This is a genomic window from Dokdonella sp. (assembly GCF_017744955.1).
Lineage (GTDB): Bacteria > Pseudomonadota > Gammaproteobacteria > Xanthomonadales > Rhodanobacteraceae > Dokdonella_A.
Genome location: NZ_JAGIAG010000003.1, coordinates 230687 through 461372, shown reverse-complemented (window position 1 = coordinate 461372; position 230686 = coordinate 230687). Strand labels below are relative to the sequence as shown.

Here is a 230686-nt window from a genome sequence, read left to right as displayed (position 1 = left end):
GTGCGTGGCCGCATTCTCGTCGAGCGCATCGCGAAACAGGCCAAGGAGCATGCCGAGGCGCTGTTCGCCGATTTCGGCAAGGGCCAGAGTCTTGCCCAGATCGCCGAGGCGCAGAAGCTCAAGACCGAGGAGCAGAAGGGTGTCGGTCGCGACGCCGCGGTTCCCGACAGCGCGCTGGTCAAGGCGGTGTTCGCGATGCCGCGTCCGGCCGACGGCAAGCCGAGCCGCAAGCTGGTCGAACTCGGTGGCGACACGTATGCGCTGGTGCAGCTCGATGCCGTCGTCGACGGCGATCCGTCCAAGCTCGACGCGAAGACGCGCGAGGCGACGCGCACCACGCTGACCGAGGGACTCGGCTACGCGAGCATGCGCGAGTTCGTCTCGGCCCTGCGCAAGAACACCAAGGTCACGCTGTCGGAGAGCCGGCTCGACGAGTAAGCGGCCGGGAGTTCGAGATTCGTACAAAAGCAAAGGCCGATCGAAAGATCGGCCTTCTTTTTTTCATGGGTTCACGGCCGCGTCGTCGACGTCTCTCTCGCGGCCGTCCGTGGCCGCGCTTGTCCATCCGGAACTCAGATGCCGGTCATGCCCAAGGTGTTGTAGCCGGCGTCGACGAAGGTCACTTCGCCGGTGATGCCCGAGGCGAGATCCGAGCACAGGAACGCGGCCGCGTTGCCGACTTCGTCGATCGTGATGCTGCGCCGCAGGGGCGCGTTCTGCTCGACGTGATCGAGCATCTTGCGGAAATTGGCGATGCCGGAGGCGGCCAGCGTCTTGATCGGGCCGGCCGAGATCGCGTTGACGCGCGTACCTTCCGGGCCGAGGTTGTAGGCGAGATAGCGCACGTTCGCCTCGAGACTGGCCTTGGCCAGGCCCATCACGTTGTAGTTCGCCAGCGCCCGATCGGCGCCGAGATAGGTCAGCGTCAGGATTGCGCCGCCGCGGTCCTTCATCAGCGGTCGCGCGGCCTTCGCCATCGCGGCGAGGCTGTAGCTGGAGATGTCGTGTGCGACGGCGAAGTTCTCGCGCGTCAGGCCGTCGAGGAATTCGCCCTGCAGCGCCTCGCGCGGCGCGAAGCCGATCGAGTGCACGAGGATGTCGAAGCCGTCCCAGTGCTTGCCGAGGCTCTCGAACAAGGCGGCGATGTCGGCGTCGCGGGTGACGTCGCAAGGCAGCACGATGTTCGAGCCGAACGCGGCGGCGGCCTCGTCGACGCGATCCTTGAGCTTCTCGTCGACGTAGGTGAAGGCGAGCTGCGCGCCTTCGCGGTGCATCGCGTTGGCGATGCCCCAGGCGATCGAACGCTGACTCAGAATGCCGGTGATCAAGGCGCGCTTGCCGTGCAGGAAACCCATCTGTCCTCCGAAACTGCGTAGGCGGGAAAACGGCGCAGTGTAACCGAGTCAGTCGGTGGTCGGTCCCAGGCGCAGCCGGTCGCCGAGGTGCAAGGTTCCCTGCGCGCGCGGATTCCAGCGGCGCAGATCCTTCAGCGCGACGTCGTAGCGGCGCGCGATGCCGGACAAGGTGTCGCCCGAAGCGACCACGTGCGTGCGCGGGCGGCGCGCGGGCTCCTTGCGCGAGTCGGCCAGCGGCTCCGGCTCGCGGCCGGGCAGAAGCAGGCGCGTGCTGCGTCCCACCGTCGCGTTCTCGTCGATCGCATTGGCCAGGGCGAGCACGGCCACCGGCACGCCGACCTGGGCCGCCCAGCTGCCGATGCCGCCGCTGCGCGCGGCGGGTTGTTCGAGCCAGTCGCCCCAGTAGGCCAGCGGCACTTCGGCCGATGCCGTCTGGAAGCGGTCGACGCGCGCCGCCGGCAGCAGCAGCCGGTGCTTCACGTCGGCGCTCATGCGATTGCGTCGATAGCCCGCGTTCCAGCGCCGCAGATCGCCGGCGTCGACGCCGGCCAGGCGCGCGGCGAGACGCAGGTCCATGGCGGCCTGCAGGTCGACGCTCTGCAGGCGGTCGCTCGCGTCGGGCTCGGGCAGCTCGATGCCGAAGCGCTGCGGTTCCTCGACGATGCAGGAGAGCGCGAGCAGGCGATCGAGGTGGTCGTGGGTGACCGGGTTGAATGCGATCTTGCCGAGTTCGTCGGCCGACAACGTGCGCGGGTCGCGCTCGCCGAGCAGTTTCTTGACGCGGAACTCGCCGCTGTTGAACGCCATGTTGGCCAGGCGCCAGTCGTCGAATTCGCGTTCGTAGCGTTCCAGGAGGTCGAGTGCGGCGCGTGTGGAGGCGAGCGCGTCGAGGCGACCGTCGTATTCCTTGCCGACGACCAGGCCGGCGCCGCGCGCCGTGTCCGGCGTCAGCTGCCACATGCCGGCCGGCCGGTCGCCGTTGCTGGCGATCGGCTGGTAGGAGCTTTCCACGTAGGGGAGCATGGCGAATTCGCCGGGCAGGTCGCGCCGTTCGATCTCGTCGACGACCAGCAGCAGGAACGGCATCGCCTGTTCCCAGCTCGCCTTGAAGGCGCGCGCGCCGCGCGCGTAGCTGCGCGCCCAGCGCTGCACGCCGGGGCGGTAGTCGCAGCCGTGCATCGCAAATCGCGTGCGCAGCCGGGCCCAGGGAGACTGTGTGGCATCCGGCGTCGACACTGCTCTCGGTCGGGCCGGAAGATCGCCGACGCGCGGAACCGGCGCCGGGGTCGGCGGCGGCAGCGGAGCGGGCATCGGCGGCTTCAGTGTCGGCGCACTGCACGCCGCCAGCACGGCGACGCCCGCGCCGAGCACGCCGCAACGCCAGCGCCCGAACGACCGGCGCATCACGCGAGCGGCGCCCGGAACACGTCTTTGCGCCGGCGCAGGTCGGCGAAGCGAGCGACGCGATCGGCGCCGTCGAGCGCCGCGACCAGGGCGGCGGAGTCGACGCGCAGAAACGGATTGCAGGCGCGCTCGTCGGCCAGCGTGGCCGGCAGCGTCGGCTCGCCTCGATCGCGCAGCGTCGCCGCTGCCGCGTCGCGCGCCTGCAAGGCCGCGTTGCGCGGATCGAGCGTGCGCGCGAACGCGCAGTTGGCCACCGTGTACTCGTGGCCGCAGCAAACGCGCGTGTCGCCCGGCAGCGCGGCGAGGCGGTCGAGCGAGGACAGCATCTGTTCCGGTGTGCCTTCGAACATGCGTCCGCAGCCGACGCTGAAGAGAGTGTCGCCGCAGAACAGCAGGCCGTGGCCGTAGTAGGCGACGTGGCTGCGCGTGTGGCCGGGAATCGCGATGACCTCGAACGTCAGCGCCGGCTCGTCCAGTCGCACGCGATCGCCGTCGCCGACCCGCAGGTTCGCCGCGGCGATGCGTTCGTCGGCCGGCGCGTAGATCGCCGCGCCGCTCTCGTCGGCGAGCTCGAACGCGCCACCGATGTGGTCGGGATGATGATGCGTCAGCAGGATCGCGCGCAGGCGCAATGAGTCGCGCGCCAGCGCCGCGCGCACCGGCGCCGCGTCGCCGGGGTCGACGACGACGGCCGCGCCCGCCGCGTCGGCGAGCAGCCAGATGTAGTTGTCGGCGAGCGCGGGCAGGGCAGTCAGACGCATGGGCGGCGCGAATATAGCCAGCGGGATACCCGCCGGGGTTAAGTGGGCATTAGGACGGCCACCGGGTTCACGTTCGGTACCGGCCGCAGCGGCGCGCCTGAACGGGTTACACTTCCGCCCATTCGCTCGTCGTCTGAATCCGTGATCACCGGCCCCGACAGTCTGTTCGCCTTTCCCGATTTCGTCGCGCTGCAGCGCAGCGAGATCGAGCGCGTGAGCGAGCACGCCGCGCGCCAGCCGAACGGCCGCGCTCTGCTGCTGCAGGCGTGCGCGCCGACGCGCGAACTCACCGTCGACACGCGCCATCTGAGCGCCGTGCGCCTGCACGTGGAACGCGACCGGCTCGCCGGCGACGTGGTCTGCGCGCCCGGCGCGCTGCCGTGGGAAGACGAAGCGTTCCGCTTGATCGTGGTGCAGCACGTCAGCGACGCGCTGCCGGCGGAGGGCTTCGTCGACGAACTCGCGCGCCTGCTCGCGCCCGGCGGCGTACTGCTGTGGTTCGGGCTGAATCCGTGGAGTCCGTGGCTGGCCTGGCTGCACTGGCAGGCGCGACGCGGCCTGCCGCTGCCGCATCCGACGCATGCGGAACTCGCGCGGCGGCGCCTGCTGCGCCGGCAGCTCGCGCCGGTCAGCGTCGACTACCTCGGCGCCTGCTGGCCGACGCGCGGCGCGGCGTCGGTGCTGCACGGCCTGCGTCTGCTGACGCCGCTGCGCGGCGCGTACCTGTTGACCGCGTCGAAGCAGCGCGCGGTGCTGACACCGCTGCGTCCGCGTCTGGTGCGCCAGCGCGTCGCGCTCGGCCCGCGCCTGGCCTCGCCGAGCCATCGCGCCTGCGCATGACCAAGCCCGCATCGGACGCCGAGTGCGTCGAACTGTTCACCGACGGCGCCTGCCTCGGCAATCCCGGTCCCGGCGGCTGGGGCGCGCTGCTGCGCTTCGGTTCGAAGGAGAAGGAACTCTCCGGCGGCGAGCCACTGACCACCAACAACCGCATGGAGCTGATGGCGGCCATCGCAGGGCTGGAAGCGCTGAAGCGGCCCTGCGTGGTCGCGCTGACCACCGATTCGCAGTACGTCAAACGCGGCGTCGAGGAATGGATGGCGCGCTGGCGCGCGAACGGCTGGCGCACCAGCGACCGCCAGCCGGTGAAGAACCAGGACCTGTGGGAGCGCCTGTCCGCCGCGCTGGCGGCGCATCGGGTGACCTGGCACTGGGTCAAGGGCCACGCCGGCCACGCCGAGAACGAGCGCGTCGACACGCTCGCGCGCGATGCGGCGCTGGCGTTCAAGGGGCTGCGGAGCACGGCATGAGACAGATCATCCTCGACACCGAAACGACCGGCCTGGAAGTGCACCGCGGCCATCGCCTGATCGAAATCGGCTGCATCGAGCTGGTGCAGCGGCGGCCGACCGGACGCACGTTCCACACCTACCTGAACCCGGATCGCGCGATCGACGAAGGCGCGCGGGCGGTCACCGGCATCGAGGACGACTTCCTGCTCGACAAGCCGCGTTTCGCCGACGTCGCCGCCGAGTTCCTCGAATTCATCGACGGCGCCGAGATCATCGCGCACAACGCGTCCTTCGACGTCGGCTTCATCAACGCCGAACTCGCCCGCGTCGGCGCCGGCGTGCTGGCCGACCGCGTGCAGATACTCGACACGCTCGTCCTCGCGCGCGAGAAATTTCCCGGACAGCGCAACAGCCTCGACGCGCTGTGCAAGCGGCTCGGCGTCGACAACAGCCATCGCGAGCTGCACGGCGCGCTGCTCGACGCGAACCTGCTCGCCGACGTCTATCTGGCGCTGACCGCGGGCCAGGGGCAACTCGGTTTCGCCAGCGAGACCGCCGCGGCGGAGACGCAGGTGACGGTGACGGCACTGCAGATCCGCGTGCGGCCGCGCGTGATGCGCGCCGGTGCCGGCGAACTCGAAGCGCACGAAGCACGGCTGGTCGTGCTCGACAAGAAGGCCGGCGGGCAATGCCTGTGGCGGCAGTTGTTCGAGTAGCGACGCCCCTTCTCCCTATGTGGGAGAAGGTGGCCCGGAGGGCCGGATGAGGGAGGCTCGGAGTGAAATGCTTCACTCCGAAAGCCCTCACCCGCGCCTGCGACGCGACCTCTCCCGCAAGCGGGAGAGGTGAACACCCAAATGCTTTCCCTTCTCCCTGCGTGGAGAAGATGGCCAGGAGGGCCGGATGAGGGAAGTTCGGAGTGAAACGCTTCACTGCGAAAGCCCTCACCCGCGCCTGCGGCGCGACCTCTCCCGCGAGCGGGAGAGGCGAGCACAGGTGTTCGACGGGTGCGAGACGGCGGAAGGCCCTAGCGCGCGCGCACGAGGATCACGGTGACGTTGTCCGAGCCGCCGCCGTCGAGCGCAGCGATGACGAGATGGTCGACGCATTCCTGCGTGCTCAGATCCTGGCGGCCGACGATCGCGGCGATCGCCGCGTCCTTGACCTCTTCGGTCAGGCCGTCGCTGCACAGCAGCAGCTGCATACCCGGCCGCAACACGCCGCGCACGCTCTCCACGCGCAGCGCCTGCGGATCGGTGACGCCGAGCGCCTGCGTGACGACGTTGCGATGCGGATGGCTGCGCGCCTGCTCGCTGGTGATCGCGCCCTGGTCGACCAGTTCCTGCACGTAGGAATGGTCTTGCGAGAGCTGTTTCAGCCCCTCGTCGTTCCACACGTAGACGCGGCTGTCGCCGACCCAGGCGACCTCGAACTCGCCGCCGCCGTTGGGAATGCGCAAGGCGGCGATGGTGGTGCCCATCGGCAGCGACTCGGAGCGGCGCGTGGAGTGGCGGATGATCTCCTCGTCGGCGAGCTGGATCGCGCGCACAAGCTCCGCGCCCTTGCCGACCTCGCGCACCAGCGTGTCGCGCGCGAGCGCGCTGGCGACCTCGCCGTGCTCGTGACCGCCCATGCCGTCCGCGACCAGCCACAGGCCCAGGTCGCCGTCGGCGTAGTAGGTGTCTTCGTTGTGCTCGCGCCGCAAGCCGACGTGGGTGCTGTGTCCGTATTCGATCATGCGCAAGGCGCCTTGGTGAGGGCGTTACGGACGGTCTGGTCGCCAAAGCGGATAGCATGCCGCCTGCGTCGCGTTCGGCGCAAGCCGGACGCCCTGCGTGGCGGGCGTTCGAGCGCCGATCGACGGAATGGGATGCCTGCGATATTCCGACCCGCGGACTACCGCGGGTAGGACTTGAGTGGTGGAGCGGAGGAGGATCGAACTCCCGACCTTCGCATTGCGAACGCGACGCTCTCCCAGCTGAGCTACCGCCCCACGTTGTGCTTCGCCGGCCACGGGCCGCGCGAGGGCGCGCATGATAGCGTCTGCCGGGCGCAACGCCAAGTCCGTGCCTCGTGACGGAGCACGGGTCGCTTCAGATGGCCATCAGCCGCTCGCGCAGGGCCGCGTAGTCGGCCGCGAGCGGTTCGCTGCGGCTGGGCCGGCGGAGCAGGGCGGCGAGCGCCGGCGGCACCTCGACTTCGGCGCCGATCAGCGGCTCGATGACTTCGTCGAACTTGGCCGGATGCGCGGTCGCCGCGACGGCCCAATCGCGCGAGTCGCCACGCGCACGCAGCCGTTCGAGCAGGCGCAGGGCGGTCGCGGTGTGCGGGCAGACCAGGGTTCCGTAACGCTCGCGGCTGCGGCGGATCACCTCGCGGATCTCCTCGTCGTCGACCGCTTCGCTGCGGAACGCGCCGCGCAACGCGGCCTCGTCCGGATACAGCCAGCGCAGGCGTTCGAAATTGCTCGGCGCGCCGACGTCCATCGCGTTCGCCAGCGTCGACACGCTCGCGCGTGGCGCGTACTCGCCGCCTGCGAAGAAATCCGGCAGGACGCGGTTCGCATTGGTCGCGAGCGCGATCTCGCCGATCGGCAGTCCGATCGCACGGGCGAGGATGCAGGCCAGCGCGTTGCCGAGATTGCCGGTCGGGATGGCGATGTCGAGCTTCGTCCCCTGCGCGCGCCGGTGCGCGAGCGCGGCCAGCGCGTAGTAGCTCATCTGCGGCAGCAGGCGGCCGAGGCTGATGCTGTTGGCCGAGGTCAGCGGCAGTGCGGCCTTCAGGTCGGCATCGGCAAGCGCGCGCTTCACCAGCGCCTGGCAGTCGTCGAACGAACCGGCGACGCGCAGCGCGTGCACGTTGTCGCCGAAGCAGCCGAGCTGGTGCGCCTGGCGCGGCGAGACGCGCCCGTCCGGATACAGGATCACGACGCGGAAGCCGCGGCGCCGATGGAAGGCCGCGGCGACCGCGGCGCCGGTGTCGCCCGAGGTCGCCACCAGCACGGTCAGCGGCGCGGCGTCCGCTCCGCGCCGGCGGGCGAGGGAGGCGGCGAGAAAGCGCGCGCCGAAATCCTTGAACGCCGCCGTCGGGCCGTGGAAGAGTTCGAGCAGCCAGGTGTGCGCGGCGATCGCGCGCAGCGGAGCCGGCGGATCGAGCGCCTCGGCGCAGATCGCATCGAGTTCGGCGGCGAGCGCATCGCCGGCGAAGAACGGCCGCAGCAATCGTGCGGCGACCGTCGCCAGCGTTGCGCAGCCGTCGAAATCCTCCTCGCGCAGGCGCGGTACCCGCTCGGGCACGTATAAGCCGCCGTCGGTGGCGAGTCCGGCTTCGAGCGCGGCGCCGAGTCCGAGCGGCGGCGCTGCGCCGCGCGTGCTGAGGTAGTTCATGCGACCAGCTCCGTGGCCGGACCGTTCACGTTCGAGATCCAGGCCTCGCTGTCGAGCCCGGCGTCGGCGAACGCGGCGCGCATGCGCTCGGCCGCGCCGCGCGCGGCTCGTTCGTTCTCGCACCAGGCGAATACGCTCGGGCCGGCGCCGGAAATGCTCGCACCGAGCGCGCCGCTCTCCAGCGCGGCCTGCTTGACGGCGGCGAAGCCGCGGATCAGCGGTGCGCGGCGCGGTTCGATCAGGCGGTCGCGCAAGCCGGCGCGGACCAGCTCGAGGTCGTTCGCGTGGCATCCGGCCAGCAGCAGCGCGAGATTCGCGCTCTGCGCGACGAACTCCGCCAGCGCGTAGTGGCCGCCCAGCGCGGCGCGCGCTTCGCGCGTTTCGAGCACGGCGTGCGGATGCACGAGCGCGCAGTGCAGGTCCGGCGGTGTCGGGATCTTCACCAGCCGTTCCGCGGTGGCCAGCACCAGCCCGCCGAGCAGGAGCGGTCCGACGTTGTCGCCGTGGCGGCTGCCGCTGGCGGCGTATTCGCTTTCCAGTGCGAACGGGTAGAGCAGGTCGCGTGGCAGCGGCGTGTCCAGCGTCGCGTTCGCCGCGACCAGGGCGGCGACCGCCGAAGCGGCCGAGCCGCCCATGCCGGAGCCGAACGGAATGCCCTTGTCGATTTCGATCTCGAAGCCGAACTGCAGGGCGAGCATCTTGCGCATCGCGAGCAGCGCCGTGCCGGCGGTGTTCTGTTCGGGCTCGAACGGCAGCGGCTGCGCGTTGCCGCGGATCGCGACGATGCGCACGCCGGGTTCGGCGACGCGACGCACCGTCACCCGGTCGCCGGGACCGGCGACGGTGTGGCCGAGGATGTCGAAGCCGACGCCGACGTTGGCGACGCTGGCGGGAGCGAAGGCGGTGGCTTGGGCGATCACGGGGTCACTCCGGTGGAGTCTGGGAAAGTGGGAACGCGAAGAGCGCGGAGAACGAGGAAGAAGCGTTTCTCGCGGAGTCGCAGAGAGCGCGGAGAAGAGCATGAGCCGGCTTTCCTTCGCGTCTCTGCGTCTGCGCGAGAAATGCTCTTGTCAGCACTGTCGCAAAGCCGTGCTCGCGAGTGGTTCGAGCCCGCTCTTCGTCTTCTCCGTTTCCCGGGTGTCGTCGTCACAGCTTCGCCCCCAGCGCCGCCGCTACGCGCAGCAGGTCGGCGAACACGCCGGCGGCGGTGACCTCCGGGCCGGCGCCGGGGCCCTGCACGACCAGCGGATTGTCGTGGTAGCGGCGCGTGCTGAACTGCACGACGTTGTCGGTCAGGCGCAAATGCGCGAAGGCGTGGTCACCGGGCAACGCGACCAGACCGACGCTGGCCTTGCCGTCGCGATCGAGGCGCGCGACGTAGCGCAGTACCTGTCCCGCCTCGCGTGCGTGCTGATGGCGTACGGCGACGGCCTGGTCGAGTTCTTCGAGCCGCTGCATGAACGCATCGGCGCCGAGGTCGCGCAGACCGGCGGGAACCAGGCTCTCGACCGAGACGTCGGCGAGGTCGAGCGCGACGCCGGCCTCGCGCGCGAGGATCACCAGCTTGCGCGCGACGTCGGTGCCGGAAAGGTCGTCGCGCGGATCGGGTTCGGTGTAGCCGAGCGCGTGTGCCTCGCGCACCAGTTGCGAGAACGGCCGCGTGCCGTCGTAGCGGTTGAACAGCCAGGCCAGGGTGCCGGAGAAGATGCCTTCGGCGGCGAGCAGTTCGTCGCCGGTGTCGAGCAGGTCGCGCAGGGTCGAGATCACCGGCAGCCCGGCGCCGACGGTCGCCTCGTAGCGGAAGCGCGCGCCGCTCGCCGCGGCGGCGGCGCGGATCGCGCGCCAGCGCGCGGACGGACCGGCGCCGGCCTGCTTGTTCGGCGTGACCACGTGGATGCCGGCGGCGAGCCACTCGGCGTACTTCCCGGCCACCGCACCGCTGGCGCTGCAATCGAGGACGACCGCGTGCGGCAGATGCTCGGCCTGCACGTGCCGCGCGAACGCGTCCAGATCGCAGCCGGCGGCGACGTCCTCCTGCCATCGCGCCGCGGCGGCGGCCTCGCCGAGCCACATGCCGCGGCTGCTCGCCACCGCGCGCAGACGCAGGTCGAGCTGGTGTTCGCGCAGCAGGCGCGGCCGCGCCGCCTCGATCTGCCTGAGCAGCGCCGCGCCGACCTTGCCCGGTCCGATCAGGCCGATCGACAGCGTCTGCGGCGACAGCCAGAACGCCGCGTGCACGGCGCGCAGCGCGCGCGCGGTGTCGGCGCTGGCGACGGCGACGGAGATGTTGCGCTCCGATGCACCCTGCGCGATCGCGCGGATGTTCACGCCGGTGCGCGCGAGCGCGCCGAACGTGCGCGCGGCGACGCCGGGCGTGCCGGCCATGCCGTCGCCGACCACGGCGAGCACGCCGATGTCGCCGGCGACGCTGACGCGATGGATCTCGCCGCGCGCGAGTTCGCCGGCGAAGGCGCGCCGCAGGGCTGCTTCCGCGGTCGGCGCGTCGGCGCTGCGCACGACGCAGCAGATCGAGTGCTCGGACGAACCCTGCGAGATCATCACCACCGATACGCCTGCGTCGTGCAGCGCGCCGAAGGTGCGCTCGGCGGTGCCCGGCACCCCGATCATGCCGGCGCCTTCGAGGGTCAGCACGGCCAGGTCGCGTACCGCGCTGATGCCTTTCACCGGCGGCAGCTGCGTCGGCGCCGCCGGCGCGCCGCCGATCGCGGTGCCGGCGTGCTCGGGGTTGAAGGTGTTGCGGATGCGCACCGGCAGGCCGCGCGCGATCGCCGGCGTCAGCGTCTGCGGATGGATCACCTTGGCGCCGAAGTAGGCCAGTTCGCAGGCTTCGTCGTAGCTCAGCGACGGCAGCGGCGTCGCCTCGGGGACCAGGCGCGGATCGGCCGAGAGCACGCCGTCGGTGTCGCCCCACAAGGTCAGCTCCGCGGCGCCGCCGAGCGCGGCGAAGATCGCCGCGGAATAGTCGCTGCCGTTGCGGCCGAGCACGGTCGCGCGACCGGCGTGCGTGCGCGCGACGAAACCGGTCACGACCACCCAGCGCTGCGCGTGCCGCGCGCGCCAGTCGGCGTAGCGGCGCGCGCTTTCTTCCCAGTCGACGATCGCGCCGAGTTCGCCGTGGCCGACGACCAGCACCTCGCGCGCGTCGAGGAAGGCGCAGTCGGCGCCTTGCTGTGCGAGGAAGCGCGACAGCAGATGCGCCGACCAGACCTCGCCGAGGCCCTGGATCGCCTCCAGCGCCTCGCGGTTCGGCGTGCCGAGCACGGCCAGCGCGCCGAGCAGGTTCGACAGCTGCGCGAAACCGCCGTCGAGCCACTCCGCGGCTTCCGCGGCGTTCGCGCCGAGCAGGTCGTGCGCGGTGTCCAGATGGCGTTCGCGCAGGCGTTGCCAGTCGGTTCGCCAATCCGGCTCGCCGCGCACGGCCGCCTCGGCGAGTGCGATCAGCGCATCGGTGGTGCCGCGCATCGCCGACACGACCACCAGTTGATGCGGACCGGCTTGCGCTTGCAGGATCGCGCCGACGCGGCGGAAGCAGCTCGCGTCGGCGAGGCTGGACCCGCCGAACTTGTGCGCGCTGAACGGGGCATCGGGCGCCGCGAGCGGTAGCTCGGCGGCGATGGCGGCTTCGGACATGGAACGGCCTCCTTTCGTCGGAGGCCCCGGCTCGCGGGATTCGGGCTTCAGCGTCGCGGCCCGCTTCCCTTGGGAGGGCGGGGCCGTGGCTGCTTTGGATCAGTCGCGCACGAGCACCCGCACCACGGTCGTGGTGGTGGTCGTAATCGTCGTGGTGGCGATACGGTGCGGGTTCACGCCGGCGAGTGTGCACTGCCGTCCCCGGGGGCTGTCAACGGGGACCAGCGCACCGGGGTGGGGTGGAACCCGTTCGCGCGGGACGCGCTTCGCCGCGATCGGGCGGTGGCGTCAGTAGCCCGCGGCCGGCGTCGGTCGCCGCTCGAAGGCGGATACCGTGACGCCGGCGGCCTCGCTGCCGTCAGCCTTCCACACCCGCGTCTCGACCGGGAAGTCCTGCCGACGCGTCATCGCGTCGACGCGCGTCGCCAGCACGGCGACCGCGCCGGTCGCTTCCGGATTCCAGGCGAACACGCTGTCGCGGCCGTACCAGACCACCGGGGTGGCGGCGTCGAGGCGGCGATCGGGGCACAGCGTCACGTCGCGTTCGGCCAGTACGCGCAGCGCGCCGACCTGGATCGCCTTGATGCCCGGGCCGGCGCGTTCGGTGGAATAGCCGGGGCAGATCCGCGCGGCGCGTGCGTGCGCGTTCTCGTAGACCTGCGCGTCGCTTTCGGCATGCGCGCCGGCGGCGACGAGGGCGAAGGCAAGGGCACAGCAACGGTTCGGAAGGCGGTGGCGACGCATGCTCGATTCCTGGCGATTCAATCGGATGCGCGGCAGTGTGGCCGATGCCGCCGGCGCGCGTGTGAGCAAATTGCAAAGCGGTCCGCGTCGCGGCACACGGACGCTTCACCGTCAGCAGGCATAATCGGACCAGAGCCCCTGACGACGAGTGCGCATGACGACCGCAGCCGACCGAGCCCTTTCCGACCACGACCTGCGCGGCGCGACCGCGTTTCAACTGCTCCATTGGCTCGCCTGCGGCCGCATCGACAGCGCCGCCCTGACCGCCACCTACCGCGCCGCGATCGAGCGCGAGAATCCGCGTCTGAACGCGTATCTGGCCGTGTCCGAGAGCGCGGCGGCCGACGCCGCCGCCAGCGACGCGCGGCGCCGCGAAGGCCGCACGATCGGCCGTCTGGACGGCTTGCCGGTGGCGATCAAGGACAACCTCGACGCGGCCGGCCTGCCGACCACGCTCGGCCTGCCGGGGCGGCGCGCCTTCGTCGCCGGCCAGGATTCGGCCGCGGTCGCGCGCCTGCGCGCCGCCGGCGCGGTGATCCTCGGCAAGACCAATCTCGACGAGGGCGCGCTGGGCACCGCGACGATCAACCCGCACTACGGCGCCACGCAGAACCCGCTGCGCGAGGGCTACACCGCCGGCGGCTCGTCCGGCGGTTCGGCCGCGGCGGTCGCCGCCGGCCTCGCCGCCTTCGCGCTCGGCAGCGACACGCTCGGTTCGGTGCGCATCCCGGCCAGCCATTGCGGCCTGTACGGACTCAAGCCGACCTTCGGCGAGATCTCCACGCGCGGCCTCGCGCGCGGCGCGCGCCGGCTCGACTGCGTCGGCATCCTGGCCCGCTCGGTCCCCGACCTCGCCGTCGTGCTGCAGGTGCTCGACGCGTTCGATCCGGCCGATCCGCGTTCGCGCAAGCGCCGCGTGCCGCTGGCGACGCCGGACTGGGAGCCGGGGCGCCTGCGCAGCGGCGTGCTGGTGGACTTGTCGGAGGTCGGCGTGGAGGGCGAAGTCGCGGCGGTGTTCCAGCGCGCGGTGCAGACGCTCGACGGCTGCCTCGGCGAGACGCGCCGGGTCGATTTCTCCGACTACGATTTCGCGCGCATGCGCCGCTCCGCGCTGCTGGTGATGGAAGCCGAACTCGGCGTCGAGCTGATCGGCGATCTCGCCGACACGCGCGCGCCGCTGTCACCGCGCCTGCGCGCGATGCTCGACTACGCGCGCGCCAAGTCGGCGGTCGACTACGCCGCTGCCGATCGCGTGCTCGACGAGGCCGTGCTGAAGGCGCGCCGCCTGTTCGCCGAGGTCGACGTGCTGGTGCTGCCGACCGTGGCGCACGGGCCGTATCCGATCGACGCCGGCGAGCGGGCCAACGACGCCGACCTGACCAGCTTCGCCAGCCTTGCCGGCTGCCCGGCGGTCAGCCTGCCGATGGGCACGTTGCCGGACGGCTTTCCGGTCGGCCTGCAACTGGTCGGCGCGCCGGGCTCGGACCTGCGCCTGCTCGAACTCGCCGAGATCTGCGCGGCGACGCTGGACGCGGCGCCGGCGTATCCGATCGGCGGCGCCGGCGCATGAACGACGCGAGCGGCTAGCGACGACGTCGGGCCCGCGCGAGCGGGCCTCCCTCGCATGCAGAACGTCGAACTCGCGGGCGCCGATCTTCGCTACGACGCGCAGGCCTACCCGCCGGCGCAGGCCGACGCGTTGTTCGCGGCCCTGCATGCGGAAATCTCCTGGCAGCGACACCGCCTGCGCCTGTTCGGCCGCGACGTCGACGCGCCGCGGCTGTCGTGCTGGATCGGCGATCGTGACGCCGTCTACACCTATTCCGGCACGCGCTTCGACCCGCGGCCGTGGACGCCGGCGGTCGCGCGCCTGCGCGAGGACCTCGCCGCGCGCCTCGGCGTCCGCTTCAACAGCGTGCTGGCCAATCTCTATCGCGACGGCCGCGATTCGATGGGCTGGCACAGCGACGACGAGGCCGAACTCGGCGCCGAGCCGCTGATCGCCTCGCTGAGTTTCGGCGCGGTGCGCGCGTTCCGGCTGCGTTCGCGCGCGACGCGCGCGCAGGCGCTGGCGCTCGATCTCGCGCACGGCAGCCTGCTGGTGATGGCGGGCGCGACGCAGCGGCTCTATCAGCACGCGCTGCCCAGACGCGCCAGAGTGCTCGCCCCACGGATCAACCTGACCTTCCGCCGGATCGTGACGGCGTGAGCCGGCCGGCGAAGCGGGCGACGCAACGACCGCGCGGCGCCTATTGCTGCAGCAGTTCCCGCTGCAACTGCTTCAGTTCGCCCCAGCGATTCTGTACCGCGAGCGCTGCCTGCTGCGCCCAGCTGGAGGGGTTGGCGTAGCGAAAATTCGGGCCGCCGCGATCGAGCAGGTCGAGCAGCTCCTGCTCGTTCAGCTGCGCCAGCTGCATCAGGCCGGCGACGCCGTTCGCGCGCAGCAGGTCTTCGATCTTCGGGCCGATGCCTTCGATGATGGTCAGGTCCTCGGCGTGCTTCATGTTGAAGCCGGCCGCGCGCGCGGCGCTGACGTCGATCAGGCGCGCGACGCCGGGCGCGTGCGGGTAGTCGTCCACCCAGTGTTCCTCGACCGGCGCGGCCGGTGCGGGCTGCGGCGGCGCATGCAGTTCGGGTCGCGACGGCTGCGGCGCGCGTCTGCGTCGCAGCGCAGCGACCAGCCCGATCGAACCCCAGCCGGCCAAGAGGCCCAGAACGAACCAGAGCACGCGCTCGCCGATCGGATCCATCGTTCCTCCTCGCGTCTGCAGCCCCCTGGCCGCAGCCTACCACCGCCGGCACCGCGCGATGGTCAAGATTTCGCAAGCGCGCGCGGCCCGCGCACGGCCGTCGCGGTGCCCGCGTCGCGCCCGATTTCGTCCGCGTGCGGACGCCGGCGTCGGCTGCAATCTCCGCCTCCCGACGACGGAGAATCGCCATGACCACCAGAGTGCTGCACAGCGTGACTTTCAAGGTGCTCGGCATCGCCTTTCTGGCCCTGCTGATGCTGATCCCGCTGGCGCAGGTGAACGACCTGATCGGCGAGCGCGAAGGCCGCGCGCGCGAGGCCACCGCGCAGATCGCCGCGCGCTGGGGCGGCCAGCAACTGCTCGGCGGGCCGGTGCTGGTGGTGCCGGTGCGGACGCGCCAGGGCGACGCCGTGACCACGGTCGAGACACTCGAATACCTGCTGCCGGATCGGCTCGCGATTCGTGCGAACCTGCTGCCCGAGGTGCGCCGCTACGGCCTTTACGACAGCGTCGTCTACGTCGCCGAGTCGAAGATCGAGGGGCGCTTTGCCGCCGCCGACATCGTGGCGCTCGAAGGCGCGGGGCGCGAAGTGCAGTGGGCGCGCGCCGAGCTGCGCGTGCCGATCGCCGACGTGCGCGGCATCCGTCGCGTCTCGACGCTGCGGCTGGGCGAGCGCGAACTCGCTTTCGGTCCGGACGCCGCCGGCGTCGCCGGGCTCGCCGCGATCGCGGCGCCGCTCGCGCTGGATGCGGCGACGCTGCCGCCGCAGCTGCCGTTCGCGTTCGAACTCGCCCTGGCCGGCAGCGAGCGCTTCGCCGCGTTGCCGCTGGCCCGGCAGACCGAGCTGCAGGTCGGCGGCGCCTGGGTCGATCCCGGCTTCGACGGCGCCTTCCTGCCGGCCGCGCATCGCATCGACGCGAACGGCTTCGAGGCGAGCTGGCAGGTGCTCGACCTGAATCGCCGCATCGCGCAGCGCTGGAGCGAGCGGGAGACCTCCGGCGTCGCGCTGGCCGACAGCGACTTCGGCGTCAGCCTGGTGCGCCCGGCCGGCCCGTACCAGCAGAACGTGCGCGCCGGCAAGTACGGCGTGCTGTTCATCGCGCTGACCTTCGTCGCGTTCTTCCTGTTCGAGGTGCTGCGCGGCCTGCGCGTGCATGCGGTGCAATACCTGCTGGTCGGGGTCGCGCTGTGCACGTTCTACGTCGTGCTGCTGGCGCTGTCGGAACAGATCGGCTTCGCCTTCGCCTACCTCGCCGCGGCGACGGCGACGGTGGCGCTGATCGGCGGCTACGCCGCGGCCGTGCTCGCGCAGCGGCGCGCCGGATTCGTGCTCGGCGGCCTGCTCGCGCTGGTCTATGCGCTGCTGTACGGCCTGGTCGCGAGCGAGGACTACGCCTTGCTGATGGGCGCTCTGGCCCTGCTCGCGGCGGTGACGGCGCTGATGTATCTGACCCGTCGCGTCGACTGGTATGCGATGGGCCCGACCGCACGCGGCGCGTGACGCGCCGCGCCGCAGGCACCTCGAACGTGCTCGAGGTGCCCTACACTGCGCCGATGAATCTGCTCGCGATCGAAACCGCCACCGAGTCCTGTTCCGCCGCGCTGCTGGTCGGCGACCGTCTGCTCGAACGCAGCGAACTGGCGCCGCGCCGCCACGCCGAACTGCTGCTGCCGATGTGCGAGGCGCTGCTGGCCGAGGCGGGACTGGCGCGCAGCGCGCTCGACGCGCTGGCGGTCGGCTGCGGTCCGGGCGCGTTCACCGGCGTGCGCCTGGCGATCTCGGCGGCGCAGGGCATCGCGCTCGCGCTCGATCTGCCGGTGGTGCCGGTGTCCTCGCTGGCGGCGCTGGCGATGCAGGCGCCGCGCAACGGCGCCGACGTGCTCGCCGTGATCGATGCGCGCATGGGCGAGGTCTACTCCGGCGCGTTCCGGCGCGGCGCCGACGACCTGGTCGTCGCGCTCGGCGAGGAATCCGTCGGCGCGGCCGCGGCGCTGTCGCTGCCCGCCGCGCCGGCGTGGAACGTGATCGGCAGCGGCTGGGCGACCTATGCCGACGCGCTCGCGGCGCGATTGCCGGCTGCGCCGGCGTGGGCCGACGGCGCGCGCTATCCGCAGGCGGCCGACGTGGCCCGGCTGGCCGCGCCGACGGCACGCGCCGGCCGCGGCGTGGCGGCGGAATTCGCGTTGCCGGTGTACCTGCGCGACAAGGTGGCGCTGACCCTGGCCGAGCAGCGCGAGCGGCGCTGACGCCGGTTCCTAGCGGGAAGGCGACGGTGGAGGAGTCGCTCCGCCGCGATCGGCAACGACGCAGACGTCGTAGCCGTCGAGCTTCTCGCACGACAGCGACGGCGCTTGTTCGAGGAAGGCTTTCCAGCGCTCGGCCGGCCCGATCACGTAGATGTCCTGCGCCGACCAGGCGCCTGCTCCGGCGCGCTCGGCGAGGTCCGTGCAGTACTGCTGGGTGGCTTTGAGATTCCAGCGCGCGACATAGCCGGTGTTGAGCGTCAGCTCGTGCTCGGCGGCGAACAGCTGGAACGGCAGATAGGAGCCGGCCGACTTGCCGCAGGCGACCGGAGGCAGCATCGTCAGGTGCCGGCGCCCGCGCGCGAGGTCCGCCCAGCGCGGGTCGGTCAGGCGCGTGCCGGGAACCTCCGCGTTCGCCTTCAGGCGCGTCGTCGCGTAGTGCAGATGGACCGCGGAAAGATCGGCCAGCTGGACGATCAGCGTCAGGCCGAGCAAGCCGCCGGCGACGGCGGGCCGGTAGCGCCGCGCGGCGGTGCAGACGATCAGCAGCATCAGCGTGTAGTAGGCGACCCAGACGAAGCGGCCGGAGGCGCGGAACGCACCCAGCAGAGGAACGTCGAGCGGCAGGTCGACCAGCACCCAGGAACCGATCGCGACCACGCTGCTCGCCGCGAACACGCACAACGCGAGCGCGACGAGCGCGAGCGGACGCCACGACGGCTCCAGGCGCGGCAGGCGGCGCAGGCGCAACACACCGTCGACGAGCAGCCAGGCGGCGAGGGCGAGTACGCCGATGCCCAGGTAGGCGAAACCCTCGTATTGATCTTTCAGATACGGCAGGTTCGGCAGGAACCGCGAATGCCCGATCGGATTGAAGAAGCCGAGCAGGTTGAACGAGTAGTAGCCGTACGCGACGCCGCCGGAGCTGTCGGCGGAGCGCAGGATCATCGCGCCGCTGAGCCAGAACAGCGCCACCACGATCGCCAGCGCGACACCGGCGGCGACGGCGACCTCGCGCAGCGAGCGCTGCCGGTCGACGCGCCAGCGCTTGAGCCAGTAGGCGGCCTGAATCGCGAGCGTCATTGCGGCGAGGTACGGATGCACGAGGATCGCGATGCCGGCGATCGACCACCACGGACAGGCTTCCGCCGCGAGCTTCGCCGGCGGCGTCGGGCGGAAATAGAGCCACAGCGAGGCGAGCAGCAGCCATTGCGTGGTCAGGGTGTCGTGACCGAGGCGGCTGATCAGCAGCGGTGCATAGACGAACAACGCCGTGCCCGCCAGGATCGTCGCCGGAACGCGCGTGACGCGCGTCAGCAGCAAGGCCGCCGTCGCGCCTTGCAGCACGCAGTTGAGCATCAGCCACAGGCCGATGTACTGGAACGGTTCGGGCAGCCATGGCGACAGCGGCTTCAGCAGCAGGGCGAGCAGCGGCAGCGAGTCGGTGTAGGCGATCGACGTGCCGACCGGATACCAGACTTCCGGCAGCAGACCAGGCGGCCAATGCCACGGCGCGTGCCGGAACACGGCCCAGCCGCTGTAGTGCTGGGCCAGGTCTCCGCCGAGCAGCCAGCCGGTCGCGGTAGGATCGACCAGCGCCGAGCCGAGCGTGCGGGCGAAGAACAGGAGGCCGCAGGTGGCGCCCATCGCGAACGCGAGCGCCGTGCCGACGTCGCGCCGCTGCAGCGATTTCGTGCCGAAGCCGAGCAGCGCCAGCGCTGCGATCAGGACGATGCCGCGGTCGAGCCCGATGCCGGGAACCACGCGCTCCTGCGCGGCGAGCTGGTCGAGCAGATGCAGGGCATCGAACAGCAAGGCACCGCACAGCAGGACGTAGATCGCGGCTTCGAGTCGCCATCGCGGGAGTGCGGCCGGCGTGTGTGGGACGGGTTGCGGGTGCAGGGAGTCGGTGGGGGCGTGATCCGTCACGTCGATGCTTGCCTAATTCGAATCGGGTATGCGCAAAGGGACGGCGGCGAGCGCAGAACCGTCGCCTGGTCGGAGCGCCAGCACGCGCAAGGACTCGCCGGGCCGCGCATCGAGCGCATAGCCGGCGAAGCCGCGCTTGCGCTGCAGGCCGAGGCGCAGCGCCGGCTTGCCGGGCGGGAAGAAGCTGGCTTTCGCCAGTCCGCGAAACGCACCGCCGTCGTCGACGACGACGAGCAGCGGATCGCGCGGCAGGTGCACGCCGCGCGGCAGCAGGCCTTCGAATTCGGCGACGCGGCGATGATGGTTCGCTTCGTCGAAGGCGTGGATCACGTGCGCCTCGGCATCCGGTAGAGACGGCGGGACCGCCGCCGGCATGTGCCAGCCGCCTTCGACCAGTGCGAAGCCGGGTTCGGCGAACATCGACAGCCGGTTATCGCGCCACAGGTCCAGCGTGCCCATCGTGTCTTCGCGGCTCGCGGAGGCGACGTCGAAGTTGTATTTCGGATCCCAGATGCCGAGCTGGGCAGCGACGGCGGACTGCTGCATCTTGCGATACACGATCGAGCTCCAGATCGCCTGCGTGCGATGCGTCGGCAGCAGAACCAGCGCCGTCGCCACCGCGACCGCGGCGGCCAGTGCGGCGCCTGCCAGACGTCTGCTGCCGGCGATCGCATACAGGGCGAGGCCGAGCCAGAACAGGCAGGGCCACGGCGAGTAGCGGTCGGCGAAGATCTGCTCCGGATACAGCACGAAGTACTTCGCGCGCGCGATGGCGACGATGCCGGCGCTGGCGACGATGAAGCTCGCCAGGCCCAGGCCGAGAAAGTGCAGCCGCGTGCTCGATGCGCGATGGCGGCAGGCGTGCACGAGCGCGGCGAGATAGGCGAGCAAACCGATCGCGCCGACGAGCACGCCTTGCCGGGCGGCTCCGTCGTCACCGAACGGGGTGGCGAGCCACGTCGCCGCCGTGGTCAGGAGATGGGCGTAGCGAGAGGTGGTCATCCCGCTGTACAGGGCGGCATCGAACTGAGGAAACCCCGCGCCGAGCCAGCCGCGGATCCAGGGAGAGGACAGCCACTGCGCCATGGTGGCGGCGATGCCGACCGGATCGAACGCGAGCGATTCGCGCACATAGCCGTTTCCGGGCAGCGCGAAGGCGTAGACCAGCATCGCCGCAGCGAACAGAGCGCCGAAGGTGAGCAGATAGCGCGCGCGCAGGCCGAAGACCAGCGAAACCAGCAGCACCGCGGCGAAGCTGGCCAGTCCGGCGCCGTAGCTGAAGGTCGCCGCCAGACAGGCGCCGCCGGCGAGCAGGGGCCACAGGTAGGAATCATCGGTGCGAGCCCGCTGCACCGCGAGCAGGGCCAGCACGCAGGCGAGCACGGTCAGGTAGACGTGCGCCTGCTCGAAGCCGTGCATCAGGGTGCGCGCGTTGCCGAGCCAGAACAGCGTGAGCACCGCGAACAGGCAGGCCGCGGCTCGCGCGAGCGGCGGAACTTGCCGTTCGCGCGTGACGACGCGGACGATCAGTGCCAGCGACAGCAGGGCGGCGCCGATGCTGACGACGATCTGCAGCTGCTGGCTCGCGGCGAATCCGTACAGGTCCGCCAGCCGCAGCAGGTTCGGCACGATCGGACGATGGCCGTTCTCGGATTGGGAGATGTTCTGCGGGAACGGCAGCAGCAGGTAGTTCGGATACAGCCGGTACTGGTCGAATGCCGGATAGCGGAAGACGAAATTGATGATCGCCGCCAGCGTGCTCCACAGCCACAGCACGGCGGCGCCGGAAACGATTGCGGTCAGGAGCCAGCACGCCACGGCGGCCGGCGTGGACCGGCGATGTGGCGGGTCGAGCAAGGGAGTGCGCGAGGCAGCCATGTTTCGTCCGGTGCTCATGAAGTGGGCGCTGCGGCGGAGAAGAGCGCGCTCGGCAGCCAGGGGCGTGAAGTCGATGCATGGCCGAGCGGGTGCACCAGCGGCTTGGCCGCGCCCGCGCGGCGCGCGGATCCGGAGCGCAAACGCGCGTGATGCCCATTCAGGCGCGCATTCACGGGCGCAGGCAGAAGCGGGGCGTCAGGTGGGCGAAGGTTTGCGTCTCGCCCGCGTACGGCCTCTTTCGCAGGACGGCCATCATGTGCGTGGGCTTGATGCGGCCGGCGAGAATCTCCGCTTCGTCGCGCGCGTGCACGCGGTCGATGAAGGCGAGATCGGCTGCCTCGTTCACGTCGAAGTGGGGGCCGAAGCTGCGGTCGATGAAGATGTCGATGAGATTGGCGTAGGCGACGAACAGCTCGAAATCGAAGCGTTCGATCAGCAGACGCAGGACGTCCTGCGCGCGAATGCCTTCGAAGCCTTCGCTGGAGCAGTCCCAGTTTCCGAACCGCTCCTCGTGTCGTTTCAGCTGCACGTTGTAGCGGGATTGCGGCGGCAGTTCGGCCCAGAACTCCTGCACGATCTCGAGCGCTTCAGGCCAGCGCATGTGCCCGTTGCGGCCGATCATGTCCGAGGTGACGAGGCGGCCGTTCGCGTCGAGCGCTTGTTCGATCGCTGCGAACAATCCCTCGAGCTTCAGCACGTGATGCAAGCTCTGATTGGCCATGATCGCCGCGTAACGGGTTTCCGGACGCCAATCGTTGAAGTCGCCGACGACGGGGCGGATGTGTTCGCTCACGCCGGCGGCGGCCGCCAGCGCTTGGCCGCGATCGAGCATCGCGCGATTGATGTCGACGCAGTCGATGATGAAATCGCGCAGGCCTCGCCCGGCGAGCAGGCCGGCGACGCGCACTTCGGTATCGCAATTGCCGCAACCGAGGCTGGCGAAGCGCACCGGGCGAGAGTCCGCTCCGGCGTGCGCGAGTTCGAGGTAGCGCGCGAAGAACCCGTCCGGATTGGAAAATCCGAACGCTTCCAGTTTGGGCAGCAGGTAGCGGTTCGACCAGTAGTGGGCGATCGCAGGCAGATCATGCACGTCGGTCTGTGCGGTGAAGGCTTCGGTCTCCACGGCGAGCCGCTGGCCGTATTCGGAGCCGGGGCTGGACGGCTTGGGCTCGGCAGGGCCGAGAATCCAGCGTCGCAGCGGTGCTTTGATCGGAACGGGCAGCCGACGATAGAGCGGGCGGAAGAATTCCGCCGAGCGGCGCAAAAAGGGCGACATCGCGTGCAATCCGTTGAGACGAGTGTCTGGTATCCAGTGTTTCGTATAATGCCAGCACATAACCAGGATTGCTCCATGGGACTCATCGACTCCCGCGTGCTTTCGCAGGCGAGCGACTACGCGCGCGAGTTCGCGCAGGCGCGGCCGTTCCGTCACCTGAGCATCCCCGATTTTTTCGATCCCGCCCTGAGCGAACGCCTGCTCGCCGACTTTCCGAGCTTCGAAGCGCGCCATGCGCTGAATGAGATGGGCGAGGTCGGCGGCAAGGCCGTGCGCATGGACGTGCGCGACATCTCCGACGCGTATCGCGAACTCGATCGCTACCTGCAGACGCCGGAATTCCTGGGCTTCGTTTCGCAGGTGACCGGCATTCCGGATCTGCTCTACGACCCCGATTACGTCGGTGGCGGCACGCACGAGAACCGCGACGGCCAGGGGCTCGATGCGCACGTCGACTTCAACTACCACCCGCGAACGCGCTGGCACCGGCGGCTGAACCTGATCGTCTATCTCAATCCGCGCTGGGAAAGCGGCTGGGGCGGCGAACTGGAGCTGCATTCCGATCCGTGGCGCGAGGCGGCGAACGAGGCCGTGCACGTGCCGCCGCTGTTCAACCGGTGCGCGATCTTCGAGACGACCGAAAATTCCTGGCACGGCTTCTCGGCGATCACGCTGCCGGACGATGCGAGGCATCTGTCGCGCAAGTCGTTCGCGATCTATCTCTACACCCGCGAGCGCCCGCCCGAGCAGAGCGCGCCGCCGCACGCGACGATCTACGTGCCGCAGGGGATGCCGCCCGACTGGCGCGAAGGCCGCACGCTGGACGCGGCGGACCTGCGCGTCTTGAACCAGAGATTCAGCCGGCTGCGTACGCAGTTGCGCTACCTGTACGATCGCGAGAAGCATCACGGCGCGCAGATGGCGACGCTGGAGCGGGCGCTCGACGAAGCGCGCGCCGCGTTGCGCCTGGATCTGCAGGGCTACGCGACGCAGCCCGGCGGCGCGAGCGGGCTCTGGCCGGACGGCTGGGTCGGCGAGGAGTTCTCGGCGCGCTTCGTGCCGACGCGCGCGACGAAATCGCTGCGTCTTGAGCTGTGGTCGCCGCCGCAGCTCGGAACCGAACAGCAACTGCAGATCGCGCTCGGCGGAAAAGGCTATGCCCAGTCGCTGCGTCCGGGTATGCGTACTCCGGTCGAGCTGCCGTTGCGCGCACGTGCCGGCGAGGAAATCGAATTGACGATCCGTGCGGCGCGCTGCTGGAGTCCGGCCGCCGGCGGCGCCGACGGGGACCAGCGCTCCTTGGCCTACAAGATCCTGACCGCGGCGCTGGAGCATTAGCTTCGTCGATGCGTCGTCCGTCCATGCGCTCGCGATGACGATAGGGGCAGGCTCGCTCCCCGGACGCATCCTTGAGGTCTCGGGAAGCTTTGAGTACTGTTGAGTTCGTTCGGCGGCGGAACGTTCTCGGCGAGAAGCGGATCCGCTCGATCCATCGTCACAGAGGTTCCGCTGTCCATCGGGTGCGCGTCGAACTTCTGCCTTCAGGGGAAGCGCATGGTGACTGCGAAGCGGATCTCTCGGCACGGGTGCTCCAAAGAGAGTTCGTGCGGCGCTCTGTATCTCGGCGGCTCGGGATCCGCCGTTCGTTCGCGTAACGATTCCGCATTGGTCCGCTTCGCCGAAGACGCCAGCCGTGGTGGTGTCCGTCGCCTCGTTCACCGTCGCAGGTCATGACGGGGGCCTCGCTCAAAGCCCGGCACGCAGCAGCGTCGGCGATCACTGGAGAAATCTCGTCCGGGACGGCATGTTCGCCAGTGCGGCGTTTCGACACCCGCGTTGCAATCGCGATCGTCCTGGCCGTTCTCGCATTCGTCGTTGCCTTCGGCGTCGATTGGCGGCTCCCGGGGCTGTACATGGACGCGGTCAACCCGGAATACCTCATTCCGGGCATTCTCGACCCCTCCGCCCCGGGGAATCGGCCCTGGATCCTGCCCGGAAACATGGTGGCGGATCGCTATCCGATCTTTACCGGCAGCATCTATCACGGCAGTGCTCAGCTGTACTTTGCGCTCCCTTGGATGATGCTCTTCGATGCCGGCGTGGGATCGCTGCGACTGGTGCAGGGACTCGTCGGTGTGGGAATTCTCGCGCTGCTCGCTCTGTTCGTCGCGCGATCGACGCTCGGATACACCCGCTGGGTGGCAGCATCCGCTGCGCTGCTGCTGGCACTCGACCCCTCGTTCGTGATGAGTCTGCGCACGCAAGCCTACAGTTGTTTGTTCCCGCTGCCGTTGCTGCTCGGTTCCTTGCTGCTCACCGATGGCCGCGAGTCGCGGCCGTCGACATGGCGCTTGCTCGCGGGTGGAACGCTGTACGGATTGTCCGTCTTCAGCTACTTCATCTATGCGTTTTTCGCGCCCGTCGTGTTGTGGTGGATCTTCCGCGGAACATCTCGCGGGGAACCATGGCTGCGCAGGGCAATCGTCTGGCTTGTCGGCGCCGCCATCGGATACGCGCCGTTCTTTGCCGGTCTACTGCTGCTGCGGGACAATCTCGGGAGTTGGGACGCGCTCGTCGGTTGGCTGCTCAATCACGGCGAACGGATGAAGGTCATGGGCGAGAGCTCGGGCGCAATCGAGCATCTGCGCGCCGTGCTGACGGACTTCGGGTCGGTCATCACCGGAGACTGGCCGCATCGAATGATCCTTCAGTTTCATGACGGGCGCGCAGTTGGAGTGATCAAGGCGGTCACGCTCGCCGGAGTGCCGATCCTGGCGCTGGCCCTCGCTTTGCGCCGAACCGCCGACGCAAGGCGTTCCATCGGTCCGCCTCTGCTGCTGACGATAGTTTTCCTTGCGGTCGCCTCGCTATTCGGCGAACGCCTCGACGGACATCACTACACCGCCTTGCAGCCATTGCTCTATGCGGCATTCGGCATTGCGGTCGCGACGCTGATCGGCAGCGCGTCCGGCACGCCTGCTTCGGCGCCGAAGGCCGGCCGCTGGTCGCTGCGTGCGGCGATCGCCTTCGCGTCCGTCTCAATCGTCGCCTGCGCGAACGCCTTCGACCTCACGCGGTTCCACGTCGATCTTCGTGCGAGCGGCGGTGCGCAGTTGTATTCCGATGCCATTGACCGCTTCGCCGCGGACATGCAGCAGAACGATCCGGATGCAACGGTGTACTTGCCCGATTGGGGCTTCGTCATGCCGATCATGTTCATGACGCGCGCGCGGCTCGCGCAATTCGAGTGGGTCGACCCGATGCGCATGCGCCGCGAACTCTGCGAGGGGAAGCCGCAAGTCGTCGTCTTCTCCCGAACTGGGAATGGCGAAAAATTTCACTTCATAGCTGATCTTGCCGGTCGAGAGCCGGGTCCGATCACGACGTGGACGCAGCGCGACGGGACGCCCGTCTTCGAATCGATGCGCCTGTCGCCGCGAGAATGTTCCACTTTGCATGAAGACGAGCAGTTCGGAACGGCGGCGGCAGAGGCCAGCTCGGCTTCGATCGAAGTCTCGCCGAGCTCTGTCTATACATGCAGCTTCCTGTCGCCTTCGATCGCGACGGTTCGCTGGGACGCCGGTGGCGAAAGCGGCGAGGAATTCGACGTCTGGATCGGTGTCGAGAGTCGCCCGCTCAAGCCGTGGACACAGGGGGCCGCGCACGACGAAAGGACTACCGGACAGTGGGCGCAGGCGGGAATGCGTTTCGTGCTGGTCGATCCGCGCACGAAGAAGGAGATCGTCGGGGCGCGAATCCAATCGCTCGGATGCCCGGTTCCTGAGTCGAATACGCCGTCGTAGTGCCGCAATTGTGATGAAGATCGATGGAAATCGATCGTATGGTTCGTGAGTTGGACGAGAAGGGGGTTCACCGAAAGCGGAGATTGAACATGAAGCGGATCATCCTTTTGCTGCTCCTGATGTTGCCTGTGTCGTCGATGGCGAAGACCGTCAACTACGGCGGATTCAATTATTTCGTCTACGACATGGGGGCGATCATCGAGAATCCGAACGGCCCGACATATCCGAACATTCCCTGTGGGCAGCAGCCCCCGAACATCAGTTGGAAGTGTCCTCCGTTGCAGTTCAAGAACCTGATAGGTCTGTTGAACAGCAACCCGCAGTTCGTCTACTCCCGATTGCAGGCGATGCGCCAAAGCGGCCAGAATGCTCTCGTGCTTCCCATATACAATATGGCGCTTTCGGGTTCTGTGGATGGTGTGGATGGTGTGGATGATGGGGTGTACGGAGAGATTCTGGACAATCATCTCGGCCATTTGTGGCCTCAGCATTCGGCGAACTTGAGTCAAATATTGACGTGGGCTCAGCAGCTCGGCTACAAGAGCTTGGTCGTTCGCTTCTTCTACAATAACAAGCCTCGGGAATGGACGGCCTGGAACGAATCCAGCTATCAGAGCTTCTGGTCGTATGTCAAAAGTATTCACGACCTCGTTTCGCCCGCCGTCGGGCAGAGCCTGACCGTATCCTATGATCTTGGGGCGGAGTGGGGCGGAATAACAGGCGGACAGTTGCCGGCGTTCAAGACCAAGCTGTGGTCCGACTACACGGCGCGCTACGGAAAGAACGATACGGTTGGATTTTCCGTGGCGATGGATCCGCAGAACGCGCCGTCGAGATTCTCCGACGCTATCGCCGAATACGGCGCCAACAAGCCGAACGTCTGGGCCCTGGACATCTATTCGAGCCCTGGATACAGCTTCCTTCAGCGGCTGCAGCTGGCGTACAACAATTTGTCCGTTTACGGGCTTCAGAATCAACCGATCGTGGTTCTGGAGACGTTCTTCAACAACCAGGCCGTTTCCCAGCAGCTCAGCAGCGCATTGGGCAGTCTTCCCGCGTTGAACATTACCGGAATATACGAATGGCCGCTGATTGAAGGGCAGTACGGAGTGCAGTCAGCCTTGAATCAACTTCCTAGTTCGAATCAGTTTTCGAACTACCGGGGATTCATCGGCCAGCGGACTGTGAGCATTACCAGCACCAACGCCAATATCAGCTATCTCAGCGATACGAACTGCGGCTCCAGCAGCACGCCTTCGTGCACGGTGCATCAGGTCTATTCCGCGCCTCCGGCGGGAAAAGTCGTTCATGTGACGGTGGACGTCGGGAATGGGCCCTCTTCCGTCTCTTGCTGGAATCGCGCCGGCTACAATGATCCGAGTTGGATCGTGATGAACAAGACGTATCAATTCAAGATTTATTACAAGAATGATTGCGTCGCCGACTATGCGGGATTGCAGCCGGTAGCCGTAAGCACGGTGATCGTCAAATAATCTTCACCGGGACGAGCTTCGAAGTCGACCGGCACAAGGATGTGCCGGCCGGCTGCAGGTCAATTGCGCAGCCGCGCGAGCGCGCGCGCGAGGAAGTAGCGCAGCCGCCCGAGCCGCCCGCTGCTCAACGCGGCCTGCGACTGCTCGAGCTGCTGCGTCAGTTCGCCGATGTCGCGGTAGAGCCGCTGGTTGTGCTGGTCGCGGCGCGCCAGCAGCACGCGCAAGGTCTCGACGTCGGCCTCGGTCAGCGTCGTGCCGGCGCGCAGATGCGGCGGCAGCGGGCGGTCGACGTAGATCGTCGAGTGCGTGCCGGCGAGTTCTTCGGCCGGCCGTTCACGCGTGTAGAAGTACAGCGCGATCGACTTGCGCGTCAGCTGCTTGCGCGATTCCGGCAGCGTGATGCGGCTGAAGCCGTGCCAGCTCCATTCGGTCGTCTCGAAGATCACGCAGCGGTTGTACAGCGGCGTGACCAGGCTGATGCGGTCGTCCGCCGCGCGCGGATCGGAGTGCAGTTCCAGCGAGCCGCCCCAATCGTCCTGCCATTCGCGGTTGAGGTAGACGATCAGGTTCAGCCGGCGGTGCCAGCGCTCGACCGGATGACGGTTGAAGTCGACGTGCGGATCGAGATCCTGGCCCTCGCGGTTCTCGTGCGTGCCGCCGCCGAAATAGAACGGATCGTAGAGCAGGTCGGGAATGCCGGTGAGGCGGCCGACCAGGTCGAGGAACGCGCGCGACTGGATCAGATCGTCGAGCGCCGCGTACGGCGCGCCGAGTTCGCGCACGCGTTCGACGGTCGACTTGCCGCCGAGTTCGCCGGCCTCGTTGCGCGCGTTGCCGCGTTCGAACGGCGGGAACTGGGCCAGCAGGTCGGCGGCGTAGTCGGCGGCGAGGAAGTCGTCGACGACGAGGTGGCGGAACGGCTCGGCCTGCGCGAATGCGGCGGCGTGGCGATCCGGCTCGGCGAGCACGCGCGGGTCGATGAAGCGGGAGAGGTCGGAGGCGTTCATGGGCGCGCATGATGCCATGCGCACCGCGCCGCAGCGCGTCAGCCGACGGCCTTCTTGAGGTTTTCCACGACGCGCTCGATGCGCGCGCGCGTCGGCGCGCGCAGCAGTGCGGTCGCCTGCGCGCGCAGCGGCTCGCGATGGAGCGCGTTGACCGTCTCGCGCACTTCCAGCAACAGACCCGGGTGCATGCTGAAGTCGGTCAGGCCGAGCGCGAGCAGCAGGGCGGTGTAGCGGCGGTCGCCGGCCATCTCGCCGCACAGCGTGACGCGCCGCTTCGCGCGCTGCGCGGTGGCGATCGTCTGCGCGAGCAGCTTCAGCACGGCCGGGTGCAGCGGGTCGTACAGATTGGCCAGGTGGTCGTTGTTGCGATCGACCGCCAGCGTGTACTGGATCAGGTCGTTGGTGCCGATCGCGACGAAGTCGAGCGACTTGATCATGCCGCCGAGCGCGATCGCGGCCGCCGGCACCTCGATCATCGCGCCGAGTTCGATGTGCTCGGCGATCTCGTGGCCGGCCGAGCGAAGATCTCGCGCGCATTCCTTGAGCAGGCGGCGCACGCTGGTCATTTCCTCGACGGTCGAGACCATCGGCACCAGGATGCGCACCGGTCCGTAGCCGGAGGCGCGCAGGATCGCGCGCAGCTGCACGGCGAGGATCTGCGGATGGCGCAGGGTCAGCCGCACGCCGCGCACGCCGAGCGCCGGGTTTTCCTCGTCGTCCATCACCAGCCCGCTGGCGTCGGCCTTGTCGGCGCCGAGATCGAGCGTGCGGATCGTCACCGGCAGGCCGCCCATGCCGAGCACGAGGTCGCGATAGGCCAGGAACTGCTCGTCCTCGCTCGGGATTTCCTTGCGCTGCAGGAACAGGAATTCGGTGCGGTACAGGCCGACGCCGGCGGCGCCGAGCGTGCGCGCCTGCGCCACGTCGGCCGGCGATTCCGCGTTCGCGTACAGCGAGATCGGCGTGCCGTCGAGCGTGCGCGTGTCGGCGTCGCGCAGCAGGGCCAGGCGCTTGCCCTTCTGCGCCAGCTCGCGCTGCCAGGCGCGGAAGCGCGCCAGGTCCTGCGCCGCCGGATGCACGACGATCTCGCCACGCTCGCCGTCGATCAGCACGAGGTCGTCGTCCTGGATGTGCGACAGCGCCTGGTGCGCGGCGACGATCATCGGCAGGTGCAGCGAGCGCGCCAGGATCGCGCTGTGCGAGACCTGGCTTCCCGAGGACAGCACCACGCCGAGCACGCCGTGCTCGGCCAGCGGCACCAGCTCCGACGGCGCCACCGTGTCGCTGACCAGGATCTCGCCGACGCGCGCGGCGAGCTTGCGTTCCTCCACGCTCGACTCGCGCGCGAGGCCGGCCTGCACGCGGCCGATGACGTGGTCGATGTCCTCCTTGCGGCTGCGCAGGTAGGGATCGTCCATCGCTTCGAACACCGCGACGAGGCGATCGCGCTGCATCTTCAGCGCGGCGCTGGCGCGGTAGCGGCCGACGCGGATCAGCTCGAACAGGCCGCTGGTGAGTTCGCGGTCGGCCAGCATCAGGCTGTGCGCGTCGATGAACTCGGCGACTTCGCGCGCGAGCGCGCCGTGCAGTTTCTCGCGCAGGGCCTGCAGTTCGTCGCGCGCGATCGCGATCGCGCGGTACAGGCGTTCGGCTTCGGCGTCGACTTCGGATTCTTCGAGCGGTCGTTCGTCGACCAGGTAGCGGCTGGGGTGTTCGAGGCGCGCGCGGCCGAGCGCCATGCCGCGCGATGCGCCGGTTCCGGTCAGGACGAGCCTCATTGACCCTCGTCGAACTTGCGCTCGAACAGGTCCACCATCGCCGCCATCGCGGCTTCCTCGTCGGCCCCGTCGGTGCGCAGGGTGATCGGCGTGCCGAGCCCGGCGGCGAGCATCATCACGCCCATGATGCTCTTGGCGTTGACCTCCTTGCCGCGGCAGGCGATGAAGGCCGCGGCCTGGAAGCCGTGCAGCACCTGCACGAGCTTGGCCGAGGCGCGCGCATGCAGGCCGAGCTTGTTGCTGATCGTGATTTCCCTTTCGAGCATGGCGTTCCTTTCGTGGCTGTTGAGGGGTTGTGAGCGCGACGTTCCGCTCGCGCGATGGACGCTTGCAGGAAATCCGCGAGGCCGCCGCACGGGCGGTCTTCGGATTTCCCTATGGATTGTCGACGACGATGCCTCCGCGGCCGCCGCTCGCCGCCGTCTGCGCGAGCTCGTCCAGCGACTGCTCCGGATAGTTCAGGACCCGCAGCAGCATCGGCAGGTTCAACCCCGACACGCAGTGCATGCGTACGCCGAGGTCCGGCAGGCGTCGCGCGATGTTGCACGGCGTGGCGCCGTACAGGTCCGACAGCACCAGTACCCCGTCGCCGCGGTCGAGCTCGCGCGCGTTCGCCGCTGCGGCGCGCAGCATCGTGTCCGGATCGTCGTTCGGCGCGACCTCCTGCACCTCGACCGGCAGCGGCAGGCGGCCGAGCACGTGCCGCGCCGCGCCGACCAGGGCCGCGCCCATCGACTCGTGCGTCATCAGGAGCACGCCGACGGTCACGGACGTGCTCCGCACGCGGTGGTGGGTGATGGATGGGTGATCGGCGAAAAGCGCGAACGGATACCGCGCTCCGGCAGGCGCGCGCGCCCGCTCTTGCGAATCACCAATCCCGAATCACGAATCACGGCACCCATCACTCCAACTCCCGATGATAAGTCAGCACCTGCGCGTAGCGCTGGCGGAAATGCTCGGCCAGGCGCTCGGACAGGTAGACCGAGCGGTGGCGGCCGCCGGTGCAGCCGAGGCAGATCGTCACGTAGCTGCGGCCGTCGTGTTCGAAGCTCGGCAGCCAGCGGTCGAGGAAACGCATCAGGTCGTCGCGGAATTCGCCGACCTCGGCCTTGCCTTCGAGCCACTCGCGCACCGGCGCGTCCTTGCCCGACAGCGGGCGCAGCTTGGCGTCCCAGTGCGGATTGGGCAGGCAGCGCGCGTCGAACACGAAATCGGCGTCGGTCGGCACGCCGCGACGGTAGGCGAACGACTCGAACAGCAGGGTCATCGCACCGGCGGTCAGTCCCATCTCGGTGATGACCAGGCGGCGCAGCTGATGCACGTTGAGGTCGCTGGTGTCGATCGTGCGATCGGCGATCGCCAGCATCGGGCGCAGCAGGCGGCGCTCCTCGGCGATCGCGTCGGCGAGGCCGAGGCCGTCGCTGGACAGCGGATGGCGGCGCCGCGTTTCCGAATAGCGCTTGATCAGCACGTCGTCGCGCGTGTCGAGGAAGACCAGGCGGTAGCCGATGTCGGCCTGCGCCAGTTCGGCCAGGATCTGCGGCAGGCGGTTGAGGTTCTCGGCGCGGTTGCGCACGTCCACGCCGACCGCGAGCCGGTGGCGCAGGCCGACCGCGTTCTGCGACAGCGCCTGCACGAACGCGGGCATCAGCGCCGCCGGCAGGTTGTCGACGCAGTAGTAGCCGAGATCCTCCAGCGTGCGCAGCGCGACGGTCTTGCCCGAGCCGGACAGGCCGCTGACGATGATCAGCTGGTCGGTAGGGTTCGCGGCGTCGGCGGGGGTGTCTACCATGGCGGCAAGCGGCGCATCTGGTGCGCCTGGCGGTCGATGAACGTCTGTGCAGGGTCGAAGCCCTTGCTCTTCAGCATATGGCTGCGCACGGCCGCTTCCGCAAGCACGGCGATGTTGCGGCCGGGCGCGACCGGAATCACGATCTGCGGCACCTGCACGCCGAGGATTTCGCGATAGCCGACATCGCCGGTCAGGCGCGTCATCGCGTCGCCCGGCGCGTCGAGCTTCTGCGGCTTCAGGTGCACGATCAGGCGCAGATATTTCGAGGGTTTGACCGCGGTCTGACCGAACATCTCGCGCACGTTCAGCACGCCCAGGCCGCGCACCTCGAGCAGGTCGCGCAGCATCTCCGGGCAGTTGCCGTCGATCACGTCCGGCGCGATCAGGGTGAATTCGGGCGCGTCGTCGGCGACCAGGCGGTGGCCGCGCGTGATCAGTTCCAGCGCCAGCTCGCTCTTGCCGGTGCCGCTCTCGCCGGTGATCAGGACGCCGATCGAATAGACCTCCATCAGCACGCCGTGCAGGGTGATCTGCTGCGCCAGCGTGCGCGCGAGCTGGTATTGCAGGTAGGTCAGCAGCTCGTGGCCGCGCTTGGGGCTGTGCCAGAGCGGCGTGTTGGTTTCCTCGGCGGCCTTGCGCAGATCGGCAGGAATGGCCTGGTCCTTGGTGACCAGCAGGGCGGTCGGCTGGTAGGCGACGATCTTCTCGACCGTCTCCCAGCGCTGGCGCGAGTCGAGGCCGTCGAGGTAGTTGAGCTCCTCGGTGCCGATGATCTGCACCTTGTTCGGATAGATGATGTTGAGATAGCCGACCAGCGACGGTCGCCGCGGCTGGTTGCCGCCGGTCTCGATCGCGCGGTTCTCGCCGCGCAGGCCGGCGATCCAGCGCAGCGCCATGCGCTCGCCGACGGAGTCGAACAATTGGCGCGCGGTCAGGCGGTCCATGCCGTGGAGAAGTCGGGAATCGGGAATCGGGAATCGGGAATCGGGAGAAGCACGGCAACCGCTCGACTGGCCGGAATCTGAGGGAGGAGTGTACGGGGACTGGCGCCGCCCGTCACAACGACGCGGCGGCCGGTCAGGCGTCGCTGCGCAGTCCCTTGCGTAGGGCCTCGTGCAGCGTGTCGGCGTCGGCGGCGGCGCGCAGGGCGTCGGTGACCGCCGGGTTGGAGAAAAGCTCGGCGAGCTCGGCGAGCAGCTTCAGGTGCTGGTCGGTGAAGTGCGCCGGGACGATCAGGGCGGCGACGAGGTCGACCGGCTGCTGGTCGACGGCGCCGAAATCGATCGGCTCGGCCAGATGGACGAAGGCGGCCCGGGCTTCGCCGACCGCGGCGCTGCGGCCGTGCGGAATGGCGACGCCGTGGCCGAGTCCGGTGCTGCCGAGGCGCTCGCGGGCGACCAGGGCCTCGCGCACGACGGCGACGTCGTCGCCGCCGGCGAGCAGAGTGGACAGTTCGGCGATCAAGCCGGCCTTGTCGCGTGCGACAAGGCCGGTGCGCACCCGCTCGGGTGACAGCAAATCAAGAAAGGGCATGGGCGGGTGCGGGTCCTGCGGGCAACCCGTATAGCTTAGCCGTAACGCGCCGAGCGCACCGCGTCGGCGTGATGGTCGGTGAGTTTTTCCTTGTGCTTGCGCACCTGCACGTCGACCTTGTCGACCAGCGCGTCGAGCGCTGCGTACATGTCCGCGGCGGTCGCGTCCGCGTGCAGGGTCTTGCCGGAAAGCTGGATCGTCGCCTCGGCCTTGTGCAGCAGCTTCTCCACGCCGAGGACGATGGTGAACTCATGCAGGTGGTCGAAGTGGCGCGTGATGCGCTCGAACTTGGCGTTGGCGTAGTCGCGCAGCGCCGGGGTGACTTCGACCTGATGACCTTTGACATTGATCTGCATGATGAACTCCTCATGTTGGGATCGGCCCGTGCCGACCCGGATGTGAGGCCGCCGGCATCGCCGGGAATCCGACGCGACCGCGACCTGCAAGGACTCCGACCGTCGATGGCCGGTGACGTTCCCTCCTGCGGGTTGGAAAAATGGGGCGGATGCGGACATGACGTTCAGCCGAGCCGGCTGCGATCGTTCGAGGATGGGATGTTCATTGCCTCCCGATACTTGGCCACGGTACGCCGGGCGACGTTAATTCCGCGTCGATTGAGTTCGGTCGCCAGCGTCTGATCCGAGAGCGGCCGCACCGGCTGCTCCTCGTCGATCAGCTTCTTGATCATGGCCTGAATCGCAGTGGCCGAGGCGGCGCCGCCGTCGACGGTGGTGACGCCGCTGGAGAAGAAATACTTGAACTCGAAGGTGCCGCGCGGCGTGTGCAGGAACTTGCGCGTGGTCACGCGGCTGATCGTCGACTCGTGCATGCCCACCTCCTCGGCGACGTCCTTCAGCACCAGCGGGCGCATCGCCTCGGCGCCGAATTCGAGGAATGCTTCCTGCGCGCGCACGATCGAGGTGGCGACCTTCAGCATCGTCTCCGCGCGCGTCTTCAGCGACTTGATCAGCCAGCGCGCCTCCTGCAGCTGGCCCTTGAGGTAGTTCGCGTCCTCGCGCCGCGCCTTCGCGATCAGGCTGGCGTAGTGCTCGTTGATGCCCAGGCGCGGCTGGCAGCCCGGCGCCAGCGTGACCTGCCAGCGGCCGCCGACCTTGCGCGCGTACGCGTCCGGCGCGACGTACTCGGCGTTCGCGCCGGCGAAGTTGCCGCCCGGCTTCGGCGCCAGGCCGCGGATCAGTGCCAGCGCGATGTCGAAGGCTTCCTCCTCGACGTGCAGGCGCTGGCACAGGCGCGCGCGATCCTGCCGCGCCAGCGCCTCCAGGTGTTCGGCGACCAGGATGCGCGCCAGCGCGAGGCCGGGCGTGGCACGGTCGAGCACGTCGAGCTGTACCGCGAGGCAGTCCTTCAACGAGCGGCTGGCGACACCGACCGGATCGAACAGCTGCACGCGATGGCGCACCGCCTCGATTTCCTCCGCGCTCACCGTGTACAGCGAAGCCAGCGCGGTGCGGATCGACTCGTCGTTCTCGCCGAGATAGCCGTCGTCGTCGATCGCCTCGATGATCGTCGCGGCGATCGCGCGATCGCGCGCCGACATCGGGGTCAGGTTCAACTGCCAGAGCAGGTGGTCGCGCAGGTCCAGCGCTTCGGCGTCCTGCGGCTCCATGCCGTCCTCGTCCGGGGCGGCGCTGCGGTATTCGTCGCGCTCGACTTCGATGTCGAGCGGCGGCTCCTCGTTGTCCGCATTGTCCGAGCTTTCGGTCGAGGCGTCGGTGGACGCTTCCAGGGATTCCTCGCCGCTGCCGGCTTCCTCGGCTTCGACCGCCTCGCCGGTCTCCATGTCGAGCAGAGGATTGGATTCCAGCGCGGTGTTGAGTTCCAGCTCCAGCTCCAACCGCGACAGCTGCAGCAGACGGATCGCCTGTTGCAGTTGCGGCGTCAGCGCCAGCGATTGGCTGAGACGGAATTGAAGCGCTGGTTTCATTCCCGGGGCATGGTGGACGTCACGAGTCCATCCTAGCGCCAAAGCGAGGCGCCGGGCAGGTTGACTACCGGCGGAATTGGAGAATCGTGATTGGGGGCTCGAAGACGCGGGCGGGCGCCCCTGCGTTCGACGTCGGATGCGGCTTGCCGGACGTGTCGCCCGAATCCTCGGGCGGGTCGCTGCAGGATCGATCGCCTGGGTCGCGGAAGTGTCCGCGCGGCAATCCCCTTGCCGTCATTCCTGCGGGAGCGGAAACGACGGCAATCCAGGCTTGCTTCGATTCCCGATTCCCGGCCTCACTACATCCGGAACTCGCGCCCCAGATACACCTCGCGCACCTGCTCGTTGGCGAGGATGTCGGCCGGCGCGCCCTGCGCGAGCACGGCACCTTCGCTCATGATGTAGGCGCGCTCGCAGATGCCGAGCGTCTCGCGCACGTTGTGATCGGTGATCAGGATGCCGATGTCGCGCGCGCGCAATTGCCGGATGATGCGCTGGATGTCGAGAACGGATATCGGATCGATGCCGGCGAACGGCTCGTCGAGCAGCATGAAGCGCGGCTTGGCCGCCAGCGCGCGCGCGATCTCGACGCGGCGCCGTTCGCCGCCGGACAGGCTGACGCCTTTCTGGTTGGCGATGTGGCCGATCTGCAGGTCGTCGAGCAGGCTTTCCAGTTCGTTCTGCCGCCCGTTCGCGTCGAGGTCTTCGCGCAGCTCGAGGATCGCCAGGATGTTGTCGACCACGCTGAGGCGGCGGAACACCGACGCCTCCTGCGGCAGGTAGCCGACACCCAGTCGCGCGCGCGCGTGCATCGGCAGCGTGGTGACGTCCTGCTCGTCGATGCGGATCGTGCCGGCGTCGGCGGCGATCAGGCCGACCACCATGTAGAAGCAGGTCGTCTTGCCGGCGCCGTTCGGGCCGAGCAGGCCGACGATCTCGCCCTGATCGAGGTTGAACTCGAAATCGCGCACGACGGCGCGACCGCGAAAGCTCTTGCGCAGACCCGAAGCGCTCAGCATCAGGGCTGGCCGTCCGTGTCGACTTTCTTCGGCTGGGCGTCGGCCGGCTTGTCCGGCGCCGGCTTGTCGGCGGCCGGTTTGGCCTTCGGCTGGATCACCATGTGCACGCGATTGCCGGGCGAGCTGTCGCCGCTCTCCATCTCGCCGGTATTGGTGTTGTAGGTCATCTTCTCGCCGTGGAAGGTGCCGCGGCCTTGCTGCACGACGGTCACGTTGCCGGTCAGCACGGCGACGCTGGTGTCGTTGTTGTAGTCGATCTTGTCGGCGTCCGCGGTCATCACGCCGGTGCCGTTGTCCTGCTGCTGCTCGAGATGCGCCTGCTTGCCGACCAGCACGACGCGCTGGATCTCGCCGGAGATGTCGTTGCCTTTGGCGTCCTTGGCGGTGCTCGGATGCTGGTAGATCGTCGCTTCGGCGCCGTGCGCCTTCATCGAGCCCTGCACCACCTGCACGTCGCCGCGCAGGAAGGTCGTGCCGGGCGTCTTCTCGTTGCCCTGCACGATCTTGGAGTAGTTCGCCTTGATGTCCATCGGCTGCTGGCGGTCGGTGCTGAGCGCCACGGCCGCGAGCGGCGCGAGCGCGCACAGGGCCGCGCCGAGCAGCTTACTTGCGCCGATTCTTCGGTTCGATCGTCGAGTGGACATCGGACAGTAGCTCCAGGGTCTTGTCGTTGAGGTCGCCGCGCATGCCGACGCCGCGGAGTATAGAACCCGCCTGCGAAATGGTGGCCGGCGCCGCGGTTTCCATCTTCTTGTCCTTCGGCCAGGTGGTCAGGTCGGTGGTGACCAGATCCATCGCCTGGGTCTTGCCGATCGCCTGGCGATGCATCTCGACGTGGCCGAGCAGTTTCATCACCGTGCCGTCCTTGTTGACCCAGGCCGAGTCGGACTTGCCCTGCCAGGGATTGCCGCTGCCGTCGACGAGCACGTAGTCGGGCGTGGTCACGTAGATCGAGCCGTCCTCGCCGCGCCGCGCGAGGAACGGACCGCTGACCTGGAAGGTGCGCTTGCCCTCGGCGTTCAATGCGTTGAGCGTGAAGTCGCCGAGCGTGTAGTCCGAGCGCGGCGGACCGGCGAAGGTCTGCTCGTTGGTGCGGTCGCGGTTGAGCCAGACCAGGTACTCGGTGCCGAGCACGAGCGCGACGAGCACGGCGACGGTCAGCCAATAGTTGCGGCTCATGGGCGGGTCGGGACTAGCGCAGGAACGACGCGAGTTCGCTCTCGGCCTTGCCCTGGGCGGCGAGGATCAGATCGCAGACCTCGCGCGCCGCGCCGTGGCCGCCGGCCAGGCGCGTGCGCCAGTGCGCCCGCTCGCGCACCCACGCGTGCGCGTTGGCGACCGCGATCGACAGGCCGGCGATCTGCATCGCGGCGAGATCGGGCAGGTCGTCGCCGGTATAGGCGACCTGGGCCGCCTCCAGCCGCAGCGCATGCAGCAGCCGATTCAGGCAGGCGCGCTTGTCCTTCTGGTCCTGGTAGACGTGGGCGACGCCGAGCTCGGCCATGCGTTCGGTGACGACGTGGCTGAGCCGCGCGGTGATCACCGCCACTTCGACGCCGTTGGCGAGCAGGCGCTTCAGGCCGAGTCCGTCGAGCACGTGGAAGGCTTTGATCTCGTGCCCGTCGGCGGTGTACCAGAGGCTGCCGTCGGTGAGTACGCCGTCGACGTCGAACACGGCCAGTTTGACGCGCGCGGCGCGTTCGCGGATGTCGGCGGGGAGGTCGTTTGGCAGCACGGGATGAATCCGGAATTGGAGATGGGGGGATCGGGGATTCGACAAGGCGCGTTTCGTTCGCGTGAGAATTCTCGGGGATTCGTCGCGCGTTTCGAACGAATCCCGGATCTCCAATCCCGAATCTCGGCTCTCAAACCACCCGCGCGCGCAGCAGATCGTGGATGTTCAATGCGCCGACCACGCGATTGTCCGGATCTACCACCAACAAGGCATGAATCTTGTGCGCTTCCATCAGCTGGGCGGCTTCGACGGCGAGCTTGTCGGCGCCGATGGTCTTCGGGTTCGCCGTCATCAGGCGCGTGACCGGCGTCGTGCGCAGGTCGATGTCGTCGTCGTCGACCGCGCGGCGCAGGTCGCCGTCGGTGAACACGCCGAGCAGGGACTGGTCGGCGGGATCGACGATCGCGGTCATGCCGAGGCCTTTTCGCGTCATCTCGACCAGGGCTTCGGTCAGGCTCACCTCGGGGCCGACCGTCGGCACCTGCACGCCGGTGTGCATGACGTCGGCGATCTTCAGCAGCAGCTGGCGGCCGAGGCTGCCGGCCGGGTGCGAGCGTGCGAAATCCTCGTCGGTGAAGCCGCGCGCCTCGAGCAGCGCGATCGCCAGCGCGTCGCCCATGACCAGCGCGGCGGTCGTCGAGGAGGTCGGCGCGAGGCCGAGCGGGCAGGCTTCGGCCGGCACGCTGGTGTCCAGGTGCACGTCGGCCAGGCGCGCCAGCGAGGAGCCGGTATTGCCGCTCATCGCGATCAGCGGAATGCCCTGGCGCTTGATCAGCGGCAGGATCGCGAGCAGCTCGTCGGTTTCGCCGGAATTGCTCAGCGCCAGCACGACGTCCTTCTGCGTGATCATGCCGAGGTCGCCGTGGCTGGCCTCGGCCGGGTGGACGAAGAACGACGGCGTGCCGGTCGAGGCCAGCGTCGCCGCGATCTTGCGCGCGATGTGGCCGGACTTGCCCATGCCGGAAACGACGACACGGCCCGGGCACTCGAACATCAGCTGGCAGGCGCGCAGGAAGTTCGCGTCGATGCGGTCCTTCAGCGCGGTGATCGCCTCGGCCTCGATCGTGACGACGGCTTGCGCGCTGCGCACCAGGGCGGTGGCATCGAGCAGAGGATTGTTCAGCGGGCGCACGGCGGCGAGGATCTGGGCATTCATCGTGGTGAGGCGCGCAATCGTCCTGGCGAAAGTCCTGGAGGCGTCCGAAAGGTCGGGATTTCTGCGCTGGGGTTGGATTTTGAGTACCATGCGCCGCCTCATTGTAGCCGCTTCGCCGGCCCGGTTGGTCCTGGCTTCCCAGACTCCAGACGGACGTCGCGGCCCCATCGTCGCGGCCAGGACCGCCGCCCGGCTGTCCGCGCGCGAGGGGGCCTCCCATCCACGTCGGATTCGCGAGCAATCCGCATTTGCCTGGAGAAACGCACAAAATGGACAGCTCCACCGTGCAGGATCTGATTCAACGCGGCATGCCGGAGGCGAAGGTCGAGGTGAACGGCCCCGACGGCGTGCATTTCGAGGCGCTGGTGGTCAGTCCCGCCTTCGCCGGCAAGCTGCCGCTGGCCCGCCATCGCATGGTCTACGCCACGCTCGGCGAGCTGATGGGCGGCGAAATCCATGCGCTGTCGCTGCGCACGCTGACGCCCGACGAAGCGCAGCGGCAATAGATCCAGGCAGTAGAGATCAAGCGGTGCCGCGCCGTCGCGCGAATCCCGAATCCCGAATCTTCAATCCCGAATTCCGGCTCTCGAACATGGCAAAAATTGTAATCAACGGCGGCCAGCCCCTCAGCGGCGACGTATGGGTTTCCGGCGCCAAGAACGCGGTGCTGCCGATCCTCGCCGCGACTCTGCTCGCCGACGGGCCGGTCACGATCGGCAACGTGCCGCATCTGCACGACGTCACCACCACGATGGAGCTGCTCGGCCAGATGGGCGTCGAGCTGGTCATCGACGAGCGCATGAAGATCCACGTCGATCCGCGCCCGGCCAAGCACTATTTCGCGCCGTACGACCTGGTCAAGACGATGCGCGCCTCGATCCTCGTGCTGGGGCCGTTGGTCGCGCGCTTCGGCGAGGCGGTCGTGTCGCTGCCCGGCGGCTGCGCGATCGGTTCGCGCCCGGTCGATCTGCACTTGAAGGGACTGCAGGCGCTCGGCGCCGACGTCACCGTCGAGAACGGCTACATCAAGGCGCGGGCGAAGCGCCTGAAGGGCGCGCGCATCAACCTCGACCTGGTCACCGTGACCGGCACCGAGAACCTGATGATGGCCGCGGCGCTCGCCTCGGGCACCACCGTGATCGAGAACGCCGCGCAGGAGCCCGAAGTCGTCGACCTGGCCAACTGCCTCAACGCGATGGGCGCGAAGATCGAAGGCGCCGGCACCGCGACGCTGGTCATCGAAGGCGTCGAACGCCTCTCGGGCACCAGCTACGAAGTGCTGCCGGACCGCATCGAGACCGGCACCTTCCTGGTCGCCGGGGCGATCACCGGCGGCAAGGTCACCGCCAAGCGCGCGCGGCCGAAAACCCTCGACGCCGTGCTGAGCAAGCTCGAGGACGCCGGCGCGCACATCTCCACCGGCGAGGACTGGATCGAGCTCGACATGCAGGGCCGACGGCCGAAGGCGGTCAACGTCACCACCGCGCCGTACCCGGCCTTCCCGACCGACATGCAGGCGCAGTTCACCGCGCTGAACTGCATCGCCGAGGGCGTCGGCATCATCACCGAGACGGTGTTCGAGAACCGCTTCATGCACGCGCTGGAGCTGCAGCGCCTCGGCGCCGACATCCAGATCGAAGGCAACAGCGCGATCATCAAGGGCGTGGAGCAGATGTCCGGCGCGCCGATGATGGCGACCGACCTGCGCGCGTCCGCCTCGCTGGTGCTGGCCGGCCTGGTCGCGCACGGCGACACGGTGGTCGACCGCGTCTATCACATCGACCGCGGCTACGAGAACATCGAGGAGAAGCTCGGTGGCCTCGGCGCGCACATCCGGCGTCTGCCGGCGTAGGCGCACTGGCGGGGCCGGGCGCACCTTGGCGGTCCGGCAATAGAGGTCGAACGAAGCGGCGCCATCCCAGCGTCCGTCCGCCGATAAGGTGGACATGAGGTCTGTCGCGCTGTTTCGCCGCTTCGCGCTGATCCAGTACCGCGAGCGCAGGCTGCAAGGCTTTCGACGCGGTACTCGGCACTAAGGCGCCGACCGGCTTCGTGTCGTTTCGCTCTCGCAACTCCGACGCTCCGGTACGCGGCCGCCATCAATCGCCGCGCCGGCCCTCGCGCGGCATCAGCGGGGCGAGGGCACTCGCCGCGTCGCGGCGGCCAGTCACGCCGAGCTTCCGGTACACGTTTTCCAAGTGGCGCTTGACCGTTCCGGCGCGGATGCCGAGCAGCGTCGCGATTTCCGCATTGGACCGTCCGCCCGCGACCCAGCCGAGCACTTCGCGCTCGCGCGCGCTCAACGCCTCGAGCGACGACGGCTCGCTGCGCGCGAGCGCATCGCCCCAGCGCTGCTCTGCGCGCAGGCGACGCCAGTGCGCCTGCACGTGAGGGCCGAGCAGGCCGAGTGACGTGCGTTCGGCCGCGGAATAGCCGCGCGCGCTGCGCGTGACGTTGAGGGTCAGCATGCCGCCGTGGCCGAGGGCGAGATCGAGCGCGAGGCCGTCCTCCTGCCCGGCCTTGGCGTAGGCCTCGCCATACAGCGCGGTGCGTCGCCATTGGCGCTTCGTCAGCAGGTCGGAAATGCTCGTCGCGCGCACGTTGCGCCGGCCGTACAGCGGATTGTCGCGCAGGTGGCGATGCACGGCGGCGTTGACCTCGGTCGGGATCGCGTGTCCGGGATCGTAGGCCGTATGGCCGCGGATCTCGGCGATGCCGGAGAAGTCGGCGACGCGGATGTCGCCCGGCACGATCAGGCGCAAGGCGTGCAGCAGGTGCGCGGCGAACGCGTTCACCTCCGGTGCGCCGCACACCGCGAGGATCGCGTGGTTGAGCCGCGTCACGGCGGACGTCGACATGCCCATGTTCCAAGCCCCCTTCGGCGCCGCCGGCGCCGGCGTCGATTGTGCGCGCAAACCCCTGATGCGCACAAAGCTTCCACGCGCCCGATGTGCCGCCGGCACATTGCCGCGCCGGCACGCCTGCGCTGGGATTCGCGCGGTGCGGGAATCCCGCGCCACGACCATCGATCAGGGGGATTGACGTGCTCCAACTCGCTTCCGCGCGCCTGCGCGCGTACGGCGTCGCATTCGTGCTCGGCTTCGCGGCCTGCACGGCGCAAGCAGCCGGCAACACGTTCGTCGTCGACGACGCCAACGATCCTGCCTCCGGCGACGCTGCCGACTGCGCAGCCGGCAACGTCGGCATCTGCAGTCTGCGCGATGCGATCGCCGCCGCCGGCGGCGGCGACACGATCCGCTTCGCCGCATCGATCGCGCAGATCACGCTGCACGGCGAACTGGTGATCGGCGACACCCAGACCCACACGCTGGTGATCGACGGCGAACACCGTGTCGCGATCGACGGCAACCACGCCACGCGGCTGTTCCGTACCGTACCTGGCGCGATCGTGCAGATCGCCAACATCACCCTGCGCAACGGCAGCAGCGATGCGGGCAGCGCGATTCAGAACGGCATATCCGCTCTCGTCACGCTGCGCGACAGCCGCCTCGAGGACAACCAGGCGAGCAATACCGGTGGCGGCCTCTACAACCTCGGCAACCTGATCGTCGAGCGGACCACCGTGTCGGGCAACGGCGCGCCGAGCGGCGGCGGCCTCTACAACGCGGGGATCGCGGCGATCACAGCGAGCACCTTCTCCAACAACAGCGCCGGTGCCGGCACCGGCATCGGCGGCGGCATCTACCAGGCCGCCGGTACGCTCGATCTGACCAATGCCACCCTGGCCGGCAATACCGCCGGCATCGGCAGTGCCCTCTACGACCAGGGTGGGCTGGTCGCGCTCAATTCGACCCTGTGGGGCAGTCCGACCCCGGGCGGCGCGTATGCCTCCGGCTTCGTCGCCAACAGCATCCTCATCAATACCGTGATCCAGAACTGCTTCGGCACGTTCCCGCCGGGGGATGGCGGCGGCAACCGCGCCGCCGACGCTTCCTGCAGCTTCGGCGATCCCAGTTCCGTCGGCCCGGCGAGCATCGGATTCGGCGCCCTGGCCGACAACGGCGGTCCCACGCAGACGCTGCTGCCGGGGGCGGGCCAGATCATCGACCAGATCGACTGCGCCACCGCGCCGTCCGCGGACCAGCGCGGTGCGAGGCGCCCCGGTCTTGCGCCGTCCACCAATCCGAACCGGAGCTGCGATGTCGGCGCAGTCGAGTGGAACGGGCGCTTCCCGCTCGAGATTCGCGTGGTCGGCAGCGGCGCCGTCAATCTGTTCTACGGCAGCGCATACATCGACGACTGCCGTGACGGCAGCGGCATCTGCGTCGCCAGCCTGCCGACGTTCCTCGCCGGGGCTGCGACGCCGACCCCGTACCCGCTGATCGCCACGGCCGACGCCGGTCACGAATTCATCGGGTGGAGCGGCGACTGCAGCGGCAGCGATCCGGCCACCAGCGTGACGATGGAGGACGCGCGCACGTGCGTCGCGACGTTCGGGCCGGGCTTCTCGCTGGTCGTCAATTCGGCGGCGGATCCCGCCATCGCGGACCCGGAACGCTGCCGCCTCGGCAACGCCGACATCTGCACGTTGCGTGACGCGGTGGCGGCGGCGAAGCTCGACGGCGGCGGCACGATCACCTTCGCCGCGCCGATCCAGGCCGTCACGCTGGACGACGAAATTCTGTTCGACGCTCCGGGCGCCACGGTCGCCGTCGACGGCGGCGGCGCCGTCTCCCTGATCGGCACGACGACGCGCGTGCTGCGCATCGCCAGCGGCGCGAGCGTGGAGATCCGCGGCGTCGCGATCGCCGACGGCGACGCCGGATCGGACGACGGCGGCGGCATCGAGAACGAAGGCAGCCTCGTGCTGAAACGCAGCACGCTGCACGGCAACTCCGCCGCGAGAGGCGGAGCGCTGCACAATGCCGCCGGCGCGCAGGCCACGCTGATCAACAGCTCCTTCGCCGACAACTCGGCGCTCGACGCCGGCACCGATGTCTACGTGCGGGGCTCGTCGGTCAAGGCCTACAACGTCACCTTCGGCGGAGGCGTCTCCGGCGTCAGCGCGATCGTCGCCGACGACGGCGCGATCAGCGTGAGCAACAGCCTGCTTCGCGACTGCGCCTTCGTCGGTACCGGCACCATGTACTACAACCCCGTCGGCGACCCCGACTTCAATCTGCGCAATTACGACATCGGGACGAGCTGCGGCATTCCGGCGTCGATGCCGGGCAATGACGCGCCGCTGCACCTGGGCGCGCTCGCCGTCCCGCCCGGCGGCGCCCTGCCGGTGATGATGCCCGGCCCTGGCAGCGCGGCGATCGACGGCGGATCCAGCGCGATCTGCAACGTCGAGGCCGGCCACGTCGACGAGCGCGGCGTCGCGCGCCCGCAGGGCAGCGAGTGCGACAGCGGTGCCGTCGAAGTGCGGCTGTATGGTTTCTCCGGCACCGCCAGCGGTCAGATCGGCGACGTCGTGCTGCAACTGGCCGGCGCGGACGGCGGCGGCGCGCAAAGCGTGACCGTCGCGCAGGCGGACTCGAGCTTCGCCTTCGCCAACCTGCTGCCCGAGAACGCGAACTGGGCAGTGACGGTGCTCTCCGCGCCGAACGGCCAGGAATGCACCGTCGCGCCGGCGAGCGGCAGCGGGCTCGCCGCGGACGTGACCGATCTGGTCCTGACCTGCATCACGACGATGCTGCTGGTCGACGTCACCCACACGGACACCACGTGCTACGGCGGCGGCAACGGCACCGCCACGGCCAACGCGATCGGCGGCGCGCTGCCGTACCGCTATCTGTGGAGCCCCTCCGGCGGAACCTCGGCCGGAGCATCGGGCCTGTCGGCGGGAGACTACACGGTCACCGTCACCGACAGCCTCGACGCCACGGTGAGCGTGCAGGTGACGATCGGCTCGCCGCCGCCGATCGTGTTCGACCTCGTCGACCTCGATCCGGGTCAATACGGTGCCGACTACACCGGCAGCGTGTCCGCGTCCGGCGGCAACGGGGTCGTCGGGGTCGCGTTGGACTCGGGCGCGCTGCCGCCGGGCCTCGACTTCGGCACCAGTCCCGGCAGCAGCCAGGGCTCGATTCTCGGTACGCCCACCGCGGCGGGGTCCTACGATTTCCGGCTCATCGCGAGCGACGCCAGCACCTGCGAGTACAGCCAGTCGATCACCATGGTCGTCGCGCCGGCGCCGTTGACGGTCCGCGTCGACGACGCGACGCGCGTCTACGGCACCGCGAATCCCACTTTCGGCGCGAGCTATGCGGGCTTCGTCAACGGCGATGCGGTCGACGACCTCGTCGCCACGCCGGCGTTCGCCACCGCGGCCGACGCGAATGCGCCGGCCGGCACCTATGCGATCACGGCGAGCGGTGCGCTCAGCCCGAACTACGCGCCGGTCTTCGTCGACGGTACGCTGACGATCACCCAGGCGACGCAGGGCATCTCGAATTTCATTGCCAGTCCGGCCGCGCCGACCTATGCGCAAGGCGGCACGTTCTCCGTCTCGGCGACGCCGGGCGCATCGACCAGCCCGCTCGTGTTCTCGTCGAATTCGCCTGCGGTGTGCACGGTCGCCGCGACCGGAGGCGACACCGCCACTGTCGCCATGCGTCGGGCAGGTTCCTGCGCCCTCACGGCTGATCAGGCCGGCGACGTCAATTACACCGCCGCCGCCCAGCTGGCGCTCGACGTCACCATCGACGTCGGCGCGCAGACGATCGCGTTCGCGCCACCGGGAGATCAGCCGCTCGGGCTGGGCTCGATCATGGTCGCACCGACCGCGTCGAGCGGCCTGGCAGTGAGCCTGGTTTCCGACACCGCGTCGATCTGCAGCATCAGCGGCAACGGGCCGTTCGCGATCGCCTTGCTCGGCGCAGGCACCTGCTCGCTCACCGCGAGCCAGGAAGGCGACGCCGACCATGCGGCGGCGGCGCCGGTCACGGTGAAATTCGTCGTGCTCGCTCCCGTGGAGAGCGCGGTCGCGTTGACCAGTTCGCTCAATCCGAGCAGGTCCGGTCAGAACGTGATCTTCACCGTGACGGTGACGCCGGCGGTCGCGGCAGGCCCGGCGCGCACGCTCGCGAACGCATCGGCAAGCGGCGCAGCCGTTCCCACCGGCACTCTCGTACTGACCGACAACGGCGCGATGTTGGCGAGCCTGACCTTGGACGCGACCGGTACGGCCAGCTACACGACCCGATCGCTCGACGTCGGCACCCATGCGATCACGGCGGACTACGGCGGCGATCTGCTCACCGAGCCCTCGAGCACGACCCTGACGCAGGTGGTCGACGCCGCTGCCGAGCCTGCCGTCGTTCCGGTGCCGACCTTGGCACCCAGCCTGCTCGCGCTGCTCGGCGGCTTACTCGGCGTGATGGCCTGGCTGCGATTGGCGGCGGGCAACGGGCCCCGATCCGGGGTTCGGCGCCGCTGATCGACGGATATGTACGTGCGCAGCGCAGCCGGGAAGGCTGCGCTGCAGTCACTGCGGGAAGCGGCATGCGCGTGGGGGCCAGGCCTGCCCCCCTACCATGTCAAGGTAGTGCTCCACCACGAACGGTTCGCAGCGGCCCGCTCGTGGATCGCGCCGGCGGCCGTTGCTCAGCCGCTCTTCAACGCTTCAGCGAGACCAGCTGCAACGTGATCGTGTCGCCTTTGCGGTCCGCCTGCTCGATCTGCGCCGGCAGCCAGCCCAGCGATTCGGCGAACCAGACGCGCCCGACGCGGCGGCGATCGTCGTCGTCGTTGCCTTCGCGCAGCATGACGGTCGTCGCGTAGCTGCCGGCTGGCACCTTCAGCGTCTCGTTCGCGCCGCGCGTGTAGCGCATGTCCTCGACGTGGTCCTTGACGGCGACCTTGTAGTCGAAGCGTTGCGCGCCGTGCATCAGGTCGGCGGCCAGCGCCAGCGTGACGCTCTGGCGGTCGATCAGGCCCGGCACGGTCGCGTAGCGGAATTCGCCGCCCTCGCGCACGCGCACTTCGTTCGCCTTCCAGTCGAATTTGGCCTGGCGCGTGCGCTGCTTGAACGCGCCGTCCTGCTTGTAATCGTAGGCCAGCGCGAGCGGCCGGCCGTCCTGCCAGCGGAAGCGCGAGGTCTCGACGATGTGGATGCCGGCGATCTTGGCCAGGCCCTCGGTGCCGCGCGTCTCGCTGCGCAGCGTCCAGCTGCCGTCGTGGTTGTCGGACAGCTCCAGCGTCGTACGGCCGAGTTCGCTGCCGTTCTGCAAGGTCGCGTATTCGGCCTTGAAGGATTTGATCGACGTCGGTGCGGCCGGCGCGGCGAAGGCGGGCGCGAATACGAGCAGATGGCACAACAGCACGGCGAGCGCAGCTTTCATCGAGGGATCCGGCGAGACGATGGATCGAGTGTCGCGAGGCGAGGCTGAACGGGCGCTCACGCCAGCGAGCCGTCGGCCCGCAGGCGCAGCGGTGCGCCGAGCGGCACGCCGTCGCGCCGCACGCGCGAATCGACCAGCGCGACGCGTCCGGCGGCGATCTCGGCGACGCAGGCGACGAGCAGGCGGTGTTCCTGGACGAGCAGCCGCTCGGCCAGCAGGTCCGGCGTATCGCCGGCGAGGACCGGGATTTCCGCCTGTGCGAGCAGCGGTCCGCCGTCGAGTTCGGCGTCGACGAAATGCACGCTCGTGCCGTGCGTCGCGTCGCCCGCTTCGAGCGCGCGCCGATGCGTGTGCAGGCCGCGATACTTCGGCAGCAGGGAAGGGTGGATGTTGACGATGCGTCCGACCCACGGCGCCAAGGCGGTCGGATCCAGGATGCGCATGAAGCCGGCCAGCACGATCAGCGCCGGCTCGTGCCCGGCGACGCGCGCGAACAGGTCGGCGTCGAACGCGGCGCGGCTGGCGTAGCTCTTCGGGTCAAGCGCGAGCGTGGCGATGCCGGCGTCTTCCGCACGGCGCAGCGCCGGCGCCTGCGCCTTGTCGCTGGCGACCAGCACGATCTCGACCGGCAGCGTTCCGGCGCGTTGCGCGTCGATCAGCGCCTGCAGGTTGGAGCCGCGGCCGGAAGCGAGAACGGCGACGCGGAGGATGGGCGACGAACGACGGGCGATCGGCAAAGCATCGAAATCGACGGGCTCGCCACCCGCGAGCACCGTCCGATCTCCAGGTTTGCCCTTAGCAATCACCAATCACCAATCACGGCTTTCAACCGATCCGCACGCGCTCGTCGCCGCTCGCGGCGACGACTTCGCCGATCGCCCGCGCCTCGAGGCCGAGCGACTTCAGCGTCGCGATCGTGGTCTCGCGTTCGGCGTCGGCGACGATCAGCACGTAGCCGATGCCGCAGTTGAACGTGCGCCACATCTCCTCGCGCGCGACGCGGCCTTCGCGCTGCAGCCAGTCGAACACCGGCGGCAGCGTCCAGCTGCCGCTGTCGAGCGCGATGCCGAGGTGTTCGGGCACGACGCGGATGATGTTCTCCTTCAGGCCGCCGCCGGTGATGTGCGCCATGCCGTGCACGGACTGGCGCTTGAGCACGTCCAGGATCGGCTTGACGTAGATCGTGGTCGGCGCCATCAGCGCGTCGGCGAGCGCGACGCCGCCGAGATCGAGGTCGAACGGATTGCCGGCGCGCGCGAGGATCTTGCGGATCAGCGAATAGCCGTTGGAATGCGGACCGCTGGAATCGATGCCGACGATCGTGTCGCCCGCCTGGATGCGCGCGCCGTCGATCAGCGCGGACTTCTCCACCGCGCCGACGGTGAAGCCGGCGAGGTCGTATTCGCCCGGCGGGTACATGTCCGGCATCTCCGCCGTCTCGCCGCCGATCAGCGCGCAGCCGGCCAGTTCGCAGCCCTTGGCGATGCCGCCGACGACGCTGACGGTGGTGTCGACGTCGAGCTTGCCGGTGGCGAAGTAGTCGAGGAAGAACAGCGGCTCGGCGCCTTGCACGAGCACGTCGTTGACGCACATGCCGACCAGGTCGACGCCGATGGTGTCGTGGCGGCCGAGCATTTGCGCGAGCTTGAGCTTGGTGCCGACGCCGTCGGTGCCGGACACCAGCACCGGCTCCTGGTAGCGCCCGGCCAGCTCGAACAGCGCGCCGAAGCCGCCGAGTCCGGCCATGACCTCGGGCCGGAACGTGCGCTTGACCAGCGGCTTGATGCGCTCGACGACTTCGTTGCCCGCGTCGATGTCGACGCCGGCGGCGCGGTAACTCAAGCTTTCCTGGTCGCTGGACATGGCGGTGGGGCATCTTGCGGGGGCGCGCATGATACACCGGCAGTGCGCCGGGCCGAGCCCGCGCTGGGCGCTGGAATGGACGTGTTGGCGACCTTTCGGCAGACTTGCGCCAACTTCCGAAGGCAGCCGGCCCTTAAGATGCGAGCATTCTCTCCGTTGCGCGCGATCGTTTTTCTGCTGGCGCTGCTCGCGTCCTGGCCGGTCCTGGCCGCGCCCGGCTCGTACACCGGCGAGGCGCCGGTCAATTCGCAATCCGACGAGGAGCGCAGCGGCGCGCTGAAGGTCGCGCTGGCGAACGTGATCCTCGAACAGAGCGGCGGCGAGGGAGCCGCGCCGTCGTCGGCGGACGTCGCCAAGGCGGTCGAGCAGGCCGAGCGCTACGTGCTGCAATACCAGTATCGCCGCGGCAGCGAGGGCGGCGCGAAGTACATGCTGGTGGCGCAGTTCGACGGCGCGGCGGTGGGCCGCATCCTGCGCCGGCTCGGCGTCGGCGGGGCCGCTGCGGAGATGGAGGCGGCCGAGGAGCCGAGCGAGGCGACGGTCTGGATCGGCGGCATCAACAACGCCGGCGACTACGCGCGCGTGATCGCCTATCTCGGTCGCAACAACTTCGTGCGCAACGCGCAGCCGATGCAGGCGCGCGGCGACGGTATGCTGGTGCGGCTGTCGCTGACGGCCAGCCCGGCGCGCTTCCTCGAGGTCATCGGCATGGAGCGCACGCTCGGCGTGGTCAGTTCGGGAGCGAAGGTCGACGGCGTCGATGCGACACTCGCGCTGACTCCGTAGCGTTCGGCGCGGATGTTGCGCCATCTGCCCAACCTGATCACCGGCCTGCGCATCCTGCTGGCGCTGCCGCTGTGCTGGCTGATCCTGCACGGCCGCTACGACGGCGCCCTGCTGGTCGCCGCGATCGCCGGCGCCAGCGACGCGCTCGACGGTTTCCTGGCCAAGCACTACGGCTGGCAGAGCTGGATCGGCGGCATGCTCGATCCGATCGCCGACAAGCTGCTGCTGACCACCGCCTTCGTCTCGCTGCTGGCGGTCGGCGAACTGCCCGTGTGGCTGGTCGGGCTGATCGTCGCGCGCGATCTGATCATCGTCGCCGGCGCCAGCGCCTACCATTGGCTGATCGGCCGCTTCGACGCCGCGCCCAGCCGCTTGTCGAAGCTGACCACGACGCTGCAGATCGTCTTCGTGCTGGTCGAGCTGCTGCACCTGTCGCGCTGGCTGTCGGTGCCGGACGGGCTGCGCGCTGTGCTGGCGGTGGCGACCGCGCTGGTCACGCTGGCCAGCGGCCTGCACTATGTCGTCGTCTGGGGCGCGCGTGCGCGCCGCGCGAAGCACGGAGGGTAAGGGACATGGCTGAAAACGGAGGCGCATGGCTCGACTTGCGCTGGCAGGCGTTGATCCTGCTGCTGGCGATCGGCGGCGTGATCTACCTGCTGTCGCCGGTGCTGATGCCGTTCGTGGTCGCGGCGCTGTTCGCCTACCTGCTCGATCCGGTGGTCGATCGGCTCGAACCACGCATCGGGCGGAACCTCGCGGTCAGCCTGGTGTTCCTGGTGGCGACGGTCCTGGTCGTCGCGGTGATGCTGGTGCTGGTGCCGTTCATCGAGCGGCAGATCAGCAATTTCCTCGCCCAGCTGCCGGTCTGGCTGAACTGGTTCCAGACCCGCGCGACGCCGTGGCTGGAGGCGCGCTTCGGCATCTCGCCGGACATCCTCGACACGCAGAAGATCTTCGAGACCTTGCAGGCGCACTGGAAGGAAGCCGGCGGCATCGCCGCGACGGTGGTGGCGAAGGTGTCCAAGTCCGGCATGGCCCTGGTCGGCTGGGTGCTGAATCTGGTCATGATTCCGGTGGTCGCGTTCTATCTGCTGCGCGACTGGGACGTGCTGGTCGCGCGCATCCACTCGCTGATCCCGCGCTCGATCGAGCCGGTCGTTTCGCGCCTCTCGCGCGAGTCCGACGATGTGCTCGGCGCGTTCCTGCGCGGCCAACTCAGCGTGATGGTCGCGCTCGGCGTGTTCTACGGCGTCGGCCTGTGGCTGGTCGGCATCAACGTCGGCCCGCTGATCGGCATGATCGCCGGCCTGATCAGCTTCGTGCCGTACCTCGGCGCGATCACCGGCGTGCTGATGGGCGTGATCGCGGCCCTGGTGCAGTACCAGGACTGGTTCCACGTCGCGCTGGTGCTCGGCGTGTTCGTGATCGGGCAGACGCTGGAGGGCTACGTGCTGGTGCCGAAGTTGGTCGGCGACAAGATCGGCCTGCACCCGGTCGCGGTGATCTTCGCCGTGCTCGCCGGCGGCGAGCTGTTCGGCTTCCTCGGCGTGCTGCTCGCGCTGCCGGTCGCTTCGGTGGTGATGGTCCTCCTGCGCTACCTGTACGAGCGCTACACGCAGAGCGAGCTGTACACGACGCGCGCGCATCCGGAGATCATCGTGCCCGGCGCCGAGAGCGTGGTCGTCGTCGCCGCCGACAGCGTCGTCGTCGAAGGCGCGCCGCCGAGGCCGTCGGAGCCGCCCGGCAACGCATGACCGATCAGCTTCCGCTCGCGCTGCGCTGGCCGGCGCACCAGCGTTTCGACAGTTTCGTCGCGGGCGCCAACGCGGCCGCGGTCGAACTGCTCCGCGCGATCGCGCAGGGCGGCGAGGAATCCTGGGCCTATCTGGCCGGCGCGAGCGGCAGCGGCCGCACGCATCTGCTGGTCGCCGCCTGTGCTTGCGCGAACGCCGCCGGCCGCAGCGCGCAGTACTTGTCGCTGGCTGCGCTGCGCACGCGGCGCGCCGAGGCGATTCGCGGCTTCGGTGGCAGCGACCTGCTCGCGATCGACGATCTCGACGCGATCGCCGGCGAGCGCGAAGCCGAGCACGCGCTGTTCGACCTCTACAACCGCTGCCGCGCCGAGCGCGCGAGCCTGCTGTTCGCCGCGACCGCGCCGGCCGCGCAGCTGGGCATCGGGCTGCCGGACCTCGTCTCGCGCCTGTCCGCCTGCACCCAGCTGGCGTTGAAGCCGCTCGACGAGTCGGCACGCCGCGACCTGCTGCGCGACCGCGCGCTGGCCCGCGGCATCGAACTCGACGACGCGGCGCTGGACTGGCTGTTCGCCCGCGGCCGGCGCGATCTCGCCTCGCTGCTGGCCGCGCTCGACCGCATCGACCGCGCCTCGCTGGCCTCGCAGCGGCGCGTGACCGTTCCGTTTCTGCGGTCGTTGCTCGGGAAGGCATTGGACGCGGATGAGAAGGGCGTTTGACGCGGATCAGAGCGCATGGACGCGGATCAGAAAAGCGAATCCGATCGGCGTTCATTTGGTTTGATCCGCGTCCAAAGCTCTTGGCCGGAGCGCGACACTACGGCGTCGAGCCGTGGCGGACGCTCGGGAAAACAAAAACCCTCGACGAGAATCGATGCCTGACCCGGGTCGGATCTTCGAATCAGACGTTTTCTTGATCCGCGTCCATGCGCTCTGATCCGCGTCCAACGCTCCCGCCCTTACCCCCATCGCCCAACTCGCGCAGCTGCTCCACCGTGCCGATGTTGCGCCAGAAGCCGTCGTAGCGTTCGCCGGTCAGGCGCGCATCGCGCATCGCGCGCTGGTACATCGGCAGCAGCTTGAAGCGGCCGTCGGCCTCGCCGGAAACCAGTTCGGGCCGGTAGACGCCGATGTTGCCGAAGGTCAGCCGCTCGCCGGCGCCGTCCTCGTTGAGGCGCGTGCCGTCGAGCCAGAAGTCGCCGCGCGGATGGAAGTCGGGGTTCGGCACCATGATCAGGTGCGCGAGGCCGTCCGGATCGGCCGGCAGCCGGGCGTAGTCGTAGTCGCTGACGATGTCCGCGCTGACCGCGATGAACGGCGTCTCGCCGAGCAGGGGCAGCGCGCGGCGCATGCCGCCGCCGGTTTCCAGCGGCGAGGGGCCTTCGTAGCTGTAGTGGATCGACAGCCGCCAGCGCGAACCGTCGCCGAGCGCGGCCGGAAACTGCTCGGCCAGATGCGAGGTGTTGATCACCACGCGCTCGACGCCGATCGCGGCGAGCTTGTCGAGGTGACGCTCGATCAGCCGCTTGCCGCCGACGTCGAGCAGGGGCTTGGGCGTGGCGTCGGTCAGCGGACGCAGGCGCTCGCCGCGACCGGCGGCGAAGATCAGCGCGCTGCGCAGCTTCATGCGCCTAGCTCGCGCGGCTGCGCGATGTCGCGCTGGCCGAGCGCGCGTTCGAGCAGGTCGGCCAGCGGCGCCAATTCGTGATGCGCGCGCGCGACCGAGATCACGTAGCGCCAGACCAGCGGCAGGTCGCCGAGATATTGCGTCTTACCGTCGCGATAGCAGAGCCGGCAGAACAGGCCGAGCACCTTGAGATGGCGCTGCAGGCCGGTCAGGTCGAACCAACGCCGGAACCTGGCCGCGTCGACGTGCGTGTCGAGCAGGTGCGCGTGCACGAGGCGCTGGCGGTGGCTTTCGAGCCAGCCCTCGACGCGCTCGGCGTCCCAGGCGATGTAGCAATCGCGCAGCAGCGAGGCGAGGTCGTAGGTGACCGGACCGACTACGGCCCCCTGGAAGTCGATGATGCCCGGATTGGGCAGGAGGCCCTCGGTCTTTCGCTGCTGCGAATCCCCGATCGCCGACCCCCAATCCCGGCTCTCCACGACCATCAGATTGCGGCTGTGGTAGTCGCGATGCATGAATCCCTGCGGCTGCTCGCGCACGGCAGCGACCAGCACGTCGTAGGCGGCGTCGATCGTCGCGCGCTGCTGCGTCGAGACTGGCGCGCCGAGATGCCGGCCGAGGAACCACTCCGGCATCAGTTCGAGTTCCATCCGCGCGAAGGCCTCGTCGAACACCGGCAGGCCGGCCGGATCGACGCGCGTCTGCATGTGCAGCAGCGCATCGAGCGCGTCGGCGTAGAGGACGTCCGCGGTCTCGGCGGTCAATTCCGGCAGATACGCGCGTGCGCCGAGGTCTTCCATCAGGATGAAGCCCTGCGCGCGGTCGACCGCGAACACGTCGGGCACGTGCAGGCCCGCCTGGTGCAGTCGGGCACCGATGCCGAGCCAGGGTTCGACGTTCTCCTTGTCCGGCGGCGCGTCCATGACGATGCGCGTGCCGCCGTCCGCGAGCGTCACGCGCCAGTAGCTGCGGAAGCTGGCATCGGCCGAGGCGGGCGCGATCGAGGTGGCCCGGTCAGCGAGCGCTTCGGCCACGAAGTGCGACAGGGCCGCGTGGCGGCCGGAGGAATCGGTCACGCGCATCTCTTCACGAGTCGGACGAGGGCGGCATTGTCCGCGTAGACGCGGCTCCAGTGCCAGCGCATCCGATGGGCGGTCGAAGTGGCGGCGGCCCGCTCCGGCAATTGGCTCCGGGCGCGCGGCGCGCGGTGATACTGTCGCCGTCGCGCGGCGCTGCCTAGGGTAACGGCTCGGCCATCGGGGAATTCGCGTCGTGACGCTCGTCGAGACGACCTTCCGCACAGCTGCATTCGGGTTCTGCCTGCTCGCGGCCGCTGCGGCGTCCGCCGCCGAACCGGCCGGGCGCCAGTCGATCGACGACGCCTGGTTCACCGGGCCGATGCTGGCGCCCTCGGCGGGCACGCTGCCGCGCGGCCACGTGCTCGTCGAGCCGTATCTCTACGACGTGATATCGCCGCGTGCCGACGGCTTCGGCTCGTTGACCTACCTCAACTACGGCCTGACCGATCGCCTCACCGTCGGCCTGATCCCGACCTTCGGCTACAACCGCATCGGCGGCGGCGCCGGCAGCTCGCATCTCGGCGTGGGCGACGTCAGCGTGCAGGCGCAATGGCGCCTGACCCGGTTCGACGCGGACAGCGGCGTGCCGACGATGTCGATCAACGTGCAGCAGTCGCTACCGACCGGCCGGTTCGACCGCCTCGGCGAACGCCCTGGCGACGGGCTCGGCAGCGGCGCGCGCACCACCACGCTCGGCTGGTACATGCAGACGTATTTCTGGATGCCGAACGGGCGCATCCTGCGCACGCGCTTCAATCTTTCGCATGCGTGGTCGCGCAGCGCCGGCGTCGGGGACGTCAGCGTCTACGGCACCGCGCAGGGTTTCCACGGCCGCGCGAAGCCGGGCAGCGTGCAGACCGCCAACCTCGCCTTCGAATACAGCCTCACGCAGAACTGGGCGCTCGCGCTCGACCTGATCTATCGGCACACCGGCGACACAAGCGTCTCCGGCCGTTCTTCACCGTACGTCACGGCGGACGACGTGCGCGTGGAAGGCGGCGCCGGAGCGTCCTTCGCGCTGGCGCCGGCCGTCGAATACAACTGGAGCGCGAATCTCGGCCTGCTGCTCGGCGTGCGCGTGATTCCGCACACGCGCGCCGCCCCGGCGAGCGTGACGCCGGCCGTCGCGCTCAACATGGTGTTCTGAATCTCCGTATTGGGGTGGCGTTCACGGCCTTCCGGTTGCCCAGGTTCGTTGACCCGGGGCCGTCAAATCAGTACCATTTCGGTACGCTTTTAGATCCCCCGGTTCCCATGCTTCGCGTCAGCAAACTGACCGACTACGCCACCGTCGTCATGACCTGCCTCGCGGCGGCCGGCGACGGCGTGCTCAGCGCGCAGGCGCTGGCCGAGCGCGCGCACCTGGAGGCGCCGACGGTCAGCAAGCTGCTCAAGCAGCTCGCACAGGCCGGCTTGGTGGTCTCCACCCGCGGCATCAACGGCGGCTATCGGCTTTCGCGTGCGCCGCGGGAGATCTCGATCGCCGACATCGTCACCGCGATGGAAGGCCCGATCGGCATGACCGAATGCAGCGTGCACGCCGGCGCCTGCGGACACGAGCCGCACTGCGGCGTTCGCGTGAACTGGCAGCGCATCAACCACGCGATCGCGACGGCGCTGGCGGAGGTCAGCCTTGCCGAGATGGTCAAGCCGCCGCCGCGACGCGGCGCGGCGATCCCGCTGCGCGTAGCGGTTTCCTGAGTGCGGGCACGGACACCCGCTTTTGACGTCGCGTTCCGGGACGAACGCAAGGGAAGCAACCCGTAGGCAGCTCCCATGGCCACCGAACGAATCCAGATGGAAAACGAACTGCGCAACCGCGGCGACGCGCCGGCCGGCAACGAGGCCGTCGTCGAGGCCCTGAATCGTCGCTACAGCGCCGGTTTCGTCACCGACATCGAAAGCGAAAGCCTGCCGCCGGGCCTGAACGAGGACGTCGTGCGCGCGATCTCGGCGCGCAAGCAGGAGCCGGAATGGCTGACCGAGTGGCGCCTGAAGGCCTATCGCCACTGGCTGACGATGACGCCGCCGCACTGGGCCAAGCTCGACATCGAGCCGATCGACTTCCAGGCGATCAGCTACTACTCGCAACCGAAGAACCGGCCGAAATCGCTCGACGAGGTCGATCCCAAGCTGCTGGAAACCTACGACAAGCTCGGCGTGCCGCTGCACGAGCGCGCGCGCCTGGCCGGCGTGGCGGTCGACGCGGTGTTCGACTCGGTGTCGGTCGGCACCACGTTCCGCAAGGAGCTGGCCGAGGCCGGCGTGATCTTCTGCTCGATCAGCGAAGCGGTGCGCGAGCATCCCGAGCTCGTGCAGAAATATCTCGGCAGCGTGGTGCCGCCGGGCGACAACTACTTCGCCGCGCTGAACTCGGCCGTGTTCTCCGACGGCTCGTTCGTGTTCGTGCCGAAGGGCGTGCGCTGCCCGATGGAGCTGTCGACGTACTTCCGCATCAACGCGCGCGACACCGGCCAGTTCGAGCGCACGCTGCTGATCGCGGAAGAAGGCGCCAGCGTGTCGTACCTGGAAGGCTGCACCGCGCCGATGCGCGACGAGAACCAGCTGCACGCGGCGGTCGTCGAGCTGGTCGCGCTCGACGACGCCAACATCAAGTATTCGACCGTGCAGAACTGGTATCCGGGCGACGAGAACGGCGTCGGCGGCATCTACAACTTCGTCACCAAGCGCGGCGACTGCCGCGGCGCGCGCTCGAAGATTTCCTGGACCCAGGTCGAGACCGGTTCGGCGATCACCTGGAAATATCCGAGCTGCGTGCTGCGCGGCGACGATTCGGTCGGCGAGTTCAACTCGGTCGCGCTGACGCATCATCGCCAGCAGGCCGACACCGGCACGAAGATGATCCACATCGGCCGCAACACCAAGTCGAAGATCGTCTCCAAAGGCATCAGCGCCGGGCGCGGGCAGAACACCTACCGCGGCCTGGTCAAGGTGGAGAAGGGCGCCGAAGGCGCGCGCAACTACACACAGTGCGATTCGCTGCTGATCGGCAAGAAGTGCGGCGCGCACACCTTCCCGTACATCGAGGTGAAGAATCCCGGCGCGATCGTCGAGCACGAGGCGACCACCTCGAAGATTTCCGACGACCAGCTGTTCTACTGCCGCTCGCGCGGCATCGGCGAGGAAGACGCGGTGTCGATGATCGTCGACGGCTTCTGCAAGCAGGTGTTCAAGGAGCTGCCGATGGAATTCGCCGTCGAGGCGAAGAAGCTGCTCGAGGTGTCGCTCGAAGGCGCGGTGGGCTGAGCATGGACGGGGTCCAAGCCAGCCTCGCGATCCGCGCGGCGCGGCCCGACGACGCGGCGACGATACACGCGCTGGTGTGCGAACTGGCCGAATACGAGAAGCTGCGCCACGAAGTCGACGCGACGGCGGCCGATACCGCCGAGGCGCTGTTCGGCACGCAGCCGCGCGTGTTCGCCGAGATCGCGCGATGGCAGGGCGAGGTCGCCGGCTTCTCGCTGTGGTTCTACAACTACTCGACCTTCCGCGGCCGCCACGGGCTCTACCTCGAGGACCTGTACGTGCGCCCGGCGTTCCGCGGCCGCGGCATCGGCAAGGCGCTGATCGTCAATCTGGCCAGGCGCTGCGTGGCCGAAGGGCTCGCGCGGTTCCAGTGGTCGGTGCTGGACTGGAACACGCCGTCGATCGAGTTCTACCGGTCGCTCGGCGCGAAGCTGACGCCGGAATGGCTCGGCTGCCGCGTCGAAGGCGAGGCGCTGGCCGAATTGGCGGCGAACTGACGGCTTCGTCGTCGCGCCGAAAACCCCGATGAAAAAAGACTTGAGTGAACAGAGCATGCTGAAGATCGAAAACCTCCACGTCCGCGTCGCCGGCAAGGAAATCCTCAAGGGCCTCTCGCTCGACGTGAAGGCGGGGGAGGTGCACGCGATCATGGGGCCGAACGGCGCCGGCAAATCCACGCTCGGCAACGTGCTGGCCGGGCGCGAGGGCTACGAGGTCACGCAGGGCTCGGTCGTCTTCGAAGGCAGGAACCTGCTCGATCTGGAGCCCGAGCAGCGCGCGGCGGAAGGCGTCTTCCTCGCGTTCCAGTACCCGGTCGAGATTCCGGGCGTGAACAACACCTACTTCCTGCGCGCCGCGCTGAACGCGCAGCGCAAGCATCGCGGCGAAGCCGAGCTCGATTCGATGCAGTTCCTCAAGCGGGTGCGCGAGAAGCTCGCCGTCCTGCACCTGAAGGACGAGCTGCTGCACCGCGCGGTCAACGAGGGCTTCTCCGGCGGCGAGAAGAAGCGCAACGAGATCTTCCAGATGGCGCTGCTCGAGCCCAGGCTCGCGATCCTCGACGAGACCGACTCCGGTCTCGACATCGACGCGCTCAAGATGGTCGCCGACGGCGTCAACGCGATGCGCTCGCCCGAGCGCGCGTTCCTGGTCGTCACGCACTATCAGCGCCTGCTCGACTACATCGTGCCGGACTTCGTGCACGTGCTCGCCGACGGCGTCATCGTCGAGTCCGGCGACGCCGGCCTTGCGCACAAGCTCGAGGAACACGGCTACGCCTGGATCGCCGAACGCCACCTGCCCGCCGGCGCCGGTGCCGGAGCGGCGTGATGGCGTCCGTTCCGCACGAGCGCGATCTGCTCGACGAGCTGGGCCGCGGCGACGCCGGCGCGCGCGCGGAGTCCTGGCGCTACAGCAAGACGGCGCTGCGCGCGCTGTCGCAGCAGGATTTCGTCGCGGCCGACGCGCAGGCCGAGCTGCCCGCGGCACTGCTGGCGCAGTTCGACTGGCCGCAGACGCGCGGTCGCCGCGTGGTGCTGGTCAACGGCACGCTCTCGGAGCGGTACTCGGACATGGCCGGCATCGGCGCGTCGATCACCGCCGGCGTGTCGGCCGACAACGTCTATCCGATCCGCATCGACGGCGACGTCGGCGCACCCGTGCACGTGGTGCACGCGAGCGTACCGTCCGCGCAGGCCAGCCGCTGGCGGGCGAGCGCGGAAGTGACGATCGCCAGCGGGCGCGCCTGCATCATCGAGCAGCACCTCGCCGCGGAAGGCGCCGCCGTGTTCGGTTCGCTGCAGCGTCGCTACGAATTGGCCGCCGGCACGCAGCTCGACCTGATCAGCCTGTGCGAGCTGCCGGAATCGGCCGCGCTGTATCGCCTGATCGAGGCGCGCGTCGGCGCGAAGGCGACGCTGCGCGCGACGCACGTGCTGCTCGGCGGCCGCCTGCAGCGCATGGACCTGCAAGTCGATCTCGCCGGCCCCGAGGCGCGCCTGGAATCGCGCGGCGTGTTCGCGCTGCGCGGCCGCGACCACGCCGACACGCAGCTCGACGTGCGCCATCTCGCGCGCGACACCGCCTGCGACATCGTCTGGCGCGGCGTGGCGGACCAGCGCGCGCGCGGAATCTTCCACGGCGCGATCACCGTCGCCGCCGGCGCGGACGGCTCGGACGCCGTGCTGTCGAACAAGAACCTGCTGCTGTCGCCGAACGCCGAGATCGACACGCAGCCGGTGCTGGAAATCTACGCCGACGAGGTGAAGGCGGCGCACGGCGCGACCGTCGGCCAGCTCGACGAGCGCGCCTTGTTCTACCTGCGTTCGCGTGGCATTCCGCTGGCCGAGGCGCGGCGCATGATGGTGACGGCGTTCTGCAGCGAAGTGCTCGCCGGCGTCGCCGACGCGGACCTGCGCGAGCGGCTGGCGCAGCGCGCGCAGGCGGCGCTGCCGACCAGCGCCTGATCGACGGTAACCCCTGTCCGTCGCTCCCGCTCGGCGGGAACGACGGCGACGAAGGTGAAGCAGCCCCGATGACGTTCGACTCCAATCCCTACCGCAAAGACTTCCCGATCCTCGCGCGCGAGGTGCACGGCAAGCCGCTGGTCTACCTCGACAACGCGAACACCTCGCAGAAGCCGCAGGTGGTCATCGACGCGGTGGATCGTTTCTATCGCGAGACCAACGCCAACGTCGCGCGCGCGGTGCATTCGCTCGGCGAGGCGGCGACCTCGGCCTACGAGGGAGCGCGCGACAAGCTGGCGCGCTTCATCAACGCGCCGACGCGCGACGAGGTGATCTTCACCAGCGGCACCACGCAGGCGATCAACACGGTCGCCTACAGCTACGCGCTGCCGCGCCTGCAGCCCGGCGACGAGATCCTCGTCACCACGATGGAGCACCACGCGAACATCGTGCCCTGGCAGCTGGTCGCCGCGCGCACCGGCGCGAAGGTGATCGCCGCGCCGATCACACCGGACGGCGAATTGATCGTCGAGGAGTTCGTCGCGCGCCTGACTCCGCGCGTGAAGCTGGCCGGCGTGACGCACGTCTCCAACGTGCTCGGCACCGTCAATCCGGTGCGCGAGCTGGCCAAGGCCTGCCGCACGCGCGGAATCCCGCTGCTCGTCGACGGCTCGCAGGCCGCGCCTCATCTGCCGATCGACGTGCAGGCGCTCGGCTGCGACTTCTACGCGCTGACCGGGCACAAGCTGTTCGGCCCGACCGGCACCGGCATCCTGTGGGCGCGCAAGGACCTGCTGGCCGAGATGCCGCCGTTCTTCGGCGGCGGCGAGATGATCCGCACGGTCAGTTTCGACGGCACCACCTTCGCCGACGCGCCGCACAAGTTCGAGGCCGGCACGCCAAACATCGCCGGCTTCGTCGGCCTCGGCGCCGCCGTCGACTACGTCAACGGCGTCGGCTTCGAGGCGATCGGCGCACGCGAGCGCGACCTGCTCGCCTATGCGACGGCGGCGCTGGAATCGGTGCCGGGCCTGCGCCTGTTCGGCCGCGCGAAGGAGAAGGCGGCGGTGCTGTCGTTCCTGATCGACGGCGTGCACGCGCACGACCTGGCGACCCTGCTCGACCACGAGGGCGTCGCGGTGCGCTCAGGCCACCATTGCGCGCATCCGCTGATGCAGTTCTACGGCGTGCCGGCGACCGCGCGCGCGTCGCTGGCGTTCTACAACGTGCGCGAGGAGGTCGACGCGCTCGTCGCGGCGATCGCCAAGGTGCGCAAGCTGCTCGGATGATTCCGCTCGTCTTCGCGGAACGCGGACTTCGAGCGGCGGCCGTGCGCGGCGGCGCTCGCCGATGAATCCCCTCTACGCGCCGCTCGTGCTCGAGCACTACCGCCAACCGCGCGGCCGCGGCGCGCTGCCGCGATGCACGCACGCCGCCGACGGCGTCAACCCGCTGTGCGGCGATGCGCTGCGCATCGAGTTGCGTTGCGAGGACGGGCGCGTGGCCGAGTTCGCCTTCTCCGGCGAGTCCTGCGCGATCACCACGGCGACCGCGTCGATGCTCGGCGAACTGGTGCGCGGGGCGACGCCGGCCGAACTCGACGCGCTGGCGCAGCGGTTCGCGCAGCTGATCGAGGGCGCCGACGAAGATGCGGCGTTCGGTCCGTTGAACGCGATGCGCGCCCTGCAGCATCATGCGGCACGGCGCAAATGCGCGCTGCTGCCCTGGGCCACGCTGCGCGCCGCGCTCGCCGGCCTTCCGACCATCAGCACCGAAACGGAGCACGCATGAACACCGCCACCGCTACCGCACCGATCGCGTTCCGCGCCGCGACCGCGGCCGATGTGGCGGCGATCGTCGCCCTGGTCGAATCGGCCTATCGCGGCGACGCGAGCAGGCAGGGCTGGACCACCGAGGCCGACATGCTCGAAGGCCAGCGCACCGATCCGCAGGGCGTCGCCGAGCTGATCGGCCGATCCGGTCTCGGCTGCCGCGTGCTGCTCGGCGAGTCCGAGGCGGGGCTGCTGGCCTGCGCGCACGTCGAAGCCGTGCCGGGCGAGGGCGGCGCCAAGGCCGGCTACTTCGGCATGTTCTCGGTGCGGCCGCAGCTGCAGGGCGGCGGCGTCGGCCGCGCGATGCTCGGCGAGGCCGAGCGCATCGCGCGCGAGGAATGGGGCTGCGCGGAAATGCAGATGACGGTGATCTCAATTCGCGACGAGCTGATCGCCTGGTACGAGCGGCGCGGCTACCGCCGCACCGGCAAGTACAAGCCGTTCCCGTACGGCGACGAGCGGTTCGGCATTCCGAAGCGCGACGATCTGCGCTTCGAGCTGCTGGTGAAGCCGCTGTGAGCGGCTGGGTGCGCGTGTGCACGCGCGCGGAACTGCTGCCGGGCGAGTACCGCAATGTCTACGACGGCGACACGCCGATCGCGGTGTTCAATCTCGACGGCGAGCTGTACGCGATCGAAGACGTCTGCACGCACGACGGCGGCGACCTGACCGGCGGCCTCGTCGAGGGACGCGAGATCGAATGCCCGCGCCACGGCGCGCGCTTCGACATCACCACCGGCGCGGTGCTGTGTCCGCCGGCTTACGAGCCGATCGCCAAGTTCCCGGTGAAGCTCGAGGACGACGTCGTCTACACGCGCGACGACCGCTGGGACTGAGCCGGACGATCCAGGGGATCGGCAGCCGGACTCACGCGGCCGCGAGCGGCACGAAGTGCAGCGTCACGCGCAGCCCGCGGCCGTCGCGGCCGCGGTCGAAGGCGACCTCGGCGCGATGGCGTTCGGCGATGCGGCGCACGATGGCGAGGCCGAGGCCGGAGCCCTCGCGGCGGCTGTCCGGCGGGCGGAAGAAGCGCTCGCCGAGGCGCGGCCACCATTCCGGCGCGACGCCGGGGCCGGAATCCTCCACCGCCAGCGCGATCGCGTTCGCCTCCCGCGCGAGCGAGATCGTCACCGTGCCGTCGCGGCCGGCGTAGCTGAGCGCGTTGTCGACCAGGTTGACCAGCGCCTCGCGCAGCATGACCGCGTCGCCGGTGACGACCAGGCCGTCGGACGGTCCTTCGTAGCCGAGGTCGATGCGCGCGGCGAGCGCGTCCGGAACGCGCTCGCTGGCGTAGCTGCGCGCCAGGCGCGCCAGATCGACCGCGCAGGTGGCGGCGTCGTCCTCGCCGACGGCTTGCGCGCGCGCCAGCGCGAGCAGCTGGCCGGCGGCGCGGCCGGCGCCGGCCGACAGGCGCTCGACGTGCGCGAGCGCGTCGCGCACGCTGTCGGGCCGTGGATCGGCCAGCGCGCGCTCGGCTTGCAGGCGCAGGCCGGCCAGCGGCGTGCGCAGCTGATGCGCGGCGTCGGCGATGAAGCGTTCCTGCAGTTCGAGCAGTTCGCGCAGCCGCGCGAACAGCGCGTCGATGGTGCGCGTGAGTGGGCGGATCTCGACCGGCACCTGGCTCTGATCCAGTGCCGAGAGGTCGCGCGCGCGGCGCTGTGCGATCTGCTGGGTCAGCGGATCGAGCAGATCCAGGCCGCGGCTGACGCCGAACCAGACCAGCACCAGCACGACGACGATCAGCAGCAGCACGATCGGCGAGGTGCCGATCAGGATCTCGCGCGCCAGTTCGCGCCGCTGGTCCAGCGCCTCGGCCATCGAGATGACGACGGTGTCGGCGGTGTCGTCCTGCGCCAGCGCCAGCGTGGCCATGCGCAGCTCGCGTTTGCCGAGGCGGATCGAATCCAGCCGCGGTGCGGCGCCGATGGCCGGCAGGACCGGCGGCAGCGGCAGGTCCAGGTTCGAGGCGAGCATGCCGTGGTGCAGACTGCGCACGGCGTAGTAGGTGGGGTTGTCGGTGTCGTATTCGATCAGGATCCGCACCTGCGGACTGAGCTCCTGATGGCCGGCCTCGCTGCGCGTCATGCGTTCGAGCATCAGCGCGCCCTCGACCAGCGAGCGGTCGTAGTTGACGTTGGCGTAGTGCAGCGCGAGCACGTAGATCAGAGCGCCGCTGCCGAGCCAGGCCAGCACCATCGGCACGACCAGGATCGTCAGCAGGCGCCGCCGCAGGCTGGGCGGACGGTCAGCGCGCATCGGTTCGCGGCTGCGGTGCGTGCATGGGCCTACTCGCCGTCGCCGGCTTCGAGCAGGTAGCCGAGGCCACGCACGGTGCGGATGCGCACGCCGCTGCCTTCCAGCTTGCGCCGCAGCCGATAGACGGCGATGTCGAGGCCGTTGTCGGTCAGCGTGGTGTCCCAGGTGCACAGGGCGTCGATCAGCTGCTCGCGGCTCATCACGCGGTCGAGCCGCGCGGCCAGCGCCTCGAGCAGGCCGAATTCGCGCGGCGTCAGTTCCAGCGGCTCGTCGCCGACGTGCGCGCGCCGGCGCGGCAGGTCGATGCGCAGGTGGCCGATGCTGAGTTCCGGCACGCCCTGCGTGGTGCGCCGGCGCAGCAGGGCGCGCACGCGCGCCTCGAACTCGCGCAACGCGAAAGGTTTCACGAGGTAGTCGTCGGCGCCGAGGTCGAGCGCGTGCACGCGCTCCTCCAGCGCCTCGCGCGCGGTCGCCACCAGCACCGGTACCGAATCCGCTCGCAGGCGCAGGCGACGCAGCAGCTCGATGCCGTCGACGTCGGGCAGGCCGAGGTCGAGCACGATCAGATCGTAGGGATGGTCGCGCAGCGCCGCGTCCGCCAGCCGCCCGCTGGCGAGGCGGTCGACGGCGTGGCCGGCGTTCGTCAGGGCCGCGCCGATCGCATCGGCGATCGCGGCTTCGTCTTCGATGACCAGTACGCGCACGACGGCATTCTAACTCCGCGCGCCGCTTTCATCGTCGGCGAAGTTTTCCTGCGCACGCCGCAAGCCTGCGCCGACTTCCGCCGCCGCGAGCGCGGGTCGCGCGCTCAAGGCTCCGCTTCCAGGCGTTGCAGCAGCGCGGCCCGGTAGGTCGACTCGAAGTGCCAGCCGTCGTCGCTCCGCACCAGCTGGCCGTTGCCGGCGCGGGCCTTGAACCAGTCCTCGACGAAGCCCGCGGCCCAGCCGCCGGTGCCGAAGTTCGCGCTGCCGACCATGGCGATGACGCCGGGGTAGGACTGCAGGAACCCTTCCATCGACTTGACCGGCCGGTTGTGGCTGAGCAGCAGGAACTGCACGTCGTACAGGGACTGCGAGCGCTCGTCCGCGTGCAGGGCGAAATGACCCTTCTCCTCGACGATGGTTTCAGCGAGGCGGCGGATGATCGCCGGCATGCGCGGGTCCGGCCAGGTCGCGCACAACGTCTGCAGGCGCTTGTTGAACGGCGCGTTGCGTACGTGTTCGAGCGCGTCGCGCTTCACCTCCTCCGGATCGTCCTCATAGACCGACTCGTGCACGAGTCCGCGCACGAAGGTCTCGAAATCCGCCGCGAGCCAGGTGATGCGGTAGTCGTGTCCCTGATCGACGTGCACGACCTGCGGTTCGCCCCGCGGGCCGCACGCGCGGTAGTCGAGCGCGATCATGTCGTGTCCGGCCGACGGGCAGTCGCCGAAGTACACGCCGATGTCCGGGTAGTCCCAGTGCTCGATCTTGAAGCGGCTGCCGAGGCCGCCGCACAGGCTCCAGGTCTTCTCGCCGCCGATGCCCTTGAACGCGCTGATCGCGACGTGGTCCGGCGCCCACGAGACCGGCTCATCGGTCGGGAAGCAGCGGTTCCGCGGGATACCGCCGTTCTGCGACTGCATCAGCGCTACGTAGCTGGCCGGCAGCCGGTAGCCGAGCTCGGCCTCGACGGCGGCGATCGTCGCCGGCGTCGGCGGTGGCTCGACGTACTCCTTGCGCGCGTAGTCGCTGTCCTTCCAGAAGCAGCCGAGGTCGAAGTCGGCGAAGCAGGGGGATGGGGGAGGCGCACTCATGCCGGCGGGTTGATTCGCGAATGGGGCATCGCTCGCCCGGTGCGGCAATGTAGCCGATCGCCCCGACGGCGGGCACCGGATCGCGCCGCGCACGGGCCCATGGCGCCGTCGTCGGCGTCGCGCCGCGGTCTGTCGTATCGTGCGGGCGTCGACGATGCGCTCGATACGAGAGGACGAGGACATGACCGAAGAGGCGGCGGACGGAGAATACCTGGTGATCTCGCGCGGCCAGTGGGATGCGGACAAGTCGCCGGAGGAAATCCAGCAGGCGATCGACGCGTTCTACGCATGGCACGAACGCCTGGTCGCGGACGGCAAGGCGCGTCCGGGACAGCGTCTGGCGCGTGCCGGGCGGCGCGCATCGCGCGACGGCATCCTCGACGGCCCGTTCGCCGAGGCGAAGGAGGTCATCGGCGGCTACTGGTTCTTCTACGCCGCCAGTCTCGACGAAGCGGCCGAGCTCGCCGCGCGCAATCCCTGCGTGGCCTGCGGTCTCAGCTTCGACGTGCGCCCGATCGAGCCCGAACGCGCCAGCGCGTACCGGCCGGGCAACGAGACTCCGCGCGCCGGCGGTGCCTGAGCGCTGTCGCCCGCCATTCTTTATTGAGAGTGATTCTCATTTGTGATGTAATCCGGCGCGATGTTGCGCGACGCCGGTGCTGCCGGCCGTCGCGCACGGGATCGTGAAGGCGCATTCGGCGCCGTCCATCGAGGAAGGCATGACGGAAGCGGCGCGCATCGAGCGGAAGCCCGATCCGAAACGGCGCGCGTACTGGCTGAAGACGCTGCACCAGTGGCATTGGATCAGCTCGGCCGTGTGCCTGGTCGCGCTGGTGCTGTTCAGCGTGACCGGATTCACGCTGAATCACGCGCGGCAGATCGAAGGCAAGCCGGCGGTGAGCACGCGCGAAGGGCAGCTGCCGGCCGAGTGGCTGGCGCGCCTGTCGGGCCACGCGGACAAGGACACGGCGCCGCTGCCGGCCGCGGTGCGCGACTGGCTCGCGCGCGAGCTGGACGTCGAGGTCGGCGAGCGCGCGGCGGAGTGGTCGGACGGCGAGGCGTACGTGTCGATGCCGCGGCCGGGCGGCGACGCCTGGCTCAGCATCGATCTCGACAGCGGCAAGGTGCAGTACGAGAAGACCGATCGCGGCTGGATCTCGTACTTCAACGACCTGCACAAGGGACGCAACGCCGGCACGTTGTGGAGCTGGTTCATCGACCTGTTCGCGCTGGCGAGCCTGGTGTTCGCGCTGACCGGCCTGTTCCTGCTCTGGCTGCACGGCAGGCAGCGGCCGCTGACCTGGCCGATCGTCGCGTTCGGGTTGCTGCTGCCGTTGCTGATCGCTCTGCTTTTCATTCACTGACGAGGTCGTTCATGCGTGCACCCATCCTCATCGCCTGCCTCGCGCTCGCCGCTCCCTCCGCGTTCGCCGCGACGGCGCAGGTCAGCGTCGAGATTCCGCGGCTCGACGTGGCCGAGTACCACCGCCCCTACGTCGCGGTGTGGATCGAGCGCGAGGACCGCAGCGTCGCGGCGAACCTGGCCGTCTGGTACCAGAACAAGGACGGCAAGGACGCCAAGTCCGGCAAGTCCGAGCCCGGCACGAAGTGGCTGGCGGACCTGCGCCAGTGGTGGCGCCGCAGCGGCCGCGAGCAGACCTTCCCGATCGACGGCGTCAGCGGCGCGACGCGCCCGGCCGGCCAGCACCAGTTGAGCTTCTCCAGCGACAAGGCGCCGCTGGCCGGGCTCGCGGTCGGCAAGTACAAGCTGGTCGTCGAGGCCTCGCGCGAAGTCGGCGGGCACGAACTGTTGAGCATCCCGTTCGACTGGCCGCCGCAGGCGCCGCAGCATCTTTCCGCGCAGGGCGAGCACGAGCTCGGCGCGTTGCGTTTCGATCTGAATCCTTGATCAGGAGCTGTCCGATGAATCCGATGACGAAGTGGAGCGCGCTCGCGCTCGCCGCCTGCCTACCGATGGCCGCCTCGGCGCACAAGGCGTTCCTGGTGCCGTCGACGACGGTGCTGTCCGACGGCGACGACGCTTGGGTCACGGTCGACGCGGCCGCGTCGAACGACCTGTTCAATTTCAACCACCGGCCGCTGCCGCTCGACAATCTCCTCGTCACCGGGCCTGACGGCGCCAAGGTCGAGGCCGAGCACGTCGCCAAGGGCGAAGTGCGCAGCTCGTTCGACGTGCATCTGACCAAGCCCGGCACCTACCGCGTCGCGCTGGCCAACAGCGGCGTGTCGGCGAGCTACGTCGACGCCAAGGGCGAGAAGAAGCGCTGGCGCGGCACTGTCGAGAAGCTCGGCGAGATTCCGGCCGACGCGAAGGACGTCGAGATCGCGCAGTACGATTCCGCCGTCGCCACGTTCGTCACGCTGGGCAAGCCGAGCGACGGCGTGCTCAAGCCGAGCGGTCACGGCCTGGAGCTGGTGCCGGTGACGCATCCGAACGATCTCTACGTCGGCGAGGCGGCCAAGTTCCGCTTCCTGCTCGACGGCAAGCCGGCGAAGGACCTGAAGGTCAGCGTGCTCGCCGGCGGCACGCGCTATCGCAACAAGCAGGACGAAATGACCCTCACCACCGACGCCAACGGCGAGTTCTCGGTGACCTGGCCGACGCCGGGCCTGTACTGGCTGAACGCGGCGCTGGAAGGCCAGAAGCCGACCGTCGCCAAGGCCAAGGACCGTCGCCTGGGCTACACGGCGACGCTGGAAGTGCTGCCGCAGTAAACGCCGCTTGATGATCCTTCCGTCCCGACGTTCGGGGACACCAGGAAAGCCATTGCTCGCAGAGGCGCAGAGACGCAGAGGGAAAAGCTTCTGCTCCTATCTGCGCCTCTGCGCCTCTGCGAGAAACGCTTTCTTGTTCACCGTCGCCATTCGCTGGCTGCTGTGCGCGTCGATCCTTCTCGGGCTCGCCGCCTGCGCCTCGCCGCAGCCGACGACGCTGCACGGCCGCACGATGGGCACGACCTGGACGGTCAAGCTGGTGGTGCCGAAGGGCGCGGACGTCGCCGATCTCGAACGCGGCATCCAGGCCGAGGTCGACCGCGTCGTCGCGCAGATGAGCACGTACGAGAAGGATTCCGACCTCAGCCGCTACAACCGCGCGCCGGCCGGTACCTGGCAGGCACTGCCGCCGGAATTCTTCGCCGTGCTCGACTATGCGCTCGCATTGGCGCACGACACCGGCGGCGCCTACGACCCGACCGTCGGCCCGCTGGTGAATCTGTGGGGCTTCGGTCCCGGCACGCACGAACACAAGGTGCCTGCACAGGCGGACATCGACGCGGCGCGCGCTCGCATCGGCTGGCAGCGCATCCGGCTCGATCGCGAGCAGCGCCGCGCCCTGCAACCGGGCGACGTCTACGTCGACCTGTCCTCGATCGCGAAGGGCTTCGGCACCGACCAGATTGCGCGCTTCCTCGATCGCCGCGGCGTCGAGAACTACCTGGTCGACATCAGCGGGGAGCTGCGCGCGCACGGCGCGCGGCCGGACGGTTCGCCCTGGCAAGTGGCGATCGAGAAACCCGGCGCCGCGGCCGGCGAAGTCGAACGCGCGGATCAGGTGCAGCGCGTGCTGGCGCTGCAGAACCGCTCGATCGCGACGTCCGGCGATTACCGCCACGTATTCGAGGACGCCGGTCGCAGCTATTCGCACCACATCGATCCGCGCACCGGCTGGCCGGTCGAGCATCGCATCGCCTCGGTGACGACGGTCGCCGCCGACTGCATGCAGGCCGACGCGATGGGCACGACGATCATGGTGCTCGGCCCGGAAGCCGGTCTCGCCTTCGCCGAGCGTCGCGGCATGGCCGTGCTGATCCTGCTGCACGAGGGCGGCGGCTTTGTCGAGCGCATGACGCCGGCGTTCGCCGCGCTGCTGGCCGCAGCGGCGCCGGGCGAATGACGCGCGATTCCTCCACGGCGCGCGATTCCTCCGCGAGCGAATGGCGCGGCGCGATCGTGCCGCTGGCGGTGATCGGCGTAATCGCGTTCGCGCTCTTGCAGCTGCACGGCGGCTGGCCGGCATGGAGTCGTCCGGGCGGCATGCGCGTCGCGACGGCCGTGCTTATGCTGCTCGCCTACGCCGGCTTCTGCGCGACGATCTGGCGTCTGCGCCGCGCGGGCGATGCCGCGACGCAGGCGCCGGGCGAGGAGGCCGACGCCGCGCTGCTGGTCGCCTACGCCAGCCAGACCGGCTACGCCGAGCAGCTGGCTCGGCAGACCGTCGATTCGCTGCGCGCGGCCGGTGTCGCCGTGCGCCTGTCTTCGCTGGGCCAGCTCGACGCGGCCGCGCTCGCGCGCGCCTCGAGCGCGCTGTTCGTCGTCAGTACGACCGGCGAAGGCAATGCGCCCGACGGCGTCGCCACGTTCGTGCGCGACGTGCTCGACCAGCCGCTCGAACTGCCCGCGCTTCGCTACGGCGTGCTCGCGCTCGGCGATCGCGAATACCGCAATTTCTGCGCGTTCGGCCGCCGCCTCGACGCCTGGCTGCGCGGCTGCGGCGCGCAGCCGCTGTTCGACCGCGTGGAGGTCGACGACGGCGACGACGGCGCCTTGCGCCACTGGCAGCACGAGATCGGCGTCGTCACCGGACGCACCGATCTGCCGGACTGGCAGGCGCCTCGCTACGAGCAGTGGCATCTGGTCGACCGGCGCCTGCTCAACCCCGGCAGCGTCGGCGGCGGCTGCTTCCATCTGGTGTTGCAGCCGCCGCGCGGAGCGACGGCGATGTGGCGCGCCGGCGACATCGCCGAGATCGGCCCGCGCCAGGCGCCGGACGACGTCGCCGCCTGGTTGCGCGCCGCCGGCGTCGATGGTGCGGCGTCGGTCGAGGGCGAACGAGGGCGCGAGACGCTGGGCGACCGGCTCGCACGCAGCGGCTTGCCGGACGTCGCGGCCTGCCTCGGGCAGGAGGCCGCGTCGATTGCCGCGCAACTGGTGCCGCTGCCGCATCGCGAATACTCGATCGCCTCGCTGCCGGCCGACGGCGCGATCCATCTGCTGGTGCGCCAGTTCCGCCGCCCGGACGGCCGCCTCGGCCTCGGCGCCGGTTGGCTGACCGAACACGCGCGCGTCGGCGAGGCGATCGCGCTGCGCATCCGCGCCAACGCGAACTTCCACGCGCCGGACCCGGCACGGCCGCTGATCCTGATCGGCAACGGCACCGGCATCGCCGGCCTGCGCGCGCTGCTGAAGGAACGCGTCGCCGCCGGCGCGCGGCGCAACTGGCTGTTGTTCGGCGAGCGGCAGGCCGCGCACGATTTCCACTACCGCGAGGACATCGACGCCTGGATGTCGCAGGGCTGGATCGAACGACTCGATCTCGCGTTCTCGCGCGACATCGAACAGGTTCCGCACGACAGCGCCGGTGCTACGCGGCCCGCTCATCAAAAGATCTACGTGCAGCACCGGCTCGCAGCGGCCGGCGAGCGCGTGCGCGAATGGGTCGGCGAGGGCGCCGCCATCTACGTCTGCGGCAGCCTCGACGGCATGGCGCCCGCCGTCGACGCGGTGCTTCGCGAAACGCTCGGCCGCGAGGCCGTGCAGGAGCTGCTCGCGCAAGGCCGGTATCGGCGCGACGTCTATTGAGCGGCGTTCCGGCGAGCGCTGCGAGCAGCTTGCGCGGGTGCGGTACAGCGGTCGACCGGTCGGGAAGAGTCCGAGCGACGCAATCGTCGTCCTGCCGCGAACGCGGTTGTCCGGTGATGCCGCAGTAAGACCATCCGCATCCCGCAGGTCATCCGCTCCGGCATCGGCCGGCGCAGTTCGGCATCGCCGAAGTGACGCGTTGTCGAAGAGATCGCCGCGGCCGCCGCGCGCAGCCGGTTGAATCGCAAGGAAGGCGAGACGAACCGGCCCGACGGCACGGCTCCGATCGTCATCTTTTGTTGCGAATCATTCTCATTTTCAGTAAATTTCTCGTTCTTCGCCCGACGCGAATGCCGGGCACCGCGTATTTCATCGTCTCAAGGGAACCCTCGATGTCCAGCAGTCCGTACATCACGGCGCGCGCACTGCGCCCGAAGCACGTCGTCCTCACCGCGCTCGGCATGGCATTCGCCTCCGGCGCGGCGCCCGTACTGGCCGAGGAAGCGGCGCCGGCCGACGCGGGCAGTCCCGATCCGGTGGATCGCAAGGCGGAGGAGCTGGAAACGGTCAAGGTGCAGGGGCAGGGCGTCAAGAACGCCTCCTCGCCGAAGTTCACCGCGCCGCTGCTCGACACGCCGCGCTCGGTCACGGTGGTGCCGCAGGCGCTGATCAACGACATGGGCGCGACCGATCTGATCGACGCGCTGCGCGTGGTGCCGGGCATCACCTTCGGCGCCGGCGAAGGCGGCAATCCGCAGGGCGATCGTCCGTACCTGCGCGGCTACGACTCGCAGAACTCGATGTTCGTCGACGGCGTGCGCGACGTCGGCGCGCAGACGCGCGAGACGTTCAACATCCAGCAGATCGAAGTCGTCAAAGGTCCCGATTCGGTCTACAGCGGCCGCTCCAACGGCGGCGGCAGCATCAACCTGGTCAGCAAGAACGCGGTGGCCGGCAACTTCACCAACCTGACCGCCGAACTCGGCAGCGCCGACCACAAGCGCGCGACGATCGACAGCAACTGGATGCTCGGCGACAACGCCGCCTTGCGCGTGAACCTGATGGGGCAGGATTCCGACGTCGCCGGCCGCGACGAGCTGTTCAAGCGCCGCTTCGGCTTCGCGCCGTCGGTCACGTTCGGACTCAACTCGCCGACCTCGGCGACGATCAGCTTCTATCACCTCAACACGACCGAGCTGCCGGACGCCGGCACGCCGTACCACTTCGGCTTCAGCAACGTGCCGGCCGGCGTGCGCACCGTGGGTCCCGACGACGGCGGCAACCGCGACAACTTCTACGGCCTGGTCGACCGCGACTTCCGCAAGACCGACACCAACATCGGCACGCTGCAGCTGCGCCACGAGTTCTCCGACTCGTGGGTATTGCGCAACACGACGCGCTACGGCCGCTCGCAGCAGGACTACATCCTGAGCCAGCCGGACGACAGCCAGGGCAACGTCGCCAAGGGCATGGTCTGGCGCCGCGCCAACACGCGCGCCGGCAACACGGTCACGGCGGTCAACCAGACCGACCTCTCCGGCGTGTTCGACCTCGGCGGTATGCGCAACGACTTCAACGTCGGCCTCGAGTTCGCCAACGAGAAGTCCACGCGCGACAGCTACGTCGTACCGGCGATCAACGCCGCCAACGCCTGCCGCCTCGGCGTCGGCGCGGCGTCCTACTACTACTGCACCAGCCTGTACCGCCCCAATCCGCGCGATCCGTGGGTGCCGGGCACGCTCGGCCCGAACGACAGCTTCGTGCCCGGCGCGATCACCCGCGCGAACGCGCCGATCCGCACCACCTCCAACACGCAGGCGCTGTACGCCTTCGACACGATCCGCTTCAGCGACCAGTGGCTGCTCAATCTCGGCGTGCGCTACGACCGCTTCTCGACCAAGGCGCCGCTGACCTTCTGCCCGGGCCAGGTCAACCAGGCCTGCCCGAACGGCTACACCGGCGAGCGCATCACCGCGCAGCACCGCAGCGAGGCCAACGAGTGGACCTGGCAGACCGGTCTGGTGTGGAAGCCGGTCGAGCAGGGCAGCGTGTACTTCTCCTACTCGACCGCGGTCACGCCGCCGGGCAGCTTCCTCGGCGAGGGCAGCGACGGCAATCCGATCAGCGTGCTCGACCTGAAGCCCGAGAAAAGCCGCAACCTCGAGCTCGGCGTGAAATGGGAGCTGCTCGACCGCCGCTTCACCGTCAACGCCGACGTGTTCGAAACGCGCAAGACCGACGCGCGCCAGCTCGGCCCCGACGGCTGGTACGCCAACATCGGCGAGACGCGCGTGCGCGGCGCCGAGATCTCGGTGTCCGGCAACATCGCCGATGGCTGGAGCGTGTTCGGCGGCTACGCCTACATGAAGAGCGAGCTGGTCGACGGCGGCTTCGTCGCCGGCAAGCCGAACCCGGTCAACGGCACCCAGCTGGCGAACACGCCGAAGAACAGCTTCAGCCTGTGGACGACCTGGCAGATCGTGCCGTCCTTCAGCGTCGGCGGCGGTGCGTTCTACGTCGACGACGTGGTCGGCTCGTATCGCGTCAACGCCGCGGACAACCGCCTGACCGAGTACGGCGTGCCGTCGTACTGGCGCTTCGACGCGATGGCGAACTGGACCTACAGCGAGAGCCTGAGCTTCCGCCTGAACCTGCAGAACCTCGGCGACAAGACCTACTACACCAAGGCCTATCCCGCGCACTTCGCGGTGATGGCGCCGGGGCGTTCGGCAGTCCTGTCGGCCTCGCTGAAGTTCTGATCGACCGGCGGGCCGCTTCGACGAAGCGGCCCGCCCGGTTTCCCTCGTCGCCGCCGCCATCGAGGAACGCCGTGCTGCTGCACATCGAAAACGTACTCAGCGCCGAACAGGTCGCGCATTGCCGGCAACGCCTGGAGCGCGCCGCCTGGGCCGACGGCCGCATCACCGCCGGCCATCAATCCGCCCGCGCCAAGCACAACGAGCAACTGCCGGAATCCGATCCGCTCGCGCAGAAGCTCGGCGCGCTGGTGCTCGAGGCGCTCGGCCGTCATCCGACCTTCTTCGCCGGCGCCCTGCCGCGGCGCATCTATCCGCCGCTGTTCAACCGCTACGCCGGCGGACAGTCGTTCGGCTTCCACGTCGACAACGCGATCCGCTACGACCGCACGCGCGGCGAAGCGCAGCCGGTGCGCACCGACCTGTCCGCCACGCTGTTCCTCAGCGCGCCGGAGGAGTACGACGGCGGCGAACTGGTGATCGAGGACAGCTACGGCGAGCACGGCGTCAAGCTGCCGGCCGGCGATCTCGTGCTGTATCCGGGCACCAGCCTGCATCGCGTCGAGCCGGTCACGCGCGGCGCGCGCGTCGCGTCGTTCTTCTGGATCCAGAGTTTCGTGCGCTCGGAAACGCAGCGGCGCACCTTGTTCGAACTCGACCTGGCGATCCAGCAACTCACGCGGAAACTTCCGGACGCAGCCGAGCTGGTCGCGCTGACCGGCGTGTACCACAACCTCCTGCGCGAGTGGTCGGATGTCTGAGGCGGCGGACGGCGCCGCGCTGGATCGCGACGCGTTCCTCGCCGCGCTGCGGGAGGACCCCGTGCCCGCGCTGGCGCGCGTGCGCGACGCGGCGCGCGCGGGCGACGTGCAGGCGCAGATGCTCTACGCGCAGATGCTGTGCGAAGGCCGCGGCGTGCCGCGCGACGCGGTCGAGGGCCTGCACTGGCACACGCTGGCGGCGAACTCCGGTCATGCGCTGGCGATGAACATGGTCGGGCGCTGCCACGAACTCGGCCAGGGCACGCCGGCGAACGCCGAACTCGCCGCGGCGTGGTATCGCAAGGCAGCCGCCAGCGGCTCGCTCTGGGGCATGTACAACTTCGCCAATCTGCTCGCGACCGGCCGCGGCGTCGCGCGCGACCAGGCGCAGGCGTTCGCGCTGTACCGGCGCGCCGCCGAGCAGGGGCACGCGAAGTCGATGAACCTGGTCGGCCGCTACTACGAGGAAGGCTGGGAAGTCGAACGCGACGCGGCGTCGGCACTGGACTGGTATCGCAGGTCGGCCGAGGCGGGCGACTTCCGCGGCCAGGCCAGCTACGCGGCGATCCTGACCCAGCGCGGCGAGATGGACGAAGCGGCCGCATGGCTGCGCCGCGCCGAGGCGACCGGCACGCTAGCCTTCCTCGAAAAGCTCGGCGCCGAGCTGGCCGAATCGCCGCACGCGCCGCTGCGCGAGATCGGCGCGCGGATGCGCGAACGCGCGCGCGCCGCGCAAGCGGCCTGAACGCGCCCGGCTATCGGGCGAGATCGACCAGCACGCGGCCCCAGAGCACCGCGAGCACCAGGTTGCTGGCGGCGAACACGGCCAGCCGGTGGATCACGTGGTTGTACGACAGGTGGATCAGGCTGTGCAGCACGCGCAGCGCGACGTACGACCACGCCAGCGCGACCGCCGTCGCGTCGACGTGCTGCGTCACGTAGGCGACGAGACCGACGACGTAGAACAGCACCGGCACTTCCAGCAGGTTCATGAAGTTCCGGTTTGGAATGCGGACCGCGGGCGGCACGTTGGCCGACTCGCCGTACTTGAAGTCGTCCGCGGTCACCTGCCTGGCGAGGGCCGCCTTGATGCGCCGGTACGGCATCACCAGCAGGACGCACAGCGTCCAGCCGACCAGGGTCATGCAGGGCAGGAGGATGTCGGTGGGATTGGTCACGGGCTCTCCGTCCAGCTGCGTCCGGGTTCGACTCGATCTCTCCGCGACGCGGCATCGACGGAATCGCCGCGTGTCCTGCGAATCGCGCGTCGCGCGCCTCAGCCCGCCGCGACGAATTTCACCAGCACCAGCTCCCCCGCGCCGTCGAGCGCGACGCGGCCCGCGTCGGGCGCTTCGCGCAGGTCCAGGTGCAGCGACGCACCGGACTCGGCCAGCAGCGTGGCGTCGCCGCGGCGCGCTTCGAGATGACCGGCGAGCACGTGGATCAGCCATTCCTCGCCGGGCTCGGCGAACACCAGCATCGAGCCGGCCAAGGGGCGCGCGACCACTTCGGCGCGCACCGCGTCGCGGCGTGCCATCACGTTGAAGTCGCGCGTCGGGCCGGCGATCAGGCGGCAGTCGACGCGCGCTTCGCCGGCGAAGTGCACGCGCTCGAAGCGCTGCGTCAGGCGGCGCGTCCCGGCGTCGCCGAGGTCGAGTTCGATGCCCTCGCCGTCGAGCAGGATCAGGTCGCGCTCGACGCCGGGGAAGGCGGAGAACGGCCCGTCGCTCTCGATCTCGGCGATGCTGACGCGCCAGCGGAAATCCTCGCCGCCGAGCGGATCGCGGGCGAGTTCAGTGGTCCAGCCGCCGTCGTTCTTCCAGCGCACGCGGCGGCTTTCGCTGGCGTCGATCAGGCGCATCAGGATTCGATTTCGGGCGGGTGGTAGAGGTAGACCAGGGTGGCGCTGCCGAGGAAGTCGATGGTCGTCGCCTGGCGCGCGCCGAGGCGCCGCGCGACGCGCTCGGAAGCGCTGTTCTCGATGCGGATCAGGCTGACCACGCGCAAGGCGCGCACTTCGGCGAAGGCGAAGTCCAGCGCCGCGCGCGCCGCCTCGGTGGCGTAGCCGCGATGCTGATGCTCCGGCATCAGCATCCAGCCCAGCTCGAGGTCGGGCCAGCCCTCCGGATGATGCAGGCCGACGCGGCCGACGAATTCGCCGCTGTCCTTCAGCTCGACCGCCCACATGCCGTAGCCGCGCAAGGCCCAATGGCCGAGCAGCATCGCCATCGAGCGCCAGGCGTTCATGCGGTCGAGCGGATGGCCGTCGCCGACGAAGCGCGTGCTGGCGGGGTCGCCGAGCATCGAGGCGTAGGCCTCGAAATGGCGGTTGCCGAACGCGGTCAGGCGCAGGCGTTCGGTTTCGAGCGTGGGAATTTCGATCATGGCTGAAGCAGGTTCGTGCTCAGGCGAGCAGCGCGGCGAGCGCCCGGGTCGAGGCGCGCAGGCTCTCGCTCCAGGTGTAGCCGACGATGCGTTCGCCGCTGACGGCGTCACGGAAGTCCTCTTCCTGGCCGGGCGCGAGCAGATGACGGTAGTCGACGGTGATTTCGGTGCCGGGCGCGAGATCCGCGGCGGCGAACACGAAGCCGAGATGCCACAGCGCGGTCGGCGCGAAGGCGTGGTTGATGTAGCACTCGTCCGGCCATTCCGGCGTGATCGTGTAGCGGTCCTCGAACCAGCGCACGGTGGCCGGCAGCAGGTCGGCGGCATCGGGGCGGGCGAGGATTTCCTCGAAGGACTGCACGCCCGGAATCGCGTCCGGCGCGGTGATCACGCGGCCACGCGCGACCGGCTCGTCGAGAAACAAGCCTTTCCCTGCGCCCGTGATCGAAGACGGGCCGATGTGGTAGCGGGGAAGAATCATGCGCGAACCGCCGCTCGGCGGGCCGCGAGTCTAGCACGCACGATCGGGACGACCGACTCTGCGGCGGGTTGTCGCAGGCGCCGCCGCTATGGCGACGCGGCGGGGCGGGTGCCGGGGGCGCCGGCGGGCAAGTCGTCGTCGGGGTCGATCACCACCACCGTGTCGCGATTGGCGGCGATCGTCTTCGCGCCGATGCCCTTGACCTTGGCCAGGTCCTCGATGCGGCGGAACGGCCCGTGCGCGTTGCGATAGGCGACGATCGCTTCGGCCTTGACCAGGCCCACGCCGCTCATCGCCTCGGCCAGCATCTTCGCGTCGGCGCGGTTCAGGTCGACCTGGGCCGAGGCGAGCGCAGGCAGCACGAGCAGGAGCAAGGTCAGCAACAACGGCTTCAGCATGGAGGCGGGGCGGATGCAGGGCAGAGGCGCGGTCGCGCGAACGGCGGAAGTCTAGGCGCGCGGTCGACGCGGCGGCAGCGACACATGTCGCATAAGCACGTAGGAGCACGGCTCGTTCTCGTGTAGGAAATTTCCTACACGCGCCGATCCGGCGGTCGCTTCAGAGCGAGTCGATCGGCACCGCCAGCCCGCGCTTGAGCGTGCCGAGCGAGACGCGCGTGCGGTAGCGACGCACGTTGGCGTTCTCGGACAGGAGCTTCTGCATCAGCGCCTCGTAGGTCTCGACGTCGCGCGCGCTGACGACCAGCACGAAGTCCTCTTCGCCCGTCACGTACCAGGCCTGCTGGATCGCCGGCTCGGCCGCGATCCAGCGCTTCAGGCCGGCCAGCAGCTCGCTGCGTTCGCGCTCGACTTCGAGGTCGACGATCATCGTCAGCGGCCGCCCGACACGCTGCGGATCGACGATCGCGACCTCGCCGGTGATCACGCCGTCCTCGCGCAGGCGCGCGAGGCGGCGCTGCACGGCCGAGGCCGACAGGCCGATCTCGGCGCCGATGGTTTCGGCCGGCAGGCGCGCGTCGCGCTGGAGCAGGGCGAGGATTCTTCGGTCGAGGGAATCGAGCGGCGCCGGCATCGTGCGTGGAGAGGCGGATTCGCGCGGGAAAGCCGCGTCGGAAAGGCGCGGAACGCGGCCGGGCCGCGCGGCCGGACTCTAGCATGGGCGAGGTGTTCCACTACTCCCGGACTCGGCCATGGACGAACTCCTCGATCTCGCGCGGCTGCGCGCCGCCGCCGAACGCATCGATCCGCGGTTCCTGCGCACACCGGTCGCGACCGATGCGGCGCTCGACGACGCGCTCGGCTGCGAAGCGCTGCTGAAGATCGAAACGGCGAACCCGATCGGCTCGTTCAAGGGCCGCGGCGCGGACTGGTTCGTCGCCACCGCCCTGCGCGCCGGCGAAGCGGTGGTGTGCGCCTCGGCCGGCAATTTCGGCCAGGGACTCGCCCATGCCTGCGCCCGGCGCGGTCACGCCTGCACGGTGTTCGTCGGGCACGGCGCGAATCCGCTCAAGGTCGAGGCGCTGCTGCGCTTCGGCGCCGAGGTGCGCGTGGCGGGCGAGGACTTCGACGCTGCCAAGCAGGCGGCGCGCGCGTACGCGCAAGAGCAGAGCCTGCGCTTCGTCGAGGACGGATTGGAACCGGCGATCTCCGAAGGCGCCGGCACGATCGGCCTCGAACTCGCCGACGAGCACGTCTTCGACGCGATCGCGCTGCCGCTCGGCAACGGCGCCTTGCTCGCCGGCGTCGGCAGCGTGCTGCGCCGGCTGCGGCCGAACGTCGAGATCGTCGCCGTCGTCGCGCAGCACGCGCCGGCGATGAAGCACTCGCTCGAAGCCGGCCGCGCGATCCAGACCGAGCGCGCCGACACGATCGCCGACGGCATCGCCGTGCGCGTGCCGATCGCCTCCACGCTCAGCCTGCTGCGCCGCTGCTGCGATCGCGTCGTGGCCGTCTCCGAAGCGCAGTTGTTCGAGGCGATGCGGCGACTGCATCGCCACCTCGGCCAGATCGCCGAGCCGGCCGGCGCGGCCGGGCTCGCTGCGGTGCTGGCCGATGCCGCGCACTACGCCGGACGCCGCGTCGCGACCGTGGTCTGCGGCGCCAACGTCGCGGCCGCGCTGCACCGGCGCCTGCTGCAGGACGACTGATTTCCCCGGCTTCTTCCGCGACCTCCAGGAGATTCGACGATGAAACTGCTGTACCAGACGCATTCCCCGTACGCGCGCAAGGTGCTGGTCGCCGCGCACGAGATCGGGCTCGCCGAGCGGCTCGAGGTGATCCATCACGAGACCAGTCCGCTGCTGCGCAACGAGACGGTGTTCGCGCTCAATCCGCTCGGCAAGGTGCCGGTGCTGATCGTGGACGAGGCGTTCGTGCTGTTCGACTCCGGCGTGATCGTCGACTACCTCGACGGTCTGCACGAAGGTCCGCGCCTGATCCCGGCGCAGGCGCCGCGGCGCTGGCGCGCGCTGCGCCTGCAGGCGATCGCACTCGGCATCGCCGACGCCGGCATCGAGGTGCGCTGGGAGAGCGAGCGCCGGCCCGCCGAGCTGCGCTGGCCGGCGCTGCGCGACGGCCACCTGCGCAAGATCGCCGCCGCCTGCGACTTCCTCGAGCGCGCGTTCGCCGCCGAAGAGGCCGATGCCGCGCACGCCCCCGACATCGGCGAGATCGCCGTGGCGACCGCGCTGAGCTGGATCGAATTCCGCGAGGTGTACGCGTTCCGCTCGGATCGCCCGCGGCTGGCCGCCTGGTACGACCGCTTCGCCGAGCGGCCGTCGATGCGGGCGACGACATTGTCGGGAGCGACGCAGGACGGCTAGCGGTTGCGGAAATCCCCACGGCGATGAAGGCGATTTCGCGACGGCGCCGACGAACGGCGACGTCGCTGTTCCCGGCACCCCGCGTCACGCTCCGCCGACGCGGGAAACGCCTCGATCCGCTACGATGCACGGCTTGCACCGCCTTGCCCGACGGGCACGGCTTTTCTGTCGAAAGGTGAACTCATGGATTCCAACGCACTCAGCAGCTTCGTCGGCGGCCTGTGGGACGGCGAGATCGTTCCGCAGCTGACCGAATACATCAAGATTCCGAACAAGTCGCCGATGTTCGACGCCGACTGGGCCAAGCACGGCTACATGGATCAGGCCGTCGCGCTGATGGAATCCTGGGCCAGGGCACAGTCGATTCCGGGCATGCAGGTCGAGGTCGTGCGCCTGCCGAACCGCACGCCGCTCATCTTCATTGAGATCCCCGGCCAGGGCGAGGACACCGTGCTGCTGTACGGCCATCTCGACAAGCAGCCGGAGATGACCGGCTGGTCCGCGCATCTCGGCCCGTGGAAGCCGGTGCTCGAGGGCGACAAGCTGTACGGCCGCGGCGGTGCCGACGACGGCTACGCGATCTTCGGCTCGCTCGCCGCGATCCTCGCGTTGCAGGCGCAGGGCATTCCGCACGCGCGCTGCGTGGTCATGATCGAGGCCTGCGAGGAATCGGGCAGCTACGACCTGCCGTACTACGTCGACCATCTCGCCGCGCGTATCGGCAAGCCGTCGCTGATCGTCTGCCTCGATTCGGGCTGCGGCAACTACGAGCAGCTTTGGCTCACGACCAGCCTGCGCGGCCTGACCGGCGGCAACCTCAGCGTGCAGGTGCTGGAGGAAGGCGTGCATTCGGGCGACGCCTCCGGCGTGGTCGCGTCGAGCTTCCGCATCCTGCGCCGCATCCTGTCGCGGCTGGAGGACGAGGTCAGCGGCAAGATCCTGCCGCAGGAGCTGCACGTGGAGATTCCGGCGCAGCGCGTGGCGCAGGCCAAGCGCACGGCCGAGATCCTCGGCGATGCGGTCTATTCGAAGTTCCCGCTGGTCGACGGCATGCAGCCGATGAACGCGGATCTCGCCGAGCTGGTGCTCAACCGCACCTGGCGGCCGGCGCTGTCGGTGACCGGCGTCGGCGGCCTGCCGTCGCTGGATTCGGCCGGCAACGTGCTGCGTCCGTACACCGCCGTGAAGCTCTCCCTGCGCGTGCCGCCGACGCTGGACGCCAAGCAGGGCGGCGAGTTCCTCAAGCGCCTGCTCGAAAGCGATCCGCCGTACGGCGCCAAGGTCACCTTCGACCTGGAAAAGGCCGGCAGCGGCTGGGAAGCGCCGGCGCTGGCGCCGTGGCTGGAGGCATCGGTCGACGCCGCCTCGCAGCGCTACTTCGGCGCGCCGGTCGCCTACAACGGCGAGGGCGGCTCGATTCCGTTCATGGGCATGCTCGGCGAGAAGTTCCCCGGCGCGCAGTTCCTGATCACCGGCGTGCTCGGGCCGCACTCGAACGCGCACGGTCCGAACGAGTTCCTGCACATCCCGACCGGCAAGCGCATGTCGATGTGCGTGGCGCAGGTGGTCGCCGACCACTACGTCGCCAGCGGCAAGGGGCTGACCAGCGGCGTGGCGGCTTCGCACGCGCACACGGTCAAGGGCGGCGACGGCTGCTGCGACTGATCGCTCGATGTTCCCCCTCTCCCGCTTGCGGGAGAGGGTCGGGGTGAGGGCGCTTTTTGCGCAGCGCCGCACGAGATCCCCTCATCCGCGCCTGCGGCGCGGCTGCGCTATCCCTGCTTCGCATCCGTTCGCGCATCCTGCGCTCGCCCTCAGCCGCTCTAGCGGCTTCGACCTCTCCCGCCAGCGGGAGAGGTGACGGCCGGCTTCGGACGATAGGACTCGTCTCGGCCGAGCCACTTCCGCGCCTCGCCTCGCGCCGATTCCCGCGCTAGCCTGCCTCGCAATCCGAGGAGGGCAGGCGATGACGACGATCCGCAACGCGCGCAACTACGACGCGCAAATTTTGGCCGAGCTGTGCGGCCAGCTCGGGTATCCCGCCACGCGCCAGCAGATCGTCGCGCGGCTCGCCGCGATCGAGGCCGATCCGGCCGCTCGCGTGTTCGTCGCCGAGGATGCGGAAGGCCGCGTCGTCGGCTGGCTGCACGTCGCGCAGCAGGCGCACCTGGTCGACGACGAGGTCGCGGAAGTCCTCGGCCTGGTCGTCGCCGAATCGACGCGCGGACACGGCGTCGGCGCCGAGTTGCTGCGCGCCGCGGAAACCTGGGCGCACGAACGCGGCGCGGCGCATCTGCGCGTGCGCAGCCGCATCGAGCGCGAGCGCGCGCACCGCTTCTACGAGCGCGCCGGCTATCAGAGGCGCAAGACCCAGCACGTGTTCGCCAAGTCGTTCGACGGCTAGGGCGTGATGCTTTTTCGCCCGTTTTCACGTTATGAGAAGACGACTTCCTCCTGAAGGACCCGCGTCATGTCGTCGATCGGAATCGTCTTCGCGCTGGCCGGCGCACTCGCGACGGCGGCGGGTGCTTCCTGGGAGCCGGCATGGAGCGGGCCCTGGCGCTACGACACCGAACCGCGCGGCGTCACGCCGATGGACGTTCGCGTCGGCGCGGACGGGCGCGTGTTCGCCTTGTTCGAGCTCGCGCACGACGGCGAGTCGCATACCGCGCTCGCGCGCTTCGACGAAGGCGGCGCGTTCGTCTGGCTGCGCGAGCGCGAAGGCTTCGAAGGGCGCGGCATGCAGGTGCTGCCCGACGGCGACGTGGCGGTGGTCGACGCGTTCGGGCCGGTGGTGCGCGTGCGCGTGTACGGCGGCGACGACGGTACCGTCGTCTGGGAAGACCAGTTCCAGGCCGGGCGGATTGCGGCCGGATCGCGTCAGATCGTGCTCGGCGGCGACGGCGTCCTGCTGATTCCCGCGGTCGACGGCAACGACGTCGTCGTCGCGCGCTACACGCCGCGCGGCGAACGGCTGCCGGACTGGCGCTGGTCGCCGGGTATCGAGGATCTGCTGGCCGAGGACATCGTGGCCGCCGCGGACGGCGGCGCCGTCGTCGGCGTGGCGGGCGACATGCTGACCGGAGGCTTCCTGGTCGTGCGCTTCGACGCCGACGGACAGGTCGTTTTCCACGACCGCGAACGCGGCGGCCTCGGCGGCGGTACGTTCAACCGCCGGCTGTTCCTCGCGATCGACGGCGCCGGCGACGTGCTGGCGCAAGGCGCGCTGCAGAACTCGCGCGGCGACATGCAGGCGCAGGTATGGAAGATCGCGGCCGACGGCGCGCGGTTGTGGACGCGCGTGCTCGTCGATCCGATCGACGAGCGCTTCACCACCGAAGCCGTCGGCCTCGTGCTCGACGCGAACGGCGATCCGGTCCTGGCGCAGCAGGCCGGGCTCGACGAGCGCTTCCGGCTGCTGCGCCTGGATTCGGCAAGCGGAGCCCTCGTGCAGAACGAAGTGGCGCAGAGCGGCGGCGTGACGCGCACCCTCACCCGCGCGCCGAACGGCCGCGTGCTGGTCGGCGGCACGTACTACATCGACTTCCAGGGCCACGTCGGCGCGCGTATGGCCGAATTCGATGCGGACCTGCGTCCGTGCCGATCCGTCGACCTCGGCACGCAGTACTTCTCCACCGTCTTCGACGGCGGCGCGCAAGGCTGGACCGGCGCCGGCGGGACGTTGTTCGGGCAAACCAGCAACGACGCGCACGCGATGCGCTACGACGCCGACGGCGCCTGCGATCGCGTCGACGCGATCTTCGCCGACGGTTTCGAGGACGGCTGAATCGCGCCGGGCGCTCCGTCCGATCGCCGTTTCTTATTGCATTGCGGTCCGGCGGGACTGCCCGCCGGCGCGGCCGGACTACTGCGCGCGCTGCTTCAGGCCGCTCTTCCAGGCGTACACCGCCGCCTGCGTGCGGTCGCTGACGTCGAGCTTGCCGAGCACGTTGCTGACGTGCGTCTTGACGGTCTTCTCGCCGATGCCGAGGCGGTCGGCGATGTGCTGGTTGCTGAGGCCTTCGGCCATCAGCGTCAGCACTTCGCGCTCGCGCTGGCTGAGCGATTCGAGCACCTCGCTGCCGGGCTCCGAGCCGCGCCGCAGCGCGTCCATCAGCTTGGCGGCGACGCGCGGGTGCAGTACGGCCTCGCCGCGCGCGGCCTTGCGCAGGGTATCGGCGAGCGCGTCGGCGTCGACGTCCTTGAGCAGGCAGGACAGCGCGCCGGCCTGCACCGCGGCGACGATCTGCTGCGCGTCCTCGAACGAGGTCAGCAGCACGACCTGGGTCTGCGGGCTGGCGGCGCGGATCGTGCGCGTCGCCTCGATGCCGCCGCCGGGCATGACCAGGTCGACCAGCGCGACGTCGGGGTGCTGCTGCGAGCACAGCGTCGCCGCAGTGGCGGCGTCGTCGGCCTCGCCGACCAGGGACAGGTCGGGGTAGGTCTCCAGGAAGGCGCGGATGCCCTGGCGCACCAGGATGTGGTCATCGGCGATGACGACGCGGATCGGCTGACTGTTCATGGTTCGGGATTGTCCGCCACGACGAAGCCGACGGCAATGCGGGTGCCGTTGCCGGGGGCGCTGTCGAGCCGGAAGCGGCCCTGCGGCAGCGCTTCGGCGCGCTCGCGCATGTTGTTCAGGCCCATGCCGGCGGCGCGCGCGTGGTCGCTGCCGCGGCCGTCGTCGCTCACCGTCAGCGACCAGCGCTCGCCCTCGCGGCGCAGCGCGATCGCCACGCGCGTCGCGCCGGCGTGGCGCAGCACGTTGGCCAGCGCCTCGTCGACGATGCGCAGCAGCGATTCCTCCTGCCGCGGCGCCAGCGCCGGCATGTCTTCCAGTTCGAAGGAGGGCACGATGCCGCTGCTGTGCGACCAGTCGATCGCGCGCGCGCGCAGGCGCTCGGCGAGCGGCAGTTCGGCGGCGTCGCTGCGCAGTTCGTCGAGGATCTGGCCGAGTTCCTGCTGGATCTGCTGGGTCAGCTTCTGCGCCAGCTCCAGCCGCTCGGCGCCGGGCGCGTCGGCGAGCAGGCGCCGCGCCGTCGCCAGCTGCAGGTTCAGCGCGAACGCCTTCTGCTTGACCGTGTCGTGCAGGTCGCGCGCGAGGCGCTGGCGTTCGGCCAGCGTGGCGAGCTGCGCGCGCGAGCGCAACAGGCGCCGCAGGTCGAGCGCCATGCTGTCGAGAAGCGCGGAGACGCGGCCGATCTCGTCGCGCGAGGGATCGTCGATGCGCTCGGAGAAATCGCCGCGGCTCCAGGCGGTGGCCGCGCCGGCGATGCGGTTCAGCCGGCGCGTGACCCAGGCGGCCAGGAAGATCGAGGACAGCACGCCGAACACGATCAGGAACGCGAGCACGGTCGGCGACTCGTAGCTGCTGTCGAGCAGCAGGCGCCGCCACGGCAGCGGCAGGCGCAGTTCGACGAACAGCAGGCCGAGCAGCCGACCGTCGGCGTCGCGCACCGGCGCGAGCGAGCGGCGGATTTTGTACGGACTGTCGTCGCCGGCGAGGTCGAGCGCGGCGTGCTCGCTCCGCGCGGTGCGGGCGATTTCCTCCGCGCTCGGCAGCTCCGGCTTCCAGTGCGGATCGTCGATCGAGCGCGCGATCACCTGGCCGTCCGGCGCGAGCAGGGCGGCGGCGAGCGGCTGATCGGCCAGCTCCAGCAGCACGTAGGATTCATCCGGCGTGAGGCCGCCGCGCGGCTGCTGCAGGCGCAAGGTCCAGTCCTGCGTCCACACCTGCAGCGGTTCGGTGTTGGCGCCGGCGAGGCCGTGCCAGCGCGTCGCCAGCTCGGCCGCGCCACGTTCGTTGGCGGTGCGCAGGCTGCCGTCGGCGACGCCGCGCATGAAGCTGTGGAATTCGACGATCAGGATCGTCGATTCGACCAGGATCAGCGTCGGCAGCGACAGCAGCAGATAGAACAGCGCCAGCTTGAAGACCAGGCCGTAGCGCTGCCGTCTGCTCGAGCTCATCGCGGTGCGCGTCGCGCTACTGCACCGCCGGGATCTCGAACGGCGTGCTCGCCGAACAGGCGTTGCGCATGCGCTTGCCGCAGCGGCGCGGATGGGTGTCCTTGTCGAGGCAGACGCGCACCTCGACCAGCTGGCCCTTGCTGCAGTGCAGGCTCATCATGTCGTCGCCGAGGGTCGGATTCGCGCGCTTCAGCGCGGCGCGCAGCTGGTCGCCGTTCATCTGCAGGCTCCGGCGCGGCGCCTTCAGCTCCGTCGGCATCTGCAGCGCGGCGAAGGCGCGGTCGGCGGTTTCGAAGTACTTCTGCGCGCCGAGGCCGGTGCAGGCGCCGTGCTTGCGCCATTCGTGATTGATCAGGCGCCGGCTCGGCATGAAGGCCAGCGTCTCGGCGACGGTCTTGCGATCCGGGCCGCTCTCGCGCGTGTCGCACAGCTCCGGTCCGCCGCCGTTCTCGTACTGCGGCCACAGGCCGTGCAGGATGAAGCCGTAGCCTTTCTCGCCGCACTGCTCCTGTTCGCCTTCGCCGCGCGTCTGGCAGAAGGTCGGCGACCAGGACAGCGCCATCACGTAGTAGTCGTACGGGCCGGCGGCCTCGGAGCGCTGGCCGCCGCCGTCGTCGTGCGAACGCTTGCGCGCCTGCGCGGCGTCGGAGAAGCCGAAGGCGAACACGACGAGACAGGCGAACAGGCAGCGCGGCAGCGACATGGCACACTCGGCGGGTCAGGGCGGCGATTCCGCCCGCGAAAGCTAGCAGATGCCGATGCGCGCGTCGCGCCCGCTCGCTATGATGCGCGACCTCGTATCGATCCGCTGCTGTCCATGCCCAAACGCATCGCTGCCCGCCGCTCGCCGATCCACGGCAACGGCGTCTTCGCCCTCCTCGACATCCCGGCCAAGACCGAGCTGATCGAATACCGCGGCAAGCGCCTGACGCACGCGCAGGCCGACCGCCTGTACGCCAATACCAGCGACACGGGCCACACCTTCCTGTTCACGCTGAACGACAAGTACGTCATCGACGCCAACAGCGAAGGCAACATCGCGCGCTGGATCAACCACAGCTGCAAGCCGAACTGCCGCGCGCTGATCGAGGAGGACGAGGGCGGCGACGCGCGCAAGGATCGCGTGCTGATCGAGACGCTGCGCCCGCTGCGCGCCGGCGAGGAGCTGACCTACGACTACGGCATCGTGCTCGAAGAGCGCCTGACGCCGCGCCTGAAGGCGATCTGGGCCTGCCGCTGCGGCGCGCCGCGTTGCCTCGGCACGATGCTCAAGCCCAAGCGCAAGCCCGCCGCGGCCAAGCGCAAGGCGCCGGCACCGGCGCGCGCACGCAAAGCCTGATCCTCCGCTCGAAGAATCTTCCGCCGGCCTCGCCACAGCGATGCCGGCGATCGCCGTTCGTGCGCGCATCGGCCGCGAACGCGGCGGCACGCCGGAAACGTCGCGCCGCCGCCGCGTGACGGCGGCTGTGGCGAACGGATAAGCTCGACCGACTCACATCGGGAGGGAAGGGCCATGAAGATTCGTGTCGCGCTGGTTTCCACGTTGCTGTTCACGGCGGGCATCGCAGTGGGCTACGCCGCGCAGAAGCTCGATCCGTCGCTGTACAGCGGCAAGTCGAAGGAAGAAGCCGCGCGTTCCCTGATCGAGGCCGCGCGCGTGCAGGCGGGCGACGGCAGCTGGGAGCGCATCGCGATCGGCCGGCTGCACTACCTCGGCGGCGCCAAGGCGGAAGGCCAGGCGGTGTTCGACGACGTCCTGTCGAAGAAGCACGAGGCGAGCGACGAGTACCGCATCGGGCGCGTGTACTGCGAGGCCGGCGAGTGGAGCAAGGCGAAGCCGCTGTTCGACCGCTACGTCCGCGAGAATCCGAAGGACGAGAAGGAACTGGCGGCGATCGGAGCCTACTACCTGCTGAACGGCGACCGCGCCACGGCCGAGAGCCTGTTCGACCGCTCGTTCAAGATCGCGCCGGAAGTGTGGGCGACCGTGGCGGCGGCCGGCGCCTATCTCGGCGTCAAGCCGCAGGAATGACGCCAGAGCGGTAGCGGAAGAGCCGGAGGCCGCACGGCGGCCTCCGGCGAAGCGAAGCGTCGCTCAGTTGCGCGCCGGATTGTTCTCGGCGAAATACTCGTGGTTGTCGGCGTTGTCGACCGCCCTGGTCGGGTTGCTGACCGCCAGGTTGTGCGCGGCCGTCTGTCCGTAGGCCCAGTCGTCGGTGCCGGCGACGACGTTGAAATGGCTGGTCTCGTGGATCAGCGTGCCGGCGCGCGAATCGGTACCGGTGTTCGGCGCCGACCAGAACGCGCCGCACAGGTACACCTTGTACGGCTGGGTCGGGTACACGTAGGCGTAGGTGCCGCTGTCCGTGCACGAGCAGTTGAAGGTGTAGGGCTGCGACGACAGCGCGCTGGCGATGTTGGTGAAGTGCGAGCGCACCGTCGAGTAGCGCGAACTGGTGTAGCTGCCGAACCACCAGGTGTAGCGCGAGCCGGTGGTGCCGGCGGTCAGGTAGGCCTTGGAATTGTTGGCGTAGGTCACCGAGGAGTTGCGCGCGGTGGCCAGCTGCGACTGGCGCGTGTTGTTGCAGCTGACGAAGCTGTTGGTCGCGGCCAGCGGCGAGGGGCCGAGCGCGTCGATCGACATGTCCAGCGGTTCCGGCGCCGCGTCGACGTAGACGTCGGCGGTGCCGCGCGCGAGATCGAACGCCGCCACGCCGGCGGCGACGCCGCCCTTGGTCGCGAGCGAGGCTTCGCGCACCACGGCGCTGGCGTCGCGCGCGTAGCTGACTTCGAACTGGCCGCCGCTGCGCATGTCGTAGTAGGCGCTCAGATCGACTTCGGCGCTGATGCGTTCGCCGGGCTTCAGCTCGATGTAGTCCTCGGCGCGCGGCTCGACGCGCTTGTACATCGGGCCGGTGTAGGCGACTTCCTCGCCGTCGCGCGTCACGCGGAACAGGTCCGTGGTGACGCCGTCGACCGGCGTCTGCCAGCGCAGCACGTGGATCGTGGTGGCGCCGTTGTTGGCGAGCTGGTAGTCGATCTTGCCGCTGCCGGGGTCCTTGGTCGTGGCGTCGAGGGCGACCTCGATGCCGGCCGCGAACACGTTCGTGGCGCCGAGCAGTCCTGTCGCGAGCAAAGCAAACCAACGCTGGTTCATGCCATCCTCCTCATGCAGGAATCGCCTCCCCCGAGGCGAGCGGCGCGAAGACGCCGCGCGCCGATGCTATGCCTGCGTGCGCGGAGCGAATGGGGTCGGGTTCACAGCCCGGAGCGGCGTCGACGGAGGAAAGCCGCCACCCGCGCGGATGTGGGGCGGTCGACGGCGAGGAGGCTTTCGACGACGGCGGGTGGCGCGGTCAGCCGACCGCGTCGCCCGACCTGTGCGCGACCCAGGCGCCGATCAGCGCCGAGGCGTACGGAATCGCCTGCGCCGAGAGGATCGCGATCCACAGCTTGCCCTCGACGTAGTTGATGCCGATCGAGTTCACCATGCCGAAGACGCAGGCGACGATCGCCAGGAACAGCAGCAGTTCCTCGCTGACCGAGGTGAACGGATTCGGCTTCTTGCCGATGCGCCGGCTCTTGGCGGTGCGGATGAACTCGCCCTTCTTGCGCCAGAGTCCTTCGTAGATGCCGCGCGCGATCGCGTGGCTGAGGCCCATACTGGCGACCGAGGCGGCGATCGTGTCCTTCCACGAGCACGGCACGCGCACGCGGTAGAGGACGATGCCGAACGCGGCCTTGAACAGGAAGAAGCCGATCAGCGGCACCAGGAACAGATACATCGGCAAGGTGAAGTATTTCGGCGCCAGCACCATGCCGAGCGTCCACAGCATCGCCATCAGCGTGAAGGCGAGATGCAGCGCGTCGCCGAACCAGGAGAACCAGCCGGTGAGGAAGTGGAAGCGCTGGCCGCGCGTCAGCGTCGAGGTCTTGGACACCATCCAGTCCCAGCGCGCCTTCATGATCTGCATCGCGCCGAAGGCCCAGCGGTAGCGCTGCGACTTGTACGCCTTGAAGTCGGCCGGCGTCAGGCCCTTGCCCATCAGCTCGTCGACGTAGACCAGCTCGTAGCCGGCCTTCATCAGGCGCAGGCCGAGCTCGGCGTCCTCGCAGATCGTCCACTCCGACCACTTGCCGGTGTTCGCCAGCACGTCCTTGCGCACCATCGTCATGGTGCCGTGCTGGATGATCGCGTTGCGCTCGTTGCGGTGGTGCATGCCGATGCGGAAGAAGCCGTCGTATTCCCAGTTGGTCATGCGGCGGAATTCGTTGTGCTCCCACTCGCGATGCGCCTGCGGGCATTGCACGACGGCGACCTTCGGGTCGACGAAGTAGCCGGTCAACGCGCGCAGCCAGTCGCGGCGCACTTCGTAGTCGGCGTCGACCACGGCGACCACCTCGGCACGCGGGTCGGTCACTTCCAGGCCGTAGTTGAGCGCGCCGGCCTTGAAGCCCGGCCAGGGTTCGAGGTGGTAGAAGCGGAACTTCGACCCGAGCTTTTCGCAGTGGGCCTCGACCGGCTTCCAGATCTCCGGGTTCTTGGTGTTGTTGTCGAGGACGATGACCTCGTAGTTCTCGTAGTCGAGCGCGGCCAGCGAGTCGAGCGTCAGGATCACCATTTCCGGCGGCTCGTTGTAGCAGGCCAGGTGGATCGAGACGAACGGCTGCGCGTCGCCGGGCTTGGGCGTCAGCGGCTTGAACTCGCGCAGCCAGCGCGGCCGCCACAGCACTTCGGTGAACTCGAAGCCGTTGATCAGCAGGATCAGGATGATCGCAAACTGCGCCGGGAACAGCAGCACCAGCATCGCCCAGTCGAACGGGCTGAGATAGAAGTCGTAGGGCAGAGTCGCCATCCACACCAGGATCGAGGCCGACAGCTGCACCAGCACCAGGAAGAACGCCAGGCCCAGCGCGCGGAAGCGGATGAAGTGCCGCGCGAACCAGAACATCGGCAGCAGCGCGAGCAGCGAGGCGAGGCCGGCCTTCCACGGCCAGTTCGGGTCCTCGATGACGGTGCCGGTCAGCGAGAACTTCGGCTGCCGGTTGGCGTTGAACATGCCCCAGTAGGCCTCGGCGCGGCCGCCGAGCTGTTCCTTCCACGGCTGGTCGATCGCCTCCATCACGTAGTACTCGATCTTCTCGCGCGCGGCGACGTTGAACCAGTCGCGCAGGAAGTGCGCCTCGTCGGCCAGCGACGGCTGCGCGTACTCCTTGCGGTCGCCGTTCGAGGGCCAGCCGATCTCGCCGATGATGATCGGCTTGCCCGGCGACACCTGGTCGACGATCTGCCGCAGCGAGGCGAGCTGGCCGAGCACGAAGCCGACGGCGTCCTTGCGCGGCACGCGCTCCCAGTACGGCAGGATGTGCACGGTGACGAAATCGACGTGGCGGATCAGGTCCGGATTGCGCTGCCAGCTGTCCAGCGGCTCGGCGGTCGAGACCGGAATGCGCAGCTGCGCGCGCGCGCGGTCGATGTAGGTGATCAGCTCGCGCACCGGCAGGTCGCCGCGCAGGACCACCTCGTTGCCGACGATCGCGCGGTCGACGTTGGCGTTCTTGCGCGCCAGCGCGATCAGCGCGGCCAGTTCACGTTCGTTGCGCTCGGAGCGGCCTTCGATCCACGCGCCGGCCATCACGCGCACGCCGTAGAAGTTGGCCAGGCGCGGGATGGTCGGATTCTCCAGCGAGGAATACGTGCGCAGCCGCTTGGAATATTGCGAGAGCATGCGGATGTCGCCGTCCAGCTCGCTCTCGCTCGGGAACAGCTGCTTGGTCGGATCCTGGTAGCGCTGCGACGGATTGAAGGCGAAGCCGTGGATCTCGCCGCGCCAGTCGGCGATCTGCACCGGGCGGTTGAGGAACGCCCACAGGCCGACGTTCGCCGCCGCGACCAGCAGGGTCAGCGCCAGCGCGCGCCAGAACGACTTGCGGACCACGGGCGACGGGACAGGACTCAACGGCACCTCGGACGGCTGCGGTCAGGTGCCGCGGCAACGCGGCAGGATAACGGAACGGCTCGCCGACGCTCAATCTGGACGGCGCGAAGCGGAAACGGCGTCAGCGCGGCCGGCGCAGCCAGCCGAGCGCGACCGGCGCCAGCGCCAGCAGGGCCGTGCCGAGCGCCGGCCACAGCACCTGCGGGTGTGCCAGCAGGCTGAGCGAGACGGTGCCTTCGCGCGCCAGGGTCTCGACCAGGCCGGCGCCGAGCGCGCTCTGCAGCGCGTTCATCACGGCGGCGCCGAACACGCTGGCGCCGAGGAACAGCCACAGCGGGCAGCGCAGCCAGGCCAGCGCGACCGTGACCGCGCCGAACGGGAACAGCGGCACCAGGCGCAGGAACAGCGTGTAGCTCAGCGGATGCGCCCGGTAGCCGGCACGCAGCTTGGCCGCCAGCTCCGGCTCGGTGCCCTCGCCGTGGTCGAACGCCGAGCGGCTGGCGAAGAACAGGATCGACGCGCCGAGCACGGTGCCGGTGGTCGACAGCACGGTGCCGACCGCCGCGCCGAACAGCATGCCGCCGGCGAACACCAGCACGATCGCGCCGGGCAGGCCGGTGGCGACCGCCGCCGCCATCGCGCCGATCTGCGCCAGCGCGGCCAGCCACGGATGCTCGGCGATGACCCCGCGCCAGTGCGCGTGCTCGCGCGCGAGGCGGACCGGATCGAAGCGGTCGAGCAGGCCGGAGGCGAACGCGGCGACGCCCAGCGCGACGAGGATCAGCAGCGGAACGAAGGCGCGCAGGCGTTTCATCGGATGGAAATCGGTTGCCGGCTGGAAATCGGTTGAGTGACGCGGTGAGTCAGCCGTTCCCCCTCTCCCGCTTGCGAGAGAGGGCCGGGGTGAGGGAACCGGAGCGCGACGCCCCGACTCCGCTCGAGCGCCGCGGCACGGCCTCTCAGGCGAGACCGGACGCCCGACAGCCGGCGCTCCGGGGCGATCCATGGGGAATGCGCCAGCATAGCGACTGCGCCCGCGCCTCGGAAGCGTCGCCGCGCTGCGTTCGTCGTCAGACCACGCGCGCGAACACCGTGATCTCTTCGCGATCGTGATAGAGCTGCTTGGCGCGCAGCTCGACGCGCTTGCCGGCATCGTCGAGCGCATTGCGGATCGTCGCGAAGCAGGCCTGCACCTCGTCGTAGCGCTTCTTCATCGGCAGCTTCAGGTTGAAGATCGCGCAGCGGCACCAGCCCTGCGCCAGCCATTCGGCCATGCGCGCGGCGACGCGGCTCGGCTGCTCGACCATGTCGCAGACCATCCAGTCGACCGGCCGCTGCGGCCGGTAGCGGAAGCCGTCCGCGCGCAGGTGATCGACCAGGCCGGAGGCGAGCAGGGCGGCGTCCATCGGTCCGTTGTCGACCGCGGTCACGTGCAGCGAGCGGGCGACCAGCTGCCAGGTCCAGCCGCCCGGCGAGGCGCCCAGATCGACCGCGCGCATGCCCGGTTTCAGCCAGCGCTCGCGCTCGCCGTCGTCGAGCAGGACCAGCAGCGCTTCCTCCAGCTTCAAGGTCGAGCGGCTCGGCGCCGCGCGCGGAAACTTCAGGCGCGGAATGCCGCCCGGCCACGGCGCCGTCCCGGCGACGTCGGCGGCGGCGAGGAAAGCCGCGTCGCCGGCGGTCAGGCATACGTGCAGGCGCCAGCGCGAGGCGCGGTCGATCAGGCGGCGCTGCTTCAGCGCGGCGATCAGCGCGGCGTTGAGGCCGCGGCACAGCGCGGCGAGTTCGCGCGCGGCGTCGCTGTCGGGCGCTTCGACCCAGGCGTCGCACCAGCGCCGCGCGTCGTTCTCGACGATCGGCAGCAGCACGCCGAGCCGGTCGCGCGGCGGCAAGTCGCGCGCGCTCGCCAGCACCTCGAGGATCTGCCGCGCGAACACCAGATTGCGCCAGGAAGCGCCGGCGCCGAGGCGGCGGCGCGCCTCGGCGTCGGTCGCCACGAATTCGACCAGACCGCTGCCGCGCTCCGCGCGCGCGTAGCCGCCGCCGCCCGCCTCGGCGTCCAGCGCGGCGAGCTCCTGCGCGCATTCGCCCTCGAAGCCGGGGCGGCAGTACGCCAGCAGACTGGAAGAGTGGGATGCGGACATCGAGCGGCCCAGGACGGCGCTGCATGATGCCTGCGCAGGCCGCGGATGACGAGCGTAGGCGAGCGGGGGCGCGGATCGGGACGTTCGTGAATGCGCGGCGCGAACGTCGATCGCGTCGGTGTGCACGGCGGGATCCGCCGCCGTCGGCGAACCTGCAAGGGGTCGTCGCCGGCGGCTTCGAGCGCCGCGCTCAGTAGCTGGCGCCGCCGAGTTCGGCGTAGCGATGGAACACCTCGCGCGCCTGCTCGCGCAGCACGTCGCGACGCACGGCGATGCCGCGCCGTTCGAGTTCGCCGATCCAATCCGCCGGCAGCGGGCCTTCGTCGAACTCGCTGAGTTCCATCACGTCCTGGCTGCGCGCGCCGATCTCCAGCACGTCGATGCCGGCCCAGAAGCTCGCGCCGTAGCACATCGCGCAGGGCTGCGCGCTGGTCGCCAGCGTGTAGCGGCGGCCGTCGTCGTTGAGGCGGGCGCGACCGACGCGCGCCTGCGCCGCGACGAAGGCCATGACTTCCGCATGCGCGGCGGAGCAGTGCTGCGGCAATACGCGGTTCACACCCACCGCGACCAGGCCGCCGTCGGCGTCGAACACCGCCGCGCCGAACGGGCCGCCGGTGCCTTCCTCGATGTTGCGCCGGGCCAGGCGGATCGCCAGTCCGATGCGCGCCTCGGCGTCGGCGTAGAGGTGCGTCGCGCCGACCTCGGCGTCGATCCATGCGGGCAGGGCGAGTGTCAGTTCGGTCGCGAGCATGGCGGTCGCCTCGGAGTGATCGAGCGAGCCTAGCAGAACGCCGCGACGCTTCGCGTGAGGAACGCATTGCCAGCGACGGGCGAAGCGGCCACCATGCGCGGCGTCCGTCGTCCTTCTCGTCGATCCATGCTCTCTCCGAACACCGCGCCGGGCACCGCCCGCGACACGCGCAACGCCGGCATCGACCTGCTGCGCGGACTGTCGATCTTCCTGGTCGTGCTGCACCACCTCGGCCTGCGCATTCCGCTGAAGACCAGCGCGCTCGCCGACTTTCTGCCCAAGCGGCTGCTGATCGCGCTGAACTACAACGGCTACGAGGCCGTGTTCGTGTTCTTCGTGATCTCCGGCTTTCTGATCACCAGCAACGCACTCGCGCGCTGGGGCGGCCTGGGGAACATCGACTTGCGCGCGTTCTACCTGCGCCGCGGCGCGCGCATCCTGCCGTGCCTGGCGCTGCTGATCGGCGTGCTCGCGGTGCTGCACCTGGGCGGCGTGGAGAACTACGTGATCGAGCGCGACGGCCAGTCGCTCGGCGGCGCCGCGCTGGCCGCGTTCGGCCTGCATCTGAACTGGTACGAAGGCGTGACCGGCTATCTGCCGGGCTCGTGGGACGTGCTCTGGTCGCTGTCGATCGAGGAGGTGTTCTACCTCGGTTTTCCGCTGGTCTGTCTGCTCGTGCGCGACCGCCGCGTGCTGGCGCTGCTGTTGCTCGTGCTGGCGCTGTCGCTGCCGTTCTCGCTGGCGGCGATCGAGGGCAACGAGATCTGGAAGGAGAAGGCCTACCTGCCCGGCATGGCCGCGATCGCCGCCGGCGTGCTGGCCGCCCTGGTCGCCGATCGCTGGCAGCCGCGCGAGGCGGTCGTGCGCGCGGTCGGCGCGCTCGGCCTGGCCGGACTCGTCGCGACGATGCTGGCGATGCCGTGGCTGTGGACGTGGCTGAAGGACGGCGTGATGCTGCTGCTCACGCTGTCGGCGGCCTGCCTCGTCGTCGCGCTGCACTGGCGGCAGCGCCAGGAACGGCAGCGCGCGCTTCCGGGCACCGGCTGGCTGCGTTCGATGGGGCGGCTCAGCTACGAGATCTACCTCAGCCACATGTTCGTCGTGTTCGGCGTCGTCTCGCTGTACAAGGCGTCCGGCGCCGACGCGCGCCTCGGCTGGCTCTGGTACGTGCCGGCCGTGCTGGCCTGCTGGGGACTCGGCTGGCTGACCGCGCGGTTCTGGTCGCTGCCGTGCGAACGCGCGGTGAAGCGGCGTTTCGGTACGGCGCCGATGGTGGCGGTCGAGGGGGCTTAGCTTTCCGGGGCGGTCGCAAGCCGTGCCCGCGTTCGCGGGCACGGCGTCGTCGAGGCGCGGGGCGTTACGGATTGTTCGCGGCGGCGAGCTGGCGCAAGGCCTGCTCGAAGACCTCGACCGGCTGTCCGCCGGAGATCAGGTGGCGTTCGTTGAGGACGATCGCCGGCACGCTGTGGATGCCGCGCTCGAGGTAGTAGCGCTCGCGTGCGCGGACCTCGTCGGCGTATTCGCCCGAATCGAGGATCTGCTGCGCGCGCGTCGCGTCGAGCCCGGCTTCGGTGGCGAGCCGGACCAGTACCGGATGCGACGACACGTCTTCGCCGTCGGTGAAGTAGGCGCGCAGCAGCACGTGCTTGAGCGCGCGCTCGCGCTCGGCGCTCTCGAGCGCGGCCCAGTGCAGCAGGCGGTGCGCGTCGAAGGTGTTGTAGATGCGCCCGCGCGCGTTGAAGGTGAAGCCGAGCGCGGCGCCGCGTTCGCGGATCGCCTCGCGGTTGCGCGCGATCTGCTCCGCGTCGATGCCGTACTTGCGCGCCAGGTGCTCGCCGGTGTCCTCGCCTTCGGCCGCCATCTGCGGATTCAGCTCGAACGGCTGGAAGTGCAGCTCGACCGACGCGGCGTCGCCGACGCGCGCGATCGCCTGTTCCAGCGCGGTCAAGCCGATCGCGCACCAGGGACAGACGACGTCGGAAACGAAATCGATGCGGATCGGCGTGGCGGACATGGCGGCTGGGTGTTCCTGCGACGACGCAGGTCCGCGCCGGAGCGCAGAAGATGCGGCCGGAGGCCGCGCCTTCAAGCCGATGCCGCGCCCGGCCGGGCTGTCGACCGGGCGGGGGTAGACTGGCGCCTTCGCCGCCAGTCCGGATTCGCTTCCCCATGACCCTGCAAGGCAAGACGCTGTTCATCACCGGCGCGAGCCGCGGTATCGGCCTCGCCATCGCCCTGCGCGCGGCGCGCGACGGCGCCAACGTCGCGATCGCGGCGAAGACGGCCGAGCCGCATCCGAAGCTCGAAGGCACCATCCACACCGCCGCCGCCGCGATCGAACAGGCCGGCGGACAGGCGTTGCCGCTGGTCGTCGACGTGCGCGACGAAGCGGCCGTCCAGCAGGCCGTCGCGCGGACGGCCGAACGCTTCGGCGGTATCGACGTGCTGGTCAACAACGCCAGCGCGATCTCGCTGACCGACACCGCGGCGACCGAGATGAAGCGCTACGATCTGATGCAGTCGATCAACGCGCGCGGCACCTTCGTCTGCACGCGCGCGGCGCTGCCGTACCTGAAGCGCTCGAGCAATCCGCACGTGCTGACCCTGTCGCCGCCGCTGGACCTGCAGGCGAAATGGTTCGCGCCGCACGTCGCCTACACGATCGCGAAGTTCGGCATGAGCCTGTGCACGCTCGGCCACGCGGAGGAGTTCCGGCGCGACGGCATCGCGGTCAATTCGCTGTGGCCGCTGACCACGATCGACACGGCGGCGATCCGCAACCAGATTCCGGCGCTCGCCGACGCCAGCCGCAGCCCGGAGATCGTCGCCGACGCGGCCTACGCGATCCTGACCAAGCCCTCGCGCGAGGTCACCGGCCATTTCTTCATCGACGAGGACGTGCTGCGCGCCGAAGGCGTGACCGACTTTTCGATCTACGCGCCGGCATCCGGTGCAGCACCGGCGCTGGATTTCTTCATTCCCGACGAGGTTGCCGCGCGCTATCGGCGCTCTTGACGGATCCGTAGGAAATCACAATGGACCCCCGCGTTCGCGGGGATGACGGCGCTACTCGGATGCAGGAACAACGAGATTCCTGCCAGCGGAAAGCAGCGCAAGACGCGCGGTCACCTCTCCCGCTCGCGGGAGAGGTCGAAGCCGCTACAGCGGCTGAGGGTGAGCGCAGGATGCGCGAACGGATGCGAAGCAGGCATAGCGCAGCCGCGCCGCAGGCGCGGGAAGCCGGAGTGACGCGCTCCCTCGTTACTTCCCGTTGCTCCACGAGTCGCGCAAAGTCGCCGTGCGGTTGAACACCGGCGCGGAACGCGCGTGGTCGTGGCGGTCGGCGACGAAGTAGCCGAGGCGCTCGAACTGCACGTGACGCTCCGGCTCGGTCGCGGCGGCGGCCGGCTCGATCCAGGCGCGCACGACGCGCTTGGACTGCGGATTGAGATGATCGGCGTAGGTCTTGCCGTCGCTGTCGTCGTCGGGATCGGCGACCGAGAACAGGCGGTCGTACAGGCGCACCTCGGCGGCGACCGCGTGCCGGGCGCTGACCCAGTGGATCGTGCCCTTGACCTTGCGGTCCGCGCCCGGCTTGCCCGGCCGCGTCTCCGCGTCGAGCGTGCCGCGCAGCTCTACGACGTCGCCGCCGTCGTTCTTGATCACTTCCTCGCAGCGCACGATGCCGACGCCGCGCAGGCGCACTTCGCCGCCCGGCACGAGGCGGTGGAAGCCCTTCGGCGGCACTTCGGCGAAGTCCTCGCGTTCGATCCACACTTCGTTCGAGAACGGCAATGCGCGCGTGCCGAACTCCGCGTTCTTCGGATGGTTGGCGAATTCGAGCGTTTCCTCGTGCGCGGCGTCGAGGTTGGTCAGCACCAGCTTGAGCGGATCGAGCACGGCCATGCGGCGCGGCGCGTTCGCGTCGAGATCCTCGCGCACGCAGGCTTCGAGCACGCCGAACGGAATCACCGAGTTCTGCTTGCTGACGCCGGCGCGTTCCCAGAACGCGCGGATCGCCGCGGGCGTGAAGCCGCGCCGGCGCGCGCCGGCCAGCGTCGGCATGCGCGGATCGTCCCAGCCGTCGACCATGCCGCCTTCGACCAGCGCCATCAGCTTGCGCTTGCTCATCACGGTGTAGTCGAGGTTGCCGCGCGCGAACTCGATCTGCTGCGGCTTGCTCGGCTGGCGCCACAGGCCCGCGCGGCGCAGCGGTTCGGTCAGACTGGCGTCGCCGGGCAGGTCGAGCTGGTCGAGGAACCAGTCGTACAGCGGGCGATGGTCCTCGAATTCGAGCGTGCAAAACGAATGGGTGATGCCTTCGACCGCGTCGGATACGCAGTGCGCGTAGTCGTACATCGGATAGATCGGCCAGGCGTCGCCGGTGTTCTGGTGCGTCAGCTTGCGGATGCGGTAGATCGCCGGGTCGCGCAGGTTGATGTTGCCCGAGGCCATGTCGATCTTCGCGCGCAGCGTGCGCGCGCCGTCGGCGAACTCGCCGGCGCGCATGCGGCGGAACAAGTCGAGGTTCTCCGCGGCGCTGCGCTCGCGATAGGGCGAATTGCGGCCGGGCTCGGTCAGCGTGCCGCGGTATTCGCGCACCTGCTCGGCGGTCAGGTCGCAGACGAAGGCCTTGCCGCTCTGGATCAGCTTCTCCGCGCACAGGTACAGCACCTCGAAGTAGTCCGAGGTGTGACGCAGCGCGTCCCAGTCGAAGCCGAGCCAGCGCACGTCGTTCTTGATCGCCTCGACGTACTCGGGGTCTTCCTTGGCCGGATTGGTGTCGTCGAAGCGCAGCGCGGTGCTGCCGCCGAACTCGCGCGCGAGGCCGAAATCGAGGCAGATCGCCTTCGCGTGGCCGATGTGCAGGTAGCCGTTCGGCTCCGGCGGGAAGCGCGTGGCGACGCGACCGCCGTGCTTGCCGGCGGCACGATCGGTGAGGACGATCTGGCGGACGAAGTTGTTGCTGACCGCCGGATGGGCGGCGGCGGGGGTCGAATCGGCGGAGTCGGTCATGCGCAAGCGCCGCGCTGACGCGGCATCCGGGGCTGCAAGGGAAGCGCGCAGTGTAACGGTGCGCGGCGTCAAAGCGAACGGATCGCGCCGGATGGGCGGGATCGGGGTCGGCGGGATCCGCTCGCCGCGGCGGGATCGGCGCGGCGAAAAGCGCGCCTCAGGTCAGGCGGCGTAGCTGTTGCGGCGGCCCGGCAGGCAGCGCAGGCGCAGCCGCACCGGGCCGCGTACTTCGTCGAGGTTGACGACGGTTTCGTGCTGGATCGCCTCGATGCGCCCGGCCTGCGCCAGCGCGATCGCGACCGTGCGCACGGGGCGCATCAGGTCCTGCCAGCGACCGCCGAAGCGCACCGCCAGCGCGCGCGCCGCCTCGCTCGGGCAGATGCTGTGACCCGGTCCGCGCTGATCGAGCAGATCGAGCACGCATTCGCGGATGCGCGCGGCCAGCAGGTCATCAGGCAGATGCAAGCTCATGTCCAGTCGAGGGTGGAAGGTCGAGACGATCATCTCGCGCAGCGGAGAAGGGCGGGAAGGCCACGCCGCGCATCATAGCGGCAGAGCCGGATCTGCCTGCGGAGGGCGATACACAAAATCGCAATGCGCTTATCGTTTGTTGCATTTGTAGCATTCCGGTACTTCGCGGCATGAATCGGCAACGATCCGGCGCAGGCAGAGTGTCAGCGCCGGCGTGAAGGACATGGCAATATTTCCCCAATGAAGATCGTCTATCGGGCCGAGAACATCGTCGACGCGAACCTGCTCAAGGCCGCGCTCGACGCCGAAGGCATCGCCGCGTTCGTCAGCGGCGAATACCTGGTCGGCGCGATCGGCGAGCTGCCGGCGCGCGACCTGGTCGCGGTGATGGTCGCCGACGTCGACGTCGAGCGCGCCGCGCCGATCGCGCAGGCGATCGACGCCGGGCTGCGCCAGCGGCTGGACGATCCGGAAGGCTTCGCCGAAGGGATCGCGCCGGCCTGAACGCGGCGCCGGCCCGCGGCGGCGATCTGCTAGGCTCGCGCGTCTTTCCGTCCTCCGATCCGCGGTCATGTCGAAGTCGCTCGCGCTTCTCGCCTTGCTGATTCCGTTGGTCGCCGCCGCCGACGATTCGGCGGCCGGCGCGACACCGTATCTCGCTCTGTACCAGGTGCTGGCGCCGGCGCGCTCAATCCGCGCCTACGACCGGCTCGTCGCGGTCGAGCGCGTGCAGAGCAAGTCGCCGGACGTCCGCGCGCAGGACATCCGCATCACGATCCGCGCCCGGCGCGGCGCGATCGCGGTGCCGGTGGCGGCGGACGGCAGCGTGGATTTCCCGGCCGACGAGAACCTGCAGACGGAGAACCCGCCGGTCGAGACGAATCAGCCGAAAGGTTCGCTGATGCTGAGCGTGCACGCCGCGCTGCGCCTGCCGGACGCGCTGGAGATGCCGTGGAGCGAGGTCGAAACCGGCCTGCGTCAGGCCGAGGAGCTGTTCGCCAAGACGCCGGGCGGCAGCGCGGAAGGCGCCAAGCCGCGCGGCGTGGAGATCCTCTTCGCGCCGGGCGAGTCCGCTTCGGTGACGTTGATCGGCAAAAGCGAGCGCCTGCTGCAGGCCGACGCCGACGGCCGCATCCTGGTGACGCGCGACATGGTCGTTGAATCGGAGCAGCCGCGTCTCAAGTTCTCGCGTCGGGCGCGGCGCATGCTGCCGTACGTCGGCGAGTGAGCCGCGCGCGCGAATCCTCGCGACGAATCTTCGAAACGAGCCGTCGAACCGCATCGTCGAAACCGGGAGCAAGTACCGTGACGAACGCCCGCCCGATCCTGGTCATCGGCAACAAGAACTATTCCTCCTGGTCGCTGCGGCCGTGGCTCTTGCTGCGCCATCACGGCGTCGCCTTCGACGAGCAGCGCATTCCGCTCGACACGCCGCAGTTCGCCGCCGAAATCGCGACCTGGTCGCCGACCCGGCGCGTGCCCGCGCTGCGGCACGGCGAGATCGCGATCTGGGATTCGCTGGCGATCTGCGAATACGTCAACGAGACCTTCCTCGCCGGCGCCGGCTGGCCGGCGGACGCGGCGGCGCGCGCGCACGCGCGCGCGGTCGGCGCGGAAATGCACGCCGGCTTCCAGGCGCTGCGCACGGCGATGCCGATGAACTGCCGCCGGCGCAAACCCACGCCCTCGATCGCCGCCGACACGCGTCGCGACATCGAGCGCGTATCCGCATTGTGGCAGGACTGCCGCCGCCGCTTCGGCGCCGCCGGCCCGTTCCTGTTCGGCGGCTTCTCGATCGCCGACGCGATGTACGCGCCGGTCGCGCTGCGCTTCCTTAGCTACGGCGTCGAACTCGACGCGGACGCGCGCACCTACGTCGACGCGCTGCTCGGCCTCGCCGCCTTGCAGGAATGGCTGCGCGCCGCCGCCGAGGAAAGCGAGACCCTGCCCGCGACCGACGACGTGCCCTGATGCGCGCCAACGAAGCGGACATCCCGCGCGGCGCGCTGGTCGAGATGATCGTCGGCGCCGCCGCGATCTCGACCACCAGCCTGTTCGTCAAGCTCGCCCATGTCGGCCCGACGGTGTCGGCGTTCTACCGCATGAGCTTCGGCGGCGCGATGCTGCTGTTCGGCCTGGTCGCGCTGCGGCGCTGGCAGCGCGTGCGCCTGTCGGAAATCGGCTGGCTGCTGATTCCGGCGGTCGCCTTCGCGCTCGACCTGATGCTCTGGCATCGCAGCATCCTCTACGTCGGTCCGGGCCTTGCGACCCTGCTCGGCAACTTCCAGGTGTTCCTGATGGCGCTGGCCGGCTTCGTGCTCTATCGCGAGCGGCTCGGCTGGCATTTCCTGGTCGGCGTCGCGCTGGGTTTCGTCGGCCTGTACCTGCTGGTCGGCCTCGACTGGAGCGCGGTCGGGCCGCAGTACCAGCTCGGCGTCGTGCTCGGCATCGTCACCGGCGTCGCCTACGCGGTCTACATGCTGACCACGCGGCACGCGCAGCGCGCCGGCCACGTGCGGCTGGCGCCGGCGCAGCTGCTCTGCGTGGTGTCGCTGCTGTGCGCGGGTGTGCTCGGCATCGCGATGCTGGCCGAAGGCGAGAGCTTCGCCTTGCCCGACGCGCAGTCCTGGTCGTCGCTGCTCGGCCTCGCCTTCTTCGGCCAGGTCTTCGGCTGGGTGCTGCTCACGCGCGCGATGCCGAACCTGCCGGCCTCGCTGATCGGCCTGCTGCTGTTGCTGCAACCGGCGCTGTCGTTCGTATTCGACGTGATCCTGTTCGCGCGGCCGACGCGCACGACCGACTGGATCGGCGTCGGCCTGTCGCTGGTCGGCATCTTCGTCGGCTCGTATCGGCCGGAGCGCAAGCGCGCGGGCTGATCGACGTTTCGCCCCGGATGGCGGAAACCCGCATCGTTCGGCGTATCGAAGGTCGTCCACCGATGGAGACCTCGCCATGCGCCTGCTGCCGTTGTTGTTGCTGTCCTCGATCGCCTGGGCGGAACCGCCGCATGGCGGCGGTCCGTTGCCGCAGCCGGCCGACGAGGAGATGAGCGCGGCGCAGCGCGCGCGCATCGACGCGATGCTGCAACGGAACGTCGCCGAGCTGGAGCGCGCGGGGCAGCTCGCCGCGGTGTCGCCGTGGACGCCGCTGCAAGGCGGCCTGCAATGGCCGCTGCGCGCCGCCGCGGGATTCGCCGATCCCGGCTTCCACGGCATCTCGAACTTCGTCGACCTGAATCCGGCCGCGGGCCAGCTGCTCGACTGGAGCTGCGGCGCACGCACCTACGACGGCCACGCCGGCATCGACATCTTCCTGACGCCGTTCTCCTGGCTGATGATGGACCAGGGCGCGGTCGACATCGTCGCGGCCGCGCCGGGCACGATCATCGGCAAGACCGACGGCAACGACGATCGCAGCTGCCCGGACCACTATTCGGCGGACTGGAACGCCGTCTACGTGCAGCACGCCGACGGCAGCGTGGCCTGGTACGGCCACATGAAGAAGTTCTCGCAGACCGCCAAGCCGGTCGGCGCCGCGGTCGCCACCGGCGAATTCCTCGGCAAGGTCGGCAGTTCCGGCTTCTCGACCGGGCCGCACCTGCACTTCGAGAACCACTCCGCGGTCAGCGGCTACGCGATCCTCGAGCCGTACCAGGGCGGCTGCAACACGTCGGCGTCGCTGTGGGCGCAGCAGCGGCCGTACAACGATTCGGCCATCAACAAGATCGCGGTGCACGACGCGGAGCCGGATTTCCACGGCGAGAACTGCCCCGATCCGGTCGACGAAACGCCGCACACGTCCGATCACTATCAGCCCGGCCAGCTCGGCTATTTCGCGGCCTACTATCGCGACCAGCTCGGACCGCAGGCGACCACCTACGCGATCCTGCGGCCGGACGGCTCGGTGCAAGAAACCTGGGTATCCAAGCCCTACGACTTCTTCCCCGGCCGCGACTACTACGCGAGTTCCTACTGGTACTGGGGAAAGACGATTCCGGTCGACGCGCCGTTCGGTGCCTGGCGTTGGAGCGCGACCTACGAGGGCGTGACCTACACGCACGACTTCTTCGTCGGCGACGTGATCTTCGCCAACGGCTTCGACTGATCAGTCCCGGCGCGCCGGTTCCGCGCGATGCCGCTGCGCCAGCTCGCCGACCACGTCGGCCAGCGCAAGGCCGCTGCCGCGCAGCAGCACGAGCAGATGGAAGAGCAGGTCGGCGGCTTCCTCGCGCAGCTTCGCGTCGTCGCCGCCGACCGCGGCCAGCGCGGTCTCGACGCCTTCCTCGCCGACCTTCTGCGCGCGCCGCGCCGTCGGCGCGGCGAGCAGCCTGGCGACGTAGCTGGAGGCAGGATCGGCGCCCGCGCGCGCGGCGATCAGCGCTTCCAGTTCGTTCAACCACGGATGCGCCGGCGCCTGCGCATCGAAGCAGCTCGGCGTGCCGCGATGGCAGGTCGGCCCGGCCGGCAGTGCCTGGCAGAGCAGGGTGTCGCGGTCGCAGTCCGGTGCGATCGAGACCAGCTTCAGCACGTGGCCGGAGCGTTCGCCCTTGCGCCAGAGGCGCTGCCTGGTGCGCGACCAGAAATGGATTTCCCGCGTCTCCAGCGTCAACGCCAGCGCCTCGCGGTTCGCGTAGCCGAGCATCAGCACGCGCCCGTCGTGCGCGTGCTGCACGATCAGCGGCAGCAGGCCGTCGCCCTTGGCGAAATCGAGCGTGTCGAGCAGGTCGTTCATCGCCGCACCGCGATGCCGCGTCCGGCGAGATAGCGCTTGAGATCGCCGATGCGGATCTCGCCGGAATGGAACACGCTGGCGGCGAGCGCGGCGTCGACGCCGCTCCGCTCGAACACGTCGGCGAAGTGCTCGGGATTTCCCGCGCCGCCGGAAGCGACCAGCGGCAGGCTCGTCGCGGCGCGCACCGCGGCGAGCTGCGCCTGCGCGTAGCCGCCGCGCACGCCGTCGGCGCGGATCGAGTTCAGCACGATCTCGCCGGCGCCGCGGTCGGCGACTTCGCGCACCCAGTCGAGCAGGTCGCGGCCGCTGTCGCTGGCCGCTTCGGGCTTGCCGCTGTTGGCGATCACCTTCCACTGGTCGCGCGCGCCGGCATCGCCTTCGGCGTCGACGCCGACGACCACGCACTGGCTGCCGAAACGCGCCGCGAGCTCGTCGATCAGCGGCGGTCGCGCCAATGCCGGGCTGTTGACCGAGATCTTGTCCGCGCCGGCGGCGAGCACGGCTTCCGCATCGGCGACCGAGCGGATGCCGCCGGCGACGCAGAACGGAATGTCGAGTTCGCGCGCGACGCGCGCGATCCACTCCGGATCGACGCGGCGCCGCTCGGGGCTCGCGGTGATGTCGTAGAACACCAGTTCGTCGGCGCCTTCCTCGGCGTAGCGCCGCGCGAGTTCGACGATGTCGCCGACGACTCGATGGTCGCGGAAGCGCACGCCCTTGACGACGACGCCGGCGGCGACGTCCAGGCACGGAATCAGGCGGCGCGCGAGCATGCGATCTCTTCCAGGTCGAGCGAACCGTCGAGCAGCGCGGTGCCGGCGACGCAGGCGGCGACGCCGCTCGCCGCCAGCGCGTCGACGTCGTCGCGGTCGCGCACGCCGCCCGAGGCGATCCAGTCGAACTGCGGCCAGTGCGCCGCCAGTTCGCTGTAGAGCACGAGGTTCGGGCCTTCGGCCATGCCGTCGCGGTCGATGTCGGTGCACAGCACGTGGCGCAGGCCGGCGGCGGCGTAGCGGTCGAGCAGGGCGGTGAAATCGGCGTCGGTGTCGCCGCGCCAGGCGTCGACGGCGGGCCGCCAGCGCTGCTCCGCGTCGCGGCGCAGGTCCAGCGCCAAGCACAGCCGCTCGGCGCCGAATTCAGCCAGCCAGTCGAGGAAGGATCCGGGCGCGCGTACCGCGACGCTGCCGACGACCACGCGCGCGACGCCGGCGGCGAGCAGGCGTTCGACGTCCGCGCGCGTGCGCACGCCGCCGCCGGCCTGCACGCGCGCGTCGGCGGCGATGCGCGCGACGAGCTCCACTTGCGCGGGCGCGCCCTGGCGCGCGCCGTCGAGGTCGACCAGGTGCAGCCATTCGGCGCCGGCGTCGAGATAGCGCCGCGCCAGCGCGAGCGCGTCGAAGTCGAACGTGCGTTGTGCCGCGAACTCGCCCTGCTTCAGACGCACGACGCGTCCGGCGACGAGATCGATGGCGGGAATGATCTTCATGCGAACCGTCTCACGTCAGCGCAAAGAAGTTGGCCAGCAGGCGCCGCCCGGCGGCGGCGGATTTCTCCGGATGGAACTGCGCGCCGAACACGTTGCCGTGGGCGACCACGGCGGCGAAGCGCTCACCGTGATCGCTCACCGCCAGCGTGTCCTCGCCGGCCGGCGCGGCGTAGCCGTGCACGAAGTAGAACCAGTCGCGGTCGCCGATGCCGTCGAGCAGCGGATGCTCGACGCGGTTGTGCAAGGTGTTCCAGCCCATGTGCGGCCAGCTCGGCGCCGCCGGCAGGCGGCGCACGGCCCCGCGCAGCAGGCCCAGGCACGCGACGGCGTCGACTGGCGGCGCCTCCACCCGCACGGTTCCGTCGTCATGCCCGCGGAAGCGGGCATCCATGCTGCTTTCGCGCATCCCTGCCGGACCGGAGGGCCAGGTACCCGGTGACGGCCGACGTGCTTCCTGCGTTCGCGGCAGCGATGCCGTGCTCCTTTCGAAGGCGGACCTCATCGTCGGCCGATCGCCTTCTTCCGAACGCTCGAACAGCAGCTGCATGCCGAGACAGATGCCGAGCAGCGGCTGGCGCAGCAGCGGCAGCACGCGATCGAGGCGCTGCTCGCGCAGGGTGCGCATCGCGTGGCTGGCGGCGCCGACGCCGGGCAGGATCACGTGCGTGGCGTCGAGGATTCGCGTCGGGTCGGCGCTGACCGGCGCGTCGACGCCGATGCGCCGGCAGGCTTCGACCAGCGAGCCGTAGTTCGCCCCGCCGGACGGCACGATGACCGCGCGCGTCTTCATGCCGGCGCCTGCATGCGGGTCGCGCTCATGCGAGCACGCCCTTGCTGCTCGGTACCGCGTCGCCGTCGCGCCGGATCGCGTCGCGCAGCGTGCGGCCGACCGCCTTGAAACAGGCCTCGACCATGTGATGCGCGTTGTCGCCGCGCACCGACAGGTGCAGCGTCGCGCCGAGCGCGTCGGCGAGGCTGCGGAAGAAATGCGGCACCAGCTCGGTCGGCAGCGCGCCGACCTGTTCGCGCGGAAACGCGCCGTCGAAGACGAAGCCGGCGCGCCCGGACAGATCCAGCGCGACCTGCGCCAGGCTTTCGTCCATCGGCAGCAGGAACCCGTAGCGACGGATGCCGCGGCGGTCGCCGAGCGCTTCGCGCAGCGCCTGGCCGAGCGCGAGCGCCGAATCCTCGACGGTGTGGTGCTCGTCGACGTGCAAGTCGCCTTCCGATTGCAGCGCCAGCGCGAAGCCGCCGTGCACGCCGAGCTGTTCGACCATGTGGTCGAAGAAGCCGATGCCGGTCGCGATCGTCGGCCGCGTCGCGCGATCGAGATCGACTTCGACCTCGATGCGCGTCTCGCGCGTTTCGCGCGTGACGCGCGCGCGGCGCGGCGCGTCGAGCAGCGCATGCGCGATCTCCGGCCAGCCGCAGCCGGGGCCGAGGCGGAAGCCACGCAGGCCGAGGTTGCGCGCGAATTCGAGATCGGTCTCGCGATCGCCGATCACCGCGCTGCGCGCGCGGTCGAGCGCGGCGGCGGCGAGCCAGTGGCGGACCAGGCCGGTGCCCGGCTTGCGCGTCGGCGCGCCGTCGGCCGGGACGCTGCGGTCGATCAGGACCTCGCGGAAGCGCACGCCTTCGCCGGCGAGGATGTCGAGCAGCAGCTGCTGCGGACCGACGAAGGTTTCCTCCGGAAAGCTCGGCGTGCCGAGCCCGTCCTGGTTGCTCACCATCACCAGCTCGTAGCCGGCGTCGACGAGGCGGGCGAGCGCGGCGATCGCGCCGGGCACGAGGCGGAATTTCTCGTAGGCGTCGATCTGCTGATCGGCCGGCTCCTCGATCAGGGTGCCGTCGCGATCGACGAACAGGATCTTCGTCGCCGCGTTCATGCCGCGGATCCCGCCAGCGCCGCGAGCAGGGCGTCGTTCTCGTCCGGCGCGCCGACGGTGATGCGCAGGCAGTGTTCGAGCCCGGGCTGCCTGGAGACGTCGCGCAGCAGAATGCCGGCGCCGAGCGCGCGCGCGAACGCGGCGCCGGCATCGGCGAAGCGCACCAGCAGGAAGTTGCCGGAGGAGGGCCACACGCGGCGCACGTCCGCCATCCGCTCCAGCGCCTGCGCGACGCGCGCGCGCTCGGCCAGCAGCACGTCGACGCGGCGGTCGGTGCGCGCCACCGCGTCGTCGTCGAGCGCCGCGAGCGCGGCGCGCACGCTCAGGGTAGGCAGCGGATACGGCGCGGCGATGCGCGCGACCAGGTCGACGATCTCGGCCGCCGCGATCAGCACGCCGATGCGCGCACCGGCCAGCGCGTGCACCTTCGACAGCGTGCGCAGCACCGCGACGTTCGGATGCCGGTCGATCAGCGCGCAGGCGCTGGCGACGCCGGCGAACTCGATATACGCCTCGTCGACCAGCAGCAGCGCGCGGCCGGCGAGCCGCGCGGCGAGTCCGGCGAGCCGCTCGCCGTGGTAGAGCGTGCCGGTCGGGTTGTTCGGGGAGCACAGGATGACGAGCTTGGTGTCGGCGTCGGTCAGCGCGAGCAGGGCTTCGTCGTCGAGCGCGAAGTCGTCCTCGCCGCGCAGCGCGAGCGTGCGGTATTCGGCACCTTGCAGCTGAGCACCGATGCGGTACATGCCGAACGTCGGCGCCGGCGCGACGACGTTGTCGCGGCCGGCGCGGCAGAACGCGCGCAACAGCAGGTCGATCGCCTCGTCGCTGCCGCGGCCGAGCCACAGCCGCGACGGGTCGACGCCGTACAGCGCGGCGAGGCGTGCGCGCAGTTCTTCCGGCTGCGGCGAGGGATAGCGGTTCAGGCCGCTCGCATCGGCGTCGCCGCTCCACGGGCTTTCGTTCGCGTCGAGGCGGATGCGCGCCTCGAAGCCGCTGCGCCGCGCCGAGGCATACGGTGCGAACGCGGCGAGGTCCGGGCGGATGCGGGCGAGCAGGCTCATGCGCCGGCTCCCGCTTCCAGGCGAGGCTGCGGCTGCCTGGATCGATCCAGAGCGGCCAGGCGCAGGTCCACGGCGCGCGCATGCGCGTCGAGCCGCTCCGCGCGCGCCAGCACGCTGGCGTCGGTGCCGACCGCGCGCAAGCCTTCGGCGCTGGCTTCGAGCACGTTGACGCGGCGCAGGAAGCTGTCCACGCCGACGCCGCCGAAGGCGCGTGCGAAACCCAGCGTCGGCAGCACGTGGTTCGGCCCGGCGCAGTAGTCGCCGAGCGTTTCCGGCGTGTAGCGGCCGAGGAAGACGCTGCCGGCCCGGCTGATCGACGGCAGCAGCGCGCGCGCGTCGCGCGTGGCGACGATCAGGTGTTCCGGCGCGTAGGCTTCCGACAGTTCGAGCGCTTCGCCGAGATCGCGCACGCCGATCAGGCGCGCATGCGCGAGCGCGGCGGCGGCGATCTCGCGCCGTGGCAGCGTGGCGAGCTGCGCCTCGAGCGCGCGCTCGACGGCGTCGAGCAGCGGTGCGCTCGGCGAGAGCAGCAGCACCTGCGAATCGGCGCCGTGCTCGGCCTGGGCGAGCAGGTCGGCGGCGACGAAGGCGGGGTCGGCGCTCTCGTCGGCGACGACCAGCACTTCGGACGGCCCGGCCGGCATGTCGATCGCGGCGCCGTCCGGATCGGCGGCGACGTCGAGCTTGGCCTGCGTGACCCAGGCGTTGCCGGGGCCGAACAGCTTGTCGCAGCGCGGCACCGAAGCGCTGCCGTAGGCGAGCGCGGCGATCGCCTGCGCGCCGCCGAGCTTGATCACGCGCGCGACGCCGCACAGCTGCGCCGCGACCAGGATCGAAGGATCCGCGCGGCCGTCCGCGCGCGGCGGCGTCGCCAGCACGATTTCCGTGCAGCCGGCCAGGCGCGCCGGCACCGCCAGCATCCACACCGTCGACGGCAGCGGCGCGCTGCCGGCCGGCACGTACAGGCCGACGCGGTGGATCGGACGCACGACCTGCTCGCAGCGCAGGCCGGGCGCAGTGTCGACACGGAGGTCGCACGGCACCTGCGCGGCGTGGAACGCCTCGACGCGCGCGATCGCGTTGCGCATCGCCGCGCGCACGTCGGCGTCGACGGCGGCCTCGGCGGTGTCGAACTCGTCGTCGCCGACGTCGAACGAGGACAGCTCGCAGCGATCGAAGCGCCGCGTGTACTCGCGCAGCGCGACGTCGCCGCGCGCGCGCACGTCGGTGAGGATCGCGCGCACGGCGTCGATCTGCGCCGCGTCGCGCACCGCGCGCGGCCGCGCCAGCGCTTCGCGCCGCTGCGCTTCGTCGAGCGACGCCCATTCCAGCCTGCGCCAGGCCGGCGTGACGATCGCGCGCGCGTTCATGCCAGCATGCGCTCCACGTTGAGCACCATCAGGCTGCGCGCGCCGAGACGCTTGAGTTCTTCCAGGTGCTGCCAGTCGAGCGCCGCGCTGCACAGCGCCTGCACGGCGATGTCGTCGGGCCGGCCGTCGAGGCTGAGCACGCTCGGCAGGTCGCTGGCGGGCAGCAGGCGCGTGATGTCCGGCAAGGCCGCGCGCGGCGCCTGCAGCAGGACCAGACGCGCGCCGTCGCCCGACAACGCGCCGGCGATGCGCCCGCGCAGGCGCTCGATCTGCGCCGTCTTCGCCGCGGTCTGTTCGCGCGGCGACAGCGCGAGCACGGCCTCGCTGTCGAACACGCCGATCAGTTCGCGCAGCTGGTTCGCGGCCAGGGTCGCACCGCTGGACACCAGGTCGCAGATCGCTTCGGCCTTGCCGAGCCGCGGCGCGATCTCGACCGAGCCGTTCAGCACGACGACCTCGGCGTTCAAGCCGTTGTGCGCCAGCCAGTCGGACAGCAGGGCCGGATACGAGGTCGCGATGCGCAGGCCGTCGAGATCGGCGACCTGCGCGATCGGGCCGGCCTGCGGAATCGCGATCGCCAGGCGGCAGCCGCCGAAGCCGAGCGGCAGCAGTTCGGCCGGCGCCGCCGCGGCGCCGCCGGCGAGGCGTTGTTCGGTCAGCACGTTGCGTCCGACGATGCCCAGTTCGCAGCTGCCTTCGACGAGCAGGCCGGGAATGTCGTCGTCGCGCACCAGCAGCACGTCGATCGGCAGGTTCTCGCCGTACAGGAAGAGGTGATCGCGACTGGCGCGGAAGGCGAGCCCGGCGCGACGCAGCAGGCCGAGCGAGGCTTCGGCCAGGCGGCCGGATTTCTGCACCGCGATGCGCAAGCGGTCGACGGCGGCGCTCACGACGCCGCTCCACGCGCGCGCTTGCCGGACGCCCGCGCCGTACGCGGCTTCGCCTGCATCCGTGCGGCGGCCAGCGCGTAGCCGCCGGCACCCTGCTCGAGACTGCGCGCGACGCGGCCGATCGTCGTGATGCTGACCGCCGTCGCCTCGTGGATCTGCCAGTACGGCTCGCCGCCGAGCAGGTGCGGCACCACGCTCCAGCGGTCGCGCATCGACTCGCGCTCGGCCGGCGTGCACAGGTCGGCGAGGAAGGCACGCATCTCCTCGACGCTGCGCAGCGCGAGCAGCGCCTCGCACAGCAAGCGCTCGGCGCGGTCGGAGTCGACTTCCGGTTCGATGTGGCGTCTTTTCATGGCGTTGATGTATTAATGCGTTAGTACATTGGAATGGTAGTTTCCGCAGGCGGGTGCCGTCAAGCGGAGGGTGGCGGGCCGGAGTGCGCGACCGCTGCCGTCGACCGAAGCATGCAGTCGGCCGAAGCGCGCACTCGCCGCGGGAGGCGGGAACGAACCGTGAAACGCGAGCGGGCCGGCTGTGTCGCAGCCGGCCCGCTCTTCATCCGCGGCATTCGTCGCAGCGTCGAACGATTATTCGAACCCGTCGGCGAAGATGCGGTCGCCGGAATCGTTGGTCAGCCGCACGACGGCGAGATCGACCAGCGGCGAATCGGGCGAGCGCATGACGGCGCCGGCGAGGATCGGGCGTCCGTCCGGCAGCAGGGTCAGCGCGGTGGCGTCGCTGAACACGCCGTCCGGCGCGAGGTCGGCGATGAACACGCCGGCATCGGCGAAGTCCGCATCGAGCTGGCCGGTCGGCGAGACGCGCAGCGCGGCGAAGTCCTGCTTCTCGCCCGGCAGGCTGTAGCTGATCGAGAAGATCAGCTTGCCGTCGTCCTGGCGCGCCACGCCGGTGGCGTAGTGGTTCCAGGCGCCGGGGAAGAGCGAGAAGGCGTGGAAGCCGGGCGTGGCGGGGTCGCCGAAGCCGGTGTCGGCGGCGCCGTCGCTGCCGACGCGGCCGAGCACGAGGTCGAGATTGCCGTCGGCGTTCTGGTGGTAGCCGCCGAACACCGCCGCGCCGTCGGGCTGCAACAGCAGCTTGTTGATGCCGTTGACCATCGAGGCGTCGTCGCCGGGGATGCGGAACACACGCCAGCCGGCGCCGCCGCCGAAGCTGGTGTCGAGCAGGCCGTCGGTGTCGAGGCGCGCGATCGCGTAGTCGGTGCCCATGCCGACGCCGTTGCTCTCGTACTGTCCGGCGACGAGGATGTGGCCGTCGGACGTCAGCGCCAGCGAGGTCAGATAGCCGCCCTGGCCGTCGACGCCGTCCCAGCCGACGATCACGTTGCCGTCGGCGCTCGGGCCGAAGCTCGAATCCGGGCTGCCGTCGGCATTCAGGCGCACGACCAGGCTGCTGTAGGCGCCGTCGGCGACGCGCTCGCCGGCCGCGACGATGCGGCCTTGCGCGTCGACCGCCATCGCATGCAGATAGGAAGAGGGCAGGGTCACGATGCCGTCGACGCCGAAGCCCGGATCCAGCGCGCCGCTGGCGTCGACTTTGACCGCGAACGCGGCCAGCGGCCCGAACGCCTCGGCGCTGCCGACGGCGACGATCGAGCCGTCGGCGAGCAGGCGTGCGTCCTCGATGATCTGCATCTGGTCGCCTGGCACGAGGTCGGGCAGGACGACCAGGCCGGGAATGCCGGCAGCGCCGGTGAACGTCGCGTCGGGGCTGCCGTCGGCGTTCAGGCGGGCCAGGGTCGCGCGCATGTGCGGATCGAACGGCGAGGAATCGATGAACTTGTTGCGCGTGCCGCCGAACACCAGCTTGCCATCCGGTTGCACCAGGGCGGTACGCGTGCGCAGCTCGCGGCCTTCGACGTCGTCCAGCGCCAGGATGGCGACGCCGTCGACACCGAAACCGGGATCGATGCGGCCGTCGGCGGCGTGGCCGGTGAGGCTTGCCAGCGCGCCGATCAGGGCGGTCGCGCCGAGCAGGGTATTTCTCAACAACATCAAGACATCTCCAGTGGGAACAGCCTCGCGAAGCTGCCAAGCCGCCGCGACGTGCGCATGCGTAACTCGTCAGAGTCGCATTCGATTCGCATCAATGCGTGCGCAAGTGCTTGAGTGAGTATCGAAAAAATTCGATTGCCGGCGCTCGCGCGAAAGCGCGGGAATCGTCCCGTGCGAGCGTGTGCCGGAGAAAAATCGACGTGGACGATGCGCGGCGATCCCGCATGGACGGCCGCCGTGGGCGGCGCGAAGACGTCCAGCGCCGATCTCCATTCGTCGACGACGGCCGCGATCAGCAACGATCGCAGGCGGTCGAACCGGCGCACCTCAGCGCGGCTTCGGTTCGATCTGCAGCGCGGCCGGGATCTCGCGGTCGCCGTTGAGCGCGCGGGCACGCGCGAGCGCGATGCGCCAGAGGTTGGGCTGGCCGAGCGCGTGGTAGACGCGCAGTTGCAGCAGGGCGGACTCGTAGTCGCGCGCGGCCCAGACCGCGACGCGCTCGGCCACCGCGCCGGCCTGGGCCAGATCGTCCTTGCCGATCAGCCATCCGGCGTAGGCACGCGCGGCCTCGCGCAGGTCGAGCGGGATGCGCGTCGCGTCGGCTTCCGCCAGCGCCTGCGCGTAGGCCTTGCCGGCGCCGCCGTCGTCGCCGGCGGCGGCGTCGACTTCGGCCCGTGCCAGATCGGCGTGGAAGCGCGCGCTGGCCGAGCCGTCGTGCTCGGCGAAGCTGGTCAGTGCGGCGAGCGCGTCCTTGCTGTCCTGTCCGGCGGCGAGGCGCGCGCGCACCTGCAGCAGGCCGACACGCAGGCGTTCGTGCGGATCGTCGGCGATCGAGGTGAAGCGTTGCGCGGCGGCGCCGGCGTACTCGGCCGCGCGCGGCGCGTCGCTGCGGGCGAGCGCGAGTTCCGCCGCGAGCGTGCTGGCGCGCGCGACGGCGACGCGGTCGTCCTCGCGCCGGGCCGCGTCGAGCACACGTTCCAGGTCGGCGTCGAGCGTGCGCAGGCGGCCGTTCGCGGCGAGCACCTGCAGGCGCGTCAGCTCGCCGTTGCGCTGGCGCGCCGGATCGGATACCTGGCCGATCAGCTGGCGCAGGCGCGCCTCCAGCGCCAGTGCCTGGTCCGGTTCGAGCTGCGCCAGCTTGAGTTCGGCCACCGCGGTGAGGGCATTCAGCTCCATCGCGTGCGCGCCGAAGGTGGCGAAGCGGTCGGCCGCGCGCGTGAAGGCGGCCTGCGCTTCGGCGTAGCGGCCGCGCAGCATGTCGAGCGCGCCGAGGTTCGAATCGAGCACGGCCAGCGCGAGCAGGTTGCCGGCGCTCTCGAACGCGACGCGCGCCTCGGACAGGTCGGCGAGGGCGGCGTCGGGCCGGTGGATCGCGCTGTAGTAGGCGGCGCGGCCGTTCAAGGCCTTGCCGAGCGCGTCGGGCGCCTGTTCGCGACGCAGCAGGGCGATCGCCGCGTCGAAACGCTGCTGCGCGAGTTCGTTGTCGTCGCGCTGCGCCGCGATCACGCCGAGGTTGCTCAGCGCGCGCGCGTGCAGCACCGCATCGCGCTCGGGCGAGACCGCCGCGGCGATCGCCTTGTAGCCGGCCTCCGCGGCGTCGAGCTGGCCGGCCTGATGGTCGATGTGCGCCAGGCGCATGCGCACTTCCGGATTCTCGCGCTGCGCCGCGGGCACGCTTTCGAGCAGGGTCCGTGCGGCATCGAGGCGCTCACTGAGGATCGCCGCATCCACTTGCGGCAGCAGATTGGCCAGCGCATTCGCGTCGCCGCCGCTGCTGCGGTCGGCGGCCGGCGCGTAGCCGAGTTGCTGCGCCATCCGGTCCGCCGCGATGCGCGCGGCGCCGAGCACGTCGGCCGCTTCGCCGTCGGCGCGCAGCGGCGTGCTCTCGCCGTGCACCGTGCGCAGCGAGACGCGCCAGCGGCCGGCGTTCTCCTGCGCCTGCGCGTCGATGACGAGACTGGCGCCGGCGGTGTGGGCGAGCGCGGCGAAATCCTGCGGGCGCTGGTTGTCGATCTTCGAGCCGGTCAGCGCGACCACGTTGTCGCTCGGCACCACCGGCACGCCGGCGGCGCGCAGCCGCGCCGCGATCAGGTCCATCACGCCGAGGCGCACCCAGTCGTAGCCGGGGCCGGCGCTGGTGGCGACCGGCAGTACCAGCACGACGCGGCCGCCGTTTTGCGCTGCGGCCGTCGACGCCGGCAGCGCCGATCTTCGCAGCAGGTGGTTGCCGCCCCAGAGCAGGGCGAGCAAGGCGAGCACGCCGAGCGCCGCGACGACGGGCAGGCGCCATCGCCGCCGCTGCTCACGCGGGGGTGGCGACGCCTCGATCTTCGATTCGGCCGCGGCGCCCGCCGCGGCGGGTTCGCTCGTCGCCTTGGCCGGCTCGGCGGTTTCGACCGCGCGCTCCGCCGCCTCGTCGACCCATTCGGTCGGCGCCACCCAGTGGTAGCCGAAGCGGAACACCGTGCGGATGTACTGCTGTTCCTTGCCGGTGTCGTCGAGCACGCGCCGCGCCGACAGCACCGTCTGGCCGAGCATGCCGTCGGTGATGTCGGCCTTGCCCCAGACCGCCGCGATCAGCTCGTCGCGGCCGACCGCGCGGTCGCGATGCTCGACCAGATAGACGATGCAGTCGAATGCGCGCGGCGGCACCGGGACCGGTACGCCGCCGCGCCGCAGTTCGCGCGTGGCGGCGTCGAGCCGGAATTCGCCGAAACGGTGGATGTGAGCCATCCCGCCAGTATCGCGTCAATCGGGCGACGGCGAAATGTGGACAGGTGGACGGCGGTGCGCAGCGCGTCGCCACGGAAGGTCGCCGGTGAAGCGGCCGAACGAGCGTCGATCGGCCGGTTCGCGGCGGTCGCGCACGAGGGCGCGGACTTCCCTGCGTCAGCGATGCAGGTGCCCGGCCGCTTCGGGCTGGTACTTGATGCCCGCGATGCGCAGCGCGGCTTCGCGGCCGCCCGGCATCGGCCAGCGGATCGAGTCGCCGATGCGCAGGCCGAGAATCGCGCTGCCGACCGGCGCGAGCACCGAGACCTTGCCCGGATCGCCGTCGGCGTCGCGCGGGTAGACCAGGGTCAGCTCGTATTCCTCTTTGGTGTTCTCGTCGACGACCTTGGCGGTCGAGTTCATCGTGACGACGTCGGCGGGCATCTGTTCCGGCTCGACGATCGACGCGCGCACGATCTCGGCGCGCAGCGCTTCGGAGCCGGGGAAATGGCGATGCGCCGGCGCGTCGAGCAGGGCCTCGATGCGCTCGAGGTCGAGGCTGGAAACGAGGATCGGGGGTCGTGCGGTGTTCATGGAGGCTCCGTGCGACGGGGTCGCTGCGAATGAATCGGGAAATGGAGGGACCGTAGCCGATCGCGTCGGCTTTCTCAAACGCGCTCCTCGAACGGCGGCACTCCCCGAACGGCGGCGAGAGCCGTCGGTGTCGCGAGCGGCTTTCCGAGGGGCGCTACGCCGGCCGCTGCGGGAGCCCGCCGCGCAGGATCAGGTGAGGGGAGTCACGATGGACTTCCGCAGCCGCGGGCACGACGACCGCCGGGGTCTCGCGCAGTCTCCGTCAAGCGCGCGTGCGCGCACGCGGCTTGCGTGCCGGCTGCGCCGCCTCGCGGGCGACGAGCAACTCGCGCGGCAGCTTCTTGAACACGTCCGCGAGCTGCTCGAGCAGGCGCGCGATCGCCGAGCTGCGGCGCCAGACCATGGCGATGCGCCGATGCGGCGCGCGACCGCGGAATTCGACCAGGTGGATGTCGGCGGAAGGCGCCACCGGCGGCTTCACGGCGAGGGTCGGCAGCAGCGTGATGCCGACGCCCGCGGCGACCATCTGGCGCAGCGTCTCCAGGCTGGTCGCGCGGAAGCCGCCGCGCTCGCCGGCGCCGGCCAGATGGCACACCTCGAGCGCCTGGTCGCGCAGGCAGTGACCTTCCTCGAGCAGCAGCAGGTTCTGCTCGGCGAGATCGCCGAGCTTGAGCGCGTCGTGCATGGCCAGTTCATGGCCTTCCGGCACGGCCAGCACGAAGTCTTCCTCGAACAGGAATTCCTGATGCAGCTGCTCGTCGTGGATCGGCAGTGCCAGGATGCCGGCGTCGAGGCGGCCTTCGCGCAGCAGGCGCAGCACGGTCTCGGTCTTCTCCTCGGTCAGCAGCAGTTCCAGGCGCGGAAAGCGCGCGCGGATCGCCGGGATCACGTGCGGCAGCAGGTACGGCCCGAGCGTCGGGAATATCCCCAAGCGCACCGCGCCGGATTCCGGATCGGCGGTGCGGCGCGCGATCGTGCGGATTTGCTCGATCTCGTTCAGCACCTGCCGCGCGCGTTGCGCGATTTCGCGGCCGGTCTCGGTCAGCAGCACCTTGCGCGGCGTGCGCTCGACCAGGGCCACGCCGAGTTCGTCCTCGAGCTTCTTGATCTGCGTCGACAGCGTCGGCTGGCTGACGAAGCTGGCTTCGGCGGCGCGGCCGAAGTGCTTGTGCTCGGCGAGGGCGACCAGGTACTGGAGATCGCGCAGGTTCATGAGTGCGGAGGGCTGGCGTGACCGGACGATGATGCGACCCGCCGCGGCACCCCACAAGGGTGGCCGGGATCGGCCGCCGGTGCGAACGGACGCGCGCCGGGATTTCTCCCGGCGCGCGCTTGGGGCAGTCGGCTCGCGGGCGGGCTCAGGCGGCCTTCTTCTCGCTGTCGACGATCGGCGCGCGGATGATGTGGTCGAACGCGGCCAGCGCCGCCTTCGCACCTTCGCCCGCGGCGATGACGATCTGCTTGAACGGCGTCGTCGTCGCGTCGCCCGCGGCGAACACGCCGGGCATCGAGGTGCGGCCGTGCGCGTCCACTTCGATCTCGCCGCGCGGCGACAGCGCCAGCGCGCCCTTGAGCCAGTCGGTGTTCGGCAGCAGGCCGATCTGCACGAACACGCCGGAGAGTTCGAGATCGTGCGACTGGCCGCTGCTGCGGTCGGTGTACTTGAGGCCGACGACCTTGCTGCCGTCGCCGACGACTTCGGTGGTCTGCGCGCTCAGGATCACGTCCACGTTCGGCAGACTGCGCAGCTTGCGCTGCAGCACCTCGTCGGCACGCAGCTTGGAATCGAACTCGAGCACGGTCACGTGGGCGACGAGGCCGGCGAGGTCGATCGCCGCCTCGATGCCCGAGTTGCCGCCGCCGATCACGGCGACGCGCTTGCCCTTGAACAGCGGGCCGTCGCAGTGCGGGCAGTAGGTCACGCCCTTGGTGCGGTACTCGCTCTCGCCGGGCACGTTCATGTTGCGCCAGCGCGCGCCGGGGGCGAGGACGACGGTCCTGGATTTCAGCGTGGCGCCATTGGCCAGCTCGACGTGCACCAGGTCGCCGTCGGCGACGAGCTTGTCGGCACGCTGGCGGTTCATGATGTCGACTTCGTAGTCCTTCACGTGCGCTTCGAGCGCGGCGGCGAACTGCGGGCCTTCGGTGTGCGTGACGGAGATGTAGTTGGCGATCTCCATCGTGTCGAGCACTTGGCCGCCGAAGCGTTCGGCGACGACGCCGGTGCGGATGCCCTTGCGCGCGGCGTAGATCGCCGCCGCCGCGCCGGCGGGGCCGCCGCCGACGACGAGCACGTCGTAGGGCGCGCGCGCGTCGAGCTTTTCCGCCTCGCGCGCGTCGGCGCCGCTGTCGAGCTTAGCGAGGATTTCCTCCACGCCCATGCGGCCCTGGCCGAATTCCTGGCCGTTGAGAAAGATCGACGGCACCGTGAGGATCTGCTTCTCGGTGACTTCCTTCTCGAACGTGGCGCCTTCGATCATCTCCACGCCGATGCGCGGATTGATCGTCGCCATCAGATTCAGCGCCTGCACCACGTCCGGGCAGCTCTGGCAGCTCAGCGAGACGTAGGTTTCGAACTTGTACTCGCCGTCGAGCGCGCGGATCTGCTCGATCGTCTCCGGCGCGAGCTTCGGCGGATGCCCGCCGACCTGCAGCAAGGCGAGGATCAGCGAGGTGAACTCGTGCCCCATCGGGATGCCCGAGAAGCGCAGATGGATGTCCTGCTCCGGCGTGGTCAGCGCGAAGGAGGGCGTGCGGATGCCCGGCTCGACGCGCTCGACGAGGCGGAACTGCGGCGACAGCGTGGCGATGTCGGTCAGCAGTTCACGCAGTTCCTGCGATTTCTCGCCGCCGTCGAGCGCGGCGACGATGTCGACCGGGCGGGCGATCTTGGCGAAATGCTCCTGCAACTGGGTCTTGATGCTGTCGTCCAACATGGCGTGACTCCGTGGGAATGCGGTGAGCGCGCTGCGCTCGTCTCGGCGAAGCGCCTGGGGCGGTCGGCGCGCAGTCGCGCCGCCGACGGCCCTGAAGAATCGTCATTTCCGCGAGCGCGCATCGCAAAGGATGCTCGGGCCGGCGCGTATGACGTCGACGGGTACTGCCCCCGCGACGAACTTGCGGGAATCCGGGCGCGTCGCCGCGCCCGGAATGTGTCGCTGATGCGATCTCAGATCTTGCCGACGAGGTCGAGCGAGGGCTTGAGCGTCTTGGCGCCTTCCTGCCACTTCGCCGGGCAGACTTCGCCCGGATGCGAAGCGACGTACTGCGCGGCCTTGACCTTGCGCAGCAGCTCGGACGCGTCGCGGCCGATGCCGTTGTCGTGGATCTCGAGCACCTTGATCTGGCCTTCCGGGTTGATCACGAAGGTGCCGCGCAGGGCGAGGCCTTCTTCCTCGATCAGCACGTCGAAGTTACGCGCCAGCGTCGCGGTCGGGTCGCCGACCAGCGGGTACTGCACCTTCTTGATCGCCTCGGAGGTGTCGTGCCACGCCTTGTGCGCGAAGTGTGTGTCGGTCGACACGCCGTAGATCTCCACGCCGAGCTTCTGGAATTCGGCGTAGTTGTTGGCGAGGTCTTCCAGCTCGGTCGGGCAGACGAAAGTGAAGTCGGCCGGGTAGAACACGACGACCGACCACTTGCCCTTCAGCGTGGCGTCGCTGACTTCGACGAACTTGCCGTTGTGATAGGCGGTCGCCTTGAAGGGTTTGATCTGGGTGTTGATCAAGGACATGGTTTGCTTCCTCGTGAGGGGTGGTGGGGAAAGGATTCGACGTACTGTAGTGGTCGCTGGGTCATATGTACAATCAATTTATCCATATGAATTGATAGATTCTATCTATTCAATTGGGGCTCGCAAGCCGTATGCCGGGCATCGCTCGCTGCGGGGTGCGAGCAGCGAGGCGGGAGCGCGGACGCAAAGCCGCCCGGCGGCCGCTGCGCATCGCCCTCCTGTTGCATGCGGTCGCCGCGGCGACCGGACAAGAGGTCGCCGCGACGGGGCGGAGAACGGGCGGCGTCGGCCGCTTCGCTCAGAACGTCGACTTGGCGCCGTCGCGCTCGAAGTTCGCGTAGAAGATGCGATCGTTGGCGAAGCGCACGACCGCATAGTCGTAGTCGCTGCCGCCGCGTTGCTGCTGCAGCGCCTGCAGCGGGCGCCCACCGGACAAGGCGATGCCCTGGCCGTAGCTGCTCATGCCCGCGACGATCGTGTAGAGCTGGCCGCCGTACGGCAGTGTGTCGTAGAACGCGAGCACGCCGGCCGCCCACGGCGATCCCGCCTGCGTCGAGGTGAGCTGGCTGTAGGACAGGTAGACCGCGCCGTCCGAAGCGGCGACCGCGCGGCCGCTCCGCGCGGCGCCGGAGGCCGGCGCCACGATCCCGGACGAGCCGGGCGCGCAGGTGTCCGCGTCCATCTCGGCATACGCGAGTCCGGATCCGGCCGTCGTGCGATCGGTGTAGGTGCCGGCGAGAAAGGCATGGTGTGCGTCGCGCAACACGATCGCCGTTGCGAACGCGTCGCTGTTCGCGGCGGCGCCGAGATGCACCAGGCCGTCGGCGCCGCAGCTCGCGTCCGGCATTCCGGCGCCGGTCAGGCGCAGCAGCACCAGCGAGTCGTAGCTCGCGCCCTGCGCGCTGCCGCCGACGACGATGCGCCCGCTCGAATCGACGGCGATCGCACCGGCCGCGTCCAGACTGTCGGCCACGTCGCCGACCGAACGCAGGTAGGCACTGCCGCCGTGGAATGTCGCGTCGGTATGGCCGGTATTCGTCAGCCGGCGCACGAACAGGCTCGAGCGCAATGTGAGATCGCCGCTGGTGTCCGCATGGCGGCCGGCGAGGACCGGGCGCCCGCTCGCGTCGATCGCGACGTCCCAGTAGGTGATCCGGTGGCCGGTCGCCGGACAGTCGACGTACACGCCGCCGGCGCCGAACGTGGCGTCGACGGCGCCGTCGGCGGTGAAGCGTGCGGCATAGCTGCAATCGTCCGTCGCGGTACTGCCGGCGACGACGACGCGTCCCTGTGCGTCGATCGCGGCCGCGTTCGCGTACGGCAGGGCCGACTGGTAGGTACCGGACGCGAGCGCGAACGTCGAGTAGCCGGCGCCGGCGTTGAACGAGGGATCGTAGGTGCCGTCCGCGTTCAGCCGCTTCAGCGCGATCACCGCGCTGTTCGTGCCGTTCACCGCGCGGCCGACCATGACGAGCTTGCCGCCTGGCTGCGGCAGCACGGCGACGATGCTGTCGGCGTTGTTGCCGCCGAGATCGAACGGCTGGAGGTCGTAGCCGAACGGCGCGTTGAACGTCGGGTCGACGTCGCCGTTGGCGGCGAGCGCCGTGGGATCCGCGCAGAGGGCGGCGAAGGCGTAAGCGAAGGCAATCGAAATTCGGGCGCGCATCGGACGACCTCTTTCGGTTCCGCGGCGGTGGAGCGTGGCCGGTGCCGCAGCCGCGCAGTGTAGGCGAACGGCCGGCGGTGCGCAGCGGCCCGCGGGAGTCGGTCTAAGCCTGCGCCATCCGTCGCACATCGGGCCGCGATCGGCAATCGGCGCGGCGCAATCGCGCGACGCGAGATACTGGAACGCCGCGGACAGGCTCTAAGATGCGCCAGGCCGCGTCGACGAGGGGAATGCGTCGACAGCAGGGGCGGCATCCGCTTTCGCGATCATCAACCCCGCTTCCGGCAGCGTTCCGTTGCAACGGTCCACCGTCCGCACAAGGAGAGTTCATGCGTCCGCTTCTGCTTTGCCTCGCGCGTCTCGCGCTGTTGACGATCGCCGCGTCGGCGCAGGCCGAACCCGTCGTGCCGGCCTCGCTCGAACCGTGGCGGGCCTGGGTGTTGAAGCAGCAGGAGTTCCGCGCCTGTCCGCTGATCGCCGGCAAGGCCGGCAACGACGCGTCGGATTTCCTGTGCGCGTGGCCCGGTGTGTTGAACGTCGCGGTCGATGCGGGCGGCGCCAGTCTCGCGCAGCACTGGCGCGTCGACGCGGAGGCGTGGGTGCCGCTGCCCGGCGACGACGAGCACTGGCCGCAGCAGGTCACGCTGGACGGACAGGCCGCGCCGGTCGTCGAGCGCGAAGGAGCCCCGATGCTGCGCCTGGCTGCCGGCAGCCACGAGCTGCGCGCGCGCATCCCGTGGCGCGAGCGCCCGCAGTCGCTGCGCGTGCCGCAGCGGGCCGGACTGGTCGCGCTCACGATCGACGGCAAGGCGGTCGTGCCGGTGCAGCGCGACGGCGACGAACTCACGCTCGGCCGCGCCAGCACCGGCGCGCCGGAAGCGGACAGCCTCGACCTGCGCGTCTACCGCCGCCTCGGCGACGGCGTGCCGGCGGAACTGCGCACCGTCATCCAGATCTACGCCTCCGGCCAGGCGCGCGAGGAAATCATCGGACCGGTGCTGCCGGACGGCTTCGTGCCGCTGGCGCTGAACGGCGAATGGCCGGCGCGGCTCGATGCGGACGGCCGTCTGCGCGTTCGCGTGCAGCCCGGCACCGACACGCTGACGCTCGACGCGCGCGCGACCGCGCCGCTCGCGGACGCGACGGCGCGCGTGCCCGGCGCGCCGTGGCCACAGCAGGAAATCTGGAGCTACGCCGCCGATCCGCGCCTGCGCATCAGTGCGGCGAGCGGTGCCGTGCAGGTCGATCCGCGCCAGGCGCAGGTCCCTTCCGAATGGGAGGCGCTGCCCGCGTTCGCGCTCGGCGACGGCGCCAAGCTGACGATCGAACAGCGCTCGCGCGGCCTCGCGCCGGACGAGCGCAACCGCCTCACGCTGCGTCGCGAGATGTGGCTCGATTTCGACGGCGGCGGCTGGTTCGCGCGCGACCACGTGAGCGGCGAGATGCTGCAAGGCTGGCGTTTCGACGCGGCCGCGCCGTTCGTGCTCGAACGCGCGCAGGTCGCCGGCAACGGACGCGGCACCGCCGGCGAGTCGCTGCTGGTCACGCGCGGAGCGGAAGAAAAACTCAGCGGCGTCGAATGGCGCACGCCGCAGGTCGATCTCGCCGCCGGGCTGCGCATCGCGCCGGCCGGCGCGTCGCTGCCGATCACCGGCTGGCAGGACAGCTTCGACCGCGTCGACACCATCGTGCATCTGCCGAACGGCTACCGGCTGCTCGGCGCGCCGGGCGCCGATCGCGCCGACGGCAGCTGGATTTCGCGCTGGACCCTGCTCGACGTGTTCGTCGCGGCGGTGCTGGTGCTGCTCGCCTGGCGCGTGCTCGGCGCGCTCGGCGGCGTGGCTGCGGCGGCGTATCTGGTGCTCGGCTATCAGGAGTTCGGCGCGCCGATGTGGAGTCTGCTCGCCGCGCTCGCGCTGGCGTCGATCGCGCGCGCGTTGCCGCCGGGCAAGCTGGCGGTCGCGGCGACGTGGCTGAAGCGCGCGGCGCTGCTGCTGCTGGTGCTGACGGCGCTACCGTTCGCCGCCGGCCAGCTGCGCTACGCGTTGTATCCGCAGCTCGAAAGCGACCGCGGCGCGTGGATCGGCGCGTTCGACGAGGAGGCGCCGTGGCGGCATCGCACGCGTGCGCCGGCTGGCGCGGGAGAACCGTCGCAGGCGCAGGACGAGGCGCAGGTGGCGCCGGCTCCCGCGCCGCCGCCGCCTGCCCCGGTGACGGAATCTTCTGCGCCGGCGCAGAAATACGCGCGCGATTCGAACAGCGAGTATCTCGAAACCGTCACCGTCTCCGGCTCGAAGATCCGCAAGATGGATGTGATCGAGCGCTACAGCGCCTCGACGGTGGTGCAGACCGGCGCCGGCGAACCGGGCTGGCAGCTCGGCCATCGCTATCAGCTCGCCTGGAGCGGGCCGGTCCTGCCGACGCAGGACGTGCGCCTGGTGATCGCGCCGCCGTGGCTGGTGCGGCCGCTGCGGCTGGTGCTGGTGGCGCTGCTCGCCTGGCTCGTGCTGCGACTGGCGACGCCGGCGCTGCGCATTCCGCTGCGCGCTTCCGCGCCGGTATGGATCGGCGCGCTCGCGCTCGGCGTGTTCGGTGCGAGCACGCCGTCGCGGGCGCAGAGCTTTCCGCCCGACCACCTGCTCGACGAGCTGCGCACGCGCCTGACCGAGGCGCCGAAATGCGCGCCGACCTGCGCCGCCGTCGCCGGTGCCGAGATTTCCGCGCGCGGCGACGCGATCGAGGTCGCGCTTGAGGTGCACGCGGCCGAGCGTGTCGCCGTGCCGCTGCCGTTCGACGAGAAGACGCTGAGCCTGCGTAGTCTGCGCGTCGACGGCGCCCCGCAGGACGCGATCGCCCGCGCCGATGCGGCGCTGTGGATCGCACTGCCGCGCGGCGTGCATCGCATCGAGCTGGCGTTCACCGCCGCCGCCGACAAGGTCGCGCTGGCCTTTCCGCTGAAGCCGATGCGCGCGCAGTTCGCCGGCGGCGGCTGGGAGGCGAGCGGCCTGGTCGAGGACCGGCTGCTGACCGAGACGCTGACGCTGGCGCGCTCGCGTTCCGGCGACGAGGCGCCGGTGAATTCGGGCGCGCAGCAGTTCGCCCCGTTCGTGCGCGTGCAGCGCGCGTTGACGCTGGGCCTCGACTGGGGCGTGAGCACGCGCGTGGAGCGCCTGTCGCCGAAGGAGGGTGGCTTCACCGTCGAGGTGCCGGTGCTCGCCGGCGAGCACGTGACGAGCGCCGGCGTGAAAGTCGTCGACGGCCGTGTCGTGGCCGCGATCGGCAGCGACGCCGCGCAGGCGGAATGGTCGTCCAATCTCGACAAGAGCGAGACATTGAGCCTGACCGCACCGCCGCTCGCCGGCAGCGCCGAGGTGTGGCAGATCACGGTCAGTCCGACCTGGCACGTGGAGTTCTCGGGCGTGCCCGAAGTCGCAGCGCTCTTCGGCGGCGACGCCGACGACTACCACGGCTTCGAGTTCCACCCGCTGCCAGGCGAAACGCTGACCTTGAAGATCACGCGCCCGGCTGCGACGCAGGGCGCCACGCGCGCGATCGATTCGGTGAATCTCGCGTACGAAGTCGGCCAGCGCGCGTCGACCTCGACACTGCTGCTCGGCATGCGCGCGAGCCAGGGCGGCGACCACGTGATCGCCTTGCCGGCACACGCCGAACTGCTCGGCGTGCGGCGCAACGGCGAGCCGCTGAACCTGCGCCCGCAGGACGGCCGCCTGAGCCTGCCGCTGGTGCCCGGCGTGCAGAACTTCGAGATCCGTTTCCGCGACGACGCGCCGCTCGGTTTCAGGGCGGCGACGCCGGCCGTCGCGCTCGGCCTGCCGGCGGCGAACATCGGGCTGGACATCCATTTGCCCGGCAGCCGCTGGCTGCTCGCGAGCAGCGGCCCGGCGGCGGGCCCGGCGGTGCTGTACTGGGGCGAACTGGTGGCGATGCTGCTGGTCGCGTTCGCGCTGTCGCGGCTGCCGCGTTCGCCGTTGAAGCGGTGGCAATGGGTCCTGCTCGGGCTGGGCTTCTCGACCTTCTCGTGGGTCGCCCTGGTCCTCGTCGTCGCCTGGCTATTCGCGCTCGACTGGCGCGCGCGCGTCGAACCTTCCGCGTCGGCGCGCCGTTTCAATCTCGCGCAGATCGGGCTCTTCGTGTCGACCGCCGTCGCGCTGCTGTGCCTGGTCGCGTCGATCCGGCAGGGTCTGCTCGGGTCGCCGGACATGCACGTCGTCGGCAACGGATCGAGCGCGTGGGAGCTGCACTGGTTCGCCGATCGCGGCGTCGACGCATTGCCAGTCGCGAGTGCTTTCAGCCTGCCGTTGTGGACCTACCAGCTCGCGATGTTGGCCTGGGCGCTGTGGCTGGCCAGCGCGCTGGTCGGCTGGCTGCGCCGCGGCTTCGCCGCATGGACGCGCGGCGGCTACTGGCGCAGCGTGCCGAAAGCGGCGGCGGTCGAGAGCGACGCCGCGCCGACGGCGGCTGATGCCGCGACGGCGACCGAGGCGCCGTCCGCGCCGTGAGTGCGGTCAGGCAACTGCTCGCCGCCGGCGCCGCCCGGCTGGGCGGCGAGGATGCGCGCTTCGAGGCCGAGCTGCTGCTCGCGCACGCGCTCGGGCGAACGCGCGCGTGGCTGTTCGCGTGGCCGGAGTTCGAGCCGGACGCGGAGCAGCGCGCCGGCTACCAGCGCTTGCTCGACGCGCGTGTTCGCGGCGAGCCGATCGCGTACCTGACCGGCCGGCGCGAGTTCTGGTCGCTCGATCTGGCAGTGACGCCGGCGGTGCTGATTCCGCGCGCCGAAACCGAGCTGCTGGTCGAACTCGCGCTGGCGCGCATTCCGAACCAGCGCGAGGTCGCGGTCGCCGATCTCGGCACCGGCTCGGGGTCGATCGCGCTGGCGCTGGCGAGCGAACGCCCGCTCGCGCGCGTGCTCGCCACCGACGCCAGCGCCGAGGCGCTCGCCGTCGCGCGCGACAACGCGCGGCGCCTGGGCATCGCCAACGTCGTGTTCGCGCAGGGCGACTGGTGCGCGGCGCTCGGCGAGGCGCGTTTCGACCTGATCGTTTCCAATCCGCCGTACATCGAGGTGGGCGACGCGCACCTCGCGCAGGGCGACCTGCGCTTCGAGCCGCCGGCCGCGCTCGCTTCCGGCGCCGACGGGCTCGACGCGATCCGCCGCATCGCCGCGGAGGCACGCGCGCACTTGCAGGGTGACGGGTGGCTGCTGTTCGAGCACGGCCATACGCAGGGCGAGGCCGTGCGGGGAGTGCTGCTCGCGAACGGCTACGGTCGCGTCTCGACGGAGCGCGACGTGGAAGGGCGCGAGCGCGTCAGCGTCGGCAGAGCCTAGGGCGACGCGCTCAGGGATGCGGGAACACGGACAGGCTGGCCAGGCCGAACAGGTCGGGCTTGCCCGGCGCGTCGGTCACCTCGAAGGCGAGCACGTTGTCACCGGCGACGAACCAGGCCGGGTCGAACGTGATCGGCAGGCGCATGTGCCCGCCCACGTGGCGGCCTTCGTAGATGACGTGACCGTTCAGAACGATGCGCAGCGCGTGGTCGCCGCTCAGGTGGCCGGCGACGAGCAGCCGGCCTTCGGGAAGGTTGCCGGGCGGGAGCGGCAGCCGGATCGTCGACGAGCCGGTCGTGTTCCAGCGCAACCCGCCGCGCGGCGGCGAGAAGCCGCTGAACATCGGGTCGGGCGAATCGCTGGGCAGTTCGAGGATGCGCTTGAATTCGTCGAGGCGCCGCCGGTGCCGCTCGGCGTCGTGCAGGAACTGCGGATAGCGCCAGTCGGAGACGTATTCCGGATAGTCGTCGACGTTCGGCTCGGCGTTCCAGCGCATCGGATACGGATTGACGAACGCCTGGTAGACGTTGACGTAGATCGAGAACGCGCCGAGCACCGCGATCAGCGCGTAGACCCACGCGCGACTGCCGCGCAGCAGGTGCAGCGAGTGGAACAGCGCCAGGAACAGGCCCGGAAGGCAGTCGAACATCAGGCGCGGGCCGAAGGACCAGCCCGCCCACCAGTGCGGGAAGCGCGCGATCGCCAGCCAGTGCACGATCGGCCAGGCGAGGCCGACCAGAAGCGTGCACAGGTAATCCCGATCGCGCCGCACCAGCACCAGCAGCAGCGCGAGCGGCGGCACCAGCGCGAGGAACGGCGAGAACACGAACAGGCCGCGCGAGGGGCCGAACAGGTCCTGCCAGGCGGCGGTGGCGAAATCGGTCGGCGAGAGGCGCTGCGGCAGATAGTAGTTGGGCAGCCATTGCCCGTATTCGTGCTGGCTCCACAGCATGAAGCCGACGAGCAAGGCGGCCAGCACGGCGCCGCACTGGACGGCCGCGATGCGGCGATAGAGGAACACGTACAGCAGCAGGAACGGCGCCAGCAGCGACATCGTCGGCCGGCACAGATAGGCCAGGAACAGGCAGCCGCCGACGAGGATCACGCGCACACGCGTTCCTTGGCGTATGCCGCGCACGGCCAGGTAGATCGCGACCGTCGCCGCGAGCGCCGCGAAGTCGTGCGAGAACAGCGAGGACAGCCCCGTGCTGGTGACGGAGGTGCCGAGCACGCACACGACGGCGATGCCGGCGGCGGGCCAGGGATCGAGGAACAGCCGGGCCATTCCGAACAACAGCCACAGCATCGCGACGACCACGGTCGCGGCGATGGTCATCTGCACCGCGTCGTCGTCGTGGTGGTCGTACACGTTCAGGCCGAACAGGTTCGCGACCGCGACGAACGGCGTGCTCAGCAGCGGCGTGCCGAGCGGAAAGAAATCGTAGAGGTGGCCGTTCTTGCGGGAGAGCGGATAGCCGAAGCGGCGCAGCTCGGCTTCGTCGTAGCGATCCAGGCGCACGCTGCCGTGCTGGACGATTTCCTGGCTGACCAGCAGCGTTCCCTTGGTGTCGCCGGCGCTGTGGCAGTAGGACGACGCGATCCAGGCGATCGCGACGCTCGCGGCGATCAGCACCAGCAGCCACGCGTGGCGCTGCGCTCGCAGCGCGTGAGTCCATGCCCGCTGGGTGGATGGCATTGCTTCCCCTGTGGATTGCCGGCCGTCGTTGCGCGATCGACGCGGGCCGAGACCGTGGCGACGGTCGGACGTTCGTGCCGGAATGTTCAGCCCGTGCTGCGCAACGGCGGTGCGACGAGCAGGTCGCCGAAGCGCTTGCGGATCGCGCTCTCGATGCCGGCCGCGTCGAGTCCGTCGAGCGCGAGCAGTTCCTCGCGGCTGGCGTGGTCGAGGAAGCGGTCGGACAAGCCGAGGTGCAGGATCGGCGCATGCACGCCGTGCGCAGCGAGCAGTTCGGCCACGCCGCTGCCGGCGCCGCCGGCGATCGCGTTGTCCTCGATCGTGACGAGGGCGGCGTGCGACTGCGCGAGTTCCAGCACCAGCGCTTCGTCGAGCGGCTTGACGAAACGCATGTTGACCAGCGTCGCGTCGAGCGTCTCGGCGACCTTCGCGCTCGGCGCGACCATCGCGCCGAAGGCGAGCAGGGCGATGCCGCGGCCGCGGCGGCGCAGGTCCGCCTTGCCGACCGGCAGGGTGGCGAGTTCGCTGGCGACCTGCGCGCCGGTGCCGCTGCCGCGCGGATAGCGCACCGCGGCGGGGCCGTGGTGCAGGAAGCCGGTGGTCAGCATCTTGCGGCATTCGTCCTCGTCGGCCGGCGCCATCACCAGCATGTTCGGAATGCAGCGCAGGTAGGAAAGATCGAAGCTGCCGGCGTGCGTGGCGCCGTCCGGGCCGACCACGCCGGCGCGGTCGATCGCGAACAGCACGTCGAGGTCCTGCAGGGCGACGTCGTGGATCAGCTGGTCGTAGGCGCGCTGCAGGAACGTCGAGTAGATCGCCACCACCGGCTTGGCGCCTTCGCAGGCCATGCCGGCGGCGAGCGTGACGGCGTGCTGCTCGGCGATGCTGACGTCGAAGTAGCGCTGCGGGTATTCCTTCGAGAAACGCACCAGCCCGGAGCCTTCGCGCATCGCCGGCGTGATGCCGTACAGGCGCGGGTCGGCGGCCGCCATGTCGCACAGCCAGTCGCTGAAGATCTCGGTATAGGTCGGCTTCGACGCGCCGGCCTTCTTGGCCACGCCCGCGGCCGGATCGAACGGTCCGACCGCGTGGTATTCGATCTGCTCGCGCTCGGCCGGCGCGTAGCCCTTGCCCTTGGTCGTGATCACGTGCAGCAGCTGCGGGCCTTTCAGTTCCTTCAGCGTGCGCAGCGTCGACACCAGCAGCGGCAAGTCGTGGCCGTCGATCGGGCCGGTGTAGTGGAAGCCGAATTCCTCGAACAGCGTCGAAGGCACGAACATGCCCTTGGCGTGCTCCTCCCAGCGCTTGACGAAGCGCCACCAGAAGCCGTCGCGCTTGAGCATCTTCTTGGTGCTCTCGCGGATGCGGTTCAGCGTGCGGCTGGCCATCAGGCGCGCCAGCATCTGGGTCAGCGCGCCGACGTTCTCGCTGATCGACATCTGGTTGTCGTTGAGGATGACCAGCATGTCCGGGTCGAGCGCGCCACCGTGGTTCAGCGCCTCGAACGCCATGCCGGCGGTCATCGCGCCGTCGCCGATCACGGCGACGATCTTGCGCGGGTCGCCGCCGTTCTCCTTGCGCTGCGCGGCGAGCGCCATGCCGAGCGCGGCCGAGATCGAGGTCGAGGAGTGGCCGACGCCGAAGGTGTCGTACTCGCTCTCGCTGCGGTTCGGGAACGGCGCCACGCCGTCCTTCTTCTTCACCGTCGTGATGCGGTCGCGGCGGCCGGTCAGGATCTTGTGCGGGTAGCACTGATGGCCGACGTCCCAGACCAGGCGGTCGGTCGGCGTGTCGTACAGCCAATGCAGCGCGACCGTCAGCTCGATCACGCCGAGGTTGGCGCCGAAATGGCCGCCCGAAGTCGCCACCGACTCGATCAGATAGGCGCGCAGTTCGCGCGCGATGTCGCCGAGTTCGGACTCCGGAAAACGGCGCAGGTCCGCCGGCGAGTCGATGTGGGCGAGACGGGGATAGCGTTGGCTGTCGATCATCCGGCTATTTTCGGCCCGCCGGGCCGCCGGGGCAAGGAAATGACGGTGACGAGATCAGGCGGCCGGGTGGCGCGTCGCCGCGGCCGCCAGGGCGTCAGGCGGCCGGGCGCAGCGTTTCGGCCATGCCGGCCACGTTCTGCGGCGTGATCAGCCAGCGTTCGGCGTCGTCGTACTCGAAGTGGATGTCGACCTTGCCGGACGGGCGGTCGATGCGCACGACGCAGGCGAGCCAGCGCTTGCCGCTTTCCGCCTGCATCGCGGCGGAGACTTCCTTCAGCTTCTTCAGCGCCTCCATGCTGCGCGGGCTGGCCGGTACCGCCTGGCCGTTGTCGAGGTAGACGAACCCATTCATCGAGGTGCGGCCCGGCACTACCTCGCCGACCATCACCAGCGACTGCCACGGCTGCGCGGAATAGCCCTCATCGCCGGCGAGCAGCTGCGCGAGATCCTGAACGAGTACCGATTTTTCGCTCATGGCTCAGTTCGGGTAGTTGGGCATGTCGGCGCGCGGAATGCGGTCGAACACTTGGCCGGCGTCATTCTCGAACAGAACCGAATTGGAGTAAACGGTGTTGCCGGTCGCCGGATCGACGACCTCGTAGCGCACCTGCACGTAGTCCGGGCGCGCCGCGCCGGGCGGATCGAAGGAGAATTCGCCGCGCACCTCGCGGTTGCCCTTGATCCAGTCGGACCACTCGTTGCCGAGCTTCTTGAACGCGCTCAGATTGAAGTTCGCGTTCTGCGGGAACATGTTCTTCGAGCCCTGATCGAGCACGAAGCGGAAATCCACGATGTGGCCGCCCTGGTCGCCGGCGACGCCGCGTGCAGCGACGTCGGCCTGCGCGTCCACCTCGGTCTTGCTGCGCTTGACGCCGCTGTAGGCTTCCTTGAGATCGAAGCTGACGTCGTGCGCGATGCCGTTGGCGTCGACCTTCCAGGTGACCTGGTTCTGGCCGATCGTTTCGGTCACGGTCTGCAATCCTTTCGCCGATTCGCCGGCCTTGGCGGCGTCGCCCGCTTCCTCGCCGGCCTTCGCCGCCTTGCCCGCGTCGCCCGCCGCATCGGCGCCGCGCGTGGCCTTGCCGGCATCGCCGAGCGCGTCCAGCGCGCGTGCGCCATCGGTGACCGCGTCGACCGCGCGCACGCCTTCGCCGACCTTGGCCACCGCGTTCGCGCCCTGCGCGCCCTTGATCGCCGCGTTCGCCTCGCCGACGCCGAGGAACAGGCTGCCGACGTCGACCACGCCGCGGCCGATGAACTTCGACCAGTCGCCGTCGCGCGCCGCGTCCTGATAGCCCTCGGTCACGCCGTTCCACAGCGCCTTGGCCGTGTTCGCGTTGCCCTCGGTGTTGGTGACCCAGGCCACCGGACTGGTCAGGTTGCCGATCGCCTCGGCGGCCTGGCCGACCTTTTCCAGCCGCTGCAGGTTCTCGCCGCCGTGCGCGGCCCATTCCAGCGGATTGACCAGCTTGCTGGCGCCGTCGGCGAGCTGCACCACGCCCTTGCCCATGTCGTAGACGGCCAGGGTCGCGCCTTCGGTCAGGCCGATCGAGTTCGACACGCTCTGCGCGACGGCCTTGCCGACGATGCCGCCGTGTTCCTCGCCGAATTCGACCAGGCCCTCGCGGAAACCGTCGACCGCCTGCTCGGCGCCCTTGACCGCGCCGTCGATCTTGCCGCCGACCCAGTCCTTGGCCTGGTCGAGGTCGTCGAGGCGGTCGCCGACGAAATCCTGTGCGCCCTTCAGCGCGTCCGCGCCGGCGTCGACCGCGTCCTCGGCCGTGTTCTTGACCCATGACGCCGCGCCGCTGATCACACTGCCGATGCCCATGTCGTCGTCCTCGCCTGCACGGGTCGGCGTCGCGCCGACCTTCGGATGCGCCGAAGTGTGGTCGCCGCGCGCGGCGCGAACCATCCGGGCTAACCCTAGATTCGCCACGCAAGTGCGTAATCTTTCTGAAATATTTGCGCGGCCGCCGGGGCCGGCGCGAGACTATTCGCCGCGCTTGAGCACGGTCAGCCCGATCAGCCGCGAGACGACCAGGGCGAGATACATCACGCCGGTGAAGATCTCCAGGCTGGCGAGCGCGCGCGCCGGACCGCTGAGCGGAATCACGTCGCCGATGCCGGTGCTGGAAAGCAGCACGAAGCTCATGAACAGCAGTTCGGTCCAGCTGCGCGGCGCGCCCGGATCGATCGCGCCGCCGAACGCGCCGGGTTGCAGCAACTGGCACAGCACGAACAGGTAGGTGAAGGCCCAGGCGAGCAGGGTGAAGGTCGCGCCGGCGGCGAACAGCTCGTCGCTGGTCGCGCGCCGGTCGGCCAGCATGTAGCGGATCAGGCAGGCGGCCGCGTAGAAGTAGAACGAGGCTTCGAGCGCCGCCGACCACGGTCGCAGCCCCGGCAGGTCGAAAACGGTTTCCAGCAGGTCGATCAGCAGCACCGGCGCGGCGATGCCGGCGCTGATCCAGGCGCGGCCGGAACTCCGCTGCACCATCCAGATCGCCACGCCGAGCACGATCACGCCGAAGCCGCGCAGCAATGCCGTGCCGCCCGGCCGCTGTTCGAGGAACGGATAGATCAAGAGTCCCGCCAGCTGTACCAGCAGCAACAGGGCCGATGGGTGGCGGTTCAGCCGGATCAGCCAGCGCAGGCGGGTGAAGTTCGGCGAACTCGGTGCGGTGTCGCCGCCGGCGGGAGACGTCATCGAGCGACCGCGACCTAGCTCGCGCGCCGGCTCTTGGGCAGATGGCTGACGAGGAATTCCATCTGGTCGGCGAGGATGTTGCGGTTCGACAGGATCAGATGCTCGACCCAGCTCGGCCGGTACGGCACGGCGAGCAGCGGCATGCCGGCCTGCTGCGGCGTGCGATTGCCTTTCTTGACGTTGCACGACCAGCACGCGGTGACCACGTTGGTCCAGATGTCGCGGCCGCCCTTGGACACCGGCACCACGTGATCGCGCGTCAGCTCGCCGCGATGGAAATGGTCGCCGCAGTAGAGGCACAGCATGCGATCGCGCGCGAACAGCGCGACGTTGGTCAGCGCCGGCGCCGGGTCGATCGCGACGGGGCGCGCGTGGCCGGTGCTGGCGACGATCGGGTGCAGGTCGATGCGGCTCTGTTCGCCGGACAGGCGGTTGATGCCGCCGTGGATCGTCAGGCAGGCCTCGCCGAGCGTCCAGGCGACCGCGCCGCGCACGTACAGGCAGACCGCGTCCTGCCAGCTCATCCAGTCGAGGATGCGACCGGTCGAATCCAGCGACAGCACGCGTGTGCTGTGGATGTCGCCCAGGCTGCGCACTTCAGCGAGCATCGTGCCTCCGTTGCGGGCGGCGGAAGGTCCGCCGCGCCGTCGATCACGTACCTGGCCGCGGAGCATAGAACAAATAGTTGACGCTTGGATAACTGCCCGTCGCCGGGCGATGCCGGACGCTCGCGTCAGATCTTCTTGGCCATGCGCAGCAGATCGACGCCGTAGCCGTGACGCTCGTACAGCGCGCGGGCGCGTTCGTTGCCCGGGAATACCGCCAGCGTGAGGTGCCGGCAGCGGTGGCGCCTGGCCCAGTCTTCGGCGAAATGCAGCAGCGCGCCGGCGATGCCGCGGCCTTCGCGCTGCGGCGCGACGGCGAGGTCGGCGATGTGGCAGTTCTGCGCCGCGGTGAAGAAGTCGGTCACGGTCTGCAGGTGCAGGAAGCCGGCGCGTTCGCCGTCGTCGTCCTCGGCGACGAAGACGTGCGAGCCGGGCGGCTGCTCGCGCAGGTGACGCGCGAGGTCGTCGCGGATGCCGGCGGCGCACTCACCGCGTCGGCGCCACGGCGGCAGTTCGAACTCGACGAAGCGGTCGACCAGGCCGAGGATGAAGTCGTCGTCGTCGGCTTGCGCGAGCCGGATGCGCGGAACGGAAGAATCCATGATGCGTGCGATGGAACGGAGGCACGTCCGTGTGCCGATTTTCGTGCGCGTTACCTCGCCGCGCTCCTGTTCTTGATCAGGCCGATGATCGCCGTGACGACCGCACCGGCCGCGCCGCCGCCGACCAGGTTGCCGGCGATCGCGCCGATGTCGAGACCGCCGCCGGCGGCGCCTTGCAGCATCGGCAGCACCGTCTGCAGCAGCTGACCGAGCACGCCGCCGCCGATCGCGCCGGCGATGGTGTTGCCGGCGCCGCCGAGGCTGACGTTCTTCGCGGCCGCTCCCGCCGCATTGCCGCCGATCGCACCGGCGATGATCTGGATGATCAACGGAAGATACTGTTCCATGCTGGCCCCTTTGTGGATGGTCGATTGGACACGGAGCTTCGGCCCGCCCCTCTACGATGCTTCCCACGACGTTGCGGCCAAGGCCGATCCCCAGCGGCATCCTAGCACCGCCGTTTTCGGCGGGAATGTTGCGTCGCCGAAGACGGCCGCGCCGCGATCGGCGATACTGCGCGGTCCATGGACCAGCCCCTCGTCGAGCAACGCTTTCTCGGCATCGACCGCTTGTACGGCGCCGGCAGCGTCGCGCGCCTCGCGCGTGCGCACGTGTGCGTGATCGGCATCGGCGGCGTCGGTTCGTGGGTGGTCGAGGCGCTGGCGCGCAGCGGCGTCGGCCGCCTGACGATCATCGACGCCGACGAGGTCTGCGTCAGCAACACCAATCGCCAGCTGCACGCGCTCGACGGCGAATACGGCCGCGCGAAGGTCGCGGTGATGGCCGAGCGCGCGCGCGCGATCAACCCGACCATCGCCGTCGACGCGATCGAGGCGTTCGTCACGCCGGCGAACCTGGCGGACATGCTCGATCGCGACTACCACCTGGTGGTCGACTGCTGCGACGCGTTCCGCGTGAAAGTGGAGCTGATCGCCTGGTGCCGCCGCCGCAAGCGGCCGTTGATCACGATCGGCTCCGCCGGCGGGCGCACCGATCCGACGCTGATCGCGGTGCGCGACCTGTCCAAGACCGAACACGACGCCTTGCTCGCCCTGGTGCGCAAGAAGCTGCGCGAGGAGTTCAACTTCCCGCGCGGCCCGAAGCGCTACTTCGGCGTGCAGGCGGTCTATTCGCGCGAGAACGTGCGCTACCCGCAAGCCGACGGCAGCGTCTGCGGAGTGCGCCCGGCCGGCGGCGACTCGCTCAAGCTCGACTGCGGCGGCGGGCTCGGTGCGGCCACCCACGTGACCGCCGCGTTCGCGTTCGCGGCGGTGTCGCGCGCGCTGACGCGCCTGCTGGCCGAAGACGCCAAAGCGACCGCGTAACGTGCGCGCTGCCGGCCAGCGCGGTTGGCCGTGCATGCGCAAGATCGGCGTCGCCGCGCTGCTGGCCTTCGCCGCGGCAGCACGGGCCGGCGACTTGCCGTGGGAAACCTGGAACGACCTCGGTGACGTCGCGCGCGTCGGCGGCGACTACGGCAGCTATCTCGCCAGCAGCTACTGCCTCGACGGCTGCCGCTACGACCGCACCTCGGTCGATCCCGGCCGCGGCGGCCCGCGCTTCGTGCGCATCGAGTCGACCGCCGAAGGCGAGCAGGGCGTGATCTTCGACCAGCCGGGCGCCGGCGCGGTGACGCGCGTGTGGATGACCACCGGCGACGGCGTCAGCCAGCCGCTGCCGTCGGACGTGCGCCTGCGCATCTACTTCGACGGAGAAGCCGCGCCGACCGTCGACGTGCCGCTCGATCGCTTCTTCGACGATCCGCTCGCCCGGCGCGGCGCGGCGCCGCTGATGACCGATCGCCTGCAGAGCAGCGGTGGCAACGTTTCCTACCTGCCGCTGCCGTATCGGCGCGGCATCAAGATCGCGCTGCTGAACGGTACGGGGCTGCGCTTGTGGTACCAGATCAACTACACGCAGGTGGCGGACGCCACGCCGGTGCGGAGTTTCGCCGGCGCGGCGGATTTCCTCACTCTGGCGCAGCGTCTGGAGCAGCCTGCGAGCGCGGACCGGGCATTCGCGGCGCGGCTGCCGTTCGGCCGCGATCGTCGTCCGCTCGATCCGTTCGCGGAGTGGAATGCGGCCGAATTGGGCGCCGGTGCGCCGCTCGTGCTGTTGCATCGCGACGGGTTCGGGACGATCACCTCGACGCGGATCGGGATCGCGCGCGAGCGCTGGGACGACGTCGTGCTGTCGATCATGGTCGACGGCGAGACGGCGATCGAATTGCCGATCGCCGAGTTCTTCGCCGCGGACGCGGCCGATCCGATGCGGCCGCTCGGCGTGTTCGCCGGCGTCGACGCCGGCGGTGCGTTCTACGCCGCACTGCCGATGCCGTATCGGCGCGGCATCGAGGTCGCGCTGCGTCTGCGCGAAGGCGCGGATGCGCGAACGGCGAACGTCCGCTCGGTTTTCGAGGTGGACACGCGCGCGCCGCCTGCGGATGCCGGCACGCTGCGCACCTACGTTCATGCAGCCTGCCCGACGACGCCGGCGCTCGGCGACGAAGTCCTGCTCGAACATCGCGGCAGCGGCCGCATGGTCGGCCTGGTCGCCTGGATGAGCGGCGACGGCGTGCGCGAGGGCGGCTACTACCTCGAAGGCGACGAGCGCGTCTACGTCGACGGCAGCGTGCAGCCGTTGTGGTACGGCACCGGCGTCGAGGATCTGTTCAACGGCGGCTTCTATTTCGACCAGAGCGCCTATTCAGGACCTCTCGCCGGCGCCCCGTTTCGCCATGCGGGGCGCACGGACGACGCGGCCTCGATGTATCGCTGGTTCCTGACCGACGCGCCGCATTGGCGGCAGTCCATCACCTACAAGCTCGAGAACGGCGCCGACGGCACCGAGCCGATGTGCCTGCGTAGCGTGGCGTTCTACTACGCGCGTCCCGAGCCGGCGCAGGAAATCCTCGCCACGCTGCAAGTCGGCGACGCCGCCTCCGAAGCCGCGGCCGACTACCGGCGTGCGGGCGACGCGGATTGCGCGATGCTGTCCGCGCGATTCGGCGACGAGCCGCCGACCGGGCGCACGGCCGCGGTCTGCACCGGCACGACGGCGAGCCGCTTCACGCTGACCGCGCCGCGGGCGGGCGGCTCGTTCCGCCTGCGCCGCACCTTCGACGCCGGCGTCGAGGGGCAGGCGGCGGAGATCTGGGTCGACGGCGTGTGCGTCGGCGCGTGGCCGGATACGCAGGCCAACCCGTCGCGGCGCTGGTCGCAGATGGACGTGGACTTCGCCTTGCCGTCGGCGGCGCAGACCCTGTCGTTCGAGATCCGCCCGCGCGCCGGCCGGCGCGTGACCGAAAGCCGCTACGAACTGTTCGGCGCGGTGGCGCGATCAGGCGGCGATTGAGGCGAGGCCGAACAGACGTTCCGCGTTTGCCGCCGTCGCGCGCGCGATGTCCTCGGCCGATTCCTCGCGCAGCGCGGCGATGACGTCGAGCACTTCGCGCAGCCGCGCCGGCTCGTTGCGCTCGCCGCGGTGGTCGGCGAGCGGCTGGTCGGGCGAGTCGGTTTCCAGCAGCAGGCATTCCAGCGGCATCGACGCGACCAGGCGGCGCAGGCGCTGCGCGCGTTCGTGCGTGACCGGTCCGCCGATGCCGAGCAGGAAGCCGAGCTTCCACAGCTGCCGCGCCTGCTCCTCGCTGCCGGACCAGCTGTGCACGACGCCGCGCAGCCCGCCGACGCGGCGGATCGTGGCGATCACCTCGTCGACGGCGCGGCGCGCGTGGACGATCAGCGGCAGGCCGAATTCGCGCGCGAGTTCGAGCTGGCGCACGAAGTAGAAGCGCTGCGTTTGCGCGTCGAGGCCCTCGACGAAGAAATCCAGCCCGCATTCGCCGATCGCGAGCGGGCGGTCGCGATCGATCCATTCGCGCAGCGCGTCCAGGTGCTCGGGCCGGTGCTCGGCGAGATACATCGGATGCAGGCCGTAGGCCGGGTGCAGGTTCGCGTGCGCGGCGCAGACGTCGCGCAGCTTGGCGAAGGTCGACAGCGCGATCGCCGGCACGACCTGCGCCTGCACGCCGGCGGCCTCGGCGCGCGCGACGACGTCGGCGCGGTCGGCGTCGAACTCGGGCGCGTCGAGATGGCAGTGCGTGTCGATCAGGCGCATCGCGAGCGACGCCGTCAGCGCGACGCGCGAGACTGAAGCCGTGGCGGAAGCGGCCGCTGCGAATGACTCCGCGGAGCCAGCGGCGTCGTCGAACGGCTGTCGAGGCCGTCGATCGCCTTCGCGTTCGAGTTCGCCGGGTCGAGCCAGTCGCGCAGTCGCGTGGCTGCGCCGTTGCCGTTCCACGCGCGGGCGAGCCGGCCGTAGCAATCGGTGGAGAAATTCGGCTGCGAACCCAAGCAGGAGGCATCGCCGCCGGTCAGGGTGCCGATGACGCGCTTCTGCGCGCTGCCGCCGGCCGGCACGAACAGGGCGGAGCCGGACGAGCCGCCCTCGGTCGTGCCCTGCGAATACGGTCCGGTCTGCCAGTGCGTGTCGTTGGCTGCCGGCGCGACCACGGTGCAGTTGCCGACCACCGAGGGCGCCGGCCCGGCGGTGATCTTCTTCGCGTCGCCGCTCGGATGGTGAATGCCGATCGTGCCGCCGGGCGCGGCGCCGTTCGCATCCCAGCCGGCGTAGTAGACGTTCCAGTCCGCTTGCGGCGTGCGATCGAGTTCGACCAGGGTCACATCGACGTCGGCGCGCGTCGCGCGCAGCGTTGCGCCGCGCTGCTCGTCGTTGAACCAGCCGCCGGCGGGCGCGACCAGGGCGCCGCAGCGCGTCGACTGGTAGTTCCAGTACAGCACCATCGAGGCCGCCTCGGCCATGCTGTCGATGCAGTGCGCCGCGGTCAGGAAATAGTTGCGGCGGTCGTGCGCCGTGTTGTTGAGCAGGGTGCCGCTGCAGATGTAGTAGCCGCGTTCGTCGTCGTCGAAGAACTCGAAGTGCGCCACCGCGCGGCTTTCGTCCACGTACGGCGCGCCGAGCGGACAGACCACGTCGACGTTGCACGCGCCCGACCGCCCCGGGCTGCCGAGCTTGACCAGATCGATCGGCTCGCGCGCGAACAGGTCGCGGAAGCCGGCGCCGACCTGGCCGAGTTCGAGCGCGTCGTCGGCCAGCGGCCAGGCCGCGGCCGGTACGTGCAGCTCGATCGTCGCGGTGTCGCCGGGAACGACCGGTGCGCGGAAGGTGCGGGCCGTCTCGCCGGTGCCGTCGTCGGCGACGTACGGACCCTGGTAGTAGCCGTCGGCGCCGATCAGGTACAGCGTCGCGCCGGGCGGCAGTGCATAGCGGCGGAAGGCCAGGCGCAAGTCCGTCGCGCCGGCGGCGCGCACCTGCGCGCGCCAGAGCTGCGAGCCGTCGGCGAGCGTGTCCCACACGCCGTCGCGCTGCGGCGTCAGCGACACCTCGCGCGGATCGGCGACGCGTTCGCGCTTGGTGCTCGTGCCGAGCGTCAGGCTCGCGGCCGCGTCGATTTCCAGCCGCCGCGAGGCGGCGTCGATCGCGGGCAGGTCGATCACCGGCAGCACGCGCGCCAGCTTGGCGTGCTGCTGCAGCGTGTAGGGCGGTTCGCCGCGCCGCGCCACCGCTTGCGAGGAAACGGCGAGCAGGACCAGGACGAGGAGGGCTTGCGCGAAGAAAGGACGACGGCAGTCGGACATGGTCGTTGAGCGGTTCCTGGATTGCTGCGTCGCTCAGTCGCGATGCGCCGCGTTACGGTCGCGTCCGGCGCCGAGCTTGCGGTCGACGCCGCCGAACAGTTTCTTGAACAGGCGCGAGAGCTTGCCGCGCTGGGTCTTGCGCAGTTTTTCGTCTTCGCTGGTGAGCCAGGCGACCTGCACCACGCGGCGCTCACCTTCGTGCGGCAGGTGGCCGTGGAAGGAGTTGTCGGCGCGGCGGAATGCGACGAGATTGCCGTACAGCGGGCGGATTTCCGGCACGACCAGGTCGTCGATGTCGTCGATGCGGTTCAGGAAGCGGAAGCAGCCCTCGCTGATCGGCGGCCAGCTCTCGTTGAGGTAGACGAGCGCCGTGACGATCTTCGAGCGGCTGTCGGTGTGGATGGTGCCGTGGCGCTTGTTCAGCGAGCGGCAGATCGTGACCAGGCTCGGATACTCGCCGAGGTCGGGAATGCCGAGGCGCGCGCCGATCGCGTCGGCGAACTCGCGCGAGGTCAGCTCGTCGATCAGCCGGTTCAGCGACGGCCCGCAGTCCTTCGCCTCGTGCGGGAAGAAGCCGGCGCTCGGATAGCGCGGGAAATCGGCCGCGAGCTCGGCACGTGCGTCGTCGGGAAGCTGATCGCGCGCGATCAAGAACGCGAACGGCTGCGCATGCACGACGGTGTCGCCGCGCGCGAGGCGCGCCGGATCGAGCAGGCGGGGCGGGTCGATCGGTTGCGGGACGGCGTTCATGATCGAATCTGGGCAGGTGGAAATCAGTCGCCTCTCCCGCTTGCGGGAGAGGTCGCGCCGCAGGCGCGGGTGAGGGGAGCCGGAGCGCTGCGCTCCGCTTTCCCTCACCCCGGCCCTCTCCCGCAAGCGGGAGAGGGAGAAGAGCGGCGGGCAGGCCAATTGTAGACTTCGCCGCAGCAGGATACGGCACCTGGCGCGGGATCGCGCCGCGCGATGCGATTGGATGATCCGCGCCCGACATCCTGCTAGAATTCCCGCTCGCCTTGATCCCCTTTTCCTTCCCAACGGACTGGTTGACGCCAGCCCGCGGGTTTCGCTGCATCCGGTGTCGGCGCCCGGGCGTGCGGCGGTTCACAGCAGGCGAATCTCAATGACGACACCGGCTCTACTCGCACTCGCCGACGGAACGATCTTCCGCGGCCTTTCCATCGGTGCGGAGGGGCGAACCGTCGGCGAAGTCGTGTTCAACACGGCGATGACCGGCTATCAGGAAATCCTGACCGACCCCTCCTACGCGCGACAGATCGTCACGCTCACCTATCCGCACATCGGCAACACCGGCTGCAACGCCGAGGACGCCGAATCGACCGCCGTGCACGCCGCCGGCCTGGTCATCCGCGATCTGCCGATCCTGGCCAGCAACTGGCGCTCGCAGGAGACGCTGGACGCCTATCTGAAGCGGCACGGCATTGTCGCCATCGCCGAGATCGACACCCGCCGGCTGACGCGCATCCTGCGCGACACGGGCGCGCAGGACGGCTGCATCCTCGCCGGCGCCGACGTGTCGGAAGAAGACGCCCTCGCGGCCGCGCGCGGATTTCCGGGCCTGAAGGGTATGGATCTCGCCAAGGTCGTGTCGGTGAAGGAGCGCTATTCCTGGCGCGAGGGCAGCTACGACCTCGACCGCACCGCATTCGCGCAGGTGCCGGCGCGCCACCGCGTCGTCGCCTACGACTACGGCGTCAAGCAGAACATCCTGCGCATGCTGGCCGATCGCGGCTGCGAGATCACCGTGGTACCGGCGCAGACGCCGGCGAGCGAGGTGTTCGCGCTGAATCCGGACGGCGTGTTCCTGTCCAACGGCCCCGGCGATCCGGAACCGTGCGACTACGCGATCGCCGCGATCCGCGAATTCGTGCGCGCCAGGCTGCCGCTGTTCGGCATCTGCCTCGGCCACCAGCTGCTCGGCCTCGCCACCGGCGCGAAGACGATCAAGATGAAGTTCGGCCATCACGGCGCGAACCATCCGGTCATCGACCTCGATAATGGCCGCGTGATGATCTCCAGCCAGAACCACGGCTTCGCCGTCGACGAGGCGACTCTGCCGTCGAACGTGCGCGCGACGCACCGCTCGCTGTTCGACGGCTCGCTGCAGGGCATCGCGCTCACCGATGCGCCCGCATTCAGCTTCCAGGGGCACCCGGAAGCCAGTCCCGGCCCGCACGACGTGGCCGGTTTGTTCGATCGTTTCATCCAGCTGATGGAGGCGCGCGCGGTTGCCGCGGCGTAAGACGACATGACCTCGAACACGAACCTCAAGCTCGCCATCGCCCTGATCGCCCTGCTCGGCGCGAACGCCGCGTTCGCGCTCAAGCCGCAGCCGCCGGCGGAGGCGAAGGACGCCAAGCCGGTGCCGGCCGCGTCCAGCGCACGCCCGATCCACTACGAGGAACTCGAGCAGCAGATCGGCGCCGAGATCGCGGTGGAGACGACGCTGAACACCGTGCGTCGCGGCACCCTGATCAAGTACACCAATCCCACGCTGACCCTGAAGCTCGGTCCGCAGATGGGCTCGATCGACTTCAGCGTGCCGCGCGACACGGTGCGTTCCATCACGCTGATCACGCCGGCGCCGCAGCCGGCCGCGCAGGAAAACGGCAGTGCCCAGAAGAACTGATCTCAAGACCATCCTGATCATCGGCGCCGGCCCGATCGTCATCGGCCAGGCGTGCGAGTTCGACTATTCCGGCGCGCAGGCCTGCAAGGCGCTCAAGCAGGAAGGCTATCGCGTCGTCCTGGTCAACTCGAACCCGGCCACGATCATGACCGATCCGGAAACGGCGGACGCGGTCTACATCGAGCCGATCAACTGGCGCACGGTCGAGAAGATCATCGCCAAGGAGAAGCCCGACGCGCTGCTGCCGACGATGGGCGGCCAGACCGCGCTGAACTGCGCGCTGGACCTGGCCGACCACGGCGTGCTGGAAAAGTACGGCGTCGAGCTGATCGGCGCGTCGCGCGAAGCGATCCGCATGGCCGAGGATCGCGAGCTGTTCCGCATCGCGATGAAGGAGATCGGCCTGGAATGCCCGCGCGCCGAGGTCGCCAAGACCTTCGAGCAAGCGGTCGAGGCACAGGCCAAGGTCGGCTATCCGACCATCATCCGCCCGAGCTTCACGCTTGGCGGCAGCGGCGGCGGCATCGCCTACAACCGCGAGGAATTCGAGGAGATCGTCAAGCGCGGCCTCGACCTCTCGCCGGTGCACGAGGTGCTGGTCGAGGAGTCCGTGCTCGGCTGGAAGGAATTCGAGATGGAAGTGGTCCGCGACACCGCGGACAACTGCATCATCGTCTGCTCGATCGAGAACCTCGATCCGATGGGCGTGCACACCGGCGACTCGATCACCGTGGCGCCGGCGCAGACGCTGACCGACAAGGAATACCAGCGCCTGCGCGACGCCTCGATCGCGGTGCTGCGCAAGATCGGCGTCGACACCGGCGGCTCCAACGTGCAGTTCGGCGTCAACGCCGAGGACGGCCGCGTGGTCGTCATCGAGATGAATCCGCGCGTGTCGCGCTCCTCGGCGCTGGCCTCCAAGGCCACCGGCTTCCCGATCGCCAAGGTCGCCGCCAAGCTCGCGATCGGCTACACGCTCGACGAGCTGCGCAACGAGATCACCGGCGGCAAGACGCCGGCCTCGTTCGAGCCGGCGATCGACTACGTCGTGACGAAGATTCCGCGCTTCGCGTTCGAGAAGTTCCCGGCTGCCGACGCGCGCCTGACCACGCAGATGAAGTCGGTCGGCGAGGTGATGGCGATCGGCCGCACGTTCCAGGAGTCGCTGCAGAAGGCGTTGCGCGGACTGGAGACCGGCAAGAACGGACTCAGCCCGAGCAAGCTCGACACGGCTACGCCCGAGGGCCTCGCCACGCTGAAGCGCGAGCTGAAGGAGCCGGGTCCGGATCGCGTGTTCTACGTCGCCGACGCGTTCCGCGCCGGCCTGTCGCAGGCCGACGTCTACGCGCTGACGCGCATCGATCCGTGGTTCCTCGCGCAGATCGAGGATCTGGTCCGCGGCGAGGGCGAGATCAGGGCCGGCGGCCTGGCGGCGATCGACGCCGCGCGCATGCTGCGCCTGAAGCGCAAGGGCTTCTCCGACGCGCGCCTGGCCGAACTGCTCGGCACCGACGAAGCCGCCGTGCGCGCGCTGCGCCGCGCGTTCCATGTGCGGCCGGTGTACAAGCGCGTGGATTCCTGCGCGGCCGAGTTCGCCACCACGACGGCGTACCTGTATTCGACCTACGAGGAAGAATGCGAGGCCGAACCGACCGCGCGCGAGAAGATCGTCGTGCTCGGCGGCGGCCCGAACCGCATCGGCCAGGGCATCGAGTTCGACTACTGCTGCGTGCACGCGGCGCTCGCGCTGCGCGAGGACGGGTTCGAGACCATCATGGTCAACTGCAACCCGGAGACGGTCTCGACCGACTATGACACCTCCGACCGTCTGTACTTCGAGCCGCTGACGCTCGAGGACGTGCTCGAGATCGTCGACAAGGAAAAACCGAAGGGCGTGATCGTGCAGTACGGCGGACAGACGCCGCTGAAGCTGGCGCGCGCGCTCGAAGCGGCCGGCGTGCCGATCATCGGCACCAGCCCGGACAGCATCGACCTCGCCGAGGACCGCGAGCGTTTCCAGAAGCTGATCGAGAAGCTCCAGCTGACCCAGCCGCCGAACCGCACCGCGCGCAACGCCGACGAGGCGCTCGCGCTGGCGCGCGAGATCGGCTATCCGCTGGTGGTGCGTCCGAGCTACGTGCTCGGCGGCCGCGCGATGGAGATCGTGCACGACGACGCCGACCTCGCGCGCTACATCCGCGACGCGGTGCGCGTGTCGGAGTCCTCGCCGGTGCTGCTCGACCGCTTCCTCGACCACGCCGGCGAAGTCGACGTCGACGTCGTCGCGGACGCCGACGGCAACGTGCTGATCGGCGGCGTGATGGAGCACATCGAGGAGGCCGGCGTGCACTCCGGCGATTCCTCCTGCTCGCTGCCGCCGTATTCGCTGTCGGCTGCGACGCAGGACGAGCTGCGCCGCCAGGTGACGCTGCTCGCGCGCGCACTGAACGTGGTCGGCCTGATGAACACGCAGTTCGCGATCCAGGGCGAGCAGGTGTTCATCCTCGAGGTGAACCCGCGCGCCTCGCGCACGGTGCCGTTCGTCGCCAAGGCCACCGGCGTCGCGCTGGCGAAGATCGCCGCGCGCTGCATGGTCGGCCAGTCGCTGGCCGCGCAGGGCGCCACGCGCGAGGTCGTGCCGAGCTACTACTCGGTCAAGGAAGCGATCTTCCCGTTCCTCAAGTTCCAGAACGTCGATCCGATCCTCGGCCCCGAGATGCGCTCGACCGGCGAGGTGATGGGCGTCGGCCGCAGCTTCGGCGCCGCCTTCGCGCGTGCGCATGAGGCCGCCGGCATCGGCGCGCCGTCGTCGGGCAAGGCGTTCATATCGGTGCGCGATTCGGACAAGGCGCTGCTGCTCGACGTCGCGCGCGACCTGATCCGCCGCGGCTTCGGTCTGGTCGCCACCGGCGGCACGCACACCTACCTCAGCGAGCACGGCGTCGCCTGCGAGCGCATCAACAAGGTGCTCGAAGGCCGGCCGCACATCGTCGATCTGATCAAGAACGGCGAGATCGCGTTCATCGTCAACACCACCGAGGGCAAGCAGGCGATCGCCGACTCGTTCTCGATCCGGCGTGAAGCGCTGCAGCAGCGCGTCACCTACTCGACCACCGTCAGCGGTGCCAAGGCGCTGCTGCATTCATTGGACTTCCGCAGCAGCGCTGAGGTAAACAGCCTGCAGGAACTGCACGGAGAGCTGGCATGAACCGACCGCCGATGACGAAGAAGGGTGCCGAGCGGCTGCGCACGGAACTGGATCGTCTGAAGACGCAGGAGCGTCCGCGCATCATCGCGGCGATCGCCGAGGCGCGCGCGCACGGCGACCTCAAGGAGAACGCCGAGTACCATGCCGCGCGCGAGATGCAGGGCTTCATCGAAGGCCGCATCAACGAACTCGAGGCGGCCTTGTCGAACGCGGAAGTCATCGACGTGTCGCGCCTGAACGCCGGCAAGCGCATCGTGTTCGGCGCGATCGTCGACCTCGCCGACGAGGATTCCGGCGACGAGGTGAGCTACCAGATCGTCGGCGACCTCGAAGCCGACATCAAGCAGAGCCTGATCTCGGTGTCCTCGCCGTTCGCGCGCGCGCTGATCGGCAAGAGCGAAGGCGACAGCTTCGAATTCCAGGCGCCGAACGGCACGCGCAACTACGAGATCACCGGCGTCCGGTACGAGGGCTGACGGCCGGGCGATCGCCGATGATCGCGAACGGACACGGCGCGTGAAGCAGGTCGAGATCCGCCGGCGTCCCGTGCCGGCGACGGCCGCGTGGCCGGAAGCATTCCATCCGCTGCTCGCACGCGTGTACGCCGCGCGGGGACTGGTGCCGGAAGACCTCGCGCGTCAGCGACTGGCCGATCTCGTCGCGCCGGGCTCGCTCGGCGGCCTCGCGCGCGCCTGCAAACTGCTGGCGCAGGCGATCGAGGCGAACGCGCGCATCTGCGTCGTCGGCGACTTCGACTGCGACGGCGCCACCGGCACGGCGGTCGCCGTGCGCGGCCTGCGCCTGCTCGGCGCGCGCAACGTCGGCTACCGCGTGCCCAATCGCGCGCGCGAGGGCTACGGACTTTCCGCGGCGCTGGTCGACTCGCTGACGGCCGCCGATTCGGCGGATGTCGTCCGCCCCGATCTGATCCTGACCGTCGACAACGGCATCGCCAGCCACGCCGGCGTCGCCGCCGCGCGCGAGCGCGGCATGCGCGTGGTGGTGACCGATCATCATCTGCCCGGCGCGAGCCTGCCGGCGGCCGACGCGATCGTGAACCCGAACGTCGAGGGCGACGCGTTTCCGAGCAAGGCGCTGGCCGGCGTCGGCGTCGTGTTCTACCTGCTGCTGGCCCTGCGCGGGTACTTGCGGGAGCGCGGCTGGTTCGCTCCTGGTGAAAAGTGCGGCCAGGGACGGCCGCTTCTCGATTCCCGCGATCAGGAGGATCGCAGAAATACCGAACCCGACCTGGCCTCGCTGCTCGATCTGGTCGCGCTCGGCACGGTCGCCGACCTGGTGCCGCTCGACGCCAACAACCGCATCCTCGTCGCGGCCGGCCTGCGCCGCATCCGCGCCGGGCAGTGCGCCGCCGGCATCACCGCGTTGTACCGCGCGGCCAAGCGCGATCCGGCACGCGCGATCGCCGCCGATCTCGGCTACGCGCTCGGTCCGCGCATCAACGCCGCCGGCCGGCTCGAGGACATGCGCCTGGGCATCGAATGCCTGCTCTGCGACGACGCGGCGCGCGCCGACGGGCTGGCTGCGCAGCTGTCGGCGATCAACGCGCAGCGGCAGGAGCTGCAATCGGCGATGGTGGAGCAGGGCGAGGCGATGGTGGCGGAGTTTCTCGCGCGCCATCGCGAGGACGAGCTTCCGTTCGGCATCGTGCTGCACGAGCCGAACTGGCATCCCGGCGTGGTCGGCCTGGTCGCCTCGAAGCTGAAGGAGCGCCTGCATCGCCCGGTCGTCGCCTGCGCGCCGGCCGAGGACGGTGCGCTCGAACTGCGCGGATCCGCGCGCTCGATCGCCGGCTTCCACCTGCGCGACGCGCTGGCCGAGATCGACGCGCGCTGCCCCGGACTGATCGTGCGCTTCGGCGGCCATGCGATGGCCGCCGGGCTGACCCTCGCCGCGGAAGGCCTCGCCCGCTTCGCCGTCGAGTTCGACGCGGTCGCGCGCCAGCGCATCGACGCGCAGGCGCTGGAACGCTTCGCCTGGAGCGACGGCGAGCTCGCTGCCGCCGAGTTCACGCCCGCCGCCGCGCAGGCGCTGCGCTACGCCGGACCGTGGGGGCAGGGCTTCGCCGAGCCGCTGTTCGACAACGTGTTCGCGGTCGAGTCCTGGCGCGCGGTCGGCGAGCGTCATCTGAAACTGAAGCTGCGGCTCGACGAGCGCGCCGACACCTACGACGCGATCCTGTTCGACGCGCTCGACTGCATGCCGCCGCCGGCGCGCGTACGCGCGCTGTTCCAGCTCGACCTCAACGACTGGAACGGCCGCGAGAGTTTGCAGCTCCTGCTCAAGCAGATCGAGCCGGCCTAGGCCGCGCGCGGCGCGCGTACGCCGCCATTTCCAACAATTGTGTAAGAGTGCAGAATTTGCACGCCGCCGCGCGGTTCGGCGCGGCGTGCATGGGGTCACGTCAGGGGGCGAGCATGTTCGGGTCGACGAGGCGCGGTGTCCGCGCACTGGGTGTTGTGCTGTTCGCCGGGTTGCTCGGCGTGTTGTCGACGGGTTCCGCGCTCGCTGCCGGGTTCGCGCCGGCGGCGTCGATGACCGCGCCGCGCCAGTTCCACACGGCGACGCTGCTGACCTCCGGCCAGGTGCTGGTGGCCGGCGGCACCGGCTTCGTCGGCGCCGGCGCCTATGCGGCCACCGAACTCTACGATCCGGCGGCGAACGCCTGGCGAGTGGCCGCCGCGATGTCTGGCGCGCGCCAGTGGCACAGCGCGACGCTGCTGCCGTCGGGCAAAGTGCTGGTCGTCGGTGGTTTCGACTCCGGGTCGGCGCGCGCCGACGCCGAACTCTACGATCCCGTCGCGAACGCCTGGAGTCCGGCCGCCGCGCCGTCGATCCCGCGCTATCGGCACGTGGCCACGCTGCTGCCGTCGGGCCAGGTGCTGGTGACCGGCGGTTACGGTCCCGGCCAGGTGAGGCTGAGCAGCGCCGAGTTGTACGACCCGGCGACCGACCGCTGGAGCGCGGCGGCGTCGCTGGCGAACGGGCGGGTGCAGCACAGCGCGACCCTGCTGCGCTCGGGCCAGGTGCTGGTGATCGGCGGATGGGGCAGCGCCGGCGAGCCGCTGGCGAGTGCGGAACGCTACGATCCGGCCACGAACACATGGGCACCGGCCGGAAATCTGGTGGGTGGCCGCGGCGATCATGCCGCCGCCCAGCTTCCGTCCGGAGAGGTGCTGGTGGTCGGCGGACGGAATCTTCCGGGCGCTCCCGCCGTCACCACGGTGGAGCGCTACGATGCGGCTGCGAACACCTGGCGCCCGGCGGCCTCTTTGCAGACCGCGCGCGCCGGACATGCGGCGAGTCTGCTGCCGTCGGGCCAGGTTCTGGTCGGAGGCGGCAGCAACGCAGGCGGTGCGCTGCTCAGCGCGGAACTTTACGATCCCGCTCTGGACAGCTGGACCGCCGCCGGCTTGGCGGGGAGAACGCGCGCGGCGCACACCGCCACGCTGTTGCCGACCGGACAGATTCTGTACGTCGGCGGCAGCAGCGACGGCACAGCGAGTCTCAGCGCGGCCGAACGCTACGACCCGACCGGCAGTGGCACGATGACCGACGCCGGAGCGGTGCCGGGAGGCAGCAGCAACTTCACGCTCGCCACCATGCTGCCTTCCGGCCGGGCGCTCGTCGTGGGCGAGGACAGCGCGGCGCTGTACGACCCGGACAGCGGCGCCTGGAGCGCGGCCGGCGCGCTGTCGCAATCGCGCTTCTATCCGCAACTGACCGTGCTGCCGTCCGGCCAGGCGTTGCTCACCGGCGGCTCCAACCTGGCCAGCGTCGAGCTGTACGACGAGCGCACGAATCTGTGGACGCCGGCCGCGTCGATGTCCGTCGTGCATCGGGCGCACCAGGCCGTGCTGCTGCGCTCGGGTCACGTGCTCGTCATCGGCGGCTTCAACGCCGGCGGCGACGTCGGCGTCGTCGAGCGCTACGACCCGGCGGCCGACGCCTGGACGACGGTCGCGCCGATGCTGCGCCCGCGGCACTACTTCAGCGCCACGTTGCTGCCCTCCGGCCGCGTGCTGGTCGCCGGCGGATACGTCGGCCAGAGCGTCACCACGGAAACCGAACTGTACGATCCGACGGACGACAGCTGGACGGCGACAGGCTCGCTGAGCTTCGCGCGCAACGGCCATCGCGCCGTGCTGCTGCCGTCGGGCAAGGTGCTGGTGGCCGGCGGCTCCGACGGCGGGCGCAGTCCGGTCGCCAATGCCGAACTGTACGACCCGCAGACGGGCGCGTGGTCGCCGGCGGGAACGATGGCGGCCGGTGCCGACGAACTGTCGCTGACCCTGCTGCCGTCGGGACGTGTCCTGGCCGCCGGCGGGCACAGTGTGTCCGGCGCCACCGTCTTCCACGACCGCACCGAACTGTACGATCCGCAGGCCAACGCCTGGACGGCCAAGGCGTCGCTTGCGACCGCGCGCTCGCAGCACGGCGCCGTGCTGCTGCCTTCCGGAAAGGTGCTGTTCGCCACGGGCGTCAACCGCCTAGGCTTCGTGAACGGTGCCGAGATCTTCGATCCGGGCCTCGCGCCTGTCGCCGCACTGCAGCCGCAGCTCGACGCGGCGAGTGCGTTCCTGTTGCAGACCAGCCAGCTCGCCGCGACGGGCAGCGGTTTCCGGCCGGCGCGCGAGGCCGCCAACGGACGCGCCGACGGCTCGGCGACGAACTACCCGGTGTTCCAGGTGCAGCGCCTGGACAACGCGCAGACGCGCTTCGTCGCCAACGACGGCAGCGTCGCTCTCAGCGATACCGCCTTCACCGGCAGCACGACGGCGCTCGACGGATTCCCGGCCGGTCCGGTGCTCGTGCGCACCTGGGTCAACGGCGTGCCCAGCGCGGCGCGCCACTCCGCGCTGGCCGTGGCGCCGAGCGGCACCTCGACGCCCACGGCGAGCGGCGGCCCGCTGCAGGCCACGGTGAGCTGGACGTTGCGCTACGACGGCGGCGCGCCGGTCACCTATCGGGTCGAGGCGTCCAACGGCGCGACCGCCAGCTGCACCGACCCCTGCACGAGCCTGCCGATCGCCTTGCCGCCGGGCACGTACACGTTCACGGTGACGCCGACCAACATCGCCGGCAGCGGACCGGAATCGGCGGTCAGCAACGTCGCGACGGTGACCACCTCCGACGTCCTCGTCGCCGTCACGCCGCCGGCGAGCGCCACGGCCCACGTGCCGTACACGGTCGCGGTCGACGTCTCGCCGGCTTCGCCGATGGCGCCGGGCGCACCGACGCCGGGCGGCCAGATCGTCGTCGACGACGGCCACGGCGCGAGCTGCACGATCGCGGCGCCCAGCGGCAGTTGCCAGCTGACCTCGATCGTCGCCGGCGCGGCGACGATCGGCGCGAGCTATGCCGGCGATTCGAATTTCAACGCCGGCAGCGGCACGGCGGATCTCGGCGTGGATCCGCCGGTGATTTCGCCGGCGCCGGAGAGTCTGGCGGATGGCGCCGTCGGCATCGCCTATCCGTCGACCGCCTTGAGCGCCAGCGGCGGCACGCCGCCGTACACCTACGCGGTCACCGCCGGCACGCTGCCGGCGGGACTCGTTCTCGTCGACGGCGTCCTCTCCGGAACGCCGAGGGCGGGCGGCAGCTTCGACGTCACGATCACCGCGACCGATGCGCACGGCTTCGGCGGCTCGCGCGACTATCGGCTCGCGATCGCGGCACCGACGCTGAGCCTGTCGCCGGCCGCGCTGCCGCCGGCGAGCGTCGGCAGCGCGTACGGGCAGAGCTTCGCCGCCGGCGGTGGTACCGCGCCGTACGTCTACGAACTGGACTCCGGCAGCTTGCCGAACGGTTTGCAACTGGTCGGCGACACGCTGTCCGGCACGCCGACGGCGAGCGGGAGCTTCACCTTCGTCATTCGCGCGACCGACGGCAGCGGCGGCGACGGCCCGTATTCGGTGACCGGCCAATACGTGCTCGACGTGCGGGTACCGACGATCGTGCTGAGCCCGGCCACCCTGGCCGGCGGCACCGTCGGCGTCGCCTACGCGGGGGCGACGATCACCGCCAGCGGCGGCGTCGCGCCGTACACGTATTCGATTTCCGCCGGCGCGTTGCCCGGCGGACTGACGCTGTCGCCGAGCGGTGCGTTGAGCGGAGCGCCGACCGCCGGCGGCAGCTTCCCGTTCACCGTCGTCGCCGCCGACGCGCTGCAATCGGTCGGCACGCAGTCCTACGTGCTGGACGTCGCGGCGCCCAGCCTGGCGCTGACGCCGGCGACGTTGCCGTCGGCGAGCGCCGGCGTCGCCTACCGCCAGAGCTTCGCGACCCGCGGCGGCACCGCGCCGTATCGCTACGCGCTCGCCGGCGGCGCCTTGCCGGACGGCATGTCGCTCGGCGAAGACGGCGCCTTGAGCGGCACGCCGACAGCGAGCGGAAACTTCGCCTTCCGCGTTCGCGCCACCGACGGCAGCGGCGGCACCGGCCCGTACTCGATCACGCAGGACTACACGCTCGACGTCGCCGCGCCGCAGATCGTGCTGACGCCGGAGAGCCTGCCGAACGCCGCGGTCGGCGTCGCCTATCCGGCGGCGACGATCAGCGCGGCCGGCGGCAGTGCGCCGTACGAGTACGCGGTCAGCGACGGCGCGTTGCCGGAAGGGCTGTCGCTCGATCCGCAAAGCGGCGTGTTGAGCGGCACGCCGACCGCAGCCGGCACGGCGGATTTCGTCGTCGCCGCGACGGACGCGCACGACTTCCGCGGCACGCGCAGCTATCGCGTCGCGATCGCCGCCGCCGGCAGCACGCTCGCGCTGAGCAGTTCGGGCAATCCCAGCCGGCTCGGCGAAGCGGTCACCTTCACCGCGACGTTGAGCCGGGACGCCGACAGGGCGCCAAACGGCACGCCGCCGGATGGCGCGATCACCTTCAGCGAGGGCACGACGACGCTGGCCGTGGTGCCGCTCGACGCGACCGGCTCCGCCGTGTTCTCGACCGCCGAGCTGGCGGCCGGCCGGCACACGATCCTCGCCAGCTATCCGGGCGACGCGAACACCGCACCGGCCAGCGCGACGCTGGTGCAGCAGGTGAGCGGAGCGCCGAGCGCGACGCCGGCCTCGGTGCCGTCGCTCGACGGCTGGGCGGCGCTGCTGCTGGCCGCCGCGCTGGCGGGGCTCGGTCTGTGGCGGCGCTCGTCGAACTGCGGTTGAGCGAACGCGACTCGGGCGGCGCTGGCGCCGCCCGACGCGCGACAGGGGCGGCCCGTCGTCGTCTTGCCGATGCCGGGCGAAAGTGCGCGTTCGACGGCGGAGGAAATTGGCATCCCATAAAGTTCGATTTCATATTATGTGGTTGCCATAACTGTCCGATTCTAGGGTTCGGGGGATGAGCCCCGAAGCCTTGTTGATCCGTCTCGGATACGTCGTCCGCCGTCACCGCGAGCGACTGCAGTTCAGCCAGGAAGGCTTCGCGGACCACATCGGCGTGCATCGCACGTACTACGGCAACATCGAACGCAGCAAGCAGAATCCGACGCTGTGGAACCTGCAGCGCATCGCGCTCGGCCTGAACATGCCGCTGTCGGACCTGCTCGCCGAAGCCGAAGCCCTGGATCTCGATCGCGCGGTGCGCGAACCGCCGGCGCCGCCGCGGCGCGGCCGTCCGCCCGGCAGCCGGTCGCGCTGACTCGACGGCGTCGCCGCGACACGGATGCCGCGTCGAATCGACGTGGCCGCGCTGCGGCGGGAACGCGCGATTTGCTATGCTGCGCGGCCTTTTTTTCCGAAAGCCTGAAGCAGATGATCGAGACCAATCCGATCCATGCGCGCATCGCCGATCTGAAGGAGCGCGTGGCGTCGCTTAGGGGGTATCTTTGACTTCGAGACGAAAGCCGAACGTCTCGAAGAAGTCACCCGCGAACTCGAAAACCCCGACGTCTGGGACAACCCCCAGCGCGCGCAGGACCTCGGCAAGGAACGCGCGCAGCTCGAACGCATCGTCGGCGGCATCCGCAGCCTGACCGACGGGCTCGCCGAAGCCGGCGACCTGCTCGACCTGGCCGCCGCCGAGAACGACGAAGGCACCGCGACGGCGGTCGCCGACGACGTCGAAAAGCTCGCCAAGGACGTCGACCAGCTCGAATTCCAGCGCATGTTCGCCGGCGAGATGGACGGCGCCAACGCGTTCGTCGACATCCAGGCCGGCGCCGGCGGCACCGAGGCGCAGGACTGGGCCGAGATGCTGCTGCGCATGTACCTGCGCTGGGCCGAGGCGCGCGGCTGGAAGACCGAGCTGCTGGAAGCCTCGGCCGGCGAAGTCGCCGGCATCAAGAGCGCCACGTTCCGCGTCGAGGGCGACCACGCCTACGGCTGGCTGAAGACCGAGATCGGCGTGCATCGCCTGGTGCGCAAGTCGCCGTTCGACTCGGACAACCGCCGCCACACCAGCTTCACCTCGGTGTTCGTCTCGCCGGAAGTCGACGACGACATCGACATCGACATCAACCCGGCCGACCTCAAGACCGACGTCTATCGTTCGTCCGGCGCCGGCGGCCAGCACGTCAACAAGACCGAATCGGCGGTGCGCATCACGCACGTGCCGTCGGGCGTCGTCGTCGCCTGCCAGACCGAACGCTCGCAGCACGCCAACCGCGACCGCGCGATGAAGATGCTGAAGGCGAAGCTGTACGAGATCGAGATCCAGAAGCGCAACGCCGAGAAGGACAAGCTGGAGGCGACCAAGTCGGACATCGGCTGGGGCAGCCAGATCCGCAACTACGTGCTCGACCAGTCGCGCATCAAGGATCTGCGCACCGGCATCGAACGCACCGACACGCAGAAGGTGCTCGACGGCGACATCGACGAGTTCGTCGAGGCGAGCCTGAAGGCCGGACTCGACGCCGGCGCCAAGCGCCTCGACGCGTAGTGCCCGGCCGCGCGCTACGCTTGACGCATGAATGCCAGGGAGAGCAGCGGCACCGCCGCGCGCGCGCTCGGCGCCATCGGCCTCGCCGGTGTCGCCGTGTTCGCGCTCGTCTGCGGCGCGGCACAGGTGATGCGTGCCGATCTGGACTGGATCGCGGCGCCGCTCAGCTACTACCTGACCGGCGCTTACGGCGACGGCGTGATCGCGGCGTATCTCGGCCTGTCGGTCGGCCTCGCGGCGATCGGTCTCGGATTCCGCCGTGCGCTGCACGGCAGGGCGCGCAGCGCGGCGCCGTTGCTGCTGTTCCTCGTCGCGGCGATTGCGCTCGCGCTGACCGCGCTCAGCGAGAAGGCCAAGCTGCACGATGCCTCCGGCGCCTGGGCGCTGGTGCACCTGCTCGCCGCGCAGACGACTTTCCTGTGCGTGACGGTCGCGATGCTGCTGCAGTCCTGGCGCGTGCGCTACGACATGTCGTGGCGGCCGCGTTCCACGCCGATGCTGGCGCTCGCCGTGCTCGCGTTCGCGGCCTTGTGGCTCCACGTGCTCGCGCGCGGGCTGCCGCGCGGCGCGAGCCAGAAGATCGTGATCGTGCTGATCCTCGCCTGGCTCGCCTGGGCCTCGTACCGCCTGTGGCACGCGCCGCGCGAGCGCCGCACGCCTTCCTTTCCTCCGCCGCGTTGACCTGAAGCCTTTCGAACATGACCGATTCCGCCGAGTCCCTGCCCGTTGACGAGAACCGCCTGATCGCCGAGCGCCGCGAGAAGCTGCGCGCGCTGCGCGCGCAAGGCGTCGCGTTCCCGAACGATTTCGCGCCCGACGCGTTCGCCGGCGACCTGCACGTGGAGTTCGAAGGCAAACCGGCCGAGGAGGTCGAGGCCGCCGCGCGCGAGGTGAAGGTGTCCGGCCGCATCATGAGCCGGCGCGACACCGGCAAGCTCGCCTTCGTGCACGTGCAGGACGCGACCGGCCGCATCCAGCTGTTCATCCAGATCAACGCGGTCGGCGAGGACACCTACAAGGCGTTCAAGGGCTGGGACATCGGCGACATCGTCGGCGCCGAAGGCCGCATGATGCGCACGAAAACCGGCGAACTTTCGGTAAAAGTGCACAAATTGCGTCTTCTGGCGAAGTCGCTGCGGCCGCTGCCGGACAAGTGGCACGGCCTGGCCGACGTCGAGCAGCGCTATCGCCAGCGCTACGTCGACCTGATCGTGACGGAGGAGTCGCGGCGCGTGTTCGCGCTGCGCTCGGCGATGATCCGGCACATCCGGCAGTGGCTGGAAGCGCCGTCGCGCCGCTTCATGGAAGTGGAGACGCCGATGATGCACCCGATCCCGGGCGGCGCCACGGCCAAGCCGTTCGTGACGCACCACAACGCGCTCGATCTGCAGATGTACCTGCGCGTGGCGCCGGAGCTGTATCTGAAGCGGCTGGTCGTCGGCGGCTTCGAGCGCGTCTACGAGATCAACCGCAACTTCCGCAACGAGGGCGTGTCGACGCGGCACAACCCCGAGTTCACGATGCTCGAGCTGTACCAGGCCTACGCCACCTACGACGAGATCATGGACCTGACCGAGGGCATGATCCGCGACACCGCGCAGGCGACGCTCGGCCGCACCGCGCTGACCTGGGAAGGGCGCGACATCGACCTCGGCCCGCCGTTCCGGCGCTGGGCGATGGCCGAGGCGGTGCGCCATCACAATCCGGAGATCGGCGAGCACGAGCTGCGCGACCGCGCCGCGCTGGCGCGCCACGCCGAGCGGCTCGGCCTGCACGTGAAGAAGGACTACGGCTGGGGCAAGCTGCTGCTGGAGATCTTCGAGGCGACGGTCGAAGGCACGCTGATCCAGCCGACCTTCATCACGCACTATCCGACCGAGGTCTCGCCGCTGTCGCGCGCGCGCGACGACGACGCGGAAGTCACCGACCGCTTCGAGCTGTTCGTCGGCGCCAAGGAACTGGCGAACGGGTTTTCCGAGCTGAACGACCCGGAAGACCAGGCGCAGCGCTTCCTCGCCCAGGTGCAGGCCAAGGACGCCGGCGACGACGAGGCGATGCACTACGACGCCGACTACATCCGCGCGCTGGAGTACGGCATGCCGCCGACCGGCGGCCTCGGCGTCGGCATCGACCGTCTGGTCATGCTGTTCGCCGACGTACCGTCGATCCGCGACGTGCTGCTGTTTCCGTACATGCGTCCGGAGGCGTGATTCCCGCGCGTCTGTTGAAGCGGCGCCGCACGTCGACGCGCACACTGCAAAATGCTGCAACGGCCGTGTGCCGCCGAACGGTTGTGTTAGCCTACCCGACCGGAGCCAGGAACCCCTGTCCACATCGCCGGCGTCCGTTGCAGTCTGGAAGTGAGCGACACGAGCGTACCGGCATCCGACCGACGGACTGGTTCGAAGGGATGGGAACGGGACGGGCCTGAACCAGACCGCGGAGTGTTCGCGTGAATGTCCTTATCGTCGATGACCAGCCTTCCGCACGCACGATGCTGCGGCACGTCGTCGAGGCGATCGGTCCGGGCGTGCGCGCCGCGGACTTCGGCAGCCCCGTGGAGGCGCTGCGCTGGTCCGAGGGAAACATCACCGACCTGGTCCTGCTCGATTTCCGCATGCCGGAGATGGACGGGCTGGAGTTCGCACGCCGGTTTCGCCGCTCCTTGTCACGTCGTGACGTTCCGATCGTCCTGATCAGCGTGGTCGGCGACGAGCCGGTGCGCCAGGCGGCGCTCGAGGCCGGCGTGATCGATTTCCTGGTCAAGCCGGTGCGGCCGCGCGAGCTGCGCACGCGCTGCAAGAATTTGTTGCAATTGCGCCAGCAGGGCGAATCGATCAAGGAGCGCGCGCGTTCGCTGGAAAGCCGCGTGCTGGAAAGCCTGCACGAAGTGGAACAGCGCGAGCGCGAGACGCTGTACCGGTTGGCCAAGGCGATCGAATATCGCGATCTGGGCACCGGCATCCACCTGCTGCGCATGTCGCACTACGCCGAGGTAATCGCCGAGGCGCTCGGCATGCCGGACGAGGAGACGCGGATCCTGACCTCGGCCGCGCCGCTGCACGACATCGGCAAGATCGGCATCCCGGACTCGGTGCTGCTCAAGCGCGGCAGCCTGACCGACGAGGAATTCGCGGTCATGCGCCGGCATCCGCTGATCGGCTACGAGATCCTGCGCGACAGCCGCAGCCGTTTCGTGCAGATGGGTGCCCTGATCGCGCTGCGCCACCACGAGCGCTGGGACGGCAGCGGCTATCCGGACGGCCTCAAGGGTGACGCGATCCCGCTGCCGGCACGCATCGTCGCCGTCGCCGACGTCTTCGACGCGCTGACCTCGGTGCGTCCGTACAAGCCGGCCTGGAGCTCGGAGGAAGCGCTGGACTACCTCAAGGCGAACCGTGGCACGCTTTTTGATCCCGCTTGTGTCGATGTCGTCGTCAGCCACCAGGCGCGGATTCTCGAAATCCTGCACGCCAAGCTGGCGCCGCCAGGGCTCGGTGTTTGAGGCGGTTCGCACGTCTTGCGGGAACGAAGCTCGATGACCAGTCTTCTAGCCACGATCAAGGCGCGCTACTCCAGGCGGCCTGACAGCGAGCACGAGCAGGCGATCATCCGGCTGTGCATCCTCGCGATCATCCTGCTGTACCTGCTCGGCGTGGGCAGCGTCACCGGTTTCCACGACGTCGCGCTGACCAAGGTCTTGAAACTGGTCGCGCTCGAATCCCTGGCCGGCGCCGCGATCATGGTCGCGATCGCGCTGAATCCGGGCGTGTCCTACGCGCGGCGCGTGTTCGGCATGATCGTCGACTTCACGATGATGGCGTCGGCGATGTACCTGATGGGTGCGAACCTGGCGCCGGTCTACGTCGTGCACCTGTGGGTCACGATCGGCAACGGCCTACGCTTCGGCCCGCGCTTCCTGTTCATCGCGGTCGCGCTGGCCAGCCTGTCGTTCCTGCCGGTGGTGCTGTTCACGCCGTACTGGCAGCAGAACCAGCCGCTCGCCTGGGGCCTCCTGCTCGGCCTGATCGCGATCCCGGCCTACCTGACCTCGCTGCTGCGCATGCTGACGCGCGTGACCGAGGAAGCGCGCCGCGCGAACGAGGCGAAGAGCCGCTTCCTGGCCAACATGAGCCACGAGCTGCGCACGCCGCTGAACGGCGTGGTCGGCATGTCGCAGGTGCTGTCGACGACCACGTTGACGCGCGAGCAGCGCGAATGCGCCGACGTCATCCAGACCTCGGCCAACACCCTGCTCAGCCTGATCGAGGACGTGCTCGACATCTCCGCGATCGAGGCCGGCAAGCTGAAGTGCGTCGAAGCGGACTTCCGCATGACCGACCTGCTGAGCGGCGTGCAGGTCATGCTGCAGCCGGCGGCCGGCAGCAAGGCCATCGCCTTCGAGGTCAAGGTCGCGCAGGGCGTGCCGAACATGGTGCACGGCGACGGCGACCACCTGCGGCAGATCCTCGTCAACCTGGTGTCGAACGCGATCAAGTTCACCGAGCGCGGCGGCGTATGGCTGTCGGTCGAGCGCATCAACCCGGCTTCCGAGCCGAACGCGATGTTGCGCTTCTCGGTGAAGGACACCGGCATCGGCATTCCGGTCGAGGCGCAGATGCGCATCTTCCGCGCGTTCGAGCAGGCCGAAGGCGGCCAGGGGCGCCGCTTCGGCGGCAGCGGGCTCGGCACCACGATCGCCAAGTCGCTGACCGAACTGCTCGGCGGCCGCATCGGCTTCGAGAGCATCGAAGGGCAGGGCTCGCGCTTCTGGGTCGAGATCCCGTTCCGCACGGTCCACGTGCCGGAGGAGAGCGGCGCCGGCGAGGCGCGCGGCGGCGCCAACGTCATCGCCTTCGACGATCCGTTCGTGCGGCATCGCGCGCGCGTGCGGTCGATGCGCCTGCTGATCGCCGACGACCAGCCGGCGAACATCATCGTGCTGACGCGTCTCCTGGAGAAGGCGGGGCATCGCACGCACATCGTGCGCAACGGCAACGACGCGCTCGGCGCGATCGAGAACGAGCGCTTCGACGCGGTGATCATCGACCTGCACATGCCGGGCCTGAGCGGCCTGGACGTGCTCAAGCAGGCGCGGGTGATGCAGGCGGGCCAGGAGCTGACGCCGTTCGTGGTGTTCAGCGCCGACGCGACCGCCGATACCGTCAAGGATTGCGAGCAGGCCGGCGCGCGCGCGTTCCTGACCAAGCCGATCGTGGTCGGGAAGCTGCTGGAAACGCTCACCGACATCGCGCTGGGGCGCACCGAAGGCGATTCGAGGGCGTTGCAGGCCGCGTCGATGCCGCTGGCGGACGTGGACGCGCCGATCTCCCGCGCGGTGCTCGAAGAGCTGGCGGAACTGCAGCTCGGCGGCGGCTTCGTCGGCCTGTTCGTCGACGAATGCCTGCGCGACGCGCTGAAGGCGATCAGCGACATGGACAAGAGCGGCGCGAACGCGCAGTGGGACGCGTTCCGCGACCAGTGTCACGCACTCAAAGGGGTGGCCGGAAACGTGGGGGCGTCACGGCTGGCGGCGGCGGCATCGGAAACGATGAAGCTGGCGAACTGGCAGCTGCCGAAGGAATGGGGAAAGCGGGTGGCTCATCTGCGCGAGCAGTTCGAACTGGCGCGCACCGCGCTCAAATCCTCCGATTTGCTCAGGCGCGAAGGGCTCGAACCGGATCAAGCGCATTGATCCGGCCCGTGCACCGTACGTGTCCCGGCTCCGCCTAGGCCGACTACAAGGCAGCGGCGTGCGCGGTGTCGAGTTCGGACGCTTCGCGCGGAGTGTCGATCACGGTCGGCCGCTTCTGCTGCGCGCGGACGAGGCGTTCCATCGTGCGCAGGGACTTTTCGCCCAGCTGCATCGCGGTGTCGACCCACACTTCGGTGATCTGCATCAGCTCGGCGAGCGAGATCGGATTACGGGCCTGGCGCACGCGATTCATGGCGGTTCGAGCGTTGGCGATGCGTTGATTGCGGCGAATCACGTCGTGCACGGCCTGCACGCCTTCACCCTTGGGAACCAGTACGTCCACGATGCCAAGACGATGCAGTTCATCACTCGAATAGATCGTTCCGTTCAGCATCATCTGCTCGGCGAAGTGGGGACTGACCCGCTGGCAGAGGAACGAGTACGCGCCCATGCCGGGGAACAGGTCGAACAGCACTTCGGGGAAGCCCATGCCGACGCCGCTCTCGGCGACGATGGTCTGGCACGACAGGGCGAGTTCGAGGCCGCCGCCGAGCGCGTCACCCTGGACCAGGGCGATCGAATGGACGTTGCGGTTGAGTCCGACGTGGATCTCGTGCACGCCCTCGACGCACAGGCGCGCGTAGGCGAGCAGGTGCTCGCGGTTGCGCTCGCGGATCAGCCGGCAGAAGAGGTCCAGGTCGCCGCCGAGATTGTAAACATTTGCTTCGGACGCCATCACCAGGTGGGTCAGGCTCGGGCCGGCATTGGTCGCGCGCAGGGTCAGGCGGTCGGCGGTGCGCTTCAGGTACTCGCGCATTTCCTTCATCAGCGCGACGGAAAAACACGCGCGGTAGCCGGTGTCGCGCGGAAACCGGTGCGAGTGCATGTAGCACCAATGCGTATTGGCGGCCAGATCTTCCTGCGTACGCAGCAGGCGGTAGTTGGTATCACGATGCAGTATTTCGACGGCGGTCATGGCATTACCCTCAGGACAGGACGCCGCTCTACGATCGCAGGCCGAGCGGCAAACGCTCTGCACCCCTCCAGAGCCCCCGGAGATGGGACGATCCGGGCCAGTTTATCCCAAGTTCAGCAAGGGTTTGTCGACGAGGTAGCATTCACGAGGTCCACTCCGGTACCGCTTGCGCGGCCCCGCCGGGTGCGTCCCAAGGAGGAGAAATGACGGGAGAGTCGAACCGCGTTCCCAGCCGGCCGGCGCGGATGCCGATCCGATCGGCGATCCTGATGAGCCGCGGCGGCAACGCCTGGAGCAGCGAAATCGAGGACATCTCGGCCACCGGGGTGCTGGTGCTGCGGCCGGAAGGCTGGAGCGGGCAGATCGGGGATCGCTACGTGCTGGACATGCTGATCGGCGATTCGCTCGACATCCACGTCGAGGCGCGGCTGGCGCGCATCGCCGAGGATTGCATCGGATTCGCCTACGAGCGCATCCCCGAAGACCGGGAAACGGCGTTGTGGAGCCTGCTCGGCGACTACGCCGACCGGCTGGAACCCTACTCGGCGACCTGAGCCGCCGCCGGATCTTCCGCCGGACCGACGGCTTTCCGCCGACTCAGGCGGACGCGGCGGGCGCGGCCGGGTCGCGCAGCTCGCGACGCAGGATCTTGCCGACGTTGGTCTTCGGCAGCGACTCGCGGAACTCGATCGCCTTCGGCAGCTTGTAGCCGGTCAGGTTCGCCTTGCAGTGCTCGCGGATCATCTCGGCGGTGAGATTCGGATCCTTCTTCACCACCACCAGCTTGACCGCCTCGCCGGACTTCTCGTCCGGAATGCCGACCGCGGCGACCTCGAGCACGCCCGGCATCTGCGCGACGACGTCTTCCACTTCGTTCGGATAGACGTTGAAGCCGGACACCAGGATCATGTCCTTCTTGCGGTCGACGATGTAGACGAAGCCGTTCTCGTCGATGCGCGCGATGTCGCCGGTGCGCAGCCAGCCGTCAGCGGAGAGCACCTTGGCGGTCTCCTCCGGCCGCTTCCAGTAGCCCTTCATGACCTGCGGTCCGCGCACGCACAGTTCGCCGGTCTCGCCGTTCGGCAGCGTGTTGCCGTCGTCGTCGCGGATCGACACGTCGGTCGACGGGATCGGCAGGCCGATCGAGCCGTTGTACTCGGGAATGTCGAGCGGATTGATGCAGACGGCGGGGCAGGTTTCGGTCAGGCCGTAGGCCTCGGCCAGCGTGCTGCCGGTGACCTTCTTCCAGCGGTCGGCGACCGCGCGCTGCACGGCCATGCCGCCGCCGAGGGTCAGGTGCAGCTTGGAGAAGTCGACCTGGTCGAAGCCGGGCGTGTTGAGCAGTCCGGCGAACAGCGTGTTGACGCCGGTCAGCGCGGTGAAGCGCGCCGAGCGGATCGCGGCGACGAAGGCCGGCATGTCGCGCGGATTGGTGATCAGGTGGTTGTAGCCGCCGACGCGCGCGAACACCAGGAAGTTCGCCGTCAACGCGAAGATGTGATACAGCGGCAGCGCGGTGACGACGACTTCCTCGCCCTCGTGCATGTTCGGACTGATCCAGGCGTAGGCCTGGAGCATGTTCGCCACCATGTTGCGATGGGTCAGCATCGCGCCCTTGGCGACGCCGGTGGTGCCGCCGGTGTACTGCAGGAAGGCGAGATCGTCGGGGCCGACGTCGGTCTTCGGCGCGCTGCCGCGCGCGCCGCGCGCCAGTGCATCGTTGAAGCGGATCGCGTGCGGGATCGAGTAGGCCGGCACCATCTTCTTCACGTAGCGCACGACCAGATTGGTGATCAGCGACTTCGGGAAGCCGAGCAGGTCGCCGATGCCGGTGGTGATCACGTGCTTGCAGGCCGTGCCCGGAACGACGTCGGCCACCGTCTTGGCGAAGTTGTCGAGCACGACGATCGCGCTGGCGCCGGAGTCGTCGAGCTGATGCTTCAGCTCGCGCGCGGTGTACATCGGATTGGTGTTGACGACGGTCAGGCCCGCACGCAGCACGCCCATGATCGCGATCGGGTACTGCAGCAGATTCGGCATCATCAGCGCGACGCGGTCGCCCTTGGCGAGCTTCAGGTCGTTGCGCAAGAACGAGGCGAACTGGGCGCTGAGCCGGTCGAGGTCGTCGTAGGTGATCGACTTGCCCATGTTGACGAACGCGGGCCGGTGCCGGAAGCGATCGCAGCTTTCCTCGAGCAGCGCGGCGACCGAGCGGTACTGGCCGGGGTCGATCTCGGCGGCGATGCCTTTCGGATAGCTGGCCAGCCAAGGACGTTCGTCGATCGTCATGCTCTCCCCCATAATGGATGTTCGCGTCAAGCCGGTCATTCGCCGTACGGCAGGGTTTGGAGCGATTGCAGCACAACGTCGGAAGCAGCGGCAAGCCGCATTGCAGCGACGTGACGACGGCTCTGGAGCGATCTTCCGATGCGGATGGTGATGGCGTTTGTGCTGCTCTCGACGCTCGCCGCGTGCGCGCGCGTCCCCGACGCCAAGGCGATCCGCTCGACGATCCAGGCGATGGCCGCGGCGGCGGAAGCCAGGCGCACCGGCGAGGTGCTCGACCACGTCGCGGCCGACTTCACCGGCAACGGCGGTGAGTTCGATCGGTCCGCCCTGGAGCGCCTGCTGCGCGCGCGCGTGCTGGCGGCGCAATCCCTCGGCGTATCGATCGGCGACGTCGAGGTCGAACTCGACGGCAGCCGCGCGATCGCACGGTTCGACGTGACGTTGACGGACGGATCGGGACGCTGGCTGCCCGACCGTCGCGCGGTGCTGCGCATGACCACCGGCTGGCGCCGCGAGGGGCGCGGCTGGCTGTGCTACAACGCGAACTGGGCTCAGCGCTGAAGTTCGGGTGTCGGCGGCTCATCGCCATTCGCACCAGCTTGCGAGCATTCGCGACGAATCGGGCACGTGGCCACGCAGACGATGTTCCACCGATCGAAATGTGCAACGAAGTCCGAACGGCAACGTCTTCCAATAGGTCGCCTGCCAGGGGCGCAATTCGCCGAGCGTCATCGATCCCGTCTCGATCACCTGTTCGGTGGCTTGCGCCCGCAAGTACTTGTCGAGCCACTGCCAGTCTGACGTTTCGAGGGTATAGCTGCGTTCGAAGGTCGAGCCGTCCTGCGGGAATTCGCAACTGGATGTGAGGTATTTCTCCCATCGTGGGCGTGCGAATGCCTCCCAGGCGGCACCGCCCTCCACCGTGAGCCAGTAATGCACGGTGTCCAGGCCCCGGCCGCGCTCCCGAAGGAATGCGGCAATCTCGTCGGCATCGGGTTCGGAAAAAGGAACCGACTCGCCTGCGAGCGGGCGGCCGAATTGGATCCAGCCGTTGCGCCTGACGTGCAGCAGGGTATCGACCAGCGCCTGGAAATCCAGGCCGTGCCCATGCCGATTCAGGCAGATGTCGATCGTGTTCATCGCGCCGCCGGGAGCCCATTCGGGCAAGGCGAGCAGGGGAAGCGGAATGCTGTATTCAACGGAACTGGCGAGCAACCAGAATTCGCCGCGATTGAAGCGCTGCGTCATTCGTGCTGGCCGTATCGATGCGGCCGAGCGATGGAAGACGCAGCGATCCTAGCACGTCGAAGCGAGCGCTCGAAAACGGAAACGGCGCGGTCTCCCGCGCCGTTTCGTTTCCTGCCGACGGTGGTGACGGCACTTATGCCGCCTTCTTTCCGGCCAGCTGCCGCAGCACGTACTGCAGGATGCCGCCGTGGCGGAAGAACTCGCGCTCCTTCGGCGTCAGCAGCAGCACCTTGACCGTGAAGGTCTTCTTGCTGCCGTCGGCGGCGGTCGCGGTGACCTCGGCTTCCTTCGACTCGCCGTCCTTCAGGCCGGTGATGTCGAAGGTCTCCGTGCCGGTCAGGCCGAGTTCCTTCGCGTTCTGGCCGTGCAGGAACTGGCACGGCAGCACGCCCATGCCGACCAGGTTCGAGCGGTGGATGCGCTCGAAGCTCTCGGCGATGACCGCCTTCACGCCGAGCAGCAAGGTGCCTTTCGCGGCCCAGTCGCGCGAGGAGCCGGTGCCGTATTCCTTGCCGGCGAGCACGACCAGTGGCGTGTTGGTCGCCTTGTACTTCATCGCCGCGTCGTAGATCGCCATCTGCTCGCCGCTCGGCACGTGCAGCGTGTAGCCGCCCTCGACGCCGTCGAGCATCAGGTTCTTGATGCGGATGTTGGCGAAGGTGCCGCGCACCATCACGTCGTCGTTGCCGCGGCGCGAGCCGTAGGAGTTGAAATCCTTCGGTTCCACGCCCCTGCCGATCAGGAAGCGGCCGGCCGGCGAATCCTTCTTGATCGAGCCCGCCGGCGAGATGTGGTCGGTGGTGATCGAGTCGCCGAACAGGCCGAGCACGCGCGCGCCGTGGATGTCGTCGATGGTGCCCGGGTTGGCGCTCATGCCGTCGAAGTAGGGCGGGTTCTTGATGTAGGTCGAGTCGCTCCACACGTAGCGCGCGCCGTCCGGCGAGGCGATCGCGTTCCAGCGGCTGTCGCCCTTGAACACGTCGGCGTAGTTCTTCTCGAACATCTGCGGGTTGATCGCGCCGGCGATGGTGTCGGAGATCTCCTGGTTGCTCGGCCAGATGTCCTTCAGATACACCGGCTGGCCGTCGCTGCCGATGCCGACCGGATCGGTTTCGAGGTTGATGTCGAGCGTGCCGGCCAGCGCGTAGGCGACCACCAGCGGCGGCGAGGCGAGGTAGTTCATCTTCACCTCGGGATGCACGCGGCCTTCGAAGTTGCGGTTGCCCGACAGCACCGAAGCGACCACCAGATCGCCCTCGGCGATGCCCTTGCTGATCTCGACCGGCAGCGGGCCGGAGTTGCCGATGCAGGTGGTGCAGCCGTAGCCGACCAGGTAGAAGCCGACCTTCTCCAGTTCCTCGAGCAGGCCGGTCTTCTTGAGGTAGTCGGTGACGACCAGCGAGCCCGGTCCGAGCGACGGCTTGACCCACGGCTTGGAGGTCAGGCCGCGCGCGGCCGCCTTCTTCGCGACGAGGCCGGCGGCCAGCATCACGGCCGGGTTGGACGTATTGGTGCAGGAGGTGATCGCGGCGATCACGACCGCGCCGTCCTTCAACTGGAACTTGGCGCCGTTCAACTCGACGTGCGGACCTTCGCCGCAGGCGCTTTCGTCGCGGCCGACCGCGGTCGCGCCGCCTTCGTTGGCGAAGCGCTCGATCGTCGTCGGCAGCGGCTTGCGGTTCGCCGTCAGGCCTCCGAGCGCGTCGTGGAAGCTCTTCTTCACGCCGCCGAGCAGCACGCGGTCCTGCGGGCGCTTCGGACCGGCCAGCGACGGCTTCACGTCGGCGAGGTTCAGTTCCAGCGTCGCCGAGAAGTCGGCGTGCGGCGTGCTGTCGTCGTGCCACAGGCCCTGCGCCTTCGCATAGGCCTCGACCAGGCGGATCTGCGCCTCGTCGCGACCGGACAGGCGCAGGTAGTTCAGCGCTTCCTGGTCGATCGGGAAGATGCCGCAGGTGGCGCCGTATTCCGGCGCCATGTTGGCGATCGTCGCGCGGTCGGCCAGCGGCAGGTGCTTGAGGCCGTCGCCGTAGAACTCGACGAACTTGCCGACCACGCCGAGCGTGCGCAGCATCTGCGTCACGGTCAGCACCAGGTCGGTCGCGGTCACGCCTTCCGGCAGCTTGCCGCTCAGCTTGAAGCCGACCACCTGCGGAATCAGCATCGAGGAGGGCTGGCCGAGCATCGCGGCCTCGGCCTCGATGCCGCCGACGCCCCAGCCGAGCACGCCGAGGCCGTTGATCATCGTGGTGTGCGAGTCGGTGCCGAACACGGTGTCCGGGTAGGCCCACTGGCTGCCGTCCTTCTCGGCCGTGAACACGACGCGCGCGAGGTGTTCCAGGTTGACCTGGTGCACGATGCCGGTGCGCGGCGGCACCACCTTGAAGTTGTTGAACGCCTTCTGACCCCAGCGCAGGAAGGCGTAGCGTTCCTGGTTGCGCTCGAACTCGATCTCGACGTTGGTTTCCAGCGCGGACTCGGAACCGAACGCGTCCACCTGCACCGAGTGGTCGATGACCAGTTCGGCCGGCGCCAGCGGGTTGATGCGCGTCGCGTCGCCGCCGAGCTTGACCACCGCATCGCGCATCGCGGCGAGGTCGACCACGCACGGCACGCCGGTGAAGTCCTGCAGCACCACGCGCGCCGGCATGAAGGAAATCTCGGTGTCGGGCTCCTTCTTCGCGTCCCAGTTCGCCACCGCCTCGATTTCCTTGGCGGTCACGTTGACGCCGTCCTCGTGGCGCAGCAGGTTCTCGAGCAGGATCTTCATCGAATACGGCAGGCGCTTCAGGTCGAAGCGCTGGCCGAGCTTGGCGAGGCTGGAGAACGTGTAGCGCTGGCCGTTGACCTCGAAAACGTCCCGGGTCGAGAACGTGTCTGTCATTGCTGAATCTCCTTGGCTGGCATTCGCTCGCGGCCGCGGCGGCTCCGCGGGGTGCGATCCGCGAACGCGAATCGGCGATGGGGTCTTCTATTATCGCGCAAACCGTTTCCGCGCTGCGACATCGCCGGGGACGGCCGTTCACGGGACGTCCTGCCGCCGGATACTGTCGGCCGGAGGTCGTGGGCTTGCCTGCACCATGGCGTATCATGGCCGCGTTTCGCACGTGACTCGCCCGTCCTGCCGCGCAAACCACGGCACGACGCGCACTGGGGCGCCTCGAAAAGCTTCGATCGTCGTCGTTCCCGCGCAAGCGGGCGTCCATCGCGTCGTCGATGGATGGGGAGAAAATTCAAAAGGAATCCCCGCCTGTGCGGGGCGGCGAGGTCTTTCGAGGTTCCCGCTACCGGCGTTCCCGCTGCGACGGGATTGCGTCTGGGGCCGGGACTCGATTCGTCGCCAGCACAAGTTCGGAAGTCCTCATGCAGTACCGCTTCGGTCGTTTTCGCTTGTCGCCGCCGGCCCGCGAGTTCTGGCGAGACGACGTTCTGGAACCCCTGCCGCGGCTGCTGTTCGACTGCCTGGCCTATCTGATCGAGAACCGCGAACGCGCCGTCGGCCGCGACGAGCTCGTCGCGGCCGTCTGGGGGCGCGTCGACATCCCCGACGCGCACGTGAGCCAGCTGATCCTGCGCCTGCGCCGCCTGCTCGGCGACGACGGCCAGGCCCAGCACACGGTGCGCACGGTGCCGGGTTTCGGCTATCGCTGGGTGGTTCCGGTCGAGGTCGTCGCCGATCCGTCGCCGTCGGCTTCCACGCCGGCCGTCGACGAGGGCAAGGACGCCGAAACGGACGAACCGGCCGCGGTGCCGGTCGAACAGACGCCGGATCCGCCGACGCAGGACGCGGACCTCGCGCAGGAAGTCACGCCGTCGCCGCCCGCGCACGCATCGCGAGCACGCCGATGGATTCCGATTGGAATCGCCGCCGCGCTCGCGCTCGCCGCCGGAATCCGGCTGTGGCACGGACCGGCCGACGACGTCGCCGGCGAAGTAACCGCCGACGTCAGCACCGACCTTCGCGCCAAGGACGTGCTGATGGTGCTGCCGTTCGACGTCGACGCGCCGCGCGACGCCGGCTGGGTCCGCCTCGGCGCGATGGATCTCGTCGGCGACCGGCTGCGCAGCGCCGGCCTGCCGGTGCTGCCGAGCGACAGTGCGATGGCGGTGTTGCGCGGCGTCAAGCCGGACGCCGGTGCACCGAGTCCCGAGCAGCTCGATCCGCGGCTCGGCGTCGGCATCCTGGTGCAGGGCAGGGCGGCGCGTTCGGCGCAGGGCTGGGATGTCGTGCTCAGCGGCACGCTCGCCGACGGCAGGCAGCTGCGCGTCCAGGCCAGCGACGCCGACGTGATCGTCGCGTCGCGCCGTGCCGCCGACCTGTTCCTGCGCGACGGCTTCGGCAGATCCGCGGCCGACGGCGAAAGCGCGAGCCCGCAGGAAGACGCCCTGCTCGGCCGCCTGAGCGAAGCGCATGCGGCGATGCTGGCCGGCAATCTCGATCAGGCGCGCACCGTGCTGACCGCGCTGCCGCCGGCGCAGGCGGCCGATCCGCGCGCGCAGATCCAGCGCGCGCGCCTCGACCTGCTCGGCGGCCGCCTGGCGGAGGCACGCCAGGATCTGGATGCCGTGCTCGACCACGGCGCGCTCGATGCGCATTCGGCGCTGTACGGCAGCGCCATGAGCGTGAGCGCCAAGCTGCACTATCGCAGCCGGCGCTTCGCCGAGGCGGAACGCGACTACGGCAACGCGATTCGCGTGCTGCAGAACGCCGGCTCGCCGGACGAACTCGGCAACGCGCTGGCCGGACGCGCGATCGCGCGCACCGTGCTGCGCCAGCTCGACGGCGCCGCGGCGGACCTGGGGCAGGCGCGAATCCAGTTGCAGCAGGCCGGCGATCGCCCCGGGCTGGCCCAGGTCGACATGTATTTCGGCGTGATCGAAGGCGAGCGCGGCCGCTTCGAGGCGGCCCTGCCGTATCTGTCGAAGGCGGCCGATACCTTCGATGCGTTCGGCGTGGTCGAGCGCACGGTCACCAGCCTGCACGTCCTGCTGGATGCGCAGATGGAGCTGCTGCAATGGTCGGACGCGCTCGCCACCAGCGACCGCCAGTGGGCGCTGCGCGAACGCGTCGGCGATCCGGCGCTGGCCTTGCTGGTGACCACGCGGCGCGGGCGCGTGCTGCTCGGTCTCGGGCGTCATCGCGAAGCCTTGCAGCTGGCGGCCGAGGCGCAGTCGGTGTCGAACGGGCTCGGCAGCCAGAACCTGCGTTATCTGTACGACTTCCAGACCGAACTGGCGTGGAGCCTCGGGCAATGGAAGAGCGCCGCGGACGCCGCCGATCGCGCGCTCGCGAGCTGGCCGCAGGAACCGACCGCCAAGCGGCGCGCGTATCTGGTCCTGCTGCGCCAGCGTTCGCTGATCGCCGACGGCCGCGCCGACCCGGCGCAGATCGAGCCGCCGCTGCAGCTGGCCGATCCGCAGCCGACGCTCGCCATGCTCGAACTCGCGCGGGCCGAATGGGCCGCCTACCGGCGCAACGAAGCCCAGGCGCAGCAGCACTACGAAGAGGCCTTGAAGATGGTCACGGAGGAGGGCGGCCCGTCGCGCCTGGTCGCCGTCGCCGCCTCCTATGCCGACTGGCTGCTCGGCAGCGGCCGGCTCGAGCAGGCCAGTGCCCTGGCCGGCCGCACCAGCGTCTACGCCGCGCGCGACTTCGGCAGCGCCCTGATGCAGGTCGCCGTGCTGCACCGCTACGACCGCCGCGACCTGTGGAAGGCGGCGCTGCAGCAGGCACGCCAGCTCGCCGGCGAACGCTCGATCCCGGCCGCCCTGACGATGGAATCGACCGCGCGCACGGCCGGAGCGGTGCGCTAGCCGGTCGCGGGAAACGCAGTGCCGGCGCGGGCTTGCGTCGCTGTCACAGGGATTCAATCGCCGTGTAACCGCGGTGTGATGCCTGGATAACCGGCTGCGATTGCCGCTTTCCCGGCGCCCGACCACGATCCGGTCGAGCCGGTTCGAGCGAAGACCGGCCATGCCATTCCATGACCGGGGAGGTCGCCGTGCTGCATCGCATCGTCCACGTCTTGTTCCTCGCGCTGTGCCTGTCGGCGGCATCGCCCGCCGCGGCGGGAGAGGACGCGGTCCTGTTCGAACAGGCGCCCAATCCCGACGGCCAGGGCATCGACGCCGGTGCCTATGCGCGCCCCGAGGACATCCTGCGCTCGACCGAGGTGGCGGACGACTTCGCCGTCTACGACGCCGACGGCTGGACGGTCACCTCGATCGACCTGGTCGCCGGATGGGCGTGCAACGAGAACCGGCCCGACTGCCTCCGTTCGCCGAGCCGCTTCGTCAACGTGCGCATCGCGCCGGACGAGCGCGGGCGGCCCGGCGCGACGCCGATCTGCTCCGCCACGAACGCGCCGTCGATCTATCCGGCCGCGGGCTTCGGCACCGCCTTTCCGCTCACCGCGGTCGACTTCGATGCGCCATGCGCCTTGCCGCCCGGCCGCTACTGGGTAGTGGTGCAGTTCGTCGAGTACGAACCTTTCGATGCGCACACCGGCCTCGGCCATTCCTCGTTCCTGTACGCCTCCACCCAACCCTACCTCGCCAACGGCAGCCCTGGCCTGTTCCGCTACACGCACGGCTACGCGTCCGACCCGATCTGCCCGGACTGGGAATGGGTGGCGCGCTGCGTCAACGCCTGGCAGTGGCAGGAGCCGGCCGCCGTCGAATATTCCTTCCGCATCCACGGCCGGCCCGGACGCGATCCCGGCCAGCTCGAACTGCACCTGACCGCCACGCCGTACGACCCGGCCGCGCCGGATGCCTGCGACGGCAGCGAGCGGATCGCGGTCACGCCGGGCGATCGCCTCAACCTCTGCTACCGCCTGACCAACCGCAGCGGCGCCGACCTGGCCGTGCACACGCTGTCCGGCACGGCGCCGGCGGCGGCTTCGGAAGCCTTCGAGCGCCGCCTCGGCGTCGGCGAGACCTGGCAGCTCAATCGCACCGTCATGGTCGAGGACCAGACGCAGATCGTCGCGACGTGGACCGCGCAGGACGCGCGGCCGGGCTACACCTGGAACGACCACGTCGCCGCCAGCTACGTCGACCTGTCCGCCTCGACCACCGCGCAGCGCGACGTCGGCTATCTGGAGCTTCCGTTCGCGGTCGACTTCTTCGGCGCGTCGAGCCGGCGCGTGTGCGTGATGGAGAACGGCTATCTGCACGTGCTCGCGCACCAGAAACCCGTGCTCTGCCGCACCTCGGCGCAGCCGTCGCAGCCGCTGCCGGCGGTGCTGCCGACGGCGGAGCCGGCGATCCTGCCGTCGTGGCTGGACCTGGTGCCGGGACCGACCGCGGCCAGCGGAACGTACTTCGACGTCATCGGCAGCGAGCCGGGCCAGCGTCGTCTGGTGTTCGAGTGGCGCGACTACGCGCGCTACCAGGCGAGCGGAACCGAACCCGGCACGATCACCTTCGAAGTGACGATCGACGAGGCCAGCGGCGCGATCACCTTCCTCTACCAGGACATGCGCTTCGCCGACAGCCTGTCGCCGGCCGGCGACTACGGCCAGTGGGCCGCCGTGGGCCTGCAGCACGACGCGAACCAGGCGCTGCAGTACTCCTATCGCGACCCTGCGCTGGCGGACGGCAAGGCGATCCGCTGGCAGCCGACCGTGCCGCGGAGCTACGACGTTTCCGCGACGCTGCAGCTGGACGTCGGCGCGCCGCGGCTCGCGCTGGAAACGGCGACGCTCGAAGTCGCCGCGCCCGCCGGCGCGAGCGCCCGCCTGCCGCTGCGCTTCGCCAACGAGGGCGACCGTCCGCTGCGCTGGACTCTCGAGGAAGTTCCGGCAGTCGGCGCTGCGCGGACCGCGCCGGCCGCGGCCCCGGAAGGCGCGATGCTGCCGGTGCCGGCCTATGCCCTGACCGTCGGCAGCCCGCGGCTGCGCGCGGAACTGGTGTCGACCGATCTCGCCGCGCAGGGCGACGGCGTCGAGGTGATCCTCAGCCCCGCCGCGTTCGCCTACCTCGACGACGGTCAGTCGTTGCAGTCCTACGTCGGCGGAGCATTCCTCGGCAACGACTTCGATCGGCTGTACCTGCTCGACATGTACGGTGCGCTCTCCGTCGTCGACCCGGCGAGCGGAGTGCACAGCCCGGTCGCCGAACGCTTGCTGCCGCGCATCGGCCAGCCGCGCTATCCGTGGTTCGCCGGCCTCGCCTGGGACGACACCACGCGGACGCTCTACGCCAGCGGATGGATGCTGGATCCGGACGACGAAGACGGTTTTCGCAGCCGCCTGTACCGGATCGACGCGGCGGCCGGCACGGCCGAGGCCGTCGGCGACGCGCAGAACGACGTCGAGTTCGCCTTCATCGCCGTCGACACGGATGGCCAGATGTACGCCGTCGATCTGCACACCGACGTCCTGCTTCTTATCGACAAGGCCACCGGCGAGTACGAAGTCGTCGGCCCGCTCGGGGAGGACTTCCCCTGGTACGACGGACTGTCCGATCCGAGGGACCGCTATCCCGGTTCGGGCGCCGGGCTGGCCTTCGATCCGTCGACACGCACGCTCTGGTTCTGGTCGAGCCCGGACTTCAACATGTTCACCCCCGACAATCCCGGGCTCTACACGATCGACACGCGCAGCGGCGCGGCCACGCGGGTCTCGCCGTACAGCTCGGCGATCGCCAACGTGCTGGCCTTCGCGATCGCCGTGCCGTACGGCGACTGCGCGCGACCGGGCGAGGTGCCGTGGCTGTCGCTGGCGACCGCGGGCGACACCACCGCGGCCGGCGCCGCGGCCGAGGTCGCGGTCGACTTCGACGCCAATGGGCTGGCGCCGGGCCGCTACACCGCCCGGCTCTGCATCGACAGCAACGATCCGCAGCATCGCCATCGGCCGATCGCGGTGCCGGTCGGCTTCACCGTGACCGGTGCGCAGAGCGACATCTTCGCCAGCGGTTTCGACGCGCAGCAATGAACACGACGGTGCGCCACGAATCGCATGCCTGCGCGGAGCCGGGTTCCCCGCTCGCGCGGTCGAGTCAACGAATTCACCCGGCGGCGTTGCAGCGAACGCCGCCTTCGACGGGATTTGCACAGATGAACAATCGCGTGTGCTTCAGCCTGCTGGCGTGTTCGATCGGCCTGGCCCTGGCGACGGCATCGCCGCTGCAGGCCGCGTCGGCGTCGCCGCAGCCCGGCGTCGAAACTGGCGCGTTGATCGAAGCGAGTAGCACCGGACGCTATCTGGTGACGTTCGAGGAAGCGGGTCTGCTGCACTACGCCGGTGGCGCCGCCGGGCTCGCCGCCACCGCGCCGGCGGCGGGCACGCGCAAGCTCGATGTGAACTCGGCCTCGGCGCGCGCCTATGCGCGCCATCTCGACACGCAACGCGCGGCGCGCATCGCGGCGATCGAGCAGACGCTGGGACGCGCGCTCGACGTGCGCCACGCCTACGGCGTCTATCGCAACGGCCTCTCCGCGCCGATGAGCCTGCCCGAGGCGCAGCGCGTCGCGCGCCTGCCCGGCGTCGTCTCGGTGCGGCCGGTGCGCCGGCTCGCGGCGGGCACGTTCCGCGGTCCGACGTTCGTCGGCGCCGATGCGATCTGGAGCGGCACCGGCGTGACGGCGACGCGCGGGCAGGGCGTGCGCGTCGGCGTGATCGACACCGGTGCGAACAGTGCGCATCCCTCGTTCGCCGACGATGCCGCCTGCGGCTTCGACGAGTCGAACCCGAAGCTGCACGCGTTCGACTGCAACACCAGTTCCGCCGGTCATTGCGACGGGCCGAACCCCGAAGCCGCGTTTCTCGCCGAAGGCGACGTGCTGGGCCACGGCGTGCACACGGCGAGCACCGCGGCCGGCAACACGATCGACCGCAGCGCGGCGCCGCCGCCGGACCTGCCCGAGGGCGTACGCATGTCCGGCGTCGCGCCGTGCGCGACGGTGTATTCCTACAAGGTCGCCAACGACGAAGACGGCGGCATCTACGACGATTCCATCGCCGCCGCGATCGAAAGCCTGGCGGTCGACCAGATCGACGTGGCGAACTATTCGATCGGCCCGACCTGCGGCGGCGGTTCGCCGTGGCAGGACATCGACGACCGCAACTTCCTCGACGCGGTCGCCGCCGACGTGTTCGTCGCCGCTTCGGCCGGCAACACGCGTTCGACGTGCCAGGATCCGGTCGGCCTCGTTTCCCATCTCGGTCCGTGGATGACGACCGTCGCCGCGTCCACGCACGATCAGCTGCTCGCGCCGGCACGCTTCACGCTGACCGGTCCGGGCACGCCTCCGGCGGAGCTGCACGACCTCGGTGTGATTCCCGCCGGCGAAGTGAATCTGTCCGCGGTGGCGGAGCTGGCCGGCGTCCCGATCCGCACCTATCCGGCCAACATCGCCGGCTGCAGCGAGACCGGCGCATTCCCGCCCGGCTACTTCAGCGGCGCCGTCGCGCTGGTCCGCCGCGGCGCGACGCCGCCGGCGACGACCGCGTGCAGCTTCACGGAAAAGGCGAACAACGCGGCGGCCGCCGGTGCGCGGCTCGTGCTGATCGCCAACGACCGCAACGACGCCACGATCATGAGCGCTCCCGGGGCCGCGGTCGCGCTGTTCAAGCTCAACAACCCGCTCGCCTCCGACGCGCTGATCGCGTTCGTCGACGCTCATCCGGGCACCGCCGTCGAAGGCCGCGTGTTCGCCGACGGATTCGACGGCGCGACGACGACCACCGGCGCAACCGGCGATTTCCGCAAGTCCTCCGCGCTCGCCGGCCGGCCGGCCGACGTGCTGGCGGATTTCAGCTTCCGCGGTCCGACGCCCGATCCGTATTCGGCGCTGACCAAGCCCGACGTCACTGCGCCGGGCGTGGACATCTACGCCGCCGGCCGCGCGCAGGACGGCAACTACTTCGCGATGAGCGGCACCTCGATGGCGAGCCCGCACGTGGCCGGCGCCGCCGCCTTGCTGCGCGCGCTGCATCCGGACTGGTCGGTGTCGGAGGTCAAGTCCGCGCTGCAGACGACGGCGGTCGGCGGCGGCACGCAGGAGGACGGCACGACGCCGTGGAACGCCGACCAGGTCGGCAGCGGCCGCATCGACGCGGGCCTCGCCGCGCGCGCCGGACTGACGCTCGACGAGAGCGTCGAGCGCTACCTCGACGCCGATCCGTCCGGCGGCTCGCTCGATCCGAAGGCGCTCAATCTCGCCTCGCTGCGCGAACTGAAATGCGCGCCGGAATGCAGTTGGACGCGCACGGTGCGTAACCGGCTCGAAGGCACCGGCAACTGGACGGCGACGGCGCAGATGCCGCCGGGTGTCGAGGTGACGATCAGTCCGGCGACGTTCTCGGCGGCTGCCGGCGTGACGCAGACGCTCGGCATCACGGTCAAGCCGACGCGCACGCTCGGCGCGCCGACCTTCGGCCAGATCGTGTTCAAGGAAGCCAACGGACTCGCGCCGGACCAGCATTTCACGCTGGTGGTCGGCAACGAGCCGGGAATCGGCGTCGGGTGCCGCAGCGGCGCGTGCGAGTTCCGCATCGACACGCTCGCGATCGACTACCAGATTCTCGCCAACGACGCCGAGTTCGTCTGGCTCAACCGGTTCACGCCGGCGCCGACCGATTTCCCGATCACGATCCGCTCGATCACCACGCTGATCGACATGCAGGTGGCCGGCAACGACGAGGGCGATCGCATTCCCGTGCACGTGTACCGGGACGACGACTCCGACCCGAGCAACGGCGCGACCCTGGTCGGTTCCTACATCGACTTCGTGCTGCCGGCGCCCGGTCCGGTGCCGGTCTTCACCACGATCGAGCTGCCGACGCCGATCGTCGTCGACGGCCCGGGCGACGTGCTGATCGCGATCAGCAACATGCGTACGGCGCGCAACGCCACGCGTTCGATGACCGCCGATCGCGGGCCGTTCAAGGGCCGCTCGTGGATCGGCGCGCTCTACGACGCGCCGCCCGGCGCGGTGCCGGGACTCGGCGAAAGCGACGTCGGCCTGCGCCTGGCCAACCAGCCGGGCTGGGGCGGCAGCGTGGAGGGCAACTGGATCATTCGCGCGAGCGGCACCAATGCCGCCGGCAAGACCATCGAACTCGGCGTGTCGGACGAGCCGGCGCAGCCGTAGCCAGGGCGATGCGGACATTCAAGCAAGCGTCGCCGTCCGCACGCCTCGCGTGCGGGCCGCGGCATCAGGTCATCGGGGGTTGTCAATGAAAGTTCGGAATGGATCGTCGGCGCGCGCGTCCGCGGCCGTGTTCTACGCGGCGGCCGGCGCGGCGCTGTTCGGCATCGCCGCCGTCGCCGGCGCCGCCCAGAGCGGCGCGCGGGCCGGTGCGACGACGAAAGCGCCGCGCCCCGCAGTGAACGTGAATGCCGGCGCGGTTCGGCCGGACGGCGCGGAACTCGCCCTGACGGTCGGGCTCACGCTCAACGGCGACGGATCCACCTGCGGCACCAACACGGCGGTGGTCGCCGAGATCGGCGACACGATCGACTTCTGCTACACCGTCACCAACCATTCGGCGATCGCGCTCTCCTTCAGCACCCTGGAGGACAGCGTCGACGGCGTCGTCTTCGCCAGCCTGCCGACGCCGATCGCGGCCGGCGGCGGCACCTACGTGCATCACCGCAGCGTGGTCGCGCGCAGCACCGGCGAGGTCGTGCACTCGGCGACCTGGAAGGCCTTCGGCGGCGATCTCGGCTACACCGCCGACGACGCCGCCATCACGCCGTTCGTCGACATCCGCCAGAGCGGCACGCCGCTGACGCCGGGCGACAACCGCACGGTCGCGATCGCGCTGCCGTTCGCGTTCGCGCTGCACGGCGTGCCGTCGGACACGCTGTGCGTCGGCGACAACGGCGGCCTGATCCTCGGCCGCTCGTTCCTCGCCTGCGAACAACTGAACCTGTACTGGAACAACGTGCCGCTGCCGTCCTACGACATCGGCGGCGCGACGATTTTTCCGTACTGGGACGACTTCACCTCCGGCGGCCTGCCGCCGGTCGAGGACGGTCTCTACTGGCACGTGCGCGGCGAACCCGGCAGTCGCGAACTGATCGTGCAGTGGAACAAGCCGAAAGTGGACTGGCCGAACTACACGCCGCAGCGGGCGAACTTCGAGGCGATCCTGCGCGAAGACGGCTCGCTGTCCTTCGTCTACGACCACCTGGGCTTCGGCTCCGCCGCCAACCCCGGCTGGGACGACGGCGGCAAGGCGACGATCGGCCTGCAGGACGCCGATCGTTCGATCGTCAACCAGTATTCCTACGCGACCCCCTTGCCGCATCTGCCGCCGTCGGCGATCGACTGGCGCTGGAACGCGACGGTGCTCGGTGCGCAGGCCGACGTCGACGTCGAGGTCAGCGCGGCGGTGCTCGCCGTGACGCCGGCGTCGATCGGCGCAGCGGCGCCCTCGGGCAGCGGCACGCCGGTCGTCGCGCCGCTCACGATCCGCAACGACGGGCGCATCGCGCTGGACTGGAGCGTGGACGAACTGCCGTCCTCGCGCGCGCATTTCCCGCGCACGCGGCGCAGCCTCGCACCGATCGCCGCTCCGCTGCTCTCCCCCGCGGATGTCGCGCCGGACCGCGACGCCGGCGTCCCGGCCTACCTGTTCGGCACCGTGCCGCGCGAGTACTTCTGGTCGCTCGACCTGCTGCGTCCGGAGACGTTGACCACGCTGCGCATCGGACTGCCGGCGAACCTCTCCGGCGCGAGCTTCGTCGACAACGACTTCAGCAAACTCTACGTGATCGGCTTCGACGGCAGCTTCGGCTTCGTCGACACGGTGAAGGGCGATCTGACGCCGATCGGCCAGACAGCGCCGGACCCCGGTCACATCGGCTGGCGCGGGCTGCGCTGGGACGCCGGCAGCGGCAAGCTGTACCTGACCGACATCACCGCCGACCGCACGTCGCGGCTGTACACGATCGACCGCACCAGCGGCGCGGTGGCGCTGGTCGGACCGATCGCGGGCAGCGGCCTGCCGGCGCAGATGAACGTGTCCGCGGTCGCGATCGCACCGGACGGCTTGATGTACGGCGTCGACGCCGAAGCCGGCGTGCTGCTCGCGATCGACAAGAGCACCGGTGCGGCGGCTGCGATCGGATCGCTCGGCATGCAGCTGCCGGTGCCGACCGGTCTCGACTTCGCCGGCGCCGGCATGCATCTGGATTTCGATCCGGCTTCCGGCGCGCTGTATCTGGTCGCCAACGAACAGTACCGCCAGGGTGGCGATGCCGCCTTCGCCACCAACGTCTACGCCGTCGATCGGGTCGGCGGCACCGCGGTGCCGCTCGGCCCCTTGTTCGGCTCTCCCAGCCAGGGCGCCCGCGCGATGGCGATCGCGCGGCCGTGGCGCACCTGCGTGCTGCCCGGCGAGGTGTCGTGGCTGTCGGTCTCGCCGACCAGCGGCACGGTGGGCGCCGACGCGCCGCCGGCCGAGGCGACGGTCACGCTCGATCCAAGCGGTCTCGCCGATGGCCTGTATTCGGCGGACCTGTGCATCAGCAGCAATGATCCGCTGCGTCGTCGCGCCAGTGTGCCGGTGGAGTTCACCGTCGGCACGGTCGCGCCGTCGGCTGCGGTCGCGCCTTCCCCCATGAGTGTCGCGATCGCGGTCGGCGCCTCGCGGATCGAACCGTTGACGATCGCCAACGTCGGTACGCGCGGCAGCCGCCTGAGCTACGAGATCACCGAAGCGCCGACCGATTGTTCGGCACCGGCCGACGTCGCCTGGCTGCGCGCGATGCCGGCCAGCGGCGAACTCCGCGACGGCGAATCCGCGCCGCTGGCGGCGGTCGGCTTCGACGGCAGCGCGCTGGAGGAAGGCGTGCATACCGCCGTGCTGTGCGTGCGCACCAACGATCCCGCGCAGCCGTCGATCACGCTGCCGGTCGAGCTGACCGTGACGCCGCCGGACGCCTTGTTCGCCAGCGGCTTCGAAACGCCGGTCGACGGCGGCGAGCCGCGCCCCGGCATCTATACCGACCGCGCCGCGTTCCTGACGCGCGTCGAGCCGGGCTACTTCGAAAATCCGTTCACCCACGTGACCGTGCGCGTCTACGGCATCGGCTACCGGTATCGGCAGGGCGATCTCGCCTACACGCTGGCGACGGACCTGCTGCCGATCGACGGCGGCGGGTTCCTCAGCTACACCCTGCCCGGTGTGATCACGACCTACGATGCACGCGCGAAGATCGTCGTCACCTTCACCGGCGGCGAGGTGACCGCGGTCGGCGGCAACTTCTGGGCGACCGACGCGGACGAAGCGCCGATCGCGATGAACGTCACCGTCGCGCTCAGCGACGGCAGCCGCGAAACCTTCGTCGCTTCGGACCGAACGGATTTCCGCGGCTTCACCTCGGCGGTGCCGATCACCAGCGTGACGATCGAGTCGGGAGACTCCCAGTCGCCGTCGATCTTCGGCTGGACCTCGATGGACAACCTGATCGTCGGGCGCAACGCGTTTCCCGAGTAGGGGGATTTCAACGAAGGTCTTGCCCGGACTCGACCGCTTCGCGCATCGACGTCCGCGGCGAGCCGGAGCGTCGAGGCGCGAGGTTGAAGGCCGCGCTCTTCCGATCCGCTGACGGCGTCGTCGAAACGGCGACGCCGTCGCTTCAGCCGCGATCGAGCGTGCTGCGCGAGAGCAGTCCGCGCGCCAGCATCGCGTATTCGCGCCGGCGCATCAGCAGGCGCAGCTGGCTGCCGCCGACCTGGCGCCACAGCACCGCCGCGCGCACGGCGGCGAGCAGCAGGGCGCGGATCTGCTCGACCTTCTGCGCGTCGGCGAGCTGCAATGGATTGCCGTGCACGACCACGCGCGGGCGCAACTGCGACAGCGTGGCGACGTACAGTTCGGCCAGGCGCGCCTGCACGCTCGTGTGCGCGACGCCGAGATGGTCGACCTGGCGCTGGATGCTCTCGATGCCGCCGCGCAGTTCGCGCAGCATCGCCGGGCGGCGCGACAGCTTGCGCTCCAGGCGCAGCACGCCGAGCACGAGCTGGGTCAGGGTGAGGTCGCGCTTGTCGTTCTCGAACTGGTCGAGCAGCGTTTCCAGGCCGGAGCGCAGGCCGTTGAGGCCGCCGAACACGTCGGCCGCGCTGTCGGCGTCGAAGCGGAACACGCTGGCGAGGCTGGTCTGCACGGCGACGGCGTCGGCACGACCTTGCGTGGCGACGTCGCGCACCAGCCGGCACGCCTGCAGCACGCCGGCCATCGCGATGACGCGCGACTCACGCATGCGCGACCTCGCTGCGGCGCGGCGCCGGCCGCAGGCCGCCGAACGGCGCGTCGCTGCGCTCGATGACGCCGCCGCCGAGGCAGACGTCGCCGTCGTAGAACACCACCGACTGTCCCGGCGTGACCGCGCGCTGCGCGTCGTCGAAATGCACGCGGCAGCGTTCGCCGTCGACCTCGACGCGGCAGGCCTGGTCGGCTTGCCGGTAGCGGGTCATCGCCGTGCAGCGGAATTCCGCGGCCGGCGCGGCGCCGGCGATCCAGGTCAGCTCGGCGGCGTCGAGCGTGTGCGATTGCAGCCAGTCGTTGGCGTTGCCCTGCGCGACGTAGAGCACGTTGTCGGCGACGTCCTTGCCGACCACGTACCAGGGTTCGCCCTCGCTGCCGCGGCGGCCGCCGATGCCCAGGCCGCTGCGCTGGCCGAGCGTGAAATAGAACACGCCCGGATGCTCGCCGACGGCGACGCCGTCCGGCGTGCGCATCGGGCCGGGCTGCGCCGGCAGGTAGCCGGAAAGGAACTGGCGGAAGTCGCGCTCGCCGATGAAGCAGATGCCGGTCGAGTCCTTCTTGTCGTGTGTGGCGAAGCCGGCCTCGCGCGCGAGGGCGCGCACCTCGCTCTTGTGCAGCTCGCCGAGCGGGAACAGCGTCGCCGCCAGCGCGGTCTGGCCGAGCGCGTGCAGGAAGTAGGTCTGGTCCTTGCCGGCGTCGAGCGCGCGGCGCAGGCGGAAGCGGCCGTCGACTTCGTCGACGCGCGCGTAGTGGCCGGTCGCGATCTTCGACGCGCCGAGCGCGTGCGCGTGATCGAGGAACAGGCTGAACTTGATCTCGCGGTTGCACAGCACGTCCGGGTTCGGCGTGCGCCCGCGACGGTACTCGTCGAGAAAGCGCGCGAACACCTGATCCCAGTATTCGGCGGCGAAGTTGCGCGTGTGCAGGGCGATGCCGAGCTTGGCGCAGATCGCGACGGCGTCCTTGCGATCGGCGTCGGCGCGGCACGGGCCGTGGCGCTCGTCCTCTTCCCAGTTCTGCATGAAGAGGCCAGCGATGGCCGCGCCCGAGCGCTGCTGCAGCAGCGCGGCGACCGAGGAATCGACGCCGCCGGACAGTCCGACGATGGTGTCGGCGGCATTCACAGAGTCGTGATCGCGCCGAGCGGCAGGCGGCGCCCGGAGAGCCAGTCGTCGATGCCGGCCAGCACCATCGGGCTGCGCAGGCGTTCGGCGGCGGCGAGGATCTCCTCGCGCGTCATCCACAGCGCGCGCAGGATGCCGTCGTCGAGCGGCCGCGCCGGATCGTGCTCGAGCGCTTCGGCGGCGAAGGTGAAGCGCAGGAATTCCTCGCCGTCCGGCGCGCGCCATTGATGCACGCCGAGCAGGCCGGTCAGCTCGACCGTCCAGCCGGTTTCCTCCAGCGTCTCGCGCACCGCCGCCTGCTGCAGCGTCTCCTCCGGATCGAGGTGCCCGGCCGGCTGGTTCAGCACGACGCGGCCGCGCACGGTTTCCTCCACCAGCAGGAAACGCCCGTCGCGCGACACCACGGTCGCGACGGTCACGTGCGGGCGCCAGACGTCGGCGTCGTCCAGTGCGGGGTTCTGCAACGCTAAGCGGTTCATCATCATCCAAGTCTAGCAGGCACCCCGGGCGGGGCCTTGCAGAGCGGGGTTTCGGCATCATCTGTGACGCGAGCCTCCGGCGCGCGGCGCTATACTCAGGACAGCATGCAATTGCCCATCCGTATGTCACAGCAGCCCGAACGACACACCGAACACCTGCCTGGCCTCGCGGTCGAGGAGGCGCGGCCGGAGGTCGCGCGCCCGCCGCTGTACCAGGTGATCCTGCTCAACGACGATTTCACGCCGATGGACTTCGTGGTCGTGGTGCTGGAAACGTTTTTCAACCTCGACCGCGAGCGCGCGACGCAGGTGATGCTGCACGTCCACACGCGCGGCAAAGGCGTCTGCGGCGTGTTCACGCGCGAGGTCGCCGAAACCAAGGTCACCCAGGTCAACGAATTCTCGCGTACGCACCAGCATCCGCTGCTGTGCACGATGGAAAAAGCGTGACTCCGGCGGGGCCGGATTGAACCGCACGAGAACGACCCGCATATCGCGTGCAGTGAATTAGGAGGCACCCCTCGCATGTTCAGCAAGGATCTCGAAGCCACCATCGGCCAGTGCTACAAAGACGCACGCGAACAGCGGCACGAGTTCATGACCGTCGAGCATCTGCTGTTGGCGCTGCTCGACAACGCATCCGCCACGGCCGTGCTGCGCGCCTGCAACGCGGACACCGCCAAGCTCGCGCGCGACCTGCGCTCGATCATCACCGAAACCGTTCCGGTGCTGCCGCCGAACGACGAGCGCGACACGCAGCCGACGCTGGGCTTCCAGCGCGTCCTGCAGCGCGCCGTCTACCATGTGCAGTCGTCCGGGCGGAAGGAAGTCACCGGCGCCAACGTGCTGGTGGCGATCTTCGGCGAGAAAGATTCGCACGCGGTCTATTTCCTCGGCCAGCAGGACGTCACCCGGCTCGACGTCGTCAACTACATCTCGCACGGCATCGCCAAGCTCGGCCACGAGTCCGGCGCGCAGCCGGCCGGCGGCGAGCCGGGCAAGGAAGGCGAGGGCGGCGAGGAGCCGCGCGGCAATCCGCTGGCGGAGTTCGCCAACAACCTCAACGAGCTGGCCCGCCAGGGCAAGATCGATCCGCTGATCGGGCGCAACGAGGAAGTCGAGCGCACGATCCAGGTGCTGTGCCGCCGTCGCAAGAACAATCCGCTCTACGTCGGCGAGGCCGGCGTCGGCAAGACCGCGCTGGCCGAGGGCCTGGCCAAGCGCATCGTCGAAGGCCAGGTGCCGGACGTGCTCAAGGACGCGACGATCTGGGCGCTCGACCTCGGCGCGCTGGTCGCCGGCACCAAGTACCGCGGCGATTTCGAGAAGCGCCTGAAGGGTGTCATCACGCAGCTGAAGAAGGAGCCGGGCGCGATCCTGTTCATCGACGAGATCCACACCATCATCGGCGCCGGCTCGGCGTCGGGCGGCACGATGGACGCGTCGAACCTGATCAAGCCGGTGCTCGCCTCGGGCGAGCTGCGCTGCATCGGCTCGACCACGTTCCAGGAATACCGCGGCGTGTTCGAGAAGGACCGCGCGCTGGCGCGGCGCTTCCAGAAGATCGACGTGGTCGAGCCTTCGATCGCCGACAGCTTCGAGATCCTGAAGGGCCTGAAGACGCGCTTCGAGGAGCACCACAAGGTCGAGTACACCAACGACGCGCTGAAGGCCGCGGTGGATCTGTCGGTCAAGCACATCGCCGACCGCCTGCTGCCGGACAAGGCGATCGACGTGATCGACGAGGCCGGCGCGCGTCAGCACCTGCTGCCCGAACAGGACCGCAGCGGCCGCGTCGACGTGCCCGACATCGAGTTCATCGTCGCGCGCATGGCGCGCATTCCACCCAAGCAGGTCTCCGCGTCGGACCGCGACGTGCTGCGCAACCTCGACCGCAACCTGAAGATGGTCGTGTTCGGCCAGGACGCGGCGATCGACGCGCTGACCAGCGCGATCAAGATGGCACGCTCGGGCCTGGGCAATCCGAACAAGCCGATCGGCAATTTCCTGCTGACCGGACCGACCGGCGTCGGCAAGACCGAGGTCACGCGCCAGCTGGCGATGCAGCTCGGCATCGAGCTGGTGCGCTTCGACATGTCCGAGTACATGGAAGCCCATTCGGTCTCGCGCCTGATCGGCGCACCGCCGGGCTACGTCGGCTTCGACCAGGGCGGCCTGCTGACCGAGCAGATCGTCAAGCATCCGCACTGCGTGCTGCTGCTCGACGAGATCGAGAAGGCGCATCCGGACGTCTACAACGTGCTGCTGCAGATCATGGACCGCGGCGCGCTGACCGACACCAACGGACGCGAGGCGAACTTCAAGAACGTGATCGTGGTGATGACGACCAACGTCGGTGCGCAGGCCGCGGCGCGGCGCACGATCGGCTTCGTCGAGCAGAACCACCAGACCGACGCGATGGAAACGCTCAAGCGCACCTTCACGCCGGAGTTCCGCAACCGCCTCGACGCGATCGTGCAGTTCAATGCGCTCGACTTCGAGCACGTCCTGCGCGTGGTCGACAAGTTCCTGATCGAGCTGGAGATGCAGCTGCAGGAGAAGCACGTCTCGCTGACCGTCGACGCCGACGCGCGCCGCTGGCTGGCCGAGAACGGCTTCGATCCGCAGATGGGCGCGCGTCCGATGGCGCGGGTGATCCAGGACAGCGTCAAGCGCCTGCTCGCCGACGAACTCCTGTTCGGCAAGCTCGCCGACGGCGGCAAGGTGCTGCTGTCGCTGAAGGACGGCAAGCTGGCGGTCGATTGCGAGACGGCGGAGAAGATGCCGGCCGTGGTCGAATAGCCGCTCGGGTTCGACGCGAGGCGGGATGTCTCGCGTCGCCGGGTTCCGACGAAAAGCCGCGGACCGCCGCGGCTTTTTTTTTCGCCCCGCATCGGCCTGAGCTTCGGGCCGGCTTCGCCGTGCGCTCGATGCACGGGAATGACGACGTTCCGCGGGTCTCCTACCGCGCCCGCTGCGCCAGCGACCGAGCGTCTCGCAGCGAGCCGTCGAAACCATCGGCGAAGATCGCATCGCCCGCGGCATAGAAGTACGCGGCGCCCTGCTCGGCATGCGCGCCGACGCCGGCGTGGTACGCGCCGGCGAGCGCGACGCCGCTGGAGATACCGACCGCCAGGCCGAAGTTCTCGTGCGCCGCGCCGTCGCTGGCGACCAGCCGCCGCGTTTCCGCCCAGGCGCCGCCGTCGAGGTCGAACACGTAGGCGGCGCCCTGGTACTGGCGGCCGTCGACGTCGACGTCGAACGCGCCGACGATCGCCTGCGCGCCTTCCAGGTCGAGCGCGTAGCCGAAGTAGCGCGTGTTGTCGGGCGCGTCGCTGCCGGCGAGGAGTTGCCGTTCCTGCCAGAGGCCGTCCGCGCGCACGAGCACGTAGGCGACTTCCTTCAGCGGTGCGCCGATCAGCGCGGCGTCGCCGGAGATCGCCACCGCCTGGCCGTAGCCGTCGAACGCGGCGCCGCCGCTGCCGGCCAGCTTCTGGCTCTCATGCCAGACGCCGCCGCTCTCGTCGAACGCGTAGGTGGCGCCTTGCGCGGCGTTGCCGTCGACGGTCGCGTCGGCGGCGCCGATCAGCGCCGCCTGTCCCTCGATCGCGACGGCGCGGCCGAAATGCTCGTCGGCGGCGCCATCGGTAGCGGCCAGCTTGGCGACTTCGCTCCAGTTTCCGCCGGCCAGCGAGAACACGTAGGCCGCGCCCTGGTCGCTGCGTCCGGCGACGTCGGCGTACGGCGCGCCGATCAGCGCGGTGGTTCCCGACAGCGCCACCGACCAGCCGAAGTTGTCGTACTCCGCGGCGTCGCCAGCGGTGAGCTTCTGCGTCTCGCTCCAGACGCCGTCGCCGCCGCGCGTGAATACGTACACCGCGCCGGCGAAGCGGCCGCCGCCGACGTGTGCGCCGTTCGCGCTGATCAGCAGAGTGTCGCCGTCGAGCGCGATTGCCTCGCCGAACTGGTCCAGTTCCGCACCGTCGGCGGCGACGAGCTTCTGCGTCGGCGTCCAGGCGCCGTCGGCGCGCGTGTAGACGTAGACGGCACCTTGCGCCGGATGGTCGACCGTCGCCACGTAGGCGCCGATCACGGCGGTGTCGCCCGAAATCGCCAGCGAGCAGCCGAAATTGTCGCCGGGGCTGCCGTCCGCGGCGCTGACCTTCTGTTCGGCCCATGCCTCCGCGGCCTCCGCGGCGGGCGCCGACAGGGCGGTCAGGGCGAGTACGGTGTTGAATGCGGCGGAGAGCGTTCGTGCAGCGGTGCGCATGGACGGTGCGGCCTGGTCGGCGACGGGCGAGCCCATCGGAGTCGGCAGCAGGCTGCCAGCAAACGCCGGGCACCACATTCCCATCGCCTAAAATCCGCGTTCGCGTCGCATTGCCATGTGCACGCATGCCGCGGTTGATGCCCGGCAACGAGAGCGTCGGACGCGGATCAACATGGATCGACGCGGATCAAGAAAATATCTTTCTTGGATTGCTCTATCCGTGTTGATCCGCGTCAATCCGCGTCCGGCTCTTCACGCTCCGCTCCGACGTGCAGCGCCACGTTCAGGGCGAGCCTTGCAGCAGCGCCGGAACGACCCGCTCGCCGGCCAGCGCGCGCGTGCGGATCAGCGCGGTGCGCCAGGCCGGGCCGGAACCGGCGCTGTGGTAGAGCCGCAGTTGCAGCAGCGAAGCCGGATAGCTCTGCGCCGCCCACGGCGCGACGCGCTCGGCCACCGCGCTGGCGCGTTCGGTGGCGCGCGTGGTGATCAGCCATGACGCATATGCGTCGACGACCTGCAGCAGATCGAGCGGGACGCGGCCCTGGTCGGCTGCGGCCAGCGCCTGCTCGAATGCCGTCCGCGCAGTGTCGGCGTCGCCGCGTGCGGCGGCGAGTTCGGCTTTCGCCAAGGTCGCGTACACCGTGCCGGCCGCGCCGTCGTTTTCGCTCTGCGCCGCGAAGCGGGCGAGACTGGCTGCGGCGGCGTCGAAGTCGCGCGCCGCGATCTGCGCGCGCACCAGCGTCAGCCCGTTGCGCAGGCGCTGGCGCGAATCGTCGGGCTGGTCGAGTCGCGCGAAAGCGTGCCCGGCAGCGACCGCGGCGCGGCTGGCGTTGCCGGCGGCGAGCAGGCGGCGCGCCTCGATCGCCTCGGCGCGGCCCTGCAGAATGGCGTCGCCGAGACGGACGAGCTCGTCCTGCAGCGATTCGAACAGCTCGTCGGCGGCACGCAGCGTGCCGTTGGCGTCGAGGATCTCGACCCGCGTCAGGCCGGCCGTCAGTCGCGAGCGCGGGTCGTTCACGCGCGCCGACAGATCGCGCAGGCGCGGCTCGATCGTCGCGGCGGTGGCCGGATCGAGCAGGATCAGGCGCGCCTGCGCGACGGCGTCCCAGGCGTTCAGCGCGGCGTAGTGGACACGCAGCGACTCGAAGCGCGCGGCGGCGCGTTCCAGGATCGGAATCGCCTCGGCCTGGCGGTCGCGCAGCAGCTCGAACGCACCGAAATTCGAATCGACGAAGGTCAGCGACAGGCTGTCGCCGGCATTGCTCAGCGCGAGGCGCGCGCTGGCGAAGTCGGCCAGAGCTTCCTCGTCCCGGCGCAGCGCCATCCGGGCGGCAGCGCGGTCGGCGTAGGCCTTGCCGAGCTGGTGCTGGTTGCCGCTGTCGGCGAGCAGATGGATCGACTCGGCATGCAGCGGCTCGGCGGTAGCCGGATCGTTGCGGCGCAAGGCGATCACGCCGAGTGCGTCGAGCACGCGCGCGCGCAGCACCGCGTCGCGCTCGGCGGTGACCTGGTCGCGCAGCCGCGTCAGCGACGCCGTGGCCGCGTCGAGATGGCCGGCCTGCGCGTCGATCTTGGCGAGCCGGAACACGACTTCGGGCTGATCGCGTTCGCCCGGCGGCGCTCGCTCGATCAGCGCGCGCGCCTCGTCGAGCCGGTCGTTCAAGGTCGCCGCCTCGACCTGCAGCAGCAGCGTGCGCAGCGACGGTGCGCCGGCGTCGCCGAGGCGTGCGGGCCGGGCGAGTCCGAGCTGCGCGGCGAGATCGTCGGCAGCGGCGGTGGCGGCGGCCGGCGCGTCGTCGGCGACGCCGCTCGCCGCCAGCGACGCGGGCTGGCCGTACACCGCGCGCAGGTTCACCTGCCAGCGCTCGCCGTCGCGCGACACCTGCGGCTCGAGCACCAGCGCGGCGGAAGCGGCGGCGGCGAGCCGTGCGAGTTCGGCCGGATCGGCGGTGTCGAAGGCGCGCGCGAGTTCGACCACGTTGTCGCTGGCGACCACCTTGCGTCCGCTGCTGCGCAGGCGTTCGGCGATCAGATCCATCAGGCCGAGGCGCATCCACGGCGCGTCGGGCGTGTCGCCGACGAGTGCCGGCAGCACCAGCACGGCGTCGTTCGTGCGCGCGGCGGCGTCGCTGCTGCGCGTGTCGTGCGCGCGGCGATCGAGCGCGAACCAGGCGGCGGCGATCGCGGCGACGAGCGAAAGGGCCGCCACGACGAGCAGCAGGCGCCGCGGCGAACGCCGGCGCACCGGCGTGGCCGCGGCGACCGGCGCCACGACGGCAGCGATTTCCGGGGGCGCCGCGGCGACGGGAGCGCTCGGCGCGGACACGGTCGGCGCGACCCAGCGATAGCCGTAGCCGACCACGGTGCGGATGTACTGCTGCTCGCGGCCGGTGTCCTCGAACGCGCGCCGTGCGTGCAGGATGGTCTGGTTCAGCACGCTGTCGCTGACGTCGACGCGTCCCCAGACGGCGGCGATCAGTTCGTCGCGGCCGACCGCGCGGTCGCGCTGCTGCAACAGGTAGACGACGCAGTCGAAGGATTTGGCCGGCAAGGCGAGCCGCTCGCCGCCGCGCAGCAGCTCGCGCGTGTCGGGGTCGATCAGGAAGTCGCCGCAGCGGTAGGCGTTGGCAGTCGGCGACATCGCGTTCGCTCAGCCCCCGATGGATGACGGCAGGAAAGTGGAACTATCGCCGAACGGACGCGAACTTGCAGTGGGTCGCGATGTGGAGGCCGGCGATGGACGAGCTTGCGGGTCAAATCCCCGGTTTCTGGACCGCCATGGTGCAAGGGTCCGTCGGCAGGGTGAAGCCCGGCGTGTCGACGCGGCGCTTGTCGAACACGTCGTGAGTCTTGAGCGAAACCAGGCGAAGGCGTCCGCTGCCGGACGTGCTCGCGCGATATCGCTCGATGAAGTAGTCGTCCGGGGGAACGCTCCGTCCGTTGACCGTCTGGGTGGTCGTTTTCACGACACCGTCCGCATATTCCCAGCGGCCGCTTTCCACGACGACTTCGCGCAGCGTTCCGTTGCGGCACAGCCGGAAGTACGCAACGAAACTGCCGTCGGCATTGGTCACTTGCAGGTCGTCGCCGCGCAATTGGGGATCGCCCAGCATCACGGCGTTGCCGTGCCAGGTTCCGACGAGTTGGGCGGTGGTGGGTGCGGTGTCGCTCGCCGGGGCATGCGCACAACCGGCAGCGGCGACGAGCGTGGCGAGCAGACCGGCGCGAAGCGGACAGCCCACCGGTCCTACCTCATGCGGTAGGTGATGCGGCCCTTGGTCAGGTCATACGGGGTCATCTCGACCTTGACCTTGTCGCCGGTCAGGATGCGGATGTAGTTCTTGCGCATGCGGCCGGAGATGTGGGCCGTGACCACGTGACCGTTCTCGAGCTTCACGCGGAACACCGTGTTCGGAAGGGTTTCGAGGATCGTCCCTTCCATCTCGATGACGTCGTCTTTGGACATTGTTCCCTTGGGTTCTGCGGGGCCGGACGGCCCAGAAAGGCGCGCGATTCTGCCACGATCGCGGCCTGGGGTGAAGCAAAGCGGTCGGATCGGGTCGATCGGCGCGGTTATTTCTCGACGAAAGCCCGCTCGAAAACGTAGTCGCCCGGATGCCCCGAGCGTGGCGAAGCGGTGAAGCCGCGCTGGTCGAGCAGCGTGCGCGTATCCGACAGCATCGTCGGACTGCCGCAGATCATCAGGCGGTCGCGCGCCGGATGCAGCGGCGGCAGTCCGGCCAGTTCCGCCAGGCGGCCGTCGGCGATCAGCTCGGTCAGGCGCCCCTGCGTGCGGAAGCGCTCGCGCGTCACGCTCGGCAGGTAGATCAGCTTCTCGCGCACGAGCTCGCCGAGGAACTCGTGCTGGGGCAGTTCGCGCTCGATGAATTCGGCGTAGGCGAGATCGGCGGTCTCGCGCACGCCGTGGGCGAGCACGATGCGATCGTAGGATTCCAGCACGTCGGGGTCCTGGATCAGGCCGACGAACGGCGCGAGCCCGGTGCCGGTGCCGAGCAGGTACAGGTGCTTGCCCGGGTGCAGGTCGTGCAGCACCAGGGTGCCGGTCGGCTTGCGGCTGACCAGGATCTCGTCGCCGACCTGCAGGTGCTGCAGGCGCGAGGTGAGCTGGCCGTGCTCGACCTTGATGCTGAAGAACTCCAGATGCTCCGCCCAGGCCGGACTGGCGATGCTGTAGGCGCGCATCAGCGGACGGCCGTCGACGGGTAGGCCGATCATCAGGAACTGACCGCTGACGAAGCGCAGGCCGGGATCGCGCGTGGTGCGGAACGAGAACAGGCTGTCGTTCCAGTGGTGGACGTGGGTGACGCGTGCGACGGCGTGCGGGGTCATCTCGGAACGGAGCGGGGCATCGGAGCGGGCAGAACTGTACATTTTGGTATGGAAGGCCGTTGCAGGGGAGACGGCAGGATGTCCCGGGGGGAGTGATGTGTCTGGGTGTCGCTCCTGCGGCGGTGAGCACAGCGGGCGGGAGGCCTGGACCGAAGGGTGGGCGTGCGCCGCGGGCACTGCGCGGCGCCTTGCCGCGGGCGGAGTCGCGCGCTGGCCCGCTAGTTTTCGCAAATGATAGTTATTCTCATTTGATGGATCAAGCTATCGCCGTCGCGACCGGGCGATCGGGCATCACGCGACGCCGACGAGTTCGCGCGGCTGCGGCAGCGGCCGCCCGGTCCACGCGCCGCCTTCGGCGTCCAGCGCGGTCAGCTCGGCGACGCGGGGCAGGAATTCCTCGCGCGGCCACTCGAAGGCGCCGAGCGTGAACAGGTGGTCCGACGCGACCTGCGCATCGAGCAGCGGCCAGCCCCAGCCGCGCAGCGCGGCGGCGAGGCCGAGCAGGGCAACCTTGGAGCCGTTGTTCTCCACGCTGAACATCGACTCGCCGAAGAACATGCGTCCGAGCGCGACGCCGTAGATGCCGCCGACCAGCCGCTCCCCGTCCCAGGCCTCGACCGAATGCGCATGGCCGAGCGCGTGCAGGCGTTCGTACGCGTCGAGCATCTCCGCCGTGATCCAGGTGCCGCGCTGCTTCGCGCGCGGCGCGGCGCAGGCGCGCATCACCTCGCCGAACGCGTGGTCCGCGCGGATCGTCCAGGCGCAGTGGCGCAGCCAGCGCGCGAGCCGGCGCGGCACGTGCATCGCGCGCGTGTCGAACAGCGTGCGCCGCGCCGGCGACCACCACAGGATCGGCTCGCCGTCGGAGTACCACGGAAAGATGCCGCGCCGGTACGCGGCGAGCAGCCGCTCGGGCGACAGGTCGCCGCCGGCGGCGAGCAGGCCGTCGGGCTCGCGCAATGCGCGCTCGGCCGGCGGAAACGCATCCGGCCTGGCGGGATCGAGGAAGGGCAGGCGGATCACGCCGGCTCCGCCGCGTGGCGGGCGAACGGCGAATGCGCGAGCAGGTCGTCGCGATACTCGTGCAGCGCCTGCGCTTCGCGTCGCAGCGCCTCGGCGATCGCCTGGCGAAAGCGCGGGTCGGCGACCCAGTGGAACGAGTGCGTGCGCGTCGGCAGGAAGCCGCGCGCGAGCTTGTGCTCGCCCTGCGCGCCGGGCTCGAACAGGGTCAGTCCTTCGCGCAGGCAGTATTCGATGCCCTGGTAGTAGCAGGCTTCGAAGTGCAGCGCTTCGACCGTCTCCAGCGCGCCCCAGTAGCGTCCGTACAGCGTGGTCGAACTGCGCAGCATCAGCGCGCCGGCGATCAGCCGGTCGCCGCGCCGGCACAGCACGGCGACGACCTTGCGCGGCATGCTGCGGCCGAGATGGCGGAAGAAATCCAGCGTCAGCGCCGCGTAGTTGCCCTTGTCGTCGAAGGTGGCGAGGTAGAAATCGTGCAGCGCCTGCCACTCGGCGTCGTCGAGCTCGTCGCCGTGGCGGATCTCGCACACGACGCCGGCGCGCGCGACGCGCGCGCGTTCCTGGCGGATGTTCTTGCGCTTCTTGTGGTTGAGCGCGGCGAGGAAGTCGTCGAAATCGCGCCAGCCGGCGCTGCTCTCCGACGCCGCGTTGCGCCAATGGAACTGCCAGTCGAAGCGCGGCAGCCAGTCCGCGCCGGCGAACGCCGCCGCATCCTCGCCGGTGGCGAAATTCAGGTGCGCCGACGACAGGCGCAGGCGCTCGGCCTCGCCGCGCAGCAGCGCGATCAGCGTCGCGCGCAACGCGTTCGCGTCGGTGCCGTGGTCGACCAGCAGGCGCGGCCCGGTCACCGGCGAATAGGGCACTGCGCAGAGCAGTTTCGGGTAGTAGTCCAGGCCGTGCTGCTCGTAGGCGTGCGCCCACGACCAGTCGAACACGAACTCGCCGTGCGAATTGCCCTTCAGATACAACGGCGCCGCGGCGACCAGCCGCTCGCCGTCATACACGCCGAGGTGGTGCGGCTGCCAGCCGGTGCGCGCGTCGATGCAGCCGTGCCGCTCGAGGCCGGCGAGAAAGGCGTGCTCGAGGAACGGATTGTCGTCCGCGCGCAGCGCGTTCCAGGCATCGGCCGGGAGGTCGTCGAGCCGTCCGTGGAAGCGGGCCTTCACGAGAGTGCGTCGGGAGCGGAAGCGATGACGGGGGCGCGAAGGACGCGAGGAGAAGCGGAAAGAATCGGCGCCTGCTCTTCGTGTCCTTCGCGGCTCATGCGTCGGGGGCGGTTTCCGCGTCAGCCCTTGTCGAGGTACTTCTCGGCATCCAGCGCCGCCATGCAGCCGAAGCCGGCCGAGGTCACCGCCTGGCGGTAGACCTGGTCGGCGACGTCGCCGGCCGCGAACACGCCCGGCACGCTGGCCGCGGTGGCGCCGCCGGCGAGGCCGGTCTGGATCTTGATGTAGCCGTTGCTCATCTCGAGCTGGCCTTCGAAGATCGAGGTGTTCGGCGTGTGGCCGATCGCGATGAACGCGCCGGTGACGGCGATCTCGCGCGTCGCGCCGCTCTCGGTGTCGCGCAGGCGCAGGCCGGTGACGCCGGCGTCGTCGCCGAGCACGTCGTCGACCGCGTGGTTCCAGATGATGTCGATCTTGCCGGCGCGCTGCTTCTCGAACAGCTTGTCCTGCATGATCTTCTCGGCGCGCAGCTTGTCGCGGCGGTGCACCAGCGTGACCTTGCGGCAGATGTTGGACAGGTACAGCGCCTCCTCGACGGCGGTGTTGCCGCCGCCGATCACGGCGACGTCCTGCTCGCGGAAGAAGAAGCCGTCGCAGGTGGCGCAGGCGGATACGCCCTTGCCTTTGAAGTGTTCTTCCGAGCGGATTCCGAGGTACTTCGCGGTCGCGCCGGTGGCGATGATCAGCGCGTCGCAGGTGTATTCGCCGGCGTCGCCCTTGAGGCGGAACGGCCGCTGCGACAGGTCGGTGCTGTGGATGTGGTCGAACACCATCTCGGTGTTGAAGCGCTCGGCGTGTTCGGCCATGCGGCGCATCAGGTCCGGTCCCTGCAGGCCCTCGACGTCGCCGGGCCAGTTGTCGACGTCGGTGGTCGTCATCAGCTGGCCGCCCTGGGCGAGTCCGGTGATCAGCGTGGGCTTGAGATTGGCGCGCGCGGCGTACACCGCGGCGGTGTAGCCGGCGGGGCCGGAACCGAGAATGATCAGGCGCGAGTGCTTGGCGGTCGTCATGTATAATCCGGGCCGCTTTCGAGGCGACCGATTCGTGGCGTTTTCTTCCGGCACCGGCGCGAAAAATCCATCGCCGGCGGGTCCGATTCTCCCCAGCACTCCGACAGGGCCGCGCAGCGGCCTGCGGTCATGCGGGGAAGCCGGAGAATGGAGGGAACGCCGCCGCGATTCAAGGCGCCGTCCGTGATCGGCTGAACGTCCCCAAGAGGAATCCTGCAATGCGTATCGGTGTGCCTTCGGAAACCAAGACCCTGGAAGGGCGCGTCGCGCTCGTGCCGGCTGCGTGCGGCGATCTCGTGAGCCGCGGCCACGAGGTCTACGTGCAGGCCGGAGCCGGCATCAAGAGCGGCTTCAAGGACGAGGACTTCGAGCGCGTCGGCGTGAAGATCGCGGCGACGGCGAAGAAGCTGTACGAGGCGGGCGAGCTGATCGTCAAGGTGAAGGAGCCGATCGCCGGCGACCTCAAGCTGCTGCGCAAGGATCACCTGCTGTTCTGCTACCTGCATCTCGCCGCCGAGCCGAAGCTGACCCAGCGCCTGCTCGAGATCGGCCTGACCGGCGTCGCCTTCGAGTCGGTCGAGGACACCGACGGCACGCTGCCGCTGCTGGCGCCGATGTCGATCATCGCCGGCCGCATCGCGACGCAGGTCGGCACGCATCTCCTGCATCAGCCGGAAGGCGGCAAGGGCAAGCTGCTCGGCGGCCTGCCGTCGACCGAGCGCGGCAAGGTCATCGTGTTCGGCGCCGGCGCGGCCGGCCGCAACTCGGCCGAACTGGCCGCCGCCGGCGGCGCCAACGTGATCGTGTTCGAGAAGCGCCAGGACCGCCTGCGCGAGATGATGAACCTCGCGCCGAACGTGACCGCGCTGTACCCGTACGAGGAAACCGTCGCGCGCGAGATCAAGAACGCCGACCTGGTCATCGGCGCGGTGCTGATCCCGAGCGCGAAGGCGCCGCGCGTGGTGACGCGCGAGATGGTCAAGTCGATGGAGCCGGGCTCGGTGCTGGTGGACATCTCGATCGACCAGGGCGGTTGCTTCGAGACCTCCAAGGCGACCACTTGGGCCGAGCCGACCTACGTCGTCGACGGCGTCACGCACTTCTGCGTGACCAACATGCCGGGCGCGGTGCCGCAGACCTCCTCGCAGGCGATCTGCGCGGCGATCCTGCCGTACGTGAACCGCCTCGCCTCGGACAAGAACTGGAAGAAGTTCGAGCCGCTGAAGAAGGGCATCAACGTCGAGGGCGGCAAGATCGTCCATCCGGCGCTGAAGGGCTGATCGCCCACTCGACGGGAAGATTCTCCTCGACGTCATGCCCGCGAATGCGGGCATCCATTCGCAATGGCGCTTTGGATTCCCGTAGTCGCGGGAAATGACGTCGATATTCGCCGGTGTCGAAATCTTTTCAATTCACTCAATGTCTTGTAGCGGGAAATTCGGGTAGATTGTACGAGTGGCACGCGTACTCAAAGAATCCAAACCGACGCCCCGACTCAACGAGCAATGGCACAAGCGCCTGCGCGAGGCGGCGTTCCTGCTGCTGCTTCCGCTGGCGGTCTACCTGTTCGCCTGCCTGCTGACCTACAACGCGCAGGATCCCGGCTTTTCGCATGCCGGCGACCCGGCCCTGGCGATCCGCAACTTCGGCGGCGCGTTCGGCGCGTGGATCGCCGATCTCGAATTCTTCCTGATCGGCATCGTCGCCTACACCTTGCCAATCCTGCTGCTGACCGTCGGCGCGGTGGTGCTGCGCGGCGCCACCACCGAGGAGCGCTCGCCGCTGGAGCCGGCGCTGCGGCTGATCGGTTTCGTCGCGTTCTTCGTCGCCGCGCCAGGCCTCGCCTATCTGAACTCGCACGGCCCCAGCGTGCTGCCCGCCGGCGGCGGCGGTGTGCTCGGGCGTGCCATCGGCGGCGGCCTGACGCACAGCTTCGGCCCGCTCGGCGCCGGCTTGTTCCTGCTCGCGCTGCTGCTGATCGCGATCACGCTGGCGACCGGCTTGTCGTGGTTCAAGGTGATGGACGTGATCGGCCGCTTCCTGCTCGGCGCCGGCAGCAACGTCGCCAGCAAGATGCGCAAGGCCGAGGACTGGAACGCCGCGCGCGAGGCACGCGCCGAGCGCGAGGTCGTGCGCAAGGTCGAGACGATCAAACAGGCCAAGCGCGAGCCGGTCAAGATCGAGCCGGTGATCGCGCCGATCGAGAAGAGCGAGCGCGCCAAGCGCGAGACGCAGATTCCGCTGTTCGCCGGCGCGTCGAGCGAAGGCGAGGTGCCGCCGCTGTCGCTGCTCGACGAGCCCAAGCCGCAGGCCAAGGGCTATTCGGAAGAAACCCTGGAGGCGCTGTCGCGCCAGGTCGAGTTCAAGCTGAAGGACTTCCGCATCGAGGCGCAGGTGGTCAGCGCGCATCCGGGACCGGTCATCACGCGTTTCGAGATGCAGCCGGCGCCCGGCATCAAGGGCAGCCAGATCTCCAGCCTCGACAAGGACATCGCGCGCGGCTTGTCGGTGGTCAGCGTGCGCGTGGTCGACGTGATTCCGGGCAAATCGGTGATCGGCCTGGAGATCCCCAACACGAATCGCGAGATCGTGTACCTGTCGGAGATCCTGAGTTCGGGCAAGTATGACGCGCTGAAGTCGCCGCTCGCGCTCGCGCTCGGCAAGGACATCGGCGGCGCGCCGGTCGTGGTCGACCTGCAGAAGATGCCGCACCTGCTCGTCGCCGGCACCACCGGTTCCGGCAAGTCGGTGGCGCTGAACGCGATGGTGCTGAGCCTGCTCTACAAGGCCAGCGCGCGCGACGTGCGCATGATCATGATCGACCCGAAGATGCTGGAGTTGTCCGTGTACCAGGGCATCCCGCATCTGCTCGCGCCGGTCGTCACCGACATGAAGGAAGCGGCCAACGCGCTGCGCTGGTGCGTGGCCGAGATGGAGCGGCGCTACAAGCTGATGGCCGCGGTCGGCGTGCGCAACCTCGCCGGCTTCAACAAGAAGGTGAAGGACGCCGACGACGCCGGCCAGCCGCTGCTCGATCCTATGTTCCGCCCGGACGCCTCGCAGCCGTCGCGCGTGGCCGAGCCGTTGCAGCCGCTGCCGTACATCGTCGTCATCATCGACGAGTTCGCCGACATGATGATGATCGTCGGCAAGAAGGTCGAGGAACTCATCGCGCGCCTGGCGCAGAAGGCGCGCGCGGCCGGCGTGCATCTGGTGCTCGCCACCCAGCGCCCGTCGGTCGACGTCATCACCGGCCTGATCAAGGCCAACATCCCGACGCGCATCGCGTTCCAGGTGTCCTCCAAGATCGACTCGCGCACGATCCTCGATCAGAGCGGTGCGGAAACGCTGCTCGGCCACGGCGACATGCTCTACCTGCCGCCCGGCACCGCCGCGCCGGAGCGCGTGCACGGCGCCTTCGTCGACGACCACGAGGTGCACAAGGTGGTCGAATGGCTGAAGGCGCAGGGCGAGCCGGACTACATCGAAGGCGTGCTCGAGGAAGTGCAGTCGCTCGGCAACGGCAAGGTGATCGGCGAATCCGGCCTGCCCGAGGACGCCTCCGACGGCGAGAACGGCGGCGACTACGACGAGCTCTACGACCAGGCCGTCGCGATCGTGACCGAATCGCGCCGCGCGTCGATTTCCGGCGTGCAGCGGCGCCTGAAGATCGGCTACAACCGCGCCGCGCGCATGATCGAGAAGATGGAGCAGGACGGCGTGGTCAGCGCCGCCGAATCCAACGGCAACCGCACCGTGCTCGCGCCGCCGCCGCCGGAGCGGTAAGCGACCGTCCCACGTTCGGGTGCCGACGCGCCGCGTCGCACGACACACGAAGATCCGCACCGCCGGGCGATGCGGATTTTTTTTTTTGCGCCGGGGATTGACGGCCCCTTTTTCGAGGCAGAGAATCCGCGCCGCCGCACGGCGCCACGCCGCCGCGGCCCTTGTCATCCACCACTGACGATATGGACGACCACCCTAGTCGCAGCGCCGACCTCCGCGAGCATCGGATGGCGGCGTCGCAAATCCAACTCGGCGCCTGCGGCGATCCGCCAGGGTCGGCCGGCACTTTCCTCGACTAGGGAAGTCCGGCTCGCCTCCACGGTTGCCGTCGGCAATACGTGAGGTGAGCCATGAAGCTCCACACCCGGCTGTTCCCGTCGCGTGCGCGCGGCGGTCTTCTCGCTTTTCTCGGCCTCGCGCGGCGCGACCGCCCGCGCTATCGCGCCACCGTGCCGCCGCCGCTGCGCGAACCGCGGCGCGCCGATCTGTCGGCGCACTGGACGCTCGATCCGCGCAGCCGTCTGCCGGCCTGCCATTGGGACGTCGCCTCCGACTGCCGGCGCGACCCCGCGTCCGCTCCGACGAGTCGCTGATCGCCATGCCCGACGACTCGAAACCGCCCCCGGCGCTTTTTCCCTTCCACGCCCGCACGCGTCCGCCCGACGTGCGCCCGCCAGGGTCGTCCTGACCCGGCCGGCTCGCGTCCGGCGCCGCTGCGCGGCGAACCTCTACGGAACGCGAGCCATGCTGAACCAAGAAACCAAGAATGCCGCGCGCAAGCCCGCCGCGCGCCTGCACATCGCCGTCGCCCAGGAAGCCTATCGCCACAACAGCGCGCTGCTGGCGGCGCTCGGCAGCGACGTGGACGGCCTCGGCGCGGCCGAGATCGAACGCCGTCTCGAGCGCGACGGCTTCAACGAAGTCGCCCACGAGAAGCCGCCGCACTGGACGCTGCAACTCCTGCGCGCGTTCGCCAATCCGTTCATCGTCGTGCTGCTGGCGCTGGCCGTCGTGCAGCTCCTCACCGAGGCGGACGATCCGACCGGGCCGATCATCATCGGCGTCATGGTCGCGGTGAGCGTGCTGCTGCGCTTCACGCAGGAGTTTCGTTCGGCGCGCGACGCCGAGCGTCTGAAGGCGATGGTGCGCAACACCGCCACCGTCACGCGCCGCGCCGAGGACGGGCACTCCGAGCGCATCGAAGTGCCGGTCGCCGAACTGGTGCCCGGCGACATCGTGCATCTCGCCGCCGGCGACATGGTGCCGGCCGACCTGCGCCTGCTCGGCGCCAAGGACCTGTTCGTCAGCCAGGCGATCCTGACCGGCGAATCGCTGCCGGTGGAGAAGAGCGCGCCGCAGGCGATCCCGCGCGAGGTGCAGGAGCGCCACGACGCGCTGGACAGCCCGCTCGACCTGCCGAGCGTGTGCTACATGGGCACCAACGTCGTCAGCGGCACCGCCACCGGCGTCGTCGTCGGCACCGGCCGGCTGACCTATCTCGGCTCGCTCGCGCGCAGCATCGTCGGCCAGCGTGCGCAGACCAGCTTCGACCGCGGTGTGAACAGTGTGTCGTGGCTGCTGATCCGCTTCATGGCGGTGATGGTGCCGGTGGTGTTCGTCATCAACGGCGTCGACAAGGGCGACTGGCTGCAGGCGTTCCTGTTCGCGCTGTCGGTCGCGGTCGGCCTGACGCCGGAGATGCTGCCGATGATCGTCAGCGCGAACCTGGCCAAGGGCGCGCTGGCGATGTCGCGCCGCAAGGTGGTGGTCAAGCGCCTCGACGCGATCCAGAACTTCGGCGCGATGGACGTGCTGTGCACGGACAAGACCGGCACGCTGACGCTGGACAGGATCGTGCTCGAGCGCCACCTCGACCTCGACGGCGACGACGACGAGGACGTGCTCGCCTACGGCTGGCTCAACAGCCATTTCCAGACCGGCCTGAAGAACCTGATGGACAAGGCGGTGCTCGCGCATCGCGACCTCGACCACCTCGCCCAGCGCTACCGCGTCGTCGACGAGATTCCGTTCGACTTCCAGCGCCGCCGCATGTCGGTCGTGCTGGAGGACGGCGCCGGCGGCGAACTGCTGGTGTGCAAGGGCGCGGTCGAGGAAATGCTGGCGATCAGCGCGTTCGAGAAGGTCGGCGAGCGCGTCGAGCCGATCACCGACGAGCGTCGCCGCGCGATCCGCGCGGTCGCACGGCGGCTCAACGACGACGGTCTGCGCGTACTGGTCGTCGCGATCAAACGGCAGCCGCCGGCCGGGCGCGCCTACGGCGTCGCCGACGAGGACGGGCTGATCGCGGTCGGCTGCCTCGCCTTCCTCGATCCCCCGAAGGACACCGCCGCGTCGGCGATCGCCGCGCTGCGCCAGCACGGCGTCGCGGTCAAGGTCGTCACCGGCGACAACGAGGCGGTGACGCGCAAGATCTGCGCCGAGGTCGGGCTCGACGTCGCGCACTCGGTGCGCGGTGCGGAGGTCGAATCGCTCGACGACTCCGCGCTGGACGCGCTGGTGCTGCGCACGACCGTGTTCGCGAAGATGTCGCCGCTGCAGAAGGCGCGCGTGGTCAAGTCGCTGCAGCGCAGCGGCCACACGGTCGGCTTCCTCGGCGACGGCATCAACGACGCGCCGGCGCTGCGCGAGGCCGACGTCGGCATCTCGGTCGACACCGCGACCGACATCGCCAAGGAATCGGCCGACATCATCCTGCTCGAGAAGAACCTGATGGTGCTCGAGGAGGGCGTGATCGAGGGCCGCGTCACCTTCGGCAACATCATGAAGTACATCAAGATGACGGCCAGCTCGAACTTCGGCAACGTGTTCAGCGTGCTGATCGCGAGCGCGTTCCTGCCGTTCCTGCCGATGCTGCCGTTGCAGCTGCTGGTGCAGAACCTGCTGTACGACCTGTCGCAGCTGTCGATTCCGTTCGACCGCATGGACGAGGACTATCTGCACAAGCCGCAGCGCTGGGACGCCGGCGACATCGGCCGCTTCATGGTGCGGATCGGCCCGATCAGCTCGATCTTCGACCTCACCACGTTCCTGCTGATGTGGTACGTGTTCGGCGCCGACTCGCCGGCGCAGGCGGCGCTGTTCCAGTCCGGCTGGTTCGTCGAGGGGCTGCTGTCGCAGACCTTGATCGTGCACATGATCCGCACGCGGCGCATCCCGTTCGTGCAGAGCTGGGCGGCCGCGCCGGTGCTGTCGCTGACGGCGACGATCATGCTCGCGGGCATGCTCCTGCCATTCACCTCGCTCGGCGCGAAGATCGGCATGGTGCCGCTGCCGTCGGCGTACTTCGGCTGGCTGGCGCTGACGCTGCTCTGCTATTGCGGCCTGACGCAGGCGGTCAAAGTCTGGTACATCCGCCGCTACGGTCGCTGGCTTTGACGGAGTCTCGATCCGCTCGGGGCAGGCGCGGCAACGACTCTCGTTGCGTCATTCCGACGTTCGCCGGGATGAAGATACGAGAGCGGGATTCCACCGGCGGGCGAGGTGTTCCGCCGGTCGAGTCGTACGGGACGAAAACCTGCAACCGGCCGGCAAGTCCCGGCCGCGGAGGTGCTTCATGAAAGGAACGCTCGCGTTGTTCGACATCGCCGGCTACGTCGCGCTGCTCCTGTGGGGCACGCACATGGTCACGCGCGGCGTGCTGCGCGGATACGGCAGCGCGTTGCGCCGCTGGCTGGGCCGCTACCTCGGCCACCGCGCCTCGGCGTTCGCGTTCGGTCTCGGCATCACCGCGCTGCTGCAGAGCAGTACCGCGACCGGGCTGATGGCCTCGTCGTTCGCGGCGAACGGCTTCCTCGGCCTCGCGCCCGGCCTCGCGGTGATGCTCGGCGCGAACGTCGGCACGACGCTGATCGTGCAGGTGATGTCCTTCGACATCGCCGCGATCGCGCCGCTGCTGGTGCTGGTCGGCGTGACCGTCTACCGGCGCAGCGAGGAGGTGCGCTACCAGAACCTCGGGCGCGTCGCGATCGGGCTCGGGCTGATGCTGCTGGCGCTGCATCTGCTGGTGCAGTCGCTGATGCCGATGGAGAACGCCGAGGCGTTGCGCGCCGTGCTGCACGCGCTGACCGGCGAGCCGGTGCTGGCGATGCTGGTGGCGGCGCTGCTCACCTGGGCCTGCCATTCCAGCGTGGCGATCGTGCTGTTGATCGTGTCGCTGGCGAGCGCCGGCACGGTCGACGCGGCGGGCGCGCTGGCGCTCGTGCTCGGCGCCAACCTCGGCGGCACGCTGGCGCCGCTGGTCGACGCCGATACGCCCGTCGCGCGGCGCCTGCCGCTCGGCAATCTGCTCGTGCGCCTGATCGGCTGCGTGCTGTGCCTGCCGTTCCTGCAGCCGATCGCCGACGCGCTGCTCGCATACGGCGGCGGCCCGGCACGTGCGGCGGTCAACTTCCACACCGCGTTCAATCTCGCGCTGGCGATCGTGTTCCTGCTGCCGCTCGACGCGTTCGCGCGCCTGCTCGTGCGCTTGCTGCCGGAGCCGCCGCGGCCGGACGATCCCGGCCTGCCGCAGCACCTCGACGAAGCGGCGCTGGATTCGCCCGGCGTCGCGCTGTCGAACGCCGCGCGCGAGGCGATGCGCATGGCCGACATGGTCGAGCGCATGCTGAAGGACCTGGTCGGCGTGTTCGGCAAGGACGACCACCGCCGCGCCACCGCGATCAGCCGCACCGACGCCGCGCTCGACGACCTCGGCGCGGCGATCCGCGCCTATCTCGCCGATCTCGGCGGCGAGGCACTGAACGAGGAGGACGGCGAACGCAGCCAGGAGATCCTCGCCTTCGTGCTCAACCTCGAGCACATCGGCGACATCACCGCCAACAATCTGGTGGAGTTCGCGGCGAAGCAGGCGCAGAGCGGCCAGGACTTCTCCGCGGACGACATCCAGGACCTGGCCCATCTGCACGCGCAGGTGATGCAGAGCCTGCCGCTGGCGCTGGCGGTGTTCCTGCGCGGCGACCTGCGCGCCGCGCAGAAGCTCGCCGCACTGAAGGGCGTGCTGTGGCGGATCGAGAACGAGGCTTCGGACCGGCACCTGCGCGAACTGCGCGAGCGCCGCTCGAACGGGCACGGCGGCGACGTCTACCTGCGCGTCCTGCGCGATCTCAAGCGCGTGCATTCGCATCTCGCCGCGATCGCGTATCGGCAGCTCGAGCGCGCCGGCCTGCTGCAGGACCGGCTGGTGGAAAAGGACGTTTCCGCCGCGTCGACGGCGAACTGAGCGCGGCGTCGATTCACGGCGCCGCGTCGGTCGCGGGACAGGCCAGTTCGTCGAAGCCGTCGCAGAAGATCGTGTCGCTCGGCACGGCCGGAATCTCGATCTCGCCGCCGCCGTCTTCGTAGCACCAGTCGAGGATCGTGGCGGGGAAGCCGAGCGGCGCCGTGGTCGAGAAATGGATCCAGCCGTAGTTGATCAGCGTGGTCGTTTCGTTCTTGAAGCGGACGCCGAGATAGCCGTCGGCGACGCCGGCCTGCCAGGCCGAGGTGTCGCCGGTGAAGCCGGCGCGCGTGAACAGCGAGGTCGCGCCGATGATGTCGCCCGGCGCGAGCACGGCGTAGGTATCGCCGGCACTGGCGACGCCGGCGCCGCCGTTGCTGGACGAGCCCCAGTAGAACTTGAGCTGGTCCGCCGGATCGCTGTTCTGCGCGGCGTACGGGTCGAAATCGAAGCCGGGCACCAGGCTTTCGGCGCCGGCGTGCTGGCCGGTCATCAGGTTGACGTAGACGCCTTCGCCGGTCTGCGGCACGTCGATGTTCTGCTCCGGCATGCAGACGACGTCGGCGCCGGCTAAGCCCGGGGCCAGACACAGTGCGAGGGACGCGAACACGCGCGAACGGTAGGAGGCGGCGGACATGGCGGAACTCCGGGGCGGCGAATGGGACGCGGACGGGATGGATTCTGGCACGACGGCGGGCTTCGCCGATCCGTGCAGCGTTCAGCCGCAGCGCGGATAATCGCCTTCCGCTTTCGCTCCGGATCCCCTCCATGCGCTTCGTCGCCGTGCTGCTGCTGTTGCCGTTCTGTCTCGCCGCCCAGGCCGCCGATTCCGCCCGCGCGCGCATGGAAGCGTTCTCGAAGGGACTGCGCTCGGTCACCGCGCAGTTCGCGCAGACCGTCACCGACGCCAACGGCCATCGCGGCGACGAATCGCGCGGTGCGCTGTCGCTGGAGGCGCCGCGGCAGTTCCGCTGGGAGACGAAGGAGCCGTACCAGCAGACCATCGTCGCCGATGGCGAGCGCGTGTGGATCTACGAGCCGGACCTGCAGCAGGTCTCGGTGCGCAATCAAAGCTCCGAGGAAGCGCACAGTCCGCTGACCGTGCTGACCGATCTGTCGCAGCTGGACAGCCAGTTCGCGTCCGGCGAAGGCGGCGAGCGCGAAGGGCTGGTCTGGCTCAAGCTGACCTCGAAGGCGAAGGAACCGGAATTCGAGTACGCCGAACTGGGCTTCGACGCGGCCGGCCTCGTGCGCATGCGCTTCAAGGACCAGCTCGGCAACACCACCGAGATCCGCTTCGCCGACTGGAAGCGCAATCCGAACCTGCCCGCCGCGACGTTCAAGTTCACGCCGCCGAAGGGTGTCGACGTGATCGGTGACCTGAAGCCCGGCGCGGACGTCTATCCGATCAAGGACTGATCCGTCCTCGCGGCAGCGTAATTGTGTAGCGCTGCGTCCGCCGGCTAGGCTTGCCCGATGATCCGCTGGATTCGCTCTTCGGGACGTCGTGGCCGCGCCGTTTGGCTCGTGCTGGCGCTGCTGTGCCTGACGATCCAGCCGACGATGCTGTTCGCATGCGACCTGCACGATCTCGCGCATGCGATGACGGCGCAGGCCGGCGACGACGGTCACGCGGCCGACGCCGGCGCGCAGGCGACCACGCCCGAGCGCGGCGACGGCGGTTCGTTGCTGCACGACGTGCTGCACGCCGCGCATTGCTGCGTGCACGCGCCGGTGCTGCCGTCGGCCACGCTGGTCGCGTTCGCGTTCGACACGCACGTGCTGGTCGCGGCGCACGCGCCGCCGTCGCCACCCGAAGCGCATCCTTCCAATCTGCTGCGTCCCCCGATAGCCGCCTGACCTGACGCGTCAGCCGCGGGCCGCTGGCCGGCCCGCTCCCGGCCATTCTCGGAGGACATCCATGTTCCGTTCATCGGCGGCGTTCGCTGCCGCGTTGTGCTGTGCCGTGGTCGCGCGCGAGGCGCGCCCGGCCTCGGAAACCGCGCCCGAATCCGTGCGCGGCGCGCTGCAGGCCGCCTGGCAGCAGCACCCCAACTACCGCGCCGTGCAGGCGCAGCTGGCCGCGGCGCAGGCGCGCCTGGAGGCGGCCGGCAAGCCCTTGTACAACCCCGAAGTCGAACTGACGCGCAGCGGCGAAGGCGTCGATCGCACCAGTTCGGCCGGACTGGCCCTGGCGCTGGACATCGGCGGCAAGCGGCGTGCGCGCGAGAACGCTGCCGCGGCGCTGCTGACCTTGTCCGAAGCCGAGGCGCGGCGCAGCCGGCGCGATTTCGCGCGGCGCTGGTTCGACGCCTGGATCGACTGGAGCGCGGCGGAGCGTCGCGTGACGACCGGCGAGCAGCGCGTCGCGCTGATGACGCGCTTCGCCGATCTGGCGGTGAAGCAGTTCGAGGCCGACGACATCTCCGGCCTCGACCGCGACGTCGCCGCGCTCGCGCGCGACGAGGCCGGTGCAGCGCAATCGGTGCTGGTCGCCGAACGTGCCGAGGCCGAGGCGCGCCTGCGCGCGCTCGGCAGCGAGCCGCAGCGCGTCGCCGACCTGCCGCTGCCCGACGACGCGCCGGCGCCGCTGCCGCTCGGCGAAGAGTCGCTGCAGCAGTTGTCGGAATGGCAGATCGCCGACTCCGCGCGCATCGCCGCCGAGCGCGAGATCGCCGTGGCCGAGCGTAACCGTGTACCCGATCCGACGCTGAGCCTCAGCGGCGGCCGCATCCGCTACGGCGAGAACGGCGTGAAGGACGACGTGTTCGGCGTTTCGATCAGCATTCCGCTGTTCGTGCGCAACAACCATCGCGCCGAAGTGGCCGCCGCGCGCGCGGACGCCGACGCGTCCGCTGCCGAAGCCGAGCGCGTGCGGCTGGAACTCGGCGCCGAGCGGCGCAAGGCGGTCGACAGCTACGCCGCCACGCTCGTCGCCTGGCAGAGCTGGAAGAGCAGCCGCGGCACCGAGGTCGCGCGTCGCGCGCAGCTGCTGGAGCGCTCCTGGCGTGAAGGCGAGCTGTCCACGTCCGACTACCTGCTGCAGGTCAAGCAGACGCTCGACACCGCGCTGGCCGGCGCCGAACTCGAAGCACGCTTGTGGCGCAACTACGCCGACTACCTCGTCGCCGGCAACCGGTTCGAGCGCTGGGTCGGCCTGGAATCCATTCGATGAGCACGCCGACGATGACACCGATTCGAACGATCCTGATCAGCGCCGCCCTGGCGCTCGCCTTGTCCGCCTGCTCGAAATCGCCGCAGCCCGCTGCGCCGACCGAGCGAGGCGAAACCAGGGGCGAAGCCAAGCCGCCGTCGAACGAGCACGCCGAGGAACAAGGCGGGCACGAGGAAGGCGAGGGCGCGCGCGTCGTGCGCATGGACGCCGCGGCACTGCAGGCGGCCGGCATTCGCACCGCGGAAGTCGCGCAGAACGTGCCGGGCGAGCAGTTGCGCGCACCCGGCGAAGTACTCGACGACGCCTACGGCACCACCTTGATCACGCCGCGCGTGGTGTCGCTGGTGGTGCGTCGCCACGCCAAGCTCGGCGATGAGGTCGCGGCGGGAACGCCACTGGTCACGCTGACCAGCGTGGAAGTGTCCGACGCGCAGGCGGAACTGCGCGTGGCCGAACAGGAATGGAAGCGCGTCTCCGCGCTCGGCCGCGAAGCCGTCGCCGGACGGCGCATTTCCGAGGCGAAAATCGCGCTCGACCGCGCCCGCGCCAAGGCGCAGGCGTACGGTCTGCCCGGCGCGGCCGGCGGTGGCGCGAACGGCCAGTTCACGCTGGCCGCGCCGCACGCCGGACGCATCACCGAGGACAGTTTCGTGGTCGGCGAGCGCATCGAGCCGGGCCGCGCCTTGTATCGGCTGGTCGACGAATCGGTCGTGTGGGTCGACGCGAAGCTTCCGGCCGGCACGGTCGCGCGCGTGCCGGTCGGCAGCAGCGCCACCGTCGTCGCCGGCGGCGTGCGCATCAGCGGCAAGGTCATGCGCGCGGCGCACCGTACCTCCGAAGCCACGCGCAACGCGGTCGTGCGCATCGAAGTGCCGAACGCCGAGGACCGCCTGCACGGCGGCGACTACGTCGAGGTGTTCCTCGACGCCGAGGCAGGGCAGGGCGCGCAGGCGCTGGGCGTGCCGAGCAGCGCGCTGGTGCAGATGGACGGCGAGACGGTGGTGTTCCGCCGCGACGCCGAAGGCGCGTTCGCGCCGGCACCGGTGCGCGCAGGCGAGGTCATCGGCGATGCGACGGTGATCCGCGAAGGGCTCAAGGCCGGCGACACGATCGTGGTCGAGGGCGCGTTCGAGATGAAGGCGCAATTGCTGAAGGCGCAGCTCGGGGAAGGTCATGGGCACTGACGGCGGACGCCTGCGGTACTGCACCTCCGGAACGCGCGTTCCAGCCCGATTACCTCTCCCGCTTGCGGGAGAGGTCGTGCCGAAAGCGCGGGTGAGGTCGAAGCCGCTACGAGCGGCTGAGGCTGAGGCAGGATGCCGACGGGATGGCGCGCCAGGGATGGCTGCTTGGTTCGCCCGTCCCGTTCTCCGGCATCCTCCGGCCGCCGGAAGGCGGCCGTCGATCCCGCTAGCGGGAGAAGGGAGAAGCCGCGGCTCCGCTTCGCGGAGAACGATGCAGCGAGGTGCAGCATGCTGAACCGCCTCGTCGAACTCTCCCTGCGCTACAAGTTCCTCGTGCTGATCACCTTCGCCGTGGTCGCGTTCCTCGGCGCGCGCGCGGTGCGCGAAGTGCCGATCGACGCGTTCCCGGACGTGACGCCGGCGCAGGTCAACGTCTACACCGAATCGCCCGGCCTCGCCGCCGAGGACGTCGAGCTGCTGCTGACCACGCCGGTCGAATCGGCGCTGGCCGGCCTGCCGAAAGTGCAGGAGATCCGCTCGGTCAGCCTGTTCGGCCTGTCCTACGTGTCGGTCTACTTCGACGACGACATGGACATCTACTTCGCGCGCCAGCTCGTCAACGAGCGCCTGCAGGAAATCGGCGACCGCCTGCCGGAGGGCTACGGCAAGCCGGGCATGGGGCCGAACACCTCCGGCCTCGGCCAGGTGTTCTGGTACACGGTCGAGCGCGCGCCCGGCGTCGGCCGCGAACAGGTCAGCGACATGGACCTGCGTACCTGGCAGGAGTGGACCGTGCGCCTGATCCTGCGCACCGCCAAGGGCGTCGACGACGTCAGCTCCTGGGGCGGCGGCGAGCGCCAGTTCCAGGTGCGCATCGACCCGCAGAAGCTGTACGCGCGGGGGCTGGGGTTCGGCGACGTGATCAAGGCTCTGCCGGAGAACAACGGCCAGGTCGGCGGCAACGTGATGGACGTCGGCCGCGAGCAGTTCCTGGTGCGCGGCCTCGGCCTGCTGAAGAGCACCGACGACATCGGCGCGATCGTTCTGAAGGCCGAAGACGGCGTGCCGGTGTACCTGCGCGACGTCGCCGAGGTCGTCGAAGCGCCGGCGCCGCGCTTCGGCGCGGTCACGCGCGACGGCGAGGAGGTCGTGCTCGGCATGGCGCTGGCGCGCATCGGCGAAAACGCGAAGAACGTCGTCGAGGCGGTCAAGAGCAAGCTCGACGTGGTGCGCAGCGCGCTGCCCGACGGAATGGTGCTCGAGCCCATCTACGAACGCACGGACCTGGTCAACAAGGCCGTCGGCACCGCTACGCGCGCGCTGGTCGAAGGCTCGCTGCTGGTCGCGCTGATCCTGTTCCTGTTCCTCGGCGAGCTGCGCTCCGCGCTGGTCGTCATCGTCACCTTGCCGCTGGCGATGTTGATCGCCTTCATCGGCATGGGCCAGTTCGGCCTGTCGGCGAACCTGATGTCGCTGGCGGGCCTGGCGATCGGCATCGGCATGATGGTCGACGGCGCGGTGGTGATGGTCGAGAACGCGTTCCGCATCATGGCCGAACGCAAGGAGCACGGGGACAACGTCGATCGGACATCCGCCGTGCTCGCCGCTGCGAAGGAAGTCGCCAATCCGATCGCGTTCGCGATCCTGATCATCATCGTGGTGTTCCTGCCGCTGTTCAGCCTCGACGGGCTGGAAGGCAAGATGTTCAAGCCGATGGCCTTCAACATCGCCTTCGCGATGGCCGGATCGCTGGTGCTCAGCCTGACGTTGATCCCGGTGCTGGCCTCGCTGATCTTGAAGCCCAAGGAAGAGCGAGACACCTGGCTGGTGGCGAAGATCAAGCGCGCGTACCGGCCGCTGCTCGAACGCGCGCTGGCGTACCGCAAGCGCGTCGTGGCGATCGCCGTCGTCGCCCTGCTCGCCAGCCTCGCGCTGTTTCCGTTCCTCGGCAAGGAGTTCATGCCGCAGTTGCAGGAAGGCTCGATCATGTGGCGCGTGACCGGCATTCCGTCGACCTCGCTCGACGAATCGATCCGCACCAGCAAGGTCATCGCCGACGCCTTCAAGGAGTTCCCCGAAGTCGACAGCACGCTGGCGATGATCGGCCGCGCCGAGAAGGGCGAGACCGCCGACGTCAACTACATGGAGATCTACACCGCACTGAAGCCGCCGGAGGAGTGGAAGAGCGGCCGCACCCTCAAGCAGCTCGAGGAAGCGATGCAGGAGGTGCTGGAAAAGAAGGTGCCGAACGTGGTGCCGGGCTACACGCAACCGATCCAGATGCGTGTGGAGGAATTGATCTCCGGCGTGCGCGCGACGCTGGCCTTGAAGCTCTACGGCACGGACCTGGGCGAACTCGACCGCCTGAGCGGCCGCATCAAGAACGTGCTGGCGAAGGTGCCCGGCGTCGCCGATCTGTCGCTGGAGGCGAACGTCGGCAAACCGCAGATCCGCATCGCGGTCGATCGCGCGGCGCTGGCGCAGTACGGCATGAACGCCGAGGACGTGCTGACCATCGTGCGCAACGGGCTCGGCGGCGAACCGGTCAGCGTGCTGCTCGACGGCGTGCGCCGCTTCGACATCGCGGTGCGGCTCGACGACGACACGCGCCGTTCGGTCGAGGACCTCCGGCGCATCCCGCTGAAGACCTCCGCCGGCGCGATCGTGCCGCTGTCCGCGGTGGCGACGGTGGACGTCGCCGAGGGCTATTCCTTCGTGCGCCGCGAGCAGTTGCAGCGCTACGCGGTGATCCAGATGGACGTGCGCGGGCGCGACATCGACGGCTTCGTCAACGAGGCGAATGCGGCCGTCGTGCAGGCGGTGACGTTGCCGAGCGGCTACTGGACCGAGTGGGGCGGCGCGTTCGAGAACCAGCAGCGCGCGCTGGCCAAACTGTCGATCATCGTGCCGGTCACGATCTTCTTCATCTTCGTGCTGCTCTACACCGCGTTCAACTCGATCCGCTACGCCGCGTTGATCCTCGCCAACGTGCCGTTCGCGACGATCGGCGGCCTGATCGCGCTGTTCGTCACCGGACAGTACCTGTCGGTGCCGTCGGCGATCGGCTTCATCGCGGTGTTCGGCGTCGCGATGCTCAACGGCATCGTGCTGGTCAGCTTCCTCAACGAGCTGCGCGACAAGGGCCGCAGCCCGCGCGAGGCGGTGCTGCAAGGCACCGCGCTGCGCCTGCGGCCGGTGCTGATGACGGCGAGCGTGGCGATCCTCGGCCTGGTGCCGATGCTCCTGTCCAGCGGCGTCGGCGCGGAGACGCAGCGGCCGCTCGCGACGGTGGTCGTCGGCGGCCTGATCAGTTCGACGCTGTTGACCCTGATCCTGCTGCCGGTGCTGTACGAATGGCTGGAGAGCCGCGGCGAGCGCAGGGATCGGGCGACGCCTTCCGGCGGCGGGAGGTCGGCATGAAACAGGTCAAGGCCTTCGTGCATCGCCACTGCGTCAGCGATCTGCTGCGCGGGTTGCGCGACAGCGGTTTCGAGCGCGTCAGCGTGTTCGACGTGAAGGGTACGCTGCACGCGCTCAGCGCGCGCGAGCAGCGCTACTCGGTCGAGCTCGGCGAGCCGGTCGTCGAGGAGATGCAGATCGAACTATGCTGCGACGACGCGCAGGTCGCCGGCGCCGTCGAGGTGATCCGGCGCCACGGCCGCACCGGCCGCGCCGACGCCGGCTGGATCTACGTCAGCGGCATCGAACAGGCGATCGAGATCGGCGGCGAGGAGCGATGAGATGGGCGCAGGGCACGATCACGCAACGAAGGTCGAGCACGAAACGCCGCTGTGGTGGGCGTTCGGACTGACCGCGACCTTCCTCGTCGCCGAAGTCGTCGGCGGCCTGCTGACCAACAGCCTGGCCTTGCTGTCGGACGCGGCGCACATGGGCACCGACGTGATCGCGCTGGCGATCTCGCTGGTCGCCGTGCGCCTCGCCCGGCGGCCGCCCGACGCGAAGCGCACCTACGGCTACGCGCGCATGGAGGCGATCGGCGCGATGATCAACGGCGGCCTGCTGTTCGTCGTCGCCGCCTACATCCTGTGGGAGGCGGTCGGGCGTTTCCGCGAGCCGCCGCCGGTGGCCTCGACCGGCATGCTGGTGATCGCCGCGCTCGGCCTGATCGTGAACCTGATCTCGATGCGCCTGCTCAAGGCCGGCAGCGGCGACAGCCTGAACGTCAAGGGCGCCTATCTCGAAGTCTGGAGCGACATGCTCGGCTCGGTCGGCGTGATCCTCGCCGCGGTGATCATCCTGACGACCGGCTGGACCCTGGCCGATCCGATCCTCGCCGTGCTGATCGGCCTGTGGGTGCTGCCGCGCACCTGGACCCTGCTGCGTGAGGCCGGCAACGTGCTGATGCAGGGTGTGCCGCGGGGCCTCGACCTGGAAGCCGTGCGCCGGACGATCCTCGCGCGCGGCGACGTCGCCGAGGTGCACGACCTGCACGCCTGGGCTCTCGCTTCCAAGCAGCCGGTGCTGACCGTGCACGTGGTGCTGAAGCGCGCGGACGACGATGCCGAAACGGTGCGCCGCTCGCTCGCCGGAGAACTCGACGAGCTGTTCGGCATCGAGCACGTCACGATCCAGGTCGAGAGCGCGGCCTGCATGGCGGAGCGGGGCCACGCGTGAGCGGAATGCGTATCATCGCGGCATGTCCCGCCGTAAATCCCCGACCGCCAGCAGCGGTCTGTTCGCCGAACCCGAAGGTCTGAAGCCGCTCGCCGAGCGCATGCGGCCGCGCTCGCTCGACGAGATCGTCGGCCAGACGCGCCTGCTCGGGCCGGACACGCCGCTGCGCCGCGCGATCGAGGCCGGCCACGTGCATTCGATGATCCTGTGGGGGCCGCCCGGCTGCGGCAAGACCACATTGGCGCTGCTGCTCGCGCGCTACGCCGACGCCGAGTTCCGCGCCATCTCGGCGGTGCTCTCCGGCCTGCCGGACGTGCGCGCCGCGCTGGCCGAGGCCGAGGTGCGCTATGCGCAGGGCGTGCGTACCCTGTTGTTCGTCGACGAGGTGCATCGCTTCAACAAGGTGCAGCAGGACGCGTTCCTGCCGCACATCGAGCGCGGCGTGATCGTGTTCGTCGGCGCGACCACCGAGAACCCGTCGTTCGAACTCAACTCCGCGCTGCTGTCGCGCTGCCGCGTGCACGTGCTCGAAGCGGTGCCGGCGGAGGCGATCCTGGCTGCGCTGAAGCGCGCGCTGGCCGACACCGAACACGGCCTCGGCGCGAGCAGGATCCGCATCGACGACGCGGCGCTGGCGACGATGGCGCAGGCGGCCGACGGCGACGTAAGGCGCGCGCTGACCTTCCTCGAGATCGCCGCCGAACTCGGCCGGGACGGCGTCGTCGACGAGGCGACCCTGGCGCAGGTGCTGGCCGATCGCACGCGCCGCTTCGACAAGGGCGGCGAGCAGTTCTACGACCAGATCTCGGCGCTGCACAAATCCGTGCGCTCGTCCGACCCGGACGCCGCGCTGTACTGGTTGACGCGCATGCTCGACGGCGGCTGCGATCCGCTCTATCTCGCGCGGCGCCTGGCGCGCATGGCGGTCGAGGACATCGGCCTGGCCGATCCGCGCGCGTGGCGCATGGCACTGGATGCCTGGGACACCTACGACCGCCTCGGCAGTCCCGAAGGCGAACTCGGCCTCGCGGAGCTGGCGATCTATCTCGCCGTCGCACCGAAGAGCAACGCGGCCTACATGGCGTTCAACCAGGTCAAGAGCTTCGTGCGCGAGACCGGCACGCTGGAGGTGCCGCTGCACCTGCGCAACGCGCCGACCAAGCTGATGAAGGGCCTCGGCTACGGCCAGGGCTACCAGTACGACCACGATGCCGAAGGCGGCATCGCGCTCGACCAGCAGCTCCTACCGGACGCACTCGCCGACGCCAGCTTCTACACGCCGACCGAGCGTGGCCTGGAAGGCAAGTTCCGCGACAAGCTCGAAGCGTTGCGGGTGGCGCGGAGGGAAGCGCGGAAGAGAAAGCCGGACGCGGATAAGAGCCGATAGAGCGAATTCCGGTTTTCCTGATTTGCGTCGAAGCGGAAGGCTGGACGCGGATTGGGCGGATCAGGACGGATAGAGCAATTCTTTTTTTGCTGATCCGCCTTTATCCGCGTCGATTCGCGTCAGAAGTTTTCTTCCGCACCCCGGCGGGTGGGACGCTCGCATCGACCAGGCGCTGCGCGTTTCGACCAGCGGCGGCTCGGTCGAAGCAAAAAGCTGAACGCGGATTGGGCGGATCGGAACGGATAGAGCAATTCTGTTTTTTTGCTGATTCGCCTTTATCCGCGTCGATCCGCGTCAGAAGTTTTCTTCCGCACCCTGGCAGGAGAGACGCTCGCGTCGATCAGACGCTGCGCGTTCTCGACCAGCGAGCGCACCGGGCCGCCCTTGCCGAACAGCTGGCCGCTCGCATACGCGCCTTCGAGCAGCAGCAGCAAGCCGTCGCCGAGCGCTTGCGCGTCGGCCGCGCCCATGTCCTTCGCCATCGCCGCCAGGCGGCTGCGCAGCGCGCGCTTGTTCGCCTCGGCGACCTTGCGCGCGGGGTGTTCGGCCTGCGGATATTCGACCGCCGCATTGGTCAGGCCGCAGCCGCGATAGCCGCCTTTCGAGGCGCGCTGCGCGAGTCCCTCGAAATAGGCGAGCAGGTGCGCGCGTGGATCGTGCTCGTGTCCCTTCGCGGCGGCGTCGAAGCGCTCCCAGAACGCCGCTTCGTAGTCGCGCAGATACGCCGCGGCGAGTTCGTCCTTCGAGGCGAAGCTGCGATACAGGCTCGGCTTGGTCACGCCGGCGCGGGTGACGATCTCGTCGACGCCGATCGCGCGGATGCCTTCGCGATAGAACATGTCGTCGGCGACCGCGCGGATGCGATCGATCGCGCGCGGCGGCGTGGCGGAGGAGGCGGATCTGGACGGTGTCTTGCGGCTGCTCACGATGGTTTCCCGGAAAGGGTCCGCGGATGCGCGTACGTGCCGTGTGCCGTCCTCGGCGAGATTCGCGTACCCGCTTGACTGTGATACGTACCGGTCAGTAACATCAATGGCGCCAACTACGTACCGGTACGTAACATGATAGCTCTCGCGAGAAGGCTCGGCCAGAACTACGCCTACGTCGTGGCCGGCGTGATCTTCGTCGCCCTGCTCGCCTCGGCGGGGCTGCGTTCGGCGCCGGGCGTGATGATCGTGCCGCTGGAACGCGCGTTCGGCTGGAGCCGCGACGTGATCTCGCTGTCGGCGGCGGTCGGCATCTTCCTGTACGGCCTCGCCGGTCCTTTCGCGGCGGCCTTGATGCAGCGCTTCGGCATCCGCCGCGTGCTGGTCACGGCGCTGGTGCTGATGGCGGCGTCGACCGCCGCGAGCGCGCTGATGACGCGGCCGCTGCATCTGATCCTGACCTGGGGCGTGCTGTCCGGCCTCGGCTCCGGCTGCGTCGCGATGGTGCTCGGTGCGATGGTGGTGAACCGCTGGTTCGTCGCGCGCCGCGGCCTGGTCATGGGCCTGCTCACCGCGAGCACGGCCACCGGCACCTTGATCTTCATGCCGATGCTGGCGGCGCTGGCCGAATCCGGTGGATGGAGGCCGGTGGTACTCGTCGTCGCCGCCGCCAGCGCGGCGCTGATTCCGCTCGCGCTGTGGCTGCTGCCGGAGCGTCCCGCCGACGTCGGCCTGAAGCCGTACGGCGCCGCCGCCGACGCGACGGTGCGGCCGGAGCCCGCTGCGGACGGCCTGCTGCAGGCGGCCTTCGGCACGCTCGCGCGCGCGACGAAGCGGCGCGACTTCTGGTTCCTGATCGGCACGTTCTTCATCTGCGGCTTCACCACCAACGGCCTGGTCGGCACGCATTTCATCGCGCTGTGCAGCGATCGCGGCCTGGCCGAGGTGCAGGCCGCGGGCTTGCTCGCGGCGATGGGCGCGTTCGACCTGATCGGCACGACGCTGTCCGGCTGGCTGACCGATCGCTACGACCCGCGCAAGCTGCTCTTCATGTACTACGGCCTGCGCGGGCTGTCGCTGATGTTCCTGCCGTTTTCGGATTTCTCGTTCTACAGCCTGGGCGTGTTCACCGTGTTCTACGGACTGGACTGGATCGCCACCGTGCCGCCGACGCTGAAGCTCGCCAACGAATCGTTCGGCGAACACGAGGCGCCGATCGTGTTCGGCTGGATCGTCGCCGGCCACCAGCTCGGCGCGGCCGCGGCGGCGTTCTTCGCCGGCGCGATGCGCACGGTGCAGGGCGACTACTTCTACGCCTTCCTCATCGCCGGCGGCACCGGGCTGGTCGCAGCCGTGCTCGCCTTGCAGGTTCGCGGGACGCGGCACCCGCGACTTGCCGTCGCTTGACGGCAATTGGAAAGAATTTTTCTCGCAGAGACGCAGGGGACGCAGAGAGCGAAGCAGAAACTCCCTTGTCTTTCTCTGCGTCTCCGCGAGAAACGCTTCTTCTTCACGGCCCCGACCGACGCCATAATGCGGCATTCCACGCAAGGTGCTGCCGCATGTCCGATCGAGGCGAAGTCCGGTGATCCGCGACGTGCGTTCGCTGCCGCGCACGGTCTGGCTGCTGGCCGCGATCAGCCTCGTCAACGACGCCGCCAGCGACATGATCTATCCGCTGGTGCCGCTGTATCTGGCTTCCGTGCTGATGGTCGGGCCGAAGGCCTTGGGCGTGATCGAGGGCATCGCCGAGGCTGCGTCGAGCCTGCTCAAGCTGTTCGCAGGCGTGCTCGCCGATCGCAGCGGCCGCGCGCGTGCGTGGGTCATCGCCGGCTACGGCCTCGCCGGTTTCGCACGACCCTTGATCGGGCTCGCGACGAGCTGGTTCGGCGTGCTCGCCTGCCGCGTCGCCGACCGCATCGGCAAAGGGCTGCGTTCGGCGCCGCGTGACGCGTTGATCAGCCTCAGCGTCGAGCCGCAGCGGCGCGGCCTCGCATTCGGCTTCCATCGCTCGATGGACAATTTCGGCGCGGTGATCGGTCCGCTCGCCGCGGCGGGTCTGCTCGCGGCCGGTCTCGATTTGCGCACCGTGTTCCTGCTGTCGATCGTGCCGGCACTGCTCGTGCTGGTGCTCGCGCTGAAGGTGCCGGAGCCCGAGCGCGCGCCGTTGCCGTCGAAGGCGCCGATACGCTGGACCCTGGCCGGCATGCCGCCGGCGTTCCGGCGCTACCTGTTCGCGCTCGGTCTGTTCACGCTCGGCAATTCCTCCAACATGTTCCTGTTGTTGCGCGCGAACGAACTCGGCGCCGACGCGACGCGTACGACGCTGATGTGGGCGTTGTTCTCGTTCGTCGCGGCGCTGCTGTCGACGCCGCTGTCGGCGTTGTCGGACCGCTACGGCCGCGCCGACACGCTGGCACTGGCCTGGTTCGCCTACGCGATCGCCTATTTCGCGATCGGCCGCCTGCCGAGCGCGGACTGGGCGCTGTGGCTCGCCTTCGCCGGCTACGGCGTCGTCACGGCGGCGCTGGAAGGTACCGAGAAGGCGCTGGTCGCCGATCTGGTGCCGCGCGAGCTGAGCGGCACCGCGTTCGGCTGGTACAACCTGGTCGCCGGAATCCTGCTGCTGCCGGCGTCGCTGCTGTTCGGCTGGCTGTGGTCGATGCTGTCGCCGGGCGCGGCGTTCGCGTTCGGCTCCGCCTGCGCTCTGCTGGCGGCCGTGCTGCTGAAGACCTGGGTGCTGCGCGCGGATCCGGTTCGAACGTAGACGACCGCCGCGATCGGTTCGGCCGGCTCGCGTTCTCCGCGTCGACGACCCGTTCGCTGCTGCCGGCGCATCGGTTTGACCCTCCACGGCTGCGCGCTTCGAAAAAGCGCAGCGCTCGCCCCGAGGCGGTTGACACATACCGACCGTATGGTATTTTTCCGGCATGCCAAGACCGACCCGACAATCCCCCGAACGCGGCAATGCGCGTATCCGCCTGCTGGAAGCCGCGCGCGATCTCGTCCGCGCGCAGGGCTTCGCCGCCACCACGGTCGACGATCTGTGCCGCGCGGCCGGCGTCACCAAGGGCGCGTTCTTCCATCATTTCGAGAGCAAGGACGCCCTCGGCGTCGCCGCCGCCGAGTTCTGGGCCGAGACGACGACGCGCTTCTTCGAGGCCGCGCCGTATCACGATTCGCCCGATGCCTTGCAGCGCGTGCTCGACTACGTCGCGTTCCGCAAGGCGATCATCGTCGGCGAACCGGCCGAGTTCACCTGTCTGGCCGGCACGCTGGCGCAGGAGGTCCACGCCAGCGCGCCCGCCATCCGCGATGCCTGCGGCCGCAGCCTCTTCGGCCACACGGCCACGCTGGAAGCGGACATCGACACCGCGCGGCGCGAGCGCGGCATCACCGGCGACTGGACCGCCGCGAGCCTCGCGCGGCACACGCAGGCGGTCCTGCAAGGCGGCTTCGTCCTGGCCAAGGCCGGCAACGATTCCGGACTCGCGCGCGAAAGCCTCGATCACCTGGACCGATACATCCGGCACCTGTTCCACATCGCACAGGACGCGCCGACATGAACACGACCACGACTCTCGGATGCGCCTGCGGCACGACGCGCATCGAGGTGCAGGGAGCGCCGATCCTGGTCTCCGAATGCGTGTGCGACAGCTGCCGCGCAGCGGCAGAACGGCTCGCCGAACTTCCCGGCGCGCGCAGCGTCCTCACCGCCTGCGGCGCGACGCCTTGCGCGGAATACCGCAAGGATCGCGTCCGCATCGTGTCCGGCGCGGAGCACCTGCACGAATTCCGGCTCTCCGCCGCGGCGGGTTCGCGCCGCGTCGTCGCGACGTGCTGCAACACGCCGGTCTTCCTCGAGCTGAAGGGCGCGCACTGGCTCAGCCTCTATCTGCACCTGTGGCCACCGGCGACGCGACCGGCACCGCAGTTGCGGACGATGGTCGGCGACCTGCCCGATGCGTCCGCGTTGCCGGACGACATCCCCAATCTGAAAAGCCACACCGTGTCGTTCTACGCGAAGCTGTTCGCGGCGTGGGTCGCGATGGGATTTCGCAATCCGAAGATCGAGGTGGCGGGGAAGATCGATGCCTGACGACAAGATCGAGATCGAGAACGTCAACACGCCCGGGCGGACCGAGCGCGTCGACCGCCCCAAATACCAGGCGATGCGCCAGGCGCTGCTGCGCATACTGCCGACGCGCGCGCCGGGGCTGACGGTCGCCGACGCGAAACAGGCGCTGTTGCCGCTGCTGCCGGACGAACTCTTCCCTCAAGGCAAGACCGCCGGGTGGTGGTTGAAGGCGGTCCAGCTCGACCTGGAGGCGAAGGGCATCGTCCGGCGCGCGGCCGTCAAGCCGGTGCATCTGTACCGGAGCGGGCCGGGCTGAACCCGGCTGGGGGCTCGTCGATCGAGCGCACGCGACGTGCTGCTACGCGGCGTGCAGCCCGCACGGTGCCGGCGTAGCGTGCGCCGACGTCTGACCGGGGAGGTGTTCCATGCGCATCGTCGTCGCGGCGTTGCTCGCCGCCGTCGTGTTGTTCGTCTGGCAATTCGTGTCGCACATGCTGCTGCCGATCGGCGAAATGGGCTTTCGCGCGCCGCAGAACGAGGACGCCGTGCTGTCGGTGGTGAGCAGCGGACTCGGCCAGCCCGGCATCTACCATCTACCGCACATCGACAGCGCGAAGATGGGCGACGAGGCAGCGACCAAGGCCTGGGCCGACAAGGCCAAGGCGAATCCGTACGCGTTCGTCGTGGTCGCGCCGCCGATCCAGGACGCCGGCAGCATGGGCAGGGAACTCGGCACGCAATTCGTGACCAACTTCCTCGCCGCGCTGATCGCCGCCTGCCTGCTGGCCGCGACCGCCTGGAGCTTCGGCCGGCGCGCGCTCGGCGCCGGCGCGATCGGCGTGTTCGGCTGGCTGGCCAATCTGGTGCCGCAATGGACCTGGTACCGCTTTCCGGGCGAGTTCGTGTTCGCCGGCTTGATCGACCAGGGCATCGGCTGGCTGCTCGCCGGCGTCGCGATGGCGTGGTGGCTCGGGCGTCGCTAGCGTCGCACACGCAGGCGGGGAGTGAGGAAGGGCGCGGCGGAGTGCGTGCGGCAACCCACGTATAATTCGCGCCCTTCTTCGTTTTCGGGAACGCCTCATGCTGGATCCGGCCCTGCTGCGCAGCCATCTCGACACCGTCGCCGAACGCCTCGCCACGCGCGGGTTCGCGCTCGACCGGTCCGCGATCGAGTCGCTGGAAGCGCGGCGCAAGCAGGCGCAGACCGAGACGCAGGAGCTGCAGAACCTGCGCAACACGCGCTCGAAGGCGATCGGCCAGGCCAAGGCCAAGGGCGAGGACGTCGCCGCGCTGATGGCCGAGGTCGCCGGCATCGGCGACCAGCTCAAGGCCAACGAGCACACGCTCGCCGAGGTGCAGGCGCAGCTCGCCGCCGTGTCGCTCGGCCTGCCGAATCTGCCGCACGAGTCCGTGCCGCCGGGCAAGGACGAAACCGACAACGCCGAACAGCATCGCTGGGGCACGCCGCGCGCGTTCGACTTCGCGGTGAAGGATCACGTCGAACTCGGCGCGCACAAGGGCTGGCTCGACGGCGACGCCGGCGCCAAGCTGTCCGGCGCGCGCTTCACCGTATTGCGCGGCGAGCTGGCGCGGCTGCATCGCGCGCTGGCGCAGTTCATGCTCGACCTGCACGCGGGCGAGCACGGCTATCTGGAATGCAACGTGCCGCTGCTGGTGCACGCGGATGCGATGCAGGGTACCGGCCAGCTGCCGAAGTTCGAGGAGGATCTGTTCTCGACCGCCGTCGGCGACACCAAGCGGTATCTGATCCCGACCGCCGAAGTCTCGCTGACCAACCTCGTGCGCGAGGAGATCGTCGAGGCCGATACGCTGCCGCAGCGCCTGACCGCGCATTCGCCGTGCTTCCGCGCCGAGGCCGGCTCGCATGGCCGCGACACGCGCGGCTACATCCGCCAGCACCAGTTCGAGAAGGTCGAGCTGGTCTCGATCACCCGACCGGCCGACAGCTGGGACGAGCACGAGCGCATGACGCGCTGCGCCGAGGTCGTGCTGGAAAAGCTCGGGCTGCCGTACCGCCGCATGCTGCTGTGCACCGGCGACATGGGCTTCGCCGCGGCCAAGACCTACGACCTGGAAGTCTGGCTGCCGTCGCAGGACACCTTCCGCGAGATCTCCTCGTGCTCGAACTGCACGGATTTCCAGGCGCGCCGCATGCAGGCGCGCTGGCGCAATCCGGAAACGGGCAAGCCCGAGCTGGTGCACACCTTGAACGGCTCCGGCGTGGCGGTCGGCCGCGCGCTGATCGCGGTGATGGAGAACTACCAGAACGCGGACGGCTCGATCACGGTGCCGGACGTCCTGCGTCCTTACTTCGGCGGCGTCGAGCGGATCGTCTGAGGTCCGCGGAAGTCGGCGTACGGACGCTTCGGCACGGCTCGGAGCGTCCGCGTCCCGGCGGACTTCAATACCACTCGATCAACGACACGCCGAGGCCGAAGTACCAGGCGCGGTGGTTGTAGTCGATCAGGCTCTGGCCGTAGCCGTCGAAGAGTTGCAAGTGGCCGCGCAGTTCGCCGGAGATCGGGAATGCCCAGTCGAACTGCAGCGCGCCGCGCGAGCGGTCGCCGCCGCGCAGCGTGTGGCGCGCCATCAGCGCGAACTCGTGGCCGTTCCATTGATGCACCAGCTGCAGGTCGCCGCGGCCGACGTAGTCGCTGATGTCCGGGTTGTCGTCGTCGGTGTCGTGCACACGCCACCACGGACGCAGCATCAGCGTCCAGCCGTCGCGCTCGAAACCCAGGTTCAGCATGACGCGGTTCCAGCTGCGCGACAGCGGCTGGCTCTGGCCGTTGGACTGGTGGTTGACGGTAACGCCCAGCAGGCGACCGTTCCAGCCGAACAGCTCGTAGCCGGTGCGGAACGCCAGCGTCACTTCCGGCTCGTAGTTGGTCTCGCTGAACGGGCGCGATTCGGCGTCGTTGTAGATCTGCCAATGCGAGACTTGCGTGTAGCCGGTCCACAGATCGCCGTTGTCGCCGAAGAGGTTCTCCCACAGCTTGGTTTTCAGGCTCAGCTGGTACACGGCCTCGATCGACTGCAGATTGCGCGACTCGGTCGTCTGCCGGCCCGCCGCGGGCGAGGCCGGCCGCTGATTGGTGTCGCTGGTGTAGAACACCGGCAGCAGATAGACCGGCTTGTAGGCGCGGATGTGGAACGGGCCCTTCTTGCTCGCCTCGTCCAGTTCCCAGCGGCTGTCGAGCAGGGAACCGACCAGCGGATGTTCCTCCGGTCCTTCCGAGTCGTGCTCGTGCGGGAACACTTCGTTGCGCACGGTCGTGGTCTCGCGCGCCGGCGGCGGCGCGGCCGGCGTGCGTTTCATCGCGGCGTCGTAGCAGCGCAGGCGGATCGCGTCGTCGGCGAGGTCGACGCAGCGCGCGGCGTCCTGCGCCTGTGCGCCCGTCGCCGTCTGGGCCAGGGTCGTCGACGACAGCAACGCCGCCAGCGCGGCGGTCCAGGCCGCTGTTCGTCCGTGAGTGATGTGCATCCTTACCTCTGCGGCTCAGGCACGAGCCGCAGAGGTTGGCACAGACGCGCAGCCGAGTGAAACGCTTCGTTCAGCGGGCGCGCGCCCAGCGGTCGTACTCGGCTTTCGAGATGCGGCCGTCGCGGTTGCTGTCGGCGTAGATGAAATCGTTCGCCAGGGGTGGATAGGCGGCGGCTTCGGCGCTGCTGATGTAGTCGGTGCCGTCGCGGGCGAGCTGGGCGAAGGCGGGCGGCGGGCCGAAGTCGTGGCGTTCGGGCTGGCCGGTGTGCACCACCAGCTCGCCTTCCGGCGTTCGGTAGGTGGTCGTACTGGCGTCCGTGTTCGTTTGCGCGAACGCGGCGACGCACGACAGCAGCAGCGGGATCGGGACGAGCATGCGCGGATTCATGGGTTCACCTGTGCGGATCGGTTGCGGTGCCGACGGGGCCGGCCGGGCGCTGCGCGATCCGCCGCGACCGTGCCGGGAATCCTCGTCGGACCGATCCTAAGCCGCCCAAGCTGAAGCGTTGCGCAGCGGCGATCGTCGCGGCGTTGTATCGTTTGCGGACGGTCAGCGAGGTGAATTCGTGCAGACTGCTTCTCCGACTGCCATCCGGCGCCCGCACCGGATGCTGGCCTTGATCGCGGCGTTCAAACTGTTCAAGGCCGTGGCCTGCGCGGTGCTCGCGCTGGCCGCGTTCCGTTTTCTGCAGCCGGACTTCGCCGCGGCGATCGAGCACTGGCTCGAATCGCTGCGCTGGCTGACGCGCTACGGCATCGCCGCGCGGATGGTCGACCATCTGCTCGGGCTGGATGCGCGCCAGTTCCTGCTGCTCGGCCTGGTCGCCTCCGCGTACTCCTTGCTCTACGTCGTCCAGGGGATCGGCCTCTGGCGCGGACGGCGCTGGGCGGAATACCTGGTGGTGGTCGAAAGCGGCCTCCTGCTGCCGGTAGAGGTCTGGGAGCTGGCGCAGCGCTTCACCGTGTTCAAGCTCGGCATCCTGCTGGTGAATCTCGCCATCGTGGCGTATCTGCTGCGCCTGTTGCGCGCGCCGAGGACGCCGTGACGCGGAGGGCGCTTCCGTCGTCGATCCTGCTGCTCGCGCTGGTCGGCTGCGGGCGCGAGGCGCCGCCGCCGACCGGCGTGACCGCGGTGGCGCCGGCTGCACGGACGGCCTCGACGCCGCCGCCGGCGCCGGCACCGGCACCGGAACTCGTGCCGACGCCGCCCCCGCCGGCTCCGCGTGCGATCGAGGCACCGCCGCCGCTCGGCGCGGCGTGTCTGGCGAACTCGGCGCCGAACGCCGCCGCCAGCGCGCGCGCCGTGCATCGCTGGGTCGATGCGGCCGGCATCACGCACTATTCCGACCAGGCGCCGCCGCGCGACGCGCGCGAGCATCGCGTGATCGACCTGCGCGCGCCGCCGCCGATCAGCGTGCAAGCCTCCGGCTACGACGCGAACCTGCCCGACGAGCTGCAACGCCGCGCGGCCGCCGACGCGCTCGGCGTGCAGCGCGTGCTGCACGATGCGCTGGGCGTGGTGTCGCCGCCGGGCATCGCGCTGCGCGTGGTGTTCGTCGGCGACGGCGAAGCCTACGGCCGGCTGATCGGCAATCCCGCGCTGTCGGCTTCGGCCGGCGCCTATTCGACCGCGCAACGCACGATCTTCGTGCGCCGCCAGCCGCAGGACGAGGCCAGCTTCGCCGTCCTGCGCCACGAGATCACCCATGCGCTGGTGCACGAGTCGATCGGCAGCCTGCCGACACCGGTCAACGAAGGGCTGGCGGAATACTTCGGGCGGTATCGCGCGGCCGGGCTGGGCGGCCAGATCGACGTCGGCGCCGGCCGCCCCGCGATCGTCGCGGCTGCGCCGGACGGGGACGGCAGCGACGCCCTGGTCGACCTGCTCGCGCGCGACGGAGAGGTCTTCTACGCGATGGACGCCGATGCGACGGCGCGCGAGCGCCGCTACCTGCGCGCGTACGCGCTGGTCGCGGTGCTGATGCGCGACGCGCCGGGCCGCGCGGCGCTGGCCGACGTGCTGGCGCGGCAGCGCGCCGATCCGTGCCGCGCGGTCGCGGCCGAACGCATCCTCGACGAACGCTATCCCGGCGGCTTGTCCGCCTTGGCGGGGGCCTGGTCCGGATTCATGCGCGATCCGCCGGGCGATATTCGCGCCTATTAATCGCGCTTCGGTTGAAAAAGCCGGTCTCTCGCAGAGACGCGGAGAACGCAGAGGAAAAATCCAGAAATTCCTTCTCTGCGTTCTCCGCGTCTCTGCGAGAGAACCGCTTCTCGGTGCCGCCGTCGATAGGCACGCCTTTAATCGACAGCCCGCCGAATCGGATTTTTGTGCACTGCAATTAGACCGAAAGCCGGTCTCTACCTTCAAAACCACGACTCGGGTAGACTCGAAACGCTGTGTTTGCACGGTCGCTCGTGATTACTGACCCGATGCAGCGTCGATCGACGATCCGCTTCATCGCTTCACCGTAAGCCTGCATGCCCAGTGGTCGACATACCCTGAATGGGGATGGTGTTTCCAGTCTGGTAAATCAGTGGAGAGTTTATGTCGGATCGTCAGGTGGGTACCGTCAAGTGGTTCAACGAGAGCAAGGGATTCGGTTTCATCAGCCGTGACAATGGCCCGGATGTGTTCGTGCATTTCCGCGCAATCAGCGGCAGCGGATTCCGCACCTTGCAGGAAGGCCAGAAAGTGTCGTTCCGCGTCGTGCAGGGCCAGAAGGGCCTGCAAGCCGAGGACGTGACTCCGGCCTGATCGGAACCAAGGAAATTCGAAAGGCCGCGGCGCTCGCCGCGGCCTTTTTTTGTGCTCGGTCACGAATGCGGCAATCGACCGGGTTCGTCCGCGTCGCGCCGGTGGCGACGCTGGACACCTTTCATCCCGGTCCGTTCCTGGAAGCGTTCTTCTCGCGCTCGACCCAGATCAGCATGCCTTTCGCATTGAGTTCGGCGTCGATCGCCAGCAGGCGCCGTGTTTCGTCTTCCGTCACCGGTGCGCCGAGGCGGCGGACCTCGGCGTGGAACAGCTGCTGCAACGCCTCGGTCAGCGCCGGAACCGCATCGTCGCGGCCGGCGTAGCGGTGTGCGAGGTCGACCTGCGCGTCGATCAGGCGCAGCAGCGTCCGCGCGCGCGCCTCGACGTCGTCGATGCGCGAGTAGTGGGTCAGCAGCATCGCGCGCGGCCGGCGCTCGAGCATGCGCGCGATGGTCGCCTTCATCGCGTCCGGCTCGAACTGCACCGGGCTGGTAGTCGGGAAGATCATCGGCTCGGAGCCGCCGTCGAAGTCGCGGTAGCTGATGCCGAAGCAGTCGCCGGTGAACCAGCTCGCGCTGGCCGCGTCGTACAGCGTCACGTGGTGGCGCGCATGGCCGGGGCTGTCGATGAAGTGCAGCACGCGGCCGTCGAGGTCGACGTCCTCGCCGTCGCCGAGCGCGCGGATGCGCTCGGCGGGAACCGGCACCAGCGCGCCGTAGCTGTCGGCGACGACGTCCGCGCCGTAGACCTGCTCGGCGCTGGCCTGCAGCACGGACGGATCGACCAGGTGCCGCACGCCGCGCGCATGCGCCAGCACCTGCGCGCGGGGCAGCTCGCGGGCGAGGGCGCCGATGCCGCCGGCATGGTCGAGGTGGACGTGGCTGGCGATCAGGTAGCGCACGTCGTCGCGCGCGATTCCGCGCGCCGCCAGCGTGTCGAGGATGCGCGGCACGCTGTAGTTGGTGCCGGCGTCGAAGATCGCCGCGGCGCCGTTCGATTCGATCAGGTAGCAGGCGCCGAAGCGCGGCCGCTCCAGGCCGATGTCGATGACGCTGATGCCGTCGCCGAGGTATTCGTGCTGCATGCCGGGCTCCGTGAGCGCGAACGCGTGCGCGGATGATGGCATCATGGCGGCCCTGATCGCACCCGGAAGCCGCATGTCCGCCGAAGACGCCCTGTTGATCGAACCGCGCCTGCACGACCTCGGCGACGGTTTCAACGTGCGCCGGCTGCTGCCGTTCCGCCTGCGTCGGCACGTCGGGCCGTTCGTGTTCTTCGACCACATGGGACCGGCCGCGCTGGCGCCGGGGCGCGGACTGGACGTGCGCCCGCATCCGCACATCGGCCTGGCCACCGTCACCTACCTGTACGAAGGCGCGATCGCGCATCGCGACAGCCTCGGCAGCGAGCAGGTGATCCGCCCGGGCGACGTGAACTGGATGACCGCCGGCCGCGGCATCGTGCATTCCGAGCGCACGCCGGCGCCTGAGCGCGCGGCCGGGCACCGCGTGCACGGCATCCAGACCTGGGTCGCGCTGCCGCGCGAGCACGAGGAGGTCGAGCCGGGTTTCTTCCACCATCCCGGCGCGACGCTGCCGCAGGCCGAGCGGGGCGGCGTGCGCCTGCGCGTGATCGCCGGCACCGCGTTCGGGATGGAATCGCCGGTGCGCGTGTACGCGCCGACGCTGTACGTCGACCTCGAGTTCCTGCGCGACGACACCTTCGTGCTGCCGCCCGAGCACGTCGAGCGCGCGGTCTACCTGGTCGAAGGCGAGGCGCAGGTCGGCGGCACGTCGCTGCCGGCCACGCACATGCAGGTGCTGGCGCCGGGCGGCGACGTCGAGATCGCCGCACGCGCCGGTTCGCGCGTGCTGCTGTGCGGCGGCGCGCCGCTCGACGGCGAGCGCACGATCTGGTGGAACTTCGTTTCCTCCAGCAAGGAACGCATCGAGCGCGCGAAAGCCGACTGGCTGGCGCAGCGCATCGGCCAGGTGCCGGGGGAGACGGAGTTCATTCCGTTGCCGGAGCATTGAGCCATGTCGGAATTTGCGCGCTTCCGCGACTTCTACCCGTTCTACCTCGGCGAGCACCGCAACCGCACCTGCCGCCGCCTGCATTTCATCGGCAGCTGCCTGGTGCTGGCGGTGATCGGCGTCGCCGTCGCCACGCGCGACGCGCGCTGGCTGCTGCTGGCGCCGCTCGCCGGCTACGGCTTCGCCTGGGTCGGCCACTACGTGTTCGAGAAGAACCGCCCGGCCACGTTCAAGCATCCGCTGTACAGCCTCGCCGGCGACTGGGTGATGTTCTGGGACGTGCTGCGCGGCCGCGTCTCGATCTGAACGTGCCGGGTTGAACGACGCATGATCGCGACGAACGACGCTGCCGCGCGCGGCGCCCCCGACACGCGCCTGCGCTACGTCGACGCGCTGCGCGCGATCGCCGCGCTGCTGGTGGTGTGGCTGCACGTCGGCGACAGCTTCGTGCATCTCGACGGCGCGGCTCCGCTGCGCGGCGCGTGGCTGCAAGGCATCGCCTCCGGCGTCGACTTCGGCCGCGTCGGCGTCGTCGCGTTCTTCCTCATCAGCGGCTTCG

Annotated in this window: 201 protein-coding genes and 1 tRNA gene (2 of these 202 cut by a window edge); 101 read left to right on the top strand and 101 right to left on the bottom strand. The window is 69.7% G+C overall.

What is annotated here, in order from left to right; translation table 11 throughout:
- Positions 1-438, top strand: partial view of a SurA N-terminal domain-containing protein gene (locus tag J7520_RS10185; protein WP_291187589.1) — the 3' portion only. 1476 nt of this gene lie to the left of the window's left edge; 438 of the gene's 1914 nt are visible here — the last part of the coding sequence; its start codon lies off the left edge, out of view; the stop codon is at positions 436-438.
- Between the two features lie 134 nt (positions 439-572).
- Here the strand turns inward: J7520_RS10185 and J7520_RS10180 are convergent, their stop codons facing one another.
- The 3 genes from J7520_RS10180 to gloB form a co-directional block, all read right to left on the bottom strand.
- Positions 573-1355, bottom strand: a complete 783-nt coding sequence (locus J7520_RS10180; protein ID WP_291187586.1) for an enoyl-ACP reductase — start codon at positions 1353-1355, stop codon at positions 573-575.
- Positions 1356-1403: 48 nt separating this feature from the next.
- Positions 1404-2534 carry a transglycosylase SLT domain-containing protein gene (locus J7520_RS10175; RefSeq protein ID WP_291187583.1) on the bottom strand — a complete coding sequence of 377 codons (1131 nt, stop codon included), beginning with the start codon at positions 2532-2534 and terminating at the stop codon, positions 1404-1406.
- A gap of 224 nt (positions 2535-2758) precedes the next feature.
- Positions 2759-3520, bottom strand: a complete 762-nt coding sequence (gloB, locus tag J7520_RS10170) for a hydroxyacylglutathione hydrolase (RefSeq protein WP_291187580.1) — start codon at positions 3518-3520, stop codon at positions 2759-2761.
- Positions 3521-3661: 141 nt separating this feature from the next.
- Between gloB and J7520_RS10165 the strand changes: the two genes are divergently transcribed.
- The 3 genes from J7520_RS10165 to dnaQ are packed head-to-tail and all read left to right on the top strand — an operon-like array spanning position 3662 to position 5528.
- A complete protein-coding gene (locus tag J7520_RS10165; RefSeq protein WP_291187577.1) occupies positions 3662-4360 on the top strand; it encodes a methyltransferase domain-containing protein in 699 nt (232 codons plus the stop codon).
- Positions 4357-4830, top strand: a complete 474-nt coding sequence (rnhA, locus tag J7520_RS10160; RefSeq protein WP_291187575.1) for a ribonuclease HI — start codon at positions 4357-4359, stop codon at positions 4828-4830. The genes J7520_RS10165 and rnhA overlap by 4 nt, the downstream gene beginning before the upstream one ends.
- On the top strand, positions 4827-5528 hold the full coding sequence (gene dnaQ, locus J7520_RS10155; protein WP_291187573.1) for a DNA polymerase III subunit epsilon: 702 nt from the start codon (positions 4827-4829) through the stop codon (positions 5526-5528). The genes rnhA and dnaQ overlap by 4 nt, the downstream gene beginning before the upstream one ends.
- Before the next feature lie 311 nt (positions 5529-5839).
- Here dnaQ and J7520_RS10150 read toward each other — a convergent pair whose 3' ends face one another.
- The 6 genes from J7520_RS10150 to J7520_RS10125 form a co-directional block, all read right to left on the bottom strand.
- Positions 5840-6550: a protein phosphatase 2C domain-containing protein gene (locus J7520_RS10150; RefSeq protein ID WP_291187571.1), complete on the bottom strand. Its 711-nt coding sequence runs from the start codon at positions 6548-6550 to the stop codon at positions 5840-5842.
- A gap of 179 nt (positions 6551-6729) precedes the next feature.
- Positions 6730-6805, bottom strand: a tRNA-Ala gene (locus J7520_RS10145).
- A gap of 100 nt (positions 6806-6905) precedes the next feature.
- On the bottom strand, positions 6906-8198 hold the full coding sequence (thrC, locus tag J7520_RS10140; protein WP_291187569.1) for a threonine synthase: 1293 nt from the start codon (positions 8196-8198) through the stop codon (positions 6906-6908).
- Positions 8195-9118 carry a homoserine kinase gene (locus J7520_RS10135; RefSeq protein ID WP_291187567.1) on the bottom strand — a complete coding sequence of 308 codons (924 nt, stop codon included), beginning with the start codon at positions 9116-9118 and terminating at the stop codon, positions 8195-8197. Before J7520_RS10135 ends, thrC begins: the two co-directional genes overlap by 4 nt.
- Before the next feature lie 226 nt (positions 9119-9344).
- Positions 9345-11849: a bifunctional aspartate kinase/homoserine dehydrogenase I gene (gene thrA / locus J7520_RS10130; protein ID WP_291187565.1), complete on the bottom strand. Its 2505-nt coding sequence runs from the start codon at positions 11847-11849 to the stop codon at positions 9345-9347.
- Between the two features lie 288 nt (positions 11850-12137).
- Positions 12138-12593 carry a hypothetical protein gene (locus J7520_RS10125; RefSeq protein WP_291187563.1) on the bottom strand — a complete coding sequence of 152 codons (456 nt, stop codon included), beginning with the start codon at positions 12591-12593 and terminating at the stop codon, positions 12138-12140.
- Between the two features lie 154 nt (positions 12594-12747).
- Here J7520_RS10125 and J7520_RS10120 point away from each other — a divergent pair, with 154 nt between their 5' ends.
- The gene (locus tag J7520_RS10120) at positions 12748-14163 is read left to right on the top strand and encodes an amidase (RefSeq protein ID WP_291187561.1); all 1416 of its coding nucleotides are present in this window, start codon (positions 12748-12750) and stop codon (positions 14161-14163) included.
- A 54-nt stretch (positions 14164-14217) separates the two neighbouring features.
- Positions 14218-14802 carry an alpha-ketoglutarate-dependent dioxygenase AlkB gene (locus tag J7520_RS10115; RefSeq protein ID WP_291187558.1) on the top strand — a complete coding sequence of 195 codons (585 nt, stop codon included), beginning with the start codon at positions 14218-14220 and terminating at the stop codon, positions 14800-14802.
- A gap of 40 nt (positions 14803-14842) precedes the next feature.
- Here the strand turns inward: J7520_RS10115 and J7520_RS10110 are convergent, their stop codons facing one another.
- Positions 14843-15343, bottom strand: a complete 501-nt coding sequence (locus J7520_RS10110; protein WP_291187555.1) for a hypothetical protein — start codon at positions 15341-15343, stop codon at positions 14843-14845.
- A gap of 188 nt (positions 15344-15531) precedes the next feature.
- Here J7520_RS10110 and creD point away from each other — a divergent pair, with 188 nt between their 5' ends.
- Both creD and tsaB read left to right on the top strand, forming a co-directional pair.
- Entirely contained in the window at positions 15532-16845 is a 1314-nt protein-coding gene (gene creD / locus J7520_RS10105; protein ID WP_291187552.1) for a cell envelope integrity protein CreD, read from the top strand.
- Positions 16846-16898: 53 nt separating this feature from the next.
- Positions 16899-17591: a tRNA (adenosine(37)-N6)-threonylcarbamoyltransferase complex dimerization subunit type 1 TsaB gene (gene tsaB / locus J7520_RS10100; RefSeq protein WP_291187811.1), complete on the top strand. Its 693-nt coding sequence runs from the start codon at positions 16899-16901 to the stop codon at positions 17589-17591.
- A 9-nt stretch (positions 17592-17600) separates the two neighbouring features.
- On the opposite strand, the gene J7520_RS10095 is transcribed toward tsaB, so the two are convergent.
- The 3 genes from J7520_RS10095 to J7520_RS10085 form a co-directional block, all read right to left on the bottom strand.
- Positions 17601-19517: a DUF6311 domain-containing protein gene (locus tag J7520_RS10095; protein WP_291187549.1), complete on the bottom strand. Its 1917-nt coding sequence runs from the start codon at positions 19515-19517 to the stop codon at positions 17601-17603.
- A 12-nt stretch (positions 19518-19529) separates the two neighbouring features.
- Entirely contained in the window at positions 19530-21335 is a 1806-nt protein-coding gene (locus J7520_RS10090) for a hypothetical protein (protein WP_291187546.1), read from the bottom strand.
- Between the two features lie 229 nt (positions 21336-21564).
- Positions 21565-22905, bottom strand: a complete 1341-nt coding sequence (locus tag J7520_RS10085; protein WP_291187543.1) for a class I SAM-dependent methyltransferase — start codon at positions 22903-22905, stop codon at positions 21565-21567.
- Positions 22906-22917: 12 nt separating this feature from the next.
- Here J7520_RS10085 and J7520_RS10080 point away from each other — a divergent pair, with 12 nt between their 5' ends.
- From J7520_RS10080 to J7520_RS10070, 3 genes are all read left to right on the top strand, one after another.
- Positions 22918-24009: a 2OG-Fe(II) oxygenase gene (locus J7520_RS10080; RefSeq protein WP_291187541.1), complete on the top strand. Its 1092-nt coding sequence runs from the start codon at positions 22918-22920 to the stop codon at positions 24007-24009.
- Positions 24010-24485: 476 nt separating this feature from the next.
- A complete protein-coding gene (locus tag J7520_RS10075; RefSeq protein WP_291187538.1) occupies positions 24486-26474 on the top strand; it encodes a hypothetical protein in 1989 nt (662 codons plus the stop codon).
- Positions 26475-26563: 89 nt separating this feature from the next.
- Complete coding sequence (locus J7520_RS10070) at positions 26564-27967, top strand: hypothetical protein (RefSeq protein WP_291187535.1); 1404 nt, start codon at positions 26564-26566, stop codon at positions 27965-27967.
- Between the two features lie 59 nt (positions 27968-28026).
- Here J7520_RS10070 and J7520_RS10065 read toward each other — a convergent pair whose 3' ends face one another.
- From J7520_RS10065 to J7520_RS10000, 14 genes are all read right to left on the bottom strand, one after another.
- Complete coding sequence (locus J7520_RS10065; protein ID WP_291187532.1) at positions 28027-28974, bottom strand: 2OG-Fe(II) oxygenase; 948 nt, start codon at positions 28972-28974, stop codon at positions 28027-28029.
- A gap of 38 nt (positions 28975-29012) precedes the next feature.
- Positions 29013-30752: a phosphoenolpyruvate--protein phosphotransferase gene (gene ptsP / locus J7520_RS10060; protein WP_291187529.1), complete on the bottom strand. Its 1740-nt coding sequence runs from the start codon at positions 30750-30752 to the stop codon at positions 29013-29015.
- The gene (locus tag J7520_RS10055) at positions 30749-31018 is read right to left on the bottom strand and encodes an HPr family phosphocarrier protein (RefSeq protein ID WP_291187526.1); all 270 of its coding nucleotides are present in this window, start codon (positions 31016-31018) and stop codon (positions 30749-30751) included. The genes ptsP and J7520_RS10055 overlap by 4 nt, the downstream gene beginning before the upstream one ends.
- 109 nt (positions 31019-31127) lie before the next feature.
- Positions 31128-31520: a PTS fructose IIA subunit family protein gene (locus J7520_RS10050; protein WP_291187523.1), complete on the bottom strand. Its 393-nt coding sequence runs from the start codon at positions 31518-31520 to the stop codon at positions 31128-31130.
- A gap of 133 nt (positions 31521-31653) precedes the next feature.
- Positions 31654-32544 (bottom strand): RNase adapter RapZ, encoded by an 891-nt coding sequence (gene rapZ, locus J7520_RS10045; protein WP_291187520.1) that lies wholly within the window; start codon positions 32542-32544, stop codon positions 31654-31656.
- Entirely contained in the window at positions 32538-33488 is a 951-nt protein-coding gene (hprK, locus tag J7520_RS10040) for an HPr(Ser) kinase/phosphatase (RefSeq protein ID WP_291187518.1), read from the bottom strand. Before hprK ends, rapZ begins: the two co-directional genes overlap by 7 nt.
- Before the next feature lie 133 nt (positions 33489-33621).
- The gene (locus J7520_RS10035; RefSeq protein WP_291187515.1) at positions 33622-34077 is read right to left on the bottom strand and encodes a PTS sugar transporter subunit IIA; all 456 of its coding nucleotides are present in this window, start codon (positions 34075-34077) and stop codon (positions 33622-33624) included.
- Between the two features lie 35 nt (positions 34078-34112).
- Positions 34113-34433, bottom strand: coding sequence for a ribosome-associated translation inhibitor RaiA (gene raiA / locus J7520_RS10030; RefSeq protein ID WP_291187512.1), 321 nt, complete (start codon positions 34431-34433; stop codon positions 34113-34115).
- Between the two features lie 164 nt (positions 34434-34597).
- Positions 34598-36022, bottom strand: coding sequence for an RNA polymerase factor sigma-54 (locus J7520_RS10025; protein WP_291187509.1), 1425 nt, complete (start codon positions 36020-36022; stop codon positions 34598-34600).
- Positions 36023-36321: 299 nt separating this feature from the next.
- Positions 36322-37041 carry an LPS export ABC transporter ATP-binding protein gene (gene lptB, locus J7520_RS10020; RefSeq protein ID WP_291187506.1) on the bottom strand — a complete coding sequence of 240 codons (720 nt, stop codon included), beginning with the start codon at positions 37039-37041 and terminating at the stop codon, positions 36322-36324.
- Positions 37041-37685, bottom strand: coding sequence for a lipopolysaccharide transport periplasmic protein LptA (lptA, locus tag J7520_RS10015; protein ID WP_291187503.1), 645 nt, complete (start codon positions 37683-37685; stop codon positions 37041-37043). Before lptA ends, lptB begins: the two co-directional genes overlap by 1 nt.
- Complete coding sequence (lptC, locus tag J7520_RS10010; protein ID WP_291187501.1) at positions 37645-38220, bottom strand: LPS export ABC transporter periplasmic protein LptC; 576 nt, start codon at positions 38218-38220, stop codon at positions 37645-37647. Before lptC ends, lptA begins: the two co-directional genes overlap by 41 nt.
- A gap of 13 nt (positions 38221-38233) precedes the next feature.
- Positions 38234-38776: an HAD hydrolase family protein gene (locus J7520_RS10005; protein ID WP_291187497.1), complete on the bottom strand. Its 543-nt coding sequence runs from the start codon at positions 38774-38776 to the stop codon at positions 38234-38236.
- Between the two features lie 130 nt (positions 38777-38906).
- Entirely contained in the window at positions 38907-39932 is a 1026-nt protein-coding gene (locus J7520_RS10000) for a KpsF/GutQ family sugar-phosphate isomerase (protein WP_291187494.1), read from the bottom strand.
- Between the two features lie 269 nt (positions 39933-40201).
- Between J7520_RS10000 and J7520_RS09995 the strand changes: the two genes are divergently transcribed.
- Positions 40202-40438 (top strand): BolA/IbaG family iron-sulfur metabolism protein, encoded by a 237-nt coding sequence (locus J7520_RS09995; protein WP_291187491.1) that lies wholly within the window; start codon positions 40202-40204, stop codon positions 40436-40438.
- Between the two features lie 86 nt (positions 40439-40524).
- Entirely contained in the window at positions 40525-41784 is a 1260-nt protein-coding gene (murA, locus tag J7520_RS09990) for a UDP-N-acetylglucosamine 1-carboxyvinyltransferase (RefSeq protein WP_291187488.1), read from the top strand.
- A gap of 247 nt (positions 41785-42031) precedes the next feature.
- Here murA and J7520_RS09985 read toward each other — a convergent pair whose 3' ends face one another.
- Positions 42032-42790, bottom strand: a complete 759-nt coding sequence (locus tag J7520_RS09985) for a helix-turn-helix transcriptional regulator (RefSeq protein ID WP_291187485.1) — start codon at positions 42788-42790, stop codon at positions 42032-42034.
- A 185-nt stretch (positions 42791-42975) separates the two neighbouring features.
- Here J7520_RS09985 and J7520_RS09980 point away from each other — a divergent pair, with 185 nt between their 5' ends.
- Complete coding sequence (locus J7520_RS09980) at positions 42976-47337, top strand: choice-of-anchor Q domain-containing protein (RefSeq protein WP_291187482.1); 4362 nt, start codon at positions 42976-42978, stop codon at positions 47335-47337.
- A 178-nt stretch (positions 47338-47515) separates the two neighbouring features.
- Here J7520_RS09980 and J7520_RS09975 read toward each other — a convergent pair whose 3' ends face one another.
- The 3 genes from J7520_RS09975 to purM all read right to left on the bottom strand — a co-directional run bounded on the left by J7520_RS09975 (position 47516) and on the right by purM (position 50104).
- Positions 47516-48241 (bottom strand): DUF3108 domain-containing protein, encoded by a 726-nt coding sequence (locus J7520_RS09975; RefSeq protein WP_291187481.1) that lies wholly within the window; start codon positions 48239-48241, stop codon positions 47516-47518.
- Positions 48242-48297: 56 nt separating this feature from the next.
- Entirely contained in the window at positions 48298-48978 is a 681-nt protein-coding gene (purN, locus tag J7520_RS09970) for a phosphoribosylglycinamide formyltransferase (RefSeq protein WP_291187478.1), read from the bottom strand.
- 88 nt (positions 48979-49066) lie between these two features.
- A complete protein-coding gene (gene purM, locus J7520_RS09965) occupies positions 49067-50104 on the bottom strand; it encodes a phosphoribosylformylglycinamidine cyclo-ligase (RefSeq protein WP_291187474.1) in 1038 nt (345 codons plus the stop codon).
- 156 nt (positions 50105-50260) lie between these two features.
- On the opposite strand from purM, the gene J7520_RS09960 reads away from it, so the two are divergent.
- From J7520_RS09960 to hda, 4 genes are read left to right on the top strand one after another with little or no spacing between them, the layout of a single operon-like run.
- Positions 50261-50890 (top strand): DUF2066 domain-containing protein, encoded by a 630-nt coding sequence (locus tag J7520_RS09960; protein ID WP_291187471.1) that lies wholly within the window; start codon positions 50261-50263, stop codon positions 50888-50890.
- A 12-nt stretch (positions 50891-50902) separates the two neighbouring features.
- Positions 50903-51457 (top strand): CDP-alcohol phosphatidyltransferase family protein, encoded by a 555-nt coding sequence (locus J7520_RS09955; protein WP_291187468.1) that lies wholly within the window; start codon positions 50903-50905, stop codon positions 51455-51457.
- A 5-nt stretch (positions 51458-51462) separates the two neighbouring features.
- On the top strand, positions 51463-52644 hold the full coding sequence (locus tag J7520_RS09950; protein WP_291187465.1) for an AI-2E family transporter: 1182 nt from the start codon (positions 51463-51465) through the stop codon (positions 52642-52644).
- Positions 52641-53360 carry a DnaA regulatory inactivator Hda gene (gene hda / locus J7520_RS09945; protein WP_291187462.1) on the top strand — a complete coding sequence of 240 codons (720 nt, stop codon included), beginning with the start codon at positions 52641-52643 and terminating at the stop codon, positions 53358-53360. The genes J7520_RS09950 and hda overlap by 4 nt, the downstream gene beginning before the upstream one ends.
- Before the next feature lie 181 nt (positions 53361-53541).
- Here hda and murU read toward each other — a convergent pair whose 3' ends face one another.
- Positions 53542-54261, bottom strand: a complete 720-nt coding sequence (gene murU / locus J7520_RS09940; protein WP_291187808.1) for an N-acetylmuramate alpha-1-phosphate uridylyltransferase MurU — start codon at positions 54259-54261, stop codon at positions 53542-53544.
- 2 nt (positions 54262-54263) lie between these two features.
- Positions 54264-55343 carry a phosphotransferase gene (locus J7520_RS09935; RefSeq protein WP_291187459.1) on the bottom strand — a complete coding sequence of 360 codons (1080 nt, stop codon included), beginning with the start codon at positions 55341-55343 and terminating at the stop codon, positions 54264-54266.
- 196 nt (positions 55344-55539) lie between these two features.
- Between J7520_RS09935 and J7520_RS09930 the strand changes: the two genes are divergently transcribed.
- From J7520_RS09930 to J7520_RS09885, 10 genes are all read left to right on the top strand, one after another.
- Entirely contained in the window at positions 55540-56493 is a 954-nt protein-coding gene (locus J7520_RS09930) for a transporter (protein WP_291187456.1), read from the top strand.
- Between the two features lie 107 nt (positions 56494-56600).
- On the top strand, positions 56601-57047 hold the full coding sequence (locus tag J7520_RS09925) for an SUF system Fe-S cluster assembly regulator (protein WP_291187453.1): 447 nt from the start codon (positions 56601-56603) through the stop codon (positions 57045-57047).
- 96 nt (positions 57048-57143) lie between these two features.
- Positions 57144-58613 carry a Fe-S cluster assembly protein SufB gene (gene sufB, locus J7520_RS09920; RefSeq protein WP_291187806.1) on the top strand — a complete coding sequence of 490 codons (1470 nt, stop codon included), beginning with the start codon at positions 57144-57146 and terminating at the stop codon, positions 58611-58613.
- A gap of 2 nt (positions 58614-58615) precedes the next feature.
- Positions 58616-59110, top strand: a complete 495-nt coding sequence (locus tag J7520_RS09915) for a GNAT family N-acetyltransferase (protein WP_291187451.1) — start codon at positions 58616-58618, stop codon at positions 59108-59110.
- A 55-nt stretch (positions 59111-59165) separates the two neighbouring features.
- Positions 59166-59942, top strand: a complete 777-nt coding sequence (sufC, locus tag J7520_RS09910; protein WP_291187448.1) for a Fe-S cluster assembly ATPase SufC — start codon at positions 59166-59168, stop codon at positions 59940-59942.
- Positions 59942-61078 carry a Fe-S cluster assembly protein SufD gene (gene sufD, locus J7520_RS09905; protein ID WP_291187446.1) on the top strand — a complete coding sequence of 379 codons (1137 nt, stop codon included), beginning with the start codon at positions 59942-59944 and terminating at the stop codon, positions 61076-61078. The genes sufC and sufD overlap by 1 nt, the downstream gene beginning before the upstream one ends.
- A gap of 68 nt (positions 61079-61146) precedes the next feature.
- Positions 61147-62367: a cysteine desulfurase gene (locus J7520_RS09900; protein ID WP_291187443.1), complete on the top strand. Its 1221-nt coding sequence runs from the start codon at positions 61147-61149 to the stop codon at positions 62365-62367.
- 61 nt (positions 62368-62428) lie between these two features.
- Positions 62429-62869, top strand: a complete 441-nt coding sequence (gene sufU, locus J7520_RS09895) for a Fe-S cluster assembly sulfur transfer protein SufU (RefSeq protein WP_291187442.1) — start codon at positions 62429-62431, stop codon at positions 62867-62869.
- On the top strand, positions 62866-63429 hold the full coding sequence (locus tag J7520_RS09890; RefSeq protein ID WP_291187440.1) for a GNAT family N-acetyltransferase: 564 nt from the start codon (positions 62866-62868) through the stop codon (positions 63427-63429). The genes sufU and J7520_RS09890 overlap by 4 nt, the downstream gene beginning before the upstream one ends.
- Complete coding sequence (locus tag J7520_RS09885; RefSeq protein WP_291187438.1) at positions 63426-63746, top strand: non-heme iron oxygenase ferredoxin subunit; 321 nt, start codon at positions 63426-63428, stop codon at positions 63744-63746. The genes J7520_RS09890 and J7520_RS09885 overlap by 4 nt, the downstream gene beginning before the upstream one ends.
- Before the next feature lie 31 nt (positions 63747-63777).
- Here J7520_RS09885 and J7520_RS09880 read toward each other — a convergent pair whose 3' ends face one another.
- The 3 genes from J7520_RS09880 to J7520_RS09870 form a co-directional block, all read right to left on the bottom strand.
- A complete protein-coding gene (locus tag J7520_RS09880; RefSeq protein ID WP_291187436.1) occupies positions 63778-65166 on the bottom strand; it encodes a sensor histidine kinase in 1389 nt (462 codons plus the stop codon).
- A 29-nt stretch (positions 65167-65195) separates the two neighbouring features.
- On the bottom strand, positions 65196-65870 hold the full coding sequence (locus J7520_RS09875; protein ID WP_291187434.1) for a response regulator transcription factor: 675 nt from the start codon (positions 65868-65870) through the stop codon (positions 65196-65198).
- A gap of 104 nt (positions 65871-65974) precedes the next feature.
- Complete coding sequence (locus tag J7520_RS09870) at positions 65975-66961, bottom strand: SMI1/KNR4 family protein (protein ID WP_291187431.1); 987 nt, start codon at positions 66959-66961, stop codon at positions 65975-65977.
- Between the two features lie 154 nt (positions 66962-67115).
- Between J7520_RS09870 and J7520_RS09865 the strand changes: the two genes are divergently transcribed.
- The 9 genes from J7520_RS09865 to J7520_RS09825 all read left to right on the top strand — a co-directional run bounded on the left by J7520_RS09865 (position 67116) and on the right by J7520_RS09825 (position 76824).
- Entirely contained in the window at positions 67116-67541 is a 426-nt protein-coding gene (locus J7520_RS09865; RefSeq protein ID WP_291187429.1) for a YciI family protein, read from the top strand.
- A gap of 139 nt (positions 67542-67680) precedes the next feature.
- A complete protein-coding gene (locus tag J7520_RS09860; RefSeq protein ID WP_291187803.1) occupies positions 67681-68325 on the top strand; it encodes a PepSY-associated TM helix domain-containing protein in 645 nt (214 codons plus the stop codon).
- 11 nt (positions 68326-68336) lie between these two features.
- Complete coding sequence (locus tag J7520_RS09855) at positions 68337-68870, top strand: DUF2271 domain-containing protein (RefSeq protein ID WP_291187427.1); 534 nt, start codon at positions 68337-68339, stop codon at positions 68868-68870.
- A gap of 23 nt (positions 68871-68893) precedes the next feature.
- On the top strand, positions 68894-69697 hold the full coding sequence (locus J7520_RS09850) for a DUF4198 domain-containing protein (RefSeq protein ID WP_291187800.1): 804 nt from the start codon (positions 68894-68896) through the stop codon (positions 69695-69697).
- A 232-nt stretch (positions 69698-69929) separates the two neighbouring features.
- Entirely contained in the window at positions 69930-70877 is a 948-nt protein-coding gene (locus J7520_RS09845) for an FAD:protein FMN transferase (protein WP_291187797.1), read from the top strand.
- On the top strand, positions 70874-72562 hold the full coding sequence (locus J7520_RS09840; protein WP_291187425.1) for a sulfite reductase flavoprotein subunit alpha: 1689 nt from the start codon (positions 70874-70876) through the stop codon (positions 72560-72562). The genes J7520_RS09845 and J7520_RS09840 overlap by 4 nt, the downstream gene beginning before the upstream one ends.
- A gap of 392 nt (positions 72563-72954) precedes the next feature.
- Entirely contained in the window at positions 72955-75321 is a 2367-nt protein-coding gene (locus J7520_RS09835; protein WP_291187422.1) for a TonB-dependent receptor, read from the top strand.
- A gap of 71 nt (positions 75322-75392) precedes the next feature.
- Positions 75393-76079, top strand: coding sequence for a Fe2+-dependent dioxygenase (locus J7520_RS09830; RefSeq protein WP_291187420.1), 687 nt, complete (start codon positions 75393-75395; stop codon positions 76077-76079).
- Entirely contained in the window at positions 76072-76824 is a 753-nt protein-coding gene (locus J7520_RS09825) for a tetratricopeptide repeat protein (protein ID WP_291187417.1), read from the top strand. The genes J7520_RS09830 and J7520_RS09825 overlap by 8 nt, the downstream gene beginning before the upstream one ends.
- A gap of 10 nt (positions 76825-76834) precedes the next feature.
- Here J7520_RS09825 and J7520_RS09820 read toward each other — a convergent pair whose 3' ends face one another.
- The 6 genes from J7520_RS09820 to J7520_RS09795 all read right to left on the bottom strand — a co-directional run bounded on the left by J7520_RS09820 (position 76835) and on the right by J7520_RS09795 (position 79977).
- Entirely contained in the window at positions 76835-77257 is a 423-nt protein-coding gene (locus J7520_RS09820) for an MAPEG family protein (protein WP_291187415.1), read from the bottom strand.
- 98 nt (positions 77258-77355) lie between these two features.
- Positions 77356-77940, bottom strand: coding sequence for a HutD family protein (locus J7520_RS09815; protein ID WP_291187413.1), 585 nt, complete (start codon positions 77938-77940; stop codon positions 77356-77358).
- A complete protein-coding gene (locus tag J7520_RS09810; RefSeq protein WP_291187411.1) occupies positions 77940-78464 on the bottom strand; it encodes a GNAT family N-acetyltransferase in 525 nt (174 codons plus the stop codon). Before J7520_RS09810 ends, J7520_RS09815 begins: the two co-directional genes overlap by 1 nt.
- A 19-nt stretch (positions 78465-78483) precedes the next feature.
- Entirely contained in the window at positions 78484-78945 is a 462-nt protein-coding gene (locus J7520_RS09805) for an SET domain-containing protein (protein ID WP_291187409.1), read from the bottom strand.
- Positions 78946-79031: 86 nt separating this feature from the next.
- On the bottom strand, positions 79032-79343 hold the full coding sequence (locus tag J7520_RS09800) for a helix-hairpin-helix domain-containing protein (RefSeq protein ID WP_291187407.1): 312 nt from the start codon (positions 79341-79343) through the stop codon (positions 79032-79034).
- Positions 79344-79503: 160 nt separating this feature from the next.
- Positions 79504-79977: an Lrp/AsnC family transcriptional regulator gene (locus J7520_RS09795; protein ID WP_291187405.1), complete on the bottom strand. Its 474-nt coding sequence runs from the start codon at positions 79975-79977 to the stop codon at positions 79504-79506.
- 118 nt (positions 79978-80095) lie between these two features.
- Here J7520_RS09795 and J7520_RS09790 point away from each other — a divergent pair, with 118 nt between their 5' ends.
- The 5 genes from J7520_RS09790 (at position 80096) to J7520_RS09770 (ending at position 85514) form a co-directional block, all read left to right on the top strand.
- Complete coding sequence (locus J7520_RS09790) at positions 80096-81052, top strand: pyridoxal-phosphate dependent enzyme (protein ID WP_291187403.1); 957 nt, start codon at positions 80096-80098, stop codon at positions 81050-81052.
- A gap of 39 nt (positions 81053-81091) precedes the next feature.
- Positions 81092-81727 (top strand): glutathione S-transferase family protein, encoded by a 636-nt coding sequence (locus J7520_RS09785; RefSeq protein ID WP_291187401.1) that lies wholly within the window; start codon positions 81092-81094, stop codon positions 81725-81727.
- Positions 81728-81910: 183 nt separating this feature from the next.
- Positions 81911-83392, top strand: coding sequence for a M20 family metallopeptidase (locus tag J7520_RS09780; RefSeq protein ID WP_291187398.1), 1482 nt, complete (start codon positions 81911-81913; stop codon positions 83390-83392).
- Between the two features lie 301 nt (positions 83393-83693).
- Positions 83694-84131, top strand: a complete 438-nt coding sequence (locus J7520_RS09775) for a GNAT family N-acetyltransferase (RefSeq protein ID WP_291187396.1) — start codon at positions 83694-83696, stop codon at positions 84129-84131.
- A gap of 66 nt (positions 84132-84197) precedes the next feature.
- Positions 84198-85514, top strand: a complete 1317-nt coding sequence (locus tag J7520_RS09770) for a hypothetical protein (RefSeq protein WP_291187394.1) — start codon at positions 84198-84200, stop codon at positions 85512-85514.
- Between the two features lie 78 nt (positions 85515-85592).
- Here J7520_RS09770 and J7520_RS09765 read toward each other — a convergent pair whose 3' ends face one another.
- From J7520_RS09765 to J7520_RS09755, 3 genes are read right to left on the bottom strand one after another with little or no spacing between them, the layout of a single operon-like run.
- A complete protein-coding gene (locus J7520_RS09765) occupies positions 85593-86249 on the bottom strand; it encodes a response regulator transcription factor (RefSeq protein ID WP_291187392.1) in 657 nt (218 codons plus the stop codon).
- On the bottom strand, positions 86246-87694 hold the full coding sequence (locus tag J7520_RS09760) for a sensor histidine kinase (protein WP_291187389.1): 1449 nt from the start codon (positions 87692-87694) through the stop codon (positions 86246-86248). The genes J7520_RS09765 and J7520_RS09760 overlap by 4 nt, the downstream gene beginning before the upstream one ends.
- Before the next feature lie 16 nt (positions 87695-87710).
- Positions 87711-88397 (bottom strand): ribonuclease T2, encoded by a 687-nt coding sequence (locus J7520_RS09755; protein ID WP_291187387.1) that lies wholly within the window; start codon positions 88395-88397, stop codon positions 87711-87713.
- 114 nt (positions 88398-88511) lie between these two features.
- On the opposite strand from J7520_RS09755, the gene J7520_RS09750 reads away from it, so the two are divergent.
- The gene (locus tag J7520_RS09750) at positions 88512-89033 is read left to right on the top strand and encodes an SET domain-containing protein-lysine N-methyltransferase (RefSeq protein ID WP_291187385.1); all 522 of its coding nucleotides are present in this window, start codon (positions 88512-88514) and stop codon (positions 89031-89033) included.
- Between the two features lie 174 nt (positions 89034-89207).
- A complete protein-coding gene (locus tag J7520_RS09745; protein WP_291187383.1) occupies positions 89208-89726 on the top strand; it encodes a tetratricopeptide repeat protein in 519 nt (172 codons plus the stop codon).
- A 63-nt stretch (positions 89727-89789) separates the two neighbouring features.
- Here the strand turns inward: J7520_RS09745 and J7520_RS09740 are convergent, their stop codons facing one another.
- The 5 genes from J7520_RS09740 to J7520_RS09720 form a co-directional block, all read right to left on the bottom strand.
- Positions 89790-90851 (bottom strand): M35 family metallo-endopeptidase, encoded by a 1062-nt coding sequence (locus tag J7520_RS09740; protein ID WP_291187381.1) that lies wholly within the window; start codon positions 90849-90851, stop codon positions 89790-89792.
- Between the two features lie 199 nt (positions 90852-91050).
- The gene (locus J7520_RS09735; RefSeq protein WP_291187379.1) at positions 91051-93654 is read right to left on the bottom strand and encodes a glycosyltransferase; all 2604 of its coding nucleotides are present in this window, start codon (positions 93652-93654) and stop codon (positions 91051-91053) included.
- Positions 93655-93754: 100 nt separating this feature from the next.
- The gene (locus J7520_RS09730; protein WP_291187377.1) at positions 93755-94447 is read right to left on the bottom strand and encodes a VTT domain-containing protein; all 693 of its coding nucleotides are present in this window, start codon (positions 94445-94447) and stop codon (positions 93755-93757) included.
- Between the two features lie 256 nt (positions 94448-94703).
- Positions 94704-95774 carry a 23S rRNA (cytidine(2498)-2'-O)-methyltransferase RlmM gene (gene rlmM, locus J7520_RS09725; protein WP_291187376.1) on the bottom strand — a complete coding sequence of 357 codons (1071 nt, stop codon included), beginning with the start codon at positions 95772-95774 and terminating at the stop codon, positions 94704-94706.
- A gap of 190 nt (positions 95775-95964) precedes the next feature.
- Positions 95965-96525, bottom strand: a complete 561-nt coding sequence (locus tag J7520_RS09720; RefSeq protein WP_291187375.1) for a nucleoside deaminase — start codon at positions 96523-96525, stop codon at positions 95965-95967.
- 126 nt (positions 96526-96651) lie between these two features.
- Between J7520_RS09720 and J7520_RS09715 the strand changes: the two genes are divergently transcribed.
- Positions 96652-97818 (top strand): acyltransferase, encoded by a 1167-nt coding sequence (locus J7520_RS09715; RefSeq protein WP_291187373.1) that lies wholly within the window; start codon positions 96652-96654, stop codon positions 97816-97818.
- Between the two features lie 64 nt (positions 97819-97882).
- Here J7520_RS09715 and J7520_RS09710 read toward each other — a convergent pair whose 3' ends face one another.
- Positions 97883-98539, bottom strand: a complete 657-nt coding sequence (locus tag J7520_RS09710; protein WP_291187370.1) for a DsbA family oxidoreductase — start codon at positions 98537-98539, stop codon at positions 97883-97885.
- 155 nt (positions 98540-98694) lie between these two features.
- Here J7520_RS09710 and J7520_RS09705 point away from each other — a divergent pair, with 155 nt between their 5' ends.
- Positions 98695-99540: an NAD(P)-dependent oxidoreductase gene (locus J7520_RS09705; protein ID WP_291187368.1), complete on the top strand. Its 846-nt coding sequence runs from the start codon at positions 98695-98697 to the stop codon at positions 99538-99540.
- Between the two features lie 246 nt (positions 99541-99786).
- Here J7520_RS09705 and J7520_RS09700 read toward each other — a convergent pair whose 3' ends face one another.
- Positions 99787-101541 carry a glutamine--tRNA ligase/YqeY domain fusion protein gene (locus J7520_RS09700; protein WP_291187365.1) on the bottom strand — a complete coding sequence of 585 codons (1755 nt, stop codon included), beginning with the start codon at positions 101539-101541 and terminating at the stop codon, positions 99787-99789.
- A 162-nt stretch (positions 101542-101703) separates the two neighbouring features.
- Entirely contained in the window at positions 101704-102012 is a 309-nt protein-coding gene (locus J7520_RS09695) for a DUF3253 domain-containing protein (protein WP_291187364.1), read from the bottom strand.
- Positions 102013-102252: 240 nt separating this feature from the next.
- Between J7520_RS09695 and J7520_RS09690 the strand changes: the two genes are divergently transcribed.
- The 5 genes from J7520_RS09690 to J7520_RS09670 all read left to right on the top strand — a co-directional run bounded on the left by J7520_RS09690 (position 102253) and on the right by J7520_RS09670 (position 106116).
- On the top strand, positions 102253-102516 hold the full coding sequence (locus J7520_RS09690; RefSeq protein ID WP_291187362.1) for a DUF2007 domain-containing protein: 264 nt from the start codon (positions 102253-102255) through the stop codon (positions 102514-102516).
- Positions 102517-102583: 67 nt separating this feature from the next.
- Complete coding sequence (locus J7520_RS09685; protein WP_291187360.1) at positions 102584-103240, top strand: hypothetical protein; 657 nt, start codon at positions 102584-102586, stop codon at positions 103238-103240.
- Between the two features lie 77 nt (positions 103241-103317).
- Positions 103318-103983, top strand: a complete 666-nt coding sequence (locus J7520_RS09680; protein WP_291187358.1) for a glutathione S-transferase family protein — start codon at positions 103318-103320, stop codon at positions 103981-103983.
- Positions 103983-104888 carry a DMT family transporter gene (locus J7520_RS09675; RefSeq protein ID WP_291187356.1) on the top strand — a complete coding sequence of 302 codons (906 nt, stop codon included), beginning with the start codon at positions 103983-103985 and terminating at the stop codon, positions 104886-104888. The genes J7520_RS09680 and J7520_RS09675 overlap by 1 nt, the downstream gene beginning before the upstream one ends.
- A 76-nt stretch (positions 104889-104964) precedes the next feature.
- Entirely contained in the window at positions 104965-106116 is a 1152-nt protein-coding gene (locus J7520_RS09670) for a peptidoglycan DD-metalloendopeptidase family protein (RefSeq protein WP_291187354.1), read from the top strand.
- On the opposite strand, the gene hisIE is transcribed toward J7520_RS09670, so the two are convergent.
- From hisIE to J7520_RS09585, 17 genes are all read right to left on the bottom strand, one after another.
- Positions 106117-106743: a bifunctional phosphoribosyl-AMP cyclohydrolase/phosphoribosyl-ATP diphosphatase HisIE gene (hisIE, locus tag J7520_RS09665; protein ID WP_291187352.1), complete on the bottom strand. Its 627-nt coding sequence runs from the start codon at positions 106741-106743 to the stop codon at positions 106117-106119. It abuts the gene before it with no gap.
- Positions 106740-107516 carry an imidazole glycerol phosphate synthase subunit HisF gene (gene hisF / locus J7520_RS09660; RefSeq protein ID WP_291187350.1) on the bottom strand — a complete coding sequence of 259 codons (777 nt, stop codon included), beginning with the start codon at positions 107514-107516 and terminating at the stop codon, positions 106740-106742. Before hisF ends, hisIE begins: the two co-directional genes overlap by 4 nt.
- Positions 107498-108229 (bottom strand): HisA/HisF-related TIM barrel protein, encoded by a 732-nt coding sequence (locus J7520_RS09655; RefSeq protein ID WP_291187347.1) that lies wholly within the window; start codon positions 108227-108229, stop codon positions 107498-107500. Before J7520_RS09655 ends, hisF begins: the two co-directional genes overlap by 19 nt.
- A gap of 10 nt (positions 108230-108239) precedes the next feature.
- Positions 108240-109019 carry an imidazole glycerol phosphate synthase subunit HisH gene (gene hisH, locus J7520_RS09650; RefSeq protein WP_291187344.1) on the bottom strand — a complete coding sequence of 260 codons (780 nt, stop codon included), beginning with the start codon at positions 109017-109019 and terminating at the stop codon, positions 108240-108242.
- A 25-nt stretch (positions 109020-109044) separates the two neighbouring features.
- Positions 109045-110115 (bottom strand): bifunctional histidinol-phosphatase/imidazoleglycerol-phosphate dehydratase HisB, encoded by a 1071-nt coding sequence (gene hisB, locus J7520_RS09645; protein WP_291187341.1) that lies wholly within the window; start codon positions 110113-110115, stop codon positions 109045-109047.
- Positions 110112-111176 (bottom strand): histidinol-phosphate transaminase, encoded by a 1065-nt coding sequence (hisC, locus tag J7520_RS09640; protein WP_291187338.1) that lies wholly within the window; start codon positions 111174-111176, stop codon positions 110112-110114. The genes hisB and hisC overlap by 4 nt, the downstream gene beginning before the upstream one ends.
- Positions 111173-112546, bottom strand: a complete 1374-nt coding sequence (gene hisD / locus J7520_RS09635; RefSeq protein WP_291187335.1) for a histidinol dehydrogenase — start codon at positions 112544-112546, stop codon at positions 111173-111175. Before hisD ends, hisC begins: the two co-directional genes overlap by 4 nt.
- Complete coding sequence (gene hisG / locus J7520_RS09630) at positions 112543-113436, bottom strand: ATP phosphoribosyltransferase (protein WP_291187332.1); 894 nt, start codon at positions 113434-113436, stop codon at positions 112543-112545. The genes hisD and hisG overlap by 4 nt, the downstream gene beginning before the upstream one ends.
- A complete protein-coding gene (locus tag J7520_RS09625; RefSeq protein ID WP_291187328.1) occupies positions 113433-113789 on the bottom strand; it encodes a YerC/YecD family TrpR-related protein in 357 nt (118 codons plus the stop codon). The genes hisG and J7520_RS09625 overlap by 4 nt, the downstream gene beginning before the upstream one ends.
- A 234-nt stretch (positions 113790-114023) precedes the next feature.
- Positions 114024-115448, bottom strand: coding sequence for a hypothetical protein (locus J7520_RS09620; RefSeq protein ID WP_291187325.1), 1425 nt, complete (start codon positions 115446-115448; stop codon positions 114024-114026).
- On the bottom strand, positions 115448-115774 hold the full coding sequence (locus tag J7520_RS09615) for a hypothetical protein (protein ID WP_291187322.1): 327 nt from the start codon (positions 115772-115774) through the stop codon (positions 115448-115450). The genes J7520_RS09620 and J7520_RS09615 overlap by 1 nt, the downstream gene beginning before the upstream one ends.
- Before the next feature lies 1 nt (position 115775).
- On the bottom strand, positions 115776-118181 hold the full coding sequence (locus J7520_RS09610) for a winged helix-turn-helix domain-containing protein (protein ID WP_291187319.1): 2406 nt from the start codon (positions 118179-118181) through the stop codon (positions 115776-115778).
- Positions 118182-118337: 156 nt separating this feature from the next.
- Positions 118338-118754 carry a nucleoside diphosphate kinase regulator gene (rnk, locus tag J7520_RS09605; protein WP_291187316.1) on the bottom strand — a complete coding sequence of 139 codons (417 nt, stop codon included), beginning with the start codon at positions 118752-118754 and terminating at the stop codon, positions 118338-118340.
- 262 nt (positions 118755-119016) lie between these two features.
- Complete coding sequence (gene oxyR, locus J7520_RS09600; protein WP_291187313.1) at positions 119017-119967, bottom strand: DNA-binding transcriptional regulator OxyR; 951 nt, start codon at positions 119965-119967, stop codon at positions 119017-119019.
- A gap of 145 nt (positions 119968-120112) precedes the next feature.
- Positions 120113-121690: an alkyl hydroperoxide reductase subunit F gene (gene ahpF / locus J7520_RS09595; protein WP_291187310.1), complete on the bottom strand. Its 1578-nt coding sequence runs from the start codon at positions 121688-121690 to the stop codon at positions 120113-120115.
- A gap of 233 nt (positions 121691-121923) precedes the next feature.
- A complete protein-coding gene (ahpC, locus tag J7520_RS09590) occupies positions 121924-122487 on the bottom strand; it encodes an alkyl hydroperoxide reductase subunit C (protein ID WP_291187308.1) in 564 nt (187 codons plus the stop codon).
- A 298-nt stretch (positions 122488-122785) separates the two neighbouring features.
- The gene (locus tag J7520_RS09585; protein ID WP_291187304.1) at positions 122786-124153 is read right to left on the bottom strand and encodes a hypothetical protein; all 1368 of its coding nucleotides are present in this window, start codon (positions 124151-124153) and stop codon (positions 122786-122788) included.
- 329 nt (positions 124154-124482) lie between these two features.
- Here J7520_RS09585 and J7520_RS09580 point away from each other — a divergent pair, with 329 nt between their 5' ends.
- Both J7520_RS09580 and prmC read left to right on the top strand, forming a co-directional pair.
- Entirely contained in the window at positions 124483-128673 is a 4191-nt protein-coding gene (locus J7520_RS09580; protein WP_291187301.1) for a hypothetical protein, read from the top strand.
- Positions 128670-129500, top strand: coding sequence for a peptide chain release factor N(5)-glutamine methyltransferase (gene prmC, locus J7520_RS09575; RefSeq protein ID WP_291187298.1), 831 nt, complete (start codon positions 128670-128672; stop codon positions 129498-129500). Before J7520_RS09580 ends, prmC begins: the two co-directional genes overlap by 4 nt.
- Before the next feature lie 10 nt (positions 129501-129510).
- Here the strand turns inward: prmC and J7520_RS09570 are convergent, their stop codons facing one another.
- The 8 genes from J7520_RS09570 to J7520_RS09535 all read right to left on the bottom strand — a co-directional run bounded on the left by J7520_RS09570 (position 129511) and on the right by J7520_RS09535 (position 137448).
- On the bottom strand, positions 129511-131196 hold the full coding sequence (locus J7520_RS09570; RefSeq protein ID WP_291187295.1) for a hypothetical protein: 1686 nt from the start codon (positions 131194-131196) through the stop codon (positions 129511-129513).
- 86 nt (positions 131197-131282) lie between these two features.
- The gene (gene dxs / locus J7520_RS09565; protein ID WP_291187292.1) at positions 131283-133187 is read right to left on the bottom strand and encodes a 1-deoxy-D-xylulose-5-phosphate synthase; all 1905 of its coding nucleotides are present in this window, start codon (positions 133185-133187) and stop codon (positions 131283-131285) included.
- A 94-nt stretch (positions 133188-133281) separates the two neighbouring features.
- Positions 133282-133662: a hypothetical protein gene (locus J7520_RS09560; protein ID WP_291187290.1), complete on the bottom strand. Its 381-nt coding sequence runs from the start codon at positions 133660-133662 to the stop codon at positions 133282-133284.
- Positions 133663-133665: 3 nt separating this feature from the next.
- Positions 133666-135102, bottom strand: a complete 1437-nt coding sequence (locus tag J7520_RS09555; RefSeq protein ID WP_291187287.1) for a hypothetical protein — start codon at positions 135100-135102, stop codon at positions 133666-133668.
- A 78-nt stretch (positions 135103-135180) separates the two neighbouring features.
- Positions 135181-135894: an ion channel gene (locus J7520_RS09550; protein WP_291187284.1), complete on the bottom strand. Its 714-nt coding sequence runs from the start codon at positions 135892-135894 to the stop codon at positions 135181-135183.
- A 14-nt stretch (positions 135895-135908) separates the two neighbouring features.
- Positions 135909-136502, bottom strand: coding sequence for an HNH endonuclease (locus tag J7520_RS09545; protein WP_291187281.1), 594 nt, complete (start codon positions 136500-136502; stop codon positions 135909-135911).
- A gap of 125 nt (positions 136503-136627) precedes the next feature.
- Positions 136628-137101: a GNAT family N-acetyltransferase gene (locus J7520_RS09540; RefSeq protein WP_291187278.1), complete on the bottom strand. Its 474-nt coding sequence runs from the start codon at positions 137099-137101 to the stop codon at positions 136628-136630.
- Between the two features lie 50 nt (positions 137102-137151).
- Positions 137152-137448 carry a hypothetical protein gene (locus J7520_RS09535; RefSeq protein ID WP_291187275.1) on the bottom strand — a complete coding sequence of 99 codons (297 nt, stop codon included), beginning with the start codon at positions 137446-137448 and terminating at the stop codon, positions 137152-137154.
- 177 nt (positions 137449-137625) lie between these two features.
- Here J7520_RS09535 and tcdA point away from each other — a divergent pair, with 177 nt between their 5' ends.
- The gene (gene tcdA, locus J7520_RS09530; protein WP_291187272.1) at positions 137626-138426 is read left to right on the top strand and encodes a tRNA cyclic N6-threonylcarbamoyladenosine(37) synthase TcdA; all 801 of its coding nucleotides are present in this window, start codon (positions 137626-137628) and stop codon (positions 138424-138426) included.
- 34 nt (positions 138427-138460) lie between these two features.
- Positions 138461-140455 (top strand): DUF2961 domain-containing protein, encoded by a 1995-nt coding sequence (locus J7520_RS09525; RefSeq protein ID WP_291187269.1) that lies wholly within the window; start codon positions 138461-138463, stop codon positions 140453-140455.
- Here J7520_RS09525 and J7520_RS09520 read toward each other — a convergent pair.
- The 3 genes from J7520_RS09520 to J7520_RS09510 are packed head-to-tail and all read right to left on the bottom strand — an operon-like array spanning position 140441 to position 143508.
- Complete coding sequence (locus tag J7520_RS09520; RefSeq protein ID WP_291187266.1) at positions 140441-141217, bottom strand: TatD family hydrolase; 777 nt, start codon at positions 141215-141217, stop codon at positions 140441-140443. The two genes, J7520_RS09525 and J7520_RS09520, sit on opposite strands and share 15 nt — an antisense overlap.
- A 14-nt stretch (positions 141218-141231) precedes the next feature.
- A complete protein-coding gene (locus J7520_RS09515) occupies positions 141232-142758 on the bottom strand; it encodes a trypsin-like peptidase domain-containing protein (protein WP_291187263.1) in 1527 nt (508 codons plus the stop codon).
- A 33-nt stretch (positions 142759-142791) separates the two neighbouring features.
- Positions 142792-143508 carry a 2OG-Fe(II) oxygenase gene (locus J7520_RS09510; RefSeq protein ID WP_291187260.1) on the bottom strand — a complete coding sequence of 239 codons (717 nt, stop codon included), beginning with the start codon at positions 143506-143508 and terminating at the stop codon, positions 142792-142794.
- Positions 143509-143878: 370 nt separating this feature from the next.
- On the opposite strand from J7520_RS09510, the gene carA reads away from it, so the two are divergent.
- The 12 genes from carA (at position 143879) to J7520_RS09450 (ending at position 163206) form a co-directional block, all read left to right on the top strand.
- The gene (gene carA / locus J7520_RS09505; protein WP_291187256.1) at positions 143879-145018 is read left to right on the top strand and encodes a glutamine-hydrolyzing carbamoyl-phosphate synthase small subunit; all 1140 of its coding nucleotides are present in this window, start codon (positions 143879-143881) and stop codon (positions 145016-145018) included.
- Between the two features lie 6 nt (positions 145019-145024).
- Complete coding sequence (locus J7520_RS09500) at positions 145025-145405, top strand: hypothetical protein (RefSeq protein WP_291187253.1); 381 nt, start codon at positions 145025-145027, stop codon at positions 145403-145405.
- A complete protein-coding gene (gene carB / locus J7520_RS09495; RefSeq protein ID WP_291187250.1) occupies positions 145389-148613 on the top strand; it encodes a carbamoyl-phosphate synthase large subunit in 3225 nt (1074 codons plus the stop codon). The genes J7520_RS09500 and carB overlap by 17 nt, the downstream gene beginning before the upstream one ends.
- Positions 148610-149089 carry a transcription elongation factor GreA gene (gene greA, locus J7520_RS09490; protein WP_291187246.1) on the top strand — a complete coding sequence of 160 codons (480 nt, stop codon included), beginning with the start codon at positions 148610-148612 and terminating at the stop codon, positions 149087-149089. Before carB ends, greA begins: the two co-directional genes overlap by 4 nt.
- A gap of 40 nt (positions 149090-149129) precedes the next feature.
- The gene (recJ, locus tag J7520_RS09485) at positions 149130-150935 is read left to right on the top strand and encodes a single-stranded-DNA-specific exonuclease RecJ (RefSeq protein WP_291187242.1); all 1806 of its coding nucleotides are present in this window, start codon (positions 149130-149132) and stop codon (positions 150933-150935) included.
- Positions 150936-151048: 113 nt separating this feature from the next.
- Entirely contained in the window at positions 151049-155797 is a 4749-nt protein-coding gene (locus J7520_RS09480; protein ID WP_291187239.1) for a kelch repeat-containing protein, read from the top strand.
- 175 nt (positions 155798-155972) lie between these two features.
- Complete coding sequence (locus J7520_RS09475) at positions 155973-156272, top strand: helix-turn-helix transcriptional regulator (RefSeq protein ID WP_291187237.1); 300 nt, start codon at positions 155973-155975, stop codon at positions 156270-156272.
- A gap of 113 nt (positions 156273-156385) precedes the next feature.
- Positions 156386-157511, top strand: a protein-coding gene (prfB, locus tag J7520_RS09470; RefSeq protein WP_291187235.1) for a peptide chain release factor 2 whose coding sequence is annotated in 2 segments (ribosomal slippage) — positions 156386-156460 and positions 156462-157511 — 1125 coding nt in all. Because the reading frame shifts where the segments join, the coding sequence is not laid out codon by codon here.
- Between the two features lie 27 nt (positions 157512-157538).
- A complete protein-coding gene (locus tag J7520_RS09465) occupies positions 157539-158192 on the top strand; it encodes a DUF998 domain-containing protein (RefSeq protein ID WP_291187232.1) in 654 nt (217 codons plus the stop codon).
- Between the two features lie 17 nt (positions 158193-158209).
- Positions 158210-159721 (top strand): lysine--tRNA ligase, encoded by a 1512-nt coding sequence (gene lysS, locus J7520_RS09460; protein ID WP_291187229.1) that lies wholly within the window; start codon positions 158210-158212, stop codon positions 159719-159721.
- Positions 159722-159963: 242 nt separating this feature from the next.
- Entirely contained in the window at positions 159964-161016 is a 1053-nt protein-coding gene (locus tag J7520_RS09455; protein ID WP_291187225.1) for a two-component system response regulator, read from the top strand.
- Between the two features lie 33 nt (positions 161017-161049).
- A complete protein-coding gene (locus J7520_RS09450) occupies positions 161050-163206 on the top strand; it encodes an ATP-binding protein (RefSeq protein ID WP_291187221.1) in 2157 nt (718 codons plus the stop codon).
- A 43-nt stretch (positions 163207-163249) separates the two neighbouring features.
- Here the strand turns inward: J7520_RS09450 and J7520_RS09445 are convergent, their stop codons facing one another.
- Positions 163250-164245 (bottom strand): crotonase/enoyl-CoA hydratase family protein, encoded by a 996-nt coding sequence (locus J7520_RS09445; RefSeq protein WP_291187218.1) that lies wholly within the window; start codon positions 164243-164245, stop codon positions 163250-163252.
- Positions 164246-164427: 182 nt separating this feature from the next.
- Here J7520_RS09445 and J7520_RS09440 point away from each other — a divergent pair, with 182 nt between their 5' ends.
- The gene (locus tag J7520_RS09440; protein WP_291187215.1) at positions 164428-164736 is read left to right on the top strand and encodes a PilZ domain-containing protein; all 309 of its coding nucleotides are present in this window, start codon (positions 164428-164430) and stop codon (positions 164734-164736) included.
- A gap of 43 nt (positions 164737-164779) precedes the next feature.
- Here J7520_RS09440 and J7520_RS09435 read toward each other — a convergent pair whose 3' ends face one another.
- The gene (locus J7520_RS09435; RefSeq protein WP_291187212.1) at positions 164780-166471 is read right to left on the bottom strand and encodes an AMP-binding protein; all 1692 of its coding nucleotides are present in this window, start codon (positions 166469-166471) and stop codon (positions 164780-164782) included.
- A 150-nt stretch (positions 166472-166621) separates the two neighbouring features.
- Between J7520_RS09435 and J7520_RS09430 the strand changes: the two genes are divergently transcribed.
- Positions 166622-167032, top strand: a complete 411-nt coding sequence (locus J7520_RS09430) for a nuclear transport factor 2 family protein (protein ID WP_291187209.1) — start codon at positions 166622-166624, stop codon at positions 167030-167032.
- Between the two features lie 18 nt (positions 167033-167050).
- Here J7520_RS09430 and J7520_RS09425 read toward each other — a convergent pair whose 3' ends face one another.
- Both J7520_RS09425 and acnA read right to left on the bottom strand, forming a co-directional pair.
- Positions 167051-167719: a hypothetical protein gene (locus J7520_RS09425; RefSeq protein WP_291187206.1), complete on the bottom strand. Its 669-nt coding sequence runs from the start codon at positions 167717-167719 to the stop codon at positions 167051-167053.
- A 133-nt stretch (positions 167720-167852) separates the two neighbouring features.
- A complete protein-coding gene (acnA, locus tag J7520_RS09420) occupies positions 167853-170600 on the bottom strand; it encodes an aconitate hydratase AcnA (RefSeq protein WP_291187202.1) in 2748 nt (915 codons plus the stop codon).
- Positions 170601-171079: 479 nt separating this feature from the next.
- Between acnA and J7520_RS09415 the strand changes: the two genes are divergently transcribed.
- From J7520_RS09415 to J7520_RS09400, 4 genes are all read left to right on the top strand, one after another.
- Positions 171080-173530 carry a winged helix-turn-helix domain-containing protein gene (locus tag J7520_RS09415; RefSeq protein ID WP_291187199.1) on the top strand — a complete coding sequence of 817 codons (2451 nt, stop codon included), beginning with the start codon at positions 171080-171082 and terminating at the stop codon, positions 173528-173530.
- 188 nt (positions 173531-173718) lie between these two features.
- Positions 173719-176658, top strand: a complete 2940-nt coding sequence (locus J7520_RS09410; RefSeq protein ID WP_291187196.1) for a hypothetical protein — start codon at positions 173719-173721, stop codon at positions 176656-176658.
- Positions 176659-176780: 122 nt separating this feature from the next.
- On the top strand, positions 176781-179819 hold the full coding sequence (locus tag J7520_RS09405; RefSeq protein ID WP_291187193.1) for a S8 family serine peptidase: 3039 nt from the start codon (positions 176781-176783) through the stop codon (positions 179817-179819).
- Positions 179820-179904: 85 nt separating this feature from the next.
- Positions 179905-183174, top strand: a complete 3270-nt coding sequence (locus tag J7520_RS09400) for a hypothetical protein (protein ID WP_291187189.1) — start codon at positions 179905-179907, stop codon at positions 183172-183174.
- Between the two features lie 142 nt (positions 183175-183316).
- Here J7520_RS09400 and hflD read toward each other — a convergent pair whose 3' ends face one another.
- The 3 genes from hflD to J7520_RS09385 are packed head-to-tail and all read right to left on the bottom strand — an operon-like array spanning position 183317 to position 185548.
- Positions 183317-183940, bottom strand: a complete 624-nt coding sequence (gene hflD / locus J7520_RS09395) for a high frequency lysogenization protein HflD (RefSeq protein WP_291187186.1) — start codon at positions 183938-183940, stop codon at positions 183317-183319.
- A complete protein-coding gene (gene mnmA / locus J7520_RS09390) occupies positions 183933-185069 on the bottom strand; it encodes a tRNA 2-thiouridine(34) synthase MnmA (RefSeq protein WP_345776907.1) in 1137 nt (378 codons plus the stop codon). The genes hflD and mnmA overlap by 8 nt, the downstream gene beginning before the upstream one ends.
- Positions 185066-185548: an NUDIX hydrolase gene (locus J7520_RS09385; RefSeq protein WP_291187183.1), complete on the bottom strand. Its 483-nt coding sequence runs from the start codon at positions 185546-185548 to the stop codon at positions 185066-185068. Before J7520_RS09385 ends, mnmA begins: the two co-directional genes overlap by 4 nt.
- A 123-nt stretch (positions 185549-185671) precedes the next feature.
- Between J7520_RS09385 and clpS the strand changes: the two genes are divergently transcribed.
- Both clpS and clpA read left to right on the top strand, forming a co-directional pair.
- Positions 185672-185998, top strand: a complete 327-nt coding sequence (gene clpS, locus J7520_RS09380; RefSeq protein WP_291187181.1) for an ATP-dependent Clp protease adapter ClpS — start codon at positions 185672-185674, stop codon at positions 185996-185998.
- Positions 185999-186073: 75 nt separating this feature from the next.
- Positions 186074-188350, top strand: a complete 2277-nt coding sequence (gene clpA / locus J7520_RS09375) for an ATP-dependent Clp protease ATP-binding subunit ClpA (RefSeq protein WP_291187178.1) — start codon at positions 186074-186076, stop codon at positions 188348-188350.
- 160 nt (positions 188351-188510) lie between these two features.
- On the opposite strand, the gene J7520_RS09370 is transcribed toward clpA, so the two are convergent.
- The 8 genes from J7520_RS09370 to trxB all read right to left on the bottom strand — a co-directional run bounded on the left by J7520_RS09370 (position 188511) and on the right by trxB (position 197424).
- A complete protein-coding gene (locus J7520_RS09370) occupies positions 188511-189818 on the bottom strand; it encodes a hypothetical protein (protein ID WP_291187176.1) in 1308 nt (435 codons plus the stop codon).
- Between the two features lie 283 nt (positions 189819-190101).
- Positions 190102-192459 carry a transcriptional regulator gene (locus J7520_RS09365; RefSeq protein ID WP_291187174.1) on the bottom strand — a complete coding sequence of 786 codons (2358 nt, stop codon included), beginning with the start codon at positions 192457-192459 and terminating at the stop codon, positions 190102-190104.
- 112 nt (positions 192460-192571) lie between these two features.
- Positions 192572-193060 carry a hypothetical protein gene (locus J7520_RS09360; RefSeq protein WP_291187172.1) on the bottom strand — a complete coding sequence of 163 codons (489 nt, stop codon included), beginning with the start codon at positions 193058-193060 and terminating at the stop codon, positions 192572-192574.
- A gap of 5 nt (positions 193061-193065) precedes the next feature.
- Positions 193066-193284 (bottom strand): translation initiation factor IF-1, encoded by a 219-nt coding sequence (gene infA, locus J7520_RS09355; RefSeq protein ID WP_291187169.1) that lies wholly within the window; start codon positions 193282-193284, stop codon positions 193066-193068.
- 107 nt (positions 193285-193391) lie between these two features.
- Positions 193392-194168 carry a ferredoxin--NADP reductase gene (locus J7520_RS09350; protein ID WP_291187166.1) on the bottom strand — a complete coding sequence of 259 codons (777 nt, stop codon included), beginning with the start codon at positions 194166-194168 and terminating at the stop codon, positions 193392-193394.
- Between the two features lie 291 nt (positions 194169-194459).
- Entirely contained in the window at positions 194460-195191 is a 732-nt protein-coding gene (gene aat, locus J7520_RS09345; RefSeq protein ID WP_291187163.1) for a leucyl/phenylalanyl-tRNA--protein transferase, read from the bottom strand.
- Positions 195188-196354, bottom strand: a complete 1167-nt coding sequence (locus tag J7520_RS09340) for a GNAT family N-acetyltransferase (protein WP_291187160.1) — start codon at positions 196352-196354, stop codon at positions 195188-195190. Before J7520_RS09340 ends, aat begins: the two co-directional genes overlap by 4 nt.
- Positions 196355-196473: 119 nt before the next feature.
- Complete coding sequence (gene trxB, locus J7520_RS09335) at positions 196474-197424, bottom strand: thioredoxin-disulfide reductase (RefSeq protein ID WP_291187158.1); 951 nt, start codon at positions 197422-197424, stop codon at positions 196474-196476.
- Positions 197425-197642: 218 nt separating this feature from the next.
- On the opposite strand from trxB, the gene ald reads away from it, so the two are divergent.
- The 5 genes from ald to J7520_RS09310 all read left to right on the top strand — a co-directional run bounded on the left by ald (position 197643) and on the right by J7520_RS09310 (position 206449).
- Entirely contained in the window at positions 197643-198704 is a 1062-nt protein-coding gene (gene ald, locus J7520_RS09330; RefSeq protein WP_291187156.1) for an alanine dehydrogenase, read from the top strand.
- A 238-nt stretch (positions 198705-198942) separates the two neighbouring features.
- Entirely contained in the window at positions 198943-201210 is a 2268-nt protein-coding gene (locus tag J7520_RS09325) for a DNA translocase FtsK (RefSeq protein ID WP_291187791.1), read from the top strand.
- Between the two features lie 350 nt (positions 201211-201560).
- On the top strand, positions 201561-201803 hold the full coding sequence (locus J7520_RS09320; protein WP_291187153.1) for a hypothetical protein: 243 nt from the start codon (positions 201561-201563) through the stop codon (positions 201801-201803).
- Positions 201804-201954: 151 nt separating this feature from the next.
- Positions 201955-204606, top strand: a complete 2652-nt coding sequence (mgtA, locus tag J7520_RS09315; RefSeq protein ID WP_291187150.1) for a magnesium-translocating P-type ATPase — start codon at positions 201955-201957, stop codon at positions 204604-204606.
- A gap of 178 nt (positions 204607-204784) precedes the next feature.
- Positions 204785-206449 carry a Na/Pi cotransporter family protein gene (locus J7520_RS09310; RefSeq protein ID WP_291187147.1) on the top strand — a complete coding sequence of 555 codons (1665 nt, stop codon included), beginning with the start codon at positions 204785-204787 and terminating at the stop codon, positions 206447-206449.
- A 13-nt stretch (positions 206450-206462) separates the two neighbouring features.
- Here J7520_RS09310 and J7520_RS09305 read toward each other — a convergent pair whose 3' ends face one another.
- Positions 206463-207083, bottom strand: a complete 621-nt coding sequence (locus tag J7520_RS09305; protein WP_291187144.1) for a hypothetical protein — start codon at positions 207081-207083, stop codon at positions 206463-206465.
- 131 nt (positions 207084-207214) lie between these two features.
- Here J7520_RS09305 and lolA point away from each other — a divergent pair, with 131 nt between their 5' ends.
- The 8 genes from lolA (at position 207215) to J7520_RS09265 (ending at position 216827) form a co-directional block, all read left to right on the top strand.
- Positions 207215-207865, top strand: coding sequence for an outer membrane lipoprotein chaperone LolA (gene lolA / locus J7520_RS09300; protein WP_291187141.1), 651 nt, complete (start codon positions 207215-207217; stop codon positions 207863-207865).
- A gap of 57 nt (positions 207866-207922) precedes the next feature.
- Positions 207923-208306 (top strand): hypothetical protein, encoded by a 384-nt coding sequence (locus J7520_RS09295; protein ID WP_291187139.1) that lies wholly within the window; start codon positions 207923-207925, stop codon positions 208304-208306.
- Between the two features lie 61 nt (positions 208307-208367).
- Positions 208368-209621, top strand: a complete 1254-nt coding sequence (locus J7520_RS09290) for a TolC family protein (RefSeq protein ID WP_291187136.1) — start codon at positions 208368-208370, stop codon at positions 209619-209621.
- A complete protein-coding gene (locus tag J7520_RS09285; RefSeq protein WP_291187133.1) occupies positions 209618-210805 on the top strand; it encodes an efflux RND transporter periplasmic adaptor subunit in 1188 nt (395 codons plus the stop codon). The genes J7520_RS09290 and J7520_RS09285 overlap by 4 nt, the downstream gene beginning before the upstream one ends.
- Positions 210806-211093: 288 nt before the next feature.
- A complete protein-coding gene (locus tag J7520_RS09280) occupies positions 211094-214225 on the top strand; it encodes a CusA/CzcA family heavy metal efflux RND transporter (protein WP_291187130.1) in 3132 nt (1043 codons plus the stop codon).
- Positions 214222-214545, top strand: a complete 324-nt coding sequence (locus J7520_RS09275; protein WP_291187127.1) for a P-II family nitrogen regulator — start codon at positions 214222-214224, stop codon at positions 214543-214545. The genes J7520_RS09280 and J7520_RS09275 overlap by 4 nt, the downstream gene beginning before the upstream one ends.
- A 1-nt stretch (position 214546) precedes the next feature.
- The gene (locus tag J7520_RS09270) at positions 214547-215440 is read left to right on the top strand and encodes a cation diffusion facilitator family transporter (protein WP_291187124.1); all 894 of its coding nucleotides are present in this window, start codon (positions 214547-214549) and stop codon (positions 215438-215440) included.
- A 22-nt stretch (positions 215441-215462) separates the two neighbouring features.
- Positions 215463-216827 (top strand): replication-associated recombination protein A, encoded by a 1365-nt coding sequence (locus tag J7520_RS09265; RefSeq protein WP_291187121.1) that lies wholly within the window; start codon positions 215463-215465, stop codon positions 216825-216827.
- A gap of 275 nt (positions 216828-217102) precedes the next feature.
- On the opposite strand, the gene J7520_RS09260 is transcribed toward J7520_RS09265, so the two are convergent.
- A complete protein-coding gene (locus tag J7520_RS09260; RefSeq protein ID WP_291187118.1) occupies positions 217103-217753 on the bottom strand; it encodes a TetR/AcrR family transcriptional regulator in 651 nt (216 codons plus the stop codon).
- 135 nt (positions 217754-217888) lie between these two features.
- Here J7520_RS09260 and J7520_RS09255 point away from each other — a divergent pair, with 135 nt between their 5' ends.
- The 7 genes from J7520_RS09255 (at position 217889) to serS (ending at position 224189) form a co-directional block, all read left to right on the top strand.
- Complete coding sequence (locus J7520_RS09255) at positions 217889-219160, top strand: MFS transporter (RefSeq protein ID WP_291187115.1); 1272 nt, start codon at positions 217889-217891, stop codon at positions 219158-219160.
- A 178-nt stretch (positions 219161-219338) separates the two neighbouring features.
- Complete coding sequence (locus J7520_RS09250) at positions 219339-220520, top strand: MFS transporter (RefSeq protein ID WP_291187113.1); 1182 nt, start codon at positions 219339-219341, stop codon at positions 220518-220520.
- A gap of 163 nt (positions 220521-220683) precedes the next feature.
- Positions 220684-221319, top strand: coding sequence for a TetR/AcrR family transcriptional regulator (locus tag J7520_RS09245; protein ID WP_291187110.1), 636 nt, complete (start codon positions 220684-220686; stop codon positions 221317-221319).
- Positions 221316-221852 carry a DUF6151 family protein gene (locus J7520_RS09240; RefSeq protein ID WP_291187107.1) on the top strand — a complete coding sequence of 179 codons (537 nt, stop codon included), beginning with the start codon at positions 221316-221318 and terminating at the stop codon, positions 221850-221852. Before J7520_RS09245 ends, J7520_RS09240 begins: the two co-directional genes overlap by 4 nt.
- The gene (locus J7520_RS09235; RefSeq protein ID WP_291187104.1) at positions 221845-222147 is read left to right on the top strand and encodes a hypothetical protein; all 303 of its coding nucleotides are present in this window, start codon (positions 221845-221847) and stop codon (positions 222145-222147) included. Before J7520_RS09240 ends, J7520_RS09235 begins: the two co-directional genes overlap by 8 nt.
- 109 nt (positions 222148-222256) lie before the next feature.
- Positions 222257-222814 (top strand): hypothetical protein, encoded by a 558-nt coding sequence (locus J7520_RS09230; RefSeq protein ID WP_291187101.1) that lies wholly within the window; start codon positions 222257-222259, stop codon positions 222812-222814.
- A 97-nt stretch (positions 222815-222911) separates the two neighbouring features.
- On the top strand, positions 222912-224189 hold the full coding sequence (serS, locus tag J7520_RS09225; RefSeq protein WP_291187098.1) for a serine--tRNA ligase: 1278 nt from the start codon (positions 222912-222914) through the stop codon (positions 224187-224189).
- Positions 224190-224253: 64 nt separating this feature from the next.
- Here the strand turns inward: serS and J7520_RS09220 are convergent, their stop codons facing one another.
- A complete protein-coding gene (locus tag J7520_RS09220; protein WP_291187095.1) occupies positions 224254-225336 on the bottom strand; it encodes a phospholipase A in 1083 nt (360 codons plus the stop codon).
- A 70-nt stretch (positions 225337-225406) separates the two neighbouring features.
- Positions 225407-225712, bottom strand: coding sequence for a hypothetical protein (locus tag J7520_RS09215; protein WP_291187093.1), 306 nt, complete (start codon positions 225710-225712; stop codon positions 225407-225409).
- Positions 225713-225944: 232 nt separating this feature from the next.
- Here J7520_RS09215 and J7520_RS09210 point away from each other — a divergent pair, with 232 nt between their 5' ends.
- The 3 genes from J7520_RS09210 (at position 225945) to J7520_RS09200 (ending at position 228094) form a co-directional block, all read left to right on the top strand.
- Complete coding sequence (locus tag J7520_RS09210) at positions 225945-226382, top strand: DUF2127 domain-containing protein (RefSeq protein ID WP_291187090.1); 438 nt, start codon at positions 225945-225947, stop codon at positions 226380-226382.
- Positions 226379-227500 carry a DUF4124 domain-containing protein gene (locus tag J7520_RS09205; RefSeq protein ID WP_291187088.1) on the top strand — a complete coding sequence of 374 codons (1122 nt, stop codon included), beginning with the start codon at positions 226379-226381 and terminating at the stop codon, positions 227498-227500. Before J7520_RS09210 ends, J7520_RS09205 begins: the two co-directional genes overlap by 4 nt.
- A gap of 384 nt (positions 227501-227884) precedes the next feature.
- Positions 227885-228094 carry a cold-shock protein gene (locus tag J7520_RS09200; protein ID WP_291187085.1) on the top strand — a complete coding sequence of 70 codons (210 nt, stop codon included), beginning with the start codon at positions 227885-227887 and terminating at the stop codon, positions 228092-228094.
- Positions 228095-228215: 121 nt separating this feature from the next.
- Here J7520_RS09200 and J7520_RS09195 read toward each other — a convergent pair whose 3' ends face one another.
- A complete protein-coding gene (locus tag J7520_RS09195; protein WP_291187082.1) occupies positions 228216-229223 on the bottom strand; it encodes an MBL fold metallo-hydrolase in 1008 nt (335 codons plus the stop codon).
- A 28-nt stretch (positions 229224-229251) separates the two neighbouring features.
- On the opposite strand from J7520_RS09195, the gene J7520_RS09190 reads away from it, so the two are divergent.
- The 3 genes in view from J7520_RS09190 to J7520_RS09180 are tightly spaced (at most 21 nt apart) and all read left to right on the top strand, a layout consistent with a single transcriptional unit that may run on beyond the window.
- A complete protein-coding gene (locus J7520_RS09190) occupies positions 229252-230127 on the top strand; it encodes a pirin family protein (RefSeq protein ID WP_291187079.1) in 876 nt (291 codons plus the stop codon).
- 3 nt (positions 230128-230130) lie between these two features.
- Entirely contained in the window at positions 230131-230433 is a 303-nt protein-coding gene (locus J7520_RS09185; RefSeq protein ID WP_291187076.1) for a DUF962 domain-containing protein, read from the top strand.
- 21 nt (positions 230434-230454) lie between these two features.
- On the top strand, positions 230455-230686 hold the start of the coding sequence (locus J7520_RS09180; protein WP_291187073.1) for an acyltransferase. 953 nt of this gene lie beyond the right edge of the window; the window shows 232 of its 1185 coding nt (coding positions 1-232); its start codon is at positions 230455-230457; the stop codon falls past the right edge of the window.

Bases quoted from the DNA above. Each gene is read 5' to 3' on its own strand.
- J7520_RS10180 (WP_291187586.1), bottom strand. From the start codon at position 1,355: ATGGGTTTCCTGCACGGCAAGCGCGCCTTGATCACCGGCATTCTGAGT.
- J7520_RS10175 (WP_291187583.1), bottom strand. From the start codon at position 2,534: ATGCACGGCTGCGACTACCGCCCCGGCGTGCAGCGCTGGGCGCGCAGC.
- gloB (WP_291187580.1), bottom strand. From the start codon at position 3,520: ATGCGTCTGACTGCCCTGCCCGCGCTCGCCGACAACTACATCTGGCTG.
- rnhA (WP_291187575.1), top strand. From the start codon at position 4,357: ATGACCAAGCCCGCATCGGACGCCGAGTGCGTCGAACTGTTCACCGAC.
- dnaQ (WP_291187573.1), top strand. From the start codon at position 4,827: ATGAGACAGATCATCCTCGACACCGAAACGACCGGCCTGGAAGTGCAC.
- J7520_RS10150 (WP_291187571.1), bottom strand. From the start codon at position 6,550: ATGATCGAATACGGACACAGCACCCACGTCGGCTTGCGGCGCGAGCAC.
- thrC (WP_291187569.1), bottom strand. From the start codon at position 8,198: ATGAACTACCTCAGCACGCGCGGCGCAGCGCCGCCGCTCGGACTCGGC.
- thrA (WP_291187565.1), bottom strand. From the start codon at position 11,849: ATGTCCGAAGCCGCCATCGCCGCCGAGCTACCGCTCGCGGCGCCCGAT.
- J7520_RS10125 (WP_291187563.1), bottom strand. From the start codon at position 12,593: ATGCGTCGCCACCGCCTTCCGAACCGTTGCTGTGCCCTTGCCTTCGCC.
- J7520_RS10120 (WP_291187561.1), top strand. From the start codon at position 12,748: ATGACGACCGCAGCCGACCGAGCCCTTTCCGACCACGACCTGCGCGGC.
- J7520_RS10115 (WP_291187558.1), top strand. From the start codon at position 14,218: ATGCAGAACGTCGAACTCGCGGGCGCCGATCTTCGCTACGACGCGCAG.
- J7520_RS10110 (WP_291187555.1), bottom strand. From the start codon at position 15,343: ATGGATCCGATCGGCGAGCGCGTGCTCTGGTTCGTTCTGGGCCTCTTG.
- creD (WP_291187552.1), top strand. From the start codon at position 15,532: ATGACCACCAGAGTGCTGCACAGCGTGACTTTCAAGGTGCTCGGCATC.
- tsaB (WP_291187811.1), top strand. From the start codon at position 16,899: ATGAATCTGCTCGCGATCGAAACCGCCACCGAGTCCTGTTCCGCCGCG.
- J7520_RS10085 (WP_291187543.1), bottom strand. From the start codon at position 22,905: ATGGCGCGCTTCGAAGCTCGGAAAGTCGGCGAGCAGGCGTTCGCTCAG.
- J7520_RS10080 (WP_291187541.1), top strand. From the start codon at position 22,918: ATGGGCGAGGTCGGCGGCAAGGCCGTGCGCATGGACGTGCGCGACATC.
- J7520_RS10070 (WP_291187535.1), top strand. From the start codon at position 26,564: ATGAAGCGGATCATCCTTTTGCTGCTCCTGATGTTGCCTGTGTCGTCG.
- J7520_RS10065 (WP_291187532.1), bottom strand. From the start codon at position 28,974: ATGAACGCCTCCGACCTCTCCCGCTTCATCGACCCGCGCGTGCTCGCC.
- ptsP (WP_291187529.1), bottom strand. From the start codon at position 30,752: ATGAGGCTCGTCCTGACCGGAACCGGCGCATCGCGCGGCATGGCGCTC.
- J7520_RS10055 (WP_291187526.1), bottom strand. From the start codon at position 31,018: ATGCTCGAAAGGGAAATCACGATCAGCAACAAGCTCGGCCTGCATGCG.
- rapZ (WP_291187520.1), bottom strand. From the start codon at position 32,544: ATGGTAGACACCCCCGCCGACGCCGCGAACCCTACCGACCAGCTGATC.
- hprK (WP_291187518.1), bottom strand. From the start codon at position 33,488: ATGGACCGCCTGACCGCGCGCCAATTGTTCGACTCCGTCGGCGAGCGC.
- J7520_RS10035 (WP_291187515.1), bottom strand. From the start codon at position 34,077: ATGCCCTTTCTTGATTTGCTGTCACCCGAGCGGGTGCGCACCGGCCTT.
- raiA (WP_291187512.1), bottom strand. From the start codon at position 34,433: ATGCAGATCAATGTCAAAGGTCATCAGGTCGAAGTCACCCCGGCGCTG.
- J7520_RS10025 (WP_291187509.1), bottom strand. From the start codon at position 36,022: ATGAAACCAGCGCTTCAATTCCGTCTCAGCCAATCGCTGGCGCTGACG.
- lptB (WP_291187506.1), bottom strand. From the start codon at position 37,041: ATGCTGAGCGCTTCGGGTCTGCGCAAGAGCTTTCGCGGTCGCGCCGTC.
- lptA (WP_291187503.1), bottom strand. From the start codon at position 37,685: ATGTCCACTCGACGATCGAACCGAAGAATCGGCGCAAGTAAGCTGCTC.
- lptC (WP_291187501.1), bottom strand. From the start codon at position 38,220: ATGAGCCGCAACTATTGGCTGACCGTCGCCGTGCTCGTCGCGCTCGTG.
- J7520_RS10000 (WP_291187494.1), bottom strand. From the start codon at position 39,932: ATGAATGCCCAGATCCTCGCCGCCGTGCGCCCGCTGAACAATCCTCTG.
- J7520_RS09995 (WP_291187491.1), top strand. From the start codon at position 40,202: ATGGACAGCTCCACCGTGCAGGATCTGATTCAACGCGGCATGCCGGAG.
- murA (WP_291187488.1), top strand. From the start codon at position 40,525: ATGGCAAAAATTGTAATCAACGGCGGCCAGCCCCTCAGCGGCGACGTA.
- J7520_RS09985 (WP_291187485.1), bottom strand. From the start codon at position 42,790: ATGTCGACGTCCGCCGTGACGCGGCTCAACCACGCGATCCTCGCGGTG.
- J7520_RS09975 (WP_291187481.1), bottom strand. From the start codon at position 48,241: ATGAAAGCTGCGCTCGCCGTGCTGTTGTGCCATCTGCTCGTATTCGCG.
- purM (WP_291187474.1), bottom strand. From the start codon at position 50,104: ATGTCCAGCGACCAGGAAAGCTTGAGTTACCGCGCCGCCGGCGTCGAC.
- J7520_RS09955 (WP_291187468.1), top strand. From the start codon at position 50,903: ATGTTGCGCCATCTGCCCAACCTGATCACCGGCCTGCGCATCCTGCTG.
- J7520_RS09950 (WP_291187465.1), top strand. From the start codon at position 51,463: ATGGCTGAAAACGGAGGCGCATGGCTCGACTTGCGCTGGCAGGCGTTG.
- hda (WP_291187462.1), top strand. From the start codon at position 52,641: ATGACCGATCAGCTTCCGCTCGCGCTGCGCTGGCCGGCGCACCAGCGT.
- J7520_RS09925 (WP_291187453.1), top strand. From the start codon at position 56,601: ATGCTTCGCGTCAGCAAACTGACCGACTACGCCACCGTCGTCATGACC.
- sufB (WP_291187806.1), top strand. From the start codon at position 57,144: ATGGAAAACGAACTGCGCAACCGCGGCGACGCGCCGGCCGGCAACGAG.
- J7520_RS09915 (WP_291187451.1), top strand. From the start codon at position 58,616: ATGGACGGGGTCCAAGCCAGCCTCGCGATCCGCGCGGCGCGGCCCGAC.
- sufC (WP_291187448.1), top strand. From the start codon at position 59,166: ATGCTGAAGATCGAAAACCTCCACGTCCGCGTCGCCGGCAAGGAAATC.
- sufD (WP_291187446.1), top strand. From the start codon at position 59,942: ATGGCGTCCGTTCCGCACGAGCGCGATCTGCTCGACGAGCTGGGCCGC.
- J7520_RS09900 (WP_291187443.1), top strand. From the start codon at position 61,147: ATGACGTTCGACTCCAATCCCTACCGCAAAGACTTCCCGATCCTCGCG.
- sufU (WP_291187442.1), top strand. From the start codon at position 62,429: ATGAATCCCCTCTACGCGCCGCTCGTGCTCGAGCACTACCGCCAACCG.
- J7520_RS09890 (WP_291187440.1), top strand. From the start codon at position 62,866: ATGAACACCGCCACCGCTACCGCACCGATCGCGTTCCGCGCCGCGACC.
- J7520_RS09880 (WP_291187436.1), bottom strand. From the start codon at position 65,166: ATGCGCGCTGACCGTCCGCCCAGCCTGCGGCGGCGCCTGCTGACGATC.
- J7520_RS09870 (WP_291187431.1), bottom strand. From the start codon at position 66,961: ATGAGTGCGCCTCCCCCATCCCCCTGCTTCGCCGACTTCGACCTCGGC.
- J7520_RS09865 (WP_291187429.1), top strand. From the start codon at position 67,116: ATGCGCTCGATACGAGAGGACGAGGACATGACCGAAGAGGCGGCGGAC.
- J7520_RS09860 (WP_291187803.1), top strand. From the start codon at position 67,681: ATGACGGAAGCGGCGCGCATCGAGCGGAAGCCCGATCCGAAACGGCGC.
- J7520_RS09855 (WP_291187427.1), top strand. From the start codon at position 68,337: ATGCGTGCACCCATCCTCATCGCCTGCCTCGCGCTCGCCGCTCCCTCC.
- J7520_RS09850 (WP_291187800.1), top strand. From the start codon at position 68,894: ATGACGAAGTGGAGCGCGCTCGCGCTCGCCGCCTGCCTACCGATGGCC.
- J7520_RS09845 (WP_291187797.1), top strand. From the start codon at position 69,930: ATGGGCACGACCTGGACGGTCAAGCTGGTGGTGCCGAAGGGCGCGGAC.
- J7520_RS09840 (WP_291187425.1), top strand. From the start codon at position 70,874: ATGACGCGCGATTCCTCCACGGCGCGCGATTCCTCCGCGAGCGAATGG.
- J7520_RS09835 (WP_291187422.1), top strand. From the start codon at position 72,955: ATGTCCAGCAGTCCGTACATCACGGCGCGCGCACTGCGCCCGAAGCAC.
- J7520_RS09825 (WP_291187417.1), top strand. From the start codon at position 76,072: ATGTCTGAGGCGGCGGACGGCGCCGCGCTGGATCGCGACGCGTTCCTC.
- J7520_RS09815 (WP_291187413.1), bottom strand. From the start codon at position 77,940: ATGCGCCTGATCGACGCCAGCGAAAGCCGCCGCGTGCGCTGGAAGAAC.
- J7520_RS09810 (WP_291187411.1), bottom strand. From the start codon at position 78,464: ATGATCGAAATTCCCACGCTCGAAACCGAACGCCTGCGCCTGACCGCG.
- J7520_RS09805 (WP_291187409.1), bottom strand. From the start codon at position 78,945: ATGATTCTTCCCCGCTACCACATCGGCCCGTCTTCGATCACGGGCGCA.
- J7520_RS09800 (WP_291187407.1), bottom strand. From the start codon at position 79,343: ATGCTGAAGCCGTTGTTGCTGACCTTGCTCCTGCTCGTGCTGCCTGCG.
- J7520_RS09795 (WP_291187405.1), bottom strand. From the start codon at position 79,977: ATGCCGGCGCCGCTCGATTCCCTCGACCGAAGAATCCTCGCCCTGCTC.
- J7520_RS09790 (WP_291187403.1), top strand. From the start codon at position 80,096: ATGGACGAACTCCTCGATCTCGCGCGGCTGCGCGCCGCCGCCGAACGC.
- J7520_RS09785 (WP_291187401.1), top strand. From the start codon at position 81,092: ATGAAACTGCTGTACCAGACGCATTCCCCGTACGCGCGCAAGGTGCTG.
- J7520_RS09780 (WP_291187398.1), top strand. From the start codon at position 81,911: ATGGATTCCAACGCACTCAGCAGCTTCGTCGGCGGCCTGTGGGACGGC.
- J7520_RS09775 (WP_291187396.1), top strand. From the start codon at position 83,694: ATGACGACGATCCGCAACGCGCGCAACTACGACGCGCAAATTTTGGCC.
- J7520_RS09770 (WP_291187394.1), top strand. From the start codon at position 84,198: ATGTCGTCGATCGGAATCGTCTTCGCGCTGGCCGGCGCACTCGCGACG.
- J7520_RS09765 (WP_291187392.1), bottom strand. From the start codon at position 86,249: ATGAACAGTCAGCCGATCCGCGTCGTCATCGCCGATGACCACATCCTG.
- J7520_RS09760 (WP_291187389.1), bottom strand. From the start codon at position 87,694: ATGAGCTCGAGCAGACGGCAGCGCTACGGCCTGGTCTTCAAGCTGGCG.
- J7520_RS09755 (WP_291187387.1), bottom strand. From the start codon at position 88,397: ATGTCGCTGCCGCGCTGCCTGTTCGCCTGTCTCGTCGTGTTCGCCTTC.
- J7520_RS09750 (WP_291187385.1), top strand. From the start codon at position 88,512: ATGCCCAAACGCATCGCTGCCCGCCGCTCGCCGATCCACGGCAACGGC.
- J7520_RS09745 (WP_291187383.1), top strand. From the start codon at position 89,208: ATGAAGATTCGTGTCGCGCTGGTTTCCACGTTGCTGTTCACGGCGGGC.
- J7520_RS09740 (WP_291187381.1), bottom strand. From the start codon at position 90,851: ATGAACCAGCGTTGGTTTGCTTTGCTCGCGACAGGACTGCTCGGCGCC.
- J7520_RS09730 (WP_291187377.1), bottom strand. From the start codon at position 94,447: ATGAAACGCCTGCGCGCCTTCGTTCCGCTGCTGATCCTCGTCGCGCTG.
- rlmM (WP_291187376.1), bottom strand. From the start codon at position 95,774: ATGTCCGCATCCCACTCTTCCAGTCTGCTGGCGTACTGCCGCCCCGGC.
- J7520_RS09720 (WP_291187375.1), bottom strand. From the start codon at position 96,525: ATGCTCGCGACCGAACTGACACTCGCCCTGCCCGCATGGATCGACGCC.
- J7520_RS09715 (WP_291187373.1), top strand. From the start codon at position 96,652: ATGCTCTCTCCGAACACCGCGCCGGGCACCGCCCGCGACACGCGCAAC.
- J7520_RS09710 (WP_291187370.1), bottom strand. From the start codon at position 98,539: ATGTCCGCCACGCCGATCCGCATCGATTTCGTTTCCGACGTCGTCTGT.
- J7520_RS09705 (WP_291187368.1), top strand. From the start codon at position 98,695: ATGACCCTGCAAGGCAAGACGCTGTTCATCACCGGCGCGAGCCGCGGT.
- J7520_RS09700 (WP_291187365.1), bottom strand. From the start codon at position 101,541: ATGACCGACTCCGCCGATTCGACCCCCGCCGCCGCCCATCCGGCGGTC.
- J7520_RS09695 (WP_291187364.1), bottom strand. From the start codon at position 102,012: ATGAGCTTGCATCTGCCTGATGACCTGCTGGCCGCGCGCATCCGCGAA.
- J7520_RS09690 (WP_291187362.1), top strand. From the start codon at position 102,253: ATGAAGATCGTCTATCGGGCCGAGAACATCGTCGACGCGAACCTGCTC.
- J7520_RS09685 (WP_291187360.1), top strand. From the start codon at position 102,584: ATGTCGAAGTCGCTCGCGCTTCTCGCCTTGCTGATTCCGTTGGTCGCC.
- J7520_RS09675 (WP_291187356.1), top strand. From the start codon at position 103,983: ATGCGCGCCAACGAAGCGGACATCCCGCGCGGCGCGCTGGTCGAGATG.
- J7520_RS09670 (WP_291187354.1), top strand. From the start codon at position 104,965: ATGCGCCTGCTGCCGTTGTTGTTGCTGTCCTCGATCGCCTGGGCGGAA.
- hisIE (WP_291187352.1), bottom strand. From the start codon at position 106,743: ATGAACGACCTGCTCGACACGCTCGATTTCGCCAAGGGCGACGGCCTG.
- hisF (WP_291187350.1), bottom strand. From the start codon at position 107,516: ATGCTCGCGCGCCGCCTGATTCCGTGCCTGGACGTCGCCGCCGGCGTC.
- J7520_RS09655 (WP_291187347.1), bottom strand. From the start codon at position 108,229: ATGAAGATCATTCCCGCCATCGATCTCGTCGCCGGACGCGTCGTGCGT.
- hisH (WP_291187344.1), bottom strand. From the start codon at position 109,019: ATGAAGACGCGCGCGGTCATCGTGCCGTCCGGCGGGGCGAACTACGGC.
- hisB (WP_291187341.1), bottom strand. From the start codon at position 110,115: ATGAACGCGGCGACGAAGATCCTGTTCGTCGATCGCGACGGCACCCTG.
- hisC (WP_291187338.1), bottom strand. From the start codon at position 111,176: ATGAGCCTGCTCGCCCGCATCCGCCCGGACCTCGCCGCGTTCGCACCG.
- hisD (WP_291187335.1), bottom strand. From the start codon at position 112,546: ATGAACGCGCGCGCGATCGTCACGCCGGCCTGGCGCAGGCTGGAATGG.
- J7520_RS09625 (WP_291187328.1), bottom strand. From the start codon at position 113,789: ATGAAAAGACGCCACATCGAACCGGAAGTCGACTCCGACCGCGCCGAG.
- J7520_RS09620 (WP_291187325.1), bottom strand. From the start codon at position 115,448: ATGTTGTTGAGAAATACCCTGCTCGGCGCGACCGCCCTGATCGGCGCG.
- J7520_RS09610 (WP_291187319.1), bottom strand. From the start codon at position 118,181: ATGGCTCACATCCACCGTTTCGGCGAATTCCGGCTCGACGCCGCCACG.
- rnk (WP_291187316.1), bottom strand. From the start codon at position 118,754: ATGAACACCGCACGACCCCCGATCCTCGTTTCCAGCCTCGACCTCGAG.
- oxyR (WP_291187313.1), bottom strand. From the start codon at position 119,967: ATGAACCTGCGCGATCTCCAGTACCTGGTCGCCCTCGCCGAGCACAAG.
- ahpF (WP_291187310.1), bottom strand. From the start codon at position 121,690: ATGTTGGACGACAGCATCAAGACCCAGTTGCAGGAGCATTTCGCCAAG.
- ahpC (WP_291187308.1), bottom strand. From the start codon at position 122,487: ATGTCCTTGATCAACACCCAGATCAAACCCTTCAAGGCGACCGCCTAT.
- J7520_RS09585 (WP_291187304.1), bottom strand. From the start codon at position 124,153: ATGCGCGCCCGAATTTCGATTGCCTTCGCTTACGCCTTCGCCGCCCTC.
- J7520_RS09580 (WP_291187301.1), top strand. From the start codon at position 124,483: ATGCGTCCGCTTCTGCTTTGCCTCGCGCGTCTCGCGCTGTTGACGATC.
- J7520_RS09570 (WP_291187295.1), bottom strand. From the start codon at position 131,196: ATGCCATCCACCCAGCGGGCATGGACTCACGCGCTGCGAGCGCAGCGC.
- dxs (WP_291187292.1), bottom strand. From the start codon at position 133,187: ATGATCGACAGCCAACGCTATCCCCGTCTCGCCCACATCGACTCGCCG.
- J7520_RS09560 (WP_291187290.1), bottom strand. From the start codon at position 133,662: ATGAGCGAAAAATCGGTACTCGTTCAGGATCTCGCGCAGCTGCTCGCC.
- J7520_RS09555 (WP_291187287.1), bottom strand. From the start codon at position 135,102: ATGGTTCGCGCCGCGCGCGGCGACCACACTTCGGCGCATCCGAAGGTC.
- J7520_RS09550 (WP_291187284.1), bottom strand. From the start codon at position 135,894: ATGACGTCTCCCGCCGGCGGCGACACCGCACCGAGTTCGCCGAACTTC.
- J7520_RS09545 (WP_291187281.1), bottom strand. From the start codon at position 136,502: ATGCTCGCTGAAGTGCGCAGCCTGGGCGACATCCACAGCACACGCGTG.
- J7520_RS09540 (WP_291187278.1), bottom strand. From the start codon at position 137,101: ATGGATTCTTCCGTTCCGCGCATCCGGCTCGCGCAAGCCGACGACGAC.
- J7520_RS09535 (WP_291187275.1), bottom strand. From the start codon at position 137,448: ATGGAACAGTATCTTCCGTTGATCATCCAGATCATCGCCGGTGCGATC.
- tcdA (WP_291187272.1), top strand. From the start codon at position 137,626: ATGGACCAGCCCCTCGTCGAGCAACGCTTTCTCGGCATCGACCGCTTG.
- J7520_RS09525 (WP_291187269.1), top strand. From the start codon at position 138,461: ATGCGCAAGATCGGCGTCGCCGCGCTGCTGGCCTTCGCCGCGGCAGCA.
- J7520_RS09520 (WP_291187266.1), bottom strand. From the start codon at position 141,217: ATGCGCCTGATCGACACGCACTGCCATCTCGACGCGCCCGAGTTCGAC.
- J7520_RS09515 (WP_291187263.1), bottom strand. From the start codon at position 142,758: ATGTCCGACTGCCGTCGTCCTTTCTTCGCGCAAGCCCTCCTCGTCCTG.
- J7520_RS09510 (WP_291187260.1), bottom strand. From the start codon at position 143,508: ATGAACGCCGTCCCGCAACCGATCGACCCGCCCCGCCTGCTCGATCCG.
- carA (WP_291187256.1), top strand. From the start codon at position 143,879: ATGACGACACCGGCTCTACTCGCACTCGCCGACGGAACGATCTTCCGC.
- J7520_RS09500 (WP_291187253.1), top strand. From the start codon at position 145,025: ATGACCTCGAACACGAACCTCAAGCTCGCCATCGCCCTGATCGCCCTG.
- greA (WP_291187246.1), top strand. From the start codon at position 148,610: ATGAACCGACCGCCGATGACGAAGAAGGGTGCCGAGCGGCTGCGCACG.
- J7520_RS09480 (WP_291187239.1), top strand. From the start codon at position 151,049: ATGTTCGGGTCGACGAGGCGCGGTGTCCGCGCACTGGGTGTTGTGCTG.
- J7520_RS09475 (WP_291187237.1), top strand. From the start codon at position 155,973: ATGAGCCCCGAAGCCTTGTTGATCCGTCTCGGATACGTCGTCCGCCGT.
- J7520_RS09465 (WP_291187232.1), top strand. From the start codon at position 157,539: ATGAATGCCAGGGAGAGCAGCGGCACCGCCGCGCGCGCGCTCGGCGCC.
- lysS (WP_291187229.1), top strand. From the start codon at position 158,210: ATGACCGATTCCGCCGAGTCCCTGCCCGTTGACGAGAACCGCCTGATC.
- J7520_RS09450 (WP_291187221.1), top strand. From the start codon at position 161,050: ATGACCAGTCTTCTAGCCACGATCAAGGCGCGCTACTCCAGGCGGCCT.
- J7520_RS09440 (WP_291187215.1), top strand. From the start codon at position 164,428: ATGCCGATCCGATCGGCGATCCTGATGAGCCGCGGCGGCAACGCCTGG.
- J7520_RS09435 (WP_291187212.1), bottom strand. From the start codon at position 166,471: ATGACGATCGACGAACGTCCTTGGCTGGCCAGCTATCCGAAAGGCATC.
- J7520_RS09430 (WP_291187209.1), top strand. From the start codon at position 166,622: ATGGCGTTTGTGCTGCTCTCGACGCTCGCCGCGTGCGCGCGCGTCCCC.
- J7520_RS09425 (WP_291187206.1), bottom strand. From the start codon at position 167,719: ATGACGCAGCGCTTCAATCGCGGCGAATTCTGGTTGCTCGCCAGTTCC.
- acnA (WP_291187202.1), bottom strand. From the start codon at position 170,600: ATGACAGACACGTTCTCGACCCGGGACGTTTTCGAGGTCAACGGCCAG.
- J7520_RS09415 (WP_291187199.1), top strand. From the start codon at position 171,080: ATGCAGTACCGCTTCGGTCGTTTTCGCTTGTCGCCGCCGGCCCGCGAG.
- J7520_RS09405 (WP_291187193.1), top strand. From the start codon at position 176,781: ATGAACAATCGCGTGTGCTTCAGCCTGCTGGCGTGTTCGATCGGCCTG.
- J7520_RS09400 (WP_291187189.1), top strand. From the start codon at position 179,905: ATGAAAGTTCGGAATGGATCGTCGGCGCGCGCGTCCGCGGCCGTGTTC.
- hflD (WP_291187186.1), bottom strand. From the start codon at position 183,940: ATGCGTGAGTCGCGCGTCATCGCGATGGCCGGCGTGCTGCAGGCGTGC.
- J7520_RS09385 (WP_291187183.1), bottom strand. From the start codon at position 185,548: ATGAACCGCTTAGCGTTGCAGAACCCCGCACTGGACGACGCCGACGTC.
- clpS (WP_291187181.1), top strand. From the start codon at position 185,672: ATGTCACAGCAGCCCGAACGACACACCGAACACCTGCCTGGCCTCGCG.
- clpA (WP_291187178.1), top strand. From the start codon at position 186,074: ATGTTCAGCAAGGATCTCGAAGCCACCATCGGCCAGTGCTACAAAGAC.
- J7520_RS09370 (WP_291187176.1), bottom strand. From the start codon at position 189,818: ATGCGCACCGCTGCACGAACGCTCTCCGCCGCATTCAACACCGTACTC.
- J7520_RS09365 (WP_291187174.1), bottom strand. From the start codon at position 192,459: ATGTCGCCGACTGCCAACGCCTACCGCTGCGGCGACTTCCTGATCGAC.
- infA (WP_291187169.1), bottom strand. From the start codon at position 193,284: ATGTCCAAAGACGACGTCATCGAGATGGAAGGGACGATCCTCGAAACC.
- J7520_RS09350 (WP_291187166.1), bottom strand. From the start codon at position 194,168: ATGACCCCGCACGCCGTCGCACGCGTCACCCACGTCCACCACTGGAAC.
- trxB (WP_291187158.1), bottom strand. From the start codon at position 197,424: ATGACGACCGCCAAGCACTCGCGCCTGATCATTCTCGGTTCCGGCCCC.
- ald (WP_291187156.1), top strand. From the start codon at position 197,643: ATGCGTATCGGTGTGCCTTCGGAAACCAAGACCCTGGAAGGGCGCGTC.
- J7520_RS09320 (WP_291187153.1), top strand. From the start codon at position 201,561: ATGAAGCTCCACACCCGGCTGTTCCCGTCGCGTGCGCGCGGCGGTCTT.
- mgtA (WP_291187150.1), top strand. From the start codon at position 201,955: ATGCTGAACCAAGAAACCAAGAATGCCGCGCGCAAGCCCGCCGCGCGC.
- J7520_RS09310 (WP_291187147.1), top strand. From the start codon at position 204,785: ATGAAAGGAACGCTCGCGTTGTTCGACATCGCCGGCTACGTCGCGCTG.
- J7520_RS09305 (WP_291187144.1), bottom strand. From the start codon at position 207,083: ATGTCCGCCGCCTCCTACCGTTCGCGCGTGTTCGCGTCCCTCGCACTG.
- lolA (WP_291187141.1), top strand. From the start codon at position 207,215: ATGCGCTTCGTCGCCGTGCTGCTGCTGTTGCCGTTCTGTCTCGCCGCC.
- J7520_RS09295 (WP_291187139.1), top strand. From the start codon at position 207,923: ATGATCCGCTGGATTCGCTCTTCGGGACGTCGTGGCCGCGCCGTTTGG.
- J7520_RS09290 (WP_291187136.1), top strand. From the start codon at position 208,368: ATGTTCCGTTCATCGGCGGCGTTCGCTGCCGCGTTGTGCTGTGCCGTG.
- J7520_RS09285 (WP_291187133.1), top strand. From the start codon at position 209,618: ATGAGCACGCCGACGATGACACCGATTCGAACGATCCTGATCAGCGCC.
- J7520_RS09280 (WP_291187130.1), top strand. From the start codon at position 211,094: ATGCTGAACCGCCTCGTCGAACTCTCCCTGCGCTACAAGTTCCTCGTG.
- J7520_RS09275 (WP_291187127.1), top strand. From the start codon at position 214,222: ATGAAACAGGTCAAGGCCTTCGTGCATCGCCACTGCGTCAGCGATCTG.
- J7520_RS09270 (WP_291187124.1), top strand. From the start codon at position 214,547: ATGGGCGCAGGGCACGATCACGCAACGAAGGTCGAGCACGAAACGCCG.
- J7520_RS09265 (WP_291187121.1), top strand. From the start codon at position 215,463: ATGTCCCGCCGTAAATCCCCGACCGCCAGCAGCGGTCTGTTCGCCGAA.
- J7520_RS09255 (WP_291187115.1), top strand. From the start codon at position 217,889: ATGATAGCTCTCGCGAGAAGGCTCGGCCAGAACTACGCCTACGTCGTG.
- J7520_RS09245 (WP_291187110.1), top strand. From the start codon at position 220,684: ATGCCAAGACCGACCCGACAATCCCCCGAACGCGGCAATGCGCGTATC.
- J7520_RS09240 (WP_291187107.1), top strand. From the start codon at position 221,316: ATGAACACGACCACGACTCTCGGATGCGCCTGCGGCACGACGCGCATC.
- J7520_RS09235 (WP_291187104.1), top strand. From the start codon at position 221,845: ATGCCTGACGACAAGATCGAGATCGAGAACGTCAACACGCCCGGGCGG.
- J7520_RS09230 (WP_291187101.1), top strand. From the start codon at position 222,257: ATGCGCATCGTCGTCGCGGCGTTGCTCGCCGCCGTCGTGTTGTTCGTC.
- serS (WP_291187098.1), top strand. From the start codon at position 222,912: ATGCTGGATCCGGCCCTGCTGCGCAGCCATCTCGACACCGTCGCCGAA.
- J7520_RS09220 (WP_291187095.1), bottom strand. From the start codon at position 225,336: ATGCACATCACTCACGGACGAACAGCGGCCTGGACCGCCGCGCTGGCG.
- J7520_RS09215 (WP_291187093.1), bottom strand. From the start codon at position 225,712: ATGCTCGTCCCGATCCCGCTGCTGCTGTCGTGCGTCGCCGCGTTCGCG.
- J7520_RS09210 (WP_291187090.1), top strand. From the start codon at position 225,945: ATGCTGGCCTTGATCGCGGCGTTCAAACTGTTCAAGGCCGTGGCCTGC.
- J7520_RS09200 (WP_291187085.1), top strand. From the start codon at position 227,885: ATGTCGGATCGTCAGGTGGGTACCGTCAAGTGGTTCAACGAGAGCAAG.
- J7520_RS09195 (WP_291187082.1), bottom strand. From the start codon at position 229,223: ATGATGCCATCATCCGCGCACGCGTTCGCGCTCACGGAGCCCGGCATG.
- J7520_RS09190 (WP_291187079.1), top strand. From the start codon at position 229,252: ATGTCCGCCGAAGACGCCCTGTTGATCGAACCGCGCCTGCACGACCTC.
- J7520_RS09185 (WP_291187076.1), top strand. From the start codon at position 230,131: ATGTCGGAATTTGCGCGCTTCCGCGACTTCTACCCGTTCTACCTCGGC.